Here is a 230,686-nt window from a genome sequence, read left to right as displayed (position 1 = left end):
CGCCTGACGCACCATGACCACGCCGGTGTCGGCCACCTGGAACTGTTCGACGACCACGGCCGCCTGGCTTCGTGGCGCTTCACTTTGGGCCAGAACCTGCACGCCATCCGCGTGCTGGAACAGTTCGTCGAGCGCCTCGACAGCCACCTGACGGGCCAGCCCGTGCTGGAAGCGGAGCAGGAAGTGTGTCCTAGCTGCAAGGCCCCGCTGGAGCCGGAGCAGGAGGAATGCCCGATCTGCGCCAAGGTGCTGTACACGCCACCGTCGACCTGGACCCTGTTCCGCCTGTGGCGCTTCGCCCATCCCTACCGTGGCCAGCTGGCCCTGGGCTTCCTGCTGATGCTGCTGAGTACGGCTGCGCACATGATTCCGCCCTATCTGACGGCGCCGCTGATGGACAATGTGCTGATCCCGTATCAGAACGGCAAGCATATCGACCCGTGGCTGGTGGTGTACTACATGAGCGGCTTGCTCGGTTCGGCTCTGCTGGCCTGGTTGCTGGGCTGGGGCAAGACGTATGTGCTGGCCCTGGTGTCCGAACGCATGGGCGCCGATTTGCGCTCGGCCACGTATGAACATCTGATGAAACTGTCGCTGGAATTCTTTGGCGGCAAGCGCACGGGCGATCTGATGGCGCGCATCGGCAGCGGCAGCGACCGCATCTGCGTCTTCCTGTCGCTGCATTTGCTCGACTTCGCGTCCGACGTGTTGATGATTATCATGACCGGTGTCATTTTGTGGTCGATGAATCCGTGGCTGGCCATCATGACGCTGGCGCCATTGCCCTTCATCGCCTGGATGATCCACCTGGTGCGCGACCGCCTGCGCACGGGCTTTGAAAAGATCGACCGCGTGTGGAGCGAAGTGACCAACGTGCTGGCCGATACGATTCCCGGCATCCGCGTGGTCAAGGCGTTTGCGCAGGAAAAACGCGAAGCGGCCCGCTTCCGCGACGCCAACGCGCATAACCTGGCCGTCAACGACAAGTTGAACAAGGTCTGGTCGCTGTTCTCGCCCACCGTGTCCTTCCTGACGGAGATGGGCTTGCTGGTCATCTGGTGCTTCGGCATCTGGCAGCTGTCGCGCGGCGAAATCACCGTCGGCGTGCTGACCGCCTTCATCGCCTACAGCACGCGTTTCTATGGCCGACTCGATTCCATGAGCCGCATCGTTTCCGTGACGCAGAAATCGGCATCGGCCGCCAAGCGCATCTTCGACATCCTCGACCACGTGTCGAGCGTGCCGGAACCGGCGCAACCGGTCAAGCTGGACAAGATCGAAGGACGCATCGATTTGCGCGAAGTCGGTTTCCGTTATGGCAACCGCGCCGTCAACCGCGGCATCACCCTGAACATCAAGGCGGGCGAGATGATCGGCCTGGTGGGCCACAGCGGTTCGGGCAAGAGCACCCTGGTCAACCTGATCTGCCGTTTCTACGACGTGTCGGAAGGCGCGATCTTGCTCGACGGCGTCGATATCCGCTCGTTCGCCGTGTCCGACTACCGCCGCAATATCGGCCTGGTATTGCAGGAGCCGTTCCTGTTCTTCGGCACCATCGCGGAAAATATCGCCTACGGCAAGCCGCACGCGACGCGCCAGGAAATCATCGCCGCCGCGCGCGCCGCGCATGCGCACGAATTCATCCTGCGCCTGCCGCAAGGCTACGATTCGATGGTGGGCGAGCGTGGCCAGGGCCTGTCCGGCGGCGAACGCCAGCGCATCTCCATCGCCCGCGCGCTGCTGATCGACCCGCGCATCCTGATCATGGATGAAGCGACATCGTCGGTGGACTCGGAAACGGAAAAAGAAATCCAGAAGGCGCTGGACAACCTGGTGCAGGGCCGCACGACGATCGCCATCGCGCACAGGCTGTCGACCCTGCACCGCGCCGACCGCCTGGTGGTGCTGGACCGCGGCCAGGTCGTCGAAGTGGGCAGCCACGATGAATTGATGGCGAAAGAGGGCGCCTATTTCCGCCTCTACGAAGCACAGGCGCGCAACAACGAACTCGCCCTGGATGACAAGGAATAAGCATGGCCAGTACAACTTTTACATTACACCGCGACACCTTCGGCAAGCTGGTGATGACGGACGCGGACGGCCAGGTCTTTGAAGGCGTGGCGCCCGTGCGCGCCTTTCCCATCCAGTCGCCCGACGAAGGTATTTCGCTGGTGCTGGGCAATGGCAAGGAAGTGGCGTGGATCGACCATGTCGACACCTTGCCCGAGCCGGCGCGCAGCCTGCTGCAGGAAGAGCTGGAAGGGCGCGAATTCATGCCCGAAATCGCGCGCGTGAAAAGCGTCTCCAGTTTCGCCACGCCGTGCACCTGGTACGTCGACACGGACCGGGGCGAGACGCAGTTCGTGCTGAAGGGCGAGGAAGACATCCGCCGCATCGGCGCCGCGTCGCTCTTGATCGCCGACAACCACGGCATTCACTTTTTGATTCGCGACATGTTCAATATCGACAAGACGACGCGCAAGATCCTCGACCGCTTCCTGTAAGCGATGCAACAATAAAAAACGGCGCCTTGAAGGCGCCGTTTTTTTTATTGGAAGGCCACTTCCGCAAAGCTGCGCAATTTGCGGCTGTGCAGCCTGTCCACGCCCTGGCGGCGCAGCAGTTCCACGGCGCGGATGCCGATGCGCAGGTGCTGGTCGACGCGTTCGCGGTAGAAGTGGTTGGCCATGCCGGGCAGCTTGATTTCGCCGTGCAGCGGCTTGTCGCTCACGCACAGCAGGGTGCCGTACGGGACGCGGAAGCGGAAGCCGTTGGCGGCGATTGTCGCGCTTTCCATGTCCAGCGCGATGGCGCGGCTCTGGCTGAAACGGCGCTCCGGCGTACGCTGCGGCAGCAGTTCCCAGTTGCGGTTGTCCGTGCTGGCCACGGTCCCTGTGCGCATGATGTGTTTTAAATCATGCCCTGTCAGCTGGGTGATTTCCGCCACCGCCGTTTGCAGCGCCTGCTGGATTTCCGCCAGCGGCGGGATCGGTACCCACAGCGGCAAGTCTTCGTCGAGCACATGGTCTTCGCGCACATACGCATGCGCCAGCACGTAGTCGCCCAGGCTTTGCGTGGTGCGCAGACCGGCGCAATGGCCCAGCATCAGCCAGGCGTGCGGGCGCAGCACGGCGATATGGTCGGTGATGGTCTTCGCATTGGCGGGGCCCACGCCGATATTGACCATGGTGATGCCGCTGCCGTCCGCGCGCAGCAGGTGGTAGGCGGGCATCTGTGGCAGGCGCGGCGGCGCGGCGCCCAGCGCATCCTCGCTTTCCACCGTCTGTCCCACGCGGCGCGTGACCACGTTGCCCGGTTCGACGAAGGCGACGTAGCCGTCGTCGTCCGAGGGCGCGGCGGCGTCGGGTGCGCGGTCCATCAGGGCGTGGCCCAGGCGGATGAATTCATCGATGTAGAACTGGTAATTGGTAAACAGGACGAAGTTCTGGAAATGCTGCGGCGAGGTGCCGCTGTAGTGGCGCAGGCGCTGCAGCGAGTAATCCACGCGCGGCCCCGTGAACAGCGACAGCGGTTGCGCTTCGCCATGCGCCGGTTCGTGCGTGCCGTTGGCGATGCCGTCGTCCATGGCCGACAGGTCGGGCAGGTCGAACAGGTCGCGCATGGCCAGGCGGCGGCCCGCGTCCATATTGCCTTCGATATGGTCATGCTCGGCGAACGAGAAGTGTACGGGAATGGGCTGGGCGCTCACGCCCACTTCCAGGTGCACCTTCTGGCCGCTGTTATGGTTTTTCAGCAGCAGCGTGAACTGGTCGAGGTAATAGTCGCCGAACAGGTCGGGGCGCGTCAGGGTGGTCTCGAACACGCCGGGGCCGGCGACGAAGCCGTAGGCCAGCGGCGAGTCGGCGCGCGCCACGGTGTCGGTCTGGATGCGCACGAAGGGGTAGCAGGCGCGCACCCGTTCGTGCATGTCTTCGCCGGCGACAAAGCGCTGCAGCGCATCGCGCAAGTGTTCGATGCTGCTGCGGTAGATGGCTTGCACTTGGGCCAAAGCCAGGCGTGGATCGTCGAAGCGGGAGGAGGCGATGAAGGGGGGCGTAAGCAAGCGGATTCTCCTTGTAGCGGTTCGTGCATACCATTGTAAGGCAGCGGGGCAACTCTTGTCGGAGCATATGGGGCCGCTTGACGGATTCAAATAGAATCTGTATTCTATTTGAATGGTCAGATTAGCCAAATTCAACGAAAACAACTTCATCGACAGCGCGATTGCCGTCGCCGCCCAGTGCGGCGTGGGCGCCGTCTCGATGGCCGCCATCGCCGTCAAGGCCGGTGCGCCCATCGGCTCCGTGTATCACCGCTTCGATTCGCGCAACGCCATCCTGGCGCGCGCCTGGCTGCGCGTGAAGAGCGACTTCCGCGAGGAAGTGGCCAGCCGCTGGCTGGGCGGCGATACGTGGGCCGGCGTGCACGGCTTGCTGGACTGGTGCCGGCGCAAGCCCGTGTATGCGCGCTTCCTGCTGCAATGCGCGGACAGCCCCGATTTCAGCAGTGGCCTCAGCGAGGAATTGCTGGCCGCCGTCGAAGAGGAGCAGGCGGCACTCGATGCCTGCTTCGTCCGCTGCGCCGAAGCCATGCCCGCCACCACGGAGCTTGACCTGGATCACATGCTGCTCAAATTCGTCCTGATCGACGCCCCCGTGGCCGTCGTCAAGCCTTACCTGACCCAGGAGCGGCCGATCCCCGCCAGCGTCGACGCCATGCTGCGCGCCTCGCACGACGCCGTGCGCGGCTGGGCCGCCCACACCACACACTAACCAAGAAGAAAACCATGCGCTATTCCACCCAGCTTGAACACGGCAAGAAAATCCCCCTGCACGACGAAGAAGGCTTCATCGGCATGCGCGCGGCCGGCCGCATCGCCGCCGACACGCTCGACTACATCGCGCCCTTCGTGAAACCGGGCGTCTCGACGGCCAAGCTCGACGCCCTGTGCGAGGAATTCATGCGCGCCGCCGGCGCCATCCCCGGCACCATCGATTACCACGGCTACAAGCACGCCAGCTGCATCTCCGTCAATCACGTGGTCACGCACGGCATCCCGTCCGAGACCAAGATCCTGAAAGTGGGCGACATCCTCAATATCGACGTGACGCCGAAGTTCCAGGGCTGGTTCGGCGACACCAGCCGCACCTTCAAGGTGGGCGCCGTCTCCATCCTGGCCAACCGCCTCGTCAACACGGCGTATGAGGCCATGATGGCCGGCATCCACACCGTGCGTCCGGGCGCCACCCTGGGCGACGTGGGCGCCGCCATCGAGGCGGTGGCCAAGGCGCAGGGTTTTTCCTCCGTGCGCGACTTCTGCGGCCATGGCGTGGGCCAGGTGTTCCACGACACGCCGCAAGTGCTGCATTATGGCCGCGCCGGCACGGGCATCGTGCTTGAACCGGGCATGATCTTCACGATTGAACCGATGCTCAACGTGGGCAGCTACCAGGTCAAGGTCTTGCCCGACAAATGGACGACGGTGACGAAAGACCGTTCGCTGTCGGCGCAGTTCGAGCACTCGCTGGCCGTGACGGAAACGGGTTTCGAGATTTTCACCCTGACCGGCTCGACCGACCCGCTGGTGTAAGCATGGATGACGCGCGCCGGCGGCAGCTCACCGATATCGTCGCCGCGAAAGCGGGCGTGGATGTCGCTTGCGCGGCGCGCCACCTGGCGCTGCATGACGACGACGTGGCGGCCGCGCTGCGCGGCATCGACATCGAACGTTTTACGCTCACGCAGCGCCTGCTGAACAAGTACCGGCGCGATCCGGAAGACGCGCTGCAGCACGTGGCGCTGGCCGTGCTGCAGCATGAAGATATCCGCAGCGACAGCGTGCTGCGCCTGGAGCGCATCGCGGCCCTGACGCCGCCCGTCGCCGGCGTGGTGATGCTGGCCGAATGGCTGGCCTATGTGGATTGGGAGGGCTTCGACAGCGCCCTGTACGCGAATATCGACGCGGTGGCGGCGTTCATCGGCGGTGCACTGGACTTGCCCGAGGTGGCCGCCAACCTGCTGCAAGCGCGCGATGCAGACGTGTTTGAAACGAGGCGCCCGGCGCTGGCTGCCGCAGCCCTGCTGTTCATCGAGCGCCACACTACGCAGTTTCCCTGACGGCTGGCGCTTTGCCGCCGGCGGGCGCGCGTCTTACAATGGCGGCAAGCACTGTTGCCCCATTTTGAAGACTTCCGCATGAGCGATTTTCCCGAAGATATCTACACCGAGCCGTCCGCCGACGTGCACACCCTGAACAACCTCGGTCCCCTGACCGGCATGGCCGGCATCTGGACGGGCACGCGCGGCCTGGACGTCAAGCCGAAAGCGGATGGCCCGCGCAAGCAGGCCTTCGTCGAGCGCATCGAGCTGCAGCCGATCGACCCCGTCACCAACGGCCCGCAACTGTTCTACGGCTTGCGCTACTACATCCACATCACCAAGCCGGACCAGGTCAAAACGTATCATGAACAGGTTGGCTACTGGCTGTGGGAGCCGGCCACGGGCGCCGTGATCCAGACCCTGGCCATCCCGCGCGGACAGATCGCCATGGCGTCCGGCACGACGACGGCGGACGCCACCAGTTTCGAACTGGTGGCCAAGCGCGATTCGACGGCGTACGGCATCTGCTCGAACCCCTTCCTCGAACACGCATTCACCACCGTCGAATACCGCATCAAGGTCGATATCCACGCCGATGGCACGTGGGGCTACGACGAGGACACGGTCATGTTGATCCGCGGCAAGGATGAACCGTTCCACCACACGGACCGCAACCTGCTGACCAAGGTCGGCGAGCCGACGCCGAACCCGATGGCCCTGCAGGCGCTGGCGGCGACCGCCGCTTAAGGCTGTCCCTGGGCTACCGCCTTGATCGCGCGCTCCTCGCCCATGGCGGCGGCGATCTTCCAGCGCTGCATGGCGCTGGCGCGGTCCGGGCGTTTCAGGCCCGCGCCTTCCCAGTCCATCAGGCCCAGGTTGTAGATGTCGCCCGCGCTGCCCTTGTCGGCGGCCAGGGTGAACCATTTGCGCGCTTCCTTGTGGTTGACGGGAATCTGGTAGCCGCGCACGTGGTACAGGCCCAATAAGTGCATGGCTTGCGCGTTGCCCTTGTTCGCGGCCTGTTTCAGCAGGTCCAGGCCGCGCGCCATGTTGCGCGGCTCCTGCCAGCCTTCGGCCAGCATCACGCCCTTCGCCGTCAGCGCATAGCTGTCGTTCTTCACCAGGCCCTTGCCGATCAGGGGCTTGGCGGCCACCTGGCGCGCTTCGCGCTGCTGCGCCGTTGGCGCGGTGATTGGGCCGGGCTTGCCTTCGCCCATCAGCAGCATCCAGCCATACAGGCCATACGCGCCCGCGTCGCCCTTGCCGACCAGGCTTTCCAGCATGGCCAGCGCCTGCGCCTTGTCGCCATTTTCATACAGCTTGACGGCCTTGGCGCTGCTCGCATCCTGCGGCACGGCGGCCGGCGCATGGGGCGCGACGGGCGCCGACGCCATGGCCGTTTGCGGCGGCGCGGAAACCGGGCGCACGCGCACGGGCAAGCCATAGCTGGCGGCCAGCACGGCCAGGCTGGCGGGGGCGAGGATCAGCACTTGCGCCAGCTGGTTGCGGCGGCCCTTGCCGGCAATGCCCATGGCCCGTTCGGCCTGCCGTTCGCCGCCCAGCGCCTCGCTGAGTACCGTCTTGACCTTGCGGTTGAACAGCCAGTAACCGGCGCCCGTGACGAGCAGTCCGGCCACGGCGGCGGCACCGCGGCCGGCGAAGAACCAGGCGGCGATGGCGGCGGCCAGCGCGGCCAGCGCGCTTTTCCACCAGAATTGCTTGGCCAGCCGCGTGTAGACCTGGCGCAGGGCGCCCAGCACGCAGGTGCGCACGTTCTGCGCATAGTCGGCGGAGACGACATCGACGTGCGCGTGGTCCGCGTCGCCGCTGAGGACGGACTCGATCACGTCCGCATTCAGTTCCGAGGCGGCCACGTCGCGCAGCGGCGTGAGCAAACCCTGCACGTGGGCTGAGAACAGGCCGTCGTCGGCGCTGCCGGCCAGCGCATCGCTGAGCGCCTTGAGGTCGCCGCGCAGCAGTTTTTCCACGATGTCGTCGAGCGTCAGCCAGCGCAAGTCCGCGCCGTACGCCACCAGGTGATGTTTTTCCGCGTTGCACGATGCGTCCAGGCGCACGATGCGCAGCTTGCCGCCATACAGGGCGTCGACTTCCTGCGGCTGGTCTTCATTGTAAATGCTCACTTTCGCCAGGGCCAGGCTGCTGGCGATGGCTGCCAGTGAGTGCACGCTTTCCTTGTCGCGGATGCGGCGCGCGTCGTCCGGCGCCTGCTTGGGCAGGCTGACGCTGTAGCCGGGCGCCACGTGCACGTCGACCCAGGCCGCCTTGCCCACCTTGCCGGAACCGTCGCAGGGGTTGCAGCGCAAGTCGCCCACGCCGCTGCACGTGCGGCACGTGACCTTGCCGCTGGCGCGGCAGGTGCCGCAATTGATGTTGCCGGAACCGTGGCACGTGTTGCAGCTGACCTTGCCGAAGCTGCAATGGTAGCAAGAGCGATATTCCGTGCGGTATTGCGTGCGCGTTTCGCTGTGGTAGCTGGTGTGCGAGCTGCCGTTGCTGTAGGTGGTAGTGGGCACTTGCACCGTGACGTAATCGGTGACTTGCTCGGACACCGTGCCGCTGCCGCTGCAATACGAGCACGACACCTTGCCGCTGCCGTAGCAGCCATACGCGTCGCAGCTGACGGTGCGCCCGCCGTGGCAATTCCAGCACGTTTCCGTCGTCGCGCCATAACAGGTGTGGCAGCCGATGCGGCCTTTGCCGGAACAGTTGTTGCAGGTATCGAGGTGCCAGTACTTGACGGCGTGCGGCAGGTAGACGCCCGCCTCGACGCCGTTGTAGGCCTGGCCCGCCTGGCGCAAGGCATTGTCGAGCTTGCCCGCCGCGCGGCGCAGCCGCTCCTTTTCCTGCGCGTGAGCGAGTGCTCCCACTTCGTGTGAGCCACAGCGGCAGTCATTGCCCGCCGGCGCGAAATAGCCGTTGATGACGCGCTGCTCGAAGCGCGCCTCGAGCGCGTAATTGGCTTGCAGGGAAAAATCCTGCAGCACGTCTTCCTCGCCCAGCGGCGTGATGTCGTGCGGCTCGAAGCGCGTCTTGTCCTGCACCAGGGTGCGCAGCTTGCCCAGCACGGTGGGCACGTCTTCCTTGTCGAGCTTGATGGGCGCTGGCGCCGTCACGGCCGTTGCTGATGCCTGGGGCATGTCCTCGCTGCCTTGGGTATCGGTGGCCGTGTCAGTGCTGGGGTTCATGCGCGTCCTTTTGCTCTCTGGAAAGATGTTTGAATTTTAGCATCCCCATATGACAAGGCGGCTACCCCTGGCTCCCTTTTTCAGCGCAGGCCGCGGCGGAACTGGTCCGGCGTGCCGCCGCCTTGACGGCGGAACATGGCGATGAAGGCCGAGGCCGTGCTGTAGCCCAGTTCCAGCGCGATCGCTTGCACGGTTGCTCCCTGTTCCAGCAGGGGCAGGGCGGCCAGGAAGCGCTGGCGCTGGCGCCATTCGCCGAACGGCATGCCCAGTTCGCGCTGGCAACGCCGGGCCAGCGTGCGCTCGGTCACGTGCAATTGCGCGGCCCACTCGGCCAGTGAGCGGTTACTGCCGGGATCAAGCTGCAGGGCGGCCAGCAGCGCCGCGATGACGGGTTCGTCGCTGCCGGGCAAATAGTTGCGGCTGCACGGCGCCAGCTGCAATTGATCAACCAGTACTTGCGCCAGGCGCTGGTCGGCGGCCGTGGCGGGCGTGGTGACGCCCCGTTCGGCAAAGTCGCCGAGGATCGCCTTGAGCAGGGGACTCAATACCAGCGCGCACGGCTGCGCCGGCAACTGCGCGCACAGGCTGGCATCGATGTAGGCGGAGTGAAACACGACATCCTGGCGGATATAGCCGTCGTGCAAGGTTTCGGGCGGTATCCACACGGCGTACTGGGGCGGCGACAGGTAACGCTGGCCCGCCACCATGATTTCCATCACGCCCGTGGAGCAATACGTGAGCTGGCCCCACGGATGGCTCTGGTAATCGAATTGCTGGTGCGCGTGGTAATCGTCGAGGCGAAAGTACACGGGATAGGGCAGGGCGTCGGAAACGGCGGGAAAGTGCTGGTTGCTGGCCATCGGATCTCCTGTTTTGTCCTGTTCTTTGCATCGTTTGTCCGATATGCATTATATCCATGGAATCGGACCATGCGAAAATGGTGCTCGTTGAATAGTGGAGTTCCTGCATGAAAGCCAAGCATTATCTGTTTCCCGTGATCGCCGTGCTGATCTGGGCCATCAATACCATCGTCAGCAAGATGGCCGTGGGCGTGATCGATCCGGCCGCCATCTCGTTCTACCGCTGGCTGCTGGCCGGCGTGCTGCTGGCGCTGGTGTTCGCGCGTCCAGTGTGGAAGCAGCGGGCCGTGGTGAAACCATATCTTGGGAAACTGTTTGTGCTGGGCATGTTGGGCATGGTCATGTACCAGTGCCTCGCGTACATCGCGGCGCAAACGACGACCGCCACCAATATGGGCATCCTCGCATCGCTGATGCCGCTGCTGGCCGTGGGCCTGTCCGTCTTGCTGTTGAAAGAGGCACCCACCGTGGGCGGCGTGTTTGGCGGTTTCGTGTCGCTGCTGGGGCTCGGCTACTTGCTCAGCCATGGCGACCCGGCCGCCCTGATCGCCCATGGCGCGGCCGTGGGCGACGCCCTGATGCTGCTGGCGTGCCTGTCGTATGCGGGCTATGGCGTGCTGCTCAAGCGCTGGAAGATTCCCCTGAATAACTGGCACTCCCTGCTGATCCAGGTGTGGTGCGCCGTGCCCGTGCTGTTCGTGTATTACCTGAGCCAGTCGGCGCCGCCCGTCACCGGCGCCGGCTTGCCGCTGGTGCTGTTCGCCGGCATCCCCGCGTCCATCGTCGCGCCGTTCTTGTGGATGCATGGACTGGCCAAGCTGGGCCCGAGCCGCGCCACGACTTTGATGAATCTGCTGCCCGTGTTCACGGTGATCATCGCCATGCTGTTCCTCGGTGAAACCTTGCACAGCTACGATGTGATCGGCGGCGGCGTGACCCTGCTGGGCGTGGTGATGGTGCAGTACCTGAAACGCCCATTGAAGCGCGCACAAGCGTAGTATTTTTGCTATGCTGATGTTTTGCACAAGGAGGCGGCATGCACAGCATCGATACCCTCGATACCTTATTAAGCGAACTGGAAGCATTCGGTAACACCAATGACGCGGCGCATACGGAGCGTGCCAGCCGCATGCTCAATATCACGCGCGACACGGGCGAATTGCTGGCCGTGCTGGTGCGCGCGCGCGGTGCGCGGCGGGTGCTGGAAATCGGCACCTCGAACGGCTATTCCACCCTGTGGCTGGCGCGCGCGGTACAGCCGCTGGGCGGCAGCGTGGTGACGGTGGAAAAGGCGCAGGACAAGTTCGACATGGCGCATGCCAACTTTGTGCGCGCGCAACTGCAAGGCGTGATTGGCCAGTTGCTGGCGGACGCGGGCGACGTGCTGCGCGATGCGGCTGACGGTGCCTACGATTTCATCTTCCTCGATTCCGCGCGCCAGCAATATCAGTCCTGGTGGCCGCAGCTGGACCGCGTGCTGGCGGCCGGCGGCGTGCTGGTGGTCGACAATGCCAGCTCGCACTACGCGGACATGGCCGGTTTTATCGACGCCATCCGCGCCGACAGCCGCTACACGGCATGCCTGGCGACGGTCGGCAAGGGCGAATTCATCGCCGTCAAGGCGGGCAACTGATTATTCGGCAACGATAGCCGCTTCCAGTACGCGCACCAGCGATTCGACGCCTTGCGCGTCGACGTCGTCGAAGCGGCCGGGCAAGGGGCTGTCGAGGTCGAACACGCCGATGATTTGACCCTGCGCAAACACGGGCACCACCAGTTCCGAGCGGGAATTGACGTCGCAGGCGATGTGGCCAGGAAACGCGTGCACATCCTGCACAACGATCGACTTGCCTTCGACCACGGTGGTGCCGCACACGCCGCGTCCCTTCTTGATGCGGATGCAGGCTGGCTTGCCCTGGAACGGTCCCAGCACCAGTTCCTCGCCTTTCAGGAAGTAAAAGCCGGCCCAGTTGAGGCCCGGCATCGTGTTGAAGACCAGCGAACTGAAGTTGGCCGTATTGGCGATGAAATCGCTCTCGCCGGCCAGCAAGCCTTGCAGCTGCGAGCGCAGGTCCGCATACATGGCGTGCTTGGCTGCGGGGGTATCGGTGCCGTAGGCGGCGTCGCTGATGGTAAACGTCATGGTCGTGGTGGCGCTGAAAAATGGGGAAGGCGCCATGGTAGCGCGTCTGGCGCATCCGTGCGCGGCCTTCACTTTTTCAAATGTTCTTGCGCCAGCCGGCGCAGCAGGGGCAGGGCCGCATGGCCGTGGTCTGCCCGCCAGGCCAGGCCGATGCCGGCCGCCAATTCCTCACCTTCCACCAATGGCCGGTAGACCACGCCAGCCAGGCGCAGCGCGCGGAACGAGTCGGCCAGCAGCGCCATGCCCTTGCCGGCCGCCACGTCGCCGAGCAGCACATGGTGGTCGGGCGCTTCGCGCAGGAAGACGGGCGCGAAACCATGCCGGCGAAATACCTGCTGGCAATGGTCGAAGAAGGCGGGCTGGCGCGCCCGTTCGAACCAGTAGACGGATTCCTGGGCGATATCCAACAGGCTGAGCTTGCGCTTTTTCGCCAGCCGGTGCCCGGCGGGCAGGGCCAGCATCATGGGCTGGTGCACCAGCGGCTGCACGGCCAGCTCGAAGGTGGCGCTGGGCAAGGCCAGCAAGGCCGCATCGAGCTGGCCCTTGCGCGCGCCGGCCACCAGGCGCGGCGAGGGCGCGGACGTCAGTTCCAGGCGGATACTGCCCAGTTGCCCTTCCAGCGCCGCCAGCCAGGGCCGGAACAGGCCGGCCGCCACGGAACTGGTCAAGCCCAGGCGCAGGCGCGCGGGCGCGCTGTCTTGCCGCAGCGACGTTTGCGCAATATCAAGTAAATCGAGGATGTGCAGCGCCTGCGGCAGCAAGGTATGCCCTGCCTGAGTCAAGGCCACGCCCTGCGTGTCGCGCTCGAACAATCGCGCGCCCAGCCGCTCTTCCAGCGCCTTGATGGCGCGCGACAGGGGCGGCTGGGTCATATGCAATTGCTCCGCCGCCTGGCGGAAGTTCAGGCAGCGGGCGACGGCGCAAAACAGGGTCAAGGCATGGGTATCGAGGGCTCTCATACCAGAAAGGTATCACGAAATCGCGCATTCCCCCGCCGGCCGGCACGGCCTAGACTGGCTGCATCGAGTCAACACGTGAGGAGAGCAGCATGCAACAACGACGCATCGGCAATAGCGGCTTGACCAGCTCGGCACTGGGCCTGGGCTGCATGGGCATGTCGGAATTTTATGGCGCCACGGACGAGGCGCAATCGCTGGCCACCCTGGAAGCGGCCTTGGCGGCGGGCGTGACCCTGTTCGACACGGCCGACGCCTACGGCTTTGGCCACAACGAGCAATTGCTGGGACGATTTCTGGGCAACCATCGCGGCCAGGCCCTGGTCGCCACCAAGTGCGGCCTGGCGCGCGAGGCGGGCAGCTATGCGCGCCGCGTCGACAATTCCCCCGCCTACATCCGCCAGGCGTGCGAAGCGTCGCTGGCGCGCTTGGGCGTGGACGCCATCGACCTGTTCTACCTGCACCGCCTGAACCTGGAGACGCCGCTGGAGGAATCGATGGGCGCGCTGGCGCAGTTGCGGCAAGAGGGCAAGATCCGCGCCGTGGGCCTGTGCGAAGTGAGCGCCGCCACCTTGCGGCGCGCGGTGGCGGTTTGCCCCGTGGCGGCCGTGCAGAGCGAATACTCGCTGTGGACGCGCGAACCGGAGCAGGGCGTGCTGGCCGCCTGCCGCGAGGTGGGCGCCAGCTTCTTTGCCTACAGCCCGCTGGGGCGCGGTTTCCTGACGGGCGCCATCGCCGATGCGGCCAGTCTCGACGCGGGGGATTTCCGCCAGTTCAATCCCCGTTTTTCATCCGACAACCTGGCGCGCAACCAGGCCATCGTCGCGCAGGTGAAGGACCTCGCGTGCGCCAAAGGCTGCACGCCGGCCCAGCTGGCGCTGGCCTGGCTGCTGGCGCAAGGCGACGACATCATTCCCATCCCCGGCACCAAGCGCATCGCGTATTTGCACGACAACCTGGGCGCGCTGGCCGTGCGGCTGGACGGCGCGGAACTGGCGGCGATGAATGCCGCCTTTCCCTTGGGCATGGCGGCGGGGGCGCGTTACACGGAGGAAGGCATGAAGGGCGTGGATGCCTGAAAAAGATGGCGCAGTGTACGCCAGCGTACCTAACTGACACTTTCCTTGCGGGATAATCGCCGGCGATCTGCTAGCATTTGGCAGTGACTGCATGGTGTGTGTTGCACTGTGTTCAACGGTCAGGTATCCGATGAGGTGGATGTTGTTAGATGACGATATTTTCGATATAGAACTGAAATTGTTGCTTGAGGGAATTTTGTTGAGATATCAGCACGATTTCCGCGATTATTCGGTGGCGTCGCTGCGCCGGCGCATGCGTCAGGCCATGGAGCGCTTCGGCTGCGCCAGCCTGTCGCAATTGCAGGACCGCATCTTGCACGAGCCGGCCATGTTCGCGCAGATGCTGCAGTTTTTCACGGTGCAAGTGAGCGAGATGTTCCGCGACCCTGCGTATTTCCGCGCCTTGCGCGAAAAAGTCGTGCCCATCCTGCATACCTATCCCTCCATCAAGATTTGGGTGGCCGGCTGCAGCAGCGGCGAAGAGGTGTGGTCGCTGGCCATCTTGCTGGAAGAGGAAGGCTTGCTTGAACGTAGCATGATTTACGCGACCGACATCAATGTGGAAGCGCTGGCCGCCGCCGAAGCGGGCATCTACCCGATCGAGCGCATCGCCCAGTTCAGCGAGAATTACCAGTTGGCGGGCGGCAAGCGCTCGCTGTCCGACTATTACACGGCCGCCTACAAGGGCGCCATCTTTGAGCGGCGCTTGCGGCGCCAGTTTGTCTTCGCCGACCACAGCCTGGCGACGGACAGCGTGTTTTCGGAGGTGCACATGGTTTCCTGCCGTAACGTCATGATTTACTTCAATAAAGACTTGCAAGACCGCAGCCTGGGCCTGTTCCACGAAGCGCTGGTGAACCGGGGCTTCCTGGGCCTGGGCATGAAGGAAAGCCTGCATTTCAGCCGCCATGCGGCCAGCTTCAACGAGCTGAGCCCGGCTGAACGCATCTTCCAGCGTGCCTGACATGTTGCCGACCTGCGACGTCGCGCCACCGCCCGCCGGCCTGCGCCTGATCGCCATCGGCGCCTCGGCCGGCGGCGTGGAAGCGCTGGGCATCGTGCTGCGCGCCTTGCCCGCCACCTGCCGCGCGGCCGTGGTGGTGGTGCTGCACCTGGCGCCGGGCCGTTCGAGCCAGTTGCCGCAGCTGTATGCGGAACGTTGCCAGCTGCCCTTGCGCGAAGCGCAGGACAAGGAACCCTTGCAGGGCGGCACCGTGTATTTCGCGCCGCCCGATTACCATTTGCAAGTAGAACCCGATGGCAGCTTTTCCCTGTCGCAGGAAGCGCCCGTGTATTTTTCGCGTCCGTCCATCGATGTCTTGCTGGAAACAGCCGCGTACGCTTACCGGCGCGCCATGCTGGCCATCATCCTGACGGGCGCCTCGGCCGACGGCGCGGCGGGCCTGGCGCGCGTGCGGCAGCTGGGTGGTAGTGCCTGGGTGCAAGACCCGCAGCTGGCCAGTTGTGGCATCATGCCGGCCGCCGCGCTCAAGCGGGCCGGCGCCGACCGCGTGCTCGATTTGCCGCAGATGGCTGCCAGCCTGGCCTTGCTCGGCGATGGTGAACACAAGTGAATGGGAATGGTGTAGTGCGTGTAATATATGTGAGAATTGAAACAATGTTTATGTCCATATCGAAACACGATGGCATCTTGCCGTTGCGATGCCTGAAGATGATTCCGTGACCGCCCCTATCCATATCCTCGTCGTTGACGACATCGCGCAAAACCTGGTCGCCGCCGAAGCCGTGCTGGCGCGGCCCGGTATTGTCATCCTGAAGGCCGGCTCGGGCGCCGAGGCGCTGGAATTGCTGTTGACGCATGACGTGGCGCTGGCCCTGATCGACGTGCAGATGCCGCAGATGGATGGTTTCGAGCTGGCCGAGCTGATACGCGGCAGCGAACGCACGCGCAGCATTCCCTTGATTTTTCTCACGGCCGCGTCGCGCGAACCGAGCTACAGTTTCCGTGGCTACGAGGCGGGCGCCGTCGATTTCTTGTACAAGCCCATCGACGTGAAAGCCTTGCAAAGCAAGGTGGCCGTGCTGGTCCAGCTGTACCAGCAGAAACGCGAGTTGTCGGCCCAGCTCGACGAGCTCAAGCATGCCTTGCACCTGAATGAATTGTTCACGGCCGTGCTGGGCCACGACTTGCGCACGCCCCTGTCGGTGGTGATGAACGGCGCCATGCTGTTGCCGATGATGAGCGACCACCCGAAGGTGATCGTCACGGCGCAGCGCATCGAAAGTAGCGCCAAGCGCATGGCGCGCATGGTCGACCAGTTGCTGGACCTGGCGCGCATCCGTTCCGGCACGATGGAGTTGCGCAGCAGCACGCACGATTACCTGGCGCTGGCGCGCGCCATCGTCGAGGAATTCGAGACGGCCGGCCAGGCGCCCCTTGTCGAGCTCAGCAGTGTTGGCGAGCTGCACGGGCAATGCGACGCGGGCTTGCTGTCGCAAGTCATCTCGAATCTGCTATGCAACGCCCTCACGCATGGCGAGGCGGGCGCGCCGGTGCAGCTGGCCCTCGACGGACGCGACGCCGACAGCATTGAATTGCGCATCGCCAATCGCGGCGTCATTCCCGCCGCCTTGCTGCCGACCCTGTTCGAGCCGTTCCAGCAGGCGGGCGAAAAGCGCAGGACGGGGCAGGGCCTGGGGCTGGGCCTGTACACGGTGAACATGTTCGTCAAGGCCCATGGCGGCACGGTCGAGCTCAGTTCGACGGACGCGCAGGGCACGCTGGCGACGGTGCGCATTCCGCGCCAGTGCCAGGTGCGCGTGCAAGCGGGATTGGCCACATGAGCGCGCCAGCCTGGCCGCGCGGCGGCGGCAGCATGGGCGAGCTGGTGCGCCAGCGCGACTGGTCCGCCACCGGCCTGGGCGACCTCGATGGCTGGCCCGCCAATTTGCGTACCAGCGTCGACATCGTGCTCAATTCGCCGATGGCGATGGTGCTGATGTGGGGCCCGCAGCATGTGATGATTTACAACGACGACTACATCCAGATCGCCGGGGCGCGCCATCCTGCGGCGCTGGGCGGCACGGTGCCGGCCGTCTGGCCCGAAATCTGGGACTGGAACGCGCGCATCCTCGATGCGGGATTGCGCGGCGAGACGCAGGTGCACCGCGAGTGCTGCCTGCCGCTGTTGCGCGGCGGACAGCACGCGGATGTCTGTTTCGACCTGTTTTACACGCCCGTGCATGGCGCAGGCGGCCAGGTCGATGGCGTGCTGTGCACGGCGCTGGAATTGACGGCGCGCATGGAGGAGGGGCGCCAGCTGAAGCTGGCCACGGCCGAACTGGGCGAGCTCAACACCACCTTGCAAGCCGAGAGCGAGGCCGTGCGCGCGGCCAACCGCCGCCTGGGCGAGGAACGCGCGCTGCTGCGCGCCCTGTTCCAGCAGGCGCCCAGTTTCATGGCCATGCTGCGCGGGCCGCAGCACGTGTTCGAATTGGCGAATGAACATTATCTGCGCCTGGTGGGACGCCCCGAACTTGAGCTGCTGGGCAAGACAGTCGAAGTGGCCTTGCCCGAAGTCAAGGCGCAAGGTTTCATCGCGCTGCTCGACCAGGTCTATCGCACGGGCGAACCTTACGAGGGGCGCCAGGTCAAAGTGGATTTGCAGACGGCGGACGGGCAGACGGGCCAGCGCCACATCGATTTCGTCTACCAGCCCATCAAGGATGACGAGGGCGCGGTCACGGGCATCCTCGTCGAAGGCATCGACGTCACCGAGCGCATGGAAGGCGAGGAGCGGCTGCGCCTGGCCCAGCAGGCGGGCGGCATCGGCACCTTCGAATGGTTCCCCGAGACGGGCGCGATGCTGGTGTCGCCCACCTTCCGCCGCCTGTGGGGCATTGCCGACGAGACGGAAGTGACGGAACGGCTGCTGGTGAGCCTGGTCGATGCGCGCGACCAGCAAAAGGTCGGACCGAGCAAGCTGGATCTGGCGCCCAATCCCCTCGAATACGTGGAATACCGCATCCGCCGTCCCGCCGATGGCGCGCTGCGTTGGATCGCGCGCCAGGGCGAGGTGGTGGCCGGCCGCGTGCCGGGCCAGCGCCGCTACGTGGGCGTGTCGTTCGACGTGACGGAGCGGCGCCAGATCGAGGATGAACTCAACGCCAGCCAGGAGCGCATGGCGGCCATTTTCGGCCAGGCTTCCGTGGGCTTGTCCGAGCTGGGCCTCGATGGCCGTTTCCAGCGTGTCAACGGCGCCCTGTGCCGCATGCTGGGCCGTTCCGCCGAAGAACTGCTGAGCCTAAATATGAACGACATCATGCATCCGGCGGACGTGCCTGGCAACGGCGTGCTGTTCCAGCGCCTGGTGGAAACGGGCGAATCGTTCTCGCTGGAAAAGCGCTACCTGAAGCCCGATGGCTCGCAAGTGTGGGTGTCGAGCAATGTCAGTCGCCTGGTCGATGAGCAGGGTCATACGCGTTCCTTGATCGCCGTCAAGACGGACATCACGGACCGGCGCCGCGTGGAAAAGGCGCTGCATGAATTGAACGAAACGCTGGAACACCGGGTCGAACAGGAAGTGAATGAGCGCACCAAGGCTGAAGACGCCTTGCGCCAGGCGCAAAAGATGGAAGCCGTGGGCCAGTTGACGGGCGGCATCGCGCACGACTTTAACAATGTGCTGCAAATCATTTCCGGCAATTTGCATTTGCTGCAGCACCTGGCGGGCACGGATGGCCTCATGCGCCAGCGCCTGGACACGGCGATCGCCGCCGTCGAGCGGGGTGCCAAGCTGTCGTCGCACCTGCTGGCGTTTGCGCGGCGCCAGCCCTTGCAACCGGTGGTGGCCGACTTGACGCGCGTGGTGCGCAACATGGATGCGCTGCTGCGGCGCGCCCTGGGCGAAGCGATCGACATCGTGCTGGTGGGCGGCGGCGGACTGTGGAATACCCTGGTCGACCGCAGCCAGATCGAGAACGTCATCCTCAACCTGGCCATCAATGCGCGCGACGCCATGGATGGCGTGGGCAAGCTGACCATCGAACTGGGCAACGTCGTGCTCGACGAACAGTATGTGCACAACCTGGTCGACGTGCCGGCGGGCCAGTACGTGATGCTGTCGGTGACCGATACGGGCCGCGGCATGAGCGGGCCCGTGCTGCAGCGCGCCTTCGAACCGTTCTTCACGACCAAGCCGGAAGGCGCGGGCACGGGCCTGGGCCTGTCGATGGCGTACGGCTTCGTCACGCAAAGCCGCGGCCATATCCGCATCTACAGTGAACCTGGCGTGGGCACGGGAGTCAAAATCTATTTGCCCCGATCCCTGATGGCCGAAGCGGACGAGGAACTGGAATTGAGCGGCGTCGTCACGGGCGGCACGGAAACGGTGCTGGTGGTGGAAGACGACGTGGGCGTGCGCACCACCGTGGTCGACATGCTGGGCGCGCTCGGTTACAAGGTGCTCAAGGCCGAGGATGGCGAAAGCGCGCTGGCCGTGCTGCACAGCGGTGCGCAAATCGACGTGCTGTTTACGGACGTGATCATGCCCGGTCCCGTCAGCAGCACGGAGATGGCGCGCCAGGCGCGCGAGCTGCAGCCCGATATCGCCGTCTTGTTTACCTCGGGCTATGCGCAGGATGTCATCGTGCACGAAGGCCGGCTCGATGCGGGGGTGGAATTGCTCAGCAAGCCATACCGGCGCGAAGAGCTGGCGCGCAAGCTGCGCCATGTGCTGGCCAACCGCCAGCAGCAAATGCGCGCGCGCCAGTTCGAACGGTCCGGCGCACCCGTGGCCGGCACGCTGGCAAGCGGCAGCACGGCGGCCAGCGTGCTGGGAGGCGGCACGCCGGGGCTGGACTTGACGGGCCATGCGTTGGTGCCGCAGGGGGACATGCCGACTTCGATGAAGATACTCGTGGTGGAAGACAATCTCGATTCCCAGCTGATGGTGTGCGAGCTGGTGGGCATGCTGGGCCACACGGTCAGCGGCGTGTCCGATGGCGAGGCGGCGTGGGAGTTGCTCAACGAGCAAGACTTCGATATCCTGTTTACGGATGTCAGCCTGCCCGGCATGTCCGGCATCGCACTGGCACGCATGGTGCTGCGCGATAAACCGGACATGCGCATCATCTTTTCCACCGGCTATGGCAAGGAATCGATGGATGAGCTGGGCTTTTCCGCCAGCGTCTTGCGCAAGCCCTATGATTTGATGGAGTTGCAAGCGGCACTCGACCAACCCTGACGGGCATGCGCCGGCACGGCCAGCCTGTCCCACCCTGCAGAGGTAAGGCATGACTCCTGAACTGACGATGCTGGCCTGTACCCTCGTGCTGGCGCTGGTGCAAATTCTGCTGCCCGCGCTGTTTCGCACGCGCGAGACGGGCACGGCGTATAACGTGAGCGCGCGCGACGGCGAAGGCCCGCCCGTAGGCAAGATCACGGGCCGCTTGCAGCGGGCCCAGGCGAACCTGTTCGAAACCCTGCCCCTGTTCGCCGCCGCCGTGCTGATCGCCCACGTGACGGCGCAGGAAAGCGCGCTGACCCTGTATGGCGCCGCCCTGTACTTGGCCGCGCGCGTGCTGTACTTGCCCCTGTATGCGTTTGGCGTGCCCGTCGTGCGCACGCTCGTGTGGTGCGTATCGATTGCCGGCTTGCTGATGCTGTTCTGGGCCATCCTCTTCGCTTCCTGAACTCCCCGCCGCTGGCGTCCCGCGGCCGCGTGTCGGAGGCGATGCGCGGCAAGTTCCGATGCCGCCGTTCTCCGGCCGCCCTGGCGGCTGGCCGCGTGCGCTGCCTCGCTAACTGCTGAGTGTCTGGTACTTTTGGTGGAAAACTGAAAGTAACTGCGCCACCACGGGCGGGACTCATCCTACATGCGCTCTTGGCATCCTCCTATTTCTTGCACCCCATGCGCGCACTAAGATGACGGTTCCCTTGCCATGCGAGGGGAAAGAATTGCATGGTTTGCACTGTTTCTGATTCCATCGATCAAGGAGATCATCATGGCCACATCGAGCGACAATAAACAGCAAGGTAGTAAAACCAGTAGCAGCAGTAGCGGCGGCGGCAGCGGCAGCAAGCAAAGCGATACCAGCAAACGGGGTTTCGCTTCCATGGACCCCGCCCAGCAGCGCGAAATCGCCAGCGAAGGGGGACGTGCCGCGCATGAAAAGGGCACGGCGCATGAATTCACGTCGGAAGAGGCGCGCCGCGCAGGCAGCCAAAGCCACAAGAACGATGCCAGCCGGCAAAGCGCCTCCAGCGCCAGCGGCACGCGCGACAATGCCGGCATGAACCAGGAGGGCAACCGCGACAGTGGCAACAAGCAAAGCGGCGGTTCGGGGTCGGGTTCGGGTTCCGCGGGTTCGCGCAACAAGTAGCAGCAAGTGGTAATGAGCGTTAGCGGTGACCATGGCCAGTGGCAGGCACGCCGCTGGCCATGGCCGCATCTGTCCGGTCGCCGCAAAATTTTGATGCAATGCAGCAGGCATGGACTATGATGAAATAGCTGCGCTGGCAAGGTGTAATCGCCTGGCAATCGCCGCGCAGTCAACTCGCATTGATGATCAGGGAGAAGATAATGGGCAACGCGAATACGCCGCAACCGGGCAATAGCCAGGGCGGCACGCCATCCACGGCGGGCAGCAAGCAAAGCACGGCCGACTCGGCCGAAAACTTTGTACTGGTCGATAGCGAGCAAGGTCTCGATATCGGCGACGATCTGTTTTCCATCGGCGAAGTGCGGCGCGCCGACCGCTTGCCGCATCACCAGTCCGGCTCCGCAGGGCAAAGCCGGCAGAGCGCCGACGATGCGCCAGACACCACGGGCAGCACGGGCGTCTGAGCTTCCCTTCCTGACTGTCTGACAATTTCCGCAGGGCCAGCCGCCGGGCGTGTTCGCGCACGGCGGCTGGCCGTTTCCCCTTGCGCGCGGACAATGTCGCCTGCTTGCCGCCGGGGGGGAGACTGGCGACCCGGCTACAGGTCGACCCGTCCGTGTTCGCCCAGATACTTTGGCGGTTCGCCCGTGATGGCGGCCTTGGCCATTTCATAGAATTGCATCATCTTGCTGGCGCTGCTATCCCAGTATTCGGCTGACTGTATCGTTACCTTGATCAGCGACAGCTTCGGATCGTCGGCACCGCCTGGGAACCAGGCTTTTAGCAGCGGGTTCCACAATTCCTCCGCCTTGACGCGGTCCTTCAGCAACTGCGCGTGACCGCAGACGGACACATACAGGCTGTCGCCCGTGTCGACAAAGCTGACGTTGACTTGTGGATTGTTCAGCAAGTCGCGCGTGTAGGCGGCCTCGTCCGAGACAAAGAACCAGATGTGCCCTTCGCTGTCGACCTGCTGCTGCGTCAGCGGCCGGCTGGTGAGGGTGCGCATGTCATCGCTGGTGGTCAGCATGCCGAATTTGACGTCCTTGATCCTGGCCGCGATGCTGGCCAGTTGTTCGCTGGAATATGCTTGCATGGGTGCTCCCTTGATGGTTGTCCTGAACAACAGCATAGGCGGGCGCGGCAGGCGGCTCTGTACGGCAGCTTACGTAGTGGCGACTGCCTGCCTCGCGCCATGTTTCAAAGCTGTTACAAAACGCTGGCCCGGCGGGGCGCCCCATGTATTGACTTAATAAATGATAATCATTATCATTTGTTTGAAAATGAGGCATGAACTTTGATTGAAGGATGGGAATGAAGCACACTGACTTGTCGCGCCACCTGGCCCGCTCCTTGCCGGGAGCGCTCGATGGGTAATGCGGGCGCAGCAGACAAGGCCAAGAACAACGCCAGCCGCGCCGTCTGGCTGAAGAACTTGCATCAATGGCACTGGATCAGCTCAGCGCTTTGCCTGCTGGGCATGTTTCTGTTCGCCATTACCGGCATCACCTTGAACCACGCCGGCCAGATCGAAGCCAAGCCGGCGATCACGCGCCAGAAGGCGGCGTTGCCGGCACCCCTCGTCACGCAACTGGCCGCGTATGCCGCCAAGCACGATGGCGCCAATGCGCCCATGCCGGCCGACGCCGAAGCCTGGCTCAAGCAGCAGTGGTCGCTCAATGCGGGCGGCCGTCCCGCCGAATGGTCGATCGACGAAGTCTACCTGCCGCTGCCCAGGGCGGGTGGCGACGCCTGGGTGCGCATCGGCCTGGAAGACGGGGCTGCCGAATACGAATTGACGGACCGGGGCTGGGTCTCCTGGCTCAACGATGTCCACAAGGGCCGCAACACGGGCGTGGCCTGGAGTTGGTTCATCGACATCTTTGCCGGCGCCTGCATCGTGTTTTGCCTGACGGGCTTATTGATTTTGAAGTTCCACGCGGCCAACCGGCCATTTACCTGGCCGATGGTTGGCCTCGGTATCTTGATACCCTGCGCGATCGCCTTGCTGTTTATTCACTGATCGTTTTTACTCTTACTTTTTTACAGGCACACCATGAAATTACGCTACACCCTGGCGCTTGGCCTTCCCCTGATCGGTACGTCGGCGATGGCGGCCGACCTGTCCCTCAAGCTTGAACTCCCGCAATTGAACGTGGCGGAATACCACCGTCCCTACGTGGCGGCGTGGCTGGAAACGGCGGACCAGAAGGTGGTTGGCAACCTGGCCGTGCTGTACGACGTGAAAAAGAAAGACAAGGTCGGCGAGAAGTGGCTGAAGGACATGCGCCAATGGTGGCGCAAGAGCGGCCGTGACCTGGCCATGCCCGTGGACGGCGTCAGCGGCGCCACGCGTGCGCCGGGCGAACATACCTTGACCTTCCCTGGCGCCAAGGCCTTGCTTGACAAGTTGCCGGCCGGCGAATACCAGGTGGTGGTGGAAGCGGCGCGCGAAGCGGGCGGACGCGAACTGGTGCGCGTGCCGTTCCAGTGGCCGCTGAAATCGGCCCAGTCCGTGCCAGCCAAAGGCAAGGAAGAACTCGGTACTGTCGTCGTCCAACTCAAACCATAAGGCGCACCCCATGTTCAAGCAATTCAACAAATCCCTGATCGCCCTGGCCCTGGCTGGCCTGGCCATGAACGCCCACGCCCACCGCGGCTGGATGGTGCCATCGAGCACGATGGTGGAAAGCAAGGACGCCTGGGTGACGGTGGATGCCGCCGTTTCCGACGGCCTGTTCGAGATCGACCACCAGCCGCTGCGCCTGGACGCGCTGCAAGTCATCGGCCCGGACGGCGCCAAGGTCGCGCCGGCGAACACCCTCACAGGCCGTTTGCGCAGCGTCTTCGACGTGAAAATGGAAAAGCCGGGCACGTACAAGGCGGCCATCGTGTCGCAAAACGTGATGGGCAGCTACACCGTGAACGGCGAGCAGAAGCGTTTCCGCGGCAACGAAGAGACGTTCAAGAAAGACGTACCGGCCGATGCGAAAGACGTGAAAATCACGCGCACGGCAGCGCGCCTGGAAACCTTCTTCAGCAATGGCGAAACCAGCACGGAAGTGTTCAAGCCGACGGGCGTGGGCCTGGAATTCGTGCCCGTCACGCACCCGAACGACTTGCGCGCGGGCGAGAAAGCCACGTGGCGCTTCCTGATCGACGGCAAGCCGGCGGCGAACCAGGCGTTCAGCCTGGTGCCAGGCGGCGTGCGCTACCGTGGCGTGCTCGGTGAAATCCGCCAGAGCACGGATGCCAAGGGCGAGATCACGTTCACCGTGCCGGCCGCGGGCATGTATTACCTGAGCAGCACCTGGCCAGCGGCCGCGCCAGCCGTGGCCGGCCAGCCGCCCGTGATGCCGGAACGCCGTGCTACCTACGCGGCTTCCGTGGAAGTGCTGCCGCAGTAAGCGGCGGCATCTTCGCGAGCGAGAGCGCCGATGCGCCGGGTCCTGCTGCCGCAGCATATTTCCGATCAGGTCGCGCCGTCCGGCGCCGCGATCCGGGACTTGCGCGGCCTGAGCATGGGTACCAGCTGGTCGGTGCGCTTGCTCGAGTCCGCCATGCCGGGACGCGCGGGCAGCGCCGACTTGCAGCAGGGCTTGCAGCAGCAGCTCGACCTTGTTGTCGCGCAAATGAGTCATTGGAGCGACGAGTCCGACCTGGGCCGCTTCAACCGGGCCGAGCCCGGCAGCTGGCACAGCCTGCCCGCCGCGTTTTGCGAGGTGCTGGGCTTTGCCATGCACGTGTCGCAGGCGTCCGGCGGGGCGTATGACCCGTGCGCGGGTGCCCTCGTCAACCTGTGGGGCTTCGGCCCCCGCAAGCGCTACGATGAACCGGGCTTTCTGCCGCCGAAAGACGATACCGTGGCCTTGCTGCTGGCGCAGCGCCAGCGCCGCCGCCTGGAACTGGACTTGCCGGCCCGCCGCGCGCGCCAGCCGGGCGGCTTGCTGCTGGACCTGTCCGCCGTGGCCAAGGGCTATGGCGTGGACCGCCTGGCCCGCTACCTGGACAGCCAGGGCATCCATCATTACCTGGTCGAAGTGGGCGGCGAGCTGCGCGGCGCCGGAAGCAAGCCCGACGGCCAGCCGTGGTGGGTGATGCTGGAACAGGTCGATGGCGCCGCCGATCGTGCCGATAATGCGCAGCATCCGCCGGAAATGCTGCTGGCGCTGCACGGCTTGTCCGTGGCGACGTCGGGCGATTACCGGCGTTTCTTCGAAGATGGCACGGTGCGTTTCTCGCACACCATCGATCCGCGCAGCGGCATGCCGATCGCCAATCAACTCGCTTCCGTCACCGTCGTGCACGCCGAATGCATGGCGGCCGATGCCTGGTCGACGGCCTTGACGGTGCTGGGCCCGGAAGCCGGCATGGCGCTGGCCGAAGAGCAGGGCCTGGCCGCGCGCTTCCTGCAGCGCGACGGCGATGGTTACCATGAAACGCTGAGCAGCCACATGCTGGCCATGCTCGACGAATGAACGATTGATTCCATGATTTTTACGCACGATACGACGCGGCTGGCCTTGCTGGCCGCCCTGTCCCTCAGTTATGCGGGCGTGTGCCTGGCGCCCTGGCTGCGTGCGCGCGCCAGGCGCCGCGCGTCCGACGCCGCGAAGGCGGCGCTGGCCAACAGTCCCGCCTGGCTGGTGGCGTATGCGAGCCAGACGGGCAATGCCGAGGAACTGGCCACGCAAACGGCGCAGAGCCTGCAACTGGCCGGCATTCCCGTGCGCCTGTGTGCGCTGGCCGACCTCACGGCCATTGATCTGCAACAAGCGGAGCGGGCCTTGTTTTTGGTCAGCACCTATGGCGAAGGCGATGCGCCCGACAATGCGGCCGCCTTCATGGGCCGTTTGATGACGGGCGAACTGGCGCTGCCGCAATTGCACTACGCCGTGCTGGCCCTGGGCGACCGCAGCTATGGCCAGTTCTGCGGCTTCGGCCGCGCGCTCGATGCCTGGCTGGCGGAGCAGGGCGCCTCGCGCCTGTTCGAGCGCATCGAAGTCGACCGCAGCGCCAGCGCCACCATCGAGCAATGGTTCCAGCACCTGAGCCACCTGGCCGGTACCAGCGACGCGCCCGACTGGAGCGCGCCCGCATTCGGCGACTGGCGCCTGACACGTCGGCAGTTGCTCAATCCCGGCAGCGCCGGCGGCCCCATCTATCACGTGGAACTGGCGCCCGTGGCAGGCAGCTTGCCTGACTGGCAGTCGGGCGACCTGGTGCAGGTGGCCGCGCCGCTTGATCCTGCGCAACCGCGCGAATATTCGATCGCCTCGATTCCACACGACGGCGGCGTGCACTTGCTGGTGCGCCAGCATGCGCATCCCGACGGCAGCCTGGGCCTGGCCTCGGGCTGGCTCACGGCGCAGGCCGCTGTCGGCGACGTGGTGCAACTGCGCTTGCGCCAGCACCGGCGTTTCCGCCTGGAAGACAATGCCCAGCGGCCCCTGATTTTAATTGGCAACGGCAGCGGCATCGCCGGCTTGCGCGGCCATTTGAAAAGCCGCGTGCTGGCAGGGCAACGGCGCAATTGGCTGATCTTTGGCGAACGCAACCTTGACCACGATTTCCATTATCGCGAGGAAATTGAGCACTGGCATGCCAGCGGCGACTTGCCGCGCCTGGACCTGGCGTTTTCGCGCGACCAGGCGGAGCGAACCTATGTGCAGGACCGCTTGCGCGGCAATGCCGATGAAATCAAATTGTGGCTGCAGCAGGGCGCGGCCATCTACATTTGCGGCAGCCTGGCCGGCATGGCGGGCGGCGTCGACCAGGCCCTGCAAGACATGCTGGGACGGCCCGCGCTCGACGCGCTGGCAGCGGAAGGGCGCTACCGGCGCGACGTCTACTGAGTTGTTGACGCCGCCAGCACGTTCGCGCACACACGGCTATCATGATTGTTTTATCCGCCGAGGAGATACATCATGAGCGACAGTATTTACGACATTCCTTTGCGCCGCATCAATGGCGAACCCACCAGCCTGGATGCCTATCGCGGCAAGGTCGTGCTGGTGGTCAATGTCGCCTCCGCCTGCGGCTTGACGCCGCAGTACGAAGGACTGGAAAAGCTCTACGCCGACAAGCAGGCCGAGGGCCTGGTGGTGGCCGGTTTTCCCGCGAATGAATTCGGCGCGCAGGAGCCGGGCAGCAATGCCGAGATCGCCGACTTTTGCCGCGGTACCTTTGGCGTGCAATTTCCCATGTTTGAAAAGATCGTCGTCAAGGGGCCGGGCCAGCATCCGCTGTACCAGCGCCTGGTGCAAGAGCAGCCGCGGGCGCAGGAAAAACCGGGCAGCGATTTCCGCGCCAAGCTGGCCGGCTACGGCATCACGCAGGAGCAGCCGAGCGACGTGCTGTGGAATTTCGAGAAGTTTTTGATCAGCAAGGACGGCAAGGTGGTGGGGCGTTTCGCGCCCGACACCACGGTCGATGATGCGCTCTTGCGCGAAGCGATCACGCGCGAGTTGCAGGCCTAAAGTTGCAGGCCTAAGTTTAGACCCGGCTTAGTCGGCGGCGTCCAGCGCGGCCGGCTCCATCTCGCCACTGACTTCCTGCAAGCCCCGTGCCAGGCTGGAGATGCTGGGGTTGTCGATGAAGACGCAGCGCTTGCCCGTGCGCTTGCAATAATCCTTCACGCGCCAGTAGGCGCTGTGGCTGATGCAGCCCGTCTGGCAAATCACCAGGTCGGCCGCCGCCAGGCTCGAATCGAGCAGGTTGGCATTGTCTTCCAGGCCGCCGTCGTGATGGGCGAATTGCGCGCCGACCCGCTCGATCAGGGCGCGGTAGGTGGCGACATTGCCGCTGCGCCCGCCCACGCACAGGACGCTTTGATCGACGAGGCGGATCGGCATTTTCAGCTTGCCGCCCGTCGGCACTTCCAGCTTCGGCGCCGGTGGCGGCACGGCCGTGCCCGGACGAGGCTGGGCTTGCTTCAAATCCGCGATTTGCTGGCGCAATTCCTTTTCGCGCTCATCCATTTGCGCCAAGCGTTCGACCAGGCGCGTGCGCGATTCCAGCGCCGGGATGGCCGCCTGCAATTGCGCCAGTTCCGCGCGCAAGCCGTCGATCACGCTATCCTTGCCGATCGCTTCTGCACGCGTGCGCAGCAGCACGGCTTCCTGGCGTTCCAGTTCGCCCGTCTTTTCCATCAGTGCTGCCTGGCTGCGCTGTTGCAGCTTGGCCAGTTCGTGCGTCAGGCGCGCATTTTCTTCCTGCAAGGCCGTAAACTTGCCCATGTCGGCGCGCACGCAGGCGCCGGCCTGGTGCTGGATCATGTGCAAGTCTCTGCACATCTGCTCTTCCAGCTCGGCGTCGCAGCGCGGGTGCGTCAGGCCGGCCCAGAAAGCGCCCGACACGTCGCCGTTGGCGACGGCCGTGCGCCACAGTTCGGCCACTTGGTCCGTCGTCTTGGCGCCGCGAAAGCGCAGGATCACGGGGGCGTAGCGGCGTTCGAGTTCCTTTTGCAGCGCTTCGGACAGGCGGTTGCGCGCGCCGCATTCCGTCACGGCGCCCACGTGCACTTCGTAGTCGTCGGCCAGCACGCGCCCGCCCGTCATCTTGCCCACCAGCTTGCGCAAGTATCCCAGGGGCAAGCCTACGCCGACCAGCGGGCAATGACAGGTATGCGACAGTTCCCACAGCCGGCGGCGGCGTGAAGCGAGCGCGGCCGGTTCGGCCCCGCCGCTGGAACAATTGCTGATGACGGGCAGGGACTGGTCTTTGTCACACATGGCGATATCCTGTTGGGCGATGGGGGATGGAAAAGAAATTATTGCGGCAGGGGCGAGGCGGGGCGCTTGGCGCTCAGCATGCGTGCCAGGCGCTCAAGCCAGCTGGTGCTGGGCGGCGCGGGCCGGTGCAGCGCCACGAGGGCAGCCCATTGCTGCGACAGTTGCTGGCAGGTCGCTTGCAGCACGGGGCCCAGGCCGGGCGAGTTTGACAGCACTTGCAGATGGCGTTCGATGACACCCGCCAGTTTCTCGCAGGGACTGCCCGCATGGTAGTGCGACATCAGGTGCAGCACGGCCGACAGCAGCAATTCAGGCTGTTGGCCTTGCGGAGGAGGAAACATCGGGGAAGGTCGGTCGTTCGCCATCAAACACTCCTGTGCGGTGGTTTGGCTGGCTGCGCGCACGGGGCACGACTGGCTGGCGAGTGTGGTGACTGGCTGCCGTGCTGCTTCAGGCAGTCAGGATCAGCTTGTTCAATTGGGTGACGCGCAGGCGATAGATCTTGCCGCTGTGCTCAATCTCCACTTCGCGGCCCTGCTGCAGCAGCGCTTCGCTGGTGATGCGGCGCGCCGGCTGGGCCATGCTGACGGGAGGACGGACGTGGGCGGTAGCGGCATCCTGGATCAAGGCTGGTTTTGAGCTTTGCATGTTGGGCTTTCTTTGTCTCAGTTGAGAATGATTCGTATTTGCATTATTGTTGAATGTGGCCCGAAAAGCAAGGCTTATTTGTGCGGAATCCGCGCTTTTTTACGGTGGGACGGCAGCGTGGGAGCGAGTGCTGCGCAAAGGCGGCCGCTGGCGCGGCGCGGAAGGGGGCGGCAGCAAAAAAGACCCGGCAAGGCAGTGCGCCTTGGCCGGGTCAAGCCTGTGCCAAGCTTGAGGAAATCGGGATGAAGCTAGATGGTGGCCAGCAATTGCGCCGAGGCGCTGGCGGCCGCGGTGGTATCGGCCTTGAGCTTGGCGGCGGCCAGCTGCTTGGCGCGCGAACGCGACGGCGGCAGGCGGCGCAGGGTTTTCAGGGCGTCCGGATCCTTGATGCCGATGGTGCGCTGGTCAACCGTGATCAGGCCGATTTCATTGAAGGCGGACAAGGTGCGGCTGACCGTTTCCAGGGTCAGGCCCAGGTAGCTGCCGATTTCGTGGCGCGTCATGCGCAGGTTGAACAGCTTGCTCGAGTAGCCCATCTGCGCAAAGCGGTCGGCCAGCGAGACGAGGAAGCGCGCCACGCGGGCTTCGGCGCTGAGGGCGCCCAGCATGCCGATCATGGCTTGCTCGCGCACCAGTTCGCGGCTCATCACGCCGTACATGACATTTTCCAGTTCCAGGTGGACACGACCCAGCGCCGTGAGTTTCTTGAACGGCAGCAGGATCAGGTCGCAGTCGGACAGGGCCACCGCTTCCGAGGAATAGTGGCGCGAATGGATGCCGTCGACGCCCAGCATGTCGCCCTTCATGGGAAAGCTGAGCACCTGCTCATTGCCGAACTCATCGATGAGCACGGTTTTCAGGAAGCCCGAATTGACGATGTACAGGGTGTCGAACGGCTGGCCGATCGTATGCACGCGCTGGCCCGTCTTGAATTGCACGTGCTGGAACAGCAGTTCGTCGGCGGCGATGGTGCAGGCGCTGGAGATATGCAGCAGGTCGCACACCTCCTTCAGGTTCGACCAGAGCCGGCCCTGGCGCTGGCGTCCCGCTTCCATCGGAGCGGAGGGGGCCAGCGATGGTGAGGCGGCGCGGGTGTCGGGCATTTGCGTGGACAGCATGTTCATCTCCTGGTGACAGGTAGTTCAGAGTTGAATGACGGGGTGCACGGGACGGCGGGCAGGCGTGGGCCGGCGGCGCGCGTTCGGGCAGGTAATGCTCAATTCGCTGAAGACTTGCTGTGTGATGAAATAACTTTCCAGCAACTTGATTACTGGTTTCAGTATGCCAACAAGCGTATGCAATTAATATCAGCAGTGGCTGAATATGGCAGTAGGAGCTGTGGTAGATGAAGTAGGATTGTTCCTACAGTCGACGCGCGGGCGCGCGCCGCCGTATTCAGGTCTTGAAGGGGGAGAGCAGGCGGTGCGCCACGGCATACTGGACCATTTCTGACAGGGAACTCATGCCCATCTTTTGCATGATGCGCGTCTTGTGCGTACTCACCGTCTTGACGCTCAGATGCAGGTTGTTGGCAATTTCCGTGATCGACTTGCCTGCCACCAGCAGGGAAAAGACTTCGAATTCGCGGTCCGACAGCTGTTTATGCAGCAAGCTTTCATTCGGCATCATGATGTTGAGCACGAGCTGCTCCGCCACCTCGGCGCTGATATAGGGACGTCCCGACGCCACCTTGTGGATGGCGCCCACGAGCTGGGTGCCCGCGCTTTCCTTGGTCAGATAGCCTTGCGCGCCGGCGCGGATGGCGCGCACCGCATACTGCTCTTCCTCGTGCATGGTGAGGATCAGGATGGACAGCTTGGGTGCCTCGCTGCGGATTTGCCGGATCAGGTCGACGCCGCTGCGGCCTGGCATCGACAGGTCGAGCAGCAACAGGTCGAAGCCGCCCTGGCGCACATGGTTGAGTACTTCAAAACCGTCGATGGCTTCACCCACGATGTCGATATCCGGCGCGCCGTCAAGGATGCGCTTCAATCCTTCACGCATGATGGTGTGGTCGTCGGCAATCACAATACGTATCATAGGCGGGCAATCTGGTGGCGTGTAATCTGCTCTGTCCGTCACCGGACAATCAAATGTTGAGAAACGAGAAACGTTGTCATTTTAACCGAAGCGGCCGCACTGTGCCTTTTCTTGAGCTGTGCCGGTGCGACGGTCCCCGTGGCCATGTGACCCCTTATTTTGTCTGGGGTTCCTTGATCAGCCTGTGCACCAGCACGGGCAATTTCGAGTGCGACAGCACCTTGTTGGTGACGCTGCCCAGCAGCAACTGACCCCAGCCGCTGCGGCCATGCGAACCCATGAAAATCAGGTCGCATTGCTGCAATTGCGCCACTTCCACGATTTTCAGGGCGGGGCTGTCGGAAAAGGCCGTCAATCCCGTCGCTTGCAAGCCCCGCTTGGCAGCCGCGTCGAGCACGGGTTGCCAGTGGTCGGCGCCCGCCTTGCGCATGGCGACGCGGTATTCCTCTTCGCTGGGATAGCTCGGCGGAATGATTTCGATGTACACCGGGTACTGGTACTCGGGCGCCACATACACGGCAAGGATGTCGGCGTGCATTTGTTCGGCAAAGGCAACGCCGGCACAGGCCGTCAAGTTGGAGACGGTTGAGCCGTCCGTGGCGATCAGAATTTTCTTATACATGGCAGGTCCTTTGGCAGTGACTCAGCGCGCGCAACGCCTCTTATTGTAGACGTGGCGGCAGCATTGTATTCATGTAAAGACTTGATAATTATCAATACTACTGCACCTTCAGTATAGACAACATTGGCAGAAAGATCGTGTTTAGCTGCGCCAGGGTCCGTCTGGCGCCGTTGCGCAGGCGCTTGAGAGCAGGATTTCTTGTGTCGCGCGTGGTCTTGCACGCACGCCAATGGTAGTATTTCAAAATACAACAGCAGGAACACTTATTTCCTGGCGGAAAAGCTCTTGCGGACCCGCTTTGCACCAGGAAGCGCGTTTTGAGATTTACCAACAGGGCGGCGCCCTGCTACACTCGCACCATCGCAGCGGTATTGCCTCAAATCATCTTAATCGAGAAATTGTGGGTATCAGTCTGTAAAACGCACAGTTCAGGCGGAATTTTGACAAATTATGGAGAAGCAGGGATATGACCAACGCCGCTGATGATTTCGATGCATTATTCGATGAAGTATCCGCGCAAAGCGCGGCCGCAGCCACGCCGGCGCCTGCCGCCGCGCCCGCTCCCGCCGTGATCGCGGATGACGATTTTGACGCGCTGTTCGACTCCGTGTCGGCCAGCGCCGCCGTACCGGCAGCCGCAGCGGCGCCGGTGGCTGCCGCGCCAGCCGCAGCGGAAGCGGCCCCAGTTGCCGGCGCCGACGCGCCTGGCGAAGCGGCCGACCCGGTCGACCAGTCCGACAAGCCGATGTTCGAGCGCCTGGGCGGCATCGTGCGCCTGCTGCACGATTCGCTGCGCGAACTGGGCTACGACAAGGCGTTGACGGAAGCGTCGTCGCAGATCGTCGACGCCCAGGACCGCCTGGAATATGTCGCCACCCTGACGGAACAGGCCGCCAACAAGGTCTTGAACACGCTCGACGAAGGCATGCCGGCGCAGGACGTGCTGTCGAAGAAAGCCAAGGACATGGACGGCCGCTGGACGGCGCTGTTCGACGGCAAGCTGAGCCTGGAAGAATTCAAGGCCCTGGCCGGCGATTCGCGCCAGTTCGCGCAAGCCGTTGCCGAAGCGACGGAAGCGGAAAAAGCCCGCTTGCTGGAAATCATGATGGCCCAGGACTTCCAGGACATCACGGGCCAGCTGATCAAAAAAGTGGTCAACATCACCAAGACGGTGGAAAACGAGCTGGCTCAGCTGCTGCGCGACAATGCGCCGGCCGAGGTGCGCGAAAAACTGGCGCAAAAGCCGGTGCCGCTGATGCAGGGCCCGTCCGTGCCGTCGGTGGCGCTGGACCAGGATAATGTAGACGACCTTCTTGCGGATTTGGGATTCTAATGGACGATATGCTCAAGGATTTCGTCGTTGAGGCGATGGATCTTGCGGTTAATGTTGAAGAGCACTTATTGCGCCTCGAGCGTGATCCTGACAACAAGGAAACACTGAATGCCGTGTTTCGTTCCTTCCACACCATCAAGGGTGGCGCCGGTTTCATGGGCCTGCCTGCGCTGGTGGCGGCCTGCCACCTGACGGAAAACCTGTTCGACGCCTTGCGCACGGGCGCCGCGCCCGTGACGCCGATCGCCATCGAGGCGGCGCTGCAAGCGTCCGGTTTCGTGGCCGACCAGCTGACGGAGCTGGCGAACGGCGCCGCGCCGGAAAGCTTGCCGGCCATGCCGGAAGAGCTGGAACACATCCTGACGAACGCCATCGAAGGCAAGGGCATGGACGCGCCTGCGCCTGCCGCCGCCGTGGTGGCGGAAGCGGCCGTGCCCGTTGCCGAGGTCGCTGAAGTGCTTGCAGCCGCGCCTGCCGCTGTCGCGGCCACTGCCAGCGCCGATGGCCTGGACTGGGAAGGCATGTATAACGCCGTCGTGCCCGAGGGCAGCCGCGTGGCTGCCGCACCGGTGTCCGCCGTCGCCGCTGCGCCTGCCGTCGTGGCCGCCGCGCCTGCCGCTGCTGCCGCCGCCAAACCGGCCGCCAAGGCCTGGGATGGCGCCGAACGCCGCGAAGAGCGCCCGGAAGTACGCCATGCCGCGCCCGTCAAGGAAGACAGCATCCGCGTCGACGCCGTCAAGCTCGACGCATTGCTGGAAGTGGCCGGCGAATCCGTGCAGGCCGCCAACCAGGCTGCCGTGTTGCTCGAGCGCTTGCTGCAATTCAAATTCGAAGGCCAGGCCGCCACCTTGATGGCGACCCTGGCGGAAACCCTGGAACGCGCTTCGCGTTACTCGACGGAACTGCAGCGGGCCACCCTGGCCACGCGCATGCAGCCCGTCGGCCGCCTGTTCCAGAAATTCCCGCGCCTGGTGCGCGAATTGGCCAAGGATCTGGGCAAGGATGTCGAACTGACCATCGAAGGCGCGGAGACGGAAGTCGACCGCGTGGTGGTCGACAGCCTGTACGATCCGCTCGTGCACATGCTGCGCAACTCGCTCGACCATGGCGTCGAATCGCCGGAAGCGCGCCTGGCTGCCGGCAAGCCCGCCAAATCGTATATTTCACTGAAGGCATGGCAGGAAGCCAACAGTGTCATGATCGTGCTGCAAGATGATGGCAAGGGCATGGACCCGGCCTTCCTGCGCAGCAAGGCCCAGCAAAAGGGCTTGATCAGCGAAAACGCGCAGTTGAGCAACGACGAATGCTTCCAGCTGGTGTTCCTGCCGGGCTTCTCGACCAAGGAAGTCGCCTCCAGCGTCTCCGGGCGCGGCGTCGGCATGGACGTGGTGAAAACGGCCGTGGAGAAAAACCGCGGCGCCATCCACATCGAGTCGGCGCTGGGCAAGGGCACGAAATTTGCCATCCGCCTGCCGATCGAACTGTCGATCGTGCCGACCATGCTCGTGTCGACCTCGGGCGCCGCGCTGGCGCTGCCGATGGCCGTGGTGCAGCGCGTCGTCGAATTGCCGGAAACCTTCATGGAAGTGGGCGGCGCGCCCGTGCTGAAAGACCAGGGCCGTCCATTGCCCGTGCGGTCGCTGGCCGGCTCGCTGGGCTACGAGTCGTGCAGCGAGCGCGTCGGCATTGTTGTCGCTGCGCCACAGCCGTACATTCTCGCCGTGGAAGCCGTCGATGGCACGGCCGACCTCGTGATCAAGCCGATGACGGCCATCACCGTGGAAGGCATTACCGGTACTGCCCGCTCGGCCGAGGGCGAGCTGGTGCTAGTCGTGGGCCTATCTTTCCTGATGGATGGTTGCAGGGGAAGTGTGCGCATGGCTGCCTAACAACACAGGCCAGTTCACATCCAGCCCGCTGCAGACCTCTGCAGCGGGCTTTTTTTTCGGCTTTTTTCGATTTTTATTCGCCCCGACGGCATTTTGGCGGATTTTCGTATCAGCAATTTTTTCGCCATATCCGCAAAGCGCGCCAAATTTTGTATCGCCCATCCCACGCTGGGGTGGCTTTTGGTTCTGCATTGCACAATATATGGCATAATCATTGCCGATCCCTCCGATCAGTAGACAGATCACTTAAACACAGGCTGTGGCAACGCTGCATAAATCATGATGAAGACGCTTTACGACAAACTTTGGGAATCCCACGTTGTTCGGGCCGAAGATGATGGCACGACAATTCTGTACATCGACCGGCACCTGCTGCACGAAGTCACCAGCCCGCAAGCCTTCGATGGCCTCAGCGTGGCGGGCCGCCAGCCGTGGCGCATTTCCGCCAACCTGGCCGTGGCCGACCATAACGTGCCCACCACCAGCCGGGTCGACGGCATTGCCGACCCGGTCTCGCGCCTGCAGGTGGAAACCCTGGACAAGAACGCCCGGCACTATGGCTTGACCTACTTCAACATGAACGACAAGCGTCAGGGTATCGTGCATGTGATCGGCCCCGAGCAGGGCGCGACCCTGCCCGGCATGACGGTCGTCTGCGGCGATTCGCACACGTCCACGCACGGCGCGTTCGGCGCGCTGGCGCACGGCATCGGCACGTCCGAAGTGGAACACGTGCTGGCCACGCAAACCTTGCTGCAAAAGAAATCCAAATCCATGCTGGTGCAGGTCGACGGCGCCTTGCCTGCCGGCGTGACGGCGAAAGATATCGTGCTGGCCATCATCGGCAAGATCGGCACGGCCGGCGGCACGGGCTACTGTATCGAGTTCGGCGGCTCGGCCATCCGCGCCCTGTCGATGGAAGGCCGCATGACGGTGTGCAACATGGCCATCGAGGCGGGCGCGCGCGCCGGCATCATCGGCGTGGACGACACCACCATCAATTACGTCAAGGGCCGCCCGTTTTCGCCGGCCGGTCCCCACTGGGAACGCGCCGTGGCCTATTGGCGCACCCTGCATTCCGACCCGGGCGCCCGCTTCGACCTCGTCGTCACCCTGAACGCGCAAGACATCGTGCCGCAAGTGACCTGGGGCACGTCGCCCGAAATGGTGATCGGCGTCGATGGCCGCGTGCCGGACCCCGACCTGGAAAAAGACAGCGTCAAGCGCGATGCGATGGAAAAGGCGCTCGTCTACATGAACCTCAAGCCGAACACGGCCATCGAAGACATCCGCATCGACAAGGTCTTCATCGGTTCCTGCACCAATTCGCGCATCGAGGATTTGCGCGCGGCAGCGGCCGTGGTGCGCGGCAAGTACCGCGCCTCGAACGTCTCGCTGGCGCTGGTGGTGCCCGGTTCCGGCCTGGTCAAGGACCAGGCGGAGCGCGAGGGACTCGACCGCATCTTCAAGGATGCCGGTTTCGAGTGGCGCGAGCCGGGCTGCTCCATGTGCCTGGCCATGAATGCGGACCGCCTGGAGCCGGGCGAACGCTGCGCGTCCACGTCGAACCGCAACTTCGAAGGCCGGCAAGGGCAGGGCGGGCGTACCCACCTGGTGTCGCCCGCGATGGCGGCCGCGGCAGGTATCGCCGGCCACTTTGTCGACGTGCGGGGCTTGCGATGAATTAGGGGAACTGCGTGGTAACGCAGCCAAATTCCGTGGTCAGACCCGCCGGGTCTGACCCCAGCTTTCAGCTGCTGGTTTACACTAGCGCCATTCATTTCCCTGAAACAAACGAGATCATCATGAAAAAACTCTTCGCCCTCCTCATCGCCACCGTCATCTTGTCTGGCTGCAACACCGTCTCCGGCATCGGCCGCGATGTGCAGAAAGTCGGCCAGGTTGTCACTGGCGCCGGCGGAAAATAAACCGCGACGTGCCGGCGCCCTGCGCCGCGCGTCTTACCGAGTAGAAACAGCATGGATAAATTTACGATTTACGAAGGCCTGGTCGCCCCGCTGGACCGTGCCAACGTCGACACCGACGCGATTATCCCGAAGCAATTCCTGAAATCGATCCACCGCAGCGGTTTCGGCCCCAACCTGTTCGACGAATGGCGCTACCTCGACCATGGCGAACCGGGCCAGGACAACAGCCGCCGTCCGCTGAACCCGGAGTTCGTGCTCAACGAGCCGCGCTACCAGGGCGCCTCGATCTTGCTGACGCGCAAGAATTTCGGCTGCGGTTCCTCGCGCGAACACGCGCCGTGGGCGCTCGATCAATATGGCTTCCGCGCCATCATCGCGCCCTCGTTCGCCGACATCTTCTTCAATAATTGCTACAAGAACGGCTTGCTGCCCATCGTGCTGTCGGAAAGCCAGGTCGAGCACCTGTTCAATGAAGTCAAGGCCTTCCCCGGCTTCAAGCTGGTGGTGGACCTGGAGCAGCAATGCGTGCGCACCAGCAATGGTTCCGTATCGTATCCGTTCGAGATCGATGCCTTCCGCAAATATTGCCTGATGAATGGGCTCGACGATATCGGCCTGACCCTGCGCCACGCGGACGATATCCGCGCCTTCGAAGAGCGTCATTTGAACAATCAGCCTTGGCTCGCCAACGTCATCTAATCGATAAAAATATGAAAATTGCAATCTTACCCGGCGACGGCATCGGTCCTGAAATCGTCGCGCAAGCCGTCAAGGTCTTGAATGTGCTGGGCGAATCGTTCGAGCTGGAAAGCGCGCCCGTGGGCGGCGCCGGCTATGCGGCCCATGGCCACCCCTTGCCGGAAGGCACGCTGGCCCTGGCCAAGGCGGCCGATGCCGTGCTGTTTGGCGCCGTGGGCGACTACAAATACGATACGCTGGAGCGCCAGTTCCGTCCCGAGCAGGCGATTTTGGGCTTGCGCAAGAACCTGGGCCTGTTCGCCAACCTGCGTCCGGCCATTCTGTACCCGGAACTGGCGGGCGCTTCGACCCTGAAGCCGGAAGTGGTGTCCGGCCTGGACATTTTGATCATCCGCGAATTGACGGGCGACATTTATTTTGGCCAGCCCCGCGGCGTGCGCGAGTGCCCGGACGGTCCGTTCAAGGGCCAGCGCGAAGGATTCGACACGATGCGCTATGCGGAAGGCGAAATCCGCCGCATCGCCCACGTGGCTTTCCAGGCAGCGCAAAAGCGCGACAAGCGCCTCACCAGCGTGGACAAGGCGAACGTGCTGGAAACGTTCCAGTTCTGGAAAGACATCGTCATCGACGTGCACAAGGAATACCCCGATGTTGCGCTCGATCATATGTATGTCGATAACGCGGCCATGCAGCTGGTGCGGGCGCCGAAGAAATTCGACGTCATGGTGACCGGCAACATGTTCGGCGACATCTTGTCGGACGCGGCCGCCATGCTGACGGGTTCGATCGGCATGCTGCCGTCGGCCTCGCTGGACGCCAACAACAAGGGCCTGTACGAGCCATCGCACGGTTCGGCGCCCGATATCGCGGGCAAGGGCATCGCCAATCCGCTGGCGACGATCTTGTCGGCCGCCATGATGCTGCGTTATTCGCTGAATCGTGAAGAGCAGGCAAACCGCATCGAAACGGCCGTGAAGCAGGTGCTGGCGCAGGGCTTGCGCACGGCCGACATCCACGAAGCGGGCACGACTTTGGTCGGTACCGAGGCCATGGGTGATGCAGTTGTAAAAGCACTGGGATAAAATAGTCTAATGACGGCAGTCGCCGTCTCATCTTGAGGAATGGTAATGAAATTAGTTGGCTTGGTAGGTTGGCGCGGTATGGTCGGTTCGGTCCTGATGCAGCGCATGCAGGAAGAGGGCGATTTCGCCCACATCGAACCGGTGTTTTTCACCACCTCGAACACGGGCGGCGCGGCGCCGGCCATGGCGAAGAATGAAACCATCCTCAAGGATGCCAACAACATCGCCGAACTGTCCAAGTGCGACATCATCATTTCCTGCCAGGGCGGCGACTACACGAGCGCCGTCTTCCCGCAACTGCGCGCGGCGGGCTGGAATGGCTACTGGATCGATGCGGCCTCGACCTTGCGCATGGAAAAGGACGCCGTCATCGTGCTCGACCCCGTCAACCTGCACGTCATCAAGGATGCGCTGGGCAAGGGCGTCAAGAACTACATCGGCGGCAATTGCACCGTGTCGTGCATGATGATGGGCCTGGGCGGCCTGTTCCAGCACGACCTGATCGACTGGATGACGTCGATGACGTACCAGGCGGCATCGGGCGGCGGCGCGCAGCACATGCGCGAACTGCTGACGCAATTCGGCACCATCAACGGTTCCGTCAAGGCGCTGCTGGACAACCCCGCTTCCGCCATCCTGGAAATCGACCGCCAGGTGCTGGCCACCCAGCACGGCTATTCCCCGGATGAAATCAAGCAATTCGGCGCGCCGCTGGCCGGCAACCTGATCCCGTGGATCGACAAGGACCTGGGCAACGGCCAGTCGAAGGAAGAGTGGAAGGCCGGCGCGGAAACGAACAAGATCCTGGGCCGCGGCATCGATTTCGGCACGAAGGAAATCCCGGTCGACGGCCTGTGCGTGCGCATCGGCGCCATGCGCTGCCATTCGCAAGCCTTGACCATCAAGCTGAAGAAAGACGTGCCGCTCGATGAAATCAACGACATCATCGCCAGCAACAACCAATGGGTGAAATTCGTGCCGAACACGCGCGAAGCGTCCGTGCGCGACCTGTCGCCGGCCGCCGTCACGGGCAGCCTGACGATTCCCGTCGGCCGCGTGCGCAAGATGAGCATGGGCGGCGAATACCTGTCCGCGTTCACCGTGGGCGACCAATTGCTGTGGGGCGCGGCCGAGCCGCTGCGCCGCATGCTGCGTATTTTGTTGGACGCATAACGGCAATTAATTGCTGATCCAGATCAAGCCGGGGCTGTTTTCCCGGCTTTTTTTTCGTCCTGAGCCCGTCAAGGCTCAACCATGCGGAGCTTGCATAGCTCTGGGCATGATGATATGTTGATACCTCTGGAAAAGTAACAGTTTTCCCATGTCAACTAAGATGCCGCCAACTATGCCTGTACACACTCGTCCCCGGGTCGCCTCCCTTGCCATTAAAACACTCAGCGGCGCTGTCGCCTGTGCGGTGTTATTGTCACCGGCGGTATCCGCAGCCGAGCTGGGCAAGATCACGGTGCTGTCCGCCGCCGGCCAGCCGCTGCGCGCCGAGGTCGAATTATCGGCCGTCAAGCCAGGCGAGGCTTCGAGCCTGCTGGCCAAGCTGGCGCCGCCTGATGCCTATCGCCAGGCCAACGTGGAATTCAATCCCGCCCTGAACGCCTTGACGTTTGCCGTGGAAAACCGCAACGGCAAGTCCTTCATCCGCATCAGCTCGGCGCAACCGGTGGCCGAACCCATGGTCGACCTGCTGCTGGAGCTGAGCAGCAAGAGCGGCCGCCAGGTGCGCGAATATGCGTTCGTGCTCGACACGCCCGAAGCGCGCCAGACGCGCGGCGCGCAAGTGACGGCGCCAGTCGAGCCTGGCAAGGCCAAGCCGGCCGCCGCCGATGCTGCGCCACCAGCCGCGAAAAAGGCGGCAGGCGAATACAAGGTCAAGGCGGGCGACACCCTGAGCCGCATCGCCAGCGAACTGAAGCCATCGGGCGTGTCGCTCGACATGATGCTCGTCGCCCTGTACCGCGCCAATCCCGACGCCTTCAAGGGCGAGAACATGAACCGCATGCAGGCCGGGCGCATCCTGGCCGTGCCGGGTGCGGACACCGTGCGCGCCACCGGCGCGGCTGAAGCGAAGGGCATCGTGACGGCGCACGCCATCGATTTCGACGCCTACCGCAACAAGCTGGCAGGCCAGGTGTCGCAAAGCAAGCCGGCCAAGGCCGCGCAAGCGACGCAAAGCACGGCCGGCAAGATCGGCCCGACCAAGGTGCAGGAAAAACCGACGGCCGTGAGCGAGTCGCAAGACAAGCTGAAACTGTCGAAAGCGGAGCCGGCAGCCAAGTCGGCCGGCAAGAGCGCCGTCGCCAGCGAAGAAGACAAGATCGCCAAGGCGAAGCAGGTCGATGAAGCGGCCGCCCGCGTCAAGGAACTGGAAAAGAACGTCAGCGACCTGGAAAAGTTGATGGCGGTCAAGAGCAAGGCCATGGCCGACAAGAGCGCCCCGGCGCCCGCCAAGCCGGCCGAGGCCGCTGCCAGCGCATCGGCCAGCGCATCGGCCAGCGCCGTTGCCAGCGCCGTCGCCAGTGCACCTGCCGAAGCCCAGCCGCCCGTGCCGAAGGCAAAACCGGTGCCGCTGGTGAAAAAGCCATCGCCGCTGGAACCGACCTTCGCCGACAAGATCAGCGACCACCTGGGCGCCATCGGCATCGGCCTGGCCGCGCTGCTGGCCGCCGTGGCCGCGCTGGTGATCGCGCGCCGCCGCAAGGAGACGCCGCCGCCCGCCGAAGATATCGCCCCCGTGTTCGAGCCGGAAGCGCCAGTGGCGCCGCCGGCCGGCCTTGCGCCGGAAGATCAGCAGTCCGAAGCGAGCAATCACCTGTTTGGCACGGGCGCCGCCGCTGCCGGCGTGGCCGCCGCAGCGGGCGCCAGCATGCTCGACGCGAATGAAACGGACCCCGTCGCCGAAGCGGACGTGTATATCGCCTACGGCCGCGATGGCCAGGCGGAAGATATCCTCAAGGAAGCCTTGCGCATCCACCCCGAGCGCCATGCAGCCCGCTTGAAGTTGCTGGAAATCTATTCGGCCCGCAACGACGTGCGCGCGTTTGAAGACCAGGCCAGCGAGCTGTACAGCCTGACGCGTGGCCAGGGCGAAGAGTGGCCGCAGGCCGCTGCCTTAGGCCTGGCGCTCGATCCCGCCAACCCGCTGTATGGCGATACGGAAGACGACGCCGTCGTCAGCCTGAGCAAGGCTGCCGGCGACGACTTGCATGGCCAGAGCATGGACTTGCCGGACGATTTGTCTACTCCTGCGCCGCTGGCCGACCTGGCGCCGGCCGAACCGGTGTCTTCCGTGGCGGCCCGCGATGCGCGCGATCCGCTCGATTTCGACCTCGACAGCCTCGATTTCGAACCCGTTTCCACCAGCGACCCGATCGTCATGCCGGGGCCGGACAGCAAGCCTGTTTCTGCCGCGCAGGATGCGCACGATGTGCACTATGACGCCAGCATGGATTTCGGCCTGGACCTGGAGCCGCCAGCCGGTCCCGTGAACGGCGTGGGCGCCGGCTTGACGCCGTTGCCTGATCCGTTGAAGGATGTCGACCTGGCCCATTTCGACCTCGACGAGCCTGTCGCGCCCGCTGCCGCGCCGGTGGTGGCGGCCGAGCCTTCCATCGACAGCCTGTTTGACGATGCGCAAACGCCCGCCACCTTGCCGGAAGCCATACCGCCGGCGCAGGAATTCGACCTGTCCGGCATCGACCTGGACCTCAACGATGGCAAGACGGCCAGCGTGGGCGTGGACGACCCGTTGTCGGCCATCCACATGGAAATGGATACCAAGCTGGACCTGGCGATCGCTTACCAGGAAATCGGCGACAAGGAAGGCGCGCGCGAGCTGATCGATGAAGTCATCAAGGGTGGCAGCGAAGAGCAGGTGAAGAAAGCTAACACGATGCGCGCCCTGCTCAGTTAGCAATACCCGCCGGCGCGGCAGGCTGCTGCGCCGGTATAATGCTTCGATGCAAAATATTACGACAGCAACGCCATTGAAGCGTATCGTCCTCGGCCTGCAGTACGACGGCACGGCCTGGCACGGATACCAGAAGCAGGAAGACGGGCAGACGGTGCAGGACCAGCTGGAAAACGCGCTGGAACAGTTTGCCCGCGTACGCCTGGCCACCACCTGTGCCGGCCGCACGGACACGGGCGTGCATGCGCTCGAGCAAGTCGTGCATTTCGATACGGAATTGAACCGCGACGTGCACTCGTGGGTGCGCGGCGTCAACGCCTTCCTGCCGAAATCCATCGCCGTACGCTGGGCCAAGGAACTCGAAGGCGATCCGACGGTCAATGACTTCTTCCACGCCCGTTTCAGCGCGCGCGCACGCACCTATCATTATGTGTTGTACAACAACGCTACCCGTTCGCCGCTGGTGGAAGGCCGTGCCGGTTTCTTTTTCCGTCCGCTGGACGTGGAACTGATGCGCCAGGCTGTGCAGCCGCTGCTGGGCTGGCACGATTTCACGGCCTTCCGTGCCGCGCAATGCCAGGCCAAGTCGCCTGTCAAGCTGATGCATGACATCCGCATCGAGCGGCGCGGCGATTGCGTGATTTTTACGATTACGGCCAATGCCTTCCTGCACCACATGGTGCGCAACCTGGTCGGTTCGCTCGTCTACATCGGCACGGGACGCGAAAAACCGGACTGGCTCGGGCACTTGCTTGAAAGCAAGGATCGTCATGCCGCTGCGCCCACCTTCATGCCGGACGGCTTGTACCTGGCGCAGATCGATTACGATCCGAAATGGGCCTTGCCGCAAGACAGCAGCAGCGCCTTGCCCTGGTTTTGATCTGCATCAATAAAGGATAGCCATGCCTCGCACACGCATCAAGATCTGCGGCCTGACCCGCGCCGAAGACATCCAGGCCGTCGTGGCGGCGGGCGCCGACGCCATCGGCTTCGTGTTTTATCCGAAAAGCCCCCGTTACGTCACGCCGCAGCAGGCGGCCAGCCTGATCGCCGCCATGCCGCCGTACGTGACGACGGTCGGCCTGTTCGTCAATGCCACGCTGGAAGAAGTGCAGGCAACAAAGGCCGTGGCGCCATTGTCTCTGCTGCAATTTCATGGCGACGAGACGCCCGAACACAGCGCCGCGCTGGCTGGCGCCGTGAATACGCCGTTTACGCAAGTGTTCCGCGTCAAATCCGACACCTCCTTTGAAGATTTGCTAGAATACGAACAGCGCTATCGCGCCGCCAGTCCCTTGTTTTCGAGTCTCTTGCTCGATACCTATGTGGATGCCTACGGTGGTGCAGGAAAGGTATTTGATTGGTCCCTCATTCCAAAAGAACTCGCGCCTCGGGTCGTTTTAAGTGGTGGCTTGAGCGTACAAAACGCGACTGACGCAGTGGTGCGCGTGCGCCCTTACGCCGTCGACATCAGCAGTGGTGTCGAAGCGTCCAAGGGCATCAAGGACGCGTCCCGTGTCCGCGCGTTTATCGCCGCGGTGCAGGATGCCGATGCCATCATTGCCAGAGGAAACAACCATGAATGACCACACCACCGCGCCCGGCGCAGCCGCCGCATTGTTCCACGCCACCGATTACCCATTTCCCGACCCGCGCGGCCACTTCGGCCCGTACGGCGGTTCCTTCGTTGCCGAAACGCTCACGCATGCGCTGGCCGAGCTGAAGGAAGCGTATGCACGCTACAGCGTCGATCCCGAATTCCTCGAAGAATTCCGCTACGAGCTCAAGCATTTCGTCGGCCGTCCATCGCCGATCTACCACGCCAAGCGCTGGTCCGAACTGGCGGGTGGCGCGCAAATCTATTTCAAGCGCGAAGACTTGAACCACACGGGCGCGCACAAGATCAATAACGTCATCGGCCAGGCCCTGCTGGCCAAGCGCATGGGCAAGCCGCGCATCATCGCCGAGACGGGCGCCGGCCAGCACGGCGTGGCCACGGCCACGATCTGCGCCCGCTTCGGCCTCGAATGCGTGGTCTACATGGGCAGCGAAGACGTCAAGCGCCAGGCGCAGAACGTGTACCGCATGAAATTGCTGGGCGCCACCGTCGTGCCTGTCGAATCCGGCTCCAAGACCCTCAAGGATGCGCTGAACGAAGCCATGCGCGACTGGGTCACGAATATCGAAAACACCTTTTATATCATCGGCACCGTGGCCGGCCCCCATCCGTATCCGATGATGGTGCGCGACTTCCAGTCCGTGATCGGCGAGGAATGCCTGGTGCAGATGCCGGAAATGACGGGCCGTCAGCCCGACTACGTGCTGGCCTGCATCGGCGGCGGTTCGAACGCCATGGGCATCTTTTACCCGTATATCGACCAGAAAGACGTGAAACTGATCGGCGTGGAAGCGGCCGGCGAAGGCCTGGACACGGGCAAGCACTCGGCCTCGCTGACGGCCGGTTTCCCGGGCGTGCTGCACGGCAACCGCACCTACCTGCTGCAGGATGAAAACGGCCAGATCATCGAGACGCATTCCGTCTCGGCCGGCCTCGACTATCCCGGCGTAGGCCCGGAACATGCGTGGCTGAAAGACTCGGGCCGCGCGCAGTATGTGTCGATCACGGATGAGGAAGCGCTGCAGGCGTTCCACGATTGCTGCCATATCGAAGGCATCATCCCGGCCCTGGAATCGTCGCATGCGCTGGCCTACGCGGCCAAACTGGCGGCCACCTTGCCGAAAGATGAAATTGTACTGGCCAACCTGTCGGGCCGCGGCGACAAGGACATGCATACCGTGGCGGAACGCATGGGACTCAATTTCAGTTAAACAGCTGAAAGATCCCGCGCAGGTCGGATGAGCGCATAGCGCGCCATCCGACACCTCTCACCGATAACACGAAAGCTCGCCATGTCCCGTATCTCCGCCACTTTTGCCAACTTAAAATCCAACAACAAGACCGCCCTGGTCACCTTCATCACCGCCGGCGACCCCGGCCCCGACGCCACCGTGCCCCTGATGCACGCGCTCGTCGAGGGCGGCGCCGACGTGCTGGAGCTGGGCGTGCCGTTTTCCGACCCCATGGCCGAAGGCCCCGTCATCCAGCGCGCCTGCGAACGGGCCTTGAAATTCAATGTCGGCATCCACGACGTGTTCGGCTATGTGCGCCAGTTCCGCGAAACGAACCAGACGACGCCCGTGGTGCTGATGGGCTATGCGAATCCCATCGAGCGCATCGGCAGCGCCGCATTTATTGATGCAGCGCAAGCGTCCGGCGCGGATGGCGCCATCGTCGTCGACTATCCGCCGGAAGAGTGCGAGGAATTCGCGGCCGCCATGCGCGCGGCGGGCCTGGACCTGATCTTCCTGCTGGCACCCACCTCGACCGAAGAGCGCATCGCGCAAGTGGCCAAGGTTGGCGGCGGCTTCAGCTATTATGTGTCGCTGAAAGGCGTCACGGGTGCCGGCAACATTGATACGGAACAGGTGGCCGAGCGCCTCGCGGCCATCCGCCAGCATGTAAAATTGCCTATCGGTGTGGGCTTCGGCATCCGCGATGGCGCCACGGCCAAGGCCGTTGCCAAGGTGGCCGATGCCGTCGTGATTGGCAGCCGCATCATCCAGGAGATTGAAAATGCCCCGGAAGGCGGTGCCGTCGACGCCGTGCGCAGCTTTACGGCAGGCATCCGCGCCGCACTGGACGCCTGAGCACGCAATATGCGTTGGCGGCAAAGTTCGACAGCCCGGCGATAAACGGCTACACTTCGGCCACTGATTTGCCTGTTATTGTGCAATAGATAAAATTTTTGGTGGCGCCCTGCGGGGCGTCGCCGTTTACCGTCTGCCGGGGGCGTCCACCGACGCTACCCCTACAAGGGCCCAAGGAGAAAATATGAGTTGGTTGGAAAAACTGCTGCCACCGCGCATACAGCGTTCTGATGCTGCCGCGCGCAAGACCATGCCGGAAGGCCTGTGGGTCAAATGCCCGTCGTGCGAAGCCGTGCTGTACCGTACGGACCTGGAATCGAATTTGCACGTGTGCCCGAAATGCGATCACCACATGCGCATCCGCGCGCGTGAGCGCCTCGACAGCCTGCTCGACGCGGGCGGCCGCTATGAAATCGGCCAGGAAATCCTGCCTGTCGATACCTTGAAGTTCAAGGACAGCAAGAAATACCCGGACCGCCTGAAATCCGCCATGGAAGCGACGGGCGAGACGGATGCGATGGTCGTCATGGGCGGCGCCATCATGAGCCTGCCGGTTGTCGTGGCGTGCTTCGAATTCGAATTCATGGGCGGCTCCATGGGCTCCGTCGTGGGCGAGCGCTTCGTGCGCGGCGCGCAAATCGCGCTGGAACAGAAAGTGCCGTTCATTTGCATCACCGCCACCGGTGGCGCGCGCATGCAGGAAGGTTTGCTGTCCCTGATGCAGATGGCGAAAACCACGGCCATGCTGACCAAGCTGTCGGAAAAGAAATTGCCATTCATCAGCGTGCTGACCGACCCGACCATGGGCGGCGTGTCCGCCTCGTTCGCTTTCATGGGCGACGTGGTCATTGCTGAACCGAAAGCGCTGATCGGCTTTGCCGGCCCCCGCGTGATTGAAAACACCGTGCGCGAAAAACTGCCGGAAGGCTTCCAGCGCGCCGAGTTCCTCGTCACCAAGGGCGCCGTCGACATGATCGTCGACCGCCGCAAGATGCGCGAAGAAATCGCCCGTCTGCTGGCCTTGTTGCAAAACCAGGCCGTCGAAGTCTTGGCGTAACGCCAACGTAACAGGCCGGGCGGAGTCCGCAGGACACGCCCGGTTGCCACGCCACACCATCTCCGCGCCTCGCGCACTGTCTCCTCATCAAGAAGTCTCCCATGCACAAGCTCCCCATCACCTTGCCGGACTGGCTCGCCATGCTGGAAACCCGCCATTCGGAAGCCCAGATCAATATGGGCCTGGACCGCGTGCAAGCCGTCAAGGCGCGCATGCAGCTGGCGTTTACTTGCCCCGTGATCATGGTGGCGGGCACGAATGGCAAGGGTTCCACCTGCGCCATGCTGGAATCCGTGCTGTTGCGTGCCGGCTACAAAGTGGGGCTGTACATCAAGCCACACTTTCTCGATTTTAACGAGCGCGCCCGCGTGCTGGGCGAGATGGCCAGCGACGAACAGATCGTCGCCAGCTTCAATGCCGTCGAGGCCGTGCGGGGCGACACGCCGCTCACGTATTTCGAATTCACCACCCTGGCCATCCTGCACCTGCTGTCGCAGGTCAAACTGGACGTGGCCATCCTGGAAGTGGGCCTGGGCGGGCGCCTCGACGCCGTCAACGTGATCGATGCGGACGTGGCCATCGTCACCAGCGTCGATATCGACCACACGGATTACCTGGGCGATACGCGCGAAGCGATCGGCTTTGAAAAGGCGGGCATCTTCCGCCCGGGCAAGGCGGCCATCTGCAGCGACCCCGTGCCGCCGCAATCCCTGATCGACCATGCGGAAGCCATCGGCGCCGACCTGTGGCTGATGGGCCGCGATTTCAATTATTCGGGCGACAAGCAGCAGTGGAACTACGGCGGACGCGAGCAGCGCCGCAATTCGCTCGCGTATCCGAGCTTGCGCGGCGCCAACCAGATCCTCAACGCGACGGCCGTGCTGGCCGCGCTGGAAGTGCTGAAGCTGAAACTGCCCGTGGGCGCGCAGGAAGTGCGCACGGGCCTCGTGACGGTGGAACTGCCGGGCCGCTTCCAGGTCTTGCCTGGCCGCCCCAGCGTGATCCTTGATGTAGCGCATAACCCACACGCGGCGTCGGCGCTGAACCAGAACCTGGGCAATATGGGTTTCCATCCGTACACCTATGCCGTGTTCGGCTCCATGCTGGACAAGGATATCGATGGCGTATTGGCCGCGATGAGCGAACACGTCGACCACTGGTGCCTGACGGGCTTGCCTTCGCCGCGCGCGGCCACGGCTTCCGAGCTGGCCGCCAAGGTGCAGATCATGCTGGAAGATAAGCCCGATAGCAGCGAGCATACTGTATCTATTTTCGAAGATCCGGCACAAGCTTTTGCAAATGCAATGAGCCGGGCCGGTGAGAATGATAGAATTGTGGTCTTTGGTTCTTTCCTCACCGTTGCCGGCGTGATGAAGGCCCGAAAATCCTCACTTCACTGAAACGCACTCGACTGAAAATCACGCATGGGCTTGTTCTCGAAACTGTTTAAAAACAAGCAAGAATCCTCTGGCGAAGACAGCGGCTTTTATGTCCCTGGCGAAGCACAGTCGCCGACCCGCAAACGCGCCGCCAACACCTCCGGTGGCGGCGGATCGCGCCGTGGCGGCAAGGAAGCGCCGGATCCGGTCTTGCCTGAAAAAAAGCGCGCACGCCGCCGCCTGGTCGGGGCCATCGCCCTGGCCCTGGGCGTGGCTGTCGGCTTGCCGATGCTGCTCGATTCCGAGCCGAAGGCGCCGTTCAACGATATCGCCATCGATATTCCGTCGAAGGAAAAGGCCGTAGCGCCTGCACCGGCGCCCGTGCCGGCCGTTCCGGCCCGGGCCGCATCGAATGGCCTGGACCAGTCCGAGGAAATCGTCGACGCGCCGCTGCCGCCTGCGGCCAAGCCGACGCCTGCACCGGCACCCGTGCTGGCCGCCGTCCAGCCTGCGCCGGTCAAGCCAGCCTACGTGGAACCGAAACCCGAGCCCAAGCCGGTCAAGGTGGAGCCAAAACCGGAACCGAAGCACGAAACCAAGCCGGAACCCAAGGCCGAGCCGAAACACGAGTCCAAGCCTGAGCCCAAGCATGAAGTAAAACCGGAAGCCAAGCCCGAGCCGAAGCCTGCCAAGCCGGCGCAATCGGCCGACGATGCCGCGCGCGCGCTGGCCATCCTGGAAGGCAAGCCGCAGGACAAGCCGCAAGAGAAGGTGCAGGACAAGGCGCACGACGCCGGCAGCGGCAAGTTCGTGGTGCAGGTGGCGGCGCTGGCGACGCAGGACAAGGTTGACGAATTGCAGGACAAGCTGCGCGAAGCGGGCATCAAGTCGTACACGCAGAAAGTCTCCAGCCCGGCGGGCGAACGCATCCGCGTGCGCGTGGGACCGTTCGGCAGCCGCGAAGACGCCGAAAAGACCCGCGCCAAGCTGCAAAAGCTGGGCCTGGGCGGCAGCCTGGTACCGGCGTGATGTTGCAAGGCTGAACGGGCGTGACGATTTTCGATTACCTAGTGCTGTTCGTGCTGGTGACGTCCGTGCTGATCAGCATGATGCGTGGCCTGGTCAAGGAAATACTGTCATTGGTCAGCTGGATCGTGGCTTTCGTCATTGCCAATGCCTATGGCGCCACGCTGGCGAAATTCCTGCCGGAAGCCGTGCCGGGCGAAGCCATCCGATTGTTGCTGGCCTTCGTGGTGCTGTTCATCGGTGTGCGCATTTTGATGGGATTGCTGTCCATGACGGTCGACGCGCTGGTCAAGGTGACGGGCCTGAGCCTGGCCGACCGCACCCTGGGCAGCCTGTTCGGCGTGGCGCGGGGCCTTGTGATCGTGCTGACCGCCGTCATCTTGTGTGGCATGACGTCCATACCGCAGCAGCCATTCTGGAAAAACGCGCAGCTCAGCCCGCTCGCGGAACAGGGCGCGCGCGCCATCAAGCCTTATCTGCCTGCCGCTTACGCGCAGCATGTGAAATTTTGAATTTTTTTAAAATCAGTAGCACAGTTTAGGAGCACACCATGTGTGGCATCGTCGGCGTCGTTTCCCATCAACCTGTCAATCAATTGCTCTATGATGCATTGTTGCTCCTGCAACATCGCGGTCAGGACGCGGCAGGGATTGCGACCAATCACAGCAGTATGTTTTCCATGCACAAGGCCAATGGCCTCGTGCGTGACGTCTTCCGTACGCGCAACATGCGTTCGCTGCAAGGCACGACGGGCATCGGCCATTGCCGCTACCCGACGGCCGGTTCGTCGAGCGAAGAGGAAGCACAGCCGTTTTATGTGAATGCGCCGTTCGGCATCACCTTGGCGCACAATGGCAACCTGACCAACTGGGAACAGTTGAAGCTGGAAATGTTCAAGAACGACCGCCGCCACATCAATACCGATTCCGATTCGGAAGTGCTGCTCAACGTGCTGGCGCATGAAATCCAGGAAGCGACGACGGGCCTGAACCTGGACCCGGAAGCCATCTTCAAGGCCGTTACCGTGCTGAACCGCCGCGTCAAGGGCGGTTACGCTGCCGTCGCGCAAATCGCCGGCGTGGGCTTGCTGGCCTTCCGCGACCCGCATGGCATCCGTCCGCTGTGCCTGGGCATCAATGAAACGGAACAAGGTCCTGAGTACCTGATCGCTTCCGAATCCGTGGCCCTGGAAGGCATGGGCTTCCGCTTCGTGCGCGATATCGGTCCCGGCGAAGCCGTCTTCATCGATGCTGACAAGCAATTGCACAGCGCCCAGTGCGCCGACAATGCCAGCCTGAACCCGTGCGTGTTCGAATTCGTCTACCTGGCCCGTCCCGATTCCGTCATCGACGGCGCCTCCGTGTACGCCACGCGCCTGAAAATGGGCGAGTACCTGGCCGAAAAGATCCGCGCTGAATTGCCTGGCGTACATATCGACGTGGTCATGCCGATTCCCGATTCCTCGCGGCCGGCCGCCATCCAGCTGGCCATGGCGCTGAACATCGAGTACCGCGAAGGCTTCATCAAGAACCGCTACATCGGCCGCACCTTCATCATGCCGGGCCAGGCGGCGCGCAAGAAATCCGTGCGCCAGAAGCTCAACGCGATCCCGTCCGAATTCAAGGATAAAGTGGTGCTGCTGGTCGACGATTCCATCGTGCGCGGCACCACCAGCCGTGAAATCGTGCAGATGGCGCGCGAAGCGGGCGCGACGAAGGTCATCTTCGCTTCGGCCGCGCCACCGGTAATCTACCCGAACGTGTACGGCATCGACATGCCGACGCGCGACGAACTGATCGCCTACGGCCGCACGACGGAAGAAGTGTGCCGCGAAATCACGGCCGATTACCTCGTGTACCAGGATATCGGCGCGCTGAAACAGGCCATCGCCGACGTCAACCCGGCCCTGACCAACTTCGAGGCATCGTGCTTCGATGGCGTGTACGTGACGGGCGACGTGTCGCAGGAATACCTGGACCGCCTGGAATATGCGCGTCACCATCCGAAGGCGGCAGCGCCCGAAGATACGCCGCGTTCCCAGCTGAACCTGAACCTGGCGACAACAGAAGCATAAGTAAGCTGCCCGGCCGATGCCGGGCATTTTTTTCTCTGCGATCATGAACGATAAAAAAAACTACGGCTTTACCACCACCATCCTGCATAACGACCGCCGCAAGGGCATCGAACATGGCTCCCTGCACAAGCCCGTGCACACTTCCGTTGCCTTTGGTTACGCCGATGCGCGCCAGCTCGCTTCCGTGTTCCAGGGCAAGGAGCCGGGTTTCCGCTATGGCCGCCAGGGCAACCCGACCGTTTCCGCGCTGGAAGACAAGGTCAACAAGATGGAAGACGGCGTGGCGACCCTGTGCTTCGCCACCGGCATGGGCGCCATCGGTGCCGTGGTGCAATCCTTGCTGCGCGCGGGCGACCATGTCGTATCGTCGGCCTTTTTGTTTGGCAACACCAACAGCCTGTGGCAAACGGTGACGGGGCAGGGCATCGCCGTGTCGTTCGTCGACGCCACCGACGTGGCCAATGTGGCGGCCGCCATCACGCCGGCCACGCGGATTATTTTTGTGGAAACTATTGCCAATCCGCGCACGCAGATCGCCGACCTGAAGAAGATCGGTGACTTGTGCCGCGAGAAGGGCATCCTGTACATCGTCGACAATACGATGACGACGCCATACCTGTTCCGTCCGAAAGCCGTGGGCGCGGGCCTGGTGGTCAATGCCTTGACGAAATCCATCGGCGGCCACGGCAATGCGCTGGGCGGCAGCTTGACGGATACGGGCGTGTTCAACTGGACGCAGTATCCGAACATTTTCGAGAATTACAAGAAGGCGGCGCCCGCACAGTGGGGCATCGCGCAAATCCGCGCCAAGGCCTTGCGCGATTTCGGCGCCTCTCTGGGGCCGGAAGCGGCGCACCATATCGCCGTCGGGGCGGAAACCATGGCCTTGCGCATGGACCGTACCTGTTCGAACGCGCTGGCGCTGGCGACCATGCTGGCCGCCGACCCGAGAGTGGCGGCCGTGCATTACCCGGGCCTGGCGTCGCACCCGCAGCACGCGCTGGCGACGGACTTGTTCCGCAGCTATGGTTCGCTGTTCAGCTTTGAATTGAAGGATGGCATCGACTGCTTCGATTTCCTCAATCGTCTTAATCTTGCCATTCCCGCCAGCAACCTCGGCGATACGCGCACCCTCGTCATTCCCGTCGCCCACACGATTTTCTACGAGATGGGTGCCGAGCGGCGCGCCAGCATGGGCATCGCCGAGTCGCTGATCCGTGTGTCGGTGGGTATCGAGGATGAGGTGGATCTGCTGGAAGACTTCAAGCACGCGTTGGAAGAAGAATAAGGTTTCACTTTTTTGAGAAAAAGATTACATTTAAGTGTAATTAAAGCATATGTGTCTTTTTCTCAATCGGAGAGTGGGAATGAAAAAAATTGTATTTAGTGTTTTTTTATTGTTTTCTTGCGCTGTCTATGCTGATGATCTGACGGATGCGAATAAATTCCTGCAATCCAAGGCTTACCCGCAAGCCTTGGATTTGTACAAGAAGTTGGCTCAGGCCGGGAATGCCGAGGCTCAATTTCATTTGGGCGAGATGTATTTGTATGGTGAGGGAGTGGCTGTCGATGCCGCGCAAGCCGGACAATGGTTTGGGCAGGCCTCCAAGGCGGGCAACAAGAATGCCGAAGCCGCGCTTGCCCTTATGGCTAACCGTGTCGCGCGAAAAGGTGACATTGATTACTATGTCAACTCATATGCCGGCGAGGATGTTGCCTTGAGTAAGGTCAAGTGCGTTACCCCGGTGATTCCTGCATTCTCCCAAACCAAGCGTCAAATCAGAGATGTGGCCGATAGTGTCGATGCCTGGATGGCGTGCTATAACAGCTTCGTCAGTAATTTGAATGCTTCTTTGCCGCCTGGCAAAGCCATTCCTTCTGATATTGAATCGTTGATGAATGAGCAGGAATTTGAAAAGGCCAAGCTGCGCATGGATACAGCCTATGCGAGGGTGAGTGCCGAAGGGCGTGAGCTGGCAAAAAATATCTTGGCGCAGCGCGATGAGTGGCACTCCAAAACAGAGGCGTATCTCTTGGCGGAGAATAAAAAAATTCAGACAGAAAATGAAATGAGTGAACTGAATCGCTCACGTACCGCGAACACGCCGCAATGGGTGACCAGTCCTTTGCCAAGCAAATAAGGCAGTCTTGCCGATGTGCTCAATAGGATGGGAATTAAGCGCTCGCAGGTATGCTGCAAGCGCTTTCCCTCTTAATGCCAGCTGCGCATGAGTCCGACGGCCAAACCTTCCAATGCAAACTCATCTTCCGGCGACACGGTAATCACCTTGAAGTCCGGGTTTTCCGGCAGCAATTCGATGACGGAACCCGTCTTCTTGTAGCGCTTGACGGTGACTTCGTCGCCGATGCGGGCCACGACGATCTGGCCATTCTTGGCGCTGTCGACTTTCTTGACGGCCAACAAATCGCCATCCATGATGCCGGCGTCGCGCATGGACCAGCCGCGCACCTTCAGCAGGAAGTCAGGCTTGGCCGAAAACAGGGCCGGATCGACGTTGTAGCTCGCTTCCAGGTTTTCCTGCGCCAGGATGGGCGAACCGGCCGCTACCCGGCCGATCAGCGGCAGCGACATCAGCAGCGCTGCCGGCACCTTCGATGGCAGCGCTTCGGCGGCGGCGCCGATCAGGCGGATGCCGCGCGATGTGCCCGGTGAAATCTCGATCGCGCCCTTGCGGGCCAGAGCCTGCAAATGCTCTTCGGCCGCATTGGCCGATTTGAAACCCAGTTCATTGGCGATTTCGGCACGGGTGGGAGGAAAGCCCGTGTTTTCAATCGCGTCCTTGATCAGGTTCAGGATTTGTTCTTGTCGTGCTGTCAGCTTGATCATGAGCAGTGGGTGCATACTAAAATGCTGTCTATATGAACAGTCTGTATTTTTGTACAGTATCGTTCACTATGCAAGGGGATTTCCGTGTTTTGGGCGAATTTCGCAAGAAATACTTGTCCACGGACGGAAAGCGCGGCGGCGCGCGGGCTTTTCGGGCCCATGTGGAAGGAATGATTGAAACGTTTGCAAAAGGCGGTTATAATCTTCGGCTGACCTTCCCACACCCGTCTTGACGCCGGGGTGGGCGATTATCAATCCGACCTGAAGGAGTTTGCATGCGTCATTATGAAATAGTCTTTATCGTCCATCCGGACCAAAGCGAGCAAGTGCCCGCGATGATCGAACGCTACAAAGCCAGCGTAACCACCCGCGGCGGTTCGGTTCACCGCGTGGAAGATTGGGGCCGCCGTCAAATGGCTTACTCGATCCAAAAGCTGCCTAAAGCACACTACATCTGCCTGAACATCGAATGCGACAACGAGACCCTGGTCGAGTTGGAAACAGCATTCAAATTCAATGATGCCGTGTTGCGTCACCTGACCGTTAAAATGAAGAAAGCTGAAACAGCTCCTTCGCCGATGATGAAATCGGTACAACGCGAAGACGCGGCCAAAAGCCACCGCACCGAAGCACCAGCAGCCGCTCCAGCCGCAGCAGCAGCTTAATTTTTGACCAGGATCGTGCGCTGAACCAGCTACAAGTAACCGCCATCATTGCCGAGCGCGAAATATTGCGCTATACCCCGGCAGGGTTGCCGATTGTGAATGCAGTATTGCAACACAGTTCGCAGCAGATGGAAGCAGGAATTGCCCGTTTGACCGAGTTTGATGTTGCCGCGCTAGCCGCAGGCGAAATCTCAGGCCGGTTCAGCCAGGCAAGCTTGGGCGGTGTGTATCAGTTCACGGGTTTCCTGGCAAGGAAGAGCCGCAACAGCAAGAGTTTGGTGTTTCACATCATTGATTTTAGTGCAGTCAATTCTGACTAGCGCATTTTAGATACAGGAGCCTGACATGGCATTCGGTAAAAAGTTCGACAAAAATAAGCTCAAGCTTAAAGAAAAACGCAAACAGCAAAACCCGTTGTTCAAACGCAAGAAGTTCTGCCGCTTCACCGCAGCTCACGTTGAGCAAGTCGACTACAAAGACGTCGACACGCTGAAAGACTTCGTCCAAGAAAACGGCAAGATCATGCCAGCACGCCTGACCGGTACCAAAGCGCACTACCAGCGCCAAGTTGACACCGCAATCAAGCGCGCTCGCTTCCTCGCGCTGCTGCCATACACCGATCTGCACCACGCTTAATCGGTCAGATATTCCTGGAGAAGAACTATGCAAATCATTCTGTTAGAAAAAGTTGTTAACGTCGGTAACCTCGGCGAAGTCGTCAAAGTCAAAGACGGTTACGCACGTAACTTCCTGATCCCGCAACGCCTGGCACGTCGTGCTACGGCAACCGCTGTGGCTGAATTCGAAGTCAAGCGCGCCGAACTGGAAAAAGCTGCTGCCGCTAAACTGGCCGCATCGCAAGCCCAGGGCGAAAAACTGAGCGGCCTGACCGTTCAAGTTGCTCAAAAAGCTGGTGTTGATGGCCGTCTGTTCGGTTCCGTCACCAACTTCGACATCGCTGAAGCGCTGACCAAGCAAGGTTTTGCTGTTGAAAAAGCACAAATCCGCATGCCTACCGGCCCGCTGAAGATCGTTGGCGAGCACAACGTTTCGGTTGCTCTGCACACCGACGTGGTTGTGGAAGTTGTTATCGCTGTCGTTCCAGACGCGAACGCGTAATCGTCTGCGGGCCTGGCCCGCAAGCGTTGCCGCACTATGAAAAGCCGGGTTCGCCCGGCTTTTTTGTGGCCTTTTTTTCGCTCAATTTCAGCCCTTTATTTTTGCCAGCACGCCGAAGCGGGTATAATTCGCGCCATGAACGCCCCCTCTGATCCGCAACTGGATTCCCTCCGTATTCCGCCGCATTCGATCGAAGCAGAACAATCCGTTATCGGTGGTCTGCTGCGCGACAATGCCGCATATGACCGCATCGCCGACTTCATGCATGCGGAGGATTTCTATCGCTATGACCATCGCATCATCTTCGAGCAAATCGTCAAGATGGTTAACGCTTCCAAGCCAGCCGATGTCATTACTGTTTTTGAAACCCTGACCCAGCTCGGCAAGGCCGATGATGTGGGCGGACTCGCTTACCTGAACGCCATGGCGCAAAATACGCCATCGGCCGCGAACATCCGGCGCTACGCCGAGATCGTGCGCGACCGCGGCGTGCTGCGTAAACTCATTACCGTCGCCGACGACATCTCCGGCACGGCCTTCAGCCCGCAGGGCAAGGAAGTCAAGCAGATGCTTGACGAGGCCGAATCGAAGATTTTCGCCATCGCCGAAGAGGGCGCGCGCGGCGCCCAGGGCTGGACCGCCATCCAGCCCCTGCTGACGCAGGTGGTCGAGCGCATCGACGAACTGTACAGCCGCGACAACCAGAGTGAAATCACGGGCGTGCCCACCGGTTTCATCGACCTCGACCGCATGACCTCGGGTCTGCAGCCGGGCGACCTGGTGATCGTGGCGGGACGTCCATCGATGGGCAAGACGGCGTTTTCCGTCAACATCGGCGAAAACGTGGCCATCGACAGCGGCTTGCCCGTGGCTGTGTTCTCGATGGAGATGGGCGGCGCCCAGCTGGCCATGCGTATGCTGGGCTCCGTCGGACAGCTCGACCAGCACCGCCTGCGCACGGGCCGCCTGAATGACGAAGACTGGCCGCGCCTGACGAATGCGATCCAGAAGATGAACGACGCGCAGTTGTACATCGATGAAACGCCGGCCTTGAATTCCATCGAGTTGCGCGCCCGCTCGCGCCGTTTGTCGCGTCAATGCGGCAAGCTGGGCCTGATCATCGTCGATTACTTGCAGCTGATGTCGGCCAATACGCCGGGCGACAACCGCGCCACGGAGATTTCCGAGATTTCACGGGGCTTGAAAGGCCTGGCGAAAGAACTCGGTTGCCCCGTGATCGCGCTGTCCCAGCTGAACCGCTCGCTGGAGCAACGCCCGAACAAACGTCCTGTCATGTCCGACTTGCGCGAATCGGGCGCTATTGAGCAGGATGCCGACGTGATCCTGTTCATTTACCGCGACGAGGTGTATAACCCCGACTCGCCGGACAAGGGAACGGCCGAAATCATCATCGGTAAACAACGTAACGGTCCAATCGGCAGCATCCGCCTCACCTTCATGGGGCAGTACACCAAATTTGGCAATTACAGTGGTGGCCTGGCGCTTTACCAAGGCGACTAACACAGCAGCACTGATATTCCATTGGCCGCCCCTTCATCAAAAGGGGCGGCTTTCTGTAGTAAATAACACGACTCAATGCTTAACGGAGAATGACATGTTTGGACGCTTGATGCCCACTGAGGGCAAGTTTTTTGAATTGTTTAACCAGCACGCGGAATTGTGCGTCAAGGGCGCCAAAGAGATGCTCGGCCTGATGACCAATTTCGATGACCTGGAAAACCGCGTGCATGCGATCGAAAGCATCGAGAAACAGGCGGACAAAGTCACCTACGCCACCGTGGAAATGCTGCACAAGACCTTCATCACGCCGATCGACCGCGATGACATCCATCAGCTGATCACGCGCCAGGACGACATCCTCGACCTGCTGGAAGATGCGGCGCAAACCGTCTCGCTGTACGACCTGAAGGCCGTCACGCCGGAAGCCAAGCGCCTGGCCGAACTGGTACTGGCCTGTACCGAAAAAGTGCGCGACGCCGTCGCCATGCTGCACAACATGGATAACTCGCGCAAGATCGTCGCCATCTGCGAAGAGATTGACCGCCTGGAATCGGACGCCGACCACGTGATGCGCGCCGCCATGTCCAAGCTGTTCCGCGACGAGCCGGACGTGCGCAACCTGATCAAGCTGAAAGCGATCTACGAAATTCTGGAAACCGTGACCGACCGTTGCGAAGATGTGTCCAATATTATCGAAGGCATCATCGTCGAAAACGCGTAAGCGTTGGGCCTGTCCTGAACCAGAATCAGAAAAGAAACTACAATGACCATACAAATCAGCATCTACGTGCTAGGCCTGTTGATCGTCCTCGCACTGCTGTTTGACTTCATGAACGGCTTCCACGATGCCGCCAACGCGATCGCCACGGTGGTCTCGACGGGCGTATTGAAACCGCAGACCGCGGTTGCCATGGCCGCCACGTTCAACTTCGTCGCCATCTTCGTGTTCCACCAGCTGACCGTGGCCGCCACGGTGGGAAAGGGAACCATCGACCCTGCGGTGATCGACCAGTACGTGATCTTCGGCGCGCTGATGGGCGCCATCTTCTGGAATTTGTTTACCTGGTACTACGGGATTCCTTCGTCGTCCTCGCACGCGCTGATCGGCGGCCTGGTGGGCGCCGCCGTCGCCAAGTCCGGCACGGGCGCGCTGGTCGCGGCCGGCCTGTGGAAAACGGTGGCCTTCATCGTGATCGCACCGGTGCTGGGCTTTGTGTTCGGTTCCATCATGATGCTGCTCGTGTCGTGGATCTTCGTGCGTTCGACGCCGCGCAAGGTCGACAAGTGGTTCCGCCGCCTGCAACTGGTATCGGCGGCCGCCTACAGCCTGGGCCACGGCGGCAACGATGCGCAAAAAACCATCGGCATCATCTGGATGCTGCTGATCGCCGCCGGTTACTCGAGCGCGGCCGATGCCATGCCGCCGATGTGGGTCATCATCTCGTGCTACACGGCCATCAGCTTCGGCACCCTGTTCGGTGGCTGGCGCATCGTCAAGACCATGGGTCAGAAGATCACCAAGTTGAAACCGGTCGGCGGCTTCTGCGCCGAAACGGGCGGCGCGATCACCCTGTTCGTCTCGACGGCGCTGGGCATTCCCGTGTCGACCACGCACACCATCACGGGCGCCATCGTCGGCGTCGGCTCGTCGCAAAAAATGTCGGCCGTACGCTGGGGCGTGGCGGGCAATATCGTCTGGGCCTGGATCTTCACGATTCCCGCGTCGGCCTTCGTCGCAGCAGTCGCGTGGTGGATTGGCCACCACATCATGTAATGGATAGCCAACGCCAGTAAAAAGGGAGCCTCGCGGCTCCCTTTTTTTATGCGCCGGCCAGTTCCACCGTCAGCCCTTCGTAGGCAAGGAACACTTGCAGGCCATTGAGGCGGCTGCTGTAGCGCCCCATCACGTCGGCAAACACGGCTTCGAGCTGCTCGTCGCTGCGGGTCGGTTCGTGGTGGGTGCAGTACAGGCGCCGCGCGCCGCAGCGCAGGGCGAGGTCGAAGGCGGCGTCGAAGGTGCCGTGGCCCCAGCCCTGCTTGCCCGGGTATTCCTCGCGCGTGTACGAGCAATCCATGATCAGCGCATCGACGCCGGCGACCAGCGCGTCGATGCCAGCCTGGCGCTGCGCATTGCGCGCCGCGCAGGCCGCGTGCTCGGCATGGCCGGGCGGATGCAGGTTGTAGAACGGTTCATGGTCGCCGCTGAAAAACAGCGCGACGCCGCCGCAGTCGATGCGGTAGCCGAGATTGACGACAGGGTGGTTCATTTCCGCGCCGCGCACGCGCGCGCCCCCCACCTCGACGGCTTCGCCGGGCGCCAGGGTGCGGTACTCGATGCTGGCCGCCATGGCCGCTTCGCTGACAGGAAAATAGCTGCCTTGCAGCTGCACCGCCATCACGTGCTCGATGCCGCGTCCGCTGATGGCGTCAAAGGCGCCATGCAGACGCATGCGGTTGCCGGCCACGAACAGGGGCGAAAACATGGGCAGGCCGTGGATGTGGTCCCAGTGGCTGTGCGTGATGAAGACGTGCGCGTCGACGGGCTCGCCCGGCGGCAGTTGCTGCGCCAGCGAGAAGATGCCGCTGCCCGCATCGAGGATGATCAGGCTATCGTTGTCGGTGCGTACTTCGATGCACGTGGTGTTGCCGCCATAGCGCGCCGTGCGCGGGCCGGGGGAGGGGATGGAGCCGCGCACGCCCCTGAACGTGAATTTCATTCAGTACCTTGTTACGGTGTAATTATTGTTGATTCTATTCTAATTAATGAGATTGGCGGCAACATTTATGTGTGTTGCAATACGGCAAGTTATTTCATTTTGTTGCAACTAAGTAATGTACAGTGCGCAGGGTGGCCGTTACACTGGCGCTTGCCGACTTCCCCTTTTTTGCTTGCCCATTACCGGATTGCCACCAACATGCCTCAGTTGCACCCTGAGAAAATCGCCCACAGACTGGAGCAATTGACCGAACTCAGTGTCGCGCTTGGCCATGGCCTGGGCGGCGAAGGGCACGATATCGGCGCGCTGTTGCAGCGCATCGTGCTGCTGGCAAAAAGCATGAGCGGCGCCGATGGCGCCACCCTGTACCGGCCCATGGCCGAGGGCCGCCAGCTGGCGTTCGACATCAGCGTCAACGACAGCCTGGGCATCGCGCAGGGCGCCGACATGGGCTTGCCTGGCGTGCCCCTGTTTGACGCTGCCGGCCAGCCGAACCTGGCGTCGGTGGCCGCGTATGCGGCGAACCTGCGCCGCAGCGTGAACATCGCCGACGTGTACCGCGACGAGGGCTTCAATTTTTCCGGCATGCGCGACTTCGACCGCCACCACGGCTACCACACGCAATCGATCCTGACGGTGCCCATGAGCGACCACGAGGGCGACCTGATCGGCGTGCTGCAGCTGATCAATGCCAAGGATGGCGAGACGGGCCAGGTGCGCGCCTTTTCCTCCACCGACCAGCGCTTCATCGAGGCGCTGGCCGCGCAGGCGGGCGTGGCGCTGACGAATCAGCTGCTCATTTCGCAGCTGGAAGAGCTGCTCGAATCGCTCGTTACGCTGATCAATATCGGCATCGATGAAAAGTCGCCGTACACGGGCCGTCACTGCCAGTTCGTGCCCGAGCTGACGATGCTGCTGGCCGACGCCGCGCACGCCACGCAAACGGGGCCGCTGGCTGATTTCCGGCTCAGCGACAACGAGCGCAAGCAGCTGTGGCTGGCCGGTTTGCTGCACGACTGCGGCAAGATCACCACGCCTGTGCACGTGGTCGACAAGGCCACCAAGCTGGAAACCATTTTTGATCGCATCGCCCTGATCGACACGCGCTACGAAGTGCTGCTGCGCGACGCCGAGATCGCAGCCCTGCGCCAGCAGGCGGCGCAGCCGCAGCAAAAGGACTCCATCGCCCGCGCGCTGGCACAGGAGCAGGCGGCGCTGCGCGAAGAGCGCGACTTCATCCGCACGGTCAACGTCGGCGGCGAGAGCATGGCGCAAGCCGACCAGGAGCGCGTGCGGCAGATCGCCAGGCGCCGCTGGCGCGCGGCCGACGGCGAACTGCGCGATTTCCTCGACGCCGACGAGACGGAAAACCTGACCATCCGCGCCGGCACCCTGACGGCGGCCGAGCGGGCCATCGTCAACAACCATATCAGCGTGTCGATCCGCATGCTCGAAGCGCTGCCGTGGCCCAAGCATCTGCAAAAAGTGCCGGAATACGCGGGCGGCCACCATGAGCGCATGGATGGCAAGGGTTATCCGCGCGGGCTGACGAAAGAGCAGATGTCGGTGCCGGCGCGGCTGATGGCGATTGCCGACATTTTCGAGGCGCTGACTGCGCGCGACCGGCCCTATAAAAAGGGCAAGCCGCTGTCCGAATCCCTGCGCATCCTTGGCAACTTCAGCCTGAACGGGCATATCGACCCGGAGCTGTTCGACGTTTTCATCCGCAGCAAAGTCTATCTGACCTTCGCTGAAAAGCACATGCATCCGAGCCAGATCGATGCCGTCGACGAGGCGGCCATTCCGGGCTATACCCCTTGAAGCTGTCGCTGGCCTTGCGCAAGCATGGGGCGCGGTCGCTGCTGGGCATACTGCTGACCTTGGCGGCGGCCGTCCTGTGCCTGGCCGGCAACGACACTGTCGCGCGGCTGGACGCCATGCTGGGCGACTGGCGCATGCGTCTTGAGGCGCCGCAGCTGGACCGCCGCATCGTCATCGTCGACATCGACGAGCAAAGCCTGGCCCGGGTGGGCCGTTTCCCCTGGAGCCGCGACATCCAGGCGCGCCTGGTGCGCCAGCTCACCGGCCATTACGGCGTGGCCGCGCTGGGCTTCGATATCTCGTTTCCCGAAGCGGACACCAGTTCCGGCTACGCTGTGCTGCAAGGCCTGGCGCGGGGCGAACTGGCGGGCGTGGCCGGCTTGCCGGCGCAGCTGGAAAAACTGCGCCCGGCCATGGATTACGATGGTCTGTTCGCCGAGGCCATGCGCGGCCAGCCCGTGGTGCTGGGCTACAGCGTGTCGGAGCAGCAAAGGAAGGGCGTGCTGCCCAAGCCGGCTTTTACCGTCGCCGATTTGAACGGGCGCAGCGTCACGGCCTACGTGGCGCGCGGCTACGAAGCCAATATCGCGCCCCTGCAGGCGGCCGCGCAGGGCGCCGGCATCTTCACGGCGCTGACCGATGCCGATGGCGTGGTGCGTTCCTCGACCCTGTTGCAGCGCATCGGCGACGGCTATTATCCGTCGCTGTCGCTGGCCACGGTGGCCGCCTACCTGCAGGCGCGCGCCATCGCTCCCCGTTTCACGGGCACGGCCGATACCCTGTCGGCGCGCGAACTGGCCAGCGGCGGACTCGAACACATCATGCTGTTTACGCCGCGCGGCGCGCTGGCGATCCCCGTGGGCGAAGCCTTGACCACCACGGTGCAGTACCGCGGCGCGGGCGGCCCCGATGGCGGCGCCTTCCGTTACGTCTCGGCGTCCGACGTGCTGGCCGGCACGGTGCCGCCCGCGCTGCTCAAGGGCGCCCTCGTGCTGGTGGGGACCACGGCGCCCGGCTTGAACGATATCCGCGCCACGCCCGTGAATGCCGAGTATCCGGGGGTGGAAGTGCACGCCAACCTGATCAAGTCCATGCTCGACGGGCGCTTCAAGGCGCGGCCCGACTATGCGCTGGCATTCGAACTGGTGCAGATCGTGCTGTTTGGCCTGCTGCTGGCGGGCGCCCTGGCCGTGCTGCCGCCGGCCGGCGTGATGCTGGCGACCGTGGGCGCGCTGGCGGCCGTCATTGCCATCAACCTATACCTGTACGCCGTGCACGACCTGGTGCTGGGCGGCGCCGTGCTGCTGTTGCTGATCGTCGCGCTGTTTATCGCCAACCTGGCGTGGGGCTATTTTTTCGAGGTGCGCAAGGGACGCGCGCTGGTGGCCCGTTTCGGCGAATATGTGGCGCCCGAACTGGTGGCCGAGATGGCCGACGATCCGCAGCGCTACACCATGGAGGGGGAGAACCGCGAACTGACGGTGCTGTTTGCCGACGTGCGCGGTTTCACGGCCATCTCCGAGCAGCTGGCGCCGGCCGCGCTGCGCGAATACATCAACGAATACCTGACGGCCATGTCGGAAGATATCCGCGACAGCCATGGCGGCACCCTCGATAAATACATCGGCGACGCCGTGATGGCGTTCTGGGGCGCGCCCGTCGCCTTTGGCGATCACGCCAGCCGGGCCGTGGCCAGCGCCCTGCTGATGCAGGGCAGCGCGGCGCGGCTGAACCAGCAGTTTTGCGCACACGGCTGGCCGGCGCTGCGCATCGGCATCGGCCTCAATACGGGACCCATGCATGTGGGCGACATGGGTTCGCGTATCCGTCGCGCCTATACCGTCATGGGCGACAGCGTCAACCTGGCAGCGCGCCTGGAAGGCGCCAGCAAGCTGTATGGCGTGGGCATCGTGGTGGGCGAGGCCACGCGCGGGGCCGCCGCCGCATTCCTGTACCGCGAGCTGGATCGGGTCAGAGTGCAGGGCAAGCAGGAAGCGGTGGCCATCTTCGAGCCGCGCGGCCCGCTGGCTGATGCTACGGCCGCGGAACTGGCGCAGCTGGAACGCTGGCACGCGGTGCTGGCCCTGTTGCGCGCGCGCGACTGGGCGGCGGCTGGCGCGCAGCTGGCCCGCTTGCAGGCGGACTTTCCCGATGACGGCTTGTACCGGCTGTACGCGGCGCGCCTGGAGCGCTATCGCAGCCAGCCGCCGCCAGCCGACTGGGATGGCGTGACAGAATTGCACAGTAAATAAGGCTGCCGGCGCGCCGGAAAATGCCCGTTATTGCGGCATTTTTATCACTGTGCGCGCACTGTTTGTTGCGTTGCGATAAAAAACGGGGAGAAATGTTAGAAATTTCTGACTGGAAACAAAAAGCCGTCTAAAATTTGTCTTCAATCCATTGCCGGACACGCTGGCGCCTGCGGGCCGCGCGCTTGTCCGGTTACACAAGAAATCCTTCACATGACATATCGTTTGGTGCACCTGCTTGCGGGTTCCGCGCTGCTGTTCGCCGTCGGCGCCGCCGGCGCTGCCGTTTCCATGGATGACGCTGCTCCTGCCCTGCAGGAAGATGGCGTGCCGCGCTTCGAGATCCGCCGCTTCGACGTCCAGGGCAATACCCTGCTCACGTCGGCGCAGGTGCAAGCCTTGCTGGCGCCCTTTACGGGAATGCAGCGCGATTTTTCCGACATCGCGCGCGCCGTCGAGGCGCTGGAGGCGGCTTACCGCGAGCGCGGTTATAGCGCCGTGCAGGTGCAACTGCCGGAACAGGAACTGGAACGGGGCGTGGTGCGCCTGAGCGTGCTGCAAACGCCGCTGGGCAAGCTCGCCATCAGCGGCAACACGCATGTCGACGAGGCCAACGTGCGGCGCGCCTTGCCGTCCCTGCGCGAAGGCGAGACGCCGAACTTGCCGGCCTTGTCGCAAAGCCTGAAGCTGGCCAACGAAAATCCGGCGCGCAAGATCGAAGTGCGCCTGCAGGCCGACGAGCCGGCGGGCGCCATCGACGCCATCGTCACGGTGGCCGATGAGCAGCCCTGGAAAGCCATGCTCAACGTGGACAATACGGGCAATGCGCAAACGGGCAAGACGCACGTGGGCGTGGTGTTGCAGCATGCCAACTTGTTAGGCCGCGACCATGTGGCCAGCCTGCAATACACGAGCAGCCTGGAAAAGCCGGACAAGGTGGGCGTGTATGGCGCCGGCTACCACTTGCCGCTGTACGCGCTGGGCGACTCGATGGATTTTTTCGCCAGCTATTCGAACGTTGATTCGGGCAGCGTCTCGGCCGGCATCTTCGACCTGGCCGTCAGCGGCCAGGGCAGCATGGCCGGCATCCGCTATAACCAGAATTTTGCCCGCAGCGGCGATTTCGAACCCAAGCTCGTGTACGGCATCGATTACAAGGCGTATCGCAACAGCGTGCAGCTGTTCGGCATGGAGCTGGGCGCCGACGTCACCGTGCACCCGCTCAGCGTCAGCTACATCGGCAACTGGGCCTTGCCCACGGGCGAGACCAGCGTGGCCGTCACGTTCGCGCATAACATTCCTGGCGGCAAGCATGGCGCGCAAGCCGATTTCGACCGCGTGCGCGCGCATGCGAAGGCCGCCTACAACACGGTGCGCCTGAGCGCCAGCTCGGGACGCGTGCTGGCCGGCGACTGGCAATGGCGCGCGCTCGTCAATGCGCAAGTCACGCCGGACGCGCTGGTGCCGGGCGAGCAGTTCGGCGCCGGCGGCGCCGCGTCCGTGCGCGGCTTTGCCGAGCGCGAGGTATCGAATGACTCGGGCGCCAGCCTGAACCTGGAGCTGTACACGCCGAACTGGTGCGGCCAGACCCTCGGTTATCAATGCCGCGCGCTGGCCTTCTATGACACGGCCTGGCTGCGCCGCAACCATGCGCTGCCCGGCGAAAGCGCTTCGCAAGGCATAGCCAGCGGCGGACTCGGCCTGCGTTTGCTGCTGAGCCGCTACGCCAATCTGCAACTCGATTACGCCCATGTCGTCAATGGCGGCGACACGGGACAGCGCGATGCCAACCGCCTGCATTTCCGCCTCGCCTTGGCCTACTAGTATCAGGATGAACACCATGCAAAACCACGCCCAGCACGCCTCCGTTTTCATCCTGACGCCATCATTTGCTCCGCCTTGTGCGCTACCCCTGCGCCGCACGGCGCTGGCGCTGCTGCTGGCCGGCTGCTTCGGCGCGGCGCAGGCCAATCCCGCCTTGCCGCAGGTGGTCCATGGACAGGCGACGTTCAACCAGCAGGGCAATGTGTTCTCGATCACGAACACGCCCAACACCATCATCAACTGGCAGAGTTTTTCCATCCATGCCGGTGAAATCACGCGCTTCATCCAGCAAAACGGCAATAGCGCCGTACTCAACCGCATCACGGGACAAGACCCCAGCAAGATCCTGGGCGCGCTCGAATCGAACGGCAAGGTGTTCCTGATCAATCCGAACGGCATCGTCTTCGGTCAGGGCGCGAAAGTGGATGTGAATGGACTGGTGGCGTCCAGCCTGGGCATGACGAACGAGGATTTCCTGGCCGGCAAGCGCCAGTTCACGGCGGGCGGCGTGGCCGGTGCCGTCGGCAATGCGGGCACCATCAACGCGGGCAAGGGCGGACAAGTGCTGCTGATCGCGCCGAACGTGGAAAACACGGGCCTCATCACGGCGCCGAACGGCGAAGTGATCCTGGCGGCCGGGCGCAGCGTGCAGCTGGCCGACCCCGGCAATCCGCAATTGCGCGTGCTGGTGTCGGCGCCCGCCGACCAGGCCCTGAACCTGGGCCAGATCATCGCCCAGGGCGGCAGCATCGGCATGGCCGGTGCACTGGTCAGCCAGCGCGGCGTGCTCAACGCGAACAGCGCCGTCGTCGGCGACAACGGCAGGATCGTCCTCAAGGCCAGCGGCAAGGTGCTGCTCGACGCGGGCAGCGTCACCAGCGCCACGGGCGCGGCAGGCAAGGGCGGCGACATCCAGGTGCTGGGCGAGCAGGTGGGCTTGCTGGGCAATGCGGCGATCGACGCCAGCGGCGCCACGGGCGGCGGCACAGTCTTGCTGGGCGGCGACTACCAGGGCAAGAACGCGGCCGTGCAGAATGCGCGGCAAGTGCTCGTCGGCAAGGACGCCAGCGTCAAGGCCGATGCCATCGACAGCGGCAACGGCGGCAAGGTCATCGCCTGGGGCAATGAATCGGCGCAGGTGCACGGCAGCATTTCCGCGCGCGGCGGCGCGCAAGGCGGCGACGGCGGTTTCGTGGAAACCTCGGGCCATTCCCTGGCCGTGGGCGGCATCCGCGTCGATACGAGCGCACGCCGCGGCAAGCGCGGTACCTGGCTGCTCGACCCCTACGATATCGATGTGGTGCAGGGCGGCGGCGGCAGCCTCGGTGACGTGGACGAGTTTGCCGAAGGTCCGCCCTCCAGCAGCACCAGCATCGGCGCCGACGTGATTTCCAACGCCAACAGCAACGTGACCTTGCAGGCCCAGCACCGCATCAATTTCAGCAGCGCCGTCAATATGCTCCATCCCGGCATCGGCCTGAGCGCCACGGCGGGCGAGACGATCAATGTGTATGCGGCCATCAGCACCAACGGCGGCAATGTGACCTTGTCGGCCAACGACGCCAGCAGCGGCGCCGCGTATGGTTCCAGCGCGAATATCCACCTGAACGCGCCGATCACGACGAACGGCGGCAGCGTGTCGCTGTCCGGCGCCAGCGTGGCGGGCAGCGGCGTGGTCAGCGTCGGCAGCGGCAACCTGTCCCTGCGCGCCAATTTCTCGGGCGGCGAAATCAACCTGACGGGCGGCGGCGCGCGGCTGACGGGCAGCGGCATCGGTGGCCAGACGGTGACCTTGCAGGCCGACAGCATCAGCATCGGCGGCACCCTGGATTTCGGCGGCACCGGCGGGCGCGCCAGCGTGGCGATCAAGCCCCTGAGCAGCTCGCGCCTCATCGACCTGGGCAGCAAGTCCGGCGGCGCCCTGGGCCTGGACGCGGCCGAGCTGGCCGGCATCTCTGCATCCTCGCTGACCATCGGCGACGGCAGCAACACGGGCGGCATGCGCATCTCGAATGCGATCAATCTGGCGGGCGACCTGCGCCTCAATTCAGCTTCCCCCATCACGGCCACGGGCGCCGTCACGGTCGGCGGCCTGTTTGCCCTCGACGGCGGCGCGTGGACGCAAAATGCGCCTGGCCTGGCCGCTTTCTCGGCCAGCCGCTTCGCCATCGCGCCGGGCGCCAGCTTCCTGCGCGTGAGCGGCGGCGACGGCAGCACGGCCGCGCCTTACCAGATCGTCGATATCTACGGCTTGCAAGGCATCGGCAGCCTGGGGCTGGGCAACAACTATCGGTTGATGGGCAATATCGACGCCAGCGGCACGACCAGCTGGAACCAGGGCGCCGGTTTTGCACCCATCGCCGGCGGCGATGGCGCAGGGTATGCGGGCATGTTCGACGGCGGCGGTTTTGCCATCAATGGCCTGTACATCAATGCCCTGAACCCGACCGTCAGCTCCGGCGTGGGCCTGTTCGGCAAGGTGCAGGGGGGGACGGTACGCAACCTGGCCCTGCAAAATGGCAGCGTGGCGGGGGTGAACAATGTCGGGGCCCTGGTCGGCCTGAATCTCGGCGGGACGCTGGACAGCGTGCGCAGCAGCACCGCGGTCAGCGGCGCCAGCGCCGTCGGCGGTCTGGTCGGCAGCAACGGCGGCACGCTGCGCAATGCCAGCGCCAGCGGCAACGTCGCGGGCATCAATGCGGCCAATGGCGGCAGCATTGGCGGGCTGGTGGGGGCAAACCTGGCCGGCGCCAGTATCGATGCCGCCTACGCCACGGGCGACGTGACGGGAGCGCGCGACAAGGTCGGCGGCCTGGTGGGGAACAATGACGGCGCCATTTCGCAGTCCTACGCCACGGGCGCGGCCCGCGGCGCGGCCAATATCGGTGGCCTGGCGGGACGCAATGGCGGCAGCATCAGCGACGCCTACGCCACCGGTGCCGTCGGCGTGTCGGCCGATGGCGACGTGGCGGTGCCCCGCGCAAACCTGGGCGGGCTGATCGGCTGGAGCGTGGCGGGCAGCAGCGCCAGCCACGTCTACAGCAGCGGCGCCGTGGCCGGCAGCGGCTTTGCGGGCGGCACGGTGGGCGGACTGGTGGGCCGCGCCGATGTGGGCGCAGGCATCGCGTTCGGTTTCTGGAACTATGAGACGGCCGGCATCCTGATGGACCAGGGCGGCGCCAGCGGCCGCACCACGGCGCAGATGCAGCAGCAGGGTAGCTTCAACGATTTCAATTTCAGCAGCGTCTGGCGCATCTACGATGGCTATACGACGCCGATGCTGAAGGCGCTCCTGAAACCGCTGCAAGTGAATGTCACGGACAATGCCAGCGGCAAGGTCTACGATGGCCAGCTGGCCGCCTTCCTGGGCACGATAGGTTACGTGGGACTGCTCGACGGCGACGCGGGCGTGAATGGCAGCCTCGGCTACGGGAGCAATGCACGCAATGTGGGTACCTACGGCTTGACGGGGCTGTGGTCGACCAAGTACGACATCACCCTGGGCGGCACGACCACCTATGCCATCACGCCGCGCATCCTGACGGTCGGCATCGGCGGCAATGGCAAGGTGTATGACGGCAACCTTGGCTATGACGGCGCCACCTTCGTGCTGGGCAATGTGGTAACGGGCGACAATATCAGCATCAGCGGCAGCGCCGCCTTCCTCGACAAGAACGCGGGCGGCAGCAAGGCCGTGCACGCCAGCGGCCTGACCCTGGACGGCAATGAGCTGGGCAACTACAGCCTGGCCGCGACGACGGCGGACGGCACGGCGGCCATCACGGCGCGCATCCTGAATTATGGCGTCTCGGGCGCGCACAGCCGCGTCTACGACGGCACGCTGCAAGCGGCCCTGGATGGCTATTTTGAAGGCCTGGTGGCGGGCGACCAGGTCGGCATGGCCGGCTTGCTGGGCAGCTTCCGCGACAAGAATGCCGGTACAGGCAAGGTGGTCGATTACCAGGTGGCGACGGGTCACCTGACGGGCGCCGATGCGGGCAACTATGTGCTCAATGGAAATGCGGGCAGCACCACGGCCGACATCGGCGCACGTGCGCTGAACCTGTCCGGCGTGGTGGGTAACAAGGTCTACGATGGCACGACGGGCGCCAGTTTGGTCCTGGGCGATGACCGTCTCGCCGGCGACAGTTTGACGGCCTCGGCAGTGGCCAACTTTGCGGACAAGAACGTGGGCGCGGCCAAGGTGGTGCAGCTGAGCGGCGCGACCCTGGCAGGCGCCGATGCGGGCAATTATTTTATCGTCTTGCCGACAGGCTTGCTGGCCAGCATTACGCCCGCCAGCCTGACCCTGGCCAGCCTGAGCGCGGCCGGCAAGGTGTATGACGGCACCACGAATGCGGCCGTCAGCGCATCGGCGAACGGCGTGCTGGGCCAGGATGTGGTCAGCGTGGTGGGCGGCAGCGGCAGCTTTGCCGACAAGAACGCGGGTGCGGGCAAGCTGGTGACAGCCAGCGGCTTCCGCCTGGCGGGCGCCGATGCGGGCAATTACACACTGGAAACGACGGGCGGCACGGCGCAGGCAACGATTGCGCAAAAACAATTGTCAATATGGGTCGGCAGCGGCAGCGGCTTGTGGAGCGACGCCGCCAACTGGGACGGTGGCGTGGTGCCGGAAGGCGCGAACGTGCTGGCTGTCGACTTCAGCAACAGCAAGGGCATCGTCACCTACAGCGCGGCGGCCGGCAGCACCATCCTGAAAAACCTGCATTCGGCGACGGGCTTGCTGTTGACGGGCGGCAGCCTGACGCTCGGTGACAGCGCGCTGGACCTCTCCGTGCTGGGCGGCCTGGCCGGCCTGGAAATCAACGGCGGCAGCTTGCTGCTGAACGGCAGCCTGTCGGCGGACCGTTATGCGCAAGGCGGCGGTGTGCTGAGCGGCAACGGTAACTTGCTCGTCGCCAACAGTTTTAATCAGACGGCCGGCGCCATCCGGCTGGCGGGCCAGCTGGCCATCACGCAAGCGGCGGGAGATGTGCGCTTCGCCAGCCTGGCGGCCAACGAGGTGAAACTGAGCGCCCTGAACGGCGCCATCGGCCAGGATGGTGCCTTGCTTGCCGGCAGCCTGGCTGCGCAGGCGCGCGATGGCATCGTGCTGGGCCATGCGGGCAACCAGGTGGGCAGTTTTGCCGCCAGCAATAGCGCAGGGGGCGGCATTGCGCTGAACAATACCTCGGCGCCGGGCACTCTGATCCTGGGAACCTTGGTCACGGGCGCGGGCAACATTGCCATCGATAACACGGGCGGCGTCATGGCCGGCAACATCAATGCGAATGGCGGCAACGTCAGCGTGACGGCGCACAGCCCCGTCACCGTCAACGGCAAGATCGAGGGCAAGGACATTGCGCTCAATGCCAGCACGGATGTGCTGCTGGGCAATGGTGCGCAGCTGGCAGCGGCGCGCGACATCAGCCTGGCGGCTGGCGGCGACATTCGTATCGAGGGCAATGCCCAGGTTCTCGGCGGCGGCAATTTCAGCGCCAGCGCTGGGGGCAATGTGCGCTTTGCGGACACGGCAAGCTTCGCCTTGCCGGCTGCGGCCAGCATGAGCGTGCTGGCGAAAGCGGGCAGCATCACGGGCGACTCGGGCGTGCGCATCAACCGCCAGCGCGCCAACGTCAGCTTGCTGGCGCCGAATGGCGCGGTGAACATGGCGGACGCCATCTTCCTGCCTGCCACGACCGTCGACAAGCCCGCCATCGATGCCAGCGCCAGCGCAGCCATCGATGAAGCCTTGCGTATCATCAAGCAGGCCGACCGTGCCAACGCCCCGCTCGCTTCTGCGTCGCCAGCCAAGGATGATGACAAGAAGAAAGACAGCAAGGATGTTGCCGATGCCACAGATAAACCCACAGGATACAAATACGATGATGCCGCAAAAAAAATGTACTGCAATTAAGGCCTTGCTGTGGCTGGCCCTGATGTGCGTGGGCGCGCACGCCTGGGCTGGACAGGTGGCGGGTACGGTGATGCAGTTGAGCGGTCCGCTGATGGCCAAGAAGGCGGATGGCAAGGTGAAAATCCTGGCCATCAAGTCCGAAGTCGAGCAGGGGGACACCTTGCTGACGGAAAAGGAAACCTATGCCTTGATCAAGCTGATCGACAATAGCGAAATCACTTTGAAACCGAATACCAGTTTCGTCATCGAGCAATTCAGCTACACGGCCGAGCAGCCTGACGGCGACCACGCCATCTTCAGCCTGCTCAAGGGCGGCTTACGTTCCGTCACAGGCTTGCTGGGCAAGCGTAACAAGGAGCGTTTCGAGATGAAGACGCCGGCCGCCACCATCGGCATCCGCGGCACGACGTTTGTTGCCACCTATGTGCCAGCCTCGGCGCAGGCGGTGCCAACGGTGCCGACACCAGGCGGGGCGGCGAGGGCGCCGGGCCTGTATGTGCAGGTGCTCGATGGTTTGATTCATGTGACCAATCCTGCCGGGACGCAAAATTTTGCCGCCGGCCAGTTCGGTTTTACGCCCAGCTTCAAGCAGCCGCCCGTGATGCTGCCTGTCAATCCCGGCATCCCGTTCACGCCGCCGCCGGTCTTTTCATCGTCGTCATCGGGCCCGGGCAGCGCGGCAGGCGGCAGCAAGCCGGCCGCAATCGACTGCGTCGTGCGCTAAGCGTCGTCAAACAAGCCCGGCACAGCGTGCAAATAGGGCTTGACCTTCCCATCATGGGATAGCAGATCCTGTCCGTATTCGTTACTCTTTCGTACAGGATCTGCCATGAACCAGGCTGCACTCGCCCCGACTTCCCCCAATTCCGTCGCCGCGCATGCGCAGGCGCTGGCCATCGAAGGCATGAGCTGCGCCTCGTGCGTGGGCCGCGTGGAAAAGGCCTTGGCCGCCGTGCCCGGCGTGACCCAGGCCAGCGTCAATCTGGCCACCGAAGTGGCCAAGGTCACGTCCGACACGCCGATTCCCCTGGCCACCTTGCAGGCGGCCGTGGAAAAGGCTGGCTACAGCGTGGCGCAGCGCGAAATCGACCTGAACGTCGCCGGCATGACGTGCGCCTCTTGCGTGGGCAGGGTGGAAAAAGCCTTGCTGAAGGTGCCGGGCGTGCTGGCCGCCAGCGTCAACCTGGCCACGGAAAGCGCGCGCATCAAGGTGACGGGCGAGGCCGATGCGGCCACCCTGATCGCCGCCATCGACAAGGCCGGCTATGAAGCCACGGTGCCCGCCGCCAGCGAGGCCAGCGCGCCCCTTGCCGCGCCGAATCGCGACGGCTTGAAAGTGGCGTCCGCGGCCGTGCTGGCTTTCCCCCTGATGCTGCCCATGCTGCTGGAGTGGGCCGGCATCCATCTGATGCTGCCCGGCTGGCTGCAATTCGCCCTGGCCACGCCCGTGCAGTTTTACTTTGGCGCGCGCTTCTACAAGGCGGGCTGGAAGGCGGCCCGCGCCGGCAGCGGCAACATGGACTTGCTGGTGGCGCTGGGCACGAGCGCCGCGTATGGCTTATCCGTCTACCAGTGGCTGACGGCGGGCGAGATGCTGCCGCACCTGTATTTCGAAGCGTCGGCCGTCGTCATCACCCTGGTGCTGCTGGGCAAATGGCTGGAAAGCCGCGCCAAGCGCCAGACAGCCTCTGCCATCCGTGCGCTGCAAGTCCTGCGTCCGGAATCGGCCCGCGTGCGCCGCGACGGCGTGGAAATCGACTTGCCCGTGGAACAAGTCAAAGTGGGCGACCTGGTGGTCATCCGTCCCGGCGAGCGGGTAGCCGTCGATGGCGTGGTGGTGGAAGGCGCCAGCCAGATCAACGAATCCCTGATCACGGGCGAAAGCTTGCCGGTCGATAAGCATCCGGGCGACAAGGTCACGGGCGGCGCCATCAATGCGGATGGCTTGTTGCTGGTGCGCACGCAAGCCGTGGGCGGCGAGACGACTTTGTCGCGCATCATCCGCCTGGTGGAAGATGCGCAGGCGGCCAAGGCGCCGATCCAGCACCTGGTGGACAAGGTCAGCGCCATCTTTGTTCCCGTGGTGCTGGTGCTGGCGCTGCTGACCATGCTGGGCTGGTGGTTCGCCACGGGCGAGCTGGAAAACGCCATCATCAATGCCGTGGCCGTGCTGGTGATCGCCTGCCCGTGCGCGCTGGGCCTGGCCACGCCGACGGCGATCATGGCCGGCACGGGCGTCGCTGCCCGTTACGGCATCCTGATCAAGGATGCGGAAGCGCTGGAAGTGGCGCACGCCGTCAATACCGTCGTGTTCGACAAGACGGGCACCCTGACGGTGGGTAAACCTGCGCTGGCGGCCCTGCATGCGCATGGCATCGACGATGCCCGGCTGCTGCAACTGGCGGCCAGCATCCAGCGCGGCAGCGAGCACAGCCTGGCGACGGCCGTGCTCGATGCGGCGGCCGCGCGCCACCTCGAACCCTTGCCAGCCACGGGCCTGTCGGCCTTGCCGGGGCGCGGCCTGGCGGCCCAGGTCGATGGCCTGGAACTGAAACTGGGCAGCACGCGCCTGATGCAGGAGTTGCATGTAGACATGACGCCGCTGGCGGAACAGGCCTTGTCCCTGGAAGCCACGGGCAACACGATCTCGTGGCTGGCTGCGGGATCGGAACTGCTGGGCCTGTTCGCCTTTTCCGACCAGGTCAAGCCGAACGCACAGGCGGCCATTGCCCATCTGCACAGCCTGGGCATCCGCACGGTGATGTTGACGGGGGACAATCAAGGCAGCGCGGACGCCGTCGGCAAGCTGCTGGGCATCGACATGGTGGCGGCGAAAATGCTGCCGGCCGATAAAACCGCTAAAATTGTCGCGCTGAAAGGCGAAGGGGCGAAGGTGGCCATGGTGGGTGACGGCATCAACGATGCGCCCGCGCTGGCGGCCGCCGACGTGGGCATCGCCATGTCGACAGGCACGGACGTGGCCATGCATGCGGCCGGCATCACGCTGATGCGCGGCGATCCGGCCCTGGTGGCGGACGCCATCGATATCTCGCGCCGCACCTACAGCAAGATACGGCAAAATCTGTTCTGGGCCTTCATTTATAACCTGATCGGCATTCCGCTGGCCGCCTTCGGCTTGCTCAACCCCATGGTGGCGGGCGCGGCGATGGCCTTCAGTTCCGTCAGCGTGATCAGCAATGCCCTGTTGCTGCGCCGCTGGAAAGCCCGCAGTCATACAGGTAGCGTGCATACCAAGGAGCAACAAGGATGAATATCGGCCAGGCGGCAAGCGAGACGGGCGTATCGGCAAAAATGATACGCTATTACGAAAGCATTACCTTACTAAAACCCAGCGCGCGCAGCGACGCCGGTTACCGCATTTACACGCCGAACGATTTGCATGCCTTGCGCTTCATCAAACGCGCGCGGGGCCTGGGTTTTTCGCTGGAACAGATCCGCGAACTGCTGTCGCTGTGGCAAAACGACCAGCGCGCCAGCGCGGACGTGAAAGGCATCGCCCTGGCCCACGTGGCGGACTTGAATCAGCGCATCGCCGAACTGACGGAAATGCGCGACACCCTGGCCCACCTGGCGCAATCGTGCCATGGCGACGACAAGCCCGATTGTCCCATCCTGCAAAGCCTGGGACTGGCCGGCGACACGGAAGCGAAACCATGTTGCCATTGATGTAAATCAACGGAGGTGTGCATGGCCTATGAACTGTACTACTGGCCCACGATACAGGGACGCGGAGAATTCATCCGCCTGGCGCTGGAAGAGGCGGGCGCCGAGTACCGCGACATCGCCCGCTTGCCCGAACACAAGGGGCAGGGCGTGCCCGCGATGCTGGCCTGCCTCGATGGCGACAGCACGCCACAGGCCGCCTACGCGCCGCCCGTGCTGCGCGACGGCGACATGCTGATCGGCCAGACGCCGAATATCCTGTTCTACCTGGGCCGGCGCCTGGGCCTGGCGCCGCGCGCTGAAAGCGGCCGTTTGTGGCTGAACCAGCTGCAACTGACGATGGCCGACTGGCTGACGGAAGTGCACGACACGCACCATCCGCTGTCGATGAATCAATATTACGAAGAGCAACAGCAGGCGGCCATGCTGCGCAGTGCGGATTTCCGCGCAACACGCTTGCCGAAATTCCTATCCTACTTCACGCAAGTGTTGCTGAGCCGCCGCGGCCCGTATCTGCTGGGTACAAAGCTCACGTATGGCGACCTGTCGCTGTTCCAGATGCTGGCTGGTTTGCACTATGCGTTTCCGCAAGCCATGGCGCGCCTGGCGCCCGAATATCCTGCCTTGTCTGACCTGCATGGCGCCGTGGCAGCGCGGCCGAATATTGCCCGTTACCTGAAGTCGAAGCGCAGGATCCCGTTCAATGAAGAAGGCATCTTCCGCCATTACCCTGAACTGGACGGGTAAACAAAAACAGCCGGCGCATTGGCCGGCTGTCGTGTCCTTGCTGTTTATTGCGCGCTGGTGACGGGGTAGCCCGCATCGACGATGGCGGCGCTGATGGCGCCCAGTTCGCTCGATGACTCCACCGTGACGCGCTTGCTGGCCAGGTCGATCTGCACCTGTGCGGCAGGATCGATGCCTTGCACCGCTTTCGTGACCGAGCCGACGCAATGGCCGCAGCTCATGTTTTCAACTTGTAACTGATACATGGCAAGCACTCCTTGAATGATTAAGTGCTGCCACTGTAAGCCTTCCCCCGATGGTAAGGTCAAGGGGAAAGCTGGCATGTGGATCAATTCAGCAGGAAATCGACGGCTTGCATGGGCGGCGGCACGTTTTCATCCTGCACGGATTCGCGCAAGCTGATTTCGATGGCGCGGCACATGGCCGACAGCGGTAAATCGTTGGCGTCTTCGCCGAACGGTTCCTCGATCTCGTCGCCCAGGGCATCGAGGCCAAAGAAGGTGTAGGCGACGATGGCGACGACGAACGGCGTCATGAAACCGAGCGAATCGACGAGGCCGAAGGGCAGCAGGAAACAGTACAGGTAGGCCGTGCGGTGCAGCAGCAGTGAATACGAGAAGGGAATCGGCGTGCTGCGGATGCGCTCGCACGAGGCGCCGGCCGCTACCATGGCCGAGACCGTGTTATCGATCTGCGTGGCGAGGATGCTGTCGATACGGCCCTGCGCGATGCAATCGGCCAGGTCGTGACCCATCTGCAGCATCAGATAGTCGGACGGGTTCGTGGCCTGGCAAGCCGCTTCCCATTCGGCCGGGCGCAGCAGCGGCTGCAAGTCGGCCGGTCCGCGCGTGTCGCGCAGCTGGTGGCGCAGCGCGTGGCAAAAGGCGATGGTGCGGTAAATCATGCGCACGCGCACGTCCTCCAGGCCCAGCCTGGCGTGGGCCGGGATGTCGCCGCGTATCATCGTCTGGCACTGGCGCGAGAAATTCCGGCTGCGTAAGACCAGTTCGCCCCACAGCTTGCGCGCTTCCCAGTAGCGGTCGTAGGCGGCCGTGTTGCGAAAGCCCAGGAAGATGGCCAGCGGCAAGCCGATCAGGGTAAACGGGATGGTGGTGAGGATGACCTTGTGGTCGAACAAGGTGCCGTGGCACCACGTGACGAGGGTGGCGATCAGGGTATTGACGATGAGCGTGGTGCGGATGCGCGGCAGGACGGAGCCGCGCACCACCAGGAACAGCCGCAGCGCCGAAGGACGCTCGCGCACGATCATGATGGGCTCCCTGTCGGGTGCTGGGCTGGCGGTGAAAGCCGTGCCCTGTTTTTGTTATTGAAAAACCATTGTGTGGAATGGCAGAGTGGCAAATGCCGGGAACAAAAAGCCCGCAGTGTGTGCGGGCTGAGCTGGGTGTGCATGGGACGCAGTGTAGGGGAGACGGCATGAGTATAGGCCGCCGTCCCGCTTCGCGCCAATTCACAGTGATAATGGATATTATTCATTTCATGAATGAATATTTCATTTGTAAGTTAATGTGTGAATCTCAGTTGCCTGCATCCCGTCCTTGCCGCAGCTTCTTGCGGTGTTCCTCTTGCTGTCGTTTCAATGCTGCACTGGCTGCATAGTCGTTGCGGAACCACTTCGGGTTCTTGCTGCGGCCTAACCAGGTGCAATCGGCCAGGTTGGCGATATCGGCGCAGTCGCAGGCACAGTCGCCGCAATCGGGGACAGGCAGATCGCAATACCCTGCCTGCGCCCGATGGCGCGCACTGCGGCCCCTGGCGTGCTGGGGCTGGGTCTGGGACTGGGCCTGGTGCAGGCGGTGGTGTGCGCTGCAGCTGTGCAAGCGGCGCCGCAGCAGGGAAAGTCCCGGCCGCAAGCCATGGCGGGCGATGACCCTGTGGCCATACGCGGAACAGCTGTCGCGTCCCGTGAGCACGCGGTAGGCGCAGGAAAACCCTTTATGGGGCGACAGATAGCGTTGGTAGGCACCGATCGCCCACAGGGCCAGCTGCGTGCCGCAGGTGTCGAATGAGAAAATGCGCTCTCCTTGGCCGGTCGCGTTTATTGGATGGGATAGTGGTGCGAGCATACGACAGGTCTGCAAAAAAGAATAGCGCCAGCGCACTACATCCCCATGCTTTTCCAGCCATGCCAGGCAAACGCCACCAGCCACGCCAGCAAGATCGCCAGACCCGGCAGCAACAGCCATTTTGCCGCCGTCTCTTCCCACGCCACAAAAGGTCGTCCACCTCGGGCGATGGCCAGCAGCGCCTGCCCCCCGTTCAAGCCGGCAAACGGCAGCAGGTTGAAGGCGCACAGTTTCAACGAGAACAGGGCGAACACCAGCGCAAAGCCGTGCGTGCGAGCAAAGGTTTCCCCTTCACCCAGCAATTCCTGCGCCGTTGACAACGGCGCCAGCGCGCCATGGACGATTTGTCCGAAGGCCGCGACAAAGCGCTCCCAGCCTTGTGGCCCCATGAGCCAGAGCGCCACGGCCAGCAGCACCGCCACGCCGCTCAGGGGCAGCAGCACCTGTTTCCACAGCGGCTGGAAGTTGTAGGCATCGCGGCAGGGATCGTCGTCGTACAGCGTTTCCTCGCGCGTATCTTTCAGCACCACGTTGCCGGCCAGGGGCAGCAGCTTGATGTGGACTTTTCCCCAGGCCAGCAGGGTCGGTCCCACGCCATAACTGATTTGGCGCATGCTGATGCCCAAGGCATGGGCGCACAGGGCCATGATGGAAATGTGGAGGAACATGAAAAAGATGAAGCAGAGCAGCAACTGCAGGGCGGGATGCATCGGGTGAGGTGTCCTGGTGGAATGGAGCGGTATTAGAACATGTCGCAGGGAAAAGTCGCGCACATGAAAAAAGCCCCGCCTGCATCGCTGCAGCCGGGGCTTTCGAATGACCGGGCAGCTCGCGCCGCCCGCCATCACTTACAGTACTTCGCTGGCGTGATCGGCCAGGCGCGAGCGTTCGCCGCGCGCCAGGGTGACGTGGCCGCTGTGGGTCCAGCCCTTGAAGCGGTCGACCACGTAGGTCAGGCCGCTCGAGCCTTCCGTCAGGTACGGCGTGTCGATCTGCGCGATGTTGCCCAGGCACAGGATCTTCGTGCCGGGACCGGCGCGCGTGACCAGGGTCTTGACTTGTTTCGGCGTCAAGTTTTGCGCTTCATCAATGATGAGGAACTTGTTGACGAAGGTGCGGCCGCGCATGAAGTTGAGCGACTTGATCTTGATGCGCGAGCGGATCAGGTCTTGCGTTGCCGCACGGCCCCATTCGCCGCCATCGGAGTCGGACTTGTTCAGCACTTCCAGGTTGTCGTCGAAGGCGCCCATCCATGGCGACATCTTTTCCTCTTCCGTGCCTGGCAGGAAACCGATGTCTTCGCCCACCGGCACCGTCACGCGGGTGACGATGATTTCATTGTAGAGCTTGGTTTCCAGCACTTGCGCCAGGCCGGCGGCCAGGGCCAGCAGGGTCTTGCCGGTGCCGGCCTGGCCCAGCAGGGTGACGAAGTCGCATTCTGGATTCATCAGCAAGTTCAGCGCAAAATTCTGCTCGCGGTTGCGCGCCGTCACGCCCCACACATTGTTCTTCGTGTGGCTGAAGTCGCGCAGGGTTTGCAGCACGGCCGTCTTGCCGTTGATCTGTTTCACCTGGCCATAGAACGGTGTTTCGCCGTTTTTCGGTTCCAGGTAGATGAACTGGTTGACCAGCAACGATGGAATGAACGGGCCCGTCACGCGGTAGAAGGTGGAGCTGTAGCCGTTCTTGCTTTCCTGCCACGATTCCATGTCCTTGCCGTGCTTGTTCCAGAAGTCGTCCGGCAATTGCACGATGCCCGAGTACAGCAAGTCCGTGTCTTCCAGCACATGGTCGTTGAAGTAATCTTCGGCTGGCAAGCCCAGGGCGCGCGCCTTGATGCGCATGTTGATGTCCTTCGACACCAGCACGACGGGACGGCCGTCCTGTTCCGACTCGAGCGAGCGCACGACGGCCAGGATCTGGTTGTCGGCCTTGCCTACTGGCAAGCCAGCCGGCAGGTCGGCGCTTTGCAGGCGCGTCTGGAAGAACAGACGGCCCTTGGCATCCTTGTTGCCCAGCTTGGACAGCAGGATGCCGTGCTCGATGGCATCGTCATCCGTGTTGCTGATCAGGGCGTCCAGGGTGCGGGAGACCTGGCGCGCATTGCGCGCCACTTCCGTCATGCCCTTCTTATGGTTGTCCAGCTCTTCCAGGGTCATCATCGGCAGGTACACATCGTGTTCCTCGAAGCGGAACAGCGACGATGGATCGTGCATCAGCACGTTCGTGTCGAGCACGAACAGCTTGCTGATGCCGCGCTGGTCGGCGGCGCGGCTGGCGGACGACTTGAGCTGAACTTCGACCGCCTTGTGCTTGGCCGGATGTGGCTGCTCGACTTGCTTGACGGATTTCAGCGGCGTGACCTTGCCCTTGGCTGCCGGCTTGGTTTTCGCGGCAGGAGCAGGGGCTGCGGCCACTGGCGCCGGTGCGGGCGCCTGTACTGGCTTGGCGACCATCAGGGCCGCCACTTGCTTGATCTTCGTGGCCGCATTGCGGACTGGCTTGGCAACTTCGGCGATCGCCGCTTCAATGATCGGTGCAGCCACTTTCTTGGCTGCCGGGGTTTTGGTGGTCGGGCGCGCTGCGCCTGCGGTTGGGTAATCTTGGGTGGCCAGGATGGTGGCTGGCTTGCTCGGTAATTTTGGCAGTGGCATCAGGATCTCAATCAAAAAATTTCTGGAATGAATCGCCCATGGGCAGCCAGCTTCTGGCGGCACTTCTCATGGGGTGGATGCGGGGGGAACAACAATGCTACAGGACGAGTAACTGCCGGAAGGCCGGCAGCATGGCCGGTCATGGACGCCATCGGCGGGCTGCAGGCCCGCCTGGCGGAGTGGATGGAGGCGCTTCGTTGACTCAAAATGGCGATAGGTACCGTGAACTGAACTGCGGTTGAACTAAGCTCGCTGGAAGCCGGCAACGCGCATTGGATCAAAATGGACGATCAATTCAGATGCGCTACGAATTCCAGCACTTCTTCCACGTGAGTTGCGACCTTCACGCCTCTCCATTCTTTCACCAATCGGCCCTGGGCGTCAATCACAAACGTACTGCGCTCGACGCCACGGACCGTCTTGCCGTACATCTGTTTCATCTTCATGACGTTAAACAGCAGGCAAACGGCTTCGTCCGGGTCGGAAATGAGCTCGAATGGCAGCTCCAGCTTGGCTTTGAAGCTTTCGTGCGAACGCAGGGAATCGCGGCTGATGCCGTAGATTTCCACGCCGGCAGCGACGAATTGCGAATACGCATCGCGAAAGGCGATGTTTTCCGTGGTGCAACCAGGGGTGTTGTCCTTCGGATAGAAAAACAGCACCGTGGCCTTGGCCAGGCGGCCCAGCAACTGAAAGGTCTTGCCGCTGGTCATCGCGGCGCTAAAGTCGGGTATGCTAACGAGGGATTGGCTATCAGCCACAGGTTCTCTCCTGAACGGTGATCATCAGCGCTGTTTTTAATCTGGCAACGCATCCAGGTGCAACAATACAGCATTCAGGCCGCTTTGCCCTGCACAATCAGGCGTCCCGAACGGCCTGGCAACTCATCCCAGGTGACGGGACAAACGGGCAAGTCCGTATTTTTTATCTTTTCATAATAATCGCCCATCGAGGCGAACTGGTAGCCCTGGGCTTTCCAGCCAGCCAGCAGTTGTTCGAAAATGGGGGCGAGTTTCTGTCCTTCAAGTTCCGCATGCAAGGTATATACGTGATCGCGCGGATTGTCGGCCGTCAATGACAGGATATGCGCCGCAACATTGCCGGTCGTGATCAGTTTGCCATCGATTTCGCAGCCCAGCAATTCATCCAGGGTGGGCAGGGTGGTGGGCAATTGCACGCATTGCAGGATCGTGTTGCCGTTGCGCACGCGGTGCGGGCCATTGCTTGGATGCACCATGGCGCCGCGCGCGTCGAGCATGGCGCGGCCATCGGAGGCAAAGCGGTAGCCGGCCGTGTCGTGTTCGACAAAGGCGCTGACATTCATTTGCCAGCCGGCCGCGCCGTGCGTGTGCGGCTTTGTTCCAAACACTTGTTCGTAGCGGTTGGCGGCCTTGCGCATCATGTTGATGGTCCAGGCGGCGTTGCGCTTGGCCACGTTGTCTTGCCACAGGGTGTGATCCCAGGTGTGGATGCCGCACTCGAAACCGGCATCGCGCACGGCGCGCAATTGCGCCGCGCATTGCTTGCCGATATCGGGTCCCGGCAGCAAAGTGCCGTACATCAATGTTTTCAAGCCGTAGTGCTCGACCACCGAGGTGCGCGATACCTTGCTGAAAAAGCCGGGTTTCAAGGCGCGCCGCAGGGCCCAGCCCGTGTGGTCGGGGCCCAGCGAGAACAGAAAGGTGGCCTTGGCCTGGTGCGCGGCCAGCATGCGCACCAGATTGCCCATACCTTCACGGGTGCCGCGATAGGTATCGACGTCGATTTTCAGGGTCAGGAACGGCTTGCTCAACATTAATCCATCAGTGCTTTGGCTTGGGCTACCTGGCTGCGGTAGGCGTCGAAAATGTTGCGCAGGGAATCGGCCATGGTGGTGGTCGGCGCCCAGCCCAGCTCTTCGCAGGTATTCGTGATTTTCGGCACGCGGTTTTGCACGTCCTGGTAGCCGGCGCCGTAGTAGGCGCCCGAGGTCGTTTCCACGATTTTCACGTGTTTCGCGCCTTCGGCGTATTCCGGGTATTCGGCGGCCAGGGTCAGCATCATGCCGGCCAGGTCGCGGATCGAGTAGTTATTGGTCGGATTGCCAATGTTGTAGATCTTGCCGCTGGCGATGCCGTTCTTGTTGGCGATGATGCGGATCAGCGCATCGATGCCGTCGTCGATGTAGGTGAACGCGCGTTTCTGCGCGCCGCCATCGACCAGCGAGATGTTCTCGCCGCGCACGATGTGGCCGAAGAATTGCGTCACCACGCGCGAGGAACCTTCTTTTGGCGTGTGGATCGAGTCCAGGCCGGCGCCGATCCAGTTGAACGGACGGAACAGGGTGAAGTTCAAGCCTTCCATGCCGTAGCCCCAGATTACGCGGTCCATCAGCTGCTTGGCGTTCGAATAGATCCAGCGCGGCTTGTTGATCGGGCCGCAGATCAGTTCCGAGTTTTCCGGGTCGAATTCCTCGTCATGGCACATGCCATACACTTCCGAGGTCGACGGGAAGACCAGGTGCTTGCCGTACTTGGCGGCCGAGCGCACGATCGGCAGGTTGGCTTCGAAGTCCAGTTCGAAGACGCGCAGCGGCTGCTTGACGTAGGTCGAAGGCGTGGCGATGGCGACCAGGGGCAGGATGACGTCGCATTTCTTGACGTGGTATTCGACCCATTCCTTGTTGATCGTGATGTCGCCTTCGAAGAAGTGCATGCGCGACTTGTAGTTGTCATCTTCCAGCAATTCCGTGATGCGGTCCGTGTTCATGTCCATGCCGTAGACATGCCAGTCGGTGGTTTCCAGGATGCGCTTGGACAGGTGGTGGCCGATGAAGCCGTTGACGCCTAAGATGAGGACTTTTTTCATGTGAGATTCTCTTGAGTTAAATCAGTGTGTGCTGACGCGGGTGGTCAGACTTGCTTGCAATTGTTGAGCCGAAATCGGCTCCCCGGCAGCCCTCAGCGCGGAAATGGCCAGCATGCGGCCGTCTCCGCAGACGCCAAAGATGCAATTATCCACTACCGCCAAGCCCGGTGGCAAACTTCCTGCGGAAAGCTTGCTCAAACAAGCTTTTTCGATAATATAAATGACATCATTGACTTCGGTGAAGGCGCCGGGATAGGGGGGCGCAACGGCCCGGTGCAGGTTGTAAACCTGCTGCGCGGGTAACTTCCAGTCTATCCTGCCATCTTCGGGTTTGCGGCCGCCAAAGTAGCCGCCCTGGCGCAAATCGTTGAGCTGGCGCGGCGCCGTGCCGTCCAGCAAGGCCGGCAGCACGTTCCACAGGGTTTGTTCCGCCGCCACGGTGACCTTGCCGAAGACTTCGAAGGCCGTGTCGTCGGGCAGGATGGGCACGGCCGTTTGCGCGACGATGGCGCCGGCATCGGGCTTGACCGTCATTTCATGCAGGGTGGCACCCGTTTGCGGGGCGCCATGCAGCACGGCCCAGTTGACGGGCGCGCGGCCGCGGAACGCCGGCAGCAGCGAGCCGTGCATATTGTAGGCGGGCGCGACTTCCAAGATGCTAGCCGGCAACATGTGGCGGTAGTAAAAACTGAACAGCATGTCCGGTGTTGCCGCCTGCACCTGCGCCAGCAACTCGGGCGCGCGGGCGTCCGATGGCGTGATGTACGGAATGCCTTCCGCCTGGCACAGGCTGGCGACGGATTCGAACCACAGGTTTTCCGTGGGGCTGTCTTCGTGCGTGACGACGAGGGCGATGTCGACGCCGCCGGCCAGCAGCACCTTGATGCAGCGCACGCCTACATTGTGGTAGCCGAAGACGACGGCGCGCGGGGCGCCCATCAGCGGCCCACCTGGCGCTTTTCCAGGCGCACGTACGATGGCGCCTCGGCTTCCGCCTGCGTCATGCCGTCCTGCAAGATGGTTTGCACCACGTAGCGGGGACGGGCGCGCACTTGCTGGAAGATGCGTCCCACGTATTCGCCCACCAGGCCGATGCCGAACAGGATCACGCCCATGAAGAAGAAGGCGATGGCGAACAGGGTGAACACGCCTTCGGCTTCCGCGCCCAGCAGAAAGCGGCGTACCAGCAGGAAGACCACCAGCAATGCCGAGCCCAGCGACAGCGCCATGCCCAGCATGGAAAAGATTTGCAGGGGAATCAGCGAAAAGCCCGTGACCAGGTCGAAATTGAGGCGGATCAGGCTGTACAGCGAGTATTTCGATTCGCCAGCCGCCCGTTCCTCGTGTTCGACGATGATTTCCGTCGGCTTGCGGGCAAAGGTGTAGGCCAGTGCCGGCACGAAGGTATTGACTTCGGCGCATTGGTTGACGAGGTCGATCACGTTGCGGCCATACGCGCGCAGCATGTTGCCCTGGTCGGTGATCTTGATATTCGTGATTTTTTCGCGCAGGCGGTTCATCATCTTCGAGGCCAGCGTGCGCCAGGCGGAATCTTGCCGCTTGCGCCGGATCGAGCCCACGTAATCGTAGCCTTCGCGCATCTTCGCCACCAGGTTGCCGATTTCCTCGGGCGGATTCTGCAGGTCGGCGTCGAGCGTGATCATGATCTGTCCGCGCGAGGCTTCAAAACCGGCCAGGATGGCCATGTGCTGGCCATAATTGCCGTTGAACAAGATTACGCGCGTGACGTCCGGGCGCTGACGGAACTGTTCCGCCAGGATGGGTACCGAATTGTCGCGGCTGCCATCGTTGATGAAAATGATCTCGTAGCTCGTCTGGAGGGCGTCGAGGGCCGGATACAGGCGGGCGAACAGGCTGGCCAGGCCATCTTGCTCGTTGTAGATCGGAATGATAATGGACAGTTCAGGTTTCATCGGCGCGCTGCTCATTTGATGAGAATGGATTTGACGGTGGCGACGGCGCGTTCCACGTCCTGTGTCGTCATGGCGTAGAACATCGGCAAGGTCACGGTCAGGCGGCCGATCTTTTCCGAGACGGGGAACATGCCCTCGGTAAAGCCGCGTTCGCGGTACATGGTAAACAGGTGGATCGGTGCGTAATGATAGCCCGTTCCCACGTTTTGCTGCGCCATTTGCTGCATGAAGGCGGCGCGCGTGCCGGGTCCATTGTCAGGCAGGATGATCTGGAACAAATGCCAGTTGCTGTTTTCAAAGTCCTGCACGGGCAGCTGGGCGCCGCTCAGCGCTTCGAAATCGCTGCCGAATTGCGCGAAATAGTGGCGTGCCAGTGCGCGGCGGTGGGCCGTGATGGCCTCGATATTGGCGAACTGGCCCAGGCCGATGGCGGCCATGATGTCGCTCATGTTGTACTTGCCGCCCAGCACATCGACGTCGATGCCGTCGACGCCGCTGCGCGTCACGCCCTGCAGCCGGTATTTCTCGGCCAGTTTCGCTTCTTCCAGGTTGTTGAGGACGAGGCAGCCGCCTTCGCCCGTGGTGATGTTCTTGTTGGCCTGGAAGCTGAACGAGACGAAGTCGCCAAACGCGCCGATGCGCTTGCCTTTCCAGGTGGAGCCGAACGCTTGCGCCGCGTCTTCCACGACCCTTAAGTTGTACTTTTCAGCAATCGCGTACAGGCGGTCCATGTCGACGGGCAGGCCGGACAGGTAGACGGGGATGATGGCCTTGGTACGCGGGGTGATGGCCGCTTCCAGTTTGTCGAGGTCGATATTCCGGGTGACGGGATCGATGTCGGCGAACACGGGCGTGGCGCCCACTTCGATGATGACGTTGGCCGTCGCGACCCACGACACGGGCGTGGTGATGACTTCGTCGCCGGGGCCTATGCCAGCGATGCGCAGCGCGATTTCCATGGTGCACGTGCCCGAATTGAAGGTGCGCACTGGGCGCCCGCCGAAATACTCGGACAGCTGGGCTTCGAAGGCCTGCACTTTCGGGCCGCTGGTGATCCAGCCCGAGCGCAGCACTTCGCCGACGGCGGCGATGGTCGCTTCATCGATGGTGGGTTTGGAAAAGGGCAAAAAGGGCAGGGTAGAGGTCATGGGGCGCAGTTCTTGGATCTGTATTGTGTCAGGGTATCGGCATCGCCGAGGCTGCCAGTGCCGTCAAAAGGCGCCGGCAGGCATGGCTATTTTATATCGTCAGTATGGCGGCGCAGCCCTTCAGCGGTGAAAAATCCTGCTGATGCGGGGGTGGGGCAAGCTGGCCGGGGGCGCGATCCGTGCTGCCTCGCGCCCCAGTTAAATAATTACTTGTTTGCAACGACCATGCGGCGCGCATCTTCGGCAATCACACGCATGGGCACGCCACGACCCTGCAATTCCTTGTAACGGTACAGGCTGATAATCGCCATGTCGTGCACGCCGGCATTGGCATCGTTCGTCCATTGCGTGATGAAAGGCTCGATGTTCGGGATGGACAGTTCGGGCTGCTGTTTCAGGCCAAACGTAAACTCATCCCAGTAATCGACGAGGATCACGGGCCGCTGCAGGTAATACGTCAGCGACTGTTCATAGATGCCGACCGAATAGAGCTTGGTATCGGCCGTCAGTTCGGCCTGGATCTGCGGCAGCATGTCGGTGCCTGCGCGGTTCTGGCCATACAGTTCGGAGCCGGCCAGGATGCAGTGCGTGGCCAGGAAACCGGCGCCGGCGATGGTCAGCACCGTCATGTCTCGGCGCAACTGGCGCGCATGCAGCAAGGCCAAGGCGCCGCCCGCCAGGGCAAAGAAGCCGGCCGCCATCAGCCATGGCTGGTAGCCCTTCAGCGCGACCAGGGCTTCCGCGTCGCGTGCGCTGGCCTTGCTGAAGGCGATCGGTCCGCCGATCAGGATGGCAGCGCCCAGCACGCACAGCAGGCCGGCGGCGAACAGGCGCTGGCGGCGCGAGGCCGACTCCAGGTACAGCGCCACCAGCAGGGCCAGCGCCGGGAAGATGGGCACGATGTAGCCAGGCAGCTTCGAAGTCGAATAGCTGAAGAAGAAGAAAATGAAGACGGCCCAGACGAGCAGCATCAAGCGGGGCTGGAAGGCGCCTTCCTGGCGCTTGAAGGCGGCGGCCAGGCTTTGCGGCAGCACGCCTATCCATGGCAGGATGCCGGGAATGAGCAGCACCAGGAAGTAATACCAGGCGCCTTCGCGCTTGTGGCCCTTCATCAGGAAGCGCTGGAAATGCTCGTGGATGAAGAAGAAATGCGGTTGTTCCGGATTGCGCAGGGCGACCAGCACGAACCACGGCGTGGCGATGGCAAAGAACACCAGCAAGCCCTTGACCAGGTGCAGCCGCGTCCAGATGCGCCAGTCGCGCGCGCACAGCGAATACAGCACCAGCACGGCGCCCGGCAGCACGATGCCGATCAAGCCCTTGGCCAGCACGGCCAGCGCCATGGCTGCCCAGCAGGCCAGCATCCAGTTGCGGCGCTCGAACTCCGTGGCGTCGTCGCGCTGGGCGATCAGCAGGCTGCCCAGGGTGAGGGTCATCATGCCCGACAGGCCCATGTCCAGCGAATTGATCTGGCCGGAAGCGAGCCAGAACAGGCTCGATGCCAGCACCAGGCCCGCATACAGGCCCACGCGCGGGCCGAACACTTTCTTGCCCGCGTAAGCCGTCATGCATACGCCGATGATGCCGCACAGGCCAGTCCACAGGCGCGCCTGCCATTCGCCCAGGCCGAAGGCGGCGAAGGTCAGCGCATTCATCCAGGTTTGCAGCGGCGGCTTTTCAAAGTACTTGATGCCGTTCAGGCGCGTGGTGATCCAGTCGCCCGTGACGAACATTTCGCGCGCCATCTCGGCGTAGCGGCCCTCGTCGGGCGGTACCAGGGTGCGCACGCCCAGCGCATACAGGGTGACGACGATGAAGATGCCCAGCAGGGACCACATCAGCACCCGCGACGAGTGCAGTTCGTTGACATTGATTTTCATGCGGGCGTGCCTGCGGCCGGGGCCAGGATCAGGGCCAGCGTGACCTTGCGGCCTTCGCCCATGAGGATATTGTAGGTGCGGCAGGCAGCCTGGCTATCCATGCATTCGACGCCGATGCGGCGCATGGTCAGCGCGGCCGTCAGCTTCGGATGCACGAAACGCTGGCGTTCGCCCGTGCCGAGGATGACCACGTCGGGCGCATCGGCCAGGATCTGCGCGAAATGCGCCTCGTTCAGTTGCTCGAAACTGTCCACTTCCCACGCCCGCGGAGGCATTTCCGGCATGACGATCAGGCTGTAGTTGTAGGGCTGGGCATTGATCTCCACGCCGTTTTCGTCATAGCCGGTGACAGTCTGGTATTGTTGGGTGCTGCTGGCATGGAGTTTCATGGCGATATCGGGGGCTGGTCGTGTCGGTTGATCGGTGCGCGCGCGGCCAAACTGCGTGCCGCGGCCAAGGGCGTAAGCATGCCATAAATGACAGAAAAGAGCGACTGAAAAGCAATATCCTTTCCAAATTGCAATCTTCGGCGCCACAGTGGGACTGCCTGCTTGCTCCATGGTAATGCTGCCAGATTAAGGGAAGATGAAGATGGCGCGTGCCCGATTGCCGTCCGGAGGCGCCGGCGTGGCAGAATCGGCGTCAAATGCTGGGGTTGGCCATGTTTAATTTGATAAAATGGCCTGTTTTCGGCGAGAATGGTTGTTTTCGCCTTGCAGTCTTTCGCATCGCAGTTTCACGGGTTCATAGTTCTGGCGCGGCTATCATGCTGCAAGTTCTGCTTACCGCGCCGCATCACGACAGGGATTTATTTTGCGACCGATTCAGAAATCGAATAAATTGGCGGATGTCTGCTATGACATCCGCGGCCCGGTCCTGGAAAAATCCAGGCAAATGGAAGAAGAAGGCCACAAGATCACCAAGCTCAATATCGGCAACCTGGCCGTATTCGGCTTCGATCCGCCGGACGAGATCGTGCGCGACATGATGCTCAACCTGCAAAATGCCGCCGGCTATACGGATTCGAAGGGCATGTTCGCGCCGCGCAAGGCCGTCATGCACTATACGCAGGGCAAGAACATCGCCGGCGTGACCATCGATGACATTTATTTGGGCAATGGTGCTTCCGAACTGATCGTCATGTCGATGAACGCCCTGCTCAACAGCGGCGACGAAGTGCTGGTGCCGGCGCCCGATTACCCGCTGTGGACGGCCGCCGTCAGCCTGTCGGGCGGCAATCCCGTGCATTATGTGTGCGACGAGCAGAACGAGTGGTATCCCGACATCGAGGACATGCGCCGCAAGATCACGCCGCACACCAAGGCTATCGTCGTCATCAACCCGAACAATCCCACGGGCGCGCTGTACCCGGTTTCCGTGCTGCTGCAGATCGTCGAACTGGCGCGCCAGCACCAATTGATCATTTTCGCCGACGAGATCTACGACAAGGTGCTGTACGACGAAGCCGAGCACGTGTCGATCGCCTCGCTGGCCGACGACGTGCTGTTCATCACCATGAACGGCTTGTCGAAGAATTACCGCTCCTGCGGCTACCGTTCCGGCTGGATGGTGGTCTCGGGCGAAAAGCGCCACGCAAAAGATTACATCGAAGGCCTCAACATGCTGGCCTCGATGCGGCTATGCGCCAACGCGCCGGGGCAGTTTGCCATCCAGACGGCGCTTGGCGGCTACCAGAGCATACAAGACCTGGTGGGGCCCGGCGGGCGCCTGTTGAAACAGCGCGACCTGGCGCACAAGCTGCTGACCGATATTCCGGGCGTCACCTGTGTCAAGCCAAAGGCCGCGCTGTACATGTTCCCGCGCCTGGACCCGGAGATCTACCCGATCGCCGACGACCAGCAGTTTGCCTATGAATTACTGGCCGAAGCCAAGGTCCTGATCGTGCAGGGCACGGGCTTCAACTGGATCGCGCCCGACCATTTCCGCGTCGTCTTCCTGCCCAACTCCGATGACCTGACCGAGGCCATGGGCCGCATTGCGCGCTTCCTCGAAGGTTACCGCAAGCGCCACAGCCGGGGCTGAGCCAGACAGTAGCAATACCGATCAACCTGGCGCCGCCCAAGGGGGCGCCACTTATGAGCAGTCAAGCACACTATGAAATCCATCAAGATCGGCCTGCTGGGCCTGGGCAATGTCGGTTACGGCACGTTCAGCGTCCTGAAACGCAACCAGGAAGAAATCAAGCGCCGCGCGGGCCGCGGCATTGAAGTCGTCGCCGTCGCCGTGCGCGACGTGGCGCGCGCCGAAACGCTCGTCGCCGGCGGCTGCAAGGTCGTCAATGACCCCTACCTGATCGTCAACGATCCCGAGATCGACATCGTCGTCGAACTGATCGGCGGCTACGACCTGTCGAAAACCCTGGTGATGCAGGCCATTGCCAACGGCAAGCACGTGGTCACGGCCAACAAGGCCCTGCTGGCCGTGCACGGCAATGAAATCTTCGCCGCCGCCCAGGACAAGGGCGTGATGGTAGCCTTCGAAGCGGCCGTCGCCGGCGGCATCCCCATCATCAAGGCGTTGCGCGAAGGCTTGACGGCCAACCGCATCGAATGGATCGCCGGCATCATCAACGGCACCACCAATTTCATCCTGTCCGAGATGCGCGACAAGGGCCTCGATTTCGCCACCGTGCTGAAACAGGCGCAGGAACTGGGCTACGCGGAAGCCGACCCCACCTTCGACATCGAAGGCGTCGACGCCGCGCACAAGGCCACCATCATGTCGGCCATCGCCTTCGGCATCCCGGTGCAGTTCGACAAGGCCTACGTGGAAGGCATCAGCAACCTCAATGCCGTCGACATCCGCTACGCCGAGCAGCTGGGCTACCGCATCAAGCTGCTGGGCATCACCAAGCGCGCCACCGTCAATGGCGTGGAAGGCATCGAGCTGCGCGTGCATCCGACCCTGATCCCGGCCAAGCGCCTGATCGCCAACGTGGAAGGCGCCATGAACGCGGTGCTGGTGCATGGCGACGCCGTCGGCGCCAGCCTGTACTCGGGCCGCGGCGCGGGCGCCGAGCCGACCGCGTCGTCGGTGATCGCCGACCTGGTCGACATCACCCGCCTGGCCACGGCCGACCCGGAACACCGCGTGCCGCACCTGGCGTTCCAGCCGAACGCGATGACCGATATCGCCATCCTGCCGATGTCGGAAATCACCACCAGCTACTACCTGCGCATGCACGTGGCCGACCAGCCGGGCGTGCTGGCCGACCTGACGCGCATCCTGGCCGAACGCAGCATCTCGATCGACGCCATGCTGCAAAAAGAGCCGGCCGAAGGCGAGACGCATACGGACATCATCATGCTGACGCACCAGACGCAGGAAAAGAATGTCACGGCCGCCATCGAGAAGATGGAAGCATTAAATAGCGTGGTGGGCACGGTCACCAAGATCCGCCTGGAAAACCTCAGCTGAGCGTTTTTAGCGATCCATGCAAAACGGCGCCCGCGGGCGCCGTTTTTTCATCCGATGACTGTCTTAATGCTGCGGTACGTCGGGCGCGCCGACGGGTCCCACGTCCATGCCGTCATAGCTGGCCAGCTGGTTTTCCTGGGCAAACGCCATCAGTTCGCCATTGCGCGCGTGCAGGCTGTCGACGCCATGCACTTCGGCCTTTTCCACGTGCAGCACCCACACGGGCGGTGCCGCCGGATCGTCGAGTTCCGGCTGGTACAGTTCCACCGGGCGGTAGCCCTGCAGCGCCAGCACGGTGGCGGCCTGCTCCAGCGGTTCGGAAGTGGGGTTGGTGAAGTAATAGCCCCACAGCAGCGGCTGGGACAGGTCCCAGGGCGCGTTCTCGGCGATGTTGGCGAACAGTTCGCTTACGTCTTCTTTGGTCATCATGGCGGAATCTTTCAGTCAATTTCAGGGCGAGATATTAACATCGGCGCCCGTGGCGCGCCATGCGCCCATAAAAAAACCGGCTGTGCAGCCGGTTTCTTATCAGCCGTTAAAACGGCTGGATGCTGATGCGCGCGAGCGCGAATCAGAACTTGTAGCGCAGGCCGATCGACAGCAGGTCGGCTTTCAGCTTGGCGCCATCGCCGTTTGCTACCTTGCCGAAGTTTTCGTATTCCGCAACCAGCGACAGTTTTTTGTCGAAGTGGTAAGCGGCACCGATGCCAAAGATGGCGGAGGTCTTGTTGGTCGAGTCGTTAACGTTCTCACCAACGACGCTGACTTTGGTGCGGTTTTGCGATACGCCAGCCTTGGCGAACAGCGAGAACTGTTCGTTCAGTGGCAGGGTGCCGGTGGCGGCAACGTAGAATGCGTGGCTTTTCACGTCCAGTTTATCGCCGTCGAAGGTTGTCGTCAGTTTGCCAAAGTCGACGTAGCCGGCTTCCGCGCCGAAGTTTTGCGTGAGGTCGTAGCCTGCGTAGGCTTTGTAGCCGGTATTGCTTTTCTTGACCGAAGGGGTGTCACCCGACAGTTTCAATTCCGAACGGCCGACGTTGGCGCCAGCATAGAAACCTTCAGCTTGAGCGAACAATGGGAATGCCAGGGCGGCGCCTACGACTGCTGCAAACAATTGCTTTTTCATATTAATCCTAGGTAATTAATGCGGAGAGACTGTCTCGCCGCTTAATGGGAGCCGAATTGTATAGGGATGAATATGTTTATGTAAGGCAATTATTTAAAAAATATTAGAAATAAGCTACGTGTTGTTTTTGGGCAACACTCCGTGTCGAATGACTATCTATGCAGGCCATCATGCGGCGCCGCCGAAATGCACGCTGACTTTCAATCCGTGGCCATTTTCCGCCGTCGCCAGTTCCAGGCGCGCGCCGTGCAGGGCGGCAATGTCGCGCACGATGGCTAAACCTAGCCCCGCGCCGCCAGGATTGCTCTCGAGCGCCGTGCCGACGCGGTAGAACGGCGTGAATACGCGTTCGCGCTCGGCCGGCGGGATGCCCTTGCCGCTGTCTTCCACCTCCAGCACGGCGCCGTGTTCGTGGCCGTTCCCCGTTTGCGCCGCGCGCACGCGCAGGATCACGCTGCCGCCCTGCGGCGTGTAGCGCAGGGCGTTGTCGACCAGGTTGGCCACCAGTTCATGCAGCAGCAGGGCCTGGCCATGCACGGGCGCTTCGTCGGGCGCTTCCAGCGACAGGTCGATATGCCTGCCGACGGCGGCCATGGCCATTTCCAGTCCCACCTGCTGCGCCACGTCGCGCAAGGGGACGGCGTCCATCGCCAGGCTGTCGCCGCCATGCTCGATGCGCGCCAGGGTCAGGAGGCGGTTGGCCAGCAGCACGGTCGAATCGGTGGTGGTGGCGATCGAGCGCACGATGTCGCGCAGGGCGGCGATGTCCGGCGGCCCGCCCGCCTGGCGGTCGCACTCGCGCATGGCCAGTTCGGCCTGGGTTTTCAGCACCGTCAGCGGCGTGCGCAACTGGTGCGAGGCGTCGGCGATGAAGCGGCGCTGGCTGGCGATCAGCTGCTGCAGGCGCGACATGGAGCCGTTCATGGCGCTCACCAGAGGGCGCATTTCCTTGTGCACCAGCGTGGGGTCGACGTCGGACAGGTCGGACAGGGTGCGCGTCTCGACCTCCGTTTTCAAGCGCATCAGCGGGCGCAGCACCAGGCGCACGGCAAACCACACGAGGGCGCCCATCACCAGTATCATCGCCGCCTGCCAGCTCAGGGTGTCGAACAGGATCTGGTTCGACAGGCCGCGCCGCGCGTCCAGCGTTTCGGCCACCTGGATCAGGGCGATGCCGCGCATCGAGTCGTCGTACACGGGTTGCAGCAGGGCGGCAATGCGGATCGGCTTGCCGTGGTAGTCGGCGTGGTAGAAGCGCACCAGGGCGGGATAATTCTGCGAGCGGGGCACGTTTTTCGGCACGGGCGGCAAGTCGCCATAGCCCGACACCAGTTCGCCATTGATGCCCGTCACCTTGTAATAGATGCGGCCCAGGGTGTCTGTTTCGAAGCTGTCGAGCGCCACGTAGGGCACTTCGGCCACCACCTTGCCGCCGACGATGGAGACGCGCTCGGCCAGCGCCCGCGTCGACGCCAGCAAGGAGCGGTCGTAGGCCATGTCGGCCGCGTCGAGCGCGTTGCGGTAGACAAAGACGGCATCGAGCAGCACCAGCATCACCAGGGGGATGAGCAGCCAGCGCAGCAGCTGGCTGCGCAGGCTGCCCAGCGGCCGGCCCTGCGCCCAGCGCCGGCGCAAGCGTTCGAGCATGGGCGGGCGTGGGGCGCGCACGGTCATTTCGGCGCGGCCGGCGCCATGGCGCTGCGCGGCTGCAGCAGGTAGCCGATGCCGCGCAGGGTGGTGATGACGGCGCCGTCGGGCGAGCCGCTTTCCACGCCGCTTTCCAGCTTCTTGCGCACGCGGTGGATATACAGTTCGATGGCGTCCAGGTTGGCGTCGTCGGCCAGCGCAAAGACTTCGTCGAACAGTTTTTCCTTCGACACGGCGCGTCCCGAGCGCGTGATCAGCGCTTCGAGCACCGCGTGTTCGCGCGGCGTCAGGGGAAACGGGGCGCCGGCATAGCTGAACATGCGCGTGACGGTGTCGAAACTGAGGGCACCGCACGCATGCACGAGGGCTTCGTTGCCCTGGCTGCGGCGCAGCAGGGCTTTCACGCGCGCTTCCAGTTCGGCCAGCTCGAACGGCTTGGCCATGTAGTCGTCGGCGCCCAGGTTCAGGCCCTGCACTTTTTCATCCAGGCCGCCGCGCGCCGTGAGTATCATGACGGGAGTCTTGCCGCGCGTGCCGCCGCGCGCGCGCAGGCGGCGCAGCACGTCCAGGCCATCCATCTTCGGCAGGGTCAGGTCGAGCAGCACCAGCGAGTATTCCTGCGTGTGCAGCAGGGCGTCGGCATCGGCGCCGTTGTGGGCGGTCTCCACCGTCAGGTGCGCGTCGCGCAGGGCCTTTGCCAGCCAGTGCGACAGCTCCAGATGGTCTTCCACTAATAATATGCGCATGGTCTCCGCCATTCGTTGAAATGGATGCAGTGTAAGCCTGCCGGCGCCGCGCCGACAGGGGCGGCAATGAATATGTTTGCCCCCTTTGTGGCTGGCTGGCGACACCTGTCAGTCTGAAAGCGAATTGAAAGGATCGCGCTCATATAGTGTGATCCTGATTCATGAAATTGATCAGGCATATCACTAATAACTATATCTAAGGGAGATACTCTACATGAAGAAGACCGCATACTCGCTGGCCGCTCTGGCTGTCCTGGCCGCCGCTGGCAGCGCCCAGGCACAATCGAACGTCACGCTGTACGGCCGCCTGGACGCCGGCGTCAGCACCACCAGCAACGCCGGTCCGAACAAGAGCTCGATGACGCAAGTGAGCTCGGGCGGCATGAACACCTCGCGCTGGGGCATCCTGGGCAGCGAAGACCTGGGCGGCGGCCTGAAAGCTGTCTTCAACCTGGAAGGCGGCATCCTGGTCGACACGGGCGCTGCCGACGGCGCGCTGTTCAAGCGCCAGGCCAATGTGGGCCTGGAAGGCGCATTCGGTCGCGTCGTGCTGGGCCGTTCGTTCACCACCGTGTATGACTTCGTGCTGCCGTTCGATCCGATGGCCTATGCGCCGTTCTATTCGTGGGCCACTTCGGCCAATGCGACGGGTCCGAGCAAGTACGGCATGACGACGGCCTTCGACAACATGGTCAAGTATTCGGGCAAGACGGGCGACTTCAGCTACGGCGCATCGTACGGCTTCGGCGAGCAGTCGACGGGCAACTCGGACAGCGCCAAGCTGTCCACGGCCGTCACCTACAAGACCGGTCCTGTCAGCCTGCTGGCCACGTATGAGCAGGTGAACGGCAATGCCATCGCCGGCGGCGCGCGCGACAAGACCACCGTCTACCACCTGGGCGCCATGTATGACGACGGCCCGTGGAAAGTGCAGGCGGCGGCGCGCGACTACAAGCTCGATCCGGCTGCCTCCGGCAAGGCCGACGTGCGCGGCACCCTGTACTGGGGCGGCGTCAGCTACAAGACCACGCCGGTGATCACCCTGACGGGCGTGATCTACTACCAGGACGTGAAAAACGTGGCCGCCAACCTCAATGCCGATCCGATCATGTACGTGGCGCGCGTGCGCTATGCCCTGTCCAAGCGCACCGACCTGTATGTGGCCGGCGCCTACGCCAAGGCCAAGCACAACCAGTTGGTCAGCCTGTCGCGTGACGATGCCGGTTTCGGCGACACGCAGCGCGGCCTGATCGCCGGCATCCAGCACCGCTTCTAAGGCATGACGATGCTGCGCTCCCTGTTCCTGTCCTTGCTGTGCCTGCTGCCCGCCCTCGCGGCGGCGCAGGCGTCGGCGCCGGCCGAGTGCGTGGTGCCGTCCAAGCCGGGCGGCGCCATGGACCTGACCTGCAAGCTGGCGAAAAAAGGCCTGGCGCAGGAGGGCGCGGCAGCCGCCATGGCGCCGATGCGCATCAGTTATCTGCCCGGCGGCATCGGCGCCGTGGCCTGGCACTCGATGGGTTCGCAGCGCCGCCGCGCGGAGCCGAACACCCTGGTGGCGTTTTCGGGCGGTTCGCTGCTGAATCTGGCGCAGGGCAAGTTCGGCAATGCCAAGGCGGGCGACGTGCGCTGGGTGGCGGCGCTGGGCGCCGACTACGGCATGATCGCCGTGCGCAGCGATTCGCCCTACAAGACGCTGGGTGACTTGATCGCGGCATTGCGGCAGCATCCGGACAAGGTGCTGATCGGCGTCTCCGGCACCATCGGCAGCCAGGACTGGCTGAAGATGGCGCTGGTGGCGCGCCAGGCCGGCATCGATCCGAAAGTACTGCGTTTTGTCGCGCTCGAAGGCGGCGGCGAAGTGTTTACGGCGATGCAGGCCGATTATGTGCAGGTGGTCTCGGGCGACACGTCCGAAGCCACCCTGAACGCCAGCGCCAACCATGCGCGCGTGCTGGCGGTGCTGTCGGAGAAGCGCCTGCCAGGCGTGCTGGCCGGCGTGCCGACGGCGCGCGAGCAAGGCGTCGACGTGGTCTGGCCGATCATCCGCGGCGTGTGGATGGGGCCCCAGGTGCCGGAGGCGGACTACCAGCGCTGGGTGGCCACCTTTGACCGCGTCATGGCCACGCCGCAGTTCGCGGAATGGCGCGCGCAGGCCGGCCTGTATCCATTCGCCCTGACGGGGCCGAAGCTGACGGCGTATGTCAGGAAGGCGGTCGACGAGTATGCCAGGCAGGCGAATGAGCTTGGCCTGATGCGCTGACCGACATCTCATTAAATAAAAAACCTATTCATAGACGGAGACAACCACATGCAAACCAAGACCCTGCTTCAAGCCGCCCTTGCCACCGCGTTTGCCAGCCTGGCCGGCGCCGCTTTCGCCCAGGTACCGGCAGGTTATCCGGCCGACTACCAGAAGATCATCGACGCGGCCAAGAAGGAAGGCAAGGTGGTGATCTACAGCGCCACCGACAGCAAGGCCGCCGCGCCGCTGATCAAGGACTTCAGCGCCCTGTATCCCGGCATCTCGGTCGAATACAACGACATGAATTCCACCGAAGTGTATAACCGCTTCATTTCCGAAGTGGCCGCCGGCGGCAACACGGCCGACGTGATGTGGTCTTCGGCGATGGACTTGCAGATGCGCCTGGCCTCCGATGGCTACGCCCTGAAATACAAGTCGGTCGAAGCGGCCAAGATCCCCGGCTGGGCCATGTGGGACGACCAGGCCTACGGCACCACGTTCGAGCCGGCCGCCATCGTCTATAACAAGCGTTTGCTCGACCCGAAGGAAGTGCCGAAGAACCACGACGACTTCGTCAAGCTGATCGCCACGCCGAAGTTCAAGGACAAGGTCACCACCTACGACATCGAGAAATCGGGCGTGGGCTTCATGTTCATGGCGCAGGATGCCAAGGAATATCCGCAATTCCTGGCGCTGCAAAACGCGTTCGGCACGGCCAAGGTGCGCGTGCAGTCGTCGACGGGCACCATGATGGAGCGTATCTCGTCCGGTGAAAACCTGATCGGCTACAACGTGCTGGGTTCCTACGCGCTGGTGCGCGCCAAGACCGACCCGTCGATCGGCGTGGTGCTGCCCAAGGATTACACCCTGATCCTGTCGCGCGTGCAGTTCATCAACAAGAACGCGAAGAACGTCAACGCCAGCAAGCTGTGGCTCGATTACATCCTGTCGCACCGCGGCCAGACCATCATCGCCAACGGCGCCAAGCTGTTCGCCATCCGCGCCGACGTCACGGGCGAGACCACCTCGGCGGAACTGATCAAGGAAATCGGCACGGCCAACGTCAAGCCGATTCCCGTGCATCCGATCATCCTGCAATTCCTGGGGCCAGCCAAGCGCATGGCCTTCCTGAAGCAATGGAAAGAAACAGCCGGCAAAAAATAACGCCGACTTAGCCGCCCGCGAGCCTGGCTGCGGGCGCACGCCGTACCCTTCATTCATTGGATTCATCATGCAAACTGCTATCTTGCCGCTGCCTGCACGGTCGCGCTCTCCCTTGTCGCGCCTGAACTGGCCGCGCGGCGTGGTCGTGGCGATTACCCTGGTCGCCATTTTCCTGCCGCTGTTCCTGATTTTTTACCAGAGCTTTTTGAACGCGCCCTTCTTCATGCCGGTGCGCGAATTCGGCTTTGATTCCTACCGTTTCATCTTCGATGATCCCGATTTCGCCATGGCCTTCAAGAATGGCCTGATGCTGGCCTTCGGCCTGACCGTCATCGCCGTGCCGCTGGGCGGCATGCTGGCCTTCCTGATGGTGCGCACGGATTTGCCGGGCCGCGGCTGGGTGGCGCCCATGCTGCTGGTGCCGATCTTTGTCTCGCCGATGGTGATGGGCTTTGGCTACGTCGTCTCGATGGGACCCGTGGGCTTCTATTCGATCTGGGCCAAGGAGCTGCTGGGCTTCGTGCCCTGGAATATCTATTCCTTCACCAGCATCGTCATCATCGCTGGCCTGACGCACGTGCCGCACGTCTACCTGTATGCCTCGTCGGCGCTGAAAAGCCTGGGTTCGGACGTGGAAGAAGCGGCCCGCGTGGCCGGCGCTTCGCCGATCCAGGTGATGCTCAATGTGTCGCTGCCGATGATCATGCCTGCACTGGCGTATGCGGGCGTGCTGGTGTTCTTCCTCGGCTTCGAGGTGTTCGGTCTGGTGTTGGTGCTCGGTGATCCGGAAGGCCATCTGGTGCTGCCGACCTATCTGTACAAGCTGACGAACAAGCTCGGCACGCCGTCGTACCACCTGATGGCTGCCGTCGCCGTGTGCCTGGTGATGGTGACCATGCCGCTGGTGATGATACAGCGCTGGCTGCTGAAATCGGCCAACAAGTACGTGTCGATCAAGGGCAAGGGCGCGCGCAGCAAGGCCATGCCGCTGGGCCGCTGGAAGTGGCTGGCGTTTGCCTTGCTGGCCGGCTGGCTGATCTTCACCATCATCCTGCCGCTGACGGGCATCGTGCTGCGCTCCTTCGTGCAGTACTGGGGCGAGGGCGTGCACCTGGCCGACGTGCTGACGTTGCAGCATTTCCGCGATATTTTCGACCAGCCTTCGCTGGTGCGCGGCATCGTCAACACCATCCTGATCGGCGTCGTCGGCGGCGCGCTGGCCGTGGGCTGTTACAGCTTCATCGCGCTGGCCATGCACCGCAAGCAGGACGGCATCACGCGCCTGCTCGATTACAGCGTGCTGGTGCCGCGCGCCGTGCCGGGCCTCTTGGCCGGCCTGTCGTTCCTGTGGGTGTTCCTGTTCGTGCCGGCCTGGCTCGACGGCATATTGAAAGGCATGGACAACGGCGTGGCCCTGTGGCTCAGCGGCCATGTGATCCCCGTGCTGCGCGAAGTGCGCTCGACGATCTTCGCCCTGTGGCTCGCGTATTCGGTGGTGTGGATGGCTTACGGCATGCGCCTCATTTCGACGGCGTTGCTGCAGGTGGGGCCGGAGCTGGAAGAGGCGGCGCGCGCCGTCGGCGCCAGCCGCGGCCAGGTGACGCGCGACGTGACCCTGCCGCTGATCAAATACGGCTTGCTGGGCGCCTGGCTGATGGTGTTCCTGATTTTCGAGCGCGAATATTCGACGGGCGTGTACCTGCTCTCGCCGGGCACGGAAGTGATCGGCGCCATGCTGGTGTCGCTGTGGGCGGGCGGCTCGACCGACCTGGTGGCGGCGCTGTCCTTCATCAATATCACCCTGGTGGCCATCGGCCTGGGCATCGCGCTGCGCTTTGGCGTGAAGTTACATAACTGAGCTGCATAACTAAGAATAGACTGAGACCACATCATGAATGAATTGACCGTCAATGAGCTGTACCTGGACTACGGCACCGGCGCTGCCGCCAACCAGATACTGAAAGGTGTCTCGATGCACCTGCAAAAAGGCGAAGTGGTCGCCCTGCTGGGGCCTTCGGGCAGCGGCAAGACCACCTTGCTGCGCGCCGTCGCCGGGCTGGAAAGCCCGAAGGCGGGCACCATCCAGATCGGCGAGCGCAATGTCTTCGACGGCGCGAAGCATTTCGAGATGCCGGCCGAGCATCGCAACCTGGGACTGGTGTTCCAGTCGTACGCGCTGTGGCCGCACAAGACCGTGTTCGACAACGTCGCCTACGGCCTCAAATTGCGCAAGATGGGCAGCACGGAAATCGCCGCGCGCATCAAGGAAGTGCTGACGCAGCTGGGACTCGGACACCTGGGCGAGCGCTATCCGCACCAGCTGTCCGGCGGCCAGCAGCAGCGCGTGGCGATCGCCCGCGCGCTGGTGTACAACCCGCCCGTGATCCTGCTCGACGAACCGCTGTCGAACCTGGACGCCAAGCTGCGCGAGGAAGCGCGCGCCTTCCTGCGCGAACTGATCGTGCGCCTGGGCCTGTCGGCCCTGATGGTGACGCATGACCAGGGCGAGGCGATGGCCATTTCCGACCGCATCCTGCTGCTCAATAACGGCAAGATCGAGCAGCAGGGTACGCCGCAAAGCATGTATGAAACGCCGGACACCCTGTTCACGGCCGAATTCATGGGCAGTAACAACCGCCTGCCCGGCAAGGTGGTGCAGCGCGAAGGCAAGCAGGTGCGCCTGCTGGTCGATGGCGCCTCCATGCAGGGCGTGGCGCGCGGCGCCAACGCGGGCACGGAAGTGACGACCATGATCCGCGTCGAGGAAGTGAAGATCAGCGCCACGCAGGTCGACAACGCCATCGAACTGCCGCTGCTGACGTGCATGTATCTGGGCGACCGCTGGGAGTGTCTGTTCGAGCGCGGCGGCGCCGAGAACATCAGCCTGCGCGCGTATTCGCGCCACAAGCTCGAGGCAGGCAAGTACTGGCTGCACATGCCGGCCGATAAGCTCTGGGTGTTTTAACGGTGCCGTGGTGGCTGCGCTGGCGCGCAGTCGGCGCAGCGCTGGCCACGGGTTTGCTGGGCGCCGCCATCTGCCTGTGGCTGCACACGCCGCTGCCGTGGATGATCGGCCCCCTGTTTGCCACGGCCGTGCTGCGCCTGGCGGGGCGCGAACTGGCTTGCCCGGTGCGCGTGCGGGAAGCGGGACAGTGGGCCATCGGCACGGCCTTGGGTCTGTATTTCACCGCGCCCGTGCTGGCCGTGCTCACCGTCTACACGCCATGGATCGCCGGCGCCGTGCTGTTCGCGCTGGCGCTGGGCGCGTCCGGCGCCATGCTGCTGCGGCGCTTCTCCGGCGTCGACCATGCCACCGCCTTCTTTGCCATGGCCGTGGGTGGCGCATCCGAGATGGCGGTGCAGAGCGAGCGCCATGGCGCCGACGTGGGCAAGGTGGCCGCCGCGCACAGCCTGCGCATGATGCTGGTGGTGGCGACCATCCCGTTCGGCGTGCGCTACTGGGGCAGCCATGGCCTGGCAGAAGGGCATGAGACTTCCGTGCCCGGCGCCGCGCTGGTCGACTATGGCGGGCTGGCGCTGCTGGTCGGCATCACGGTGCTGGCGGCCCTCGCATTAAAACGGGGCCGGCTGCCCAACGCCTGGGTCATCGGCCCGCTGCTGGCCGCGCTGCTGCTGACGGCCTGCGGCATCCATCTGTCGCGCCTGCCCGAATGGATGATACGCGCGGGCCAGCTGTTCATCGGCATCGCCCTGGGCACGCGCTTCACTCCCGCCTTCCTGCATGCTGCTCCCCGCTACCTGGCCGGCGTGGCTCTGTGCAGTTTCCTGATGCTGCTGCTGGCGGCCGCCTTCGGACTGGGCCTGTCGCACTGGCTGGGCATCCATCCCGGCACGGCCATCCTGGCCACGTCGCCCGGCGGCATCGCGGAAATGTCGCTGACGGCCAAGGCCCTGCATCTGGGCGTCCCCATCGTCACGGCCTTCCACGTGGCGCGCATGGTGGTGCTGGTATTGCTGATCGGACCGCTGTTTCGCCTGCTGCCGCGTCCTTAATTTCCCCGCACGACGATTTCCTGCACCTGCGGTTCGCGCTGGCGCATGAAGCGCACGATGGAGTCCACCGTGACGACGTCGATCTGGCGCGTCATGCGGCGCTCGAACGGGTGATCGTCGAAGGCGATATTGGCGCGGAACATGCGCGCGCCCAGGCGCGTGGCGGCCGGTATGCTGAGCGTTTGCGGCGCGTAGCTGGCGCTGCGCAGCCAGCCTTGCGCTTCGGCGCGCGTTTCGATCTTGCCCGGCTCGTTGCTGGCAGCGGCCAGGGTTTCCAGCACCCATTGGTTCGAGTTCTGGTACTTGGTGGAAAACGGATAGGCCAGCATATTGTAGTGCGCCTCATGCAGGCGCTTGGGCGTGTTCGACGTCAGCAGTCGCACCAACTGCTGCTGCGTATCCTGGCCGGGAATCAGGATCAGGCTTTCATACATGAATACGTCATCCATGAAGAAATTACCCAAGCCTTCGTTGTACAGCGACGATTGCGCCGTGCCGCATTCATTGAGTTCATGCACCACCAGCCAGCGGCCCTTCGGGTGGTCGCGCCAGGCCAGCGCCATGTGCGAATAGCGCAAATTGTACTTCGACAGGTCTTGCCCGGCGCGTGCCACCAGCGCCACTTGCGCGCCCGAACCATCGAGCGCCTGCAGGGTCTTTTGCGCCAGGTCCATCGATTTGACGAGGGTGGTCGCATCCGTTGGCTTTTCCTCGCACGAGCGTCCCGCATGGGCGGCGCCGGCCAGGGCCAGGCTGATGATCATGACAGTCAGGCGTTTCATGGGTTCACGCTTTCGAATGGTGGAGGATGGCATTGCCGGCCGCATCCGGCACATAGGCGATGGCCTTGCCCGACAGTACCAGCATGTGGCCCGTCGAGACGGCCACTACCTGGATGGCCGTGCCGGCCGCCAGCGACAGCCCTTGCGTGGCTTTCTGGCTCAGTTTGACGGAGGCCGTGGCCGCCTGCGAGGCGCCCCTGGCTGCGCTCTTCAGTACGAGGACGCTGCCGTCGGCCACGTCTTCCACCTTGTCGATGACGATTTCACCGGCGGCGGCCAGCACCGACATGGAGCCGACGAGCACGATGGCCGACGCCATGCTGGCGTTGTCGGATGCGTTGGTGGTGTCGGAATTGGCGGCCTGGGCCAGCGGCGCCATGGTGGCGGCGCACAGCAGGGCGGTGGCGAGCAGATGTTTCATGGGATTTCCGTTCTTCATTGGTGGTTACACTTTGGAGTGGTGCAGCAGCGCCTTGCCCAGTTCGTTCGGGATGAAGGCGATGGCCTTGCCGGAAAGAACCAGCATGTGGCCGGTGGACAGCGCCACCACGTTGACCACGGTGCCGGCCGCCAGCGACAGGCCCTTGGCCGCTTGCGTGCTCATCTGGATGGAAGCGCCGCCCGCTTCGGACGCGCCTTTCAGCACGATGACGATGCCTTCGCCCACCGTTTCCACGCTGGCGACCACCACCTGGCCGGAGGCGACCAGCATCGACATGGAGCCGGCGACGACGATGGCGGAACCCTGGCTGAGGTTTTGCGAGCCTTTCGACAGGTTCTCCGAGGCGGCGGCGTGGACCAGGCCGGGAGCGGCCACGGAGAGCGTCAACAGCGACAGGGACAGGCAGAGGGGCAGCAGGCGTTTCATGTGTTTCTCCTTCAAGTGTGCCAAGTGGCAACGCCATCATTGTAGACTGTGGGCAATTGGTCAATGAAAACGCTACTCGTAGCGGGCAGGCATACCGCAGGTAGCGTATTGCGCTACTTTTTTGCCGCCAGAACCGATGCCATTTTTATAAAGGAAATGCATGCCGCAAACCCACGCCTTGATCGAAGCCTTGAAACGCCTGTTGAAAGCGCGCGCCGTCACGTATGCCGAGCTGGCCCAGCGCATCGGCGTATCCGAAGCCAGCGTCAAGCGGATGTTTTCGCAGAAGCAATTTACCCTGCAGCGCCTGGACCAGATCCTGGTGGCCATCGGCAGCGATTTCCAGCAGCTGGCGCTGGCCGTGCAGTCAGCCCAGGCCGCGCCCACCCTGATCACGGGACTGACATATGCGCAGGAAAAGGAAATCATCGAGGACACCCGGTTGTTCGTGGTGGCCGTCTCTGCCCTGAACCTGCTGCCGCTGGAACAGATCGTCGCCATCTACGACATCAGCGAGGCGCAAGCCGTGAAATATCTGCTGCGCCTCGACAAGATCGGTTTTCTGGAACTGCTGCCGAATAACCGGGTCAAACTGCTGGTCGCGCGTACGTTTGCGTGGATACCGAACGGTCCCATCCATACGTATTTCAAAAAGGAAGCCTATGGTGACTATTTGAATTCCCAATTCGATGGCGAAACGGAATTGTTGCGCCTGGTGAACGTGATGCTGTCGAAAAAATCCACGGCGGCCTTGCTGGAACGCCTGAAGCAAGTGGCGGTGGAATTTTCGCAGCAACACCAGGAAGACGCGCGCCTGCCCGGCGATGAGCGCCTGGCCATCAGCTTCATGCTGGCGGCGCGCCCCTGGATGCCGCAGACGTTCAAGGCGTTGCTGCGGCAGTGAGCGTGCAAGCCGGTCGATAAGCAAGCCTGCTAGCCTGTAAGCAAGCCAGCAAGCAAGCAGTGAAGCCAGCAAGTCAGTACGCCGAATAAAGCCATTTGTGTAAAGCCATTCGTGGCGCCTGGTCTTTCTGGCCCCTAGTCTGGCCGCTGGCCGCGCCTGTTTGCGCCATCCTCCATTGCTTGCCGGCCCGTTTGCTGTTGCTCCGATTTCTGCTGCCCCTCTTGTTCCTGTTGCTCCTGTTTCATTTGCGTCAGCAAGCGCCAGGCAAAGAAGCCCAGCACGCCCACGCCCAGCAGCAGTGCGCCCCACAGCGCGGCCAGGCGCCACGGTGCCCCGTCCTTTGTGACGCGTGCGGGTGCCGCCGCGCCCCCGTTGGGGTGGAGCGGGCCGGCGCTGGCCGTCTTGAGTGCCAGCAATTCGTCCGTCTTGAAGCCGGGCGCCACCTGCGACAGCGGTTGCGCCACGGCGGCGGCGTTGCTGTGGCCGAATGCCAGCTGATAAGGCAGCTTGCCGCTGGCCAGGAAAACGACGGTGGCCGGTGTCCAGCCCAGGCGCAGGGCGGGCGCATCGCTGGCGTCGAGCTGGAGTTCCGTGGCCGTCTGCAGTACCCATTCGCCCGTTTGCGTCACGGGCATGGCCAGGTCGCCCGAGATCCTCTCCTTGCCATCGAGGCCGATGCGGTAAAACGTCGTGCTCAGCAGGGGATCGAAATACGCGCCTTGCGCGGGACGCGCCTGGTGGCGCAGGGGCAGCCGGTGCCGGGGAACATAGCTGTTCTGGCGATACACGCCCAGGGTCACGGGCAGCACCACATTGTTGCGCGTCAATTGCAGGGCGATGCTGTCGGCGGGAATGGCGAGGGGTGTGGCGTAGCGCCATTCATTCGCCTGCTTGCCGGGCAAGCCTTGCAGCACGATGGAGGCGCGCGCTGGGGCGATCTCCGTTTCGCTGACGGCTTGCGCCGTGATCGCCGCAAAGGCCAGCGGTTCGCCCGCTTGCCAGCTCAGGCGCGCATAGCGGAAGGCGCGCGGCGCAAAGGCGATGCTGTCGTTGGCCAGGGTCTGCGTGTCGCTGTTGCTGAGCCAATTCAGGGTGGTGGTGCCGATGGCGTCCCATTGCTTCAGGTCATCGCTCACTTCCAGCAGCACTTGCGCACTGTAATTGTCCGTGCGGGCCGGCGGCGTGAAGCGCATGGCGGCGATGCGCTTGTCTTGCGTCTGCTTGCCCAGGTCGAGGATCAGCGCCTGCAGCGTCGCCGTGGTCGCCGCCGTGCCGGCGCGCGTGCTGACCGACAGCAAACGGCCATCGTCCGCCGTGCGGATATCGATGCCTTGCAATCCATCGCCAGTTGCCGGCGCGCCCGTCACGGGGAAAATGCGGGCAGGAATGGCAGTCCGTTGCGTGGCCGATTGCGCGGGCGGCGCGCCGATGGCGTAGGCCAGGCGCTTGCCGTCGGCGTCGAACAGGCGCAGGTCCGCCAGGCTGGCCGAGCTGGCGTGCAGGTAGACGTCCCTGGGCAATATCAGCTGGACGATGCCGGCGCCGGCCGGCACCTGCATGGGCATGCTCCAGGCATAGTCCTGTGGCCGGTCCTGGCCGGGCGCGGCCAGCGCGGCGCCTGCCACCAGCAGGCTGCAGCAGATCAATGAGGGCTTCATGCGGCTCCTTGTTGCGGTTCGGCTGAAGCGGGCGCGGCAGCCTTGGGAAACGGCGCCAGGTAGCCGATCAAGACCATCAGCAAACCGACACCCACGAAGGAGACGATGCGCTCGATGCCGCCCACGTTGGACAGGTCGATCAGGAACAGTTTCAGGACGACCAGACCCAGCAGCACGGCGCCCAGGCTCCATTGCTGGCGCCGCTGCTGGCGCGCCGCGTGACGCATCAGCAGCAGGGCCGTCACGCTCCACACCAGCGACAGCATCGCTTGCACGAACTGCGAGGCCAGCATGGCGTCAAAGGTGTAGGGCACGCCCAGGTACTGCGACACCGTGCGCAGCAGCATCAGGTTGAACCAGCCATACAGCAGGCACGCGGCCACGACGGGCAGGCGCGTCTGCCACACGGCGGGCAGCGGCAACTGGCCCGCCGGCAGCAAGCGGTAGCTGGCAATGGCCAGCAGGACGGCAAAACCCGTGCTCAGGTCCAGCGGATTGAGCAATGGCAAGTACGGCAGCGGTGCCATGGCGCCGTCGTCGAAGATATTCCATGCGGCGATCAGCAGCAGCGACCATGCCGCCGCCAGCGGTATCAGATAACGCTGGTACCACGCCGCAATCGGCGCCACCGGCCAGGCGCCAGCGCGGCAGCGGCGGATCAGCCAGGCCAGCACCAGCATCATGGCCCAAGCCGGCAAGTAGCGGGCCCAGGCAGGGCTGACGCTGCCTTCATGCTGCGCCAGCCAGGCGCTGACCTGGATGGCGCCAAGCGGCCACAGCATCAACCATGGCGCGGCCGTGCGCAGCGTATGCAGCAGGCGCAGCGCACGCACGTCGAGTTGCCAGCCCGCTTGCGGCCAGGCCAGCAGCAGGTATTCTCCTGCCGCCAGGGCACTGGCCAAAGCCAGCCAGCTCAGGCCGGTCGGCAGGTAATCGCGCAGGTACAGCGCCAGCAACAGGTTGGCGCTCCACAGGCCCAGGCCAATCCAGGCGGCCACGCTGATCCAGCGCAGCTGCGGCCAATCGAGGCGCCGCGCTAGGAGGGCGAACGCGGGCGTCGTGACGCAGACGGCGATCAGGTACAGCGCCAGCCAGTGTTCGCCCGCGTGTGCTTGCAGCGCCAGGTTGCCGTCGATCAGGCGCAGCAGCCAGCTGGTGAAGGGCACGAGGATGGCGGCAAACCACAGCAAGCCGCTCCAGGCCAGCAGGGGACGTGCCACCAGGGCCAGCAGCTCGTCGCCGCCGCGCGCGCGCAGCGCAAGGAAACGGGCGCTGGCAAAGGCGGCGGCGCCCAGCAGCAGGGCGCTGAGGAAGGAGCCGCCGAACAGGCTGGCCGGATGCTGATCCCAGGTCCAGCTGGCGCGGCTGAGCAATATCATGCCGGCCAGGACCTGCACGGCCAGCAGCAGGGCGCGCGGCGCATGCCATTGCTCGCGCCGCGCCAGCACCGCCAGCAGGGCTGCCACTGCCAGCGCGCTGACGGTGAGCAGGTTCAGTTGTGTGATGCTATCGGTGCGCAGCAGGATTTCGCTCCAGATGCCGCCCAGCAACCATGTCGTGGCGGCCGTCAGGAACAGCACGGACAGGCTGCTCATGAACTCAGGATGCAGGTGGCTGGCGTGCCGGCGGAAATTGTAGGCCATTACCAGCGCGGCGGCGGCCAGCAGCACGCAGCCGAGCCAGATGTTGGCCTGCAAGGCCGTCGTCGTGTCGAGTCCCTGCATGGCACCAAGGAAGGCAAGCCAGGCGGCTCCCTGCACCAGCAGGCCGAAAGCCCAGGCCAGGGTCTGGCGCTGGCGCAAGCCGACCCAGACTATGCCCGCGCCTTCCAGCGCCCAGGCGGCGGACGTCCAGCGGCCGTCGAGGGCGAACGGGATGGCCAGGGTGCCGAAGACGATGCCCAGCGCGAGGAAGGCTTCGGCCAGCAGTTTGAAACCTGCGCGGCGCCACAGCGCCACGGCCAGTCCCGTGTAGCACAGGCCGGCAAGCAGCGCGGAAAACGCCAGGCCAAAGTCAAAGTGCCGGACGAGGCCGTATTGCAGGCCCATCGCCGCCAGCGGCGTACCGAAGACCAGGGTGCCATCCACGTAGTGCTTGAGGCGCGGTGCCTGGCGCGCGCAGTAGGCGATCGCGATGCCGATATAGAACAGCACGAACAGGATCAAAAACAGCTGCGTCGACAGGTAGTGCTCGGGCGAGTAGCGCAGCAGGCCCCAGGTGGTGGCGACGACAAAGGTAAAGCCAAAGCTCAGTACATTCAGCACGCGCCAGGCGCGTTTCAGGGCGATGGCGAAGACGCCCGCATTGAGCAGCGCGTAATAGCTGAACAGGCCGATATGGTTGCCGCTGCCCGTCGACACGAGCAGGGGTACGGCAAAGCCGCCGACGATGCCGAAGACGGCCAGCCAGACGGCGTTTTGCAGCACGGCCAGCAGGCACGTGAACGCCGTCAGCACGAACAGCACGGCAAACGCCAGGCCAGCCGGGATCAGTTCATACAGGCGGAAGGCGCCAAACGTCACCAGCATCAATATCGCCAGCGCCGTGCCCTGCAGCGGCAGGCTGATGCCGGGACGGCTGAGGCGGATGCGCCAGGCCCAGGCCAGCAGGGCAATATCGGCCAGCGCGATGCCGGCCAGGCGCAGCTCGATGGGCAGCGTGACCTGGGCCGACACGTATTTGAGCAGGAAGCTGACGCCGAGGAAGAGGATCAGCAAGCCCAGCTTGGCGACCAGGTTGCCCGTGAATAGCCAGTTTTTCGCCTTGGCAACGAGGCCGTCCGGGTGCGCGATCCAGGACGGGGTATTCGGGACGGCAGGGGCGGGCTTGGCGGGGGGCGGCGGAGCCGAAGGTGCAGGTGCGGACGGGGAGGCCGGCGCGACCTTCGCCACCTCGGGCACCTTGATAGCGGCCGCTTGCGGCACGGGGGCGGCAGGCGGCGCAGGCACTGGCGGGGCAACCGCAACAGGCGCCGGTACCGGCAGCGGCGCAGCGCTCTCTACGGCGGGAACGGCAGCGGGCGCTTCGCCCTGGCCTTCCAGCGTCCGCAGGCGCTGCTGGATGCCGTCGACTTCCTTGCGCAGGCGTGCCGTCAGCAATTCCAGATCCGCCACCTTGCGGCGGTATTGCAGCACCAGCACGAAGGCGGTAATCAGCAAGCCAAGGATGAACAGCGTGATCAATCCAAACATGGGGCAGCTTTCCTGAAAGGGCAGGGCGAAGGCGCCCGATGTATGCGCACATTACCTTATTATCAAGAAACAAGCGATTTCTGTTGTGTCAGGGCAAGTGCCAGGAAGTGTGTTCGGCGGCAAGGCAAGCATGGGGCCGGAGCGGGCTTTTCATATTGATGCCAAGCAAGATGTCGACATTCAGATTGTCGTGCGCAAGATAGTGCTGTATTTTAGCAATTCCTTAATTGCCAGTTCCCCATGCCATGAGTCAAAGCAGCCAGTTTTCCTTATTGTCGCAGCGCCGTTTCGGGCCCTTCTTCTGGACCCAGTTCTTTGGCGCCTTCAACGACAATCTGTTCAAGACGGCCTTGATGGTGATCCTCGCCTACGATGCGCTGAGCTGGACCACGCTCGACCCGTCCACCATCACCAACCTGATTCCCGGCCTGTTCATCCTGCCCTACGTCGTGTTTTCAGCCACGGCGGGCCAGCTGGCCGACAAATTCGAAAAGGCGGGCCTGGCCCGTTTCGTGAAATGGATGGAACTGGCCATCATGGCGGTGGCCGCCGCGGGCTGGATGACGCATACCCTGTGGCTGCTGGTGGCCGCCGTCGTGGGCATGGGCGTGCATTCGACCCTGTTCGGCCCCGTCAAATATGCCTACCTGCCGCAGCAGCTCAAACCCGAGGAACTGGTTGGCGGCAATGGCCTGATCGAGATGGGCACCTTTGTCGGCATTTTATTGGGCGAAATCCTCGGCGCCGTGTTGATCGTGCACAAGCCGCTGGGCGTGGAACTGGTGGCGGGCGCGACGATTGCCGTGGCCGTCTTCGGCCTTATCGCCAGCTACCGCGTGCCGCGCACGCCGGCGCCCGAGCCGGACTTGAAGGTGAGCCTGAATTTCGTCGCCGAATCGTTCCGCAACCTGAATTTTTCGCGCAAGAACCGTCCCGTCTTCCTGGCCATGCTGGGCAACTCGTGGTTCTGGTTCTATGGCGCCCTGATCCTGGCGCAGTTCCCCGTGTATTCGAAGGATTTCCTGCATGGCGACCACAGCGTGTTCGTGCTGCTGCTGACCGTGTTTTCCGTCGGCATCGGCACGGGTTCCTTGCTGTGCGAACGCCTGTCCGGCCACAAGATCGAAATCGGCCTGGTGCCGTTCGGTTCCATCGGCCTGTCGCTGTTCGGCATCGACCTGTATTTCGCCAGCAATGCGTATGCGAATACGCAAGTGGTCGATGCGCTGGCCTTTGTCAGCCAGGCCGGCGTGCCGCGCATCTTGCTCGATATCGTCATGATCGGCGTCTTCGGCGGCTTTTTCATCGTGCCCCTGTTCGCCCTGATCCAGACGCGCTGCGACCCCAAGCACATTTCGCGCACGATCGCCGGCATGAATATCCTGAACGCCCTGTTCATGGTGGCGGCGGCCGGCGTGGCCATCGTGCTGCTGGGACAAGGCTTTACGATCCCGCAGCTGTTCCTCGTCACCGCCATTCTGAATGCGCTGGTGGCCGCCTACATCTTCTCGCTGGTGCCGGAATTCCTCATGCGTTTCCTCGCGTGGATACTGATACAGACCGTGCACCGCGTGAAAGTCGTCGATGGCGAGCGCATCCCGACGGAAGGGGCGGCCGTGCTGGTATGCAACCACGTCAGCTATGTGGACGCCATCGTCATCATGGCGGCCAGCCCCCGTCCCATCCGCTTCGTCATGGACCACCGCATCTTCAAGATGCCGCTGATGGGCTGGATTTTCCGCACGGCCAAGGCGATTCCCATCGCGCCGGCCAAGGAGGATCCTTTCCTCATGGAAAAGGCCTTCATCGACATCGCGCAGGCGCTGCACGAGGGCGAGCTGGTGTGTATCTTCCCGGAAGGCAAGCTGACGCGCACGGGGCAGATCAGCGAATTCAAGGGCGGCATCGCGAAAATCGTCGAGCGCAGCAAGGTGCCCGTGATTCCGCTGGCGCTGCGCGGCTTGTGGGGGCATCTGTTGAGCCATCGCAATGGCCATTTGTTCGAGCGCGCCTTCAAGGCGGGCTTGCGCTCGCGCCTGTCGCTGGCCGTGGGCATGCCCGTGGCGCCCGAGGCCGCCACGCCGGAACTGTTGCAGCAAAAGGTGCAGGAATTGCGCGGCAAGTGGAAATAAACGCTATTTTGTCCGCGTAGCTGCTCCCGTCTGCCGCGCCAGGCGCTGTTCCAGCAGGGCGGCGATGGCGGCGAAGTCCACCGGTTTCGTCAGGTGATGGTCGAAACCGGCTTGTTCCGTGCGTGAGCGCGCCTCTCCCCAGCCCGTCAGGGCGATGAGCAGCACTTCGCGCCCCTGCGCACGCTGGCGTATCTGGCGCGCCGCCTCATAACCATCCATGTCCGGCATGCCCAGGTCCATCACGACCAGTTGCGGCCATGCCATGTCGACGGCCGCCAGGGCTTGCGCGCCGCCATACGCGACACTGGCGGCATAGCCCTCGAGCTGGAACAGGCTTTGCAAGGCATCGGCCGCATCGAGGTTGTCGTCCACCACCAGCACTTGCACGGGTTGGCCAGCGCCGGCGGGCGACTCGCTGCGGGCGGCCGCCGGCGTGGCCGGGGCGGCTGCCTGGGCGTCGCCGGCGCTGGCGGGCAAGGTGACGATGAAGCGGCTGCCGCGGCCGGGGCCGTCGCTGTACGCTTCGATGTTGCCGCCATGCATCTCGGTAAATTGGCGCGCCAGGCTCAGGCCGATGCCCAGGCCGCTGGCCATCTGGCCTTCTACCGTGCGCCCCTGTTCAAACATGGAAAAGATGCGCGGGATGGCGTCCGGCTCGATGCCGATGCCATTGTCTTCGACCGTCACCTGCAGCAAGCCTTGCGCCAGGCGCGCCGTCATGTGGATGTGGCCGCCCTCCGGCGTGAACTTCACGGCATTCGACACGATATTGGCAAAGATCTGCACCACCCTGGCATAGTCGGCGTGCAAGGTCACGGCATGCGGCGGCAACGTCTGCGTGATGCTGATGTGCCGGCTGTCGGCCGCGGGCTGGCACAGTTCGATCACATGGTCGAGTACTTGCTGTAAATCAATGTTTTCTCGCTGCAGCAGTACCTTGCCGCTGGTGATGCGCGCCACGTTGAGCAAGTCATCCACCAGCCGCGTCAGGTGCGTTACCTGGCGCTCGATCACGCCGCTGACCTTGCTGACCTGCTCCGATGCGGGATACAGGTGCTTGAGCAGGGCCACCGAGGTCTTGATGGGCGCCAGCGGATTGCGCAGTTCATGCCCGAGGCTGGCAAGGAATTCGTCCTTGCGCCGCTGCGTCTCGCGCACCTGGTACTGGCGCTGGCGTGCGCGCAGCATGGCGTGGGCCGAGGTGATCAGGGTCAATATGTGTACGGGGCGTTCCAGCAGGGTCAGGTTGCCCAGGGTGGCGACGGCTTGCCGCAAAGGCAGGGAATCGAGGCCCGCGTGCGTCAGCAGGATGATGGGCAAATCGGACCAGTCCGGTTGCTGGCGGGCGTAGGCGTCGAGCACGGCGTACACGCCGGCAGGCAAGGATTCGTCCACCGTCAGCACGCCGCCGGCGCCCAGCGCCAGCTGCTCGGCCAGTTCGCCGGCGGAGCGGCAGGCGTGGCTGGCGATGGCCTCGCCGGCGAGCACCCTGGCGGCCAGGGCGGCGTCCTGGCCGCCAGGCGCGTAGATCAGGATACGCTGCTCCATGGCAACTCCTAGGGGAAGGGCGTGCCGCCGATGGTGGGCAAGCCCGACAGGATGCCGTGAAAGCCGGCCAGGGCCGGGCCGATGTGGATGCCCTGCGGGCTGATCTCGAAGCGGCGGATGCTGCGCTCGTGCGCGCTGCCGCGTTTCTTGAAGACGGAAATGGCTTGCCGCACCTCGCCTTCCGTTTCGTAATAGCGCAGCATGATGACGCCGTCGGCCAGGTAGCTGGCGTCGGCCGAGGTCGTCATCGAGGTGCCCAGCATGTTTTGCTGCACGCCGACGAGCAGGGTGGCCACGCCCCGCTGGCCCAGGTAATTGAGCAGTTCATGCAGATAGGTGCTCTGGAAGCGCTCGTCGGGCACGGCATGCATGTAGCCGTTCAGGCTATCGATGACGATGACCTGGGCGCCCCGTTCTGCCGCGTCGACCACGGCCTGGGCGAATTCTCCCGGTGTCAGCTCGGCCGGATCGACTTGCTGCACACTCAACAGGCCGGAATCGAGCGCCGGCTGCAGGCGCATGCCCACGTTGTCGGCCCGGTTCAGCAGCTTGCTGCGCGCTTCTTCGAACAGGAACATGGCGCACGGTTCGCCGCGCGTTATGGCCGCGTGCACGAATTGCGCCGCCAGGGTGGACTTGCCGCTGCCGGCCGGGCCGGAAATGAGCGTGCTCATGCCTTCTTCCAGGCCGCCCCCGGTCATGGTGTCGAGTTCGGGCACGCCGCTCGACAGGCGCCGATGGTCGCCATCGCGGCGCGTGTCGGCCGCCACCAGGCGGGGAAAGACGACCAGGCCGTCATGGGCGATCTTGTAGTCGTGCGTGCCGCTGCGAAACGGCACGCCCCGGTATTTCACCACCCGCACGCGGCGCCGGTCATTGCCGTAGGCCTGGTTTTGCAGCTCCAGCGAAATCACGCAGTGGGCCACGCTACGCACTTGCAAGCCGTCGTCCAGCGCGGAACGGTCGTCGATCAGCAGGGTGGTGCAGTGCCGGCTGGCCAGGTATTGTTTCAACGCGACGACCTGGCGCCGGTAGCGCAGGGGGTTTTCCGCCAGCAGCTGCAGTTCGGACAGCGAATCGAGCACGAGGCGGACAGGGCGGTGCTTTTCGATGGCGGCGAGGATGCGCTGGTTGGTCGAAGCCAGTTCGATTTCCGACGGGTGGAAGATGGTGTACTGGCGCTCGGGGTCGAGGATATCGTCGCCGGGCGCCACTTCTTCGATGGCGATGCCGGCCAGGTCCCAGCCATGCGACAGGGCCGCACCGCGCAGTTCGATTTCCGATTCGGCCAGGGCGATATACAGCACGGGCACGCCGCTGCGCGCGCCTTCGGCCAGGAATTGCAGCGCCAGGGTGGTCTTGCCCGTGCCCGGTTCGCCTTCGACCAGGTACAGGCGGTCGGCCAGCAAGCCGCCTGTGAGAATGGTGTCGAGGCCGGCAACGCCCGTCGACAGCAGCGGCGGCGCGTCCGGGCCGCTCGCGCCATCGTGCTGCCCTGTGTTTCGCGCCTGTGCCGTCATCGTTGCGCCCCCGCTTTGCCACGCCGTGATCACTATACTAGCGCGTCCGGCGCGGCATGTCTTTTCGATACCATTGGTAAATATTCATCGTGGCCGGGCGGGGGCGAGCAAGGCAGTGTTGCGTACGCGATCACGGTCTCAGCAAAAAACGCATTACCCTGCTACAGTAATCATTCAATCCAACTTTCCCGCTTTGCCGTTTTGCCGCCGCCGGCCCGCTTCCCGTTCGAATTGGCTGGCGTGCCGACGCTGTTGCTGCCTTCATTCCATTGCCTCATTGATAATTTAATTCGCTTGATAGTTACTATGTTTCAATTGTAACGATGCTTGACGATTTTAGAATGATCGTTCATTCTTTGATCTGCGTTAATAAATTTAGTCATTTCTAACGACACTAGCCAGCTTCTTTTTCAGAAAGTCCAAGATGCAACCAACATTTTCCTTGACGTCGCCGCGTACGAGCGGCGCTATTGCCGTTCTGTGCGCCACTGTAATCATGGCCGGCTGCAGTAAAAAACAGGAAGCACCTCACGCGCAGCAAGCGCCACAGGTGGTCGTGTTTACTGTTAATCCGGCCGCGTTGCCGATGAGCGCCGAATTGCCCGGCCGTACGAATGCCTACCAGGTCGCCGATGTGCGCCCGCAAGTCGGCGGCTTGATCCAGAAGCGCCTGTTCGTCGAAGGCAGCGATGTGAAAGCGGGCACGGCCCTGTATCAGATCGACCCCGCCACCTACCAGGCTGCCTATAATTCGGCCAAGGCCGCGCTGTCGAAAGCCAAGGCCAACTTGCTGACGGCCGGTCCGAAAGCCTCGCGCTACAAGGAACTGGTCGCCATCGAAGGCGTGAGCCGCCAGGAATACGACGATGCCGTCGCTGCGTTCGAGCAAGCCAAGGCAGACGTCGAGTCCGCCACCGCGGCGCTGGAAACGGCGAACATCAACCTGAAATACAGCACCGTGACGGCGCCGATCAGCGGCCGCACCAGCCGCTCAAGCGTGACGGCCGGCGCGCTGGTCACGGCGGGTCAGGCCGACGCGCTGACCACCGTGCAGCAACTCGATCCCATCTATGTCGACGTGACCCAGTCGAGCACCGACCTGCTGCGCCTGAAGCGCCAGATGGCCGACGGCTCGCTGAAAAAAGTGGGCGAAGGCCAGGCCAAGGTCGACCTGATCTTGCCGGATGGCAGCAAGTACAGCGAACCGGGCAAGCTGCAGTTCGCTGGCGTGACGGTCGATCCGACCACCGGCAACGTGATCTTGCGCGCGCTGTTCCCGAACCCGAAAGGCGAATTGCTGCCAGGCATGTACGTACGTGCCCAGCTGGAAACGGGCGTCGATGAAAAAGCCATCACCGTGCCGCAAGTGGGCGTGACGCGCAACCAGAAGGGCCAGGCAACCGCCTTGATCCTGAACAAGGAAAATAAGGTCGAGCAACGCGTGCTGACCACCAGCGGCACCGTCGGCACCAACTGGCTGGTGACGTCCGGCTTGGCCGCAGGCGATCGCGTGATCGTGGAAGGCTTGCAAAAAGTCAAGCCAGGCGCACCAGCCGTTGCCGTACCGGCCAAGGCCGCTGATGCGCCTGCCGCTGCCGCCTCTGCCGCAGCATCGGCTGCCAGCGCCCACTAATTCAGGAGAATATTAATGGCCCGTTTTTTCATTGACCGCCCGATTTTTGCCTGGGTGGTCGCGATCGTCATCATGCTTGCCGGCGTGATTTCGATCCTCAGCCTGCCGATCGCGCAGTACCCGAGCATTGCTCCGCCGTCGATTTCGATCAGCGGCTCCTATCCTGGCGCCTCCGCCAAGACCGTGGAAGACGCCGTTACCCAGGTCATCGAACAAAAGATGAAGGGTATCGACGGCTTGCGCTACATGGCTTCGTCGAGCGATGCCACTGGCGGCATCAGCATCACGCTGACGTTTACCAGCGGCACCAATCCCGACATCGCCCAGGTGCAGGTACAGAACAAGCTGCAGCTGGCCACGCCACTGCTGCCGACGGCTGTCACGCAGCAAGGCTTGGTCGTGTCGAAAGCGACGAAGAACTTCCTGATGGTGTTCGGCTTCATTTCCGAAAACGGCAAGATGGACCAGACCGACTTGAGCGACTATGTGGCCGCCAACGTCGTCGATCCGCTCAGCCGCGTGCCCGGCGTGGGCGACGTGACACTGTTCGGTTCGCAGTACGCCATGCGTATCTGGCTCAATCCGGCCAAGCTGCAAAGCTTTAACCTGACCCCGGCGGACGTGATCACGGCCGTGCAGGCGCAGAATGCGGAAGTGTCGGCCGGTGAGCTGGGCGGCACGCCGTCCATCAAGGGCCAGCAGCTGAACGCGACCGTGTCGGCGCAAAGCCGTCTGCAAACGGTGGAGCAGTTCGGCGCCATCTTGCTGAAAACCACGACCAACGGCGCCATGGTGTACCTGAAGGATGTGGCCAGCATGGAACTGGGCCGCGAGAACTACAATACCGTGGCCCGCTACAACGGCCATGCGGCAACCGGCGTGGCGATCAAGCTGGCGACGGGCGCCAACGCGCTCGATACGGCCAATGCGGCGAAAGCCATGTTGGGCAACCTGAGCAAGCAATTCCCAGAAGGCATGAGCTATCAGGTGGCGTTCGACACGACCCCGTTCGTGAAACTGTCCATCGAAGAAGTGGTCAAGACCCTGGTCGAAGCGGTCATCCTGGTGTTCCTGGTGATGTATCTGTTCCTGCAGAACTTCCGCGCCACCCTGATCCCGACCATGGCCGTGCCGGTCGTGCTGCTGGGTACCTTCGGTATCCTGAACGCCTTCGGCTATTCGATCAATACGCTGACCATGTTCGCCATGGTGCTGGCCATCGGCCTCCTGGTCGACGATGCCATCGTGGTGGTGGAAAACGTCGAGCGCGTGATGAGCGAAGAGGGCTTGTCGCCGCTGGAAGCGACGCGCAAGTCCATGACGCAGATCACGGGCGCGCTGGTCGGTATCGCCATGGTGCTGTCGGCCGTGTTCGTGCCGATGGCCTTCTTCGGCGGTTCGACGGGCGTGATTTACCGCCAGTTCTCGATCACGATCGTCTCGTCGATGGTGCTGTCCGTCGTCGTCGCGCTGGTGTTTACGCCAGCCCTGTGCGCCACCCTGCTCAAACCGGTCGAAAAAGGCCATCACGCGACGAACAAGGGCTTCTTCGGCTGGTTCAACCGCAGCTTCGATAGCAGCAGCAACAAGTACCAGGGCCTGGTCGGCAGCATGATCCGCCACCGCGCCCGTTCGATGCTGTTGTATGTGCTGTTGCTGGCCGGCCTGGTGTTCATCTTCATGCGCCTGCCGACCTCCTTCCTGCCGGAAGAAGACCAGGGCATCCTGTTTACGCAGATTCAATTGCCGACGGGCGCCACGCAAGAGCGCACCCTGAAAGTGATCGAACAGGTCGAAGACCACTTCATGAACAGCGAGAAAGACAACGTCGCTTCCGTGTTTGCCGTGGCCGGTTTCAGCTTCGGCGGTAACGGCCAGAATACGGGTATCGCCTTCGTGCGCCTGAAAGACTGGTCGCTGCGCAAGGACGTGGCGCAAAAAGCGCCGGCCGTGGCCGGTCGCGCCATGGGCAAGTTGTTGCAGATCAAGGATGCGATGGTGTTTACGTTTGCACCGCCTGCCGTGCTGGAACTGGGTAACGCCACCGGTTTCGACATGCAGCTGCAGGATATCGGCGGTGTCGGCCATGACGCCCTGATGGCGGCGCGTAACCAGTTGCTGGGCATGGCGTCGCAGAATCCGGCCATGGTGGGCGTGCGTCCGAACGGCCAGGAAGATACGCCGCAGTACAAGATCGACATCGACCAGCAGAAAGCTACCGCGCTGGGCTTGCAGATCTCGGAAATCAACCGCGTGCTGAGCGTCGGCTGGGGTAGTTCATATGTGAACGACTTCCTCGACCGTGGCCGCGTGAAGAAAGTGTTCATCCAGGGTGACGCCAGTTCGCGCATGCTGCCGGAAGACTTGAACAAGTGGTTCGTGCGCAATACCGCTGGCCAGATGGTGCCGTTCTCGGCCTTCGCTACCGGCAAGTGGATTTACGCGTCGCCACGCCTGGAACGCTACAACGGCTTGCCGTCGGTAGAGATCCTGGGTACGCCGGCGCCGGGCCAAAGCACGGGCGCCGCCATGAACGCGATGGAAGAAATGGTCGCCAAGTTGCCGCCTGGCATCGGTTTCAGCTGGACCGGCGTGTCGCTGGAAGAGCGCGAATCCGGTTCGCAGACGCCGCAGCTGTACGCGCTGTCGCTGCTGATCGTGTTCCTGTGCCTGGCCGCGCTGTATGAAAGCTGGTCGATTCCGTTCTCCGTGCTGCTGGTGGTACCGCTGGGCGTGATCGGCGCCGTGCTGGGCACCTGGTTCTTCGGCCTGTCGAATGACGTGTACTTCCAGGTGGGCTTGCTCACGGTGGTGGGCCTGTCGGCGAAGAATGCGATTCTGATCGTTGAATTCGCCAAGGAAATGCAGGAATCGGGCATGTCGCTGCTGGACGCGACCTTGCATGCGGTGCGTCTGCGTCTGCGTCCGATTCTGATGACCTCGATTGCCTTCGGCCTGGGCGTGTTGCCACTGGCTATTTCCAGCGGCGCCGGTTCCGGCAGCCAGAACGCCATCGGTATCGGCGTGCTGGGCGGTATGTTGACGGCCACGTTCCTCGGTATCTTCTTCGTGCCGGTGTTCTTCGTGCTGGTGCGCGGCTTCTTCTCGAAGCCGGACGCGCCCGCCACGCCGGCGACGCCTGGCTCGCCAGCCGTCACGCTTTCTAAGGATGCGCATTAATATGAAAAAAACGCTACTCTCCATGGCGGCACTGGCCTTGCTGGCCGGTTGCAGCCTGGCTCCCACGTACGAGCGTCCGGCTGCGCCGGCGCCCACGGCGTGGCCGACGGGCCCTTCCTACAAGGCCGACACGGCCGCCGCCGACGCCAAGCCGGTGGCGGACGTCGCCTGGCGCGAGTTCTTTGCCGATGCGCGCCTGCGCCAGGTACTGGAACTGGCGCTGGCCAATAACCGCGATTTGCGCGTCTCGATCCTGAACATCGAGAAGGCGCGCGCCACCTACGGCATCGAACGCGCCGCGCTGATCCCGACCCTGTCGGCGTCCGGCGGCCAGACGGCCAGCCGCGTGCCGAAGAACGCCAGCGCCAACGGCGAAGCGTCCATCAACCGCCAGTACACGGCGAACCTGGGCGTGTCGGCTTACGAGCTGGACTTCTTCGGCCGCGTGCGCAGCCTGTCCGACAGTGCGCTGGAGCAATACCTGGGCACGGAAGAAGCCCGCCGCGCACAGCAGATCAGCCTGGTGGCCGAAGTGGCCAGCACCTATCTGAACCTGGTGGCCGACCAGCAGCGCCTGCGCGTGGCGCAGGACACCCTGAAGAGCCAGCAGTCGTCGTATGACCTGGCCGTGCGCCGCTTCAGTGCCGGTGCGACTTCCGGCCTGGACAAGTACGATGCCCAGACCAGCGTCGAGTCGGCCCGTTCCGACGTGGCGGTTTACACGAGCCAGGTTGCGCTGGATCAAAACGCGCTCGTCCTGCTGGTGGGCGGCCCCGTGCCAGCCGACCTGCTGCCGCAAGGCGAGTTCGGCGCCGTGACGGCCCTGGCGGACATTCCGTCCGGCGTGCCGTCGGACGTGCTGCAACGCCGTCCCGACGTGCTGGCGGCCGAGCGCACCTTGCGCGCTGCCAACGCCAACATCGGCGCGGCGCGCGCGGCGTTCTTCCCGCGCATTTCGCTGACGGCCACGGCCGGTTCGCTGAGCGACAACCTGTCGGGCCTGTTCAAGGCGGGCAGCGGCACGTGGAGTTTCATTCCGCAGATCAGTTTGCCGATCTTCGATGGCGGCGTGAACCGCGCCAACCTCGATATCGCCAAGGTGCAGCGTGAAATCTCCGTGGCGCAATACGAAAAGGCGATCCAGGTCGCCTTCCGCGAAGTGTCCGATGCGCTGGCCCAGCGCGGCACCATCGACGAGCGCCTGCAATCGCAGGTCTCGCTGGTCGAGGCGTCGACGAAGAGCTACACCATCCACGACGCGCGCTACAAGCAGGGCGCCGAGTCCTACCTGAACGCCCTGGTGGCCCAGCGCGCGCTGTACACGGCGCAGCAAAGCCTGATCACGGCGCGCCTGGCCAAATCGACCAACCTGGTGACCTTGTACAAGGTGCTGGGCGGCGGTTGGCAGCCTGAGCAGACAGCCGTCGCGGCGGCTGGCGGCGTCCAATAATCACGGGGACGCCGACGCCGGCCTTGCCCGCAAGGGCAGGGCCGGCGCGCTACTGGAAAATCATGAACCAAGTTGAAAAGAAGCATCCGGATCCCGAGCGCGCCAACACGCGGCGCAAGCAGGTGCTCGATGCGGCCGAAAGCTGTTTCAGCCGCCGCGGCTTCCACGGCGCCAGCATGGCCGAGATATCGAAAGCGGCCGGCATGAGCGCGGGCCATATCTATAATTATTTTGACAGCAAGGATGCGATCATCGCCGCCTTCGTCATGCAGAATACGGAGCGGGTGTCGAACCTGATGCAGGACCTGGCGCAGCGCGAAGACCCGCTGCAGGCCGTGATCGACAATGCGGGCGAGCATGTGCTCGAAGCGCTGGACCCGAAAACGTGGATGATGCCGCTGGAAATCTTCGCTGAAGCATCGCGCAATCCGGTGATCGCCGACATGCTGCAATGCTCGGACCAGCGCTCGCGCCAGTTGTTTCTCTCCATCATCCGCGATGCGCGCATCAAGCGCGGCTTGCCGGCCGATGAAGAGATGCTGGAAGGCCGCCTGAATGCCCTCGTCGCCATTTACCAGGGCTTGCCCGTGCGCTTCATTCACAATCCGGACGTGAAAGTCGAGCCGCTGATCGCGGGCTTCCGCATCGTCCTGACGGCGCTGCTGCTGAACGAATAGGCCGCTTGCCAGGGCCATGCAAAAAAGTTTGCGCAGTTCGATATGAATCATGCGCAAAGCATGGCAAAAACCTAAAAGCCTCTGCTATAATTCCCACCTCGTCGGGGCGTAGCGCAGCCTGGTAGCGTACATGCATGGGGTGCATGGGGTCGGAAGTTCGAATCTTCTCGCCCCGACCATTAGATTCAAGGAGTTACAGCGCAAGCTGTATAGAAACCCAGTACTGTATATTATACGTTTGTATAATATCGGTGCTGGGTTTTTCCGTTTACATAGCGTATGATTTTCATTGCTGCATGCAGATGGCCCTATCAGTATGCAGGCATTAGTGAAATCGTTTTAGGTGAGGGTTGTTGGTAACACATAAAGATTGTTTTGGCATAAAAATGTGGGCTACTCACTTAAATTTTTTATATCGCGCCATAAGGATTTAGATATGCAAGACCCGATCATCGAACTCAACCAGATTTTGCATTTATACGACGCTGTAAATATGCGCGTTATGGATTCCCGAGATTTTGAGAAATACTTGGGGAAAATTTACTCAAACGTGCGTCTCTTTCAGGCACCGCAAAATCATAGCCGTACTACCGCTAAGGCCACTGAGATTATTAATGTCACCAGTCAGCTTCTTGAGAGAGTTGTTATACATCATCAAGCTAAATCCCGGAGTGCGACGTTAGATGCTGTGAAAGTTTACGATGGCATAGTTTCTGCGCTCGAGCAAATTCTGATGATTGATTTGAATATGCGCGAACAAGACTACGATGCTGCGCGAAAGGAGAGTCAAGCCCTGAATGCGCTTCTGGCCTGCGGCATTCTGCCACCTGGTCATCATGAGGGGCGATTTTCGTCGCGATTTGAGGACGAAGAGGAGACTGAAGCTCGTCGCGTTAAGGCACTTGAGTACGCGCAGGACAATATTGAAGAATTCGCGCGTTTCGTTTTCCACGTCGCTAACAACGACGTGTATGTCCGTGATAAGTTTCTGAACTTGAATAGTTATGACAGCTTGGCCCTTTTCGAAAGGGTAAAATCTCTAAGGGCTGGGATCATAATGGTAGAGGGGCTACCTTCGCTTGCAGATGCCCCTTGCTAAGGATATGTTCTAAGCTTCGACCTTCCAGTCTTGGGAGAAGACAGCCATTCAGCATTCGCTGAGAATGGCTTAAACTTGCGAAGGTCGGGCGTTATTCAATCCATGGCAATGCCATTGGAATCTCGGAAACATCCGCAATCACTTCCTTGATGTAGATATCCGTTGTCTTGCCTGACGTGTGCACCAAGCGCTTTTGAATGTCGGCCCGGCCCTCTCCCCGCCGTGCCGCATCGGTGGCCGCCAAGGCCCTGATATCGCGGAATACCCCGTCATTCTGCGTGCCAATGCGCTCCTTTGCGCGATCCCACATCGAACCAGGGCCTGAGCGGGTGTAGGCGCCGCCTTTTTGCGTCGGAAACACGAACTGGCTGATCAGCCCATACTTGATTTTCAATCCACGGGCGCGGGCGATCACTTCGGCAATTTCGGGAGTGGCGATAATATCGACAGCCTTCCCGCTGGTTTTTTGTGTCTTGCTTGGCTTGATCCTGATCCGTCCATCCTCGATCTGAGATTCGTTCAGCATGCGGATATCGATGCCGCGCGCCCAAAGCAGGTAGGACATATCGATGATGCAGGCGAACATGGGGCCGCTGGCTGTCGGGATGCTCAAGCCCGTGCCCTTGCGTTCCTTGCTCATCATGCCGGCTTCGCGTATCGCCTGCACTTGCGCATGCGTGGCCAGAACCTCGCGTCGTTCGGCCCTGTAGTTGAACATGTCGAGTTGCTCGATAGGTAGTCCAGGCGCAGGCCCGGTTCAGCGACGATGAACTTGAACAGTTTAAGCATTCACAGTCCTCCGAGTCGATTCCCAGACACCATGCAGGACTGCCCTTGCGTTCTTTTATTGATGCAGAATTGATATATCCCAAGTTCTTGAACCAATAAGCCGGCAACAATCGCATTTCCTGGCCACATCTTGTCGCAGGCATGACGCGAGGTCCACGTCGTCAGCGCCGCTATTCATAATGTCCTGCGTATTTCGATGTGTATCGTCGCTTAACGGGAGTCGGTATGCTGGAGCTTCAACCGAAAGATATGCGCGGTTACTTTATGCTGCCCCAGGCGCCTGAAGGGGCTGGCTATTACGTTTATGGAAATGTGGGCGGCCGGCTCAATACCGGCCACCTTGCCCAGTATGCCCACCCCAACCTGATGACTCTTATTCTGTGCATTGAACGTGAGTGGCAAGCTATTGACGAGCGCAAGTTTGGCATCGGTAATATCAGTGTCGCTGGCGGCGCCGAATATGATGGCCATGCCACGCACCAGAAGGGGCTTGAAATGGATATTCGGCCGGTCCGGAACGATAAACTGACAGGGCAGGGAGCGCGCTTGACGCGGTTTGATCCTGCCTATGATCGTGATGCAACAATCCGCTTGATCCGGTTATTCGCGCGGCACATGATGGTCCGCGTCATTTACTTTAATGACACGGAAGTGCAAAAGGTGATCGGGGGCGGACGAGTTCGGTCGGCGATGCGGCATGACGATCACTTTCATGTCGAGATCAGGAGGTATGCGTGAATTGCCGCAGAGCGGGGATTCTTTCAGCATGCGCGCTGATTTCGTTGGCACAGTCCGCCGAGATAGACCTGAAAATGGCGGAAGCCAAGGCTCTCAGCGGCCGCTACCAGGTGTACGGCGGCAGTCTTGCCGAGATGCTGCCGCCGACACCAAACGACCGCCATGTCTCATTCCGGTTCAAGGGGCAGGCTGCCCGCGACCTGTTCAATGGTATCGGGCCTGACGTGCGGCGTGAGCTTGCCTGTAGCGGCGACCCTGATTTCCGCGAGCGGCGCAGGGGGCATCTTCTTTGCGTCCACAACAAGGACAACGGTTACGCGTGCCTGCTTGGGCTCGATCTGCGTACTGGCAAAAGTGAGGCTGGCGGAATTTGCTAGTCGCGTTGGCAATCCAGTGAGTTGACTGGCTTGCCAACGGCAGGCGAACATCGCTGCAAGCTGCAGCGACATGGCTGCTCCGCTAGCCAGTCCGCGTTTTCGCCATTCTGTCCCCCGATTCTCGTCCCCTGTCGCGTAGTCAACCTGGCAATACGGCTTTGGCCTATGATGTGCTGGCACATGCACGTGTGAAGTTTCCCTTCATTCATCAACCATGAGGTGTCCATGATTCGCTATGTCCTGCCTGTCCTGTTGTTCGCCAGCGCACTGCCGGCGCACGCCCAAGCTCCTGTCAATGACACGCCGCTGATCGAGCGGGCCAAGCTGTTTGGCAATCCCAGCAAGTCCGGCGGGCGCATCAGCCCGGATGGCAAGTGGCTGTCGTGGATCGCGCCGCGCGACGGCGTGCTCAATGTGTGGGTGGCGCCGGCCAGCAATCCGGCGCAGGCGCGTCCGCTGACGGAAGAAAAGGTGCGGCCCATCCGCAGCAGCTTCTGGTCGCCCGATTCGAACACCCTGCTGTTTATCCAGGACAAGGGCGGCGATGAAAATTTCCTGCTGTACGGCGTGAATGTCGTGAGCGGCAAGCAGGTCAGTTACACGCCGTTCGAGAAGACCCGCGTGCGCGTGATCCAGATCAGCAGCAAGGTGAAGGACCGTATCTTGATCGGCATCAATAACCGTGATGCGCGCTGGCATGACGTGTATAGCCTGGACCTGGCCAGCGGCAAGCTGACCCTGGTGGAGCAGAATGACGGCTACGGCGGCTACCTGGCCGATGAACTGCTCAATCTGCGCATCGCCAGCAAGGCGCGCGCCGACGGCGGCATGCAGTATTTCCGCATCACGGACGGCAAGGCCGAGAGCACGCCGCTGGCGGAAGTGGATCTGGAAGATTCGCAGACGACGGCGCCGCTGGCCTTTACGGTCGACGGCAAGACCCTGTACTGGACCGATTCGCGCGGCCGCAATACCTCGGCGCTGCTGGCGCAGGACGTGGCCAGCGGCAAGACCACGGTGGTGGCGCAAGACCCGCGGGCCGACATTTCCGACGCCCTGTACGACACGCGCACAGGCAAGGTGCAGGCGTATTCCGTTGACTATCTGCAGCACGAATACCTGCCGCTGACGGATGACCTGAAGGCCGACCTGGCCTTCCTGAAGAAGCATGCCAAGGGCCAGTTCAACGTGACGTCGCGCACGGACGCCGATGACAAATGGCTTGTGGGCGTCGATGCCGTCACGGCGCCGGCATCGAGCTGGCTGTACGACCGCAAGAGCAAAAAGCTCACGCAGCTGTATGTCACGCGGCCCGAGCTGGAAGGCGCGCCATTGGTGCCCATGTATCCGCAGCAAATCAAGGCGCGCGACGGCCTGACCCTGGTCTCCTATCTGACCTTGCCGCAGGCATCGAAGGCGGGCGCCGGCGGCGTGCCGTCGCAGGCGGTGCCGATGGTCCTGCTGGTGCATGGCGGCCCGTGGGCGCGCGATACCTATGGCTATAACAGCTACCATCAATGGCTGGCCAACCGCGGCTATGCGGTGCTGTCCGTGAATTACCGGGGCTCGACGGGCTTCGGCAAGCAATTCATCTCGGCCGGCGACCTGCAGTGGGGCCGCAAGATGCATGACGACTTGCTCGACGCCGTGCAATGGGCGGTGAAGAGCGGCGTGACGACGGCCGACAAGGTGGCCATCATGGGCGGCTCGTATGGCGGCTACGCCACCCTGGCCGGCATGGCGTTCACGCCGACGACGTTTGCCTGCGGCGTCGACATCGTCGGCCCGTCGAACCTGTTCACCCTGCTGCAAACCATTCCGCCGTACTGGGAAGCGGGCAAGCAGCAGTTCTACAAGCGCATGGGCGACCCGACCACGGAAGAGGGCAAGGCGCTGCTGAAGGAACGCTCGCCGCTGAACTTTGCGCAAAATATCCAGCGCCCGCTGCTGATTGGCCAGGGCGCGAACGACCCGCGCGTCAACGTGGCTGAATCGGACCAGATCGTGGCGGCCATGGCGGCGAAGAATATCCCCGTCACGTACGTGCTGTTCCCTGACGAAGGGCATGGCTTTGCCCGGCCCGTGAACAACATCGCCTTCAATGCGGTGACGGAAAACTTCCTGGGACAATGCCTGGCGGGCCGCGCCGAGCCGATCGGCGCCACGCTGAAGGCGTCCACCGCGCAGGTCAAGCATGGCGCCGGGTTTGCGCCGGGGCTGGAAGAGGCGATGCGGTAGGCGGAGAAAGCCGCGAGGCAGGCACACACAGGCGGCCGGGATGGATGTCCTTGGCCGCGTGTGTGCCGCCGAGTGCGGTGGTGACGGCGTTCATGTCAAAAACTGTGTAAAAGCGGCAATGCTTCCATTAGAATAAATCATTGCTTCAATTACACAGCCCATGAAATGGAATGCCTGCAATGATGAATGTATTGACCCTGGAACACTTTGCCGCGCGCGTCAACGACACGTTTATCTCGGTCGGCGACGGGAATGCCGCTTTCATCCTGAAGGAGGCGCGCCCGTTGCCGTCGGCCACGCTGGAAGGTCTGTTGCGGGCGCCGTTCAGCTTGTTATTCCATAACAGTTCCCCCATCCTCTTCAGCCAGAAAATCTTTCAGCTGCAGCATGATGCATTTGGCGAGGTGGGTATCTTCCTGGTGCCGGTGGCGCGTGACAACCACGGCTTTCTGTATCAGGCCGTGTTCAACTGAGAATGCCGCTGATGCGGGGCAGGCAGAGCCAGGCGGGAGTCCGATGGCGCCGCCTGCCCGGGGCGTTCAAGCCTCAATCAAACGCGGGAAACTCGCCTTGCAGGGCGATGCAGAAATTTACCGCCAGCAGGGGCTGGCGATTTTCATGCGCCTGGCCGCCACCCGCGCTGCCGATGGTCAGTGGCGACAAGGTGACGTTCGGTGTTGCCGCGGGCACGAACGCGTTCGTGCCCGTGATGCTGGTCAGGCCATCGCCATTTTGCGGCACGTTGCGCTGCAGGGTGGCATTGGTCTGGCGGCTCAAGGTCAGTTGATGGGTGTGGTTGGGAATCTCCGTGAGATTCAGCTGGACGGTATTGCTGCCGAACGTTTCGCCCATCACACGCTGCGTCAAGCCTGGCCCCTGGCCCTGGCTGCAGGGCGCGCGTCCGGTGAAGTTGGGCAACTGGAAGGTGTTGACGCCATCGCCGCCATATTGCGTGCCGATTAATGAAAACAGGGCGCTGAATTGCCTGATCTGCAGGGTGGCGCCATTACAGCTTGCCCACCCAGCAGGGGTGAAATTGAAGCCAAAGACTTGTATTTCGCCAAGATATGGTGATGTCACGGTAGGTTCTCCTGATCGATTTTATGGGCTGCGCTTGCGTGCTGGCTGTTATTGTTGGGATGGGTAAATACCTGCCCATGCGATGCAAAACGAGGCGGTCAGGGTGGGCATGGTGTTGTCATGCGGCAAGCTGCTGCCGGCAGTCCCCGTTGCTGCAGGCGCCATGTCATAGGTCGTGAGGCCAGCCAGGCTGCTCGTGTACATCTTGTCGTTATTGACCGGTGCCGCCAGCTGTGCGCTGGTGCCTGGCGTGTTGACCGTCGCCAGTGTGCTGATCGCACTGAAGACGTGCGTATGCGCAGGCATCTGGGTCGGCAGCAAGGTCACCGTTTCGCTGCCCCCCTTCTGCCCCATGACCCGGGGTGTCAGGCTAGGGCCGGTGCCCTGATGCAAAGGCACCTGGCCGCGCAGGTCGGGTACACCGAATGTATTGACGCCGTCGCCGCCATAGGTGGTGCCCAGCAGGGTATATAGCACCTCGTTATTGGCGATGGACTTCAGGCTGCCGTCGCAGGCAAACCAGCCTTGCGGTATGCGGGGAAAGGAAAACAGGCGGATCTCGCCGACATAAGGTGTAGTCATGACTTTGCTCCGTGGGAAGTGGCTGGCATGTTAGTTGCGCGATGGGAAGACGCCGTTCAGGGCGATATTGAAATTGAGTACCTGGAAGGGCTGCATATTGTTATGCGGCAGGCTGCCGCCTGTCTGGGCCAGGACCAGGTTGTTCAAGGGCACTTGCGGGCCTGCCGTGCCATAGATGGCTTCCGTGCCGCTGCCGCCATACAGGGTGTTGGTAGGATTCTTGGTGGTGCCTGGCGTGGTCAGCGCATTGGCCGCGTGCGTATGCGGTGGAATCTGACTCAGTGTCAAAGTGATAGCTTCCGCGCCGTTACGGGCGCCGACCTGGTAGGGGACGGGTTGCCAGGAAGCGTCCACCGAACTGCCCGAGCCGACAGGGGTGCTGCCTTGTAGATTTGGCAATGCAAAGTTGGTCGTGCCGTTCCCCCCGTAAAAGGTACCCAACAGGGCAAACAGTGCCTGATTCTGCGTAATTGGCAGCAATTGCCCGTTACATGCTGCAAATCCACGCGGTGCAAACGCAAATCCGCTCATCATGATTTGTCCCAAATACACTTCAGCCATCATCGTTCTCCCGCTGTTGGAATGTTATTGAATGTTAAAGGAATAATATTTTCCATTTGCAATCAATATTGTTTTTTGAAAAACCCTTTTTGTTATAGTTACTTTATTGAAATCTCGAGGTAGCATACGTTGTCGTATGGCAAGCGTCAACATCTGTTGGCCCTCTGGAAGAGCCCTGAATGGGGATCGCTTGCAGCCTGAATCCATGGTTCTTTTTGTCCAAAAAACTCTGTATTGGAGAAATCATGTTGCGTATTTGCAACGATATCGTCGCCCGTCCGGCACATTTTTTGTTCCTTGCTTTTGTCGCAGGAATTCGAGGGCCGGCAGCGGCTCGCCGGGTAGACCTGGCATCAGCGTTTGGCCGTTTCCTGCATTGCTGCGTTACGCTGTGCTTGCTGATGCTGGCGCTTGGCGCAAGCCCGGCGCAGGCAGCCAACGGCGATCCGAGCACGAAATGTATTCCCAATCAGAGGAGTTTTACCGTCGCATCAGGCGACTCCTATGTCATCGATTTGTCGCTGTGTAGCTCATTTGGCCTGACGGACAATGGCGCGACTGCCTTGCACGGCACGATTACTGGTCTCGTCAATAACGGTACCGGTATTGCGACCTACATCAATAATGGCGACGGGGCGCTGTCCGACAGCTTTGTCCTGTGGGATGAAGACAGCAAGGCGGTGACTTTTACGGTGACCGTCCTGCCCCCTGCGGCTGCCTTCACCGTGACACCGGGCAGCATATCGGCGCCCGTGATCGGCGTGGCGTATAGCCAGGCGATGTCGTCGACCGGCGGTGTCGCGCCTTACAACTACGCGCTGGTGTCTGGTGCTTTGCCACCTGGCATCACTGTGTCGTCGACCGGCGTGATTTCCGGCACCGTGACAGCGACCGGTGCCTATGTGTTCGGCATCAAGGTGACCGACTCGACCTCAGGCACGCCGCTGACCGTCACCAAGAATTACTCCGTGTCGATCGCCGTGCCCACCCTGTCCATCACGCCTACGGTGCTGGCGGCAGGCGGATTGTCGGTGCCCTACAGCCAGCAGATGTCGACCGCGAACGGCACCGGGCCCTTTGCGTATGTGGTGGAATCGGGCAGCCTGCCGGCGGGCCTCACCCTGTCGGGCAGCGGCTTGCTCTCGGGCACGCCCGGTGCTTTGGGCACCTACAACTTTGTGATGAAATCGACGGACAGCACGGGCGGCAATGGACCATACAACACGTCCAGAAGCTATTCCCTGGTGATCAATGCCCAGCCGCCGCCTGCCGTCACCGGTGTGTCGCCTGCGCTCGGTCCGGTTAGCGGCGGCACGGCCGTCACCATTACCGGCACCGGCTTTACCGGCGCAACGGCGCTCAAATTCGGCAGCAACAATGGCCTCAGCGTTACCGTGCTCAATTCCACGACCATCACCGCCACGTCGCCAGCCGGCACCGGTGTCGTGAACGTATTCGTTACGACGCCAGGCGGCACCAACGCCGCCGATCCGTCAAACCAGTTCACCTATGTTCCGGCACCAGCGATCACCAGTATTTCGCCGACGGCGGGCCCAGGCGGTGGCGGCACCACGGTCACCATCAACGGCTCGAACTTTACCGGCGCGACGGCGGTGACCTTCGGCGCGACGGCGGCGACCGGCTACACGGTCAACAGCGCCACGCAGATCACGGCGACGGCGCCAGCCGGTACGGGCACGGTGGATGTGCGCGTCACGACGCCCGGCGGCACCAGCGCCACCAGCGCGAACGACCAGTACACCTTTGTGGCATTGCCGACAGTGACGAGCATTTCGCCCACTGCGGGGCCGGCAGGCGGCGGCGCCACGGTCGTCATCAGTGGCACGAACTTTTCCACCACGACGGCGGTGACCTTCGGCGCCACGGCGGCGACCGGCTACACGGTCAACAGCGCCACGCAGATCACGGCGACGGCGCCAGCCGGCACGGGCACGGTGGACGTGCGCGTCACGACGGTCGGCGGTACCAGCGCCACCAGCGCTGCGGACCAATTCACCTATGTGGCAGCACCGGTGGTGAGCAGCATTTCGCCCACGGCCGGTCCCGCCGTGGGGGGGAGTACGGTCACCATCAGCGGCACGAATTTCAGTGGCGCGACGGCGGTGAGATTCGGCGCTACTGCCGCCATCGGCTTTACGGTCAACAGTGCCACGCAGATCACTGCGACGGCGCCAGCCGGCACGGGCACGGTGGATGTGCGCGTGACCACGTCGGGCGGCACCAGCGCCACCAGCGCGGCCGATCAATTTACCTACGTGGCGGTGCCGACGGTGACGAGCCTGTCGCCTACTGCTGGCCCCATCGCAGGCGGTAGCACGGTCACCATCAGCGGCACGAATTTCAGTGGCGCGACGGCGGTGACGTTCGGTGGCACGGCAGCCATCGGCTTTACCGTCAACAGCGCCACGCAGATCACGGCGACGGCGCCAGCCGGTTCCGGCACGGTGGATGTGCGCATCACCACCATCGGCGGCACCAGCGCCACCAGCGCGGCGGACCAATTTACGTACGTGGCAGTACCGGTGGTGAGCAGCATTTCGCCCACGGCCGGCCCGGCTGCCGGCGGCACCACGGTCACCATCAGTGGCACGAATTTCAGTGGCGCGACGGCGGTGACCTTCGGCGCCACGGCAGCGACGGGCTTTACGGTCAATAGCGCCACGCAGATCACGGCGACGGCGCCAGCCGGCGCGGGCACGGTGGACGTGCGCATCACCACCATCGGCGGCACCAGCGCCACCAGCGCGGCGGACCAATTTACGTACGTGGCGGCACCGGTGGTGAGCAGCATTTCGCCCACCTCCGGCCCGGCTGCTGGCGGTACCACGGTCACCATCAGCGGCACGAATCTCAGTGGCGCGACGGCGGTGACGTTCGGTGGAGCGGCCGCCTCCGGCTTTACCGTCAACAGCGCCACGCAGATCACGGCGACGGCGCCAGCCGGTGCCGGCACGGTGGACGTGCGCATCACCACCACCGGTGGCACGAGCGCCACCAGCGTGAATGACCAGTTCACGTATGTGGGCGCACCGGTGGTGAGCAGCATTTCGCCCACGGCCGGTCCCGCCGCGGGGGGGAGCACGGTCACCATCAGCGGCACGAATTTCAGTGGCGCGACGGCGGTGACGTTCGGCGGCACGGCAGCGGCGGGCTTTACCGTCAACAGCGCCACGCAGATCACGGCGACGGCGCCAGCCGGCACGGGCACGGTGGACGTGCGCGTCACCACCATCGGCGGCACCAGCGCCACCAGCGCGGCGGACCAATTTACGTACGTGGCAGCACCGGCGGTGAGCAGCATTTCGCCCACCTCCGGCCCGGTCACTGGCGGCACCACGGTCACTGTCAGCGGCACGAATTTCAGTGGCGCGACGGCGGTGACCTTCGGCGGCACGGCAGCGGTGGGCTTTACGGTCAACAGCGCCACGCAGATCACGGCGACGGCGCCAGCCGGCACGGGCACGGTGGACGTGCGCATCACCACCACCGGTGGCACCAGCGCCACCAGCGCGAACGATCAGTTCACGTATGTGGGGGCGCCGGTGGTGAGCGGTATTTCCCCGGCCTCCGGTCCAACGACGGGCGGCAGCAGTGTCGTTATCAGCGGCGCGGGCCTTGGCGGCGCGACGGCAGTGACGTTTGGCGGTGCGGCGGCGACGAGTTTCACCGTCAATAGCGCCACGCAGATCACGGCGACGGCGCCAGCTGGTGCCGGCACGGTGGACGTGCGCGTCACCACTGTCGGTGGCACGAGCGCCACCAGCGCGTCGGACCAGTTCACCTACGTGGTGGCGCCGGCAGTCAGCGGCATTTCACCTGCCTTCGGCCCCATCGCCGGCGGCACCAGTGTGGTCATCACCGGTACCGGCTTTACAGGTGCCACGGCAGTGCGATTCGGCGGCAGCAATGCCGGCAGTTTTGTCGTCAACGGCGCCACGCAGATCACGGCCACGAGTCCATCGGGTAGCCTGGGCGTGGTGGACGTGAAGGTGACCACGGTTGGCGGCACCAGCGCCAGCGGCGCGGCGGACCAATTTACGTATATCCCGACCGGTGTCATCACGTTTGCGACACCGACCGCGGCATCCGTTCCATTGGGCAATAACTTCAGCAATGCGGCGACCTCCAGCCTGACGGGCGGCAGTTATGGCGCCTTGAGCTATACCAGCTCGAACGCGGGCGTGGCGACTGTCAGCGGCACCGGCGTCATCACTCCGGTCAGCGCCGGCACCAGCACCATCACCGCGACGCAAGCCGCGGTCGCCGGGGTCAATGCCCAGGCAACTCAAACGTATACCTTGACCGTGACCTCGGCCATCGGCGTCACCCCGGCCAGCTTGCCGGCGGCAACCGTTGCCACCACGTACAGCCAGCAACTGACGGCCAGCGGCGGTGTCGGTCCGTACACGTTCGCGATAACGGGCAGCCTGCCTGCCGGCATGAGCTCGAACGCCAGCGGCGTCTTGAGCGGCACGCCCACGGCGGCTGGCGATTTTGCGCTGGTGGTGCAAGTGACGGATTCGCGTCAATTCACGGGGACGAAGAGCTACACGCTGTCCGTCGCTTCGGCGGTACTGGCGCTGAACCCGGCCAGCTTGCCCAATCCGACGGCGGAAGCGGCCTACAGCACGACCCTGACGGGGGCGGGCGGCACGGCGCCGTACAGCTATGCCGTGGTGGGCACCTTGCCCGTGGGCCTGAGCCTGAATACGGCTACGGGCGTGCTGTCCGGCACGACGAATGCGGCGGGCAGTTTCCCGTTCAGCATCAAGGTCACCGACAGCAGCACGGGCGTGGGTGCGCCATTCAGCCTCAGCAAAAACTACACGCTGACGGTAGCTGCGCCCACCCTGACCCTGACGCCGGCCAGTTTGGCGGCGATCCGTGCGGGCGACGCGTATAGCCAGCCATTCACGGCGGCCGGCGGTGTTGCGCCTTACGTGTACTCCCTGAGCAGCGGCGCCTTGCCGACCGGCCTGGCGCTCGATGCGGCGACCGGCATCGTCAGCGGCACGCCGACCGTGGCGGGCAGCTTCGCCTTCACCTTGCAGGCGAAGGACGCGCACCAGTTCACGGTGCAGCAAGCGCTGACCCTGCAGGTGAACCAGGCGCCGCCACCGGTGCCCAATGAAACGGCGACCACCTCGGCCAACCAGGAAGTGAGCCTGACCATCGCTTCCACGGATGGCAGCCCGATCACGGACGTGACCATCGTCACGCCGCCGCAGCACGGGCGCGTCACGGTGGTCTCGAGCGGTGCCTCGGCGCGCATGGCGCGCGCCGTCGCCGGTGCGAGTTTCAAGGTGACGTATGTGCCGAATGCCAACTACTTCGGTCCGGACAGCTTCAGCTACACGGCGACGGGTCCAGGCGGCACCTCCGCGCCGGCCACGGTCAGCGTGACGGTGGCGCCGCAACCGGTGCCGGTGCCTGTCGCCAAGACGGCGACGGTATTGGCCGGCACGCCGGTGACCCTGCAGGTGACGCAGGGCGCCACCGGCGGCCCGTTCACGGCCGTGGCCATCACTACGCAGCCAGCCAGCGGCACGGCAGTCGTCAATGGCATGGACATCGTCTACACGCCAGGCATCAACACCAGCGGCGACATCAGCATCGGCTACACCGTGTCGAACGTGTTCGGCACCTCTGCGCCGGTGAAAGCGACCATCAGCGTCAATCCGATGCCGCAGGTGGTCAGCCAGAGCGCCACGGTGGTGGCGGGCCTGACGGTGACGGTCGACCTGACGGCGGGCGCCACGGGCGGCCCGTTCACGGCGGCCAATGTGCTGAGCGTGGCGCCGGCTGAGGCGGGCAAGGTGGTGGTGCGCGACGTGGGCACGGCCGGCAAGCCGTCGTACCAGCTGAGCTTTGCGGCTTCGGGCAAGTTTGCCGGCGCGGCCGTCGTCAGCTACACCCTGAGCAATGCCTTTGCCACCTCGAAGCCGGGCGTGGTCAACGTGACCGTGACGGCGCGGCGCGATCCGTCGCTCGATCCGGAAGTGATCGGCTTGCAAGCGGCGCAAGCCGATGCGGCGCGGCGCTTCGCCACGGCGCAGCTGTCGAACTTCACGCAGCGCCTGGAAAGCCTGCATGGCGATGGCTGGGGACGGTCGAACTTTGGCCTGAGCCTGACGCCGCCGAACGACAGCGGCAATCCGACGGCGGCGCTGGCGCGCTGGCAAGAGCAGGAAGCGGACCGCGTGTTCGGCACGGCCGTGAAACCGTTCATGCGCAAGGCGTCCCTGCGCCAGCCCGATGCCGGTTTCAGCAGCGATAAGGCGGTGGGCGGCACGGATGTCAGCCAGGCAACGAATGGCTTGCCGGACATGCCGCAGAAGCCGGACACGCAGAAACAGGCGCTGTCGCTGTGGCTCGGTGGCGCGGTCGATTTCGGCCAGCATTATGTGAATGGCCGCGACACGGGCTTCCGCTTCCGCACGAATGGCGTGAGCGTGGGCGGCGATTACCGTTTGAGCGACCTGGCGACCCTGGGCGTGGGTGCCGGTTTCAGCCATGACCGCAGCGACGTGGGCCAGAACGGCAGCCGCAGCACGGCCGACAGCGCCGTGGCGGCCGTGTATGGCAGCCTGCGTCCGAGCAAGGGCGTCTTCCTTGACGGCGTGCTCGGCTATGGCACCCTGCAATACGACGCGTCGCGCTACTTGACCGATGGCAGTGGTTTCGCCACGGGCGAACGCGACGGCAAGCAAGTGTTCGGCGCGTTGGTGGGCGGTATCGAGATGCGCCAGGAAACCTGGATGTGGTCGCCGTATGGCCGCGTGGAACTGATGTCGGCCAAGCTCGATCCGTACACGGAGAAGGCGGCGGGCATCAACGCCCTGAGCTACTTCAAGCAGACGGTGCGTTCGCGCATCGGCGCGCTGGGTGTGCGGGCCGAGGGTATCTATGTCGGTGGTTTGGGCACGTGGTTCCCGCGCGCGCGGCTCGAGTACCGCCACCAGTTCCAGGGCGCCGATGATGCGCGCCTGGCGTATGCCGACCTGGTGGCCGACGGTCCCGTGTACGTGATCCGCACAGTGCCGCAGCAGACGGGCAACTGGACGGCGGGCCTGGGCGTCAAGCTGCTGTTGTCGAACGGCATGACCATCACGCTGGACTACAACAGCAATCTGAATATCGATAGCGGACGTACCCAGTCGGTGATGTTCGGTATCGCCATGCCGCTCAAGTAATCAGTCAGCCTTCAGGCTAGCCCTGATCGCCGGCCCGGAGTCCATCCGGTCCGGCGATTTTTTTTGTCACAGCGACCAAGGATGGTCTTCTGCGCCGGCGACGATGCCGCCCAGCACGGACTGGTCGCGTTCCGCGTGGCTCTGGCGCAGGAACACGGGCAGGTCGGCAGCCAGGCGGGCGAAACGGGCATCGCGGCACAGGGGGCCTGCGCCCAGCGCCCGCGTGGCCAGGTGCAAGACCAGGGTGGCGGCGTCTTCCGTTGCCAGGCGCAGGCGCAGGGCCAGTCCCATGGCGTCGCGTTGCGGGTGCTGGTCGATTTCCGCGGCGCCTTCGCGCAGCAGGGCGCCGGTGGCGCGCAAGACGCAATCGATTTGTCCCAGCTGCGCCAGGCGGACGGGGTCGGGCGCGGCGTGTTGCGCGCGCGCATGCAGGTGGCTGGCGACGGCGCAGGCCGCGCCATACCAGGCGGCGGCGATGCCCGCGCTGCCATGCCAGTAGCCGGGCCGCTGCAGATAGGCGCCCGGCGCGCCCACGGGAAAGGCGCGCGCGGCAGAAAAAGTCACGTCGACGCTGGCGCAGGCATGCATGCCGACGGCTTGCCAGCCTTCGTCCGTGACGAGCACGCCGGGCTGCGACAGGGTCACCGAGGCCAGGCAAGCCTGGCCAGCGTCGTTCCAGCAGCTGATCAAAGCATGGCTGAGGCCCTTCGCCCCGGCACACCAGGCCTTGCGTCCGTCGAGCACATGGCGGCCCTCGGCCGTTTGCCGCAAGCGGACGCGCGCGCCCGGCAGGTCCGCGCACCAGACGCCCCAGCTGCTGCCGGCCGGCACGCCGGAGCCGCCGATTTCCGCCAGGATGGCGAGCGCATCGGTATGGCCTTCATACAGCTTGAGCAGGGAGAGGTCGACGGCGGCGATGGCGGCCAGCATTTGCCAGCGCTGCAGGGTGGCGCCGTGGCCGGGCAGGGGCAGCTGCTCCAGTCCCGCGTCGCGCAAGCGCCGCAAGCCTTCGATGGGGTGGAAAGCGCTGTCCTGAGGCTGCAGCAGGGCGTCCAGTGCAGCGTGGGAGGGCAGGGGAAAGGCATGGTGTGACATGGCAAGCTCCTGTTTTTCTACAGGATAGCTTTTTATTTTTGCAATGTCTGTTTGATTTTACACAGATACCCGCTCACGCTAGCGAGTCCATGAAGCGGCGGGCGAGAAGATGCACCGTGGCAACTGCAGGGCCGGGCGGCCCTGCAGCTGATCACGCGCTTATTTTTTCACGTAGTGCACGTCCAGGACATACACGCCCTTTTCCGGGTCCAGCACCACCGAGTACAGGTCGTTGCCGCGCAAGGACAGGCCGCCGGGGACGCTCAGCGCCGCGTGCATGCCCTCATCCCACATGCACGATTCGCCATTGTCCACCTTGACGCACCATTGCTGTTTGCCATCGCGCAATACATATTGCACGGTGGCGCCGCTGCGCTGGAAGGTATAGGCCGGCACCGACGAGGTGAACTTGTCGACGCGCAAGTTCGTTGCCGCGGCATTTTCCGCCAGCTTGATCGGCATGTCGGCTGTACCGTCCGGCTTGCCGGTGATTTTCGCGCTCATGCCGTCCGTCGCGACCACGGGGCCGGTGCAATCGGCCTTGAAGTAGGTTTCGCCGGTCGGCGTCAGTTCCAACGAACCGCTGCCGTCGCTCTTGAGCGCGACGACGAGCACTTGCCGGTCGTGATTGTCACACGCCGATTGCCACGTGCCAAGATATGCGGCCAGTGGCGAGGTGGAACCGGAATCGCCGGCAAGCTGCTGCGCCGAACTACCCCCACCGCCGCCACCGCAGCCGGTCAGGAGTGCCGCGGCCGAGCCGACCAATACTGCCAATAATTTTTTCATTCAGAGTCCTTTTTATCCGGCAGCGGTGCGTGCCGTCAACGCGGCCTGATTATAGGATTATTAATAGGAAGGAATTCTCACCGAATCTATCGCTGACTTGATTTGGATCATGTCGCGGCAATCCGCTGAAATGGTTTGCGGGAATGAAGGGAGGATGTGGTGTAACTGGTGCGCATTGCGCCGCTCACGCGGCGCAATGGCTGATTACTGACTGATTTATTGTTTTACATAGTGCATATCGAGCACATAAGCACCGTCTTTTTGCATCACGGTAAACAATTCGTTACCGCGCAAATAAAAGCCGCCGTTGTCACTTACTGCCTGTTGTATGCCGGTATCCGGGATGTCCGTGGTGTCGCCACTGCCATCGGTGATGCGCCAATTGGGTTTGCCATTGACCAGCACCGTGGTGACGGCCGGGCCCGTAATCTGGATGGTGTGGGCTGGCAGCGACGATACGACCTTGTCGATGCGGATGTCCGTGGCAGGGCTGTCCGCCGTCAGTTTGAGCTGGATATTGCCTGCGCCATCCGGCGTCGCGGTAATCTTTTCACTCGTGGTTTCCGTAAATTGCACGGGGCCGCTGCAATCGGCAGTGCTGAAGGTTTCATCGTAGGTCGATATTTCCAGGGCGCCGCTGCCATCGTTCTTGAGGGCGACGACGAGGCGCTGGCGGAAAGAGTCGTTACATGCGGGAGTCCAGGTGCCAACATAGGCGGCCAGTGCGGGAGGAGGCGGAGGTGCGACCACCACTGGCGGCGCTACCACCACTGGCGGGACCGCAACGTCTGCATTGCCGTTAGCACTACTGTTTCCGCCACCACCGCAACCAGTCAATACCACTGTGCCCGATACCATTAATAAAGCCAATACTTTTTTCATCCGTGATTCCTGTAAATCTTCAACCGGCTGGAAGCGTGCCGTATACGCGGCGATATTATAAAGTACATGCGTATCTTATTTTTGTGAAATTTGAAATTGGCCGCAATGCCGGTATTGAAAATGGTCATCGGATAAATTCCGGCAGGAGCGGTAGAACATTCTCCTGGTGCTGATGTGGCGGGAAATAAAGGAAGGTAATCTCAAGTGCGGCCATTCAATGGCGCCGAGGAGAAACAGGCGGGTGCCACGCCGCATCCGGCGCGAGGCAGGTATTGAGTTGGCCGTTTATAAAATTCGTGCCGGCGCCTGAATCTGGCGCCGGCCGCCGCCGGAAAGGTCCGGCTTAAAACTCTTCCCAGTCATCGCCTGCCGGCGCCTTGGCTGGCGCATGCTGTGCTGCTTGCGGCTTGGCAACACTCAGGCGTTTGGCTGGCGCGGCGGTCTTGGGCGTCACGGCGCGCGGCGCTGCTGGCGCTGCAGCCGGCGTTGCTGTCGACGTTGCCTGGCGCGCCTGCTCGCCCAGCTTGAACACGCTGACCACCTCGGCCAGATGGCTGGCCTGGTCTTGCAGGCTTTCGGCGGCCGCCGCCGCTTCCTCGACGAGGGCCGCGTTTTGCTGCGTCACGCCATCCATCTGCGCCAGCGCCTGGTTGACCTGGGCGATGCCGTCGCTTTGCTCGGTGGTGGCGACGCTGATGTCGGCCATGATGGCGGTGACCTTGCGCACGCTGTCGACCACTTGCTCCATGGTGGCGCCCGCTTCATCGACGAGCTTGCTGCCGGCGGCCACCTTGCCCACGGAATCGTCGATCAGCAGCTTGATTTCCTTGGCCGCCGCGGCGGAGCGCTGCGCCAGGTTGCGCACTTCCGTGGCGACGACGGCGAAACCGCGCCCCTGTTCGCCCGCGCGCGCCGCTTCCACGGCCGCGTTCAGCGCCAGGATATTCGTCTGGAAGGCGATGCCGTCGATGACGCTGATGATGTCGACGATCTTGTTTGACGAGTCATTGATCGACGTCATGGTTTCTATGACTTTGCCGACCACTTCGCCGCTCTTCTGTGCCACACTCGATGCGGAAGCAGCCAGTTGATTCGCCTGGCGCGCATGGTCGGCATTTTCCTTGACGGTGCCCGTCAGTTCTTCCACGGAGGCGGCCGTTTCTTCCAGCGAGCTGGCTTGCTGTTCCGTGCGGGCCGACAGGTCGTTATTGCCTTGCGCAATTTCCGCGCTGGCGCGTGCCACGTTGTCGGCACTGGCTTGCACTTGCAGCAGCACGGCGTGGATCTTTTCCACGAAGGCGTTGAAACCCTTGCCGATGACGGCCAGCTCGTCGGTGCCCTTGACTTCCAGCTTGACGCGCAGGTCGGCGTCGCCGCTGGACAGGTCCGTCATGGTGCGGCCCAGGGTGCGCAGGGGGCGTGTCAGCTGGTTGACGACGAGAATCAAAATGCCGGCCGTGGCTGCCGCGCACAGCAGGGCGACGATCAGCGTGTAGACCATCAGGTCGCGCGCCGAGGCGGTGGCCACGCTTTTCGGGAAATTCAATTCCACGCTCCACGGCGCGATGTCGGGGTGGATCTGCAGCGGCTGCAGCAAATGGATGTAGCCCTTGTCGTCCTCGTATTCATACGCCTGGCCCTGGCGTACCTTTTCCAGGCCGGCGGCCGGCACGTCGTCCGCCTTCTTGCCCAGCCGTGCAGGTTCGGGGTGGCTGGCGTACAGGCCGCCGTTCGAGATCAGGGCCAGCTTGCCGCCCTCGATCACTTTCAGGTCGGCGAGGATTTTCGCCAGGCGCGTGAGCATGAAGTCGGCGCTGGCCGTGCCCTTGAAGCTGCCGTCGATCATGATGGGCGCCACCAGCGAAGCCATCAGCACATCCTTGCCGTCGACGGGGTAGATATATGGTTCCGTAAAGTAAGTCTTGCCGGTGCGCTTGGGCACGTCGTACCAGTCGTTGGCGCCCGCTTTCGGGTCGAAGACGATGGGTTCGACTTGCAGCTTGCCGCCGGCGCCCCGTGTCCAGTAGGGCATGAAGCGGCCGCTGGCGTCGTAGTTCGGTTTCTGGTTGGCAAACTCCGCATCCTTGCCGTCGAGTGCGTTCGGCTCCCACGTCACTGCCGAGCCCAGCAAGTCTTCCGAGCTGGTCAACGTCGCCTTGGTCAGTTCATTGATCTGGTCGCGCTGCAGGGGCAAATTCGCGCCCTTGGTGCCGCGCATGGCGCCGGCCAGGCTGGAAACGCTCGACAGGTTGCTGGCGATGCGCGCCTGCAGCGCACCGGCCACTTCGCGTGCCGAGGTGCGCGCCAGGTCCAGCGCGGCTGCCTCGGCGCTGGCGCTGCTCTTGTAGCCGATCACGGCCGCCGTGACGCCGAGGCTGAGGATGGCGAGCGCTGTGGCGGCGACGCAGATTTTACTGTTCAGTGATAGTTGCATGAGGCTGTTCCTTGATGGGGAGGGGTATCGGTGTCTCGGGCGTCGCGGGTAGCGCGCCTAGAAAGTCTTGCTGACGGCCAGCACGAAGGTGGCCGCGGCCGGGTTCGAGGTGTCGAACTGGCCGGCCGCATTCGGGATGCCCAGCGTGTAATGGTCGTAGGCGTCGGTGGCGCCCCAGGCGCGCGTCACGGCGCCACTCAGGCTCCAGCCGCCGTCGAAGGCCCGCGTGACGCCCACCTTGGCATCGCGCCAGCTCCACATGGCATTGCCCGTGCCCGCCACGCGGCCATTGCCGGCGTGCAGGTTCAAGGTCCAGGCATTGCCCAGGTCGACATTCGCGCCCACGTCCAGGTAGCCCGTGCCGCGCGCATGCGTGATGCCGAAGAAGTCCCGCGTGACGGTATGGTTGTATTTGGCGTACAGCATGCGGTAGGTCAGGCCCAGCGACAGTTCGCCATAGTCGTACCTGACGCCTGTGGCGCGGTACACGGCGCCCGGATACTTGTAGTAATACGCGAGCACGCTGTAGCCCAGCTCGCCCACCGTGCTGCCATAACCGCCGTACAGGTCCCATTCGACGCTTGCATCCTGGATATAGCGGTCGCTGACGGTGGAAGCCCAGGTGCCCAGCGACCAGCCGCTCGGGTGCGCGTAATCGACGCCCGCCTGCAGGGCCGGCTTGCCCCAGGTCTGGCGGAAGCCGCGCGAAATGTATTGCGAAGTGAGGCTGGCATTGGCGCTGAAGGTGGCGCCAGTGCTGTCCGTGGTCTGGGCCTGCACGGGCAGCGCGGCCGCCAGCAGGAAGGCGCAGCCCAGCAAGGATGATCCGGGGAAATGGTGGTGCGATGGCATGGCAGTCAGCTCCGTATTTGCCGGCAGCGGCCGTCCAGGCGCGTTGCCCTGATGGTTGCAATAAAAATGCGGAATGGACTTTTGTGAAGGCAGGGCGAGGCCGTTTGCATGTTCGCCTGAACATGCACACATTCTCACCAAACGTAACTGAAAGGATAGGGGCTAGGGCTAGTGGAAGTCAATAAAGTTGCGCTACGGAAATCGTAAGTTGTTGTTTCCTGGCACTTTTTCATGCTCCTGTCACATTTCCGGCCTGCCCCGGCTGGCGGCCTGTTGCAAGCCGGCCAGCAAGCCTGGCAGGGCCGCATGCAAGGCTTGCAGGCTGTCGGCGTCCAGCCCGGCCTGCATTTCCACCCGGCCCGAGGGCTGGCCCCAGACGACCTGTGCGCTGAGCCGGGCGCCGGCGTCGAGTCCCGTGACGCTGACCAGCAGCGCGACTTCTTCCGGCGCATCCTCGGGCACGTCCGCGAGCAGGCAGGAAATGCCGAAATGATAATCCTGGAAGGCGCTCGCCGTGCCACTGGAAAAGGCGAAGACGGAAGCGAGCACCTGCGGCGCGGCGGCCGCAAGCGATGGCAGGGCGGCGCGAAACAGGGGCAGCAAGTCGTTTTCCAGCTGCAGTACCAGCGGATGAGTGTGGCTAAGGACGGTCATGGGCGGACGAAAGGAGTGGCGGCGCGCGATGGTAGCAGTTTTTGCGGCCGCCATGCTCCTGTACTGGTCCTACCAGTGGCCTCAATCGTCATCGCTGGTGACGCGCGTGCGCACGAAATCGATGTGGCCTTGCATGGCCGTGCGCGCCTCTTCGGGCTGGCTGGCGCAGATGGCCTCGCACAGGGTGCGGTGCTGCGACAGCAGTTGCAGCGAAGTGGCCTCGTCCTGCTGGCGCAAGCCCGTGCCATTGATGGTGATGTGTTCGCGCAGCATGCCGATGATGCTGGTGTGCAAGTGCAGGAACATGGTGTTGTGCGACGCTTGCGCGATGACTTCATGCAGGCGCGCATCGGCCTGCGCCTCGCCGTGCTTGTCGTCGCTGGCGCGCGCCTGTTCCAGTTCGGCCAGCAGGGCCATGATTTGCGCGCGCTCGTCCACGCTGGCCCGCTGCGCCGCAAAGTAGGCCGTCGCCCCTTCCAGCACGCGGCGAAATTCCAGGATGTCGTCGCGCAGGGCGGGGTGGTCGGCCACCAGCTGGCTCCACGGCGACGCCATGCCCGTGCGCAGCTGATCCGTCACGAACACGCCGGCGCCGCGCCGGCTGCGCACCAGGCCCCGCGCCGCCAGCCGCTGCACCGCTTCGCGCACGGTGTTGCGCGAGACGGCATATTGCTGCGCCAGCAGGCGTTCGGCCGGCAACTGCGCGCCCGCCGGCAAGCTGCCGTCCAGCAGGGCGGTTTCCAGCCTGCGCATCACCATCTCGACCCTGCCCCGCGTTTGCATGCCTGTCGCCATCGATGTCTTCCGGTGTTGTTTTAAAGTGGTCCGAGCAATTTGAAGTGGCTTGCGGAAGCTGGAATTATGCGTGAACCAGTCATTCTTAACAACACACAGCGGCGCCGCAGCAACACACAGAGCGCCGGGGAGACACACTCATGCAGCCAGATCCGCGCCAGCCACGCCGCTATCCACCCGCACCGCTCCAGGTGTACCTGTTCGCCACCTGCCTGGTCGACCTGTTCGTGCCGCAGGCGGGGCTCGACGCGGTGCGCCTGCTGGAGCGGGAAGGCTTGCTGGTGCATTATCCGCGCGGCCAGAGCTGCTGCGGCCAGCCAGCCTACAGCAGCGGCAACCCGGAACAGGCGCGCGCCGTGGCCCGCGCCCAGCTCGACCTGTTCGCGCAGCCCTGGCCCGTGATCGTGCCGTCCGGCTCCTGCGCCGGCATGATGCGCCACCACTGGCCGCAACTGTTCCAGGACGACCCCGTCGCCGGCCCCAAGGCGGCCGAACTTGCCGAACGCGTGTATGAACTGAGCGAATTTCTCGTCTGCGTGCTGCAACTCGACCTGGCCGGTCTGGCAGGCGCAGGGCAGGCGCAGGAAAGCGTGGTGCTGCACACCTCGTGCGGCGCGCGCCGCGAAATGGGCACGCGGGTGCACGGCGTGGCACTGGTCGACGCCTTGCCCGGCGTGACGCGCATCGAACACCAGCGCGAATCGGAATGCTGCGGCTTCGGCGGCACGTTTTCACTGAAGCACCCGGACATTTCCGGCGCCATGGTCAGCGACAAGATCGCCTCGGCCTGCGCCACGGGCTGCGACCGGCTCGTCTCGGCCGACTGCGGCTGCCTGCTCAATATCGGCCACGCCGCGCAACACCAAGGCGCGCCGCTGCCCGTCGAGCACCTGGCCAGCTTTTTGTGGCGCCGCACGGGAGGCGAAGCATGAGCGCGGCCTTGAGCGCCCGCGAACGCATGCTGGGACGCCTACGCGCCGCCGCGCCGGCCACCCCCGAAGCGGTGGACGTCATCGATACGGCCATCGACCAGCACTACCTGGCGCGCCGCGCACAAGCGCCGCTGTCGCCACGGGGCCGGATCGCCGCCCTGCAGGCCGCCCTGCAGGCCGCGCATGCGGAAGTCGATTGCGTGCGCGGCGATGCCTGGCCTGGCCTGCTGGCGCAGCGCCTCGGTGCGCATGGCGTGCGCCGCCTGCTGATGGATGCCGATAGCAGGGAGGGACTGGCCTTGCGGGCCGCCTTGCCGGACGGCGTCGAGGTGCTCTCTTTCGACCGTCCGCTGGCGCAGTGGAAGGGCGAGTTGTTCGACACCGTCGACGCGGGTTTTACTGTCGCCCGTTCCGGCATCGCCGCCACGGGCACCCTGGTCATCGCGCCCGACGCGGCCACGCCGCGCACGGTGTCGCTGGCGCCGCCGCTGCACACTTGCCTCGTGTATGCGAGCACCCTGCATGCGGACTTGCATGCGACGGCGCGCGCCGAGCGCTGGGCGGACGGCATGCCATCGAACCTGGTGCTGGTGTCGGGTCCCTCGAAAACGTCCGACATCCAGCAAACCCTCGCCTATGGCGCGCATGGCCCGCGCTGGCTGTGGGTGCTGATCGTCGATGACTTGCCAGCCCGTGAAGGAGGCCAGCCATGAACGCCAAGCCACTGCAATTCGTCAAACCGGCGGACTTCCATGCGCGCGCCCGCGCCGCGCTGGACGACCCGAAGCTGCGCCAGAGCTTTCGCGGCGCCATGGATTTTTTGCAGGACAAGCGCACGGCGCAGTTCCCCGACGGCGACGAGCTGGAACGCCTGCGCGACCTCGGCGAAGCCGTGCGCCGGCACGCGCTGGCGCGCCTGCCCGACTTGCTGGTGCAACTGGAAGACAGGCTGACGGCGGCCGGCGTGCAGGTGCACTGGGCCGAGGATGGCGAGCAGGCCAACGCCATCATCCACGCCATCGCGGAAAAGAACCGGGCGACGCGCTTCATCAAGGGCAAGTCGATGGCCAGCGAGGAAATCGAGCTCAATCACTACCTGGAAGCGCGCGGCATGACCTGCCTGGAGTCGGACATGGGCGAGTACATCGTGCAGCTGGCCGGCGAAAAGCCGTCGCACATCGTCATGCCCGCGATTCACAAGACCAAGGCCGACATCGCCGGCCTGTTCGCCGAGCACATTCCCGACGCACCCTACACGGAAGACGTCGACAGCCTGATCCAGACGGGGCGGCGCGCGCTGCGCCAGGCCTTCGTCGAGGCCGATATCGGCCTGTCGGGCGTGAACTTCGCGGCGGCCGACACGGGCACCCTGTGGCTGGTGGAAAACGAGGGCAATGGCCGGCTGACGACGTCCGTGCCGGATGTGCACATCGCCATCATGGGCATGGAAAAGGTGGTGGCCAAGCTCGAACATATCGTGCCGCTGGCCAGCTTGCTGACGCGTTCGGCCACGGGGCAGGCCATCACCACGTATTTCAACCTGATTTCCGGCCCGCGCCGCGCGGGAGAAAAGGATGGGCCGCGCGAAGTGCACCTGGTCTTGCTCGACAACGGCCGCAGTCAGGCCTACGCCGACGAGCAGCTGCGCGCCACCCTGCAATGCATACGCTGCGGCGCCTGCATGAACCACTGCCCCGTCTACACGCGCATCGGCGGCCACGCCTACGGCACCACGTATCCGGGGCCGATCGGAAAGATCATCTCGCCCCACTTGCTGGGACTAGCTGCGACGGCCGACCTGGCCACCGCATCGAGCCTGTGCGGCGCCTGCGGCGAAGTGTGCCCCGTGCGCATCCCGATCCCGCAACTGCTGGTGCGCCTGCGCACGGAGGCCAATCGCAATCCCGGCGAGCAGGTGGCGCATCCGCTGCGCGGCCAGGGGGCCAAGTTCAGCCGCGGCGAAAGCCTGGTCTGGCGCTTCTGGAGCGGCGCCTTCGCGCGCCCAATCAGTTATCGCCTGTTCCGCTGGGCCGCCACGCGGCTGCGCGCACTGACGCCGGGCAAGCAGCTGGGCTGGACGCAGCACCGCAAGCCCTTGACGCCGGCGCCGCGCAGCCTGGCCGACCTGCTCAACGCGCGCGGGCAGGAGGAATAGTCCGGCAGCACCGAAGCACCGCAAAAAACACGCTACACACAATTACATCAAAAGCCGTTTTTTCAATCAACCCGCATCCACCGGAGGAGACCCGACATGCAAACCTGGACCCAACTTTATACACCGCTCGGCAGCCTGTGGCTGTCGTCCCTGGCGGCAGCCGTTCCCATCATTTTCTTCTTCATCGCCTTGGCCGCGCTGCGCATCAAGGGCCACGTGGCGGCCGCCGTCACCCTGGCGCTGGCGCTGGCCGTGGCGATTTTTGCGTACGGCATGCCCGTGCCGCAGGCGCTGGCGGCGGCCGGCTATGGTTTTGCGTATGGTTTGTGGCCGATTGCCTGGATCATCGTCACGGCCGTCTTCCTGTACAAGATCGTCGTGAAAACGGGGCAGATCGAGATCATCCGCGCCTCGGTGCTGTCGGTCACGGACGACCAGCGCCTGCAAGTGCTGTTGATCGGCTTTGCCTTCGGCGCCTTCCTGGAAGGGGCGGCCGGTTTCGGCGCGCCCGTGGCGATCACCTCGGCCCTGCTGGTGGGCCTGGGCTTCAATCCGCTGTATGCGGCGGGCCTGTGCCTGATCGCCAATACGGCGCCCGTGGCCTTTGGCGCCATGGGCATCCCCATCATCGTGGCGGGCCAGGTGACGGGCATCGACCCGTTCCTGATCGGCGCGATGGCGGGCCGCCAGTTGCCGCTGCTGTCGCTGGCCGTGCCTTTCTGGCTGGTCTTCATGATGGATGGCGTGCGCGGCGTGCGCGAAGTGTGGCCGGCCGCCCTGGTAACGGGCGCCAGCTTTGCCGTCACCCAGTATTTCACGTCGAACCATATCGGGCCGGAGCTGCCGGACATCACCTCGGCCCTCGTCAGCCTGGTGTCGCTGACCCTGTTCCTGAAAGTGTGGCAGCCGAAGAATGCCAAGGTGGTCAACGCCGTCGGTGGCGGCGCCGCCGCGCTGTCCGGTTTTGGCGGCGGGGCAGGCAATGCGGACTTGCGCGGCAGCGGCAGCCGCGCCGCCTCGCCCTACACCTTGGCGCAGACGGCGCGCGCCTGGGCGCCGTTCGGCCTGCTGACGGCCATCGTCACCGTATGGAGCCTGCCCGGCTTTAAGTCCCTGTTCGCCGCCGGCGGGGCGTTATCCAGCCTGGTCGTCAAGATCCACGTGCCTTACCTCGATAAACTGGTGATCAAGACGATGCCCATCGTGGCGGAGCCGAAAGCGTATGACGCCGTCTTCAAGCTTGACCTGCTGTCGGCCGTGGGCACGGCGATCTTGCTGACGGCCGTGCTGTCGATGTGGATGCTGCGCATGAAGCCGCGCGATGGCATCAAGGCCTTCGTCGAAACGCTCGTGGAATTGCGCCGCCCCGTGCTGTCGATCGGCCTGGTGCTGGCGTTTGCCTTCGTGGCCAACTATTCGGGCATGTCGTCCACCCTGGCCCTGCTGCTGGCCGGCAGCGGCGCCGCCTTCCCGTTCTTCTCGCCGTTCCTGGGCTGGCTGGGGGTGTTCCTGACGGGGTCCGATACGTCGTCGAATGCCTTGTTCTGCTCCCTGCAAAACACGACGGCGCACCAGATCGGCGTGTCCGACACCTTGCTGGTGGCGGCCAATACGACGGGCGGCGTGACGGGCAAGATGATCTCGCCCCAGTCGATCGCCGTCGCCTGCGCCGCGACTGGCCTGGTGGGCAAGGAATCGGACCTGTTCCGCTTTACCTTGAAGCACAGTCTGTTGTTTGCCGTCATCATCGGCATCATCACCATGCTGCAGGCGTACGTGTTCACGGGCATGATCCCGCATTGAGCGATCCGTAGAAATACGTAGTAAAACTAGATGAATTGATAGTAAAACGTGCAGATGGTCATGAAAATGACATGATGCACTGCAACATGATGACGCATCCCGGCGTCGTGCCGGGCGGCCGTGTGTTGCCGCATACCCATCCCGTGCTCAAGCGCGAGGCGAGCAGGATGGGTCTGGCGATGGTCTTGCTGGTACTGCTTGCTTCCGGTTCAGTACATTAACGGCTCAGGCCGCTCATCCAGGTGGGCTGCGGGTTGGCACGGGCCAGTTCGCGCATGCGGTATTCCAGATCGTAGCGGTCGGTCGATTCAGCCAGGTAGGCTTCTTCATAAGCGCGTTCGCGGCGGTCGCTGCTTTGGTTCAGCCAGGCACCGACGCGCTTGGCGGCGTGGACGAGGGTGGCGACGATATTGCTGTTTTGCGTGGTGTGGTAGGTAAATGCGGTAGACATGGCAGACTCCTTGAGTGGCGTGCCGCGTTGTGCTGCACTGCAATATAAGTATATCGATTTCAAGTTATAAGGCTACTTTTGATTTCAAATGTCAGCTATTCATTTTTCAGATAATGGTCGCGAAAGCTGCGCAATACGGGGCTTTAAGGCATAATGCCGGCGCAGGATCGTAGTTTTACTACAAGACGTTTTTGTCCTGGATGTTGTTTTCAGACGCGGCCCACAGGCGTGCCGCGCCCACAAGACATCGTTCTGACGAGAAACGGTCGGCCGCACGCGCGAGATGCCATGCCTGCCCCGTATCGCTGATGGCAGTCATGGCCCACGCTGATATCTGCGTGGCGCTTGCGCGTCCTGGTGCTGCCCGGGTGGAAACGCTTCCATGCCTGGCGCGATCAACTTGGAATTGAAAAATGGAGAAGGTATGGAATATGTAAAGCAAGGCCAGGGCGTACCGTCCGCACGGGCCGGCACGCAAAACAATACAGGCGCCCTGATCATTGTCACGGTGCTGTTTTTCATGTGGGGATTGCTGACCTCGCTCAATGATGTGCTGATTCCCCATCTGCGCTCGATCTACACCTTGACGTATGTCCAGGCGATGCTGGTGCAGTTCTGCTTCTTCGGCGCCTACGCCATCGTTTCGCTGCCGGCCGGCATGCTGATCAAGAAAATCGGCTATCAGCGCGGCGTCGTCGCCGGTTTGCTGATCGCGGCCGCCGGCTGCGCCATGTTTTACCCGGCGTCCATCGGCAGCTATGCGCTGTTCCTCTTGTCCTTCTTCATCCTGGCGGCCGGCATCACCGTGCTGCAGGTGGCGGCCAATCCGTATGTGACGGAACTGGGCGACCCGCAGACGGCGTCGAGCCGTTTGACCCTGACGCAGGCGTTCAACGCGCTGGGCACCACCGTGGCGCCTGCGCTGGGCGGCATGCTGATCTTGTCGGGTACCGTGCTGACGGTGCAGCAGTTCGACCTGCTGCCGGCGGCCGAACAACTGGCTTACCGCGCCAAGGAAGCCGCTTCCGTGCAAGGCCCGTACCTGGTGCTGGCCGCCACCCTGGTAATCCTGGCCGTGCTGTTCGCGCTGGCAAAATTGCCAAGGATTTCGCATGCCGACGAGGCGGCCGCCGTGGCGCAGGATGGCCACAAGGTCTCGATCTGGTCGCACCGCCACCTGGTGCTGGGCGCGCTGGCCATCTTCCTGTATGTGGGCGGTGAGGTGAGCATCGGCAGCTTCCTGATCAACTTCCTGGGCGAGAGCCATATCGCTGGCCTCAGCCACGCCGACGCCGCGTATTTTGTCAGTTATTACTGGGGTGGCGCCATGCTGGGCCGCTTCGTCGGCTTTGCCGTGATGCGCTATGTCAGCCCGGGCAAGACCCTGGCCTTCAACGCCGCCGTCGTCATCGCGCTGATCCTCGTCGCCGTGTTCTCCAGTGGTCACACGGCCATGTGGGCATTGATCGCCGTCGGCCTGTTCAACTCCATCATGTTCCCGACCATCTTCAGCATGGCGCTGAACAAGCTGGGCGCGCAAACGGGTCAAGGTTCGGGCATCCTGTGCATGGCCATCGTCGGCGGCGCCATCGTGCCGTTCATCCAGGGCTTCCTGGCCGACCACATCAATTTGCAGCTGTCCTTCCTCGTGCCGGCCCTGTGCTACACCTTCATTCTGTACTTCGGCTGGAAGTACGCCAGCATGTACAAGGACGACGCCGCCAAATAAGCAAGGTGGCGCGATCAATCAAAAGGGTGGCCTCGGCCACCCTTTTTTTACGTCAGTGCGCGAACTGCGTACCCAGCACGTCCTGGCACACTTCGAGCCAGGCGCGCGCCGCGTGCGACAGGTAGCGCCCGCTCCAGATGTGCGCCACCTGCCACGCCACCTCCGGCTCGACGATGCGTACCGCCTCCAGTGGTTCGCCGGCCAGGCGGTGGATGAACGGCTCAGGCAGCAGGGCCACGCCCAGGCCGGCCGAGGCCATCGCCACCAGCCAGTCCCATTGCCCGCTCTGGGCCGCAATCGTCGGCGTGAAGCCCGCTTGCGCGAAATGCTGGCGCAGGCTGCGCGTGAGCGCGAAATCATCCTTTAATAGCACCAGCGGCAAGTCGGCCAGCGCCTTGAAGGGCAGCGTGGTGCGGTTTTTCTGGAAGGTGCCCGGTTCGGCCAGGGCCCAGATCGGGTAATTGGCCACTTCCACGGCCACGAGGTCGAGTTCCGGGTCGGCCGGCAGCACCGTCATGCCGATTTCCAGCTCGCCGGCCGCCACCTGGCGCTCGATCTGCTGGCCCGTGTCTTCCTGCAGGGTCAGGCTGATGTGCGGGTGGCGCGCGCGGAAGGCTTTCAATACGGGCGTGAACAGCACGTTGATCATGGGCGGGATGCCGACCGTCAGGCTGCCGCGCTGCAAGGCCTGGGTGTCGCGCACTTCCAGGGTCAGCTGGCGCATATTGGCCAGCATTTCCTGGCCGTGCTGGTAGACGATGCGGCCCGTGTCCGTCAAGGTCAGCTTGCGCCCGTCGCGCACGAGCAATTGTGCGCCCACCTCGTCTTCCAGCTGGCGCACCATCTTGCTGATAGTGGACTGGGTCAGGTGCAGCGATTCGGCCGCCTGCGTAAAGCTCGACAGGCGCACGGTTTCGACGAAATAGCGCAGGGAACGGATATCCAAGAGGGGCTCGGCGTTGGCAGGGCATGAAAATATCGACTGGATATGACGAAATTAATTCATGCCATGCATGTAAGCGGGATTTTATACTGAATCCACTTATGGGGTTGGTGTATGACAGCCATCCAGTTTGAGAATATTAAGAATATCAGGAGCATCACGATGTACGAGGACCGTATCCGCCACCCAGGCTTGCTCAGCAAAATCATGAGCGCCGATGAGGCAGCCAAATTGTTCCACAACGGCATGCGTGTCGGCATGAGCGGCTTTACCCGTGCCGGCGACGCCAAGGCCCTGCCGCGTGCGCTGGCCGAACGCGCCCTGCAAGACCCGTTGAGCCTGACCCTGATCACGGGCGCTTCGCTGGGTAATGGCAGCGATGGCCTGATGGCTGAAGCGGGCGTGCTGGCGCGCCGCATGCCGTTCCAGGTCGACCCTGTGCTGCGCGGCAAGATCAACAACGGTGAAGTCATGTTCATCGACCAGCATCTGTCGGAAACGGCCGAGCAGTTGCGCTCGGGCAACCTGGCGGCCGTCGATATCGCCGTCATCGAGGCCACCGCCATCACGGCGGCCGGCGCCATCATCCCGACCATGTCGGTGGGCAACTCCGCCGCGTTCGCCCAGCAGGCCACGCAGGTCATCATCGAGATCAACCTGTCCACGCCGCTGGCGCTGGAAGGCTTGCACGACATTTACATTCCGCAAACCCTGCCGGGGCGCGAACCGATACCCCTCACGCGCGTGGACCAGCGCCTGGGCAGCACGGCCATCGCCATCGACCCGGCCCGCATCGCCGCCATCGTCATCACGGACAGTCCCGACAGCCCGTCGAACGCCTTGCCGCCGGATGCGGAAACGCAGGCGATCGCCGGCCACGTGATTGCCTTCCTGCAAGGCGAAGTGGCGGCCGGACGCATGGGCCCGGAATTGCTGCCCCTGCAGGCAGGCATCGGCACCATCGCCAACGCCGTGCTGCATGGCCTGATCGGCTCGCCTTTCCGCAATATGACGATGTATTCGGAAGTGCTGCAGGACAGCGCCATCGAGTTGCTCGACTCGGGCCAGCTGGCGTTTGCCTCGGCCTCGTCGATCACCCTGTCGGCCGCCGTGCATCAAAAGCTGATGGACAATATCGACCATTACCGGTCAAAAATCGTGCTGCGCCCGCAAGAGATCAGCAACCACCCGGAAATCGTGCGCCGCCTGGGCATCATCGCCCTGAACACGGCGCTCGAGTTCGATATCTACGGCAACGTCAATTCCACGCATGTGTGCGGCACGCACATGATGAACGGCATCGGCGGTTCGGGCGACTTTGCGCGCAATGGGCAAGTGTCGATGTTCGTGTCGAAATCGGCGGCCAAGGGCGGGCGCATTTCCAGCGTCGTGCCGATGGTCTCGCATGTGGACCATACGGAGCATGACGTCGACGTGCTGGTGACGGAGTGGGGCTATGCGGACTTGCGCGGCCTGGCGCCGCGCGAACGGGCGCCGCTGATCATCGAGCGCTGCACGCACCCCGACTACCGCGCGCAATTGCGTGCGTATTATGACGCGGCATGCCAGCGCGGCGGCCATACGCCGCACATCCTGGAGCAGGCGCTGTCGTGGCACACGCGCTACCAGGAAACGCAGAGCATGCTGGCAGCGTAGCAGACTTCGCTAACCTCAAGACAGGCAGGGCAGGGCGGTGCATACCGCGCCTGCCTTTTTCTATTGTTCAGTACATATGCAGCGCCTTGGCGCCCAGGCCCAGCAGGGCAAACGTGGTGGTGGCCTGTATGCCCATGAACCACAGGAAGTGGGTGTGCATGTGCTTGCGGATGTCGCCCAGTTCCGTGCGCAAGGCGTGGCAGTCGCCGCGCAAGTCGCCGCGAAACTGCGTCAGGTCGGCGCGCAGCAACTGCGATTCGTCGCGCAACTCCGTGCGTACATTGTCGAGGCCGTCGCCAAGACGCTGCTCCAGGGTCTTGAACCATTGCCGGTCGTGTTCCCGGTCCGTTTCCAGTTTTGTCAGGCGCGCTTCCATGCGTACAGCATTGTGCGCGCCTTGCTGTTTGTCAAGCCGGTCCGTGGCATAGGCTTCGTTCATCTCGCCCTCCTTCGCGCGAGCCGCGCTGCACCAGCGCAGGCGGCTTCACTCCACTGTCCGCCTTTTCTGCTGGCGCAGTTTGCGCTGGATCAAACGTCAGGAAGCCGGTGCAAAGCGCAGACGGATGCCTGCCGTGACGACGGCCAGCAAGTCGTCGATATGCGCGTTCATTTCCGGGTGCGGCGTCCACGGGTCGCCCGCATCCATGACGATGCGCAGCGACACGAGGCCGTGCAGCGATTGCCAGAAGACTTGCGTCATCGTGTGCAGCGCCGGCTCGTCCTGGCGCACCTGGCCCGCTTGCGCCAGTTCGGTAAACAGGTGCAGCGCATAGGCGTACGGATCCTGCTCGATATTGCCGTGCTCGACTTCGACGGCGTCGATTTCCGCATGCGGACGCAATTCCATGAAGATCAGCGAATACTCGTCCGGATGCTGGAAGCCGTATTCGATGTAGGCGCGGCCGACCAGGGCGATGCGCTGCCACGGATCATCGCTGCTGGCGCACGCCGTGCGCATGGTGCGCACCAGTTCCAGCAAATCCTTGTCCATGGCCTGGGCGATCAGGGTGGCCTTGTCGCGGAACAGGGCGTACACGACGGTGGTGGAGAAACCGGCCGCCTCGGCTACCTTGCGGATGGAGACGGCGCGCGCGCCGCCCTTCTTGATGAGATCTTTGACGACGTCGATGATGTGCTCGCGCCGCGCCTGAGCCTCGCGTAACTTTCTTTCCTGGATGTTAGTTAACTTCTTGTCCACGACTCTTTCCTGGCGACTCTATGAAAGCAAGAATTATAGGGGGGCGACCGGGCGCCAATGTGTCAGCCGTTGTTACAAAGCAGTTTTTTGTCCGGTAGATGCAACAGCTGACCGATTTTTCGCGCTTTTGCCTGGCACTTTTCCATCGATGCCCCGGATTGGTGCATAAAACGCCGGGCCAGGCTTTGCTAACGGTGCCAAAGGGCGGAAAATAGCGGGATAGCTTACACTGCGTTTTTTAGCGCAACGGCGCCAGCCCACGAGGCAACGCCGGAACACTTACATTCGGACGGGATCATTACATGACCATTAAAATCAGCCAGAACTTCGACTCGGGCGCCATCGACGTGGTGAGCGCCACCAGTGCCGGTGCCATCGACCTGAACTTGCGCAAGGATAGCCACGCCGACATCCACCAGTGGTTCCACTTCCGCCTGCAGGGTGCGCGCGGCCAGGCGTGCACGATGCGTTTCCTGAACGCGGGCCAGGCCACCTATCCGGCCGGCTATGAAGACTACCAGGCCGTGGCCAGCTACGACAGTGAAAACTGGTTCCGCGTGCCAACGTCGTTCGACGGCCAGGTCATGACGATTTCGCACACGCCGGAACTCGACAGCGTGTACTACGCCTATTTCGAGCCGTATTCGTGGGAACGCCATCTGCGCCTGCTGGGCGAAGTGGCCGAGCATCCGCTGGCGCGCGTGTCCGACCTGGGCAGCACGGTCGACGGCCGCGACATGAACATGGTTACCATCGGCAATTCGCAGGCGGAAAAGAAAATATGGGTCATCGCGCGCCAGCATCCGGGCGAATCGATGGCCGAATGGTTCGTCGAAGGCCTGATCGACTCGCTGCTGGACGACGCCAACCCGATCGCGCGCAAGCTCTTGCAGCGCGCCGTGTTCCACATCGTGCCGAACATGAACCCGGACGGCTCCATCCGCGGCAACCTGCGCACGAATGCGGCAGGCGCCAACCTGAACCGTGAGTGGATGACGCCATCGCTGGAGTCCAGCCCGGAAGTGCTGTGCGTGAAAAACAAGATACACGAAACGGGCGTCGACATGTTCTTCGACATCCACGGCGATGAAGCGCTGCCGTACAACTTTGTGGCTGGCAATGAAATGCTGGAAAATTTCACGCCGGCGCAAGCGGCGCACCAGAAAGCCTTCATCGAGCGCTACAAGCAGGCCAGTCCGGACTTCCAGGACAAGTTCGGCTATGCCGCCAGCAAGTACAAGTCGGACATGCTGACCCTGGCATCGAAATACGTCGGCCACCACTTCGGCTGCCTGGCGCTGACCCTGGAAATGCCGTTCAAGGAAAACGCCGACTTGCCAGATCCGGCCGTCGGCTGGAACGGCGCGCGCAGCGCGGCCCTGGGCGCGGCCATGCTGCAGCCTATCCTGCTGTCGCTGGATTGAACGGCGTTGTTCATGGGTATCGAAATCGAGCGTAAATTTCTGCTTGCCGGCGACGCCTGGCGCGGCCTGGGCCAGGCGGTCCTGCTGCGCCAGGGGTATCTGTCGTCCGCGCGCGAGCGCGTGGTGCGCGTGCGCATCGAAGGCGAGCAGGCGATGCTGACCATCAAGGGGGCGAACGTGGGCGCGACGCGCGGCGAGTGGGAGTATCCGATCCCGCTGGCCGACGCGGCCGAACTGCTCGACGGCCTGTGCGAACAGCCGCTGATCGAAAAGGTCCGTCACCGCATCGAACACGCGGGCATGGTGTGGGAAGTCGACGAGTTCCTGGGCGCCAATGCGGGCCTGGTGGTGGCGGAGATCGAACTGGCTTCGGAAGACCAGCCGTTCGAGAAACCCGACTGGGTTGGCGCGGAAGTGTCGGGCGATGCGCGCTACTACAACGCCAACCTGATCCGCCATCCGTTTTCACAGTGGTAATGTTGGCCATAGAAACTGGAAAATCACGGCATTCATCGTCAGATTGAATGCCGCGTGCGCCGCCATCGCTGGCCATAGCGAAGCATGGCGGCGCCGTAACCATGCGAACAGGCAAGCTGTCGCAAACATCAGCGTCACCCACACCGCCGCCGAGGCCGCATTCAGCGACAGGCCGGCAGCCGTCATGCTCAAGCCATGATGGCACAGGTGTGCCAGGCCGAACAGTCCTGCTTCCACGCAGGTGCTGCTGCGCACGGACAGTTTTTCCTCCAGCGCCTTTTGCAGCACGCCCCGAAAGAAGATTTCCTCGCCGATAGGGCTGAAGATGCAAGCCGGCACGGTGATCATCAGGTGCAGCATCCAGATGCTTAGCCCCGCCGTGGGCGCCGTGCGGCGAAAGCTGGCCGCTATGCTGACAAACCAGTTGTCCGGCGTGGCGCCATACAGCAGCATGCCCAGGGCAAAGCACAGAAGCGCGGCTGCCGCGCCGCAGATCAAGGCCAGCGCATACGGCGCCTTGCCGGAAGGCGCTTGCAGGCCGATGTTGCGGCGTCCATGCGGCGACAGCAAGATCCATGGCAAGGCCGCCATCACGCAAAAACTCAGCGGCAGCATCCAGAACAAACCCAACGGACCCAGCGTGCCCATGACGCGCATGGCGATGAATGCGCTCGCCAGTAACATTGCCAGCATGGGAAACGATAGCGCCAGCAATGCTGGCCGCAGGGGAGAGAGCGAGACTGGGCTGGAAGGCATCGGCGGTCGGGGCGAAAAAAAGGCCGGAAGAAAACTTCCGGCCCCATGCTGCATCAATTAATGAAAATGCTCGGTACCTTGCGGCGTATCTTCCGGCATTTCCGCATGCGCCAGCTCGCCCACCGGGTCGGCAAACAGGGGCGCGCCGCAATCGTCGCAGTATTCGCCGACAAAACGTTCCGCGTGGCGCTTGATCTGCGTCACGCCGGCGGCGTTCAGATGCTCGATAATTTCATCGACGGGCGTCTTTTGCTTGTCCAGCGCGGCGATGCCGACCTGGATCAGGCCTTCGATCGGCGTGCCATCCTCGTCTTCCTGGCCGTACAAAGGCCAGACGATGCCGTAGATGACATCCGGCGCCTGGCGCAGGGTGAAGGCGATGCGGTACTCGTCCACCTGGCCATCGGCCGCTTCCTCGCCGAAACCGGCGATGACGGCGCGCAGTTCCGACGGCTCGATGGCCAGCGTGTGCGTCAGGTAGTGCACGGCGGCGCGTACGGAGACGGGGCGTATCAGCTTGTCCGCTTCGCGGCAGGCCACGTAGTACGCTTCCGGCAGCAGCAGTTCCAGGCCGCAGCCCGGCAGCAGGCGGGCAATCGTCGGCGTCGCCTGCGCGCGCCATTGTTCCAGGGCGGCGCTGCGCTCCTTGATGAAGTCGGCTTGGCTGGCCGGCGTCTGCCAGCGGAACAGGGGGGCGCCGCTTGGGGCCACCACGGCCACCAGCAGGTAGCGCGTATCGGCCAGGAAGGGCGCCGTTTCCGCCTCTTTGCCTGATGGCTTGACGGCCGTGCCTTTCAGGGCGGCCAGTGCCAGCTTCTGCGTCTTGGCATAGGTTTCGACGTGGCTGCGCGGCAACTGGTCGATCGAATACAGGGTCGGCGCCATTGCCATCTTCGTGCCGTCGGCCAGCAGGTGGGCGGCGAAATGCGCCGACAGCACGCCGTGCGCGTCGCCGGCCATGGGGCCGGAGGCGATGGAAAAGCGCGTCCACGCGAGAATGGGCACGGCCACCAGCAGGGCGTCGTAGCGCACGTCTTCATGCGTGACGACGGTCGATTCGCTGACGGCTTCAACGCAGTCCATCAGCACGTCGTAGGCGTTCAAGTCTTCCTTGAACAGGCTGCCCAGGGTGTTGTCGATGGTGTCCTGGTGGCCGGTTTTGAGTAATTTCTGGAGCTGCGTATCCAGGCTGTGTTCCCAGGACCGCTCTTCGAGACGGCTGGCTGCCTGTACGATCGCCTGGGCAAAGGTGACCAGGCGCTGGCTGTCGGCAGTCAGTTTATGGGATGAATCTTTGGAAGGACGACGCATAGCGGGATAAGAGTCTCGGAAAGTGAAAAAAATGGATCAGTCAAACAATGATAAACCCTTATAACCGTATTGTAGAGGATTCAGCCGCACGCAATACGTAAGCTGTCCTTAGATCATGCCAATAGTCTGAATTTCAAGGAAAAACGGGGTGCCGGGACGAAAAAAAGCGCCGGTCGGAACCGGCGCTTTTATCTTACCTTACAGCTGGGCTGATTACTCGGCCAGCAGTTGACGCAACACGAATGGCAGGATACCGCCATGCTTGTAGTAATCGACTTCGATCGGCGTATCGATGCGCAGCAGGACTTTGACTTCCTGGCTCGAGCCGTCGGCGCGGTGGATCACCAGGGTAGCCAGTTGCTGTGGCTTGATTTCGCCTTCGAGGCCTTTCAGGTCGAAGGTTTCCTTGCCGGTGATGCCCAGGGTTTGCACGCTGTCGTCGCCGATGAATTGCAGCGGCAGCACGCCCATGCCCACCAGGTTCGAGCGGTGAATACGCTCGAACGAACGGGTGATCACGGCTTTCACGCCCAGCAGCTGGGTGCCCTTGGCTGCCCAGTCGCGCGACGAACCCGTGCCGTACTCTTCGCCGCCGAAGACCATGGTTGGCGTGCCTTCAGCAACATATTTCATCGCTGCGTCGTAGATCGACATTTCTTCGCCGGAAGGCTGGTGGATCGTGATGCCGCCTTCGACCGCCGAACCGTCCGCTTTCGCAGGGATCATGCGGTTCTTGATGCGCACGTTGGCGAACGTGCCGCGCATCATGATTTCATGGTTGCCGCGACGCGAGCCGTAGGAGTTGAAGTCCGCTTTCAGGACGCCGTTTTCCTTCAGCCACTTGCCTGCAGGACCGTTTTCCTGGATCGAGCCGGCTGGCGAGATGTGGTCGGTGGTGATGGAATCGCCGAACACGCCCAGTGCGCGCGCGCCTTCGATGCCGGTGGCCACTGCCGCTGGCGTCATCGAGAAGTTGTCGAAGAACGGCGGTTCCGCGATGTAGGTCGATTTCGGCCAGTTGTAGACTTGACCGGACACGGTGGTGACTTTCTCCCACAGCTTGCCTGGCGCGCCCTTGACGTCCGCGTAGTTGTCCTTGAACACCTTGGCGTTCATGGCGAACTTCATCATGGCCGAGACTTCAGCCGAGGTCGGCCAGATGTCGCCCAGGTAGATGTCCTTGCCGCCCTTGCCCTTGCCGACCGGTTCCGTCATCAGGTCGCGCGTCATGTTGCCGGCGATGGCGTAAGCGACGACCAGCGGTGGCGAAGCGAGGAAGTTCGAGCGGATGTTCGGGTGAATACGCGCTTCGAAGTTACGGTTGCCCGACAGCACGGCCGACGCGACGATGTCGTGCGTGGCGATGGCGGCGTTCAGCTCGGGCGTCAGGTCGCCCGCATTGCCGATACAGGTGGTGCAGCCGTAGGCGGTCACGCCGAAGCCCAGTTTTTCCAGGTATGGCAGCAGGCCGGCGGCCGTCAGGTACTCGGTCACGACGCGCGAGCCAGGGGCCAGCGAGGTCTTGATGTGCGGAGCGACTTTCAGGCCGGCTTCCACTGCTTTCTTGGCCAGCAGGCCGGCAGCCAGCATCACGCTCGGGTTCGAGGTGTTGGTGCACGAGGTGATCGCGGCGATCAGCACGTCGCCGTTCGACACTTTTACGCCGTTCGTCGTTTCGTACACGGCAGCCAGGTCGGCCGGGTTCTTGTTGAAGCCGTTTTCCGTCGTTGGCTTGGCGAACAGCTCGGCGAAGTTCGCCTTGACGTTGCCGATTTCGATACGGTCTTGCGGGCGTTTCGGGCCGGCCAGCGACGGAGCGACCGACGCCAGGTTCAGTTCCACCACGCGGGTGTAGTCGATGTCGCCCGCTTTTGGCACGCCGAACAGGTTTTGCGCCTTGAAGTAGCCTTCGAACGCGGCGATTTCAGCCTTGCTGCGGCCGGTGCCCTTGAAGTAATCGATGGTGGCTTCGTCGACAGGGAAGAAGCCCATGGTCGCGCCGTATTCCGGGGCCATGTTGGCGATCGTCGCGCGGTCGGTCAGGGTCAGCGATTCCGTGCCTTCGCCGAAGAATTCGACGAACTTGCCAACGACTTTTTCTTTGCGCAGCAGTTCGGTGATGGTCAGTACCAGGTCGGTGGCGGTGCAGCCTTCGCGCAGCGCGCCCGACAGGTTCACGCCGATGACGTCTGGCGTCAGGAAGTAGACCGGTTGGCCCAGCATGCCGGCTTCCGCCTCGATGCCGCCCACGCCCCAGCCGACCACGCCGATGCCGTTGATCATGGTGGTGTGCGAGTCGGTGCCGACCAGGGTGTCAGGGTAGTACACGTCGCCGGCTTTCTTGCCTGCGTGGTGCACGCCGCGCGCCAGGTATTCCAGGTTGACCTGGTGGACGATGCCGAAGCCTGGTGGCACGACGCCGAAGGTGTCGAAGGCTTGCATGCCCCATTTCATGAACTGGTAGCGCTCGTTGTTGCGCGAGAATTCCAGTTTCATGTTCAGGTCCAGCGCTTTCTTTTCGCGGTAGTGATCGATGGTCACCGAGTGATCGACCACCAGGTCGACCGGCACCAGCGGTTCGATTTTCTTCGCGTTGATGCCCATCTTGGCGGCCACGTTGCGCATCGCTGCCAGGTCGGCCAGCAGGGGCACGCCGGTGAAGTCTTGCAGCACGACGCGCGCCACTACGAACGGGATCTCGTCGGTACGCTCGGCGGTCGGGCCCCAGCTCGCCAATTGCTTGACGTGTTCTTCGGTGACTTTTTTGCCGTCGCAGTTGCGCAATACCGATTCGAGCACGATACGAATCGACACTGGCAGGCGGGAGACATTGATGCCCAGGCTTTTTTCCAGCGCAGGCAGGGAGTACAGCTTGCCCTTCTTGCTATCCGAAATATTAAAGTCCTTGAGCGTGTTCAGAGTGTTGCGGGACATGACCTCTCCTTGTTGGGTATCGTCTATTTATTGATTATTCAAATTACAAAACATGAATGAGCCCCCGAAGAGGCCCTTGCTGCTCACATCAGCCGCCGGTCGCCGGCAGCACGCCCAGCGATGGCGCGGCTTCCACCACTGCCGCTGGCTTGGCTTGCTCCGCATCCTTGCATTCATTGGCCAGCTGGCGGCCCTGCTTGGAATCGAGCAGCATGCCTTTGGCCGGGATGCCGATCCAGACGAGACCATACAGACGGTTCTCGAAGCGGTTGGCGCCGGTGGTGGTGCCCACGCGGCTCAGACGGTGCAGGCGCTTCTTCCAGCGCAGGGCGATGTGTTTGTCGTCAGTCGCATTGGTGTAGATGGTAATTTTATTACCAAGTTCACAATTGAAATCGGTGGAAGCGGAGCCGGCGGTATCCGGCTCATCGGATTCTTCCTTGTCGACCACCGACATGGCGAGCGGATGCGCTTCCTTGGCGGCAGCTTTGGCCTTGGTGGCCTTGGCTTTCGGCTTGGCCTTGACGGCCTTGGCTTTTGCCGGCTCCTTGGTGTCCGTGGCGGCGAAGCTGGCCGGCGCCAGCGTGAGGGTCATGGCGCCCAGCGCGACGCTGCAGGCAATGGCTAATTTGGAGAGGGACATCGTGTAATTCCTGTCAGTTTTCAGTGGTGCTGGAAGAGGGGGCGTTGAGTAATGCAGCGGCCGCCTCGGGCAGGCCCAGGCCTGCCAGTTTGGCGCGTTGCAAAACGGTCCAATAATATCGGTAGCTGGCGCGGTCGTGCAAGCGGCCATTTTGCGCAATCGGTCCCCAGTTGGCGCGCAGCGCTTCATTGAGGATATTGCTGGCTTCGTTGACTTCGGACAGGCGCGGCGTGAAGGCCTTGATGATGGGCTTGATCTGGTCCGGGTGGATGCTCCACATGCGCGTGTAGCCGAACTCGGCTGTCGCGCGCTGGGCGTCATTCGCCACCACGGCCGAATCGCGCACGTCCGTCGTCACGTTATGCGACGGCACCTTGCCGTGCGCGTGGCAGGCGGCGGCCACTTCCAGCTTGGCGCGCACCACCAGCGGATGCGTGAACTGGCCTGGCGTGCGCATGGCGGCGGCGGGAATGGCACCGTAGTGGGCCGAAACGAAATCCATGATGCCGAAGGACAGGCATTCGACCTGGGGCAGGGCGGCGATCGCATAGGCGTCGCGCAGCGCGCCATGCGTCTCGATCAGGATGTGCACGGGCAGGTTGTCGCGGCCGGCGCGGCGCGCGTGCAGGTTGATCAGGTCGATGGCCAGCATGGCATCCTGCACGCCGCCCACCTTGGGTACGGCGATATAGGCCAGGCGGGACGCGGCGCTGCAGATGATTTCCACGTCGCGCGCGAAAAACGGGCTGTCGACGTCGTGCACGCGCACGCCGATGCGGTTGAACTGGTTCTCGTCGCTGGCCAGCAGGCCGGCGATCATGTGGGCGTGGGATTCTTCATTGCCGGCGCTGGCGCCGTCTTCGCAGTCGAACGTGATGTCGAACAGGGGGCCAAGCTCTTGTTGCAAAGCAATCGATTTACGCATCAGCTTTTCAGAGCCGGCGTAGTGGTCGCAAGCGGCGAGCAACAGCGGCTGGCGTTTGCCTTGGAATAAAACCTCGGAAGGGTGCATGCTTAAGGCATTTCTGCAGGTAAAAACTACTTGAGAAAACAGCCGCGCCGCGAATGTCGCGGGCGGCCTTCTTGGCGGGCGGCGCTCAGGCCGCGCCGCCAATACTGGACTTAGGCCAGCAGGTGTTTCACGCCTTCGCGCTCTTCGGTCAGTTCTTTCAGGGTCAGGTTGATGCGCTCTTGCGAGAATGCATCGATTTCCAGACCTTGAACGATGGTGTACTCACCGTTGTCGGTGGTGACCGGGAAGCCGAATACGGTGCCTTCAGGAATGCCATACGAGCCATCCGAAGGAACGCCCATGGTAGTCCACTTGCCGGCGGTGCCCAGCATCCAATCATGGATGTGGTCGATGGCGGCGTTCGCTGCCGACGCTGCCGACGACAGGCCGCGCGCTTCGATGATGGCCGCGCCGCGCTTGCCGACGGTTGGCAGAAAGGTGTTGGCGTTCCATTCCTGGTCGTTGATCAGGTCCTTGACAGCCTTGCCGTTCACGGTGGCGAAACGGTAGTCGGCGTACATCGTTGGCGAGTGGTTGCCCCAGACGGTCAGCTTCTCGATGTCTTTCACGGCGGTGCCGGTCTTGGCAGCGACTTGCGACAGCGCGCGGTTGTGGTCCAGGCGCAGCATGGCGGTGAAGTTTTTCGCCGGCAGCGATGGCGCCGATTTCATGGCGATGTAGGCGTTGGTGTTGGCAGGGTTGCCGACCACCAGTACTTTGACGTTGCGCGAAGCGACGGCGTCGAGCGCCTTGCCTTGCACGGTGAAGATCTGGGCGTTCGCTTCCAGCAGGTCCTTGCGTTCCATGCCTGGGCCGCGTGGACGCGCGCCAACCAGTACGGCCACGTCGACATCCTTGAAGGCGGTCAGCGGATCGGAGTGGGCGGTCATTTCCGTCAGCAGCGGGAACGCGCAGTCGTCGATTTCCATCATCACGCCCTTGAGCGCCTTCTGGGCTTTTTCGTCCGGGATTTCAAGCAGTTGCAAGATGACAGGCTGGTCTTTGCCGAGCATGTCGCCATTGGCGATGCGGAACAACAGGGCGTAGCCGATCTGGCCGGCGGCGCCGGTCACTGCAACACGCATTGGGGTTTTAGCCATGATGAATCTCCAAAAATGGGAAAGAAAACGGGCTTGAAGCTGGGCTTACGCTTATCCGGAAAAACTATAATGATACCAAAACCGGCCCGCGCCACCGAATTGCTGGTGTACGCTGCCGTCACGCTTGTGCTGCACGAGGCCAGAGTGGCTGGCCGACAACATAAAACGCTGGCTCACAAGTTTTATCGAGGGCAGTTTAGGCCTCCGATCTCTATCTGTCAATCATATCTTATGTCTTATATAAGACAGATAACTGCGTGTGTTTTACTGGACGCGGGCAGTGATTTGTGTTGAAATGTCGGACTATGAATTCCGCCTCGTCCAATCTGACCAACAATGCCACTGCTGCAAGCGGGGCGGTCAGTCCGACCGCGGGCACCCCGGCCACGCCTGTTGCCGCAGCGGCCAGCACCGCCGCCACCCCTGTTGCCAGCGTCAATACCACTGCCACCGCCGCCGTGCCAGCGCCTGCCGCGAATGCCTCGCCCACCTTCAGTCCCCTGTACCAGCAGATCAAGGCGCTCATCACGCAGAGCCTGCAATCGGGCGAATGGAAGCCGGGCGAACTGATTCCCAGCGAAGTCGAGCTGGCGGGGCGTTTCAAGGTCAGCCAGGGCACGGTGCGCAAGGCCATCGATGAACTGGCCGCCGAGAATCTCGTCATGCGCCGCCAGGGCAAGGGCACTTTTGTTTCCACCCACCATGAGGCGCGTGCGCATTTCCGCTTCCTGCGCCTGGTGCCGGACGAAGGCGTGCCGCACTATCCCGAAAGCAAGTTTATTGAGGTCAAGCGCGTGCGCGCGCCGGCCGACGTGGCGCGCCTGATGGACCTGAAGTCCGGCGACGCCGTCATCTTCATCAAGCGCGTGCAGTATTTCGACGGCGTGCCGACCATCGTCGAGGAATTGTGGCTGCCCGGCCTGATCTTCAAGGGCCTGACGGCCGAGCGCCTGGTGGAATACAAGGGCCCCATGTACGGCCTGTTCGAAACGGAATTCGGCACGCGCATGATCCGCGCGTCCGAACAGATCCGCGCCGTGTGCGCCGACGCGGGCGCCGCGCAATTGTTAAATATCGACCTCGGCACGCCCTTGCTCAGTTCCGAGCGCGTGTCGTTTACCTACGGCGACAAGCCGGTCGAACTGCGCCGGGGCTTGTACCTGACCAGTCGTCATCATTATCAGAATGAACTCAGCTGAAGCGGCGGGGCGCCCGTGGGCGTCCGAACAAGCAGCAAGGCTGAAGTGCATCGCTTGCAAGATGCCTGCCGCAAGGCGGGCAACGGAGACAACGGAAAGCGCAGCGACAGCATGGCCCGCCCCGGCGGGCCGTGTTTTGCCGGCGATTCTGTAATTAAATTACGTGAACTACGGAAAGTAGCGCGGTATTTTGTAGTAAAAAACCATTTTGGTTATATGTAACAATAGATATTGGTATGGGTTGCGAAAATCGGCGAAAATCGCGGCTTCAATATTTAGTTGAAATTCAAAGGGGAGGTTTTTGTTATGTCTGAAGCCGTAAGAGAAGTACCAAAAAAAGAACGGCCGCAATTCCGTAACATTCATGTTACCGAATTGTCGAACTACCGCATGGCTGTCGGCGCCATCGTCTCGATCCTGCATCGCATCAGCGGTTTCATCATTTTCGCCTTGCTGCCGTGCATCCTGTACATGCTGGAACTGAGCCTGCGTTCCGAAATGTCGTATGCCTACTTCCAGGGCATCGCCTCGCACTGGTTCGTCAAGCTGATCACCCTGGGTCTGGTCTGGGCCTTCCTGCACCACTTCTGCGCCGGCATCCGCCACCTGTTCATGGATGTGCACGTTGCCATCGAAAAAGATTCGGCACGCAAGACCGCGTCCTCCGTGCTGGTCGTGAGCCTGGTGCTGACGGCTTTGGTCGCTTTGAAACTGTTTGGAGTATTTTAAACATGGCAGACAATAATATCGGACCGAAACGCCTCGTCGTCGGTGCCCATTACGGCTTGCGCGACTGGCTGGCGCAACGCGTTACCGCCATCGTCATGGTGGCCTATGTTGCCATCCTGCTTATTTCTTTCCTGACCGGCAGCAACTTCAGCTATGAAGGCTGGGCTGGTCTGTTCGCACAGCAGTGGTTTAAATTGTTCAGCCTGGTGACCTTCGTCGCCCTGTTCTACCACGCATGGGTCGGCGTACGCGACATCTGGATGGACTACGTGAAAAGCGCTGGCCTCCGTCTGACCCTGCAAATTGCCACCATGCTGTGGTTGATCGCTTGTGCCGGCTGGACGGTACAGATACTCTGGAGTGTGTAATCGTGGCAGCATATAAATCTGCAATCCCTACCCGCCGCTTTGATGCGGTAATCGTTGGCGCCGGCGGTTCCGGCATGCGCGCGTCGTTGCAACTGGCTGAAGCCGGTCTGAACGTCGCAGTTCTGTCGAAAGTTTTCCCGACCCGCTCGCACACCGTTGCGGCGCAGGGTGGTATCGGCGCGTCGCTCGGCAACATGGCCGAAGACAACTGGTTCTGGCACATGTTCGACACCGTCAAGGGTGGCGACTATCTGGGCGACCAGGATGCCATCGAATTCATGTGCCGCGAAGCACCGAAAGTCGTGTACGAGCTGGAACACTTCGGCATGCCATTTGACCGCAACCCTGACGGCACCATCTACCAGCGTCCATTCGGCGGCCACACGGCCCACTTCGGCGAAAAGCCGGTGCAGCGCGCTTGCGCGGCAGCCGACCGTACCGGTCACGCCCTGTTGCACACCCTGTACCAGCGCAACGTGCGCGCCCGTACGCACTTCTTCGTCGAATGGATGGCGCTCGACCTGATCCGTGACGCCGAAGGCGACGTGATCGGTGTTGTCGCGCTGGAAATGGAAACCGGCGAATGCATGATCCTGGAAGCAAAAACGACGGTCATGGCAACGGGCGGCGCAGGCCGCATCTTCGCCGCGTCGACCAACGCCTTCATTAACACTGGCGACGGCATGGGCATGGCGGCACGCGCCGGCCTGCCGCTGCAAGACATGGAATTCTGGCAGTTCCACCCGACCGGCGTGGCCGGCGCGGGCGTATTGATCACCGAAGGCGTGCGCGGCGAAGGCGGCATCCTGATCAACAGCGAAGGCGAACGCTTCATGGAGCGCTATGCGCCGACCCTGAAGGATCTGGCGCCGCGCGACTTCGTCTCGCGTTCGATGGACCAGGAAATCAAGGAAGGCCGCGGCTGCGGTCCGAACAAGGACCACGTGATGCTGGACCTGCGCCATATCGGCGCCGACACCATCGCCAAGCGCCTGCCGTCGATCCTGGAAATCGGCCACAAGTTCGCCAACGTCGACGCCACCAAGGAACCGATTCCTGTCGTGCCGACGATTCACTATCAGATGGGCGGCATCCCGACGAACATCCACGGCCAGGTCGTCACCCCGACCGGCCCGGATAATTCGGCCAAGGTTGTCAACGGTCTGTACGCGATCGGCGAATGTGCCTGCGTCTCCGTGCACGGCGCCAACCGCCTGGGCACGAACTCGCTGCTCGACCTGGTGGTCTTCGGCCGCGCGGCCGGCAACCACATCGTCAACAGCGGCCTGAAAGCCAAGGAAAACAAGCCTTTGCCAGCCGACGCTGCCGATTTCGCCATGGGCCGCCTGGCGCGCCTGGAAAACTCGACCGGCACGGAAACCGTGCAGGGCGTGGCGAACGACATCCGCGCAACGATGCAGAAGTACTGTGGCGTGTTCCGTACCGACGAGATGCTGAACAAGGGCGTCGAAGAAATCATGAAGCTTGACGAGCGCCGCAAGCACGTCTCCTTCAAGGATAAATCGATGGTCTTCAACACGGCCCGCGTGGAAGCGCTGGAGCTGGACAACCTGATCGAAACGGCGAAAGCGACCATCGTTTCGGCAGCAGCCCGCAAGGAATCGCGCGGCGCCCACGCCCAGGACGACCATCCGCAACGTGACGACGACAACTGGATGAAGCACACTCTGTGGTATTCGGAAGGCAACCGACTGGAATACAAGCCAGTCGTGACCAAGCCGCTGACGGTTGATACCTTCAAACCGAAACCACGTACTTTCTAAGGCTATACCATGGCACGCACTCTCAAATTCAAAATCTACCGCTACGATCCTGACCAGGATGCCAAGCCGTACATGCAAGACCTGACGGTCGAACTGAAAGACACCGACAAGATGCTGCTCGACGCGCTGCAGCGCATCAAGGCGGACGTCGATGACTCGCTGGCCCTGCGCCGCTCGTGCCGCGAAGGCGTGTGCGGTTCGGACGCGATGAACATCAACGGCAAGAACGGCCTGGCATGCACGACCAACCTGAACGAACTGTCGGAGCCTATCGTGCTGCGTCCGTTGCCAGGTCTGCCAGTCATCCGCGACCTGATCGTCGACATGACGCAATTCTTCAAGCAGTACGATTCGATCAAGCCTTTCCTGATCAACGATTCGATCCCGCCTGAAAAAGAGCGCCTGCAATCGCCGGAACAGCGCGAAGAGCTCGATGGCCTGTACGAGTGCATCCTGTGCGCATGCTGCTCCACGTCGTGCCCGTCGTTCTGGTGGAATCCGGACAAGTTCGTCGGCCCGGCCGGCCTGCTGCAAGCCTACCGCTTCATCGCCGATTCGCGCGACGAAGCCACCGGTGCGCGTCTGGACAACCTGGAAGACCCGTACCGCCTGTTCCGCTGCCATTCGATCATGAACTGCGTCGACGTCTGCCCGAAAGGGTTGAACCCGAACAAGGCGATCGGCAAGATCAAGGAATTGATGGTCCGCCGCGCGATCTGATCACCCTGATCGCGTCCGCTGGGCGCCGTTTGCGGGAAGAGGGTATCCTCTCTTGCCTGCAGGCGGCGCCTGCAAAGCAGCACCGTGCCGCAAGGCACACGTAAAGTGGTAAACCAAATGACAGAATCAATTTTGTCCTCGCATCAGGCCGACCCGGCCAACCGCGCCCGCCTGCGCTGGCGTTCACGCCGTGGCCTGCTGGAAAACGACATTATCCTGACCCGTTTTCTCGATGCGTATGAAACCGAATTGACCGATGAAGAAGTTGACGCGCTGACGCGTTTGCTGGATTTATCGGACAATGCGTTAATGGATCTGGTACTGGCCCGTAAAGAGCCGGAAGGCGAAGTCGATCTGCCGCATGTGCGCGCACTGCTGCAACGACTGCGCATTGCCTAGACGCCTGGGCGATATATTGCAAACGGTGCGAGTGGCGCGCTGTAGCACTGCCGAATTGCGGTGCGAATTGCAGCCAGAATTTTTGATTTTAATTTCGACTCACTCCCGAGAAGGAAGAGCCCATGAATATCTCTGACACAAAAGCTACCCTGTCGTTCTCCGATGGCAGCCCATCGCTTGAATTTCCAATCTACAAAGGCACGGTTGGCCCGGACGTCATCGACATCCGCAAACTGTACGCCGGTAGCGGCAAGTTCACCTACGACCCAGGCTTTATGTCGACGGCCGCCTGCAACTCGTCGATCACCTACATCGACGGCGACAAGGGCGAGCTGCTGTACCGCGGTTACCCGATCGAACAGTTGGCCGTCAACGCCGACTTCATGGAATCGTGCTACCTGCTGCTGAACGGCGAACTGCCGAACGCGGCGCAAAAAGCCAAGTTCGTCGACACCGTCACCAAGCACACGATGGTGCACGAACAGATGCAATTCTTCTTCCGTGGCTTTCGCCGCGACGCGCATCCGATGTCGGTCCTGGTGGGCACCGTCGGCGCGCTGGCATCGTTCTACCATGACTCGCTGGACATCAACGACCCGCGTCATCGCGAAGTGTCGGCCATCCGCCTGATCGCCAAGATGCCTACCCTGGTCGCCATGACCTACAAGTACTCGGTCGGCCAGCCGTTCGTATACCCACGCAACGACCTGTCGTACAGCGCCAACTTCATGCACATGATGTTCGCCAACCCATGCGAAGAGTACAAGGTCAACGACGTGCTGGTGCGCGCTCTGGACCGCATCCTGATCCTGCACGCGGACCACGAGCAAAATGCATCGACTTCGACCGTCCGTCTGGCCGGTTCGTCGGGCGCCAACCCGTTCGCCTGTATCGCTGCCGGTATCGCCTGCCTGTGGGGCCCTGCCCACGGCGGCGCCAATGAAGCGGCACTGAACATGCTGAAAGAAATCGGCACCGTCGAGAACATCCCTGCCTTCATCGCGCAAGTCAAGGACAAGAACTCCGGCGTCAAGCTGATGGGCTTTGGCCACCGCGTGTACAAGAACTTCGATCCACGCGCCAAGCTGATGCGTGAAACCTGCTACGAAGTGCTGCAAGAACTGGGTCTGCAAGACGATCCGCTGTTCAAGCTGGCGATGGAACTGGAAAAGATTGCACTGAACGACGAATACTTCGTGTCGCGCAAACTGTACCCGAACGTCGACTTCTACTCGGGCATCGTGCAATCGGCGCTGGGCATCCCCGTGTCGCTGTTCACCGGTATCTTCGCTATGGCCCGTACGATCGGCTGGATCGCCCAGTGGAACGAAATGATCGCCGACCCAGAGCAAAAAATCGGCCGTCCGCGCCAGCTGTTCGTCGGTTCGACCACGCGCGAAGTATTGCCACTGGACAAGCGCGCTTAAGTTACCGCGTATTGTTCTTGCCGGGCCTTGCGGCCCGGCGCACAAAAGCGAGCCTCGCGGCTCGCTTTTTTTATGCCTGTCCGCACCGCCGGCCGCAAGCCGGGCTGGTATGCTCAGGCCTGGCTTCAACAGAAAACATAACGCGATGAATGACGAAACATGCGCCCCCAGCGGCGTAGCCCTGGGCGATACGGCATTTGGCTACACCTTGTCGCTGATCGGCGGCAAGTACAAGATGCTGATCCTGTACGCGCTGGCGGAAAACACCGTGCTGCGGCATAACGAACTCAAGCGGCACCTCGGCGGCATTGCCTTCAAGACCCTCAGCGTGGTCCTGAAGGAACTCGAAGCCGATGCGCTGATCGTGCGCAAGGAATATCCGCAAGTGCCGCCCAAGGTGGAATATTCCCTCTCAAGCAAGGGTGCCTCGCTGATCCCCGTGCTGCATACCTTGTGCGAATGGGGTGAACGGCACCAGCCTGCCTGATCCGGATACGCCTGGTAAAGGGGATTTCTGCAGTCAAGTAACTTACTTTTTATACTGTATGGGTAATCAATGTGCGTACTTGTGGAAAGTACTCGCCATGGTTATGCTGTTTTTGCCCTTGCAGGCGCGCGGCCATGTGCTGCGCGCCTTGGGGCAGGGTACCGGCTTGCCTGCTTTTTTGTGCATGCGCGTCCGGTGCATCCATCCCATATTCAGGAAAGCAGCATGAAGAAAACCCTCGTTATCGTCTTCCATCCCTCGATCGACACCTCGGTCGCCAACAAGCGCTGGCTGCAGGAGCTGGCGCAGCATCCCGAGCGCTACACCCTCCACGACGTGCACCGGGCTTATCCGGATGGAAATATCGATGTGGCGCGGGAGCAGGCGCTGGTGGAGGCGCACGCCAATGTGGTCTTGCAGTTCCCCGTGTACTGGTTTAACTGTCCGCCCTTGCTGAAGCGGTGGCTCGATGACGTGCTGGCGTATGGCTGGGCCTACGGCACGGGCGGCGACGCCTTCAAGGGCCGCAAGGTGGCGCTGGCCGTCACGGCAGGCATTCGCCAGGAAGACTTCACGCCGGAAGGCAAGTGGAAGGTCACCCTGGCGCAGCTGCTGGCGCCGTTCGATGTCACTCTGGCGTATATCGGCGCCGACAACCGCCGCTTCTTTGCCTTCTATGGTGCGGAAGACGGGCCGAAGGAAGCGGGTTATGCCGGGCGGCTGGCGCGCAGCGCGCAAGAGTATGAACGCTTCCTGGCCGCTTTGTAAGAGCGCTGGTTCAGCCTCAGTTCAAGGCCGCTTCCAGCTGGTGCAGGGCGACCTGCCGGCCCTCCAGCTGCAGGCTGTCGCCCTCATAGGGTTGCGGCAGGACGATGCGGTGCGGCGCATTGTGCTTGAGGATGCCGCCCCAGTGGGCGACCCTGGCGCCGGCCTGGCGGCGTATCGCCTCGACCGTGGCGCCGCTGGCGAGGATATGGGCCTGCGGAAAAGCTTGCTGCAGCACGCCCAGGCCGAAATAGGCTTGTGGTTCGGCCGCGCTGATATAGATGGTGGTCAGGCGCTTGCCGCTGGCGGCGATGGTGTGCGCTAACTGCGCCGCATCGTCGCGCAGGAACTGGGTATTGACGAGGATGGCGTCCGCCACGCCGCTCAGCAGCAGCGAGGTGGACGGTGCGCGGCCCAGCACATCCAACTGGAAGGTCTCCAGCGTGCGGTAGGGGTGAAAGGGGAGGGCGGCGCGTGCAAGCATATTATTCTTTCAATATTAGATACTCTCTCGCATATTATCCTTTCGACCAGGCACGGGAAATAGGGTAGATTGCAATACTTAGTTGCATGAATCGGATGAATCAAGGAGTACCCGCATGGACCGCATCACCGCCGCACAAGTATTCGTCGCCATCGCCGAGCGTGGCAGCATGGTGGCCGCCAGCGACGCGCTCGACATGTCGCGCGCCATGGTGACGCGCTACCTGGCCGAGATGGAGCAGTGGGCGGGGGCGCGCTTGCTGCATCGCACCACGCGCCGTTTGAGCCTGACGGATGCGGGCGAGGCCACCCTGGCGCGCTGCCGGCAGATGCTGGAAGTGGCCGGCGCCATGGCCGTCACCTCGCCCGAGGGCTTCGACACGCCGCACGGCTTGCTGCGCATCACCTGCTCGCAATCGCTGGCGCAGACGGCGCTGGCCGGCGCAGTGACCGCTTACCTGCGGCGCTACCCGCGCGCCGCCGTCGACCTGCAGATGGAGAACCGCGCCGTCAATCTGGTGGAGCAGCGCATCGACCTGGCGATCCGCATCACGAACGCGCTCGAGCCGAACCTGATCGCGCGCCAGCTGGCCAGCTGCGCTTCGGTGGTGTGCGCCGCACCATCGTACCTGGCGGCGCACGGCACGCCGCGCAGGGCGGAAGACCTGGCCCTGCACAACTGCCTGACGTACACGTATTTCGGCAAGAGCCTGTGGCAGTTCACGCACGACGGGGAAGCGCTCACTGTTCCCGTCAGCGGCCGCCTGTCGGCGAATGAGTCGCTGGTCCTGCTGGTGGCAACGGTGGCGGGGGCGGGCATCGCCATGCAGCCGCGCTATTCGGCCGCGCCGCTGATCGCCAGCGGGCAGCTGGTGGAGCTCCTGCCCGCGTACCAGCCGCAGGACATGGGCATCTACGGCATCTACACCTCGCGGCAGCACATGTCGCCCTTGCTGCGCACCATGCTCGACTTCCTGGTGGAGTGGTTTGCCGGCGATCCCGATTGGCTGGCGGCCATCGCGGCGGCGCCGTTGCCGGGCAGACCAGTTGGACGCAAGCGGCACGCCGGCAGGGCTGCCGATGTGCTGTAAGCGCAACAGTGACAGGCTTGCAAGCCCGGGAAAATCAACAACACAGCTTACATTTGCTTGCCAAATAAAATTCAACTAGCGGTTGTTGCGTTACAATACCGCGTGCTATTCTAAATGACGGTATGCAGAATGCTGGTGCAATAAAAAAGCCCTTCCCCACAACTTGATGTGCAATCCGCTAACCGGTCAGGCCGTGTCGCGGAAGGTTAGATTAACCCGCTAATTCCTCGCGAAGCGCGAAGAAAGGTGAGCAATATATGCAGCAATTAACGACCAACTCCTACCTGTTCGGTGGGAATGCTCCGTACGTGGAAGACCTGTACGAGGCGTATCTGAACAACCCAGGCTCGGTACCCGATAACTGGCGTTCCTACTTCGACGCAATGCAGCACGTGCCTGCCGTCGATGGCACCAACAAGCCTGACGTGGCGCATGCCTCCGTCGTCGCCTCGTTCGCCGAGCGCGCAAAAGCAGGCCCGATCCGCACAGTGACCGCTTCCTTCGATGCTGAAATGGGCCGCAAGCGCGTCGCCGCCACGCAGCTGATCGCCGCTTACCGCTACCTCGGTTCGCACTGGGCCAACCTGGATCCGCTGCAACGCCAGGAACGTCCGATGATCCCTGAGCTCGAGCCGAGCTTCTACGGTTTCACCGACGCGGACATGGACACCGTGTTCAACATCAGTAATACCTATTTTGGCCCCGAGACCGCCACCCTGCGCGATCTGCTGAACTATCTGCGCGATACCTACACGCGTTCGATCGGCGCCGAGTTCATGTACATCTCCGACCCGGCCGAAAAGCGCTGGCTGCAGGAGAAACTGGAAGCGATCCGCTCCACCCCGAATTTCACCCCAGAGAAAAAAATCCACATCCTCGACCGCCTGACCGCGGCTGAAGGCCTGGAACGCTATCTGCACACCCGCTACGTGGGCCAGAAGCGCTTCTCCCTGGAAGGCGGCGAAACCTTCATCGCCTCGATGGATGAAACCATCCAGCGCGCCGGCGAAAAAGGCGTGCAGGAAATCGTGATCGGCATGGCCCACCGCGGCCGCCTGAACGTGCTGGTGAACACCCTGGGCAAGGCGCCGCAGGAACTGTTCGAAGAATTCGAAGGCAAGCATGGCGACGACCTGCCTGCCGGCGACGTGAAATACCATCAAGGCTTCTCGTCGGACATCTCCACCGCAGGCGGCCCGGTTCACCTGTCGCTGGCGTTCAACCCGTCGCACCTGGAAATCGTCAACCCTGTGGTCGAAGGTTCCGTCAAGGCCCGCATGGATCGCCGCGGCGACGCGCAGGGCGCGCAAGTGCTGCCTATCCTGGTGCACGGCGATGCTGCTTTCGCCGGCCAGGGTGTGGTCATGGAAACGCTGAATCTGGCGCAAACCCGTGGCTACCATACGGGCGGCACGGTGCATATCGTGATCAACAACCAGATCGGTTTCACCACCTCGGATCCGCGCGATGCCCGCTCGACCCTGTACTGCTCGGACGTCGTCAAGATGATCGAAGCACCGGTCCTGCACATCAACGCCGATGATCCGGAAGCCGTGGTGCTGGCGACGCAGATCGCGCTCGACTACCGCATGGAATTCAAGAAGGACATCGTCCTCGACATCATCTGCTACCGCAAGCTGGGCCACAACGAGCAGGATACGCCGGCACTGACGCAACCGCTGATGTACAAGAAGATCGGCCAGCATCCAGGCACCCGCAAGCTGTACGCGGACAAGCTGGTAGCGCAAGGCGTGATCCCTGCCGATGGCGGCGACAAGATGGTGGCCGCTTTCCGCGACGCCATGGACGCCGGCAAGCATACCGTCGATCCGGTCATCTCGAACTTCAAGAACAAGTACGCCGTCGACTGGCTGCCGTTCCTGAACAAGAAATGGACCGATTCGGCCGACACCGCCGTGCCGATGACGGAACTGAAACGCCTGGCCACCCGCATCACCACCGTGCCGGAAGACTTCAAGGTCCACTCGCTGGTTGAAAAAGTACTGGGCGACCGCGGCACCATGGGTCGTGGCGAAATGAACCTGGACTGGGGCATGGGCGAACACCTGGCCTACGCATCGCTGGTATCGTCCGGCTACGCCATCCGCCTGACGGGCCAGGACGCCGGCCGCGGCACCTTCGTGCACCGCCACGCCGTCCTGCATGACCAGAACCGCGAGCGTTGGGATGCAGGTACCTACATTCCGCTGCAAAACGTGTCGGACAACCAGGCGCCGTTCACCGTCATCGACTCGGTGCTGTCCGAAGAAGCCGTACTGGCCTTCGAATACGGCTACTCGACTGCTGAACCGAACACCCTGACGATCTGGGAAGCCCAGTTCGGCGACTTCGCCAACGGCGCGCAAGTGGTCATCGACCAGTTCATCAGCTCCGGCGAAGTGAAGTGGGGCCGCGCTTCCGGCCTGGTCATGATGCTGCCGCACGGTTACGAAGGCCAGGGTCCTGAGCACTCGTCCGCGCGTCCGGAACGCTTCCTGCAGCTGTGCGCAGACAACAACATGCAAGTGGTGCAGCCGACGACGGCTTCGCAGATCTTCCATTTGCTGCGCCGCCAGATGGTGCGCCAGTTCCGCAAGCCGCTGGTCATCCTGACGCCGAAGTCGCTGTTGCGCAACAAGGATGCCGGTTCGCCGCTGACCGACCTGGCCAAAGGCGGTTTCCAGACCGTCATCGGCGAAGTCGACGACAAAATCGATGCCAAGAAAGTCAAGCGCGTGGTCGCCTGCTCGGGCAAGGTCTACTACGACCTGGTCAACGCACGCAAGACCCGCGGCCAGACCGACACGGCCATCGTGCGCCTGGAACAGCTGTATCCGTTCCCGCACAAGTCGTTCGCTGCTGAACTGAAGAAGTTCCCGAACCTGGTCGAAGTCGTCTGGGCGCAGGACGAGCCGCAAAACCAGGGCGCCTGGTTCCAGATCCAGCACAACATCTTCGAAGGCCTGGAATCGGGTCAGCGTCTGGCTTACGCCGGCCGTCCTGCTTCGGCGTCGCCTGCTGTCGGTTACTATGACAAGCACTACGCCCAGCAAAAAGATCTGCTGGAAACGGCATTCTCGAAGCTGAAGGGTTTTATCCTGACCAAGTAAGTGGCAGGATGACGGGTGCCGTGCGTATGCATGGCGCCTGTTCGCATACATCGTGACGGAGCGCCGCCCTTGCTACGCAGGGGCGGCGCCGCAATAACAAAATAAACGGAGTTTTACATGGCACAAATCGAAGTCAAAGTTCCCCAGTTGTCGGAATCGGTTGCAGAAGCGACCCTGCTGGCATGGCACAAGAAAGTCGGCGAAGCAGTTGCGCGCGACGAAAACATGATCGATATCGAAACCGATAAAGTGGTGCTGGAACTGCCGGCGCCAGCCGCTGGCGTGATCGTTCAAATTATCAAGGCTGACGGCGCTACCGTCGTCGCCGGCGAAGTCATCGCCATCATCGACACCGACGGCTCGGCCAAGGTCAGCCCGATGGAAGTGTCGGCCGTGCCTGCACCAGCCCTGGCTGCCGCCGCACAAGACGCCGCTACCGCGTCCGCGCCAGCCGCGGCGACCAAAGGCGATGTCGCCATGCCTGCCGCCGCCAAGATACTGTCCGAAAAAGGCCTGTCCGCTGGCGACGTCGCCGGTTCGGGCAAAGACGGCCGCGTGACCAAGGGCGACGCCCTGGCCGCTTCCGCCAAGCCAGCTGTCGCGCCACTGGCGCCAGCCGCTGCCAAGCCAGCGCTGCAACAAGTTGCCACGCCGTCGGCCGCCAGCCTGGGCGACCGCCCTGAAGAGCGCGTGCCGATGAGCCGCCTGCGCGCACGTATCGCCGAGCGCCTGCTGCAATCGCAATCGACGAACGCCATCCTGACCACGTTCAATGAAGTGAACATGCAGCCGGTCATCGACCTGCGCAACAAGTACAAGGACAAGTTCGAGAAAGAGCACGGCGTCAAGCTGGGCTTCATGTCCTTCTTCGTCAAGGCCGCCGTCGCCGCGCTGAAAAAGTACCCGATCATCAATGCCTCCGTTGATGGCAACGACATCGTCTACCACGGCTACTTCGACATCGGCATCGCCGTCGGTTCGCCACGCGGCCTGGTCGTGCCTATCATCCGCAACGCGGACCAGCTGTCGATCGCCGACATCGAGAAAAAAATCGGTGAATTCGGCGCGAAAGCCAAGGAAGGCAAGCTGACCCTGGACGACCTGACGGGCGGCACGTTCTCGATCTCGAACGGCGGCACCTTCGGCTCCATGCTGTCGACCCCGATCATCAACCCGCCGCAATCGGCCATCCTGGGCGTGCATGCGACCAAGGACCGCGCAGTTGTCGAAAACGGCCAGATCGTGGTGCGTCCGATGAACTACCTGGCCATGTCCTACGACCACCGCATCATCGACGGCCGCGAAGCCGTCCTGGGCCTGGTGGCGATGAAAGAAGCGCTGGAAGATCCTGCACGCCTGCTGCTGGACCTGTAAGCACTGTAGTCCCCCGGCGTAGCCGCCGGGGCAATGTAGCTGATACCCCTTGCCAGAAGACGCAGCTGGCTGATCTCAATGAAAGAGGATTCCCATGAACGTCTCTGAAGAAATCAAGCGTCTGCACGAGTTGCACCTGGCAGGTGCCCTGAGCGACGCGGAATTCGCGCAAGCGAAAGCCAAGCTCCTGAGCAATATCAACCTGGACAAGCCGGACAACGCGTCCGGTGCCGCTTCCGGCCCCGCGAACGACCTGGTGCAGGAATTCAACCGCCTGCGCCGGTCGCGCAACGACCGCTGGCTCGGCGGCGTGTGCGGCGGCCTGGGTCGCGCTTCCGGCATGGAAGCGTGGATCTGGCGCCTCGTCTTCGTCCTGTTTACATTGACCTTCGGCTTCGGCGTGGTGATTTACCTTCTATTGTGGATTTTCGTACCAGACGAAGAGATTGGAATAACAAAACATGAGTACTAAACAATTTGACGTAGTTGTCATCGGTGCGGGCCCTGGCGGCTACATCGCCGCCATCCGCGCAGCGCAGCTGGGCTTTTCCGTCGCTTGCGTCGACGAGTGGTCGAACGCCAAGGGCGGCGCCGCTCCAGGCGGTACCTGCACCAACGTCGGCTGCATCCCGTCGAAAGCGCTGCTGCAATCGTCCGAGCATTTCGAACACGCGGGCCACAGCTTCGCCGAGCACGGCATCGACGTCGCGGGCCTGAAGCTGAACCTGGGCCAGATGCTCAAGCGCAAAGACACCGTCGTCAAGCAAAACAACGACGGCATCCTGTACCTGTTCAAGAAGAACAAGATCGCCTTCTTCCACGGCCGCGCCGCTTTCGCTGCCGCCGCCGCTGGCACGTATGACATCAGCGTGACGGGCGAAGCCAACGAAACCCTGACGGCCAAGCACGTGGTCATCGCCACGGGTTCGAACGCGCGCGAACTGCCGGGCGCACCTTTCGACGAGAAACTGATCCTGTCGAACACGGGCGCACTGGCCATCGACGCGGTACCAGCCAAGCTGGGCGTCATCGGTGCCGGCGTGATCGGCCTGGAAATGGGCAGCGTCTGGCGCCGCCTGGGTTCCGACGTCACCGTGCTGGAAGGCCTGCCGGTCTTCCTGGGCGCTGTGGACGAGCAGATCGCCAAGGAAGCGTCGAAGTTGTTCACCAAGCAAGGCTTGAAGATCAACCTCGGTTGCAAGATCGGTGCGATCACGCCAGGCAAGAAAGACGTCACCGTGGAATTCGTGGACGCCAAGGGCGAAGCGCAAAAAGCCGTGTTCGACAAGCTGATCATCTCGATCGGCCGTACGCCGAACACGAATGGCCTGGGTGCCGACAAGGTCGGCCTGCAGCTGGACGAACGCGGCTTCATCGCCGTTGACGGCGACTGCAAGACCAACCTGCCGAACGTGTGGGCAGTGGGCGACGTCGTGCGCGGCCCGATGCTGGCGCACAAGGCGGAAGAAGAAGGCGTTGCCGTGGCCGAGCGTATCGCCGGCCAGCACGGTCACACCAACTTCAACACGATTCCCTGGGTGATCTACACCTCGCCGGAAATCGCGTGGGTCGGCAAGACCGAGCAAACCCTGAAGGCCGAAGGCATCGCCTACAAGGCCGGTACCTTCCCGTTCATGGCCAACGGCCGTGCGCGCGCGCTGGGCGACACCTCGGGCATGGTGAAATTCCTGGCCGATGCGACGACCGATGAAATCCTCGGCGTACACATCGTCGGCCCGATGGCGTCCGAACTGATTTCCGAAGCCGTCGTGGCGATGGAATTCAAGGCTTCGGCCGAAGACATCGCGCGCATTTGCCACGCTCACCCATCCCTGTCGGAAGCGACCAAGGAAGCGGCACTGGCGGTTGACAAGCGCACGTTGAACTTTTAATTGTAGTTAGTCCTACGGGGGCGCTCGCGGATTTTTTCCGCCGGCGCCCCTGTGCGTTAAAGCGAATCCCATGAACGTAGAAGAGTTTTACCAGCACGCGTTGCAGAAGCGTGATTTCAAGGCCGATGCCGCCCAGCGGCGCGCGGTCGACCGCCTGCAGCTGTGCTATGACGAGTGGGTGGCCTACAAGGGCCAGCGCTCGAGCACCTTCAAGCGCCTGCTGAACCGTCCTGCCGTGCCGAAAGGCGTGTACATGTGGGGTGGGGTGGGGCGCGGCAAATCGTTCCTGATGGACAGTTTTTACTCGGTCGTGCCCCTGGTGCGCAAGACGCGCCTGCACTTCCACGAATTCATGCGCGGCGTGCACCAGCAACTCGATGAATTGAAAGGCGTGGCCGACCCGCTCGACGAGGTGGCCAAGCGCATCGCCAAGAAATACCGTTTGATCTGTTTCGATGAATTCCACGTCTCCGACATCGCCGACGCGATGATCCTGTACAACCTGCTGTCGGCCCTGTTCGCCAACGGCGTGTCCTTCATCATGACCTCGAATTACGACCCGGACCTGCTGTATCCGGACGGCCTGCACCGCGACCGCATGCTGCCGACCATCGCGCTGCTCAAGGACAAGCTCGACGTGATGAACGTCGACGCGGGCGTCGATTACCGCGGCCGCGCGCTGGAACAGGTGGAAAGTTACTACACCCCGCTGGGCGCCGAGACCGACAAGGCTTTGCGCGACGCTTACACGCGCATCGCCGAGACGGCAGACGAAGACGCGCGCATCCGCATCGAGAGCCGCGAAATCCATTGCCTGCGCCGCGCCGGCGGCATCATCTGGTTCGATTTCGCCACCCTGTGCGGCGGTCCCCGCTCGCAAAATGATTACCTGGAAATCGCCAGCCGCTTCCATACGGTGATATTGTCCGGCATACCGGCCATGTCGGCGGCGCAGTCGTCCGAAGCGCGCCGCTTTACCTGGCTGATCGACGTGTTTTATGACCAGAAGGTCAAGCTGATCATGTCGGCCGAAGTGGCGCCTGATGAGCTGTACACGAACGGCATGCTGGCCAACGAGTTTCACCGCACCGTTTCGCGTATCATCGAGATGCAATCGCGCGAATACATGGAAAAAGAACAGCGCGGCGCGGCCGACGCGATCGTTTGAGGCAGGGATAAGGAACATGATGGCAAATACACTATACAAGCTGGGTGCGGCGCTGGGCCTGGTCCTGGCGTTGTCCGCCTGCGCGCACCAGGGTGCCGCGGCGTTGGATGAGGTCGGCGCGCCGCAGGTGCCCGCCACCTTGTCGGTGGACGAGGCGGACGCCAAGCTGAAGCTGGTCGCCAGCGAGCGCGCGGCAGCGGAAAACGAGTTTGCCACGCGCGAACTGGAGTGCTACGACAAGTTTTTCGTGAATAACTGCCTGGACAAGGCCAAGGAAAAGCGCCGCCTGATCCTCGTGCGCCTGCGCGCCGTCGAAGCGGAAGCGAATTACTTCAAGCGCGCCGAGTCCGTGCGTTTGCGCGATATCGACCTGGCCCGGACGCAGGAAAGTGCGCGCCTGGACGCCGAACAGCGTGCCGCGGCCTTGCCCAAGCCCGTGAAAGTGGTCGCGCCCGAGCCGGCGCCGCCCAAGCCGGAAGGCAAGAGCGTGGCCGAGCGCGAGGCTGAGCACGCGGCGAAGGTGGCGAAGCAGGCCGCCGCCGACGCTGCCGAGGCCCCGCGCCGCGCCGCCCGCGAAGCAGCCTATTCGAAAAAACAGGCTGACGCCGTGGCGCGCCAGAAACGGGTGGCGCAACGCCTGGCCGAGCGCCAGGCCGAGGCGCAGGCCAAGGCTGCCAAGGCGGCGGCCGCCGCTGCCAGCACGCCGGCCGTTGCTGTACCTGTGCCTGTGCCGCCGGCCAAATAACGCTGCCGCGCAGGGGGCAGGCCGGAAAGGGCGTGCCCTAAGCCGCGCGGCAGGTTAAACTACGCCCACTGGCTGCCTGCGTACGCTGCGCGCGCCGGTTTCCCAACACCGTTACCAACACTGCCTGGAACGCAACACATGAGCGATGCACAGCAAATAGAGCGGCGCCTGATTGAACTCAACGTGGAACACCGCGACCTCGATGCCGTCATCGAGTTGCTGATACTCGATGGCCACCATGACGAGCTGCAACTGCGCCGCCTGAAAAAACGCAAATTGCAATTGAAGGATCACATCACCTTGCTGAAAATGCAGTTGGTGCCCGACGTTCCCGCCTGAGGGGCGCCAGTAGCGTCCAGTCCAGCCTTCACCTAAGTATATTTTGACCGATCACAATTTATTGCCCGCAAGCCCAGATGGCCAGCCTGCCGATCTGCCAGCCAGTCTGCCCGCCGAGCTCCAGGCGCCGCCTGGCAAGCACGATGCCGACATCGAGCGCCTGTTTGGCGCCGGCGGCCCGCTCGGTCCGGCCGTGGGCAGCTACAAGCCGCGCCGTTCGCAAACGGAAATGGCGAAAGCCATCGCCAGCGCCATCGACAGCCAGACGACCCTGATCGCCGAGGCGGGCACGGGCACAGGCAAGACCTTCGCCTACCTGGTGCCGGCCCTGATGTGGGGCGGCAAGACCATTGTGTCCACCGGTACCAAAAACTTGCAGGATCAGCTATTCCTGCGCGATATCCCCACCGTGCGCGCCGCGCTGCAGGCGCCCGTTTCCGTCGCCTTGCTGAAGGGGCGCTCGAACTATGTCTGCCACTATCACCTGGAACGCACCCTGCAAAACGGGCGCATGACGTCGCGCGACGACGTGGGCCACCTGCGCGAAATTTCGCGCTTCATCAAGATGACCAGCTCGGGCGACAAGGCCGAGCTGACCAAGGTGCCGGAAAACGCCATGATCTGGAACCTGGTGACGTCCACGCGCGACACCTGCATGGGCGCCGAGTGCCAGTATTACCAGGATTGCTTCGTCATGAAGGCCCGCAAGGAAGCCCAACAGGCCGACGTGGTGGTGGTCAACCATCACTTGTTCTTTGCCGACGTGGCCCTGAAGGATACGGGCGTGGCGGAATTGCTGCCATCGGCCAACACCATCATCTTCGATGAGGCGCACCAGTTGCCCGACACGGCCACTTTGTTCTTTGGCAATACGGTGTCGACGTCGCAAATCCTGGAACTGTGCCGCGACGTGCTGGCCGAGGGCCTCGCGCATGCGCGCGGCATCGACTGGGCCAAGACCGTCACGGTGGTGGAAAAGGCGGCGCGCGACCTGCGCCTGACCTTCCCGCAGGATATCGTGCGCCTGTCCCTGCCGCAGATCGCCCCCTCGAGCGACTTTTTCCCCGCGCTCGACACCCTCAAGGATGAGCTCGACGGCATGGTGGCCGTGCTGGAAACCCAGGCGGAACGGGCGGAAACGCTGGAACAGTGCCGCGTGCGCGGCGTCGAACTGGCGCAGCAGCTGAGCGGCTGGAAGTTCGATCCGAAAGCCAAGGTTGCGGCCGGCGAGGAAGCCGTGTTCTGGGTGGAAGCGTTTTCCAGTTCCTTGCAATTGCATAAAACGCCATTGTCGATCGCGCCCATCTTCAACAACCAGCGCGAAGGCACGCCGCGCAGCTGGATTTTCACGTCCGCCACCCTGGCCGTGAAAAACGACTTCAAGCATTTTTCTGAACAGATGGGCTTGACGGGCGAACCGTCGCATACGTGGCCGTCGCCGTTCGACTATGGCCAGCAAGGCTTGTTGTTCGTGCCGCAAAACCTGCCGCAACCGAATTCGCTGGGCTACACGGATGCCGTCATCGACTGCGCCTTGCCCATCATCGAGGCGGCGGGCGGGCGCACTTTCTTCCTGTGCACCACCTTGCGCGCCGTCAAGCGCGCGGCAGAACGCCTGGCCGACGAATTCAAGCAGCGGGGCCTGAACTTCCCCCTGTTCGTGCAGGGAGAAAAGGGCCGTACGGAATTGCTGGACCAGTTCCGCGCGGCCGGCAATGGCGTGCTGATCGGCAGCCAGAGTTTCTGGGAAGGCGTCGACGTGCGCGGCGACGCGCTGTCGCTCGTGATCATCGACAAGCTGCCATTCGCGCCGCCCGACGATCCGGTGCTGGCTGCGCGCATCGAAGTGATGGAAAAGCAGGGCAAGAACGGCTTCATGCACCATTCGCTGCCGGAAGCCATCATCAACCTGAAGCAGGGCGCGGGTCGCTTGATCCGTGACGAGGGCGATCGGGGCGTGCTGATGATCTGCGATCCGCGCCTCATTTCCAAGCCGTACGGCAAGCGCATCTGGCAAAGCCTGCCGCCGTTCAAGCGCACGCGCGACACCGCCGAAGTGGTTGAGTTCTTCCGCAACCTGCCCGCCAGGGGCGCCTAAGTCCTCGCTTAAGTCCTGCCTGCCGGCGCCATCCGCGCGCCGGCGTATTTCCCTTTGTTATCAATCACATGGCGTTTTTCGCGCGGCGCCCGCTTGCGCGCCCGGCATGCCAGAAATCGGCGCGATCGCGCCAGTTTCTGGCATTTTTCCTCATGTCCAGGACGCCAGACACATCTTTGCGCCAGCGCAAACAGGCTTGTTGCCGAGCGGTCTACAGTGAGCTCATGCCTTGCAGGGTCAAGGCGCGGCGATGGCAGGGCCGCACGGGGAACAGGGGGATGCCATGGAGATCCGCTACGGCTGTTTCTTGAGCTACGCGCACGGCCAATATGCGTTCATGAACAAGTTCAAGAATGACCTCATCGAGGCGTTGGCTTGCTATCTGGAACCGCACCTGGACCGCGAGGAAGTCCTGTTCATCGACAGCGAGCAACTGGGCGGCGGCGACGATATCGACTTGCGCGTGGCGCGCGCCATGTGCCAGAGCGTGTGCATGATCGTGCTGTACACGCCCAAATATGAAGCGCACGGCTACACGCGGCGCGAATTTGCCGCCATGCAATTGATCGAGCAGGAGCGGCGCGCCTGGTACGACTTGCCCAGCCACCTGATCATTCCCATCATCATGACGCGCCATCCGGACGGCTTGCCGCCGCAAATCACGGAATCGGGCCTGTACGTGGATTTTTCCGGCTATACCCTGGCCAGCGGCGACCTGAAATCGAATCCGCAATACCTGCCCGACATCGAACGCATCGTGCAGCGCATCGCCACGCATTACCACTTGCTCAAGCGGTCAACACCGCCCGGCCACGATTGCAGCCGTTTCGTGTTGCCCGCTATTCCGCCGGAATGGCGCGCCATTCCGCCTCCCCACTTTCCACGTTAATCACGTAAAAGGTCCTGTCATGGAATGCCAACGCCTCTCCCTGCCGCCTTTGAGCGCCCCTGGCGAAGTCGTCACCTTCTACTCCTACAAGGGCGGTACCGGCCGCACCATGGCCCTGTCGAACATCGCCGTGCTGCTGGCGCGCCGCGAAAACGCCAGCGTGCCCGTGCTGATGCTGGACTGGGACATGGAAGCGCCGGGCCTGCACCATTATTTCGAACAGCACGAGGAGCGACCGGGCGTGCTCGAGTTCTTCGAGGCGTGCCGCCAGCAGCTCGAGCGCATCAGCCTGGAAACGGCGGGCGCGCGCGCCGGCGGGCAGGCCAGGGGCCGGGAAGATGGGGGGCGCGAGGATGCGGCGCTGGCCCAGCGCGTGCTCGACGCCATCGACTGGCAGCAGTACGTGGTGCGCGTCGACCAAGGCAGTCCGCTGTACCTGATGCGCGCGGGGCGCTTCGACGCCAGCTACAGCGAGCGCCTGGCGCAGATGCGCTGGGATCAGCTGTTCGACAGCTGCCCGGCCCTGTTCCGCTGCTTCGCCGATACCCTGGCCCAGCATTTCCGTTACGTGCTGGTCGATTCGCGCACGGGCCGCACGGACAGCGCGGGCATCTGCACCACCTTGCTGCCGAAAAAGCTGGTGGTGGTCTTCACGCCGAACCGGCAAAGCCTGGAAGGCGTCGACGCGCTTGTCACGCGGGCCATCGAATACCGCCGCAGCCATGAAGACGAACAGCGCCCGCTGCTCGTGTACCCCTTGCCCTCGCGCATAGAAATGGGCGACGGGGCGCAGCGCGCCGAGTGGCGCCGCGGCGATGCGCACAAGGGCATCGCCGGCTTCCAGCCCATGTTCGAGCGCCTGCTGCGCACCTCGTATGGCTTGCCGCAGATCGCCCTCGACAGTTATTTCGACGAAGTCCAGCTGCAGCAGACGAAAACCTTTGCCTATGGCGAGCAATTGGCCGTGCGCATAGACCAGGGCGGCGACCGCTTTTCCCTCACGCGCACCTTCGAAGCCTTTTTGCACTGGCTGACGGGCGGCTACTTCCCCTGGCAATCGAGCCGTGAAATCGCCTTGCTGGGCGCCATCAGCGAAGCGCGCCAGGCCTTGCAGGCCGAACCGGGCCGCGCCGTGGCCCTGCCGCTGGCGCGCGACCTGGCGCGCCTGGGCGAGTTGTACCGCAAGGATGGCCGCAGCGGGCAGGCGCTCGATGCCTTCCGCCAAAGCGTCGAGATCCGCGTGCGCCTGTTGGGCGAGGAGCATCCCGACAGCCTGGCGTGCAAGAGCGGCATGGCGCGCCTGTTGCGCCAGCTGGGCAAGCTCGAGGAAGCCCGCTTCCTGGAAGAAGACGTGCTCGACGTGCGCGAACGGGTGCTGGGCAGCGAACATCCCGATACCCTGGCCGCCCGGGCCTGCCTGGCGAAAACCCTGTTGCTGCAGGGTGAACTGGCGGCGGCGCTGCTGCTGCAGGATGCGGTGCTGGCAAGCTATGCGCGCCAGCTGGGCGGCGAGCATCCGCTGACCCTGGAAGCGATGGATGGCCGCGCCGCCACCTTGCTGCGCATGGGCCGGCTGGCGCAGGCGCAGCAAGTGCTGGCCACGGTGGTGGCGGCGCGCGAGCGCCTGTTTGGCGCCGAGCATGGCGATACCTTGCGCAGCAAGCTGGCCCTGGCGCAGGCGCTGGGGCGTGAAGGCGACCTGGAAGGGGCGCGGCGCCTGTTCGCTGCCGTGCTGCAGGCGCAGGAGCGGCGCCTGGGCAGCGACCATGCGGCCACCCTGGCCACGCGCGATTTGCTGGCCGACATCGTCGCCGGGCAGGGCGACTGGGCCGGCGCGCGCCAGTTGCATGAAGACCAGGTGGCGGCGCGCGAGCGCACGCACGGGCTCGATCATCCGGAAACCCTGATGAGCCAGCGCAAGCTGGCCGAGGCACTGCTGCGGCGCGGTGAACTCGATGCGGCGCGCAGCGTGCAGGAGCAGGTGCTGGAAGTGCATGCGCGCCTGCTGGGCGAAGACCACCTCGATACCTTGCACAGCAAGACGCAACTTGCCGGCACCTTGCAGCAGCAGGGCGACAGCGCGGCGGCGCGCCTGCTGGAAGATGCCGTGCTCAGCGGCAGCGACCGGCTCTTGAACGCGCCCGTCACGGGACATGCAGACAGCGTGCTGGACGGCGCGCGACATTTGCAGGAAACCATCCTGGCCGGCCGCGCCAACGGGCACGAAGGGGCCGAGCCGGAGACCCTGGCCAGCATGATCTCTATGCTGCAAGGCATGATCGAGCGCGAACAGTATGCGCAGGCGGGCGAACTGGCCGAACATTTGAAGTCTTGCCTGCTGCGTCCGGGCGTGCCTGGCAAGCTGCGCAGGCGTGGCATGGCGCAGCTGAAAAGGATGTACAAATTACAAGGCGATTTGAATGCCTTGCTGGCCTTGCAGGAGGATGAAGTGCAGGCGCTGGAAGGGGCGCTGTCCGAGGCGCGCATCGAGCAGCGCTGATGCGGCGCGCCATGTCCGCGCGGCGGCACAAATAATGCTGTCTATCGGCGTGCGGTACGCGCAGTGTTGGCATTGCTTCAGGTAAAATCTCGTTATGAGAATTCTTATCAGTAACGACGACGGCTACCTGGCGCCTGGCTTGGCGGCCCTGGCCGATGCGCTCGCCCCTATTGCCGACATCGTCGTGGTGGCGCCCGACAGCAACCGTTCGGGCGCGTCCAATTCGCTGTCCCTGGACCGGCCCTTGTCCGTGCACAAGGCCGCCAACGGCTTTTATTTTGTCAACGGCACTCCCACCGACTGCGTGCACGTGGCGCTGACGGGCATGCTGATCGAGCGCCCCGACCTGGTGGTCTCCGGCATCAACAACGGCCCCAACATGGGCGACGACACCCTGTATTCGGGTACCGTGGCCGCCGCCACGGAAGGCTATCTGTTCGGCATTCCCGCCATCGCCTTTTCCCAGTCGCAGTTCGGCTGGGCCAACCTGGACGCGGCCGCCCGCGTGGCGAGGGAAATCGTCGAGCGCCAGTTTGATGCCCTGCAGAAACCATATCTGCTGAACGTGAACATCCCCGCCATTCCTTACGAGCAAATGCAAGGCGTGGTGGCCACGCGCCTGGGCAAGCGCCATTCGGCCGAGCCCGTGATCCGCGCGCTCGACCCCCGCGGCCGTGAAATCTTCTGGATCGGCCCCGCCGGCGCCGCCAAGGAAGGCGGTCCGGGCACGGACTTCCATGCTGTTGAACATGGGCAAGTGTCGATCACGCCGCTGCAGATCGACCTGACCCATACCACCCAACTCGATGCACTGGCAAAAGGCCTGGCATGACCGCTCACGATGACCGACAACCATGACCGATAAGCCGCGCACCTTCCCCCTGTCCCTCGATTCGCTGGCCGGCAAGCCCGCCAGGCAGGGCGGGGGGCAGTCGCTGGCCCAGTCCAGGATCGCCACGCCGCAGACGGCCACGCAGAATGCGGCGCAGAGCGCGGCGCGCGGCGGGGCGCCGCACCATGGCGCTGTGCCCATCGCCCCGTCGCGCGCCCAGGCCATCGCCAATGAGCGGGCGCAGCCGGCGGCGGTGTCGCCGCCGCGGCAAAACCCGCTCGTTTCGGAGGCCGTGCGCCGTGCCATGGTGGCGCGCATCGCGAAACAGGGTGTCAAGGACCAGGTGGTGCTGGACGCCATGCAAGCCGTGCCGCGCCACATGTTCATGGACGAGGCGCTGGCGTCGCAGGCGTATATCGACGCCTCGCTGCCCATCGGCCACCACCAGACCATTTCGCAGCCGTACATCGTGGCGCGCATGATCGAAGTGATGCGCCAGGGCGGGGCGTTGCAGCGCGTGCTGGAAATCGGCACGGGCTGCGGTTACCAGGCGGCGGTGCTGTCGCTGGTGGCAAAAGAGGTGTATTCGATCGAGCGCATCCGGCCCCTGCACGAGCTGGCGAAGGCCAATTTGCGCCCGCTGCGCGTGTCGAATCTGCGCTTGCAGTACGGAGATGGTATGCTTGGCCTGCCGCAGGCGGCGCCCTTCGACGGGATCATCCTTGCCGCAGCCGGCCTGGAAGTCCCGCAAGCCCTGCTGGAACAGCTGGCGCCCGGCGGGCGTCTGGTTGCGCCGGTGGGGGCTAAATTGCAACACTTACAACTCATTACCCGGGTGGGGAAAATGGAATGGACTAGCCAAACCCTGGAAGATTGCCATTTCGTACCTTTGCGCCCGGGCACCATATGATCCCCGGATCAGCTAGCAAGCAGGACATATAAATACATGCGAATGATTAAGAAAAGTAACATACTTCTATGTAGCATCACCTTGGCCGCGCTGTTGAGCGGTTGCGGCACGACGGGCGTCCAGGCGCCCGTCGTCGAGCGCCACCCCTCGAGCAGCAGCGCCGCCGCCAGCGATCCGCGCGACCGCGACCCGGCCTATTACACGGTCAAGCGTGGCGACACCCTGTTGCGCATCGCCCTCGAGCACGGGCAGAATTACCGCGACCTGGTGGCCTGGAATGACTTGAGCAACCCGAACGACATCAAGGTCGACCAGGTGCTGCGCGTGTTGCCGCCGAATGGCGACACGGGCGGCGCGCAAACGTCGGCCATCGTCATGCCGCCAGCGACGGAAGTCAAACCGGCCGCGCCTGTCGTACCGAAGAAAACGGGGCCGCGCGGCGAGAAGCGCGCGTATTCCGACGCCACCCTGGCCGAATTGCGCGCCGATGGCGGCATGGGCGACGCCAAGCCTGCGCCAGCCCCGGCGGCAACCGTCGCCGCCGCACCGGCCGCCGCCGCGGCAGCCCCTGCGGCATCGGCGCCTGGCGACGACAAGATCAGCTGGATGTGGCCTTCCGAAGGCAAGGTCATCGGCACTTTCGACGAAGGCAAGAACAAGGGCGTCGATATCGCCGGCAAGGCGGGCCAGCAAGTGGTGGCCGCCGGCGCGGGAAAAGTCATGTATGCCGGGAGCGGAATCCGTGGTTATGGTAATCTTGTCATCGTGAAGCACAGTAATAGTTTATTGTCGGCGTATGCGCATAACCGCAGCATCCTGGTGAAGGAAGGGCAGAACGTCAACAAAGGCCAGGCCATCGCCGAAATGGGCGATTCCGATGCCGACCGCGTGAAGCTGCACTTTGAAATTCGCCAGCAGGGCAAGCCTGTCGACCCTTCGAAATTCCTGCCTAACCGTTAGGTAAAGCAATGACACACGCGCCGCACGACCAGCTGGACGATGACCCGGAACTGCCGGAAGACGGGGCAGACGAAGTCGTGACGGACGATGCCGGCGAACTTGACGGCATCGATGCCGTCGACGCGGGCGAAGGCGGCGAGGTGGCCAGCGTCAGCGTGCTGGTCGAAAGTGTCGATGAATTGAAAAAAGTGCTGGCGGCCGAGCTGTCGACCGATACTACCCAGCACTATCTGAACCAGATCGGCACGCGGCCCCTGCTGACGGCGGCGCAAGAGGTGCATTACGCCACCCTCGCCAAGCAGGGCAATTTCGAAGCCCGGCAAACCATGATCGAGCACAACCTGCGTCTGGTCGTGTCGATCGCCAAGCATTACATCAACCGCGGCGTGGTCTTGCTCGACATGATAGAGGAAGGCAACATCGGCCTGATGCGGGCCATCGACAAGTTCGAGCCCGAGCGCGGTTTCCGTTTCTCTACCTACGCCACCTGGTGGATACGCCAGAGCATCGAGCGCGCCATCATGAACCAGGCGCGCACGGTGCGCCTGCCCGTGCACATGGTGCGCGAACTGAATCAAATTCTGCGCGGCAAGTACCACCTGGAAGCCCAGCACCACGACGGCAAGGATGCCACCGCGGAAGACATCGCCCACCTAGTGGGCCGTCCCGTGGAAGAGGTGCAGGATATCCTGGCCCTGTCCGAGCACGCCACGTCGCTCGACGCGCCGCTCGACAACGACCCGCAATCGTCGCTGATGGACATGTTGCCCGGCGCCAGCGAAGACAGCCCCGACGCGCGCGCGGAACACCATGAAATGACGGTGCTGGTGCGCGACTGGCTGACCAAGCTGCCCGACAAGCAGCGCGTCGTCATCATGCGCCGTTTCGGCCTCGACAACGACGACCCGGCCACCCTGGAAACCCTGGCCGAGGAAATGGGCGTGACGCGCGAGCGGGTGCGCCAGATCCAGCAGGAAGCCTTGATCAAGCTCAAACGGGCCATGGCCGCACGCGGCGTCGTGCGCGACTCCCTGCTGTAGCAAGTCTGATAAAACGCCCATGGCGGCGTTGCATGGCCTCGCCGTACTGGCGTACTGTCTTCGGCCACGCGCCTTGCCCTGCGCATTTTCTCAGGCTTGCTGCCCGGTGCGGGCTTGAGCGGCTTTTGCCTGTCGCGATCTGCTATCATACGCCCCGCTCGCGGCGCCTGACCTTTCCCCCATTCTTTCAAGTTCCAGCGCGGCCCTGCGTCCTGGCCCACTCTTACCTATTGATCGCTATGCAAGAAAATATCATCGAAATCAAATCGCTCGACATGGACGCCCGTGGCGTTGGCCATATTGAGAACGAAGACGGCTCGCCGGGCAAGGTCGTGTTTGTCGAAGGCGCGTTGCCGGGCGAGCGCGTCAGCTTTGTGACGTTCAAGAAAAAGAAGAACTGGGAAATGGCCCGCATGACGGCGCTGCACCGCGAATCGTCGATGCGCGTGACGCCCAAATGCAAGCATTTCGACAATTGCGGCGGCTGCTCGATGCAGCACCTGGAGCCGTCGGCGCAGGTGGCGATCAAGCAGCGCGTGCTGGAAGACAACTTGTGGCATATCGGCAAGGTGCGTCCGCAAAGCATCATGCGCCCCATGTATGGCCCGACGTGGGGTTACCGCTACCGCGCGCGCCTGTCCGTGCGCCACGTCAAGAAGAAAGACGCCGTGCTGGTGGGCTTCCATGAAAAGAAATCGGCGTTCGTGGCCGACATGGATAGCTGCGAAATCTTGCCGCCGCACATCTCCGCCATGCTGCTGCCGCTGCGTGGATTGATTGCTTCGCTGTCCATCTTCGACCAGATGCCGCAGATCGAGCTGGCCGTGGGCGAAGACGTCACCGCCATGGTCTTGCGCATCATGGCGCCCTTGACGGCGGATGACGAAACGAAATTGAAGGCCTTTGCCGACGAATACGGCGTGCAATGGTGGCTGCAGGTGAAAGGCCCGGAAACGGCCGTGCCGTTCTATCCGCTGGACAAGCAATTGCACTACCTGCTGCCGGAATTCGGCGTCAAGATGCCGTTCAAGCCCGTCGATTTTACCCAGGTGAACCACCACATCAACCGCGTGCTGGTATCGAAAGCCCTGCGTTTGCTGGAAGTGCAGCCGACGGACCGCGTGGCCGACCTGTTCTGCGGCCTGGGCAATTTCACCTTGCCGCTGGCCACGCAAGGCAGCGAAGTGGTCGGTATCGAAGGCAGCACCACCCTGACGGAGCGGGCGCTGGAAAACGCGCTGGCCAATGGCCTGGCGGAAAAAACCTCGTTCTCGACGCGCAACCTGTTCGAAGTGACGACGGACGACCTGATCGCGCTGGGCAAGTTCGACCGCATCCTCGTCGACCCGCCGCGCGATGGCGCCATGGCCCTGTGCCAGGCGCTGGTCGGCCTGTCGCAAGTGCGTCCGGACCTGCTGCCGAAACGCATCGTGTATGTGTCGTGCAGCCCGTCGACCCTGGCGCGCGACGCCGGCATCCTGGCGCTGGAAGCGGGTTATGTGCTGAGCAAGGCGGGCGTGGTGAACATGTTCCCGCATACTTCGCACGTCGAATCGATGGCGGTGTTTGATCTTGCGCAATAAGTATTAAAGATACGGCGGGTGGCCAGGCAGGCACCCGCCGCTGCCGCGTTCAGCGGCGCAGCAAGCTCCCCCCCATACCACTTACAGCGTGTTATAAAACTGGTCTGTCTTTTCCTGATCCAGCGTCTTTTTTCATCCTTCCTCTGCCGTTTTTTTGCTTGTCCAGTAGGACAACGCGCCGTCCGTCTCCGCCGTGATGCTTTCTTTGTAAAGTGGTATTGCCCACTTTGAGGCCACTTCAAAACCACTTGACCGCCTATTTTTTCAGCAGCATGCTGTTCTTGCAACTGCAAAAAACAAAATCACAGGGTAGCTTTTTCATTGAAGCAGAGTGGTATTTCCGCAAACCTGAACAGGAGACAACGTGGAAAATTTAATACTCAAGAAAACGATCAGGAACATGATGGTATGTCTGGCCAGCGGTGGCGTGCTGGCGGCCTGCGGCGGCGGCGGTGACGCCGGCGCGCCGGCCGGTTCGCAATTGCTGGCGGCCAGCACGGTGGTCGCGTGCGTGCCGTGGCAAGAGGGCGGCACGTATAACGCGGGCACGGTGGTCACCTACCTGGGCGCCAACTACACGGCCCTGGTGACGCAGACCGATCACGTCGGCTCGGGTTGGAACCCCGTTTCCACGCCGAGCCTGTGGAGCGCCGGCGGCACGTGCGATGGCGGCACCACGCCAACTCCTACGCCGACACCGACCCCGACGCCCACGCCCACGCCCACGCCGACACCGGCGCCTACGCCGAATCCGACGCCCACCCCGACGCCAACGCCAACCGGCGGCACGTGCGCGCTGGCGTGGGTGGCCGGCACGGCTTACAGCGCGGGCGCCACCGTCAGCTATGCGGGCACGAATTACCGCGCCAATTACTGGACGCAGGGCGACAACCCGTCGACCAGCAGCGGCGCCGCCGGCACGGGCAAGCCATGGACCAGCCTGGAGATCTGCAGCACCACGCCTACCCCGACACCAACGCCTACCCCGACGCCGACGCCGACCCCGACGCCAACGCCAACGCCAACGCCAACGCCAACGCCAACGCCAACGCCAACGCCAACGCCGACGCCAACGGGCCGCGAAGTCGGTTCCTATTTCGCCCAATGGGGCGTGTATGGCCGCGACTATGAAGTGGCAAACGTGCATACCAGCGGCGTGGCCGACAAGTTGACCTTCATCAACTACGCTTTCGGCAATATCTATCCGAAAAACGGCGGCTATGAATGCGCCATGATCACCAAGACGGAGCCGGGCGCGACGAATCCGAATTCGCCGGATGCGGGCACGGGCGGCGATGCCGAGGCCGACTACATCCGCACGCCGAAGCGCACCGTCGATGGCCAGGCCATCCCGTGGGATGCACCGTTGTCGGGCAACTTCCTGCAGTTGAGAAAGCTCAAGGCGGCGCACCCGAACTTGAAACTGTTCATCTCGCTGGGCGGCTGGAGCTGGTCGAAGAACTTCTCCGTCGGTTCCGCCACGGATGCGCTGCGCAAGCAGATGGTGCGCTCGTGCATCGACATCTACATCAAGGGCAACCTGCCGGTGCAGGGCGGCCGTGGCGGCGTGGGCGCGGCGGCGAATATCTTTGACGGCATCGACATCGACTGGGAATATCCGGTCGGCGGCGGCCAGCCGTACAACACGGTCAGCCCCAACGACAAGCGCAATTTCACCTTGCTGATGGCGGAATTCCGCGCCCAGCTCGATGCGCTCGGCGCCGCCAACGGCAAGCGTTACCTGTTGACGGCCGCTGTCGGTGCCGGCAAGGACAAGATCGACAACACGGAACCGGCCCTGTACTCGCAGTACATGGATTGGATCAACCTGATGACCTACGACTTCCACGGCGGTTGGGAAAACAGTACCAACTTCAACGCCCAGCTGTTTGCCGACCCTGCCGATCCGTCGACAGGCATGGCGCGCGAATACGTGGGCGACAAGGCGGTGCAGTACATGATTGCCGCCGGCGTGCCGCGCGACAAGCTGCTGCTGGGCATACCGTTCTATGGCCGCGGCTGGACGGGCGTGGCGCCGGGACCGAATGGCGATGGCCTGTACCAGGCTGCCACGGGCACGGCGCCAGGCACGTACGAGTCGGGCATCGAGGACTATAAAATCCTCGTCGCCAAGGCCGGCACGCGCTACTACCATCCCGTGACCAAGCAGCTGTACCTGTACACGGGTGCGGGCGGCCAGTGGTGGAGCTATGACGATCCGACCGTCATCGGCACCAAGGTGAAATACGTCAAGGACCAGGGCTTGCGCGGCGCGTTCTCGTGGGAACTCGATGGCGACGCGAATGGCGTGCTGGCAACCGAGGTGTGGAAAGTGCGGTAATGTTGATGTAGCGTAAGACGCGGCCGGATAGCCATGCTGTCCGGCCGCTTATTCATATAAAAACACGGGAGGCGGGCGATGGCGGCGGTATCGACATTCGGAGTCAAGCAGAAGCAGCAACAGGAGCAGCAGCAGCAGCAGGAGCAGGAGCTGAGCCGCGAGTGGCGCAGCTGGATCGCGGAAAACCTCATGCTGGGCAGCCATCCGTCGGCGCTGATGCCGGTGCTGCAGCAGGCCGGCATCGCGGAGGCCCTGGCGCGCCGCGAAGTGGAGCTGGCGCTGCAGAGTCCCTACCTGGCCGGCGCCGTGCGCCTGTCGAACCGCCTGGCCAAGCGCGACTGGGTGATCGACATCCAGCGCAAGCTGAACCACCTGCGCACCCCCGAGATTCCCCGCCGCGACAAGCTGTCCGCGCAGGAATTCCTGGACGAATACTATTCCACCAACCAGCCCGTCATCATCACGGGCATGATGGATGACTGGCCCGCCATAGCGAAATGGAGTCCCGCGTATTTCCGCGAGTATTACGCGCAGCGCGAAGTGGAAGTGCAGTTCGGCCGCGAAGCGGATGCCCAATATGAAATGAACAGCGTGGCGCACAAGCGCAAGATGGCGTTCGGCGAGTACGCCAGCCTGGTCGAGAGCAGCGGTGCGACCAACGATTTCTACATGACGGCGAATAACAATTCGCAGAACCGCCAAGCCTTGCGCGAGCTGTGGGACGATATCGGCCAGCTTCCCGAATACCTGCGCCAGGATGGCGGCCCCACGGGATTTCTATGGTTTGGTCCGGCCGGCACGGTGACGCCGTTCCACCACGACCTGACGAACAACTTCATGGCCCAGGTCAAGGGGCGCAAGCGCCTGCGCATCATGGCCGCCTGCGAGGTGGCGCGCGTGTACAACCAGCGCCACTGCTTTACGCCCGTCGACGGGCGCGATATCGACCTGCGGCGCTATCCGCTGATGGCCGACGTGCAAGTGCGCGAATGCGTGCTGGCGCCGGGCGAGATCCTGTTCCTGCCCGTCGGCTGCTGGCATTTCGTCGAAGCGCTCGACGTATCGATGACGGTGGCGTTTACCAATTTCAAATGGGATAACGACTTTTACAGCAAGTACCCATCGAATCACGACTTTTGATCGTGGCGCCGCATGGCGCGAACCTGCCGCGAACAGCCGCCTTACGGGCGGCTTTTTGCATGTTACGGGGTACATCCTGCATAAGATATTTCCACAAAATAATTGATTCAAATCATTTTGCAGCAATTATTTTGATATGAATGACCATGATGTTTCATTATCCAGATGGCGATGGCGGGCGGATAATTTTATGGCTGGCGCTGCGCCGGGCCGCTGATGGGCTTTGCCGGCGCGCGCCAGCACCGACAACCATCTGGAGGCGGCAGGGCATGAACACGCAGCACACGACACAAGCAGCAATGCAGTTGCAGCAAACACCGAAAATCACCGTGGACACGCGGCTGACGCGCGAAGCGGCCGAATTGCTGGCGAAGGCCGACATCCATTTGAATGGCCGCGCCGCCTGGGACATGCAGCTGCGCAAGCCGGGCGTGCCGGAGCGCGCCTTCGCCAGCGGCAACCTGGGCCTGGGCGAAGCGTACATGGACGGCGACTGGGATGCGCAGCAGCTCGATGAATTCTTTTGCCATTTGCTGCGCGCCAGGGTGGCCGATGATGTGCGCCCCATGCGCCTGGCGTTCCACGCGCTGTACGCGCGCCTGTTCAACTTGCAGACGGAGCGCCGCGCCTGGATGGTGGGCAAGGAGCACTATGATCTGGGCAATGCCTTCTATGCGGCCATGCTCGATCCGCGCATGACCTATACGTGCGGCTACTGGAAGGATGCCGGCAACCTGGCCGAGGCGCAGGAAGCGAAGCTCGATTTGATCTGCCGCAAGCTCGGGCTGGAACCGGGCATGCGCGTGCTCGACATCGGCTGCGGCTGGGGCAGTTTCATGCGCTATGCGGCGGAAAAATACCAGGTGCAGTGCGTGGGCGTGACGATTTCGAAAGAGCAGGCCGCGTATGGGCGCAGCATGCCGGGTGGTGAGCGCCTGGACTTCCGCCTGCAGGATTACCGCGACACCAATGAAAAATTCGACCGCATCGTCAGCATCGGCATGTTCGAGCACGTGGGCCACAAAAACCACCGCACCTTCATGGAAGTGGCGCACCGCTGCCTGGAAGACGATGGCCTGTTCCTGCTGCACACGATCGGCAAAAATAAACGCCATTCCACGTGCGATCCGTGGATCGACAAATACATCTTCCCGAACGGCGACTTGCCGTCGCTGGGCCAGATCGGCGACGCCATGGACGATTTATTTGTGGCCGAAGACTTGCACAACTTCGGCGCCGACTACGACAAGACCCTGATGGCCTGGCATGCGAATTTCGAGCAGGCGTGGCCGCGCTTTGCCGCCCAGCTGGGCGAACGCTTCCACCGCATGTGGTCATACTATCTGCTGTCCTGCGCGGGCGCCTTCCGCGCGCGCGATTTGCAGCTGTGGCAATGGGTCTTGTCGAAACAGGGCGTATTGGGCGGCTATGAGCGTGTCAGTTGAGATGCGCGGCAACTGATATGATGGATTGATGGATATCAATCAAGCGCGTACCTTCCTGGAAGTGGCTTCCTGCGGCAGCTTCATCATGGCCGCCGAACGCATGCACGTGACGCAGACGGCTGTCAGCGCCCGCATCCGCACCCTGGAGCAGCAGCTGGGGCGCCAATTGTTCGTGCGCAACAAGGCGGGTGCGCGCCTGACGCCGGCCGGCGAGCGCTTCATGCGCCACGCGGCCACCATGGTGCAGGTGTGGGAGCGGGCGCGCCACCAGGTGGCCTTGCCGCCGGGGCGCGACGACGCCGTCAGCATCGGCTGCGAGCTGAGCTTGTGGCAGCCGCTGCTCGGCGACTGGCTGATACGCATGAGCCGCGACTGCCCCGAGATCGCCCTGCGCGCGGAAGTCGACAGTCCCGCGCGCCTGCTCGACGCCGTGCACGACGGCTCGCTCGACCTGGCCGTGCTGTACAACCCGCCGCAGCGTCCGGGCCTGGCCAGCGAATTGCTGGCCGAGGAAAAACTGGTGATGGTGACCACGCGCGATGACGGCCAGATGCAGGCCGATACGTATGTGTACGTGGACTGGGGCCCCAGTTTCGCCGCCAATCACCAGGCCGCGTATCCGGAGCTGAGCAGCCCGCCCATCTCGATCTCGCTGGGGCCGCTGGCGCTCGTCTACCTGCTGGACGTGGGCGGCGCCAGTTACTTCCGCATCGGCAGCGCGCAACCCTATCTCGATGCGGGCCTCCTGTTCCGCGTGCGCGACGCGCCCGAATTCTCGCATTCCGCCTACGCCGTCTACGCGGCCCAGCGCGACAACCCGACCCTGGACCGCGCCCGCGCCTGCCTGCTGGAGGTGGCGGAAAAGGGCAAATAGATGCGACAGACGTAAAAAAGCCGACCCGAAGGTCGGCTTTTATTTTCATGCGTATAAGCGCAATGCTTAGTCGCGGCTGCCGCCGGCGAAACCCAGGAGCGACAACAGGCTGGTGAAGATGTTGTACACGTCCAGGTAGATGCGCAGGGTGGCCGAGATATAGTTGGTCTCGCCGCCGTTGATGATTTGCTGCACGTCATACAGGATGTAGGCCGAGAAGATGGCGATGGCGACCATGGAGATCACGATCGACAGTGCCGACAGGCCCAGGAAGATGTTCGCTACCGATGCCAGGATCAGCACGATCACGCCGGCGAACAGCCATTTGCCCATGGCCGAGAAGTCGCGCTTCGAGACCGTGGCGATGGTCGCCATCACGGCCAGGATGGTGGCCGTGCCGCCGAATGCCGTCATGATCAGCATGCCGCCGTTCGAATAGCCCAGGGTACGCGTCAGGATAGGCGTGAGCATCAGGCCCATGAAGAAGGTAAAGCCCAGCAGGACGGCGACGCCCAGGCCCGAGTTCTTGGTCTTTTCAATCGCGTACATGAAGCCGAATGCGACGGCCATGAAGATGATGAAACCCATGCCGCCGGTCAACATCGGCAAATGCATCTGCACGCCGATGAAGGCGCCCAGCACGGTCGGGATCATGGACAGCGCCAGCAGCCAGTAAGTGTTGCGCAAGACCTGATGGCGGACTTGCTGCATGCCCCCCGACAGGTCAAAGGTGCGTTGCATGTTCTGATTCATAGTGCCTCCGTGTTGTCAATTCAAATTACTGCTTTGCCCAAGGATAGCATGAGGGCCGGAATTTGCCAAAAAAGCAGCTTAAGATTTCATTAAACGGGGGCAGGGCGGCAAGATGCCCCCTGCCTGTCTGGGTGATATGGGGTGGAGTATGGTAAAATCAAAGGTTGATTGAGTTATCAATTTACCGTTTTAAACCTTACTTTTTATTGGAGTTTTCACACATGGCAATCGAACGCACCCTGTCGATCATCAAACCAGACGCAGTTGCAAAAAACGTAATCGGTCAAATCTACTCCCGTTTTGAAAACGCCGGCCTGAAAATCGTTGCAGCACGCATGACCCAACTGTCGCGCGAACAAGCTGAAGGCTTCTACGCAGCGCACAAAGAACGCGGCTTCTTCAAGGATCTGGTCGACTTCATGGTTTCCGGTCCAGTCATGATCCAAGCCCTGGAAGGCGAAAACGCCGTTCTGGCCCACCGTGACCTGATGGGCGCGACCGATCCGAAGAAAGCAGAAAAAGGCACGATCCGCGCCGATTTCGCCGATTCGATCGACGCTAACGCCGTACACGGTTCCGACGCTGTCGAAGCTGCTAAAGTGGAAATCGCTTACTTCTTCCCAGAACTGAAGGCTTAATTGCCTTAGATAACGTTATTTCCTGGCGTTATCTGTGAAATAACTTATCACCCCCTGTTCCCGCTGCGCTGTGGAGTTTTCGCTCCGGATGCGCGCGGGGACGGATTTTTAGAATAGACATGATCATGAATACGACGACCCTCACCAACTTGCTGGACCTTGATCCCGCGCAACTCATCGCCTACTGCGCCGAGTTGGGAGAGAAACCGTTTCGTGCGAAACAATTGCAACGTTGGATACACCAGTTCGGCGCTTCCGATTTCGACGCCATGACGGACCTGGCCAAGTCGCTGCGCGACAAGCTGGCCACGCGCGCCGAAGTGCGCGCCCCGGCCATCATCAGCGACCACACGTCAACGGATGGCACGCGCAAGTGGCTGGTCGACGTGGGCAATGGCAATGCCGTGGAAACCGTGTTCATTCCGGAAGAAAACCGCGGCACCCTGTGCATCTCGACCCAGGCCGGCTGCGCCGTGAACTGCCGTTTCTGCTCGACGGGCAAGCAAGGCTTCAACCGCAACCTCAGTGTTGGCGAGATCATCGGCCAGCTGTGGATGGCCGAATTCGAATTGCGCCGCACCAAGGGCATCGAACCGGGCCCGAAAGGCGAGCGCCAGATCACCAACGTGGTGATGATGGGCATGGGCGAGCCCCTGCTGAACTTTGAGCCGACCGTCACGGCCTTGAAATTGATGCTCGACGACAACGCTTACGGCCTGTCGCGCCGCCGCGTAACCCTGTCGACGTCGGGCGTGGTGCCGATGATGGACAAGCTGTCGCAGGAAGTGCCGGTGGCCCTGGCCGTCTCGCTGCACGCCTCGAACGATGCCTTGCGCGACGGTTTGATTCCACTGAACAAGAAATACCCGCTGAAGGAATTGATGGCGGCCTGCAAACGCTACCTGGAATTCGCCCCGCGCGATTTCATCACGTTCGAATACTGCATGCTGGACGGCGTCAACGACAGCGACGAGCACGCGCGCGAACTGCTGGCGCTGGTGCAAGACCGCGAGTTCGGCGTGAACTGCAAGTTCAACCTGATCCCGTTCAATCCTTTCCCCGAGTCGGGCCTGTTCCGCTCGAAAAACCCGCGCATCAAGTCCTTTGCCCAGGTGCTGATGGATGGCGGCATCATCACCACCGTGCGCAAGACGCGCGGCGACGATATCGATGCGGCCTGCGGCCAGCTGGCCGGCGAAGTCAAGGACCGCACGCGGGTGCAGGAGCGCATGGAAAAGATGACTGAGTATCAACAGAAATTTGGCGCCAATTTCGGCAAGATCGTGGAAATCCGCTCCTGATGAGGGAAGGCATGGCTTACCAACGCTCGCTCGCTGTGGCCGCTGTTTGCCTGGCCGTGCTGCTGGTCGGCTGTGCTTCCGCTCCCGTCGATGCGGGCGCCGCCTTGCGCCAGGAGGTGCTGGCGAGTACGCAGGAGCGTGCCGCGCTGCGCTTGCAGCTGGCCAGCGCGTATTATGCGCAAGGCCAGCTCGACGTGGCCCTGGCGGAAGCGGAACAGGCCGTGCAACTGGCGCCGAACGATGCGCAAGCCTATGGCGTGCGCGCCCTGATCCTCGCGGCCCAGCGGCAAACTGTGCCTGCTGAGAAAGATTTCCTTTACGCTTTGCGCCTTGCGCCCCACAATCCTGAGTTGAGCAATAATTACGGCCTGTTTTTGTGCCAGACGGGACGCGCCGCGCAATCGCTGGCGTATTTCGATGCGGCCTTGGCCGATGCGGCGTATGTGTCGCCGGAAAAAGCGCTCAACAATGGGGGCGCTTGCAGCCTGGCCCTGAACGATTACCCGCGTGCGGGCGCATATTTGATGCGCGCCGTGCGCATCGCACCGGACGTGGCAGTGACGAACGCCGGCCTGGTGCGCGTGTATTACCAACAGCAAGACTACCGGCAAGCGGCTTATTATTTGCAGCGGCTCGGCAGGATAGCAACAATGGAGAGCCAGACGGCCGATGTGCTGTGGCTCGGGATCAAGGTGCAGCATAAGCTCGGGGATGCGGGTGCGGAAGCTGGCCTGGGGGCGCATTTGCGCAACCACCATTCCGGCTCCCCCGAATATGCTGCTTATCAAAATGGGGCGTTTGATGAGTGAGACAGGGATACCAATGAATTCAGAGTGGGCAGAAACGCCTCAGCAGCAGCCCCAGGGCAATCTTGCGTTGGCAGGCGCACAGTTGAAGGCGCAGCGCGAAGCGCTGGGCTGGCCGGTGGAACAGGTGGCCGACCAGCTCAAGCTGGCGCCGCGCCAGGTGATCGCGCTGGAAGAGGGCGACATGGCGGCTTTGCCGAACGTGGCCGTGGTGCGCGGTTTCGTGCGCGCCTACGCCAAGGTGGTGCGCCTCGACGCGGCGCCGCTGGTGGCCATGATCGAAGTCCATCCGGCGCCGGCGCAAGATCCGGCCGCGCCCGTGCGGCGCGAGATTTCCGCCACGTTTTCCGAATCGCGCTTCCCGTCGATGACGCAGCGTTCGTCGAACCAGACTCCCCTCTGGATCGCCGGCGCCGTGGCTGTTGTCGTGGCGGCCGCCTTTGGCGCCTATAAGCTCGGCTATGTGCCGACCAGCCTGCTGTCCGCGCATGTCGAGAAAGAAACGGCGCATGCGGAAGTGGGTCCCGTGGAAACGACCCTGATCAAGCCGGGCCAGGATTTGACGCCCGTGCAGTCGCCGTCCGTGCCCCTGATTTCCGTGCCGCCGCCGCCAGGCAACGATACGCAGACGGGTGCTCCGGCCTCCGCCATCGCTTCGGCGCCGGCCGCCGCCGTGCCGCCAGCAGCTGCGCCGGCAACGACGCCAGCATTGACGCCAGCATTGACGCCAGCGGCCACGGCCGCCGTCACGCCGCCGGCGGCTGCCGTGGGCGCGAATGCGCTGGTGCTGAAGGTGGAGCAGGATTCCTGGGTGGAAATTCGCCGTCCCGGCACCTCGCCGCTGATTTCGCGTATGGTCAAGGCGGGCAGCACGGAAACGTTCGATATCACCGGTCCGGCCACCTTGGTGGTGGGCAAGCCTGGTGTCGTGCAGGCAACTTTGCGCGGCGCCAAGCTGGACTTGCCGACCGTTGCCGGTGGCACGATTTCCCGTGTCAGCATCAAATAATTGCAGTAATCGTTCAAGCAAACTCAGAAGATAATATTATGGCTACCTCGAAAACAGCGATCGGCTCCGGTCCATCCGGCCGGCGCGACAGCCGCAAGGTGTTGATCGCGCACGGCCAGCGCCAGATCTGGGTGGGCGGCGACGCCCCCGTGGTGGTGCAGTCGATGACGAACACGGATACGGCCGACGCCATCGGCACAGCGATCCAGATCAAGGAATTGGCGCGTGCCGGTTCGGAACTGGTGCGCCTGACGGTGGACCGTCCGGAAGCGGCCGCGGCCGTGCCCTACATCCGCGAGCAGCTCGACAAGATGGACATCGACGTGCCGCTGGTGGGCGATTTTCACTATAACGGCCATACCCTGCTCAACGATTACCCCGATTGCGCGCGCGCGCTGTCGAAGTACCGCATCAATCCGGGCAACGTGGGCAAGGGCGCCAAGCGCGACACGCAATTCGCGCAAATGATCGAAGCGGCTTGCCGTTACGACAAGCCGGTGCGCATCGGCGTGAACTGGGGCAGCCTGGATCAAGCCTTGCTCGCGCGCATCATGGATGAAAACGCGGGCCGCGCCGAACCGTGGCCGGCGCAAGCCGTCATGTATGAAGCGCTGGTGACGTCGGCCATTGAAAACGCCGTGCGCGCCGAAGAGCTGGGCCTGGCGCGAGACAAGATCATCCTGTCGTGCAAGGTTTCTGGCGTGCAGGACCTGATCGCCGTGTACCGCGAGCTGGCGCAGCGCTGCGACTATCCGCTGCACCTGGGCTTGACGGAAGCGGGCATGGGCAGCAAGGGCATCGTCGCCTCGACGGCGGCCTTGGCCGTGCTGTTGCAAGAGGGCATCGGCGACACCATCCGCATTTCGCTTACCCCGGAACCGGGCGGCGACCGCACGCGCGAAGTCATCGTCGGCCAGGAAATCCTGCAAACCATGGGCTTGCGCAAGTTCGCGCCCATGGTGATCGCCTGTCCCGGTTGCGGCCGCACGACGTCGACCACCTTCCAGGAGCTGGCCGACAACATCCAGACGTATCTGCGCGAGCAGATGCCGGAGTGGAAAAAGTCGTATCCGGGCGTGGAAGCGATGAACGTGGCCGTCATGGGCTGCATCGTCAACGGTCCCGGCGAATCGAAGCATGCGAACATCGGCATCAGCCTGCCCGGCACGGGCGAGTCGCCGGCCGCACCCGTGTTTGTCGACGGCGAAAAAGTCGTCACCCTGCGCGGCGAACGCATCGTCGAGGAATTCCAGGACATCGTCTTGAATTATGTTAAAAGCCATTATGGCAAGACCGCGCCGGTTGCCGCGTAATCGGTCGGGTAGGTCGGATTAGCGCTACGCGCGTAATTCGGCAATCAAGTTAAAGCAAAGAAGAATACTATGTCCGAAAATAAGAAATTCGATAAAATTACCGCGGTGAAAGGCATGAATGACGTGCTGCCCGCCGACGCCCCGTTGTGGGAATTGTTTGAAAACACGGCGCAATCCGTGCTGCAAAGCTATGGCTTCCAGCAAATCCGCACGCCGATCGTGGAAGAAACGAAATTGTTCGCGCGCGCCATCGGCGCCGTGACCGATATTGTTGAAAAGGAGATGTATTCGTTCACCGATTCGATGAACGGCGACAACCTGACCCTGCGCCCTGAAGGCACGGCCGGCGTGGTGCGCGCCGTGGTCGAGCACAACCTGGTCTACGAAGGCCCGAAACGCCTGTGGTACAAGGGCCAGATGTTCCGCCACGAGCGCCCGCAAAAAGGCCGCTACCGCCAGTTCCACCAGTTCGGCGTGGAAGCCATCGGCTTCACGGGCCCGGATATCGACGCGGAAATCATCATGCTGTCGCGCCGCCTGTGGGATGATCTGGGCCTGGAAGGCATCCGCCTGGAACTGAACTCGATCGGCGACGCGGCCGAGCGCCTGCGCCACCGCGCCGACCTGATCGCCTACCTGGAAAGCCACAGCGAGCTGCTCGACGAAGAAGCCAAGCGCCGCCTGCACAGCAATCCGTTGCGCATCCTCGACACCAAGAACCCTGCCATGCAGGACCTGGTCAATGGCGCGCCGAAGCTGCTGGACTACCTGGGCGAGGAATCGCTGGCCCACTTCCACGGCGTGCAGAAGATCTTGAATCACAACAACATTCCGTTCACCATCAATCCACGCCTGGTGCGCGGCCTCGATTACTACAACCGCACCGTGTTCGAGTGGGTCAGCGACAAGCTGGGCGCGCAAGGCACGGTCTGCGCCGGCGGCCGCTATGACGGCATGGTGGAAATGTTCGGCGGCAAATCGACGCCCGCCGTCGGTTTCGGCATGGGCGTGGAACGCCTGGTGCTGCTGATGAAGGATGCAGCCGAGCCGGAAGCCCCGGCCCAGTGCGACGTCTACCTGGTGCACCAGGGCGAGCAGGCGGGCTTGCAAGCCTTCGTGCTGGCCGAACGGATTCGCGATGCGGGTCTGGACGTTGTGCTACATTGCGCAGCGAGCAACGGCGGCGGCAGCTTCAAGACGCAAATGAAAAAGGCCGATGCCAGCGGCGCGGCGTTTGCCGTGATCCTGGGCGACGATGAAATCGCCAATAACGTTGCTACGGTGAAAGCCATGCGCGAAGCCGATGCCGGCGCGCAGCAGAACACGGTGCCGTTCGACGATGTCGTCGACTACGTGGTGGACCAGATCATCGGCGACCACGATTGCGGCCATGACCACGGCCCTGGCGGCCACGTGCATCACCACCATTGATTTGACGCAATACCGTTCTACCCTCGATCAACTACTCATTAAAACTGACGACCCATGGCATACGATCACGAAGAACAAGAACAACTGGCAACCCTCAAGGCCTGGTGGCAGCGCAATGGCAATCTGACCTCCTGGGTCCTGATCGTGGCGCTGGCAGGCTACAGCGGCTGGGCCGGCTGGCAGTACTACCAGCGCACGCAGGCTGCGCAAGCGGGCCAGCTGTACGACGAACTGCAAAACGCCATCGCCGCCAAGGACACGGCCAAGGTGATGCGCGCGGCCGGCGACATGCAATCGCGTTTCAGCGGCACAGCGTATGCACAGATGAGCGCCCTGTCCGCTGCCAAGGTGGCGTTCGATGCGAATGACCTGAAAACGGCCAAGACCCAGCTGCAATGGGTGGCCGAGCATGGCACGGAAGAGTACAAATCCATCGCCAAGCTGCGCCTGGCCGGCGTCTTGCTGGATGAAAAAGCCTACGATGAAGCGCTGAAAGTGCTGGCGACGGCTTCCGTGGCGCAATTTGCCGGCGCCGTGGCCGACCGCAAGGGCGACGTCCTGGTGGCGCAAAACAAGCTGGCCGAGGCACGCACGGCTTACCTGGCCGCGATAGCTGCGACGGACAAGAACAATCCAGGCCGGCAATTGATCCAGGTCAAACTGGAAGCGATCGGCGGTACGGTACCGGAAGACAAGGCCAAGGCTGACAAGGCTGCCGCCTGACAGGAACACTGATGGCGTGGCCGCGCGGCGTTATACGTCGCCGGCCTTGCCCTTACAAGTACAAGAAAAAGGTTGGATAACACTTATGCGTGTCACTGAAAAGCTGGTAGCTGCAAGTCTGTTGGCCCTGATGGCCGGTTGCTCGTCCTGGAACCCGTTCGCCTCGAAAGATCCGAAAGTCGAACCGGCCAAGCTGGTCGAGTTAAAATCGAGCATCGCCGTGCGCGACGCCTGGAAGTATTCGATCGGCAAGGCCGGCGTGTACGCGTTTACGCCTGCGCTGGCCGGCAACAGCCTGTACGTGGTCAATGCCGATGGCGCGCTGGCGCGCCTGGATGCGGCCAGCGGCCGTGAAACGTGGCGCATCAAGGCCGGCAGCGACATCACCTCGAGCGCCGGCAGCGATGGCGCGCTGGTGGCCGTGGGCGCCGCCAAGGGCGCCGTACTGGCGTTCGACGCCGATGGCAAGCAACTGTGGAAGGCGCAGGCGTCCAGCGAAGTATTGACGGCGCCCGTCGTGGGGCAGGGCGTGGTCGTGGTGCGCAGCGTGGACAACCGCATCGTCGGCTTCGACGCCAAGACGGGCGAGCGCAAGTGGACGGTACAGCGCGCCACGCCGGCCTTGACCTTGCGCAATGCGCCGGGCATGGTGCTGGGCGGCGCGAATATCTACGTGGCCCAGCCGGGCGGCAAGTTGCTGGCACTGACGGCGGCCACCGGGGTGGTACGCTGGGAGATCGTCGTCAGCGAACCGCGCGGTGCTACCGAACTGGAGCGCGTCTCCGACATCGCCGGCACGCCGGTGGCGTTCGAAGGCGAAGTGTGCGTCGTCACGTACCAGGGCAAGGCAGGCTGCTTCGATGCCGCCACGGGCGTGCCGCGCTGGACCAAGCCGATCTCGTCCGATGTGGGCGTGGCCGTCGACCAGCGTTTCGTGTTTGTTGCCGATGACCAGGGCGCCGTGGTGGCGTTCAGCCGCGAAGGCGGCCAGAGCGCCTGGAAGAATGAGGCGCTGGCGCGCCGCCGCCTGTCGACGCCGGCCTCCTACGGCCGCAGCGTCGCCGTCGGCGACTATCAAGGTTATATCCACTTCCTGTCACGGGAAGATGGCGCATTAATAGGTCGTGTCAGCACCGACGGTAGCCCGATTGTTTCGGCTCCCGTTGTTGCCGGTTCGAATTTGATTTTTCAAACCCAATCAGGGACAGTGACCGCTCTCGCGGTCGAGTAATACAATGAAGCCGGTAATTGCACTAGTAGGTCGACCCAATGTTGGGAAATCGACTTTATTCAATCGTCTGACCCGCTCGCGCGATGCGCTGGTGGCGGATTTGCCTGGGTTGACGCGCGATCGTCACTATGGCGAAGGCCGTGTCGGCGAACGTCCCTTCCTGGTCATCGATACGGGTGGTTTCGAACCCGTCGCCAAGGAAGGCATCATGCACCAGATGGCACTGCAGACCAAGCAGGCCGTGGCCGAGGCCGACGTGGTGGTATTCATCGTGGACGGCCGTCAGGGCCTGACCCCGCATGACAAGACCATCGTCGACTTCCTGCGCAAGAGCGGTCGTCCGGTCTTGCTGGTGGTCAACAAAAGCGAAGGCATGCGCTACACGGCCGTCGTGTCCGAATTCTATGAATTGGGCATGGGCGATCCGTATGCGATCTCGTCGGCGCACGGCGACGGCGTCAACGACCTCGTCGAAGTGATGCTGGACCTGGCGTTCGCGCAGCGTCCGGATGAGCCTGAAGAGCTGGAAAAGACCGACCGCGGCATCAAGATCGCCCTCGTCGGCCGTCCGAACGTGGGCAAGTCGACCTTGATCAACACCCTGCTGGGCGAAGAGCGCGTGATCGCCTTCGACATGCCGGGCACGACGCGCGATTCGATCGAAATCCCGTTCGAGCGCGATGGCCAGCAATACACCTTGATCGACACGGCCGGTATCCGCCGCCGCGGCAAGGTGTTTGAAGCGATCGAGAAATTCTCGGTGGTGAAAACCCTGCAGTCGATTTCCGAAGCCAACGTGGTCGTGCTGATGCTTGACGCGCAGCAAGATATTTCCGAACAGGATGCGCATATCGCCGGCTTTATCCTGGAATCGGGCCGCGCGCTGGTCGTGGCCGTGAATAAATGGGATGGCTTGCAATCGCACCAGCGCGACGAAATCAAGATCGATATCGACCGCAAGCTCGATTTCCTGTCGTTCGCGCAGATGCATTTCATTTCCGCGCTGAAGGGCACCAACATCGGTCCGCTGATGAAATCGCTCAACGCCGCGTATGCAGCCGCCATGTGCGACCTGTCGACGCCGAAGCTGACGCGCGCCCTGATCGAGGCCGTGGAGAAGCAGGAACCGCGCCGCAAGGGCTCGATTCGTCCGAAGCTGCGTTATGCCCACCAGGGCGGCATGAACCCGCCTGTGATCGTCATTCACGGCAATGCGCTCGACGCCGTCGGCGACCCATACAAACGCTATCTGGAAAAACATTTCCGCGATACGTTTGCGCTGGTCGGCACGCCGCTGCGTATCGAATTGCGCACGGGTAAAAACCCGTTCGCACGCACGCCAAGCAAGTAAAATTAAGTGCATATTAAGGCGCCGCAGAGATAATGCGGCGCCGACAGCCAATTCAATGGCTTTTGCACGGAAATAATAAAGTGTTAATGCGCCATGCGCGACAGCGATCGCGAAAACAGGTTACAGTAGCTATGACGCATCTTTCTTTCTTTGAAAGGTGTGAGAGCACTTGAAATCAAGCGAGTCGCCTCCAATTCTTACACAACAACATAAACAACGGAGCTGTTATGAGCAACAAAGGGCAACTGTTACAAGACCCATTCCTCAATGCATTACGCAAAGAGCATGTTCCTGTCTCGATCTACCTGGTCAATGGCATTAAATTGCAGGGCCATATCGAATCGTTCGATCAATATGTCGTATTGCTGCGCAATACGGTGACACAGATGGTGTACAAGCATGCCATCTCGACAGTGGTGCCGGCCCGTGCCGTCAATCTCAATATTGAATCTGAAGCGGAGTAAAGCGTTGAGCTTGACGGCCCAGCGCCTTTCACCCTCCATCGCCCCCGTCAGCGCCAGCGGCGCTGATGCGTTTGCATCGGCGTCGGCGTCCGCCACAACTCATCAGTTGCCATCATGCGCGCGGCACTAGTCGGGGTTGACTTCGGTCACAGCGACTTCGCCGCCAGCATGGAGGAACTCATGCTGTTGTCGCGTTCGGCTGGCGCCGACCCGATTTCCACCATCACGGCCAAGCGTTCCAGTCCGGATTCCGCGTATTTCGTCGGCAGCGGCAAGGCCGATGAAATTGGCGACGTCGTCGTCAACGATGGCCTGGAAATCGTCATCTTCAACCATGCCCTCTCGCCAGCACAGCAGCGCAATCTGGAAAAGCGCCTGAATGTGCGCGTGCTCGACCGTACCAGCCTGATCCTCGACATCTTCGCGCAGCGCGCCAAGAGCCACGAGGGCAAGCTGCAAGTCGAGCTGGCCCAGCTGCAGCATCTGGCCACGCGCCTGATCCGCGGCTGGACCCACCTTGAGCGGCAAAAGGGCGGTATCGGCTTGCGCGGTCCCGGCGAGACGCAGCTCGAGACCGACCGCCGGCTGATCGGCGACCGCGTCAAGGCCTTGCGCGCGCGCCTGGAAAAGCTGCACAAGCAGCGCGAAACGCAGCGCCGCGCGCGCGGCCGCAATCACACATTTTCCGTGTCCCTGGTCGGCTATACCAATGCCGGAAAGTCGACGCTGTTCAATGCCGTGACCAAGGCCGGCGTGTATGTCGCCGACCAGTTGTTCGCCACCCTCGACACCACCTCGCGCCGGGTTTACCTGGGCCAGGACGTGGGCAATGTGGTGATCTCCGACACGGTCGGCTTCGTGCGCGAATTGCCGCATCAGCTGGTGGCGGCCTTCCGCGCCACGCTCGAAGAAACCATCCATGCCGATTTGCTGCTGCACGTCGTCGACGCCGCGTCGCCGGTGCGCATGGAGCAGATCGAGCAGGTCAACCTGGTCTTGAAAGAGATCGGCGCCGATCATATTCCGCAAATCCTCGTGTGGAACAAGATCGATGCGGCCGGGCTGGAGCCTTCGGTGGAGCGCGATGAATATGCTACGATCAGTCGCGTGTTCGTCAGTGCGCAGAAGGGCAGCGGGCTCGACCTGCTGCGCGATGCGATAGTCGAGATGGCCAGGAAGGCGCCCGGTTCGGCCCACCTGTACCAGAACGATGAAGCACTGCAGGAAGATCAGTTTGACGGTCAGTACGACCAGCACGATGGCGCCGCCCCGGACCAGGACGAAGAGCCTGGCGAGGACGATAGGATTTCCACCCACTCCCAAGTCGGAACACGATAGTTATGCTTGTCTCCCTACTCAAAAAAACAGGCTTGAAGTTGTCCCTGAACGATCCCCGCTGGGGCAATCGCAAGGACGACGGCAAGAAAGCCCAAGAAGGCAAAAAGCCCGGCGAAGGTCCGCCGGACCTCGATCAGTTGTGGCGCGATTTCAATCAGCGCCTGAACGCCTTTTTCGGACAGAAGAACCGTCCCGACAACGGCGGCAATAACAACGGCGGCGGCGGTGGTCCGCGTCCCGACATGAAGGGCGCCGGCATCACCGCCGGCGTGGTCGGCGTGATCGCCGTCTTCATCTGGCTCGCCAGCGGCGCCTTCATCGTGCAAGAGGGCCAGAACGGCGTCGTGCTCACGTTCGGCAAGTACAGCCACACCACGCCGGCCGGTTTCAACTGGCGCTGGCCGTACCCGTTCCAGACCGACGAAACCGTCAATGTGTCGCAGGTGCGCACGGTGGAAGTGGGTTACCGCCAGTCGCTGCGCAACAAGCAGGCCAGCGAATCGCTGATGCTGACGGACGATGAAAACATCATCGACATCCAGTTCGCGGTGCAATACACCCTGAAAGACCCGGTCGCGTGGCTGTTCAACACGCGCGACCAGGAAGACACCCTGCGCCAGGTCGCCGAAACGGCGATCCGCGAAGTGGTCGGTCGCAGCAAGATGGACTTCGTGCTGTACGAAGGCCGCGAAAAGGTGGCTTACGATACGCAGCAGCTGATGCAGCAGATCCTCGACCGCTACAAGGTCGGCGCCGTCATCACCAACGTGACGATGCAGGCCGTGCAGCCGCCGGAGCAGGTGCAAGCCGCCTTCGACGATGCCGTCAAGGCAGGCCAGGACCGCGAACGCCAGAAGAATGAAGGCCAGGCTTACGCCAACGACGTCATTCCAAAAGCCCGCGGTGCCGCATTCCGGCTGATGGAGGAAGCTGCCGCGTACAGCGCGATGGTGACCGAGAACGCCGCCGGTAATGCTTCGCGCTTCAAGCAGGTGCTGGTCGAGTACCAGAAGGCTCCGGTCGTCACGCGCGACCGCATGTACCTCGAGACGATGCAGCAAGTGTTCAGCAGTGCCAGCAAGGTCATGGTCGACGCGAAGACGGGCAGCAATCTGCTGTACCTGCCGCTCGACAAGCTGATCGCCCAGACGGCTGCCACCGACGCTGCCGCTGCCGCCGCCCGTGCTGCCGCGACACCCGCAGCCAACACCGTTTTGCCACAGGAAGCCATGCCGACAGTAGAAGTCAATACGCGCCGCGACAGCCGCTCTTCGCGTGAACGGGAGAGCCGCTAATGAACCGTATCGTAGCCGCCCTGATCGCGGGCTTTATCGCGATCATGCTCTTGTCCTCGACCGTGTTCGTGGTCGACCAGCGTAAGTATGCGGTCGTCTTCGCCCTCGGCGAAGTCAAGGAAGTCATCAGCACGCCGGGCCTGTATTTCAAGCTGCCGCCGCCGTTCCAGAACGTGCTGTACCTGGACAAGCGCATCCTGACCCTGGATACGCCGGAGCCGGAACGCTTCATCACGGCCGAGAAGAAGAACATCCTCGTCGACGCGTATGTGAAATGGCGCATCGCCGATCCGCGCCTGTATTTCCGCAGCTTTGGCGGCGATGAAAAGCCGGCTCGCAACCGCATGTCGCAAATCGTCAAGGCGGCGCTAAACGATGAAATCACCAAGCGCACCGTGCGCGAAGTGATCTCGGGCCAGCGCGGCAAGGTGATGGAAGCGATCCTGGCGAAGGTTTCGGCGGAAGCGAAGGCCATCGGCGTGGAAATCGTCGACGTGCGCCTGAAACGCGTCGACTACGTCGAGCAGATCAACAACTCCGTGTACGAGCGCATGAAGTCCGAGCGCGTGCGCGTGGCCAATGAGCTGCGTTCGACCGGTTCGGCCGACTCCGAAAAAATCCGCGCCGACGCCGACAAGCAGCGCACGGTGATCCTGGCCGAAGCGTATCGCGAAGCCGAGAAGATCCGCGGCGAGGGCGATGCCAAGGCGTCGCAGATCTATGCGGAAGCGTTTGGCAAGAATCCGGAGTTCTACAAGTTCTACCGCAGCCTGGAAGCCTACCGCGCCACGTTCAAGGACAAGGGCGACGTGATGGTGGTCGATCCGAGTTCGGAATTCTTCAAGTACTTCAAGGGTGGCGGCGCAGCCGGTCCGGCCAAGAAGTAAGGCAGCATCCAGACTGCTCCCGGCCGCAAGGTCGGGTGCGGCAGCAGCGGGGCCGGCGTGAATGCCGGCCCCGTTTTTTTGTGCCCGCCACGCTGTTGCGGGAAGGCGTAAAATGCGGTGTTTTTAGGGCTGTGCGGCAGCGTTTCGGACAACTTATCCCTAAAGGCCCGTGTTTTCGCGTAAAATATCAGGTTCGGCCTCTTGCCTGGCGCGCCCGCCGCTGCCTCGCATGATGCATTTTTTCAACTTTCTTCCGTATCTCGCTCCCTCATGCCGAATTGGCTTTTGCCCGAAAATATTGCCGATGTTCTGCCGTCGGAAGCGCGCAAGATCGAAGAGCTGCGCCGCCTCATGCTGGATAATTTCCGTCTGTACGGATATGAACTGGTCATGCCGCCGCTGCTCGAGTATCTGGAATCGCTGATGACTGGCGCTGGCAAGGATACCGACCTGCGCACGTTCAAACTGGTCGACCAGCTGTCGGGCCGCATGCTCGGCCTGCGCGCCGATATGACGACGCAAGTGGCGCGCATCGACGCCCACCTGCTCAACCGTGCCACCGTCACCCGCCTGTGCTACGCCGGCAGCGTGCTGCATACCCGTCCGTCGGGCCTGCACGCCACCCGCGAACCGCTGCAGATCGGCGCCGAGATCTATGGCCACGCGGGCCTGGAAGCGGATGCCGAGATCCAGGAACTGGCGCTCGCTTCGCTGGCACTGGCCGGTTTCGACGCGGTCCGCCTGGATTTGTCGCACGTCGGCCTGTTGCGCGCTATCATTGCGCAAGACGCCGCTGCCGTGCGCGACGAGGCTGCGCTGTACACCCTGCTGCGCGCGAAAGATGCGCCGGGCTTGCGCGCCCTGACGGCCGGCTACGACGCCGTGACGCGCGATGCGCTGCTGGCCCTGCCGAACCTGTATGGCGATATCGACGTGCTGGCGCGTGCGCGCGAAGTGCTGCCGCCGCTGCCGGGCGTGCTCAAGGCGCTGGCCGAACTGGCCGCGCTGGCCGGTTCCGCGCTGGGCCGCGCCGAAGTGGCGATCGACCTGGCCGACCTGCGCGGCTACCAATATGAAAGCGGCGCGATGTTTGCGCTGTATGTACCTGGCTTGCCGAACGCGGTTGCGCGCGGCGGCCGTTATGACCACGTCGGCGAAGCGTTCGGCCGGGCTCGTCCCGCGACCGGCTTCTCGCTCGATTTGCGCGAACTGGCGCGCCTGTTGCCGACCGCGGAACGGAAGCATTCGATCCGCGCGCCGTGGGGCAGCGCGCCAGAATTGAAGGAAAAAATCGCCGAGTTGCGCAAGGCGGGCGAGGTCGTGATCCAGAGTATGCCGGGTCACAGTAATGAACAAGACGAGTTCGAGTGCGATCGCGTGCTGGTACTTGCCGATAATGGTAGTAGCTGGATTCTTAAAAACTTAGGTTGAGTGATGTCAAAGAAAATTATGGCAAAGAACGTTGTTGTCATCGGCACCCAATGGGGCGATGAAGGTAAAGGCAAGATCGTCGATTGGTTGACCGATCACGCCCAGGGTGTGGTGCGCTTCCAGGGCGGCCACAATGCAGGCCACACGCTGGTCATCGGCGGCGTGAAAACCGCGCTGCAGCTGATCCCGTCGGGCATCATGCGCCCAGGCGTCGCCTGCTACATCGGTAACGGCGTGGTCGTTTCCGTGCCGGACGTGCTGCGCGAAATCGACAAGCTCGAAGCCGTCGGCGTCGAAGTCGCTTCGCGTCTGAAAGTGTCGGATGCCGCACCGGTCATCCTACCTTACCACTCGGCACTCGACCTGGCCCGTGAAGCGGCGCGCGGCGCGGCCAAGATCGGCACCACGGGCAAGGGCATCGGCCCGGCCTACGAAGACAAAGTGGCGCGCCGCGCCATCCGCGTCGCCGACTTGCTGAACGAAGCCCGTTTCGCCGAAAAACTGGCGGAAAACCTCGATTACCACAACTTTGTGCTGGAGCACTACCTGAAGGCTCCGCGCATCGATTATCAGAAGACCCTCGACGACGCGCTGGCCTATGTGCCGCGTCTGCGCCCGATGGTCACCGACGTGTCGAGCGCGCTGTACAAGGCGCACAAGGCCGGCGCGAACCTGCTGTTCGAAGGCGCGCAGGGTTCCCTGCTCGACGTCGACCACGGCACCTATCCGTTCGTCACCTCGTCGAACTGCGTGGCCGGCAATGCCGCCGCCGGTTCGGGCGTCGGTCCTGGCATGCTGCACTACATCATGGGCATCACCAAGGCGTACACGACGCGCGTCGGTTCCGGCCCGTTCCCTTCGGAACTGCCAACGGATGCAGGCGTCGGCCACCACCTGGCGCAAGTCGGCCATGAATTCGGCACCGTGACGGGCCGCGCCCGCCGCTGCGGCTGGTTCGACGCCGCCTTGCTGCGCCGCTCCGTGCAGATCAACGGCGTGACGGGCATGTGCCTGACCAAGCTGGACGTGCTGGACGGTATCGAAACCTTGAAATTGTGTACCGGCTACACCATCGACGGCGTGGCCACGGACATCTTCCCATCGGGCGCCGAAGAAGCCGCCCGCTGCGTACCCGTGTACGAAGAGATGCCAGGCTGGACGGAAAGCACGGTCGGCGCGAAATCGCTGGCGGCCCTGCCGGCAACGGCCCGCGCTTACATCAAGCGCATCGAAGAACTGGTCGGCGTGCCGGTGGACATGGTTTCGACCGGTCCGGATCGTGAAGAAACGATCGTGCTGCGCCACCCATTCGAGTAAGCTGCTGGACACAATCCGCCGCAAGGCGGATTTTTTTAATCACGCTAATAATAAGATTCCACTATCATGACTACCCCACAATCGAACGATCAACATCTCTGGGTCAACTGGGAAGAATACCACCGCCTGATCGAGCGCCTGGCGCTCAAGGTCTACGAATCGGGCTGGAAATTTGACCAGGTATTGTGCCTGGCGCGCGGCGGCGTGCGTCCCGGCGACGTGTTCTCGCGCATTTTTGATTTGCCACTGGCCATCCTGTCGACCAGCTCCTACCGCGAAGACGCGGGCACGGTGCGCGGCGACCTCGATATCGCCAAGTACATGACCATGACCAAGGGCCCGCTGGCTGGCCGCATCCTGCTGGTCGACGACCTGGCCGATTCCGGCGTCACCCTGGACAAAGTCACGCGTCACCTGAAGGAAAACTTCCCTGACGTGACCGAAGTCAAATCGGCCGTGATCTGGCTGAAAGGCTGCTCCGTCGTGCGTCCCGACTACTTCCTGGACGAACTGCCGCACAATCCGTGGATCCACCAGCCGTTCGAAGACTACGACGGCCTGCGCCCGCACCAGCTGGCGGCGTGGATCAAGAAGGGCGAAGCAGGCAAGTAATTTTGCGTGCACTCTTGCTAAAAAAAGACGATCGTGTATCGTCTTTTTTTTCGTCCAAGGAAATGCCATGACCATCTTGCACACGGCGCGCCTGCGCCTCGAACCCGTCACCGAGAAGCATTACGACGCCATGCACGCCATGAACTCGGATACCGAAGTGATGACTTACCTCAATGCGGGCCAGCCAGAGACGGAGGAACATACACGTGCCGCCGTTGCCCGCATCATGGGGCGCTGGGTCGAGTGGGGCTATTCGTGGTGGGCCTTGATCCGCACCGAAGATGAGGTGCTGGTAGGGCTGGCCTGCCTGCAGCATATCGGCGGCGACAAGGCGCAGCCGCACGAAATCGGCTGGCGCCTGGCGCGGGCCGGCTGGGGCAAGGGCTACGCCAGCGAGGCGGCCAACGCCATCGTCGCGCATGCCTTCGACGTCGTCGGCGCGCCCGAAGTGGTGGCCGTGGCCCACCCGGACAATGCCGCCTCGATCAAGGTCATGACGCGCCTGGGCATGCAGTACGTGGGCATGGAGCGCCATTACGACCTCGATAGCGTCGTGTACCGGCTGGTGCGCCCATGACGGCAAGGCCGAAGCCCCTGAAGCTGGGCTGCAGCTACGGCGTGCGCTTTTCGCCCGAAGGCACGCGCCTGGCTGTGCTGGGACGCGACCTGGTCCTGTGGGACGTGGCGGCGCGCCAGAAGCTGTGGCGCGGCAAATTCATCGCGCACATGTCGGACATGGCCTTTTCGCCCGACGGCAGCCGGCTGGCCATCAAGAGTACGACGGGCCAGATGGTTGTGGTGGATGCCCTCGCTGGCCAGTTGCTGCTGAACTTACAGAACAAGAAGGAGGGCGAAGGCTGCGGTCCCGCGTGGTCGCCTTGCGGGCAGTATCTTGCCGACGGCGGCTGGGATGGCCGCCTGCGGGTGCGCGACGCGCAAACGGGCGAGGTGCTCTTCATGCAGGCGCACCCGGGCGAGATGCTGCGCGGCATGTGGGCTATCGATGGCGGCCGGCGTTTGCTGCTCCTGCATGGCGTCAAATCGGTGGAAGAGGGGCAAGTGCAGCCGCCCGACTATTGCAGCGTGTGGGACTGGCCGCTGCAGGCGGGCGCCGGCCGCGTGGTGCTGTCGCTGCCGAAGCTGGCGTCGTGCGCGCCGTCGCCCGATGGCACGCTCCTGGCAGTGCTGCATTACGCTGACGCTCAAGAGTGTCTGTCCGTGCATGCGCTGGACGATGGCCGCCGGCTGGCCACGGTGGCCGTGGAGGCGGGCGGCGGCACGGGCGACGCCTTGCGCTGGCTGCCCGACGGCGGTGCGCTGGGCCGCATCGGCAAGGGCAAGCTGCTGTTCTACGCCTGGCCGGGACTCGGCGTGCTTGCCGAACACGCCATTGCCTATCCCTGCGCACTGGACTTCTTGCCTGGCACGCCATTGGGCGCCATCGGCTCCTGGGAGTCCGGCATGCTGACGGATCTGAATCTTCACAAGGAAACCGCATGATTACCTGTTACCTGCGTTACATCATCGACCCGTATAAATTGCGGGAATTCGAAGCCTACGGCAAGCTGTGGATACCGCTCGTCGAACGCTTCGGCGGCCAGCACCACGGCTATTTTTTGCCGTCCGAAGGCGCCAGCAACGTGGCGCTGGCCATGTTCTCGTTCCCCAGCCTGGCCCTGTACGAGCAATACCGCAGCGACTCGATGCAGGACGCCGAATGCCAGGCCGCCTTCCGCTATGCGGAAGAGACGCGCTGCATCGTCAGCTACGAGCGCAGTTTTTTCCGCCCCGTGTTTGCCTGAACGGGGTCAGTCGCGCTGCGGCGCGCCCAGGGGGAAGAGGTGGCGGTACGGACGTGCCTCCTCCACCGCGCGGGCGAACGAAGGACGGGCCAGCAGGCGCGCGCGGTAGGCGCGCAGCAGGGGCAGCGTTGCGGAAATCGGCTGCGTCCAGTCCGCATAGAACAGCGCGGGGGCGGCGGCGCAGTCGGCCAGGCTGAAGCGGTCGCCGGCGGCCCACGTCCTGCCGTCCAGGTGCTGTTCCAGCCAGGCGTAGGCCAGGTCCAGCTTTTCGCCGGCAAACGCGCGGCCTTCGCGGGTCTTTGCCGGGTCGCCAGTCAGGGCGGCGCCGACGGCATGCTGCACGGGTGTCATGACGTGCAGGTCGAAGTAGCGGTCGAGAAAACGCACGTCCAGCGCCTGCATCGGGTCGTCCGGCAGCAGGCGCAGCGGGCCCGGATGGGCCAGTTGCAGGTATTCGATGATGATGCTGGTCTCGGCGACGTTGCGCTCGCCGTCTACCAGCAGCGGAAACTTGCGCAGTGGCCAGCGCTCGAGCCATTGCTGCAGGTTTTCCGGCATCTCCTGCGCCAGGCAGCGGAAGGCGAACGGGATGGCGTTCTCGTACAGCGCGATGAGTACCTTCTGCGTGTACGAGGAAAAGGGATGGCCGTAGAGGATTAGCGACACGGTGGGAACTCCTGTCATTGTGAAAGGTTGGCAACACGCGCGTGTGCCAACGATAGTGCAATGACAGGATCAATGCAAGCGGTACGCGCCATTCCCGCTTGCCCGCGTGGCGCGCCCGCCTAGCCGAGGTTCGCCAGGTAGCGCAATCCCGTGATGCTGGGGAAGAAGCAATACACGCCGCCCCGCGTGATGACGCTGCGCGAGAAATGCTGCAGTTCGGTATTGCCGCTTCCCTTGGCGCCCACGCCGGGCAAGGTGAAGGAACTGTCGTCCGGGTCGTTGATGCCCAGGAACACGTCCTGGCCGCTGATGTTGAACGTGGCATCGCCCGCCTCGGGACCGGCCGGGCCGACGGCCGATTTGACGAAGGCATCGTCATTGTTCCATTGCTTCATCAGGAATTCAAACTGATTGCGCAGGCTGGCATTGATGAAATAGCCGACCAGGCCGCGCTGCTCCGCGATGGGTGCTGCCGGATCGTATTCGCTGCCGTAGGGCATGGCGCGCCGCACGATGCGGTGGTGGCGGGAGGGGGCGCCCACGACGGCTTCGTCGCGCGGATTGTTGCGCCGGATATGCGCGCCGATCGGGCATTTCAGGCCCAGCGTGTCATCGAGGTCCGGCTGCGCATCGACATAGTGAAAGCGGTTCAGGCTGGCGTCCGGCAGCACGGGGCCGGCCTCGTCCGGCCTGAGCACGAGCGGATTGCCGTTGCGCCAGCGCCCGCACATCTTGGCGGCCACCATTTCGGTCGTGAGCCCGGAACTGGCCGCGCCCTGGCTCAGGATGCTGTCGAACAGGGCCACGTCCTGCTCCAGGATGCGGAAGGCGGCATAACTGCCATTGGTGGACAGTTGCGGCGGCTGCACCTGGTAGGTGCCGCCGTTTTCATTCGGATAGCCGAGCAGGAATTCCCCCGTCTTGACGCTGTTGAGCGGGTCAGGGTCGTGTTCGCGCTTGCGCTGCGGGGCGCCATCGACGTCCGGCTGGGCGATGCTGTCGCGGTAGCCGAAATGCACGCGGTTGTCTGGCAGGGCCACGCCGTCGTGCGCATACAGTTCGCGCCAGCCGGCGGCAAAGGCGCGGCGTAGTGTGGCCGAGGTCGCCTGCAGCACTTCCGTCGATTCGCTGACCCACAGGCTCAGCAGCGCATGCACCTGGCCATGCCGGGTAGCCGGCCCCAGGTTGCCGAGCCAGTGCTCGGGGGCGCTGTCGCCCACGTCGCCCACGGCATTGACGCTGGCGGGATCGGCCGCGCCCCGTTGAAATGCCTGGTCAAAGGTGGCGAGGTCGGTCGCGGCAACGCCCAGCGCCGACAGGCCGGGCGCGGTAAAGCTGAGGTTCAGGAAGCAGGGCGGCTTGGGGTGGATGTGCCGCGCGGTGGTAATGGACGGCAAGCCGTCGCTGCCGTCGAGCAGGGCCGCGATGGTGCGCCGTGCCTGCGCCGCATCCGTGATGCTGAAGATGAAATGGCGCGCCAGGTTGACGCGGTAGCCGCGCAGGATCGTGCCTTGCACGTCGTCGTAATTGATGGTGGAATCGGCCATGCTGTCTCCGGGGGCTGGGGTGGTGGCTGGCAAGGTGGTGGGGCCGCTTGCGCAGCCCCGGCGTGGCTTTCGGCTCAGGTTCGGAATGCGGCGATGATTTTCTGGACGGTCTGCGGATAGGCGCTGTACAGGCCGTTATTGGGCACGTGCTGCGCGGCGTCGTTGGCCGTGATGAAGGCTTCAAATGCAGCCACATGGTTGGCAACGGGAATCAGCGCCTTGCCGCCCACGACAAATTGCAGCAGCGCGTCGAATACCTCGCCCAGTTGGCCCACGAAATCTTCGATGTAGTCGTTGAAGTTGCCGTCATACTCGGTGATCACGCCGATGACCAGGCTATCGGAAGTGCCCGCCGATTGAATGTTGGGCAGCAGGTTGGGCTGGGAGCGGTCAAGCAGGGTAAAGCGGGCAAAGTGCACGGTACCGATAGTGGTAAGGGCGGCATTGATCTTCGGTTGGTATTCCAGCAATGTTGCGGCGATGGCGGTCGGATTGGTGCCTGGCAGCGCCGGCATCATTAAGCACAGTGGATTTGCCATGGGAGGCTCCTCATTACGTGGTTGTCGGGACGACCGACACTACGCCGCGGCACCTGCTGCGTCAAAAACTATATTTTCGCATCTGTTGCTAAATACACACTGTTGCATCATGGTAAATGATGGGAAATGCGGTCTCATGTGGATAGTTGCCGAGCCTGGTCAGCGCTGGCGGGCACTCTGCCGCCAGGCTGTTCCGGCCTGTTTCAGGAAGCGCAAGTGGCGCCGCCGGCAAGCCGGCTTCCGTCGCCATTATTTTTGCCGGATGGGACGGCAACGCTCCCGATTGCCACGCTTTAATCCGCGGCCTGGAATTCGCTGGCCGAGACGAACAGATCCCACGAGGCGATGAACAGGGCCGCCACCACGGGGCCGATGACAAAGCCGTTCAGGCCGAACAGGGCCATGCCGCCCACGGTCGACAGCAGCACCACGTAGTCGGGCATCTTGGTGTCCTTGCCCACCAAAACGGGGCGCAGCACGTTGTCGACCAGGCCGATGACGAAGACGCCGAAGGCGGCCAGGCCCGCGCCTTGCCAGATGGCCCCCGTGGCCAGGAAGTAGACGGCCACGGGCGCCCAGACGAGGGCGGCGCCGACGGCCGGCAGCAGCGACAGGAAGGCCATCAGCACGGCCCACAGCAGGGGTGCGGGCACGTCGAGGAACCAGAATGCCAGGCCGCCGAGGGCGCCCTGGGCAATCGCCACGAGGATGTTGCCCTTCACCGTGGCGCGGATCACCGTGGTGAAATTGGTGAACAGGCGTTGCTTGTATTTGCGGCTCAGCGGCACGGCGCCCTTGATGCGGGCCGACAGGGCCGAGCCATCGCGCATCAGGAAAAACAGCAGGTACAGCATGATGCACAGGCTGGTGAGGAATTCGAAGGTGTACAGGCCCACATTGATGGCTTTCACCGCCACCACCTGGCTCACCTGCGTGGCGCCCTCTGCCAGCTTGTCCTGCAGGCTGGCCAGGCTGGTCAGGTTGAAGCGGTCGAGCAAGTTGATCAGCCATTGCGGCAGCACCGCCATGATCTTATCGAAGAACATGGCGACCGTGATTTCCCCCGAACGTACCATTTCCACGACGCTGGCCGCCTGGTTCACCAGCGACACGGAAATGAGCGACAGCGGCAGGATGACGATGACGATGATCAGCAGCAAGGTCAGCAGCGACGCCACGCCGGCGCGGCCCCGGGTTTTTCGCAGCAGCCAGCGGTACACGGGCGCGAACAGGATCGCCAGGACGACGCCCCAGAAGATGGCGCCCGCATAGGGCGCCAGTATCCAGCCGAAGCCGATGGTGACGACGCTCAGGAGGAGCAAGAACACTTTCTGGTGCAGCGTGAGGGTAGGCATGGGCGGCGGTGCAATGATCGGGGTTGAGTTGCCCCATCATAAGCGAGGCGTGCTGCGGCGCGCCATACAATTGTCATGCTGCGTGCGCGAACGCACCTGGCGCCGGTGGGCCGGCAACGCGGTGGCGGCAATTCCAGTAAGCTGTCGTTCCAGGCGTTCCATCCTGGGCGTCTTGACTTCTTTTGACTGCAGGAGCGCGCGTGCTCGACCCCATTTACTTTTATGAACCCGCACAGGGCCATGGCTTGCCGCATGACCCGTTCAATGCCATCGTGGGGCCGCGGCCCATCGGCTGGATCGCCTCACGCAGCGGCGAGGGCGTGCTCAACCTGGCGCCATACAGCTTTTTCAACGCCTTCAATTACCATCCGCCGCTGATCGGATTTTCCAGCATCGGCCGCAAGGATACCTTGCGCAATATCGAACAAACGGGCGAATTCGTGTGGAACCTGGCGACGCGTCCGCTGGCCGAGGCGATGAATGCCAGCTGCGCGCCGGCGCCGCCCGAAGTCGACGAATTCGCGCTGGCCGGCCTGACGCCGGCCGCCTCGCGCCTCGTCAACGTGCCGCGCGTGGCCGAAAGCCCCGTCTCCTTCGAATGCCGGCGCACGCAGATCATCGAACTGCAGGGCGTCAAGGGTGACGGTGTCGGCAGCTGGCTGGTGCTGGGGGAAGTGGTGGGCGTGCATATCGCGCGCCACCTGTTGACCGATGGTGTGTACGACACGGCCGCCGCCGCGCCGATATTGCGCGGCGGCGGTCCGGCCGATTATTTCGAAATCGGACCGGACAGCCTGTTCCACATGCGCCGGCCCAGCTATCCCTGAAGGGGCGAGGCGGGGCGCTATTGCTGCATGATGAAATGGCATGCGCGACCGGCCAGCCCCCACGCATGGCGTGATATTTACTTGCCCAGTATCGACGCCACGTTGTCGGTGCCCGGTGCGCCGAACAGCTGCTGCTTGAGGATGTGCAACTGGTCGCGCACCTGCGCCGCCTTTTCGAATTCCAGGTTCTTGGCGTGGTCGACCATCAGTTTTTCCAGGCGCTTGATTTCCTTGCTGACCTGCTTTTCGCTCATGGCTTCGAACTTCGCCGCTTCCTGCGCCACCTGCAGGGTTTCGCGCGCTTCCTGCGGACTGTAGACGCCGTCGATCATTTCGCGGATCGATTTCTTCACGCCGATCGGGATGATGTTGTTGGCCGTATTGAAGGCGATCTGCTTGGCGCGGCGGCGCTCCGTTTCATCGATGGCGCGGCGCATGGAGTCCGTGATGCGGTCGCCGTACAGGATCGCCGTGCCGTTCAGATTGCGCGCGGCGCGGCCGATGGTCTGGATCAGGCTGCGCTCGGAGCGCAGGAAGCCTTCCTTGTCCGCATCGAGGATGGCCACCAGCGACACTTCCGGCAAGTCCAGGCCCTCGCGCAGCAGGTTGATCCCCACCAGCACGTCGAAGGTGCCCAGGCGCAGGTCGCGCAGGATTTCCACGCGTTCCACCGTCTCGATGTCGCTGTGCAGGTAGCGCACCTTGATGCCATGGTCGCCCAGGTATTCCGTCAACTGCTCCGACATGCGCTTGGTCAAAGTCGTCACCAGCACGCGCTCATCCTTCTTGATGCGCTCGACGATTTCCGACATCAGGTCGTCCACCTGGCTGCTGGCGGGACGCACGATGATTTGCGGGTCGACCAGGCCGGTGGGGCGTACCACCTGCTCGACCACCTGGTCGGAATGGTTCTTTTCGTATTCGGCCGGGGTGGCCGAGACGAACACGGTCTGGCGCATCTTCTGTTCGAATTCCTCGAATTTCAAGGGCCGGTTGTCGAGGGCCGACGGTAGGCGGAAGCCGTAGTCGACCAGGTTGGTCTTGCGCGAGCGGTCGCCGTTGTACATGGCGCTCAGCTGGCCCGTCAGCACGTGCGATTCGTCGAGGAACATCAGGGCGTCGGGCGGCAGATAATCGACCAGGGTGGGCGGCGGTTCGCCCGGCAGCGCGCCGGACAGGTGGCGCGAATAGTTCTCGATACCCTTCGTGAAACCGATTTCCGCCATCATTTCCAGGTCGAAGCGCGTGCGCTGTTCCAGCCGCTGCTCTTCGATCAGTTTATTCTCCTTGCGGAAGAACTCGAGGCGCTCGCGCAGCTCGTCCTTGATGGTTTCCACGGCGCGCAGCACGGTGGAGCGGGGCGTCACGTAGTGCGAGCCCGGATACACGGTGAAGCGGGGGATCTTTTGCCGCACTCTGCCCGTCAGCGGGTCGAACAGCTGGATCGATTCGATTTCGTCGTCGAACATTTCCAGGCGCACGGCCAGTTCCGCATGCTCGGCGGGGAAGATGTCGATGGTATCGCCGCGCACGCGGAAGGTGCCGCGGCCGAAATCGACTTCGTTGCGCGTGTACTGCATCTGGATCAGGCGCGCGATGACGTCGCGCTGCGCGACCCTGTCCTTGACGCGCAGGGTCAAGATCATCTGGTGGTATTCGTTCGGATTGCCGATACCGTAGATGGCCGAGACGGTGGCGACGATGATGACGTCGCGCCGCTCCATCAGCGACTTGGTGCACGACAGCCGCATCTGCTCGATATGTTCGTTGATCGACGAATCCTTTTCGATGAACAGGTCGCGCTGCGGCACATAGGCTTCGGGCTGGTAGTAATCGTAGTAGCTGACGAAGTATTCGACCGCGTTTTGCGGGAAAAAGTCGCGGAACTCGCTGTACAGCTGCGCCGCCAGCGTCTTGTTCGGCGCGAAGACGATGGCGGGCCGGCCCATGCGCGCGATGACGTTGGCCATGGTATAGGTCTTGCCTGAACCGGTCACGCCCAGCAGGGTCTGGAAGGCCAGTCCGTCGGCAATCCCCTCGGATAACTGGGCGATCGCCGTGGGCTGATCGCCGGCCGGAGGGAAGGGCTGGTGCAGCTTGAAGGGGGAGTCCGGGAAAGAGATAATTGCGCTTTCCGCCTCGCTGGCGGTAGATAATTCGGGCATGTGAATCAGACCTTTGTTAGAATAGTGCTCTGCTGGCGGCCCTGGCGTTGTATTTTGGGGCGCTGTCTACAACTCCGCTGTGAACCTGCTTCCAATCGAATCCAATCTTATCATGACGAACCCAACTGTTTCTGCCAGTCTGTTTAGCGCCATCGAGATGGCCCCACGCGACCCGATCCTGGGCATCACCGAAGCATTTAACGCGGACCAGAATCCCGCCAAAATCAATCTGGGCGTCGGCGTCTATTATGACGACAACGGCAAAGTGCCTCTGTTAGCTTGCGTACGCAAGGCGGAAGCCATCCTGATCGAACAGGCCGCCCCACGCACCTACCTGCCGATCGAAGGCCTCGCCGCCTACGACAAGGCCGTGCAAGAACTCGTATTTGGCGCCGATAGCGCCGTAATTCAAGAGCGCCGCGCCGTGACCGTGCAAGCCATCGGCGGCACGGGCGCGTTGAAGATCGGTGCCGACTTCCTGCAGCGCTTCGCGCCGGGTGCCCAGGTCTACATCAGCGACCCGAGCTGGGAAAACCACCGCGCGCTGTTCGAGAACGCCGGTTTCGTCGTGAATAACTACACCTACTACGATGCCGCCACCCATGGCGTGAACTTCGACGGCATGCTGGCCAGCCTGAACGCCATGCCAGCCGGTTCCATCGTCGTGCTGCACGCCTGCTGCCACAACCCGACCGGCGCCGACCTGAGCGTGGCCCAGTGGGATCAGATCATCAGCGTGGTGACCTCGCGCGGCCTGGTGCCGTTCCTGGACATGGCCTATCAAGGCTTCGCCAACGGCATCGCCGAAGACGGCGCAGTGGTGCGCCGCTTCGCCGACGCGGGCGGCCCGCTGCTGGTATCGAACTCGTTCTCGAAATCGTTCTCGCTGTACGGCGAGCGCGTGGGCGCCCTGAGCGTCGTCGCCGCCAGCGCCGACGAAGCGGCCCGCCTGCTGTCGCAGCTGAAGCGCGTCGTGCGCACCAACTACTCGAACCCGCCGGTACACGGCGGCAAGGTGGTCGCCACCGTCCTGGCCACGCCGGAACTGCGCCAGCTGTGGGAAGAGGAGCTGGCCGGCATGCGCGTGCGCATCCGCGAAATGCGCAATGCCTTCGTGGAAAAGCTGAAAGCCAAGGCGCCAGGCCACGACTTCGAATTCGTGCGCCAGCAAATCGGCATGTTCTCGTACTCCGGTCTCACCAAGGAGCAGGTGGCATCGCTGCGCGAGCAATCGATCTACGCCGTCGACACGGGCCGTATCTGCGTAGCAGCATTGAATTCGCGCAATATCGACATCGTTATTGACGCGATCGCCAAAGTGCTTTAAGATCTTGCTTCTTCGGCGCTGCATGCAAGTGCGGCGCTGATGGCAGTAGAAAGTCGGTGATGGCCATGTTTGTGAAGATGCAGTAGCGGTCTTGCAAATATGGAACAAGCGACATATAATATTGCCTCTTTTCCCTGATAGCTCAGTTGGTAGAGCGACGGACTGTTAATCCGCAGGTCCCTGGTTCGAGTCCAGGTCGGGGAGCCAGAATTCGGAAGGCCACGTTGAAAAACGTGGTCTTTTTTGTTTTTGCGCCGCCGGTGCGCAGCTTGGGGCAAGATAAGATTTTCCCTATGGAAATCTGGACAGCGCCAAGTTTGGCCTATATAATACGGCCTCTTTTCCCTGATAGCTCAGTTGGTAGAGCGACGGACTGTTAATCCGCAGGTCCCTGGTTCGAGTCCAGGTCGGGGAGCCAGAATTCGGAAGGCCATGTTGAAAAACATGGCCTTTTTTGTTTTCCACCGCCGCCAGCGGGGCTTGCCTGTGCGTGATCGCGTTTTGCGCTATCCTGAATGCATCACTTCAGGAGCACCTTCCCATGACTTGTACCTCCGCCTTGCGCCACATCGTCCTGTGCGACTTCCTCGATGGCATCACGTCTGCCAAGCACGCCGAGCTCGTCTACGAGTTTTCCCAGCTGAAACACCGCATTCCCGGCGTGCGGCAATTCGAATGGGGGCCGAACGTCAGCCCGGAAGGCCTCGACGACGGCTTTACCGATTGCTTCACGCTGACCTTCGATGACGCCGCT

At 62.9% G+C, this 230,686-nt stretch carries 202 protein-coding genes, 3 tRNA genes and 1 pseudogene (2 of these 206 running past the window's edge); 139 read left to right on the top strand and 67 right to left on the bottom strand.

All coding sequences use genetic code 11. The features are described 5' to 3' along the window. Together O3299_RS13660 and O3299_RS13655 are read left to right on the top strand one after the other, a co-directional pair. Positions 1-2,031 carry the 3' portion of an ABC transporter ATP-binding protein gene (locus tag O3299_RS13660; RefSeq protein ID WP_251350402.1) on the top strand. It extends 240 nt beyond the left edge of the window, so the window shows 2,031 of its 2,271 coding nt (coding positions 241-2,271); its start codon lies beyond the left edge, outside the window; it ends in the stop codon at positions 2,029-2,031. Between the two features lie 2 nt (positions 2,032-2,033). Continuing rightward, the gene (locus O3299_RS13655) at positions 2,034-2,504 is read left to right on the top strand and encodes a DUF1854 domain-containing protein (RefSeq protein ID WP_099666965.1); all 471 of its coding nucleotides are present in this window, start codon (positions 2,034-2,036) and stop codon (positions 2,502-2,504) included. A 44-nt stretch (positions 2,505-2,548) separates the two neighbouring features. Here O3299_RS13655 and O3299_RS13650 read toward each other — a convergent pair whose 3' ends face one another. Beyond that, complete coding sequence (locus O3299_RS13650) at positions 2,549-4,063, bottom strand: AMP nucleosidase (protein WP_289916697.1); 1,515 nt, start codon at positions 4,061-4,063, stop codon at positions 2,549-2,551. A 112-nt stretch (positions 4,064-4,175) separates the two neighbouring features. Between O3299_RS13650 and O3299_RS13645 the strand changes: the two genes are divergently transcribed. The 4 genes from O3299_RS13645 (at position 4,176) to O3299_RS13630 (ending at position 6,846) form a co-directional block, all read left to right on the top strand. Then, positions 4,176-4,772: a TetR/AcrR family transcriptional regulator gene (locus tag O3299_RS13645; RefSeq protein ID WP_034783384.1), complete on the top strand. Its 597-nt coding sequence runs from the start codon at positions 4,176-4,178 to the stop codon at positions 4,770-4,772. Between the two features lie 14 nt (positions 4,773-4,786). Continuing rightward, positions 4,787-5,590: a type I methionyl aminopeptidase gene (gene map / locus O3299_RS13640; protein ID WP_099666967.1), complete on the top strand. Its 804-nt coding sequence runs from the start codon at positions 4,787-4,789 to the stop codon at positions 5,588-5,590. 2 nt (positions 5,591-5,592) lie between these two features. After that, complete coding sequence (locus O3299_RS13635; RefSeq protein WP_289904050.1) at positions 5,593-6,117, top strand: hypothetical protein; 525 nt, start codon at positions 5,593-5,595, stop codon at positions 6,115-6,117. Between the two features lie 78 nt (positions 6,118-6,195). Continuing rightward, positions 6,196-6,846, top strand: coding sequence for an FABP family protein (locus O3299_RS13630; RefSeq protein WP_289904051.1), 651 nt, complete (start codon positions 6,196-6,198; stop codon positions 6,844-6,846). On the opposite strand, the gene O3299_RS13625 is transcribed toward O3299_RS13630, so the two are convergent. After that, positions 6,843-9,305: a hypothetical protein gene (locus O3299_RS13625; protein WP_305062500.1), complete on the bottom strand. Its 2,463-nt coding sequence runs from the start codon at positions 9,303-9,305 to the stop codon at positions 6,843-6,845. The genes O3299_RS13630 and O3299_RS13625 overlap by 4 nt on opposite strands. Before the next feature lie 80 nt (positions 9,306-9,385). Next, the gene (locus tag O3299_RS13620) at positions 9,386-10,165 is read right to left on the bottom strand and encodes a helix-turn-helix transcriptional regulator (protein WP_289898580.1); all 780 of its coding nucleotides are present in this window, start codon (positions 10,163-10,165) and stop codon (positions 9,386-9,388) included. A gap of 107 nt (positions 10,166-10,272) precedes the next feature. Between O3299_RS13620 and O3299_RS13615 the strand changes: the two genes are divergently transcribed. Beyond that, positions 10,273-11,163, top strand: coding sequence for a DMT family transporter (locus O3299_RS13615; protein ID WP_305062499.1), 891 nt, complete (start codon positions 10,273-10,275; stop codon positions 11,161-11,163). Positions 11,164-11,201: 38 nt separating this feature from the next. Beyond that, a complete protein-coding gene (locus tag O3299_RS13610) occupies positions 11,202-11,798 on the top strand; it encodes an O-methyltransferase (protein ID WP_305062498.1) in 597 nt (198 codons plus the stop codon). Here the strand turns inward: O3299_RS13610 and O3299_RS13605 are convergent, their stop codons facing one another. Next, complete coding sequence (locus O3299_RS13605; RefSeq protein WP_370385301.1) at positions 11,799-12,308, bottom strand: GAF domain-containing protein; 510 nt, start codon at positions 12,306-12,308, stop codon at positions 11,799-11,801. 68 nt (positions 12,309-12,376) lie between these two features. Next, positions 12,377-13,267, bottom strand: a complete 891-nt coding sequence (locus tag O3299_RS13600) for a LysR family transcriptional regulator (RefSeq protein WP_305062497.1) — start codon at positions 13,265-13,267, stop codon at positions 12,377-12,379. An 89-nt stretch (positions 13,268-13,356) separates the two neighbouring features. On the opposite strand from O3299_RS13600, the gene O3299_RS13595 reads away from it, so the two are divergent. The 8 genes from O3299_RS13595 (at position 13,357) to O3299_RS13560 (ending at position 22,151) form a co-directional block, all read left to right on the top strand. Then, positions 13,357-14,343, top strand: a complete 987-nt coding sequence (locus tag O3299_RS13595; protein WP_305062496.1) for an aldo/keto reductase — start codon at positions 13,357-13,359, stop codon at positions 14,341-14,343. Between the two features lie 130 nt (positions 14,344-14,473). Beyond that, complete coding sequence (locus tag O3299_RS13590; RefSeq protein WP_034783398.1) at positions 14,474-15,307, top strand: protein-glutamate O-methyltransferase CheR; 834 nt, start codon at positions 14,474-14,476, stop codon at positions 15,305-15,307. Position 15,308: 1 nt separating this feature from the next. Beyond that, positions 15,309-15,917 (top strand): chemotaxis protein CheB, encoded by a 609-nt coding sequence (locus tag O3299_RS13585; RefSeq protein WP_099666975.1) that lies wholly within the window; start codon positions 15,309-15,311, stop codon positions 15,915-15,917. A gap of 106 nt (positions 15,918-16,023) precedes the next feature. Then, on the top strand, positions 16,024-17,148 hold the full coding sequence (locus O3299_RS13580; RefSeq protein WP_099668411.1) for a hybrid sensor histidine kinase/response regulator: 1,125 nt from the start codon (positions 16,024-16,026) through the stop codon (positions 17,146-17,148). Then, on the top strand, positions 17,145-20,549 hold the full coding sequence (locus O3299_RS13575) for a PAS domain S-box protein (protein ID WP_289916687.1): 3,405 nt from the start codon (positions 17,145-17,147) through the stop codon (positions 20,547-20,549). The genes O3299_RS13580 and O3299_RS13575 overlap by 4 nt, the downstream gene beginning before the upstream one ends. A gap of 49 nt (positions 20,550-20,598) precedes the next feature. Continuing rightward, a complete protein-coding gene (locus O3299_RS13570) occupies positions 20,599-20,997 on the top strand; it encodes an MAPEG family protein (protein WP_099666977.1) in 399 nt (132 codons plus the stop codon). Positions 20,998-21,309: 312 nt separating this feature from the next. After that, positions 21,310-21,687 carry a KGG domain-containing protein gene (locus O3299_RS13565; protein WP_305052839.1) on the top strand — a complete coding sequence of 126 codons (378 nt, stop codon included), beginning with the start codon at positions 21,310-21,312 and terminating at the stop codon, positions 21,685-21,687. Between the two features lie 200 nt (positions 21,688-21,887). Next, complete coding sequence (locus O3299_RS13560) at positions 21,888-22,151, top strand: hypothetical protein (protein WP_077407571.1); 264 nt, start codon at positions 21,888-21,890, stop codon at positions 22,149-22,151. 134 nt (positions 22,152-22,285) lie between these two features. Here the strand turns inward: O3299_RS13560 and O3299_RS13555 are convergent, their stop codons facing one another. Beyond that, entirely contained in the window at positions 22,286-22,783 is a 498-nt protein-coding gene (locus tag O3299_RS13555) for a pyridoxamine 5'-phosphate oxidase family protein (protein WP_305062495.1), read from the bottom strand. A 273-nt stretch (positions 22,784-23,056) separates the two neighbouring features. On the opposite strand from O3299_RS13555, the gene O3299_RS13550 reads away from it, so the two are divergent. The 6 genes from O3299_RS13550 to O3299_RS13525 all read left to right on the top strand — a co-directional run bounded on the left by O3299_RS13550 (position 23,057) and on the right by O3299_RS13525 (position 28,166). Further along, positions 23,057-23,710, top strand: coding sequence for a PepSY-associated TM helix domain-containing protein (locus O3299_RS13550; protein WP_077407567.1), 654 nt, complete (start codon positions 23,057-23,059; stop codon positions 23,708-23,710). A 33-nt stretch (positions 23,711-23,743) separates the two neighbouring features. Continuing rightward, the gene (locus tag O3299_RS13545) at positions 23,744-24,259 is read left to right on the top strand and encodes a DUF2271 domain-containing protein (RefSeq protein ID WP_305062494.1); all 516 of its coding nucleotides are present in this window, start codon (positions 23,744-23,746) and stop codon (positions 24,257-24,259) included. A gap of 10 nt (positions 24,260-24,269) precedes the next feature. Continuing rightward, complete coding sequence (locus O3299_RS13540; RefSeq protein WP_305062493.1) at positions 24,270-25,094, top strand: DUF4198 domain-containing protein; 825 nt, start codon at positions 24,270-24,272, stop codon at positions 25,092-25,094. A gap of 30 nt (positions 25,095-25,124) precedes the next feature. Continuing rightward, positions 25,125-26,165 (top strand): FAD:protein FMN transferase, encoded by a 1,041-nt coding sequence (locus O3299_RS13535; RefSeq protein ID WP_305062492.1) that lies wholly within the window; start codon positions 25,125-25,127, stop codon positions 26,163-26,165. A gap of 12 nt (positions 26,166-26,177) precedes the next feature. Further along, entirely contained in the window at positions 26,178-27,542 is a 1,365-nt protein-coding gene (locus tag O3299_RS13530) for a sulfite reductase subunit alpha (RefSeq protein ID WP_305052835.1), read from the top strand. A gap of 72 nt (positions 27,543-27,614) precedes the next feature. Then, positions 27,615-28,166 (top strand): glutathione peroxidase, encoded by a 552-nt coding sequence (locus O3299_RS13525; RefSeq protein ID WP_305062491.1) that lies wholly within the window; start codon positions 27,615-27,617, stop codon positions 28,164-28,166. Between the two features lie 27 nt (positions 28,167-28,193). Here the strand turns inward: O3299_RS13525 and O3299_RS13520 are convergent, their stop codons facing one another. The 6 genes from O3299_RS13520 to O3299_RS13495 all read right to left on the bottom strand — a co-directional run bounded on the left by O3299_RS13520 (position 28,194) and on the right by O3299_RS13495 (position 32,730). After that, entirely contained in the window at positions 28,194-29,420 is a 1,227-nt protein-coding gene (locus O3299_RS13520) for a DUF2325 domain-containing protein (RefSeq protein ID WP_305052833.1), read from the bottom strand. Positions 29,421-29,458: 38 nt separating this feature from the next. Continuing rightward, the gene (locus O3299_RS13515) at positions 29,459-29,785 is read right to left on the bottom strand and encodes a hypothetical protein (RefSeq protein ID WP_099666986.1); all 327 of its coding nucleotides are present in this window, start codon (positions 29,783-29,785) and stop codon (positions 29,459-29,461) included. Between the two features lie 85 nt (positions 29,786-29,870). Then, positions 29,871-30,068 carry a hemin uptake protein HemP gene (gene hemP, locus O3299_RS13510; protein ID WP_034750559.1) on the bottom strand — a complete coding sequence of 66 codons (198 nt, stop codon included), beginning with the start codon at positions 30,066-30,068 and terminating at the stop codon, positions 29,871-29,873. A 248-nt stretch (positions 30,069-30,316) separates the two neighbouring features. Then, positions 30,317-31,123: a Crp/Fnr family transcriptional regulator gene (locus O3299_RS13505; RefSeq protein WP_035821063.1), complete on the bottom strand. Its 807-nt coding sequence runs from the start codon at positions 31,121-31,123 to the stop codon at positions 30,317-30,319. Positions 31,124-31,463: 340 nt separating this feature from the next. Further along, positions 31,464-32,108 (bottom strand): response regulator transcription factor, encoded by a 645-nt coding sequence (locus O3299_RS13500; protein WP_034783426.1) that lies wholly within the window; start codon positions 32,106-32,108, stop codon positions 31,464-31,466. A gap of 154 nt (positions 32,109-32,262) precedes the next feature. After that, positions 32,263-32,730 (bottom strand): universal stress protein, encoded by a 468-nt coding sequence (locus O3299_RS13495; protein WP_305062490.1) that lies wholly within the window; start codon positions 32,728-32,730, stop codon positions 32,263-32,265. Between the two features lie 466 nt (positions 32,731-33,196). On the opposite strand from O3299_RS13495, the gene O3299_RS13490 reads away from it, so the two are divergent. The 19 genes from O3299_RS13490 (at position 33,197) to O3299_RS13400 (ending at position 54,968) form a co-directional block, all read left to right on the top strand. Further along, on the top strand, positions 33,197-34,063 hold the full coding sequence (locus O3299_RS13490; protein WP_251350424.1) for a protein phosphatase CheZ: 867 nt from the start codon (positions 33,197-33,199) through the stop codon (positions 34,061-34,063). Further along, positions 34,063-35,952 carry a chemotaxis protein CheA gene (locus O3299_RS13485; protein WP_305062489.1) on the top strand — a complete coding sequence of 630 codons (1,890 nt, stop codon included), beginning with the start codon at positions 34,063-34,065 and terminating at the stop codon, positions 35,950-35,952. Before O3299_RS13490 ends, O3299_RS13485 begins: the two co-directional genes overlap by 1 nt. Before the next feature lie 279 nt (positions 35,953-36,231). Then, a complete protein-coding gene (leuC, locus tag O3299_RS13480) occupies positions 36,232-37,635 on the top strand; it encodes a 3-isopropylmalate dehydratase large subunit (RefSeq protein WP_099666990.1) in 1,404 nt (467 codons plus the stop codon). Positions 37,636-37,757: 122 nt separating this feature from the next. Then, the gene (locus O3299_RS13475) at positions 37,758-37,880 is read left to right on the top strand and encodes an entericidin A/B family lipoprotein (protein WP_010400408.1); all 123 of its coding nucleotides are present in this window, start codon (positions 37,758-37,760) and stop codon (positions 37,878-37,880) included. 51 nt (positions 37,881-37,931) lie between these two features. Further along, complete coding sequence (leuD, locus tag O3299_RS13470) at positions 37,932-38,579, top strand: 3-isopropylmalate dehydratase small subunit (protein ID WP_251350427.1); 648 nt, start codon at positions 37,932-37,934, stop codon at positions 38,577-38,579. Positions 38,580-38,590: 11 nt separating this feature from the next. Beyond that, positions 38,591-39,661, top strand: coding sequence for a 3-isopropylmalate dehydrogenase (leuB, locus tag O3299_RS13465; RefSeq protein WP_305062488.1), 1,071 nt, complete (start codon positions 38,591-38,593; stop codon positions 39,659-39,661). Positions 39,662-39,706: 45 nt separating this feature from the next. Continuing rightward, entirely contained in the window at positions 39,707-40,834 is a 1,128-nt protein-coding gene (gene asd / locus O3299_RS13460) for an aspartate-semialdehyde dehydrogenase (RefSeq protein WP_071653756.1), read from the top strand. Positions 40,835-41,078: 244 nt separating this feature from the next. Further along, on the top strand, positions 41,079-43,586 hold the full coding sequence (locus O3299_RS13455; protein WP_305062487.1) for a FimV/HubP family polar landmark protein: 2,508 nt from the start codon (positions 41,079-41,081) through the stop codon (positions 43,584-43,586). A gap of 73 nt (positions 43,587-43,659) precedes the next feature. Next, positions 43,660-44,463 carry a tRNA pseudouridine(38-40) synthase TruA gene (gene truA, locus O3299_RS13450; protein WP_070260513.1) on the top strand — a complete coding sequence of 268 codons (804 nt, stop codon included), beginning with the start codon at positions 43,660-43,662 and terminating at the stop codon, positions 44,461-44,463. A gap of 22 nt (positions 44,464-44,485) precedes the next feature. Continuing rightward, entirely contained in the window at positions 44,486-45,169 is a 684-nt protein-coding gene (locus tag O3299_RS13445) for a phosphoribosylanthranilate isomerase (RefSeq protein WP_305062486.1), read from the top strand. Beyond that, positions 45,162-46,412, top strand: coding sequence for a tryptophan synthase subunit beta (gene trpB / locus O3299_RS13440; protein WP_305062485.1), 1,251 nt, complete (start codon positions 45,162-45,164; stop codon positions 46,410-46,412). The genes O3299_RS13445 and trpB overlap by 8 nt, the downstream gene beginning before the upstream one ends. Before the next feature lie 81 nt (positions 46,413-46,493). Further along, positions 46,494-47,291, top strand: coding sequence for a tryptophan synthase subunit alpha (trpA, locus tag O3299_RS13435; protein WP_099666998.1), 798 nt, complete (start codon positions 46,494-46,496; stop codon positions 47,289-47,291). Positions 47,292-47,475: 184 nt separating this feature from the next. Then, positions 47,476-48,348 carry an acetyl-CoA carboxylase, carboxyltransferase subunit beta gene (gene accD, locus O3299_RS13430; protein ID WP_010400390.1) on the top strand — a complete coding sequence of 291 codons (873 nt, stop codon included), beginning with the start codon at positions 47,476-47,478 and terminating at the stop codon, positions 48,346-48,348. Positions 48,349-48,449: 101 nt separating this feature from the next. Continuing rightward, on the top strand, positions 48,450-49,748 hold the full coding sequence (folC, locus tag O3299_RS13425; RefSeq protein ID WP_305062484.1) for a bifunctional tetrahydrofolate synthase/dihydrofolate synthase: 1,299 nt from the start codon (positions 48,450-48,452) through the stop codon (positions 49,746-49,748). A 24-nt stretch (positions 49,749-49,772) separates the two neighbouring features. Then, entirely contained in the window at positions 49,773-50,756 is a 984-nt protein-coding gene (locus O3299_RS13420) for an SPOR domain-containing protein (RefSeq protein ID WP_305062483.1), read from the top strand. Positions 50,757-50,776: 20 nt separating this feature from the next. Next, entirely contained in the window at positions 50,777-51,265 is a 489-nt protein-coding gene (locus tag O3299_RS13415; protein WP_077407525.1) for a CvpA family protein, read from the top strand. Positions 51,266-51,303: 38 nt separating this feature from the next. After that, positions 51,304-52,827, top strand: a complete 1,524-nt coding sequence (purF, locus tag O3299_RS13410; RefSeq protein ID WP_034783451.1) for an amidophosphoribosyltransferase — start codon at positions 51,304-51,306, stop codon at positions 52,825-52,827. A gap of 43 nt (positions 52,828-52,870) precedes the next feature. After that, positions 52,871-54,115, top strand: a complete 1,245-nt coding sequence (locus O3299_RS13405) for a cystathionine gamma-synthase family protein (protein WP_305062482.1) — start codon at positions 52,871-52,873, stop codon at positions 54,113-54,115. Positions 54,116-54,194: 79 nt separating this feature from the next. After that, entirely contained in the window at positions 54,195-54,968 is a 774-nt protein-coding gene (locus O3299_RS13400; RefSeq protein WP_305062481.1) for a tetratricopeptide repeat protein, read from the top strand. 71 nt (positions 54,969-55,039) lie between these two features. On the opposite strand, the gene lexA is transcribed toward O3299_RS13400, so the two are convergent. After that, a complete protein-coding gene (gene lexA / locus O3299_RS13395) occupies positions 55,040-55,675 on the bottom strand; it encodes a transcriptional repressor LexA (protein WP_034783454.1) in 636 nt (211 codons plus the stop codon). A gap of 275 nt (positions 55,676-55,950) precedes the next feature. On the opposite strand from lexA, the gene rpsF reads away from it, so the two are divergent. The 7 genes from rpsF to O3299_RS13360 all read left to right on the top strand — a co-directional run bounded on the left by rpsF (position 55,951) and on the right by O3299_RS13360 (position 60,754). Further along, entirely contained in the window at positions 55,951-56,340 is a 390-nt protein-coding gene (gene rpsF, locus O3299_RS13390) for a 30S ribosomal protein S6 (RefSeq protein ID WP_034750499.1), read from the top strand. Between the two features lie 20 nt (positions 56,341-56,360). Continuing rightward, entirely contained in the window at positions 56,361-56,660 is a 300-nt protein-coding gene (gene priB, locus O3299_RS13385) for a primosomal replication protein N (RefSeq protein ID WP_034783455.1), read from the top strand. 25 nt (positions 56,661-56,685) lie between these two features. After that, entirely contained in the window at positions 56,686-56,976 is a 291-nt protein-coding gene (rpsR, locus tag O3299_RS13380; protein WP_010400024.1) for a 30S ribosomal protein S18, read from the top strand. A gap of 27 nt (positions 56,977-57,003) precedes the next feature. Further along, positions 57,004-57,459, top strand: coding sequence for a 50S ribosomal protein L9 (gene rplI / locus O3299_RS13375; RefSeq protein ID WP_034783456.1), 456 nt, complete (start codon positions 57,004-57,006; stop codon positions 57,457-57,459). Positions 57,460-57,594: 135 nt separating this feature from the next. Next, complete coding sequence (locus O3299_RS13370) at positions 57,595-58,980, top strand: replicative DNA helicase (RefSeq protein WP_034750488.1); 1,386 nt, start codon at positions 57,595-57,597, stop codon at positions 58,978-58,980. A gap of 94 nt (positions 58,981-59,074) precedes the next feature. Beyond that, complete coding sequence (locus O3299_RS13365; RefSeq protein ID WP_010400015.1) at positions 59,075-59,701, top strand: DUF47 domain-containing protein; 627 nt, start codon at positions 59,075-59,077, stop codon at positions 59,699-59,701. 42 nt (positions 59,702-59,743) lie between these two features. Next, positions 59,744-60,754, top strand: a complete 1,011-nt coding sequence (locus O3299_RS13360) for an inorganic phosphate transporter (protein ID WP_034783457.1) — start codon at positions 59,744-59,746, stop codon at positions 60,752-60,754. Between the two features lie 46 nt (positions 60,755-60,800). Here the strand turns inward: O3299_RS13360 and O3299_RS13355 are convergent, their stop codons facing one another. Continuing rightward, positions 60,801-61,697, bottom strand: a complete 897-nt coding sequence (locus O3299_RS13355; RefSeq protein ID WP_305062480.1) for an MBL fold metallo-hydrolase — start codon at positions 61,695-61,697, stop codon at positions 60,801-60,803. 198 nt (positions 61,698-61,895) lie between these two features. On the opposite strand from O3299_RS13355, the gene O3299_RS13350 reads away from it, so the two are divergent. From O3299_RS13350 to O3299_RS13315, 8 genes are all read left to right on the top strand, one after another. After that, positions 61,896-63,518 (top strand): HD family phosphohydrolase, encoded by a 1,623-nt coding sequence (locus tag O3299_RS13350; RefSeq protein WP_305062479.1) that lies wholly within the window; start codon positions 61,896-61,898, stop codon positions 63,516-63,518. Continuing rightward, complete coding sequence (locus O3299_RS13345; RefSeq protein ID WP_305062478.1) at positions 63,515-65,770, top strand: CHASE2 domain-containing protein; 2,256 nt, start codon at positions 63,515-63,517, stop codon at positions 65,768-65,770. Before O3299_RS13350 ends, O3299_RS13345 begins: the two co-directional genes overlap by 4 nt. A gap of 210 nt (positions 65,771-65,980) precedes the next feature. Next, positions 65,981-67,591 (top strand): ShlB/FhaC/HecB family hemolysin secretion/activation protein, encoded by a 1,611-nt coding sequence (locus O3299_RS13340; RefSeq protein ID WP_305062477.1) that lies wholly within the window; start codon positions 65,981-65,983, stop codon positions 67,589-67,591. Positions 67,592-67,607: 16 nt separating this feature from the next. Then, the gene (locus tag O3299_RS13335) at positions 67,608-73,508 is read left to right on the top strand and encodes a YDG domain-containing protein (RefSeq protein ID WP_305062476.1); all 5,901 of its coding nucleotides are present in this window, start codon (positions 67,608-67,610) and stop codon (positions 73,506-73,508) included. Beyond that, positions 73,477-74,232 (top strand): FecR family protein, encoded by a 756-nt coding sequence (locus O3299_RS13330; protein ID WP_305052814.1) that lies wholly within the window; start codon positions 73,477-73,479, stop codon positions 74,230-74,232. The genes O3299_RS13335 and O3299_RS13330 overlap by 32 nt, the downstream gene beginning before the upstream one ends. Positions 74,233-74,337: 105 nt before the next feature. Further along, complete coding sequence (locus tag O3299_RS13325; protein WP_305052813.1) at positions 74,338-76,779, top strand: heavy metal translocating P-type ATPase; 2,442 nt, start codon at positions 74,338-74,340, stop codon at positions 76,777-76,779. After that, complete coding sequence (gene cueR / locus O3299_RS13320; protein ID WP_289904088.1) at positions 76,776-77,195, top strand: Cu(I)-responsive transcriptional regulator; 420 nt, start codon at positions 76,776-76,778, stop codon at positions 77,193-77,195. Before O3299_RS13325 ends, cueR begins: the two co-directional genes overlap by 4 nt. A gap of 21 nt (positions 77,196-77,216) precedes the next feature. Then, on the top strand, positions 77,217-77,939 hold the full coding sequence (locus O3299_RS13315) for a glutathione S-transferase (RefSeq protein WP_305052812.1): 723 nt from the start codon (positions 77,217-77,219) through the stop codon (positions 77,937-77,939). A 44-nt stretch (positions 77,940-77,983) separates the two neighbouring features. On the opposite strand, the gene O3299_RS13310 is transcribed toward O3299_RS13315, so the two are convergent. The 13 genes from O3299_RS13310 to O3299_RS13250 all read right to left on the bottom strand — a co-directional run bounded on the left by O3299_RS13310 (position 77,984) and on the right by O3299_RS13250 (position 90,878). Beyond that, positions 77,984-78,184 (bottom strand): heavy-metal-associated domain-containing protein, encoded by a 201-nt coding sequence (locus tag O3299_RS13310; RefSeq protein ID WP_070260542.1) that lies wholly within the window; start codon positions 78,182-78,184, stop codon positions 77,984-77,986. A gap of 83 nt (positions 78,185-78,267) precedes the next feature. Continuing rightward, positions 78,268-79,209, bottom strand: a complete 942-nt coding sequence (locus O3299_RS13305) for a bestrophin family protein (RefSeq protein ID WP_305052811.1) — start codon at positions 79,207-79,209, stop codon at positions 78,268-78,270. A 268-nt stretch (positions 79,210-79,477) separates the two neighbouring features. Continuing rightward, the gene (yidD, locus tag O3299_RS13300; RefSeq protein ID WP_305052810.1) at positions 79,478-80,026 is read right to left on the bottom strand and encodes a membrane protein insertion efficiency factor YidD; all 549 of its coding nucleotides are present in this window, start codon (positions 80,024-80,026) and stop codon (positions 79,478-79,480) included. Between the two features lie 35 nt (positions 80,027-80,061). Then, on the bottom strand, positions 80,062-80,736 hold the full coding sequence (locus O3299_RS13295; protein WP_305052809.1) for a site-2 protease family protein: 675 nt from the start codon (positions 80,734-80,736) through the stop codon (positions 80,062-80,064). 138 nt (positions 80,737-80,874) lie between these two features. After that, the gene (locus O3299_RS13290) at positions 80,875-82,680 is read right to left on the bottom strand and encodes a PhoH family protein (protein WP_305062475.1); all 1,806 of its coding nucleotides are present in this window, start codon (positions 82,678-82,680) and stop codon (positions 80,875-80,877) included. Positions 82,681-82,970: 290 nt separating this feature from the next. Further along, positions 82,971-83,441, bottom strand: a complete 471-nt coding sequence (locus O3299_RS13285; protein WP_305062474.1) for a peroxiredoxin — start codon at positions 83,439-83,441, stop codon at positions 82,971-82,973. A 74-nt stretch (positions 83,442-83,515) separates the two neighbouring features. Next, positions 83,516-84,475, bottom strand: coding sequence for a polysaccharide deacetylase family protein (locus O3299_RS13280; RefSeq protein ID WP_251350447.1), 960 nt, complete (start codon positions 84,473-84,475; stop codon positions 83,516-83,518). Further along, positions 84,475-85,527, bottom strand: coding sequence for a bifunctional UDP-4-keto-pentose/UDP-xylose synthase (locus tag O3299_RS13275; RefSeq protein WP_070290550.1), 1,053 nt, complete (start codon positions 85,525-85,527; stop codon positions 84,475-84,477). The genes O3299_RS13280 and O3299_RS13275 overlap by 1 nt, the downstream gene beginning before the upstream one ends. A gap of 21 nt (positions 85,528-85,548) precedes the next feature. Continuing rightward, positions 85,549-86,466 carry a formyltransferase gene (locus O3299_RS13270; RefSeq protein ID WP_305062473.1) on the bottom strand — a complete coding sequence of 306 codons (918 nt, stop codon included), beginning with the start codon at positions 86,464-86,466 and terminating at the stop codon, positions 85,549-85,551. Beyond that, positions 86,466-87,461 (bottom strand): glycosyltransferase, encoded by a 996-nt coding sequence (locus O3299_RS13265; protein ID WP_251350449.1) that lies wholly within the window; start codon positions 87,459-87,461, stop codon positions 86,466-86,468. Before O3299_RS13265 ends, O3299_RS13270 begins: the two co-directional genes overlap by 1 nt. Before the next feature lie 11 nt (positions 87,462-87,472). Further along, on the bottom strand, positions 87,473-88,609 hold the full coding sequence (locus tag O3299_RS13260) for a DegT/DnrJ/EryC1/StrS aminotransferase family protein (RefSeq protein ID WP_099667015.1): 1,137 nt from the start codon (positions 88,607-88,609) through the stop codon (positions 87,473-87,475). Between the two features lie 206 nt (positions 88,610-88,815). Beyond that, positions 88,816-90,489 (bottom strand): glycosyltransferase family 39 protein, encoded by a 1,674-nt coding sequence (locus O3299_RS13255; RefSeq protein WP_305062472.1) that lies wholly within the window; start codon positions 90,487-90,489, stop codon positions 88,816-88,818. After that, entirely contained in the window at positions 90,486-90,878 is a 393-nt protein-coding gene (locus O3299_RS13250; protein WP_099667017.1) for an Mth938-like domain-containing protein, read from the bottom strand. Before O3299_RS13250 ends, O3299_RS13255 begins: the two co-directional genes overlap by 4 nt. Before the next feature lie 424 nt (positions 90,879-91,302). On the opposite strand from O3299_RS13250, the gene O3299_RS13245 reads away from it, so the two are divergent. Both O3299_RS13245 and O3299_RS13240 read left to right on the top strand, forming a co-directional pair. Next, positions 91,303-92,532, top strand: coding sequence for a pyridoxal phosphate-dependent aminotransferase (locus tag O3299_RS13245; protein ID WP_152256881.1), 1,230 nt, complete (start codon positions 91,303-91,305; stop codon positions 92,530-92,532). A 72-nt stretch (positions 92,533-92,604) separates the two neighbouring features. After that, a complete protein-coding gene (locus tag O3299_RS13240) occupies positions 92,605-93,927 on the top strand; it encodes a homoserine dehydrogenase (protein WP_099667019.1) in 1,323 nt (440 codons plus the stop codon). 63 nt (positions 93,928-93,990) lie between these two features. On the opposite strand, the gene O3299_RS13235 is transcribed toward O3299_RS13240, so the two are convergent. The 4 genes from O3299_RS13235 to O3299_RS13220 form a co-directional block, all read right to left on the bottom strand. Continuing rightward, positions 93,991-94,356, bottom strand: coding sequence for a ribonuclease E inhibitor RraB (locus tag O3299_RS13235; protein WP_077407485.1), 366 nt, complete (start codon positions 94,354-94,356; stop codon positions 93,991-93,993). A gap of 142 nt (positions 94,357-94,498) precedes the next feature. Continuing rightward, positions 94,499-95,053, bottom strand: a complete 555-nt coding sequence (locus tag O3299_RS13230) for an outer membrane beta-barrel protein (RefSeq protein WP_251350453.1) — start codon at positions 95,051-95,053, stop codon at positions 94,499-94,501. A 168-nt stretch (positions 95,054-95,221) separates the two neighbouring features. Further along, positions 95,222-96,700, bottom strand: a complete 1,479-nt coding sequence (locus tag O3299_RS13225) for a sensor histidine kinase (RefSeq protein ID WP_305053145.1) — start codon at positions 96,698-96,700, stop codon at positions 95,222-95,224. A gap of 23 nt (positions 96,701-96,723) precedes the next feature. Beyond that, positions 96,724-97,446 (bottom strand): response regulator, encoded by a 723-nt coding sequence (locus O3299_RS13220; RefSeq protein WP_251350454.1) that lies wholly within the window; start codon positions 97,444-97,446, stop codon positions 96,724-96,726. 214 nt (positions 97,447-97,660) lie between these two features. Between O3299_RS13220 and O3299_RS13215 the strand changes: the two genes are divergently transcribed. From O3299_RS13215 to O3299_RS13190, 6 genes are all read left to right on the top strand, one after another. Beyond that, complete coding sequence (locus O3299_RS13215; protein WP_099667023.1) at positions 97,661-98,722, top strand: porin; 1,062 nt, start codon at positions 97,661-97,663, stop codon at positions 98,720-98,722. Positions 98,723-98,725: 3 nt separating this feature from the next. Then, on the top strand, positions 98,726-99,706 hold the full coding sequence (locus O3299_RS13210) for a tripartite tricarboxylate transporter substrate binding protein (protein ID WP_305052804.1): 981 nt from the start codon (positions 98,726-98,728) through the stop codon (positions 99,704-99,706). A gap of 48 nt (positions 99,707-99,754) precedes the next feature. Next, positions 99,755-100,852 (top strand): ABC transporter substrate-binding protein, encoded by a 1,098-nt coding sequence (locus tag O3299_RS13205; protein ID WP_099667024.1) that lies wholly within the window; start codon positions 99,755-99,757, stop codon positions 100,850-100,852. A 67-nt stretch (positions 100,853-100,919) separates the two neighbouring features. Beyond that, a complete protein-coding gene (locus tag O3299_RS13200; protein WP_070219148.1) occupies positions 100,920-102,710 on the top strand; it encodes an iron ABC transporter permease in 1,791 nt (596 codons plus the stop codon). Between the two features lie 33 nt (positions 102,711-102,743). Next, the gene (locus O3299_RS13195) at positions 102,744-103,817 is read left to right on the top strand and encodes an ABC transporter ATP-binding protein (protein WP_077407473.1); all 1,074 of its coding nucleotides are present in this window, start codon (positions 102,744-102,746) and stop codon (positions 103,815-103,817) included. 2 nt (positions 103,818-103,819) lie between these two features. Further along, positions 103,820-104,866 (top strand): AbrB family transcriptional regulator, encoded by a 1,047-nt coding sequence (locus O3299_RS13190; RefSeq protein ID WP_305052803.1) that lies wholly within the window; start codon positions 103,820-103,822, stop codon positions 104,864-104,866. On the opposite strand, the gene O3299_RS13185 is transcribed toward O3299_RS13190, so the two are convergent. Genes O3299_RS13185 through O3299_RS13175 form a run of 3 tightly spaced genes read right to left on the bottom strand, consistent with a single transcriptional unit; the run spans position 104,863 to position 106,516 of the window. After that, positions 104,863-105,648 (bottom strand): DUF2145 domain-containing protein, encoded by a 786-nt coding sequence (locus tag O3299_RS13185; protein ID WP_289910992.1) that lies wholly within the window; start codon positions 105,646-105,648, stop codon positions 104,863-104,865. The two genes, O3299_RS13190 and O3299_RS13185, sit on opposite strands and share 4 nt — an antisense overlap. Positions 105,649-105,652: 4 nt before the next feature. Further along, positions 105,653-106,069 carry a hypothetical protein gene (locus O3299_RS13180; RefSeq protein WP_099667028.1) on the bottom strand — a complete coding sequence of 139 codons (417 nt, stop codon included), beginning with the start codon at positions 106,067-106,069 and terminating at the stop codon, positions 105,653-105,655. A 24-nt stretch (positions 106,070-106,093) separates the two neighbouring features. Then, positions 106,094-106,516, bottom strand: coding sequence for a hypothetical protein (locus O3299_RS13175; protein WP_251350458.1), 423 nt, complete (start codon positions 106,514-106,516; stop codon positions 106,094-106,096). 160 nt (positions 106,517-106,676) lie between these two features. On the opposite strand from O3299_RS13175, the gene O3299_RS13170 reads away from it, so the two are divergent. Further along, on the top strand, positions 106,677-107,420 hold the full coding sequence (locus tag O3299_RS13170) for a helix-turn-helix transcriptional regulator (RefSeq protein ID WP_077407465.1): 744 nt from the start codon (positions 106,677-106,679) through the stop codon (positions 107,418-107,420). 134 nt (positions 107,421-107,554) lie between these two features. Here the strand turns inward: O3299_RS13170 and O3299_RS13165 are convergent, their stop codons facing one another. Together O3299_RS13165 and O3299_RS13160 are read right to left on the bottom strand one after the other, a co-directional pair. Beyond that, positions 107,555-109,078 carry a DUF3999 family protein gene (locus O3299_RS13165; protein ID WP_305062471.1) on the bottom strand — a complete coding sequence of 508 codons (1,524 nt, stop codon included), beginning with the start codon at positions 109,076-109,078 and terminating at the stop codon, positions 107,555-107,557. Then, positions 109,075-112,269, bottom strand: a complete 3,195-nt coding sequence (locus O3299_RS13160) for a DUF2339 domain-containing protein (RefSeq protein WP_305062470.1) — start codon at positions 112,267-112,269, stop codon at positions 109,075-109,077. Before O3299_RS13160 ends, O3299_RS13165 begins: the two co-directional genes overlap by 4 nt. Positions 112,270-112,514: 245 nt before the next feature. Between O3299_RS13160 and O3299_RS13155 the strand changes: the two genes are divergently transcribed. Beyond that, complete coding sequence (locus O3299_RS13155; protein WP_251350461.1) at positions 112,515-114,401, top strand: MFS transporter; 1,887 nt, start codon at positions 112,515-112,517, stop codon at positions 114,399-114,401. Between the two features lie 3 nt (positions 114,402-114,404). Here the strand turns inward: O3299_RS13155 and O3299_RS13150 are convergent, their stop codons facing one another. Continuing rightward, a complete protein-coding gene (locus tag O3299_RS13150; RefSeq protein WP_289898539.1) occupies positions 114,405-115,949 on the bottom strand; it encodes an ATP-binding protein in 1,545 nt (514 codons plus the stop codon). An 8-nt stretch (positions 115,950-115,957) separates the two neighbouring features. Then, positions 115,958-117,469 carry an ATPase domain-containing protein gene (locus O3299_RS13145; protein ID WP_305062469.1) on the bottom strand — a complete coding sequence of 504 codons (1,512 nt, stop codon included), beginning with the start codon at positions 117,467-117,469 and terminating at the stop codon, positions 115,958-115,960. A 424-nt stretch (positions 117,470-117,893) separates the two neighbouring features. On the opposite strand from O3299_RS13145, the gene O3299_RS13140 reads away from it, so the two are divergent. The 6 genes from O3299_RS13140 to O3299_RS13115 all read left to right on the top strand — a co-directional run bounded on the left by O3299_RS13140 (position 117,894) and on the right by O3299_RS13115 (position 125,508). Then, positions 117,894-119,102 carry an efflux RND transporter periplasmic adaptor subunit gene (locus O3299_RS13140; RefSeq protein WP_370385279.1) on the top strand — a complete coding sequence of 403 codons (1,209 nt, stop codon included), beginning with the start codon at positions 117,894-117,896 and terminating at the stop codon, positions 119,100-119,102. 15 nt (positions 119,103-119,117) lie between these two features. Continuing rightward, positions 119,118-122,282, top strand: a complete 3,165-nt coding sequence (locus tag O3299_RS13135; protein WP_251350464.1) for an efflux RND transporter permease subunit — start codon at positions 119,118-119,120, stop codon at positions 122,280-122,282. 1 nt (position 122,283) lies between these two features. After that, the gene (gene adeC / locus O3299_RS13130; RefSeq protein WP_251350465.1) at positions 122,284-123,732 is read left to right on the top strand and encodes an AdeC/AdeK/OprM family multidrug efflux complex outer membrane factor; all 1,449 of its coding nucleotides are present in this window, start codon (positions 122,284-122,286) and stop codon (positions 123,730-123,732) included. 62 nt (positions 123,733-123,794) lie between these two features. Beyond that, positions 123,795-124,409, top strand: coding sequence for a TetR/AcrR family transcriptional regulator (locus O3299_RS13125; RefSeq protein ID WP_289916603.1), 615 nt, complete (start codon positions 123,795-123,797; stop codon positions 124,407-124,409). A 102-nt stretch (positions 124,410-124,511) separates the two neighbouring features. Then, positions 124,512-124,588 (top strand) — tRNA-Pro (locus O3299_RS13120). Positions 124,589-124,845: 257 nt separating this feature from the next. After that, positions 124,846-125,508, top strand: a complete 663-nt coding sequence (locus O3299_RS13115; protein ID WP_305052795.1) for a hypothetical protein — start codon at positions 124,846-124,848, stop codon at positions 125,506-125,508. Between the two features lie 91 nt (positions 125,509-125,599). Here the strand turns inward: O3299_RS13115 and O3299_RS13110 are convergent, their stop codons facing one another. Beyond that, a complete protein-coding gene (locus O3299_RS13110; protein ID WP_305052794.1) occupies positions 125,600-126,226 on the bottom strand; it encodes a tyrosine-type recombinase/integrase in 627 nt (208 codons plus the stop codon). A 296-nt stretch (positions 126,227-126,522) separates the two neighbouring features. Between O3299_RS13110 and O3299_RS13105 the strand changes: the two genes are divergently transcribed. From O3299_RS13105 to O3299_RS13090, 4 genes are all read left to right on the top strand, one after another. Further along, complete coding sequence (locus O3299_RS13105) at positions 126,523-127,035, top strand: penicillin-insensitive murein endopeptidase (protein WP_305052793.1); 513 nt, start codon at positions 126,523-126,525, stop codon at positions 127,033-127,035. Continuing rightward, positions 127,032-127,412, top strand: coding sequence for a hypothetical protein (locus tag O3299_RS13100; protein ID WP_305052792.1), 381 nt, complete (start codon positions 127,032-127,034; stop codon positions 127,410-127,412). The genes O3299_RS13105 and O3299_RS13100 overlap by 4 nt, the downstream gene beginning before the upstream one ends. A gap of 225 nt (positions 127,413-127,637) precedes the next feature. After that, on the top strand, positions 127,638-129,650 hold the full coding sequence (locus O3299_RS13095; RefSeq protein ID WP_305062468.1) for a S9 family peptidase: 2,013 nt from the start codon (positions 127,638-127,640) through the stop codon (positions 129,648-129,650). Between the two features lie 182 nt (positions 129,651-129,832). Further along, positions 129,833-130,123, top strand: a complete 291-nt coding sequence (locus O3299_RS13090; protein ID WP_152281270.1) for a hypothetical protein — start codon at positions 129,833-129,835, stop codon at positions 130,121-130,123. Between the two features lie 73 nt (positions 130,124-130,196). Here the strand turns inward: O3299_RS13090 and O3299_RS13085 are convergent, their stop codons facing one another. The 4 genes and pseudogenes from O3299_RS13085 to O3299_RS28095 all read right to left on the bottom strand — a co-directional run. Beyond that, entirely contained in the window at positions 130,197-130,730 is a 534-nt protein-coding gene (locus tag O3299_RS13085) for a tail fiber protein (protein WP_251350470.1), read from the bottom strand. Positions 130,731-130,778: 48 nt separating this feature from the next. Next, positions 130,779-131,312, bottom strand: a complete 534-nt coding sequence (locus tag O3299_RS13080) for a phage tail protein (protein ID WP_251350471.1) — start codon at positions 131,310-131,312, stop codon at positions 130,779-130,781. Between the two features lie 30 nt (positions 131,313-131,342). Beyond that, on the bottom strand, positions 131,343-131,711 hold the full coding sequence (locus O3299_RS13075; RefSeq protein WP_251350534.1) for a hypothetical protein: 369 nt from the start codon (positions 131,709-131,711) through the stop codon (positions 131,343-131,345). A gap of 33 nt (positions 131,712-131,744) precedes the next feature. Then, positions 131,745-131,843 (bottom strand): annotated as a pseudogene (locus O3299_RS28095) (tail fiber protein); the annotation flags it as partial. Positions 131,844-132,436: 593 nt separating this feature from the next. Between O3299_RS28095 and O3299_RS13070 the strand changes: the two are divergent. After that, complete coding sequence (locus tag O3299_RS13070; RefSeq protein WP_305062467.1) at positions 132,437-139,087, top strand: IPT/TIG domain-containing protein; 6,651 nt, start codon at positions 132,437-132,439, stop codon at positions 139,085-139,087. Between the two features lie 66 nt (positions 139,088-139,153). Here the strand turns inward: O3299_RS13070 and O3299_RS13065 are convergent, their stop codons facing one another. From O3299_RS13065 to O3299_RS13035, 7 genes are all read right to left on the bottom strand, one after another. Further along, positions 139,154-140,182: an acyl-CoA dehydrogenase gene (locus tag O3299_RS13065; RefSeq protein WP_305052788.1), complete on the bottom strand. Its 1,029-nt coding sequence runs from the start codon at positions 140,180-140,182 to the stop codon at positions 139,154-139,156. Between the two features lie 159 nt (positions 140,183-140,341). After that, the gene (locus O3299_RS13060) at positions 140,342-140,971 is read right to left on the bottom strand and encodes a hypothetical protein (protein WP_289898533.1); all 630 of its coding nucleotides are present in this window, start codon (positions 140,969-140,971) and stop codon (positions 140,342-140,344) included. Between the two features lie 216 nt (positions 140,972-141,187). Beyond that, positions 141,188-141,853 (bottom strand): hypothetical protein, encoded by a 666-nt coding sequence (locus O3299_RS13055; protein ID WP_305062466.1) that lies wholly within the window; start codon positions 141,851-141,853, stop codon positions 141,188-141,190. Between the two features lie 343 nt (positions 141,854-142,196). Continuing rightward, on the bottom strand, positions 142,197-144,287 hold the full coding sequence (locus tag O3299_RS13050; RefSeq protein ID WP_305062465.1) for a methyl-accepting chemotaxis protein: 2,091 nt from the start codon (positions 144,285-144,287) through the stop codon (positions 142,197-142,199). Positions 144,288-144,344: 57 nt separating this feature from the next. Beyond that, positions 144,345-145,139: a TorF family putative porin gene (locus tag O3299_RS13045; RefSeq protein ID WP_305062464.1), complete on the bottom strand. Its 795-nt coding sequence runs from the start codon at positions 145,137-145,139 to the stop codon at positions 144,345-144,347. A gap of 240 nt (positions 145,140-145,379) precedes the next feature. Further along, positions 145,380-145,793 (bottom strand): hypothetical protein, encoded by a 414-nt coding sequence (locus O3299_RS13040; protein ID WP_251350478.1) that lies wholly within the window; start codon positions 145,791-145,793, stop codon positions 145,380-145,382. Positions 145,794-145,874: 81 nt separating this feature from the next. Beyond that, positions 145,875-146,588 carry a FadR/GntR family transcriptional regulator gene (locus O3299_RS13035; protein ID WP_180278722.1) on the bottom strand — a complete coding sequence of 238 codons (714 nt, stop codon included), beginning with the start codon at positions 146,586-146,588 and terminating at the stop codon, positions 145,875-145,877. A 140-nt stretch (positions 146,589-146,728) separates the two neighbouring features. On the opposite strand from O3299_RS13035, the gene O3299_RS13030 reads away from it, so the two are divergent. The 5 genes from O3299_RS13030 to O3299_RS13010 all read left to right on the top strand — a co-directional run bounded on the left by O3299_RS13030 (position 146,729) and on the right by O3299_RS13010 (position 151,699). Then, positions 146,729-147,520, top strand: a complete 792-nt coding sequence (locus O3299_RS13030) for a (Fe-S)-binding protein (protein ID WP_289898528.1) — start codon at positions 146,729-146,731, stop codon at positions 147,518-147,520. Then, positions 147,517-148,233 carry an LUD domain-containing protein gene (locus O3299_RS13025; protein WP_305062463.1) on the top strand — a complete coding sequence of 239 codons (717 nt, stop codon included), beginning with the start codon at positions 147,517-147,519 and terminating at the stop codon, positions 148,231-148,233. Before O3299_RS13030 ends, O3299_RS13025 begins: the two co-directional genes overlap by 4 nt. After that, entirely contained in the window at positions 148,230-149,675 is a 1,446-nt protein-coding gene (locus O3299_RS13020) for a LutB/LldF family L-lactate oxidation iron-sulfur protein (protein ID WP_305062462.1), read from the top strand. Before O3299_RS13025 ends, O3299_RS13020 begins: the two co-directional genes overlap by 4 nt. 96 nt (positions 149,676-149,771) lie before the next feature. Further along, positions 149,772-151,478 (top strand): lactate permease LctP family transporter, encoded by a 1,707-nt coding sequence (locus tag O3299_RS13015; protein WP_305056197.1) that lies wholly within the window; start codon positions 149,772-149,774, stop codon positions 151,476-151,478. A 71-nt stretch (positions 151,479-151,549) separates the two neighbouring features. After that, positions 151,550-151,699, top strand: coding sequence for a hypothetical protein (locus O3299_RS13010; protein WP_305062461.1), 150 nt, complete (start codon positions 151,550-151,552; stop codon positions 151,697-151,699). On the opposite strand, the gene O3299_RS13005 is transcribed toward O3299_RS13010, so the two are convergent. Next, positions 151,696-151,929, bottom strand: a complete 234-nt coding sequence (locus O3299_RS13005) for a DUF3563 family protein (RefSeq protein ID WP_077407407.1) — start codon at positions 151,927-151,929, stop codon at positions 151,696-151,698. The two genes, O3299_RS13010 and O3299_RS13005, sit on opposite strands and share 4 nt — an antisense overlap. Before the next feature lie 424 nt (positions 151,930-152,353). Between O3299_RS13005 and fucP the strand changes: the two genes are divergently transcribed. Next, positions 152,354-153,658: an L-fucose:H+ symporter permease gene (gene fucP, locus O3299_RS13000; protein WP_305062460.1), complete on the top strand. Its 1,305-nt coding sequence runs from the start codon at positions 152,354-152,356 to the stop codon at positions 153,656-153,658. A 52-nt stretch (positions 153,659-153,710) separates the two neighbouring features. Here fucP and O3299_RS12995 read toward each other — a convergent pair whose 3' ends face one another. Beyond that, entirely contained in the window at positions 153,711-154,604 is an 894-nt protein-coding gene (locus O3299_RS12995; RefSeq protein ID WP_305062459.1) for a LysR substrate-binding domain-containing protein, read from the bottom strand. A gap of 159 nt (positions 154,605-154,763) precedes the next feature. Here O3299_RS12995 and O3299_RS12990 point away from each other — a divergent pair, with 159 nt between their 5' ends. Continuing rightward, positions 154,764-156,257 carry an acetyl-CoA hydrolase/transferase family protein gene (locus O3299_RS12990; protein WP_289916563.1) on the top strand — a complete coding sequence of 498 codons (1,494 nt, stop codon included), beginning with the start codon at positions 154,764-154,766 and terminating at the stop codon, positions 156,255-156,257. Between the two features lie 67 nt (positions 156,258-156,324). On the opposite strand, the gene O3299_RS12985 is transcribed toward O3299_RS12990, so the two are convergent. Further along, positions 156,325-156,696: a hypothetical protein gene (locus O3299_RS12985; RefSeq protein WP_305062458.1), complete on the bottom strand. Its 372-nt coding sequence runs from the start codon at positions 156,694-156,696 to the stop codon at positions 156,325-156,327. Between the two features lie 96 nt (positions 156,697-156,792). After that, positions 156,793-157,455, bottom strand: coding sequence for a TetR/AcrR family transcriptional regulator (locus tag O3299_RS12980; RefSeq protein WP_305062457.1), 663 nt, complete (start codon positions 157,453-157,455; stop codon positions 156,793-156,795). 302 nt (positions 157,456-157,757) lie between these two features. Here O3299_RS12980 and O3299_RS12975 point away from each other — a divergent pair, with 302 nt between their 5' ends. Together O3299_RS12975 and O3299_RS12970 are read left to right on the top strand one after the other, a co-directional pair. Then, the gene (locus tag O3299_RS12975; protein ID WP_305052776.1) at positions 157,758-158,879 is read left to right on the top strand and encodes a M14-type cytosolic carboxypeptidase; all 1,122 of its coding nucleotides are present in this window, start codon (positions 157,758-157,760) and stop codon (positions 158,877-158,879) included. Positions 158,880-158,891: 12 nt separating this feature from the next. Next, a complete protein-coding gene (locus tag O3299_RS12970) occupies positions 158,892-159,356 on the top strand; it encodes a CYTH domain-containing protein (RefSeq protein WP_305062456.1) in 465 nt (154 codons plus the stop codon). Here O3299_RS12970 and O3299_RS12965 read toward each other — a convergent pair. The 6 genes from O3299_RS12965 to O3299_RS12940 all read right to left on the bottom strand — a co-directional run bounded on the left by O3299_RS12965 (position 159,345) and on the right by O3299_RS12940 (position 167,112). Next, a complete protein-coding gene (locus O3299_RS12965; protein WP_251350489.1) occupies positions 159,345-160,049 on the bottom strand; it encodes a CPBP family intramembrane glutamic endopeptidase in 705 nt (234 codons plus the stop codon). The genes O3299_RS12970 and O3299_RS12965 overlap by 12 nt on opposite strands. A 120-nt stretch (positions 160,050-160,169) precedes the next feature. Continuing rightward, positions 160,170-161,423: a DUF2863 family protein gene (locus O3299_RS12960; RefSeq protein WP_289904143.1), complete on the bottom strand. Its 1,254-nt coding sequence runs from the start codon at positions 161,421-161,423 to the stop codon at positions 160,170-160,172. A gap of 213 nt (positions 161,424-161,636) precedes the next feature. After that, complete coding sequence (acnA, locus tag O3299_RS12955) at positions 161,637-164,357, bottom strand: aconitate hydratase AcnA (protein ID WP_099667065.1); 2,721 nt, start codon at positions 164,355-164,357, stop codon at positions 161,637-161,639. An 88-nt stretch (positions 164,358-164,445) separates the two neighbouring features. After that, positions 164,446-165,000: a hypothetical protein gene (locus O3299_RS12950; RefSeq protein ID WP_099667066.1), complete on the bottom strand. Its 555-nt coding sequence runs from the start codon at positions 164,998-165,000 to the stop codon at positions 164,446-164,448. A 13-nt stretch (positions 165,001-165,013) separates the two neighbouring features. After that, positions 165,014-166,012: a CoA ester lyase gene (locus O3299_RS12945; protein ID WP_289916548.1), complete on the bottom strand. Its 999-nt coding sequence runs from the start codon at positions 166,010-166,012 to the stop codon at positions 165,014-165,016. 110 nt (positions 166,013-166,122) lie between these two features. Then, the gene (locus O3299_RS12940) at positions 166,123-167,112 is read right to left on the bottom strand and encodes a malate dehydrogenase (protein ID WP_034789110.1); all 990 of its coding nucleotides are present in this window, start codon (positions 167,110-167,112) and stop codon (positions 166,123-166,125) included. Between the two features lie 305 nt (positions 167,113-167,417). On the opposite strand from O3299_RS12940, the gene O3299_RS12935 reads away from it, so the two are divergent. The 9 genes from O3299_RS12935 to O3299_RS12895 all read left to right on the top strand — a co-directional run bounded on the left by O3299_RS12935 (position 167,418) and on the right by O3299_RS12895 (position 174,993). Continuing rightward, positions 167,418-168,311 (top strand): GntR family transcriptional regulator, encoded by an 894-nt coding sequence (locus O3299_RS12935; RefSeq protein WP_099667068.1) that lies wholly within the window; start codon positions 167,418-167,420, stop codon positions 168,309-168,311. Positions 168,312-168,617: 306 nt separating this feature from the next. Next, a complete protein-coding gene (sdhC, locus tag O3299_RS12930; protein ID WP_034752080.1) occupies positions 168,618-169,040 on the top strand; it encodes a succinate dehydrogenase, cytochrome b556 subunit in 423 nt (140 codons plus the stop codon). A gap of 2 nt (positions 169,041-169,042) precedes the next feature. Beyond that, on the top strand, positions 169,043-169,408 hold the full coding sequence (gene sdhD, locus O3299_RS12925) for a succinate dehydrogenase, hydrophobic membrane anchor protein (RefSeq protein WP_034752078.1): 366 nt from the start codon (positions 169,043-169,045) through the stop codon (positions 169,406-169,408). A 2-nt stretch (positions 169,409-169,410) separates the two neighbouring features. Further along, entirely contained in the window at positions 169,411-171,192 is a 1,782-nt protein-coding gene (gene sdhA / locus O3299_RS12920; protein WP_099667069.1) for a succinate dehydrogenase flavoprotein subunit, read from the top strand. 9 nt (positions 171,193-171,201) lie between these two features. After that, positions 171,202-171,912, top strand: coding sequence for a succinate dehydrogenase iron-sulfur subunit (locus O3299_RS12915; RefSeq protein ID WP_034752075.1), 711 nt, complete (start codon positions 171,202-171,204; stop codon positions 171,910-171,912). Positions 171,913-172,029: 117 nt separating this feature from the next. Beyond that, on the top strand, positions 172,030-172,311 hold the full coding sequence (locus O3299_RS12910; RefSeq protein WP_034752073.1) for a succinate dehydrogenase assembly factor 2: 282 nt from the start codon (positions 172,030-172,032) through the stop codon (positions 172,309-172,311). Positions 172,312-172,433: 122 nt separating this feature from the next. Continuing rightward, the gene (gene gltA / locus O3299_RS12905; RefSeq protein WP_099667070.1) at positions 172,434-173,738 is read left to right on the top strand and encodes a citrate synthase; all 1,305 of its coding nucleotides are present in this window, start codon (positions 172,434-172,436) and stop codon (positions 173,736-173,738) included. Between the two features lie 145 nt (positions 173,739-173,883). Continuing rightward, on the top strand, positions 173,884-174,225 hold the full coding sequence (locus O3299_RS12900) for a helix-turn-helix domain-containing protein (protein WP_099667071.1): 342 nt from the start codon (positions 173,884-173,886) through the stop codon (positions 174,223-174,225). 225 nt (positions 174,226-174,450) lie between these two features. Continuing rightward, positions 174,451-174,993: an NAD(P)H-dependent oxidoreductase gene (locus O3299_RS12895; RefSeq protein WP_305052774.1), complete on the top strand. Its 543-nt coding sequence runs from the start codon at positions 174,451-174,453 to the stop codon at positions 174,991-174,993. Positions 174,994-175,009: 16 nt separating this feature from the next. On the opposite strand, the gene O3299_RS12890 is transcribed toward O3299_RS12895, so the two are convergent. Then, entirely contained in the window at positions 175,010-175,474 is a 465-nt protein-coding gene (locus tag O3299_RS12890) for a hypothetical protein (RefSeq protein WP_305052773.1), read from the bottom strand. Between the two features lie 115 nt (positions 175,475-175,589). Between O3299_RS12890 and O3299_RS12885 the strand changes: the two genes are divergently transcribed. The 20 genes from O3299_RS12885 to O3299_RS12790 all read left to right on the top strand — a co-directional run bounded on the left by O3299_RS12885 (position 175,590) and on the right by O3299_RS12790 (position 201,804). Then, positions 175,590-176,564: a LysR family transcriptional regulator gene (locus O3299_RS12885; protein ID WP_305052772.1), complete on the top strand. Its 975-nt coding sequence runs from the start codon at positions 175,590-175,592 to the stop codon at positions 176,562-176,564. 257 nt (positions 176,565-176,821) lie between these two features. Beyond that, positions 176,822-179,674, top strand: coding sequence for a 2-oxoglutarate dehydrogenase E1 component (locus O3299_RS12880; RefSeq protein ID WP_034789088.1), 2,853 nt, complete (start codon positions 176,822-176,824; stop codon positions 179,672-179,674). 117 nt (positions 179,675-179,791) lie between these two features. After that, the gene (odhB, locus tag O3299_RS12875) at positions 179,792-181,048 is read left to right on the top strand and encodes a 2-oxoglutarate dehydrogenase complex dihydrolipoyllysine-residue succinyltransferase (protein WP_230542174.1); all 1,257 of its coding nucleotides are present in this window, start codon (positions 179,792-179,794) and stop codon (positions 181,046-181,048) included. A 94-nt stretch (positions 181,049-181,142) separates the two neighbouring features. Further along, positions 181,143-181,520 carry a PspC domain-containing protein gene (locus O3299_RS12870; protein ID WP_077407361.1) on the top strand — a complete coding sequence of 126 codons (378 nt, stop codon included), beginning with the start codon at positions 181,143-181,145 and terminating at the stop codon, positions 181,518-181,520. After that, positions 181,510-182,940, top strand: coding sequence for a dihydrolipoyl dehydrogenase (lpdA, locus tag O3299_RS12865; protein WP_034752057.1), 1,431 nt, complete (start codon positions 181,510-181,512; stop codon positions 182,938-182,940). Before O3299_RS12870 ends, lpdA begins: the two co-directional genes overlap by 11 nt. A 70-nt stretch (positions 182,941-183,010) precedes the next feature. Beyond that, positions 183,011-184,108 (top strand): cell division protein ZapE, encoded by a 1,098-nt coding sequence (gene zapE, locus O3299_RS12860; RefSeq protein ID WP_099667077.1) that lies wholly within the window; start codon positions 183,011-183,013, stop codon positions 184,106-184,108. Between the two features lie 19 nt (positions 184,109-184,127). Continuing rightward, entirely contained in the window at positions 184,128-184,853 is a 726-nt protein-coding gene (locus O3299_RS12855) for a hypothetical protein (RefSeq protein WP_251350500.1), read from the top strand. A 138-nt stretch (positions 184,854-184,991) separates the two neighbouring features. Then, entirely contained in the window at positions 184,992-185,192 is a 201-nt protein-coding gene (locus O3299_RS12850; RefSeq protein WP_034752051.1) for a YdcH family protein, read from the top strand. A 61-nt stretch (positions 185,193-185,253) separates the two neighbouring features. Next, the gene (locus O3299_RS12845) at positions 185,254-187,290 is read left to right on the top strand and encodes an ATP-dependent DNA helicase (RefSeq protein ID WP_370385278.1); all 2,037 of its coding nucleotides are present in this window, start codon (positions 185,254-185,256) and stop codon (positions 187,288-187,290) included. Positions 187,291-187,573: 283 nt separating this feature from the next. Continuing rightward, positions 187,574-188,179, top strand: a complete 606-nt coding sequence (locus tag O3299_RS12840) for a toll/interleukin-1 receptor domain-containing protein (protein WP_035820738.1) — start codon at positions 187,574-187,576, stop codon at positions 188,177-188,179. Positions 188,180-188,198: 19 nt separating this feature from the next. Beyond that, positions 188,199-190,679, top strand: coding sequence for a tetratricopeptide repeat protein (locus tag O3299_RS12835; protein ID WP_305052771.1), 2,481 nt, complete (start codon positions 188,199-188,201; stop codon positions 190,677-190,679). A 94-nt stretch (positions 190,680-190,773) separates the two neighbouring features. Beyond that, on the top strand, positions 190,774-191,511 hold the full coding sequence (gene surE / locus O3299_RS12830) for a 5'/3'-nucleotidase SurE (RefSeq protein WP_034789072.1): 738 nt from the start codon (positions 190,774-190,776) through the stop codon (positions 191,509-191,511). A 22-nt stretch (positions 191,512-191,533) separates the two neighbouring features. Then, positions 191,534-192,421, top strand: a complete 888-nt coding sequence (locus O3299_RS12825) for a protein-L-isoaspartate(D-aspartate) O-methyltransferase (RefSeq protein WP_305062453.1) — start codon at positions 191,534-191,536, stop codon at positions 192,419-192,421. A gap of 42 nt (positions 192,422-192,463) precedes the next feature. After that, positions 192,464-193,381 carry a peptidoglycan DD-metalloendopeptidase family protein gene (locus tag O3299_RS12820; RefSeq protein WP_305052769.1) on the top strand — a complete coding sequence of 306 codons (918 nt, stop codon included), beginning with the start codon at positions 192,464-192,466 and terminating at the stop codon, positions 193,379-193,381. A gap of 8 nt (positions 193,382-193,389) precedes the next feature. After that, on the top strand, positions 193,390-194,421 hold the full coding sequence (gene rpoS / locus O3299_RS12815) for an RNA polymerase sigma factor RpoS (protein WP_077407335.1): 1,032 nt from the start codon (positions 193,390-193,392) through the stop codon (positions 194,419-194,421). Positions 194,422-194,660: 239 nt separating this feature from the next. Then, positions 194,661-196,004 carry a 23S rRNA (uracil(1939)-C(5))-methyltransferase RlmD gene (gene rlmD / locus O3299_RS12810; protein ID WP_305062452.1) on the top strand — a complete coding sequence of 448 codons (1,344 nt, stop codon included), beginning with the start codon at positions 194,661-194,663 and terminating at the stop codon, positions 196,002-196,004. A gap of 364 nt (positions 196,005-196,368) precedes the next feature. Then, positions 196,369-198,345, top strand: a complete 1,977-nt coding sequence (locus O3299_RS12805) for a glycosyl hydrolase family 18 protein (RefSeq protein ID WP_305062451.1) — start codon at positions 196,369-196,371, stop codon at positions 198,343-198,345. A 78-nt stretch (positions 198,346-198,423) separates the two neighbouring features. Further along, positions 198,424-199,485, top strand: a complete 1,062-nt coding sequence (locus tag O3299_RS12800; protein WP_305062450.1) for a cupin-like domain-containing protein — start codon at positions 198,424-198,426, stop codon at positions 199,483-199,485. A 299-nt stretch (positions 199,486-199,784) separates the two neighbouring features. Next, positions 199,785-200,930 carry a cyclopropane fatty acyl phospholipid synthase gene (gene cfa / locus O3299_RS12795; protein ID WP_305062970.1) on the top strand — a complete coding sequence of 382 codons (1,146 nt, stop codon included), beginning with the start codon at positions 199,785-199,787 and terminating at the stop codon, positions 200,928-200,930. A 28-nt stretch (positions 200,931-200,958) separates the two neighbouring features. Beyond that, a complete protein-coding gene (locus O3299_RS12790) occupies positions 200,959-201,804 on the top strand; it encodes a LysR family transcriptional regulator (protein WP_099667084.1) in 846 nt (281 codons plus the stop codon). A 66-nt stretch (positions 201,805-201,870) separates the two neighbouring features. On the opposite strand, the gene O3299_RS12785 is transcribed toward O3299_RS12790, so the two are convergent. Beyond that, the gene (locus O3299_RS12785; RefSeq protein ID WP_034752039.1) at positions 201,871-202,557 is read right to left on the bottom strand and encodes a Bax inhibitor-1/YccA family protein; all 687 of its coding nucleotides are present in this window, start codon (positions 202,555-202,557) and stop codon (positions 201,871-201,873) included. A gap of 221 nt (positions 202,558-202,778) precedes the next feature. On the opposite strand from O3299_RS12785, the gene ndk reads away from it, so the two are divergent. The 19 genes from ndk (at position 202,779) to O3299_RS12690 (ending at position 221,506) form a co-directional block, all read left to right on the top strand. Then, positions 202,779-203,195, top strand: coding sequence for a nucleoside-diphosphate kinase (ndk, locus tag O3299_RS12780; RefSeq protein WP_034752036.1), 417 nt, complete (start codon positions 202,779-202,781; stop codon positions 203,193-203,195). Between the two features lie 125 nt (positions 203,196-203,320). Continuing rightward, a complete protein-coding gene (rlmN, locus tag O3299_RS12775) occupies positions 203,321-204,496 on the top strand; it encodes a 23S rRNA (adenine(2503)-C(2))-methyltransferase RlmN (RefSeq protein ID WP_289904161.1) in 1,176 nt (391 codons plus the stop codon). Between the two features lie 11 nt (positions 204,497-204,507). After that, on the top strand, positions 204,508-205,305 hold the full coding sequence (gene pilW / locus O3299_RS12770; protein ID WP_305052766.1) for a type IV pilus biogenesis/stability protein PilW: 798 nt from the start codon (positions 204,508-204,510) through the stop codon (positions 205,303-205,305). Between the two features lie 67 nt (positions 205,306-205,372). Beyond that, complete coding sequence (locus O3299_RS12765) at positions 205,373-206,311, top strand: helix-turn-helix domain-containing protein (protein WP_369812269.1); 939 nt, start codon at positions 205,373-205,375, stop codon at positions 206,309-206,311. Positions 206,312-206,349: 38 nt separating this feature from the next. Further along, positions 206,350-207,624, top strand: coding sequence for a flavodoxin-dependent (E)-4-hydroxy-3-methylbut-2-enyl-diphosphate synthase (ispG, locus tag O3299_RS12760; protein WP_034789045.1), 1,275 nt, complete (start codon positions 206,350-206,352; stop codon positions 207,622-207,624). Between the two features lie 69 nt (positions 207,625-207,693). Beyond that, positions 207,694-209,055: a histidine--tRNA ligase gene (hisS, locus tag O3299_RS12755; RefSeq protein WP_077407312.1), complete on the top strand. Its 1,362-nt coding sequence runs from the start codon at positions 207,694-207,696 to the stop codon at positions 209,053-209,055. A gap of 54 nt (positions 209,056-209,109) precedes the next feature. Continuing rightward, positions 209,110-209,778, top strand: coding sequence for a tetratricopeptide repeat protein (locus O3299_RS12750; RefSeq protein ID WP_305062449.1), 669 nt, complete (start codon positions 209,110-209,112; stop codon positions 209,776-209,778). 85 nt (positions 209,779-209,863) lie between these two features. Next, complete coding sequence (bamB, locus tag O3299_RS12745; RefSeq protein WP_099667089.1) at positions 209,864-211,009, top strand: outer membrane protein assembly factor BamB; 1,146 nt, start codon at positions 209,864-209,866, stop codon at positions 211,007-211,009. A 4-nt stretch (positions 211,010-211,013) separates the two neighbouring features. Continuing rightward, positions 211,014-212,360, top strand: a complete 1,347-nt coding sequence (der, locus tag O3299_RS12740; protein WP_070221915.1) for a ribosome biogenesis GTPase Der — start codon at positions 211,014-211,016, stop codon at positions 212,358-212,360. Positions 212,361-212,587: 227 nt separating this feature from the next. Then, positions 212,588-212,824, top strand: a complete 237-nt coding sequence (hfq, locus tag O3299_RS12735; RefSeq protein ID WP_008450615.1) for an RNA chaperone Hfq — start codon at positions 212,588-212,590, stop codon at positions 212,822-212,824. A gap of 114 nt (positions 212,825-212,938) precedes the next feature. Further along, a complete protein-coding gene (hflX, locus tag O3299_RS12730) occupies positions 212,939-214,162 on the top strand; it encodes a GTPase HflX (RefSeq protein WP_251350515.1) in 1,224 nt (407 codons plus the stop codon). A 2-nt stretch (positions 214,163-214,164) separates the two neighbouring features. Further along, positions 214,165-215,457, top strand: a complete 1,293-nt coding sequence (hflK, locus tag O3299_RS12725; protein ID WP_070254060.1) for an FtsH protease activity modulator HflK — start codon at positions 214,165-214,167, stop codon at positions 215,455-215,457. Continuing rightward, a complete protein-coding gene (hflC, locus tag O3299_RS12720) occupies positions 215,457-216,344 on the top strand; it encodes a protease modulator HflC (protein WP_099667091.1) in 888 nt (295 codons plus the stop codon). Before hflK ends, hflC begins: the two co-directional genes overlap by 1 nt. A 270-nt stretch (positions 216,345-216,614) precedes the next feature. Then, positions 216,615-217,775, top strand: coding sequence for an ATP phosphoribosyltransferase regulatory subunit (locus O3299_RS12715; RefSeq protein ID WP_099667092.1), 1,161 nt, complete (start codon positions 216,615-216,617; stop codon positions 217,773-217,775). 3 nt (positions 217,776-217,778) lie between these two features. Beyond that, positions 217,779-219,092: an adenylosuccinate synthase gene (locus tag O3299_RS12710; protein WP_086147765.1), complete on the top strand. Its 1,314-nt coding sequence runs from the start codon at positions 217,779-217,781 to the stop codon at positions 219,090-219,092. 66 nt (positions 219,093-219,158) lie between these two features. After that, positions 219,159-219,704, top strand: coding sequence for a phosphoribosyltransferase (locus O3299_RS12705; protein WP_034752020.1), 546 nt, complete (start codon positions 219,159-219,161; stop codon positions 219,702-219,704). A gap of 67 nt (positions 219,705-219,771) precedes the next feature. Then, on the top strand, positions 219,772-220,281 hold the full coding sequence (locus O3299_RS12700) for a GNAT family N-acetyltransferase (RefSeq protein ID WP_099667094.1): 510 nt from the start codon (positions 219,772-219,774) through the stop codon (positions 220,279-220,281). Further along, on the top strand, positions 220,278-221,204 hold the full coding sequence (locus O3299_RS12695; protein ID WP_305052763.1) for a WD40 repeat domain-containing protein: 927 nt from the start codon (positions 220,278-220,280) through the stop codon (positions 221,202-221,204). Before O3299_RS12700 ends, O3299_RS12695 begins: the two co-directional genes overlap by 4 nt. Beyond that, complete coding sequence (locus tag O3299_RS12690; protein ID WP_034752016.1) at positions 221,201-221,506, top strand: NIPSNAP family protein; 306 nt, start codon at positions 221,201-221,203, stop codon at positions 221,504-221,506. The genes O3299_RS12695 and O3299_RS12690 overlap by 4 nt, the downstream gene beginning before the upstream one ends. A gap of 6 nt (positions 221,507-221,512) precedes the next feature. On the opposite strand, the gene O3299_RS12685 is transcribed toward O3299_RS12690, so the two are convergent. The 4 genes from O3299_RS12685 to O3299_RS12670 all read right to left on the bottom strand — a co-directional run bounded on the left by O3299_RS12685 (position 221,513) and on the right by O3299_RS12670 (position 225,613). Continuing rightward, positions 221,513-222,172, bottom strand: a complete 660-nt coding sequence (locus tag O3299_RS12685) for a glutathione S-transferase family protein (RefSeq protein WP_305052762.1) — start codon at positions 222,170-222,172, stop codon at positions 221,513-221,515. Positions 222,173-222,291: 119 nt separating this feature from the next. Then, complete coding sequence (locus O3299_RS12680) at positions 222,292-223,719, bottom strand: hypothetical protein (protein ID WP_305062448.1); 1,428 nt, start codon at positions 223,717-223,719, stop codon at positions 222,292-222,294. A gap of 74 nt (positions 223,720-223,793) precedes the next feature. Then, entirely contained in the window at positions 223,794-224,258 is a 465-nt protein-coding gene (locus tag O3299_RS12675; protein ID WP_289916498.1) for a hypothetical protein, read from the bottom strand. 293 nt (positions 224,259-224,551) lie between these two features. Beyond that, positions 224,552-225,613: an AI-2E family transporter gene (locus O3299_RS12670; protein ID WP_305062447.1), complete on the bottom strand. Its 1,062-nt coding sequence runs from the start codon at positions 225,611-225,613 to the stop codon at positions 224,552-224,554. 200 nt (positions 225,614-225,813) lie between these two features. Between O3299_RS12670 and O3299_RS12665 the strand changes: the two genes are divergently transcribed. Next, the gene (locus tag O3299_RS12665; protein ID WP_305062446.1) at positions 225,814-226,440 is read left to right on the top strand and encodes a flavin reductase family protein; all 627 of its coding nucleotides are present in this window, start codon (positions 225,814-225,816) and stop codon (positions 226,438-226,440) included. Positions 226,441-226,517: 77 nt separating this feature from the next. On the opposite strand, the gene uvrB is transcribed toward O3299_RS12665, so the two are convergent. Then, the gene (gene uvrB / locus O3299_RS12660) at positions 226,518-228,605 is read right to left on the bottom strand and encodes an excinuclease ABC subunit UvrB (protein ID WP_077407260.1); all 2,088 of its coding nucleotides are present in this window, start codon (positions 228,603-228,605) and stop codon (positions 226,518-226,520) included. Positions 228,606-228,717: 112 nt separating this feature from the next. On the opposite strand from uvrB, the gene O3299_RS12655 reads away from it, so the two are divergent. The 4 genes from O3299_RS12655 to O3299_RS12640 form a co-directional block, all read left to right on the top strand. Next, the gene (locus O3299_RS12655; RefSeq protein ID WP_180278725.1) at positions 228,718-229,932 is read left to right on the top strand and encodes an amino acid aminotransferase; all 1,215 of its coding nucleotides are present in this window, start codon (positions 228,718-228,720) and stop codon (positions 229,930-229,932) included. A 131-nt stretch (positions 229,933-230,063) separates the two neighbouring features. After that, positions 230,064-230,139: transfer RNA gene (locus tag O3299_RS12650), tRNA-Asn, on the top strand. 135 nt (positions 230,140-230,274) lie between these two features. After that, positions 230,275-230,350: transfer RNA gene (locus O3299_RS12645), tRNA-Asn, on the top strand. Positions 230,351-230,473: 123 nt separating this feature from the next. Beyond that, a protein-coding gene (locus tag O3299_RS12640) for a Dabb family protein (protein WP_251352090.1) crosses the window boundary here: on the top strand, positions 230,474-230,686 show its 5' portion. It continues 114 nt past the right edge of the window; the window shows 213 of its 327 coding nt (coding positions 1-213); the start codon lies at positions 230,474-230,476; the stop codon falls past the right edge of the window.

Origin of the sequence: Janthinobacterium sp. SUN176 (assembly GCF_030587335.1) — a bacterium.
Taxonomy (GTDB): Bacteria; Pseudomonadota; Gammaproteobacteria; order Burkholderiales; family Burkholderiaceae_D; genus Janthinobacterium; species Janthinobacterium kumbetense.
Note: the sequence above shows the minus strand (reverse complement) of the source record. Positions and strands in the feature narration are given on the sequence as shown.

Bases quoted from the DNA above. Each gene is read 5' to 3' on its own strand.
- asd (WP_071653756.1), top strand. From the start codon at position 39,707: ATGAAATTAGTTGGCTTGGTAGGTTGGCGCGGTATGGTCGGTTCGGTC.
- lpdA (WP_034752057.1), top strand. From the start codon at position 181,510: ATGAGTACTAAACAATTTGACGTAGTTGTCATCGGTGCGGGCCCTGGC.
- O3299_RS13330 (WP_305052814.1), top strand. From the start codon at position 73,477: ATGATGCCGCAAAAAAAATGTACTGCAATTAAGGCCTTGCTGTGGCTG.
- O3299_RS13575 (WP_289916687.1), top strand. From the start codon at position 17,145: ATGAGCGCGCCAGCCTGGCCGCGCGGCGGCGGCAGCATGGGCGAGCTG.
- O3299_RS12690 (WP_034752016.1), top strand. From the start codon at position 221,201: ATGATTACCTGTTACCTGCGTTACATCATCGACCCGTATAAATTGCGG.
- O3299_RS13055 (WP_305062466.1), bottom strand. From the start codon at position 141,853: ATGAAAAAAGTATTGGCTTTATTAATGGTATCGGGCACAGTGGTATTG.
- O3299_RS13035 (WP_180278722.1), bottom strand. From the start codon at position 146,588: ATGGCGACAGGCATGCAAACGCGGGGCAGGGTCGAGATGGTGATGCGC.
- O3299_RS13220 (WP_251350454.1), bottom strand. From the start codon at position 97,446: ATGCGCATATTATTAGTGGAAGACCATCTGGAGCTGTCGCACTGGCTG.
- O3299_RS12710 (WP_086147765.1), top strand. From the start codon at position 217,779: ATGTCAAAGAAAATTATGGCAAAGAACGTTGTTGTCATCGGCACCCAA.
- O3299_RS12655 (WP_180278725.1), top strand. From the start codon at position 228,718: ATGACGAACCCAACTGTTTCTGCCAGTCTGTTTAGCGCCATCGAGATG.
- O3299_RS13630 (WP_289904051.1), top strand. From the start codon at position 6,196: ATGAGCGATTTTCCCGAAGATATCTACACCGAGCCGTCCGCCGACGTG.
- O3299_RS13585 (WP_099666975.1), top strand. From the start codon at position 15,309: ATGTTGCCGACCTGCGACGTCGCGCCACCGCCCGCCGGCCTGCGCCTG.
- hisS (WP_077407312.1), top strand. From the start codon at position 207,694: ATGTCCGAAAATAAGAAATTCGATAAAATTACCGCGGTGAAAGGCATG.
- O3299_RS12880 (WP_034789088.1), top strand. From the start codon at position 176,822: ATGCAGCAATTAACGACCAACTCCTACCTGTTCGGTGGGAATGCTCCG.
- O3299_RS13335 (WP_305062476.1), top strand. From the start codon at position 67,608: ATGCAAAACCACGCCCAGCACGCCTCCGTTTTCATCCTGACGCCATCA.
- leuC (WP_099666990.1), top strand. From the start codon at position 36,232: ATGATGAAGACGCTTTACGACAAACTTTGGGAATCCCACGTTGTTCGG.
- O3299_RS13495 (WP_305062490.1), bottom strand. From the start codon at position 32,730: ATGTATAAGAAAATTCTGATCGCCACGGACGGCTCAACCGTCTCCAAC.
- O3299_RS12970 (WP_305062456.1), top strand. From the start codon at position 158,892: ATGGGTATCGAAATCGAGCGTAAATTTCTGCTTGCCGGCGACGCCTGG.
- O3299_RS12675 (WP_289916498.1), bottom strand. From the start codon at position 224,258: ATGGCAAATCCACTGTGCTTAATGATGCCGGCGCTGCCAGGCACCAAT.
- O3299_RS13490 (WP_251350424.1), top strand. From the start codon at position 33,197: ATGACCAACGCCGCTGATGATTTCGATGCATTATTCGATGAAGTATCC.
- O3299_RS13620 (WP_289898580.1), bottom strand. From the start codon at position 10,165: ATGGCCAGCAACCAGCACTTTCCCGCCGTTTCCGACGCCCTGCCCTAT.
- O3299_RS13595 (WP_305062496.1), top strand. From the start codon at position 13,357: ATGCAACAACGACGCATCGGCAATAGCGGCTTGACCAGCTCGGCACTG.
- O3299_RS13360 (WP_034783457.1), top strand. From the start codon at position 59,744: ATGACCATACAAATCAGCATCTACGTGCTAGGCCTGTTGATCGTCCTC.
- O3299_RS13090 (WP_152281270.1), top strand. From the start codon at position 129,833: ATGAATGTATTGACCCTGGAACACTTTGCCGCGCGCGTCAACGACACG.
- O3299_RS13010 (WP_305062461.1), top strand. From the start codon at position 151,550: ATGATGCACTGCAACATGATGACGCATCCCGGCGTCGTGCCGGGCGGC.
- O3299_RS12670 (WP_305062447.1), bottom strand. From the start codon at position 225,613: ATGCCTACCCTCACGCTGCACCAGAAAGTGTTCTTGCTCCTCCTGAGC.
- O3299_RS13400 (WP_305062481.1), top strand. From the start codon at position 54,195: ATGAAAAAAATTGTATTTAGTGTTTTTTTATTGTTTTCTTGCGCTGTC.
- O3299_RS13325 (WP_305052813.1), top strand. From the start codon at position 74,338: ATGAACCAGGCTGCACTCGCCCCGACTTCCCCCAATTCCGTCGCCGCG.
- ispG (WP_034789045.1), top strand. From the start codon at position 206,350: ATGGCTACCTCGAAAACAGCGATCGGCTCCGGTCCATCCGGCCGGCGC.
- O3299_RS12835 (WP_305052771.1), top strand. From the start codon at position 188,199: ATGGAATGCCAACGCCTCTCCCTGCCGCCTTTGAGCGCCCCTGGCGAA.
- O3299_RS12895 (WP_305052774.1), top strand. From the start codon at position 174,451: ATGAAGAAAACCCTCGTTATCGTCTTCCATCCCTCGATCGACACCTCG.
- O3299_RS13240 (WP_099667019.1), top strand. From the start codon at position 92,605: ATGAAATCCATCAAGATCGGCCTGCTGGGCCTGGGCAATGTCGGTTAC.
- O3299_RS12820 (WP_305052769.1), top strand. From the start codon at position 192,464: ATGATTAAGAAAAGTAACATACTTCTATGTAGCATCACCTTGGCCGCG.
- O3299_RS13610 (WP_305062498.1), top strand. From the start codon at position 11,202: ATGCACAGCATCGATACCCTCGATACCTTATTAAGCGAACTGGAAGCA.
- O3299_RS13050 (WP_305062465.1), bottom strand. From the start codon at position 144,287: ATGCAACTATCACTGAACAGTAAAATCTGCGTCGCCGCCACAGCGCTC.
- O3299_RS13590 (WP_034783398.1), top strand. From the start codon at position 14,474: ATGAGGTGGATGTTGTTAGATGACGATATTTTCGATATAGAACTGAAA.
- O3299_RS13540 (WP_305062493.1), top strand. From the start codon at position 24,270: ATGTTCAAGCAATTCAACAAATCCCTGATCGCCCTGGCCCTGGCTGGC.
- O3299_RS13550 (WP_077407567.1), top strand. From the start codon at position 23,057: ATGGGTAATGCGGGCGCAGCAGACAAGGCCAAGAACAACGCCAGCCGC.
- O3299_RS12960 (WP_289904143.1), bottom strand. From the start codon at position 161,423: ATGCGTCGTCCTTCCAAAGATTCATCCCATAAACTGACTGCCGACAGC.
- O3299_RS12750 (WP_305062449.1), top strand. From the start codon at position 209,110: ATGGCATACGATCACGAAGAACAAGAACAACTGGCAACCCTCAAGGCC.
- O3299_RS12975 (WP_305052776.1), top strand. From the start codon at position 157,758: ATGACCATTAAAATCAGCCAGAACTTCGACTCGGGCGCCATCGACGTG.
- O3299_RS13290 (WP_305062475.1), bottom strand. From the start codon at position 82,680: ATGCCACTGCCAAAATTACCGAGCAAGCCAGCCACCATCCTGGCCACC.
- O3299_RS12900 (WP_099667071.1), top strand. From the start codon at position 173,884: ATGAATGACGAAACATGCGCCCCCAGCGGCGTAGCCCTGGGCGATACG.
- O3299_RS13340 (WP_305062477.1), top strand. From the start codon at position 65,981: ATGACATATCGTTTGGTGCACCTGCTTGCGGGTTCCGCGCTGCTGTTC.
- rpoS (WP_077407335.1), top strand. From the start codon at position 193,390: ATGACACACGCGCCGCACGACCAGCTGGACGATGACCCGGAACTGCCG.
- O3299_RS12985 (WP_305062458.1), bottom strand. From the start codon at position 156,696: ATGAACGAAGCCTATGCCACGGACCGGCTTGACAAACAGCAAGGCGCG.
- trpB (WP_305062485.1), top strand. From the start codon at position 45,162: ATGAATGACCACACCACCGCGCCCGGCGCAGCCGCCGCATTGTTCCAC.
- O3299_RS12965 (WP_251350489.1), bottom strand. From the start codon at position 160,049: ATGCTGGCAATGTTACTGGCGAGCGCATTCATCGCCATGCGCGTCATG.
- O3299_RS13060 (WP_289898533.1), bottom strand. From the start codon at position 140,971: ATGAAAAAATTATTGGCAGTATTGGTCGGCTCGGCCGCGGCACTCCTG.
- map (WP_099666967.1), top strand. From the start codon at position 4,787: ATGCGCTATTCCACCCAGCTTGAACACGGCAAGAAAATCCCCCTGCAC.
- O3299_RS12715 (WP_099667092.1), top strand. From the start codon at position 216,615: ATGCCGAATTGGCTTTTGCCCGAAAATATTGCCGATGTTCTGCCGTCG.
- accD (WP_010400390.1), top strand. From the start codon at position 47,476: ATGAGTTGGTTGGAAAAACTGCTGCCACCGCGCATACAGCGTTCTGAT.
- hemP (WP_034750559.1), bottom strand. From the start codon at position 30,068: ATGCAAAGCTCAAAACCAGCCTTGATCCAGGATGCCGCTACCGCCCAC.
- O3299_RS13030 (WP_289898528.1), top strand. From the start codon at position 146,729: ATGCAGCCAGATCCGCGCCAGCCACGCCGCTATCCACCCGCACCGCTC.
- O3299_RS13645 (WP_034783384.1), top strand. From the start codon at position 4,176: ATGGTCAGATTAGCCAAATTCAACGAAAACAACTTCATCGACAGCGCG.
- O3299_RS12885 (WP_305052772.1), top strand. From the start codon at position 175,590: ATGGACCGCATCACCGCCGCACAAGTATTCGTCGCCATCGCCGAGCGT.
- O3299_RS13570 (WP_099666977.1), top strand. From the start codon at position 20,599: ATGACTCCTGAACTGACGATGCTGGCCTGTACCCTCGTGCTGGCGCTG.
- O3299_RS13625 (WP_305062500.1), bottom strand. From the start codon at position 9,305: ATGAACCCCAGCACTGACACGGCCACCGATACCCAAGGCAGCGAGGAC.
- O3299_RS13215 (WP_099667023.1), top strand. From the start codon at position 97,661: ATGAAGAAGACCGCATACTCGCTGGCCGCTCTGGCTGTCCTGGCCGCC.
- O3299_RS13145 (WP_305062469.1), bottom strand. From the start codon at position 117,469: ATGACGGCACAGGCGCGAAACACAGGGCAGCACGATGGCGCGAGCGGC.
- O3299_RS13160 (WP_305062470.1), bottom strand. From the start codon at position 112,269: ATGTTTGGATTGATCACGCTGTTCATCCTTGGCTTGCTGATTACCGCC.
- O3299_RS13080 (WP_251350471.1), bottom strand. From the start codon at position 131,312: ATGACTACACCTTATGTCGGCGAGATCCGCCTGTTTTCCTTTCCCCGC.
- O3299_RS13200 (WP_070219148.1), top strand. From the start codon at position 100,920: ATGCAAACTGCTATCTTGCCGCTGCCTGCACGGTCGCGCTCTCCCTTG.
- O3299_RS12890 (WP_305052773.1), bottom strand. From the start codon at position 175,474: ATGCTTGCACGCGCCGCCCTCCCCTTTCACCCCTACCGCACGCTGGAG.
- O3299_RS12700 (WP_099667094.1), top strand. From the start codon at position 219,772: ATGACCATCTTGCACACGGCGCGCCTGCGCCTCGAACCCGTCACCGAG.
- cfa (WP_305062970.1), top strand. From the start codon at position 199,785: ATGCAGTTGCAGCAAACACCGAAAATCACCGTGGACACGCGGCTGACG.
- O3299_RS12825 (WP_305062453.1), top strand. From the start codon at position 191,534: ATGACCGATAAGCCGCGCACCTTCCCCCTGTCCCTCGATTCGCTGGCC.
- O3299_RS13140 (WP_370385279.1), top strand. From the start codon at position 117,894: ATGCAACCAACATTTTCCTTGACGTCGCCGCGTACGAGCGGCGCTATT.
- O3299_RS13170 (WP_077407465.1), top strand. From the start codon at position 106,677: ATGCCGCAAACCCACGCCTTGATCGAAGCCTTGAAACGCCTGTTGAAA.
- trpA (WP_099666998.1), top strand. From the start codon at position 46,494: ATGTCCCGTATCTCCGCCACTTTTGCCAACTTAAAATCCAACAACAAG.
- surE (WP_034789072.1), top strand. From the start codon at position 190,774: ATGAGAATTCTTATCAGTAACGACGACGGCTACCTGGCGCCTGGCTTG.
- O3299_RS13125 (WP_289916603.1), top strand. From the start codon at position 123,795: ATGAACCAAGTTGAAAAGAAGCATCCGGATCCCGAGCGCGCCAACACG.
- acnA (WP_099667065.1), bottom strand. From the start codon at position 164,357: ATGTCCCGCAACACTCTGAACACGCTCAAGGACTTTAATATTTCGGAT.
- O3299_RS13270 (WP_305062473.1), bottom strand. From the start codon at position 86,466: ATGGGCGCCCCGCGCGCCGTCGTCTTCGGCTACCACAATGTAGGCGTG.
- O3299_RS12870 (WP_077407361.1), top strand. From the start codon at position 181,143: ATGAACGTCTCTGAAGAAATCAAGCGTCTGCACGAGTTGCACCTGGCA.
- O3299_RS13265 (WP_251350449.1), bottom strand. From the start codon at position 87,461: ATGAAACCTGAACTGTCCATTATCATTCCGATCTACAACGAGCAAGAT.
- O3299_RS13235 (WP_077407485.1), bottom strand. From the start codon at position 94,356: ATGATGACCAAAGAAGACGTAAGCGAACTGTTCGCCAACATCGCCGAG.
- yidD (WP_305052810.1), bottom strand. From the start codon at position 80,026: ATGCTCGCACCACTATCCCATCCAATAAACGCGACCGGCCAAGGAGAG.
- purF (WP_034783451.1), top strand. From the start codon at position 51,304: ATGTGTGGCATCGTCGGCGTCGTTTCCCATCAACCTGTCAATCAATTG.
- hflK (WP_070254060.1), top strand. From the start codon at position 214,165: ATGCTTGTCTCCCTACTCAAAAAAACAGGCTTGAAGTTGTCCCTGAAC.
- O3299_RS13255 (WP_305062472.1), bottom strand. From the start codon at position 90,489: ATGAAAATCAATGTCAACGAACTGCACTCGTCGCGGGTGCTGATGTGG.
- O3299_RS13370 (WP_034750488.1), top strand. From the start codon at position 57,595: ATGAACGCCCCCTCTGATCCGCAACTGGATTCCCTCCGTATTCCGCCG.
- O3299_RS13065 (WP_305052788.1), bottom strand. From the start codon at position 140,182: ATGTCACACCATGCCTTTCCCCTGCCCTCCCACGCTGCACTGGACGCC.
- O3299_RS13040 (WP_251350478.1), bottom strand. From the start codon at position 145,793: ATGACCGTCCTTAGCCACACTCATCCGCTGGTACTGCAGCTGGAAAAC.
- gltA (WP_099667070.1), top strand. From the start codon at position 172,434: ATGAATATCTCTGACACAAAAGCTACCCTGTCGTTCTCCGATGGCAGC.
- O3299_RS13545 (WP_305062494.1), top strand. From the start codon at position 23,744: ATGAAATTACGCTACACCCTGGCGCTTGGCCTTCCCCTGATCGGTACG.
- O3299_RS13175 (WP_251350458.1), bottom strand. From the start codon at position 106,516: ATGAAACGCCTGCTGCCCCTCTGCCTGTCCCTGTCGCTGTTGACGCTC.
- O3299_RS12790 (WP_099667084.1), top strand. From the start codon at position 200,959: ATGGATATCAATCAAGCGCGTACCTTCCTGGAAGTGGCTTCCTGCGGC.
- O3299_RS13250 (WP_099667017.1), bottom strand. From the start codon at position 90,878: ATGAAACTCCATGCCAGCAGCACCCAACAATACCAGACTGTCACCGGC.
- O3299_RS13015 (WP_305056197.1), top strand. From the start codon at position 149,772: ATGCAAACCTGGACCCAACTTTATACACCGCTCGGCAGCCTGTGGCTG.
- fucP (WP_305062460.1), top strand. From the start codon at position 152,354: ATGGAATATGTAAAGCAAGGCCAGGGCGTACCGTCCGCACGGGCCGGC.
- O3299_RS13195 (WP_077407473.1), top strand. From the start codon at position 102,744: ATGAATGAATTGACCGTCAATGAGCTGTACCTGGACTACGGCACCGGC.
- O3299_RS13555 (WP_305062495.1), bottom strand. From the start codon at position 22,783: ATGCAAGCATATTCCAGCGAACAACTGGCCAGCATCGCGGCCAGGATC.
- ndk (WP_034752036.1), top strand. From the start codon at position 202,779: ATGGCAATCGAACGCACCCTGTCGATCATCAAACCAGACGCAGTTGCA.
- O3299_RS13155 (WP_251350461.1), top strand. From the start codon at position 112,515: ATGAGTCAAAGCAGCCAGTTTTCCTTATTGTCGCAGCGCCGTTTCGGG.
- O3299_RS13445 (WP_305062486.1), top strand. From the start codon at position 44,486: ATGCCTCGCACACGCATCAAGATCTGCGGCCTGACCCGCGCCGAAGAC.
- O3299_RS13655 (WP_099666965.1), top strand. From the start codon at position 2,034: ATGGCCAGTACAACTTTTACATTACACCGCGACACCTTCGGCAAGCTG.
- O3299_RS12945 (WP_289916548.1), bottom strand. From the start codon at position 166,012: ATGCACCCTTCCGAGGTTTTATTCCAAGGCAAACGCCAGCCGCTGTTG.
- pilW (WP_305052766.1), top strand. From the start codon at position 204,508: ATGGCTTACCAACGCTCGCTCGCTGTGGCCGCTGTTTGCCTGGCCGTG.
- O3299_RS13405 (WP_305062482.1), top strand. From the start codon at position 52,871: ATGAACGATAAAAAAAACTACGGCTTTACCACCACCATCCTGCATAAC.
- der (WP_070221915.1), top strand. From the start codon at position 211,014: ATGAAGCCGGTAATTGCACTAGTAGGTCGACCCAATGTTGGGAAATCG.
- O3299_RS12695 (WP_305052763.1), top strand. From the start codon at position 220,278: ATGACGGCAAGGCCGAAGCCCCTGAAGCTGGGCTGCAGCTACGGCGTG.
- O3299_RS12910 (WP_034752073.1), top strand. From the start codon at position 172,030: ATGACAGAATCAATTTTGTCCTCGCATCAGGCCGACCCGGCCAACCGC.
- O3299_RS13515 (WP_099666986.1), bottom strand. From the start codon at position 29,785: ATGGCGAACGACCGACCTTCCCCGATGTTTCCTCCTCCGCAAGGCCAA.
- hflC (WP_099667091.1), top strand. From the start codon at position 215,457: ATGAACCGTATCGTAGCCGCCCTGATCGCGGGCTTTATCGCGATCATG.
- O3299_RS13260 (WP_099667015.1), bottom strand. From the start codon at position 88,609: ATGACCTCTACCCTGCCCTTTTTGCCCTTTTCCAAACCCACCATCGAT.
- O3299_RS13355 (WP_305062480.1), bottom strand. From the start codon at position 61,697: ATGAAATTCACGTTCAGGGGCGTGCGCGGCTCCATCCCCTCCCCCGGC.
- rlmN (WP_289904161.1), top strand. From the start codon at position 203,321: ATGAATACGACGACCCTCACCAACTTGCTGGACCTTGATCCCGCGCAA.
- O3299_RS12680 (WP_305062448.1), bottom strand. From the start codon at position 223,719: ATGGCCGATTCCACCATCAATTACGACGACGTGCAAGGCACGATCCTG.
- O3299_RS13600 (WP_305062497.1), bottom strand. From the start codon at position 13,267: ATGAGAGCCCTCGATACCCATGCCTTGACCCTGTTTTGCGCCGTCGCC.
- O3299_RS13280 (WP_251350447.1), bottom strand. From the start codon at position 84,475: ATGTTGAGCAAGCCGTTCCTGACCCTGAAAATCGACGTCGATACCTAT.
- cueR (WP_289904088.1), top strand. From the start codon at position 76,776: ATGAATATCGGCCAGGCGGCAAGCGAGACGGGCGTATCGGCAAAAATG.
- O3299_RS13105 (WP_305052793.1), top strand. From the start codon at position 126,523: ATGCTGGAGCTTCAACCGAAAGATATGCGCGGTTACTTTATGCTGCCC.
- O3299_RS12855 (WP_251350500.1), top strand. From the start codon at position 184,128: ATGGCAAATACACTATACAAGCTGGGTGCGGCGCTGGGCCTGGTCCTG.
- O3299_RS12785 (WP_034752039.1), bottom strand. From the start codon at position 202,557: ATGAATCAGAACATGCAACGCACCTTTGACCTGTCGGGGGGCATGCAG.
- O3299_RS12705 (WP_034752020.1), top strand. From the start codon at position 219,159: ATGACTACCCCACAATCGAACGATCAACATCTCTGGGTCAACTGGGAA.
- O3299_RS13185 (WP_289910992.1), bottom strand. From the start codon at position 105,648: ATGAAACGCCTGACTGTCATGATCATCAGCCTGGCCCTGGCCGGCGCC.
- O3299_RS13045 (WP_305062464.1), bottom strand. From the start codon at position 145,139: ATGCCATCGCACCACCATTTCCCCGGATCATCCTTGCTGGGCTGCGCC.
- O3299_RS13350 (WP_305062479.1), top strand. From the start codon at position 61,896: ATGCCTCAGTTGCACCCTGAGAAAATCGCCCACAGACTGGAGCAATTG.
- O3299_RS13615 (WP_305062499.1), top strand. From the start codon at position 10,273: ATGAAAGCCAAGCATTATCTGTTTCCCGTGATCGCCGTGCTGATCTGG.
- rpsF (WP_034750499.1), top strand. From the start codon at position 55,951: ATGCGTCATTATGAAATAGTCTTTATCGTCCATCCGGACCAAAGCGAG.
- rplI (WP_034783456.1), top strand. From the start codon at position 57,004: ATGCAAATCATTCTGTTAGAAAAAGTTGTTAACGTCGGTAACCTCGGC.
- O3299_RS13275 (WP_070290550.1), bottom strand. From the start codon at position 85,527: ATGAAAAAAGTCCTCATCTTAGGCGTCAACGGCTTCATCGGCCACCAC.
- O3299_RS13025 (WP_305062463.1), top strand. From the start codon at position 147,517: ATGAGCGCGGCCTTGAGCGCCCGCGAACGCATGCTGGGACGCCTACGC.
- O3299_RS13605 (WP_370385301.1), bottom strand. From the start codon at position 12,308: ATGACGTTTACCATCAGCGACGCCGCCTACGGCACCGATACCCCCGCA.
- lexA (WP_034783454.1), bottom strand. From the start codon at position 55,675: ATGATCAAGCTGACAGCACGACAAGAACAAATCCTGAACCTGATCAAG.
- O3299_RS12990 (WP_289916563.1), top strand. From the start codon at position 154,764: ATGTACGAGGACCGTATCCGCCACCCAGGCTTGCTCAGCAAAATCATG.
- hflX (WP_251350515.1), top strand. From the start codon at position 212,939: ATGCGCGCGGCACTAGTCGGGGTTGACTTCGGTCACAGCGACTTCGCC.
- O3299_RS13110 (WP_305052794.1), bottom strand. From the start codon at position 126,226: ATGTTCAACTACAGGGCCGAACGACGCGAGGTTCTGGCCACGCATGCG.
- O3299_RS13180 (WP_099667028.1), bottom strand. From the start codon at position 106,069: ATGAAACATCTGCTCGCCACCGCCCTGCTGTGCGCCGCCACCATGGCG.
- sdhD (WP_034752078.1), top strand. From the start codon at position 169,043: ATGGCAGACAATAATATCGGACCGAAACGCCTCGTCGTCGGTGCCCAT.
- O3299_RS13500 (WP_034783426.1), bottom strand. From the start codon at position 32,108: ATGATACGTATTGTGATTGCCGACGACCACACCATCATGCGTGAAGGA.
- O3299_RS13315 (WP_305052812.1), top strand. From the start codon at position 77,217: ATGGCCTATGAACTGTACTACTGGCCCACGATACAGGGACGCGGAGAA.
- O3299_RS13475 (WP_010400408.1), top strand. From the start codon at position 37,758: ATGAAAAAACTCTTCGCCCTCCTCATCGCCACCGTCATCTTGTCTGGC.
- O3299_RS13635 (WP_289904050.1), top strand. From the start codon at position 5,593: ATGGATGACGCGCGCCGGCGGCAGCTCACCGATATCGTCGCCGCGAAA.
- O3299_RS13020 (WP_305062462.1), top strand. From the start codon at position 148,230: ATGAACGCCAAGCCACTGCAATTCGTCAAACCGGCGGACTTCCATGCG.
- O3299_RS13365 (WP_010400015.1), top strand. From the start codon at position 59,075: ATGTTTGGACGCTTGATGCCCACTGAGGGCAAGTTTTTTGAATTGTTT.
- O3299_RS13225 (WP_305053145.1), bottom strand. From the start codon at position 96,700: ATGCTCGAACGCTTGCGCCGGCGCTGGGCGCAGGGCCGGCCGCTGGGC.
- folC (WP_305062484.1), top strand. From the start codon at position 48,450: ATGCACAAGCTCCCCATCACCTTGCCGGACTGGCTCGCCATGCTGGAA.
- leuB (WP_305062488.1), top strand. From the start codon at position 38,591: ATGAAAATTGCAATCTTACCCGGCGACGGCATCGGTCCTGAAATCGTC.
- O3299_RS13535 (WP_305062492.1), top strand. From the start codon at position 25,125: ATGCGCCGGGTCCTGCTGCCGCAGCATATTTCCGATCAGGTCGCGCCG.
- leuD (WP_251350427.1), top strand. From the start codon at position 37,932: ATGGATAAATTTACGATTTACGAAGGCCTGGTCGCCCCGCTGGACCGT.
- O3299_RS13505 (WP_035821063.1), bottom strand. From the start codon at position 31,123: ATGGAAGCGGGACGCCAGCGCCAGGGCCGGCTCTGGTCGAACCTGAAG.
- O3299_RS12800 (WP_305062450.1), top strand. From the start codon at position 198,424: ATGGCGGCGGTATCGACATTCGGAGTCAAGCAGAAGCAGCAACAGGAG.
- O3299_RS13565 (WP_305052839.1), top strand. From the start codon at position 21,310: ATGGCCACATCGAGCGACAATAAACAGCAAGGTAGTAAAACCAGTAGC.
- O3299_RS12950 (WP_099667066.1), bottom strand. From the start codon at position 165,000: ATGTCCCTCTCCAAATTAGCCATTGCCTGCAGCGTCGCGCTGGGCGCC.
- O3299_RS13150 (WP_289898539.1), bottom strand. From the start codon at position 115,949: ATGGAGCAGCGTATCCTGATCTACGCGCCTGGCGGCCAGGACGCCGCC.
- O3299_RS13305 (WP_305052811.1), bottom strand. From the start codon at position 79,209: ATGATCGTGCGCGAGCGTCCTTCGGCGCTGCGGCTGTTCCTGGTGGTG.
- zapE (WP_099667077.1), top strand. From the start codon at position 183,011: ATGAACGTAGAAGAGTTTTACCAGCACGCGTTGCAGAAGCGTGATTTC.
- bamB (WP_099667089.1), top strand. From the start codon at position 209,864: ATGCGTGTCACTGAAAAGCTGGTAGCTGCAAGTCTGTTGGCCCTGATG.
- O3299_RS13525 (WP_305062491.1), top strand. From the start codon at position 27,615: ATGAGCGACAGTATTTACGACATTCCTTTGCGCCGCATCAATGGCGAA.
- O3299_RS12840 (WP_035820738.1), top strand. From the start codon at position 187,574: ATGGAGATCCGCTACGGCTGTTTCTTGAGCTACGCGCACGGCCAATAT.
- O3299_RS12850 (WP_034752051.1), top strand. From the start codon at position 184,992: ATGAGCGATGCACAGCAAATAGAGCGGCGCCTGATTGAACTCAACGTG.
- sdhC (WP_034752080.1), top strand. From the start codon at position 168,618: ATGTCTGAAGCCGTAAGAGAAGTACCAAAAAAAGAACGGCCGCAATTC.
- adeC (WP_251350465.1), top strand. From the start codon at position 122,284: ATGAAAAAAACGCTACTCTCCATGGCGGCACTGGCCTTGCTGGCCGGT.
- O3299_RS13095 (WP_305062468.1), top strand. From the start codon at position 127,638: ATGATTCGCTATGTCCTGCCTGTCCTGTTGTTCGCCAGCGCACTGCCG.
- O3299_RS13520 (WP_305052833.1), bottom strand. From the start codon at position 29,420: ATGTGTGACAAAGACCAGTCCCTGCCCGTCATCAGCAATTGTTCCAGC.
- O3299_RS13165 (WP_305062471.1), bottom strand. From the start codon at position 109,078: ATGAAGCCCTCATTGATCTGCTGCAGCCTGCTGGTGGCAGGCGCCGCG.
- O3299_RS13560 (WP_077407571.1), top strand. From the start codon at position 21,888: ATGGGCAACGCGAATACGCCGCAACCGGGCAATAGCCAGGGCGGCACG.
- O3299_RS13005 (WP_077407407.1), bottom strand. From the start codon at position 151,929: ATGTCTACCGCATTTACCTACCACACCACGCAAAACAGCAATATCGTC.
- O3299_RS13310 (WP_070260542.1), bottom strand. From the start codon at position 78,184: ATGTATCAGTTACAAGTTGAAAACATGAGCTGCGGCCATTGCGTCGGC.
- O3299_RS13135 (WP_251350464.1), top strand. From the start codon at position 119,118: ATGGCCCGTTTTTTCATTGACCGCCCGATTTTTGCCTGGGTGGTCGCG.
- O3299_RS13230 (WP_251350453.1), bottom strand. From the start codon at position 95,053: ATGAAAAAGCAATTGTTTGCAGCAGTCGTAGGCGCCGCCCTGGCATTC.
- O3299_RS12915 (WP_034752075.1), top strand. From the start codon at position 171,202: ATGGCACGCACTCTCAAATTCAAAATCTACCGCTACGATCCTGACCAG.
- O3299_RS13420 (WP_305062483.1), top strand. From the start codon at position 49,773: ATGGGCTTGTTCTCGAAACTGTTTAAAAACAAGCAAGAATCCTCTGGC.
- rlmD (WP_305062452.1), top strand. From the start codon at position 194,661: ATGCAAGAAAATATCATCGAAATCAAATCGCTCGACATGGACGCCCGT.
- O3299_RS13115 (WP_305052795.1), top strand. From the start codon at position 124,846: ATGCAAGACCCGATCATCGAACTCAACCAGATTTTGCATTTATACGAC.
- O3299_RS13210 (WP_305052804.1), top strand. From the start codon at position 98,726: ATGACGATGCTGCGCTCCCTGTTCCTGTCCTTGCTGTGCCTGCTGCCC.
- rpsR (WP_010400024.1), top strand. From the start codon at position 56,686: ATGGCATTCGGTAAAAAGTTCGACAAAAATAAGCTCAAGCTTAAAGAA.
- hfq (WP_008450615.1), top strand. From the start codon at position 212,588: ATGAGCAACAAAGGGCAACTGTTACAAGACCCATTCCTCAATGCATTA.
- O3299_RS13205 (WP_099667024.1), top strand. From the start codon at position 99,755: ATGCAAACCAAGACCCTGCTTCAAGCCGCCCTTGCCACCGCGTTTGCC.
- O3299_RS13485 (WP_305062489.1), top strand. From the start codon at position 34,063: ATGGACGATATGCTCAAGGATTTCGTCGTTGAGGCGATGGATCTTGCG.
- odhB (WP_230542174.1), top strand. From the start codon at position 179,792: ATGGCACAAATCGAAGTCAAAGTTCCCCAGTTGTCGGAATCGGTTGCA.
- O3299_RS12940 (WP_034789110.1), bottom strand. From the start codon at position 167,112: ATGGCTAAAACCCCAATGCGTGTTGCAGTGACCGGCGCCGCCGGCCAG.
- O3299_RS13295 (WP_305052809.1), bottom strand. From the start codon at position 80,736: ATGCATCCCGCCCTGCAGTTGCTGCTCTGCTTCATCTTTTTCATGTTC.
- O3299_RS12935 (WP_099667068.1), top strand. From the start codon at position 167,418: ATGAATTCCGCCTCGTCCAATCTGACCAACAATGCCACTGCTGCAAGC.
- O3299_RS13530 (WP_305052835.1), top strand. From the start codon at position 26,178: ATGATTTTTACGCACGATACGACGCGGCTGGCCTTGCTGGCCGCCCTG.
- uvrB (WP_077407260.1), bottom strand. From the start codon at position 228,605: ATGCCCGAATTATCTACCGCCAGCGAGGCGGAAAGCGCAATTATCTCT.